214 protein-coding genes, 4 tRNA genes and 5 pseudogenes (1 of these 223 only partly in view) are annotated in these 225185 nt (G+C 70.7%); 70 read left to right on the top strand and 153 right to left on the bottom strand.

What is annotated here, in order from left to right:
- From ACFC79_RS09920 to ACFC79_RS09900, 5 genes are all read left to right on the top strand, one after another.
- Positions 1 to 770: the 3' portion of a LacI family DNA-binding transcriptional regulator gene (locus ACFC79_RS09920; RefSeq protein ID WP_376237465.1), read on the top strand. It extends 337 nt beyond the left edge of the window; only the last 770 of its 1107 coding nucleotides appear in the window; its start codon lies beyond the left edge, outside the window; the stop codon is at positions 768 to 770.
- 273 nt (positions 771 to 1043) lie between these two features.
- Positions 1044 to 2372, top strand: a complete 1329-nt coding sequence (locus tag ACFC79_RS09915; RefSeq protein ID WP_376237463.1) for an ABC transporter substrate-binding protein — start codon at positions 1044 to 1046, stop codon at positions 2370 to 2372.
- Positions 2372 to 3265, top strand: coding sequence for a carbohydrate ABC transporter permease (locus tag ACFC79_RS09910; protein WP_376237461.1), 894 nt, complete (start codon positions 2372 to 2374; stop codon positions 3263 to 3265). The genes ACFC79_RS09915 and ACFC79_RS09910 overlap by 1 nt, the downstream gene beginning before the upstream one ends.
- Positions 3262 to 4116 (top strand): carbohydrate ABC transporter permease, encoded by an 855-nt coding sequence (locus ACFC79_RS09905; protein WP_376237458.1) that lies wholly within the window; start codon positions 3262 to 3264, stop codon positions 4114 to 4116. The genes ACFC79_RS09910 and ACFC79_RS09905 overlap by 4 nt, the downstream gene beginning before the upstream one ends.
- A gap of 58 nt (positions 4117 to 4174) precedes the next feature.
- On the top strand, positions 4175 to 5203 hold the full coding sequence (locus ACFC79_RS09900; protein WP_376237455.1) for a hydroxyacid dehydrogenase: 1029 nt from the start codon (positions 4175 to 4177) through the stop codon (positions 5201 to 5203).
- A gap of 235 nt (positions 5204 to 5438) precedes the next feature.
- Here the strand turns inward: ACFC79_RS09900 and groL are convergent, their stop codons facing one another.
- From groL to ACFC79_RS09880, 4 genes are all read right to left on the bottom strand, one after another.
- Positions 5439 to 7064 carry a chaperonin GroEL gene (gene groL, locus ACFC79_RS09895; RefSeq protein WP_376237453.1) on the bottom strand — a complete coding sequence of 542 codons (1626 nt, stop codon included), beginning with the start codon at positions 7062 to 7064 and terminating at the stop codon, positions 5439 to 5441.
- 99 nt (positions 7065 to 7163) lie between these two features.
- On the bottom strand, positions 7164 to 7472 hold the full coding sequence (groES, locus tag ACFC79_RS09890) for a co-chaperone GroES (protein ID WP_018101172.1): 309 nt from the start codon (positions 7470 to 7472) through the stop codon (positions 7164 to 7166).
- A gap of 459 nt (positions 7473 to 7931) precedes the next feature.
- A complete protein-coding gene (locus ACFC79_RS09885; protein WP_376237450.1) occupies positions 7932 to 8285 on the bottom strand; it encodes a hypothetical protein in 354 nt (117 codons plus the stop codon).
- A complete protein-coding gene (locus ACFC79_RS09880; protein WP_376237448.1) occupies positions 8282 to 9250 on the bottom strand; it encodes a polysaccharide deacetylase family protein in 969 nt (322 codons plus the stop codon). Before ACFC79_RS09880 ends, ACFC79_RS09885 begins: the two co-directional genes overlap by 4 nt.
- Before the next feature lie 114 nt (positions 9251 to 9364).
- On the opposite strand from ACFC79_RS09880, the gene ACFC79_RS09875 reads away from it, so the two are divergent.
- Entirely contained in the window at positions 9365 to 10666 is a 1302-nt protein-coding gene (locus ACFC79_RS09875) for a methyltransferase domain-containing protein (protein WP_376237557.1), read from the top strand.
- 129 nt (positions 10667 to 10795) lie between these two features.
- Here ACFC79_RS09875 and ACFC79_RS09870 read toward each other — a convergent pair whose 3' ends face one another.
- Together ACFC79_RS09870 and ACFC79_RS09865 are read right to left on the bottom strand one after the other, a co-directional pair.
- Positions 10796 to 11161 (bottom strand): hypothetical protein, encoded by a 366-nt coding sequence (locus ACFC79_RS09870; RefSeq protein WP_376237447.1) that lies wholly within the window; start codon positions 11159 to 11161, stop codon positions 10796 to 10798.
- 82 nt (positions 11162 to 11243) lie between these two features.
- Positions 11244 to 11909 (bottom strand): hypothetical protein, encoded by a 666-nt coding sequence (locus ACFC79_RS09865; protein ID WP_376237444.1) that lies wholly within the window; start codon positions 11907 to 11909, stop codon positions 11244 to 11246.
- Positions 11910 to 12008: 99 nt separating this feature from the next.
- Between ACFC79_RS09865 and ACFC79_RS09860 the strand changes: the two genes are divergently transcribed.
- Complete coding sequence (locus ACFC79_RS09860) at positions 12009 to 12629, top strand: class I SAM-dependent methyltransferase (RefSeq protein WP_376237442.1); 621 nt, start codon at positions 12009 to 12011, stop codon at positions 12627 to 12629.
- A 238-nt stretch (positions 12630 to 12867) separates the two neighbouring features.
- Here the strand turns inward: ACFC79_RS09860 and ACFC79_RS09855 are convergent, their stop codons facing one another.
- Both ACFC79_RS09855 and ACFC79_RS09850 read right to left on the bottom strand, forming a co-directional pair.
- On the bottom strand, positions 12868 to 13332 hold the full coding sequence (locus tag ACFC79_RS09855) for a VOC family protein (protein ID WP_376237439.1): 465 nt from the start codon (positions 13330 to 13332) through the stop codon (positions 12868 to 12870).
- Between the two features lie 143 nt (positions 13333 to 13475).
- Complete coding sequence (locus tag ACFC79_RS09850; protein ID WP_376237437.1) at positions 13476 to 15011, bottom strand: MFS transporter; 1536 nt, start codon at positions 15009 to 15011, stop codon at positions 13476 to 13478.
- A 122-nt stretch (positions 15012 to 15133) separates the two neighbouring features.
- On the opposite strand from ACFC79_RS09850, the gene ACFC79_RS09845 reads away from it, so the two are divergent.
- Positions 15134 to 15964, top strand: coding sequence for a TetR/AcrR family transcriptional regulator (locus ACFC79_RS09845; RefSeq protein WP_376237435.1), 831 nt, complete (start codon positions 15134 to 15136; stop codon positions 15962 to 15964).
- 127 nt (positions 15965 to 16091) lie between these two features.
- A complete protein-coding gene (locus ACFC79_RS09840) occupies positions 16092 to 16613 on the top strand; it encodes a DUF1203 domain-containing protein (protein ID WP_376237433.1) in 522 nt (173 codons plus the stop codon).
- Between the two features lie 113 nt (positions 16614 to 16726).
- On the opposite strand, the gene ACFC79_RS09835 is transcribed toward ACFC79_RS09840, so the two are convergent.
- The 4 genes from ACFC79_RS09835 to tsaB are packed head-to-tail and all read right to left on the bottom strand — an operon-like array spanning position 16727 to position 19381.
- Positions 16727 to 17050 (bottom strand): hypothetical protein, encoded by a 324-nt coding sequence (locus tag ACFC79_RS09835; RefSeq protein WP_376237554.1) that lies wholly within the window; start codon positions 17048 to 17050, stop codon positions 16727 to 16729.
- A 14-nt stretch (positions 17051 to 17064) separates the two neighbouring features.
- A complete protein-coding gene (gene tsaD, locus ACFC79_RS09830) occupies positions 17065 to 18177 on the bottom strand; it encodes a tRNA (adenosine(37)-N6)-threonylcarbamoyltransferase complex transferase subunit TsaD (RefSeq protein ID WP_376237430.1) in 1113 nt (370 codons plus the stop codon).
- Positions 18177 to 18722, bottom strand: a complete 546-nt coding sequence (gene rimI, locus ACFC79_RS09825; protein WP_376237427.1) for a ribosomal protein S18-alanine N-acetyltransferase — start codon at positions 18720 to 18722, stop codon at positions 18177 to 18179. Before rimI ends, tsaD begins: the two co-directional genes overlap by 1 nt.
- Complete coding sequence (gene tsaB / locus ACFC79_RS09820) at positions 18719 to 19381, bottom strand: tRNA (adenosine(37)-N6)-threonylcarbamoyltransferase complex dimerization subunit type 1 TsaB (RefSeq protein WP_376237425.1); 663 nt, start codon at positions 19379 to 19381, stop codon at positions 18719 to 18721. Before tsaB ends, rimI begins: the two co-directional genes overlap by 4 nt.
- Positions 19382 to 19551: 170 nt before the next feature.
- Between tsaB and ACFC79_RS09815 the strand changes: the two genes are divergently transcribed.
- Entirely contained in the window at positions 19552 to 20115 is a 564-nt protein-coding gene (locus ACFC79_RS09815) for a hypothetical protein (protein ID WP_376237423.1), read from the top strand.
- 223 nt (positions 20116 to 20338) lie between these two features.
- Here the strand turns inward: ACFC79_RS09815 and ACFC79_RS09810 are convergent, their stop codons facing one another.
- From ACFC79_RS09810 to glmS, 8 genes are all read right to left on the bottom strand, one after another.
- Positions 20339 to 20518, bottom strand: coding sequence for a hypothetical protein (locus ACFC79_RS09810; protein ID WP_376237420.1), 180 nt, complete (start codon positions 20516 to 20518; stop codon positions 20339 to 20341).
- Between the two features lie 151 nt (positions 20519 to 20669).
- Entirely contained in the window at positions 20670 to 21218 is a 549-nt protein-coding gene (tsaE, locus tag ACFC79_RS09805) for a tRNA (adenosine(37)-N6)-threonylcarbamoyltransferase complex ATPase subunit type 1 TsaE (protein WP_376237417.1), read from the bottom strand.
- Positions 21219 to 21372: 154 nt separating this feature from the next.
- Complete coding sequence (locus ACFC79_RS09800) at positions 21373 to 22623, bottom strand: alpha/beta fold hydrolase (RefSeq protein WP_376237414.1); 1251 nt, start codon at positions 22621 to 22623, stop codon at positions 21373 to 21375.
- Positions 22624 to 22725: 102 nt separating this feature from the next.
- Positions 22726 to 23880 (bottom strand): alanine racemase, encoded by a 1155-nt coding sequence (alr, locus tag ACFC79_RS09795; RefSeq protein WP_376237412.1) that lies wholly within the window; start codon positions 23878 to 23880, stop codon positions 22726 to 22728.
- Between the two features lie 115 nt (positions 23881 to 23995).
- A complete protein-coding gene (locus tag ACFC79_RS09790) occupies positions 23996 to 24400 on the bottom strand; it encodes a DUF488 domain-containing protein (protein ID WP_376237551.1) in 405 nt (134 codons plus the stop codon).
- A complete protein-coding gene (locus ACFC79_RS09785) occupies positions 24397 to 25992 on the bottom strand; it encodes an NAD(P)H-hydrate dehydratase (RefSeq protein ID WP_376237410.1) in 1596 nt (531 codons plus the stop codon). Before ACFC79_RS09785 ends, ACFC79_RS09790 begins: the two co-directional genes overlap by 4 nt.
- A gap of 133 nt (positions 25993 to 26125) precedes the next feature.
- On the bottom strand, positions 26126 to 26494 hold the full coding sequence (locus tag ACFC79_RS09780; protein WP_376237407.1) for a holo-ACP synthase: 369 nt from the start codon (positions 26492 to 26494) through the stop codon (positions 26126 to 26128).
- A 90-nt stretch (positions 26495 to 26584) separates the two neighbouring features.
- Positions 26585 to 28432 (bottom strand): glutamine--fructose-6-phosphate transaminase (isomerizing), encoded by a 1848-nt coding sequence (gene glmS, locus ACFC79_RS09775; RefSeq protein ID WP_376237404.1) that lies wholly within the window; start codon positions 28430 to 28432, stop codon positions 26585 to 26587.
- A gap of 361 nt (positions 28433 to 28793) precedes the next feature.
- On the opposite strand from glmS, the pseudogene ACFC79_RS09770 reads away from it, so the two are divergent.
- Positions 28794 to 28951, top strand: a pseudogene (locus ACFC79_RS09770) (transposase); the annotation flags it as partial.
- Between the two features lie 214 nt (positions 28952 to 29165).
- On the opposite strand, the gene ACFC79_RS09765 reads toward ACFC79_RS09770, so the two are convergent.
- From ACFC79_RS09765 to ACFC79_RS09740, 6 genes and pseudogenes are all read right to left on the bottom strand, one after another.
- Positions 29166 to 29495 carry a MazG-like family protein gene (locus ACFC79_RS09765; protein ID WP_327334040.1) on the bottom strand — a complete coding sequence of 110 codons (330 nt, stop codon included), beginning with the start codon at positions 29493 to 29495 and terminating at the stop codon, positions 29166 to 29168.
- A 30-nt stretch (positions 29496 to 29525) separates the two neighbouring features.
- Positions 29526 to 30848: a UDP-glucose dehydrogenase family protein gene (locus ACFC79_RS09760; protein WP_376237401.1), complete on the bottom strand. Its 1323-nt coding sequence runs from the start codon at positions 30846 to 30848 to the stop codon at positions 29526 to 29528.
- A gap of 107 nt (positions 30849 to 30955) precedes the next feature.
- Positions 30956 to 32186, bottom strand: a pseudogene (locus ACFC79_RS09755) (hypothetical protein).
- 97 nt (positions 32187 to 32283) lie between these two features.
- Positions 32284 to 32493, bottom strand: a complete 210-nt coding sequence (locus ACFC79_RS09750; RefSeq protein WP_376237399.1) for a hypothetical protein — start codon at positions 32491 to 32493, stop codon at positions 32284 to 32286.
- Positions 32490 to 32813 (bottom strand): hypothetical protein, encoded by a 324-nt coding sequence (locus ACFC79_RS09745; RefSeq protein ID WP_376237396.1) that lies wholly within the window; start codon positions 32811 to 32813, stop codon positions 32490 to 32492. The genes ACFC79_RS09750 and ACFC79_RS09745 overlap by 4 nt, the downstream gene beginning before the upstream one ends.
- 178 nt (positions 32814 to 32991) lie before the next feature.
- Positions 32992 to 34221, bottom strand: coding sequence for a helix-turn-helix domain-containing protein (locus tag ACFC79_RS09740; protein WP_376237393.1), 1230 nt, complete (start codon positions 34219 to 34221; stop codon positions 32992 to 32994).
- 163 nt (positions 34222 to 34384) lie between these two features.
- On the opposite strand from ACFC79_RS09740, the pseudogene ACFC79_RS09735 reads away from it, so the two are divergent.
- A pseudogene (locus tag ACFC79_RS09735) lies at positions 34385 to 34913 on the top strand (DUF1932 domain-containing protein); the annotation flags it as partial.
- 336 nt (positions 34914 to 35249) lie between these two features.
- Here the strand turns inward: ACFC79_RS09735 and ACFC79_RS09730 are convergent.
- The 7 genes and pseudogenes from ACFC79_RS09730 to ACFC79_RS09700 form a co-directional block, all read right to left on the bottom strand.
- Positions 35250 to 35726 (bottom strand): annotated as a pseudogene (locus ACFC79_RS09730) (Scr1 family TA system antitoxin-like transcriptional regulator); the annotation flags it as partial.
- 261 nt (positions 35727 to 35987) lie between these two features.
- Positions 35988 to 37373 carry a UDP-glucose dehydrogenase family protein gene (locus ACFC79_RS09725; RefSeq protein WP_376237548.1) on the bottom strand — a complete coding sequence of 462 codons (1386 nt, stop codon included), beginning with the start codon at positions 37371 to 37373 and terminating at the stop codon, positions 35988 to 35990.
- Between the two features lie 35 nt (positions 37374 to 37408).
- Positions 37409 to 37639: a hypothetical protein gene (locus ACFC79_RS09720; protein WP_376237546.1), complete on the bottom strand. Its 231-nt coding sequence runs from the start codon at positions 37637 to 37639 to the stop codon at positions 37409 to 37411.
- 151 nt (positions 37640 to 37790) lie between these two features.
- Positions 37791 to 37946, bottom strand: a pseudogene (locus ACFC79_RS09715) (hypothetical protein); the annotation flags it as partial.
- A 47-nt stretch (positions 37947 to 37993) separates the two neighbouring features.
- Positions 37994 to 39877 (bottom strand): BTAD domain-containing putative transcriptional regulator, encoded by a 1884-nt coding sequence (locus tag ACFC79_RS09710; RefSeq protein WP_376237391.1) that lies wholly within the window; start codon positions 39875 to 39877, stop codon positions 37994 to 37996.
- 4 nt (positions 39878 to 39881) lie between these two features.
- Positions 39882 to 40076, bottom strand: a complete 195-nt coding sequence (locus ACFC79_RS09705; protein ID WP_376237389.1) for a hypothetical protein — start codon at positions 40074 to 40076, stop codon at positions 39882 to 39884.
- Positions 40077 to 40478: 402 nt separating this feature from the next.
- Positions 40479 to 40826: a hypothetical protein gene (locus ACFC79_RS09700; RefSeq protein WP_376237387.1), complete on the bottom strand. Its 348-nt coding sequence runs from the start codon at positions 40824 to 40826 to the stop codon at positions 40479 to 40481.
- A gap of 92 nt (positions 40827 to 40918) precedes the next feature.
- On the opposite strand from ACFC79_RS09700, the gene ACFC79_RS09695 reads away from it, so the two are divergent.
- The gene (locus tag ACFC79_RS09695) at positions 40919 to 41923 is read left to right on the top strand and encodes a LuxR C-terminal-related transcriptional regulator (protein WP_376237385.1); all 1005 of its coding nucleotides are present in this window, start codon (positions 40919 to 40921) and stop codon (positions 41921 to 41923) included.
- Positions 41924 to 42184: 261 nt separating this feature from the next.
- Here ACFC79_RS09695 and ACFC79_RS09690 read toward each other — a convergent pair whose 3' ends face one another.
- Complete coding sequence (locus tag ACFC79_RS09690; RefSeq protein WP_376237382.1) at positions 42185 to 43168, bottom strand: UDP-glucuronic acid decarboxylase family protein; 984 nt, start codon at positions 43166 to 43168, stop codon at positions 42185 to 42187.
- Positions 43169 to 43511: 343 nt separating this feature from the next.
- On the opposite strand from ACFC79_RS09690, the gene ACFC79_RS09685 reads away from it, so the two are divergent.
- From ACFC79_RS09685 to ACFC79_RS09650, 8 genes are read left to right on the top strand one after another with little or no spacing between them, the layout of a single operon-like run.
- Positions 43512 to 44267, top strand: coding sequence for an ArpA protein (locus ACFC79_RS09685; RefSeq protein ID WP_376237380.1), 756 nt, complete (start codon positions 43512 to 43514; stop codon positions 44265 to 44267).
- A gap of 38 nt (positions 44268 to 44305) precedes the next feature.
- Positions 44306 to 45295 (top strand): glycosyltransferase family 2 protein, encoded by a 990-nt coding sequence (locus ACFC79_RS09680; protein ID WP_376237378.1) that lies wholly within the window; start codon positions 44306 to 44308, stop codon positions 45293 to 45295.
- Positions 45292 to 46554, top strand: coding sequence for an ATP-grasp domain-containing protein (locus tag ACFC79_RS09675; RefSeq protein ID WP_376237376.1), 1263 nt, complete (start codon positions 45292 to 45294; stop codon positions 46552 to 46554). Before ACFC79_RS09680 ends, ACFC79_RS09675 begins: the two co-directional genes overlap by 4 nt.
- Positions 46551 to 47219, top strand: coding sequence for a hypothetical protein (locus ACFC79_RS09670; RefSeq protein ID WP_376237375.1), 669 nt, complete (start codon positions 46551 to 46553; stop codon positions 47217 to 47219). The genes ACFC79_RS09675 and ACFC79_RS09670 overlap by 4 nt, the downstream gene beginning before the upstream one ends.
- A gap of 29 nt (positions 47220 to 47248) precedes the next feature.
- Entirely contained in the window at positions 47249 to 48556 is a 1308-nt protein-coding gene (locus tag ACFC79_RS09665; RefSeq protein WP_376237373.1) for a phenylacetate--CoA ligase family protein, read from the top strand.
- Positions 48553 to 49845, top strand: a complete 1293-nt coding sequence (locus ACFC79_RS09660) for a hypothetical protein (RefSeq protein WP_376237371.1) — start codon at positions 48553 to 48555, stop codon at positions 49843 to 49845. Before ACFC79_RS09665 ends, ACFC79_RS09660 begins: the two co-directional genes overlap by 4 nt.
- Positions 49846 to 49891: 46 nt before the next feature.
- Complete coding sequence (locus ACFC79_RS09655; RefSeq protein ID WP_376237369.1) at positions 49892 to 51472, top strand: cation:proton antiporter; 1581 nt, start codon at positions 49892 to 49894, stop codon at positions 51470 to 51472.
- On the top strand, positions 51469 to 52512 hold the full coding sequence (locus tag ACFC79_RS09650) for an NAD-dependent epimerase/dehydratase family protein (RefSeq protein WP_376237366.1): 1044 nt from the start codon (positions 51469 to 51471) through the stop codon (positions 52510 to 52512). The genes ACFC79_RS09655 and ACFC79_RS09650 overlap by 4 nt, the downstream gene beginning before the upstream one ends.
- Before the next feature lie 48 nt (positions 52513 to 52560).
- Here the strand turns inward: ACFC79_RS09650 and ACFC79_RS09645 are convergent, their stop codons facing one another.
- From ACFC79_RS09645 to ACFC79_RS09620, 6 genes are all read right to left on the bottom strand, one after another.
- Positions 52561 to 53865 carry a phenylacetate--CoA ligase family protein gene (locus ACFC79_RS09645; protein ID WP_376237363.1) on the bottom strand — a complete coding sequence of 435 codons (1305 nt, stop codon included), beginning with the start codon at positions 53863 to 53865 and terminating at the stop codon, positions 52561 to 52563.
- On the bottom strand, positions 53862 to 54593 hold the full coding sequence (locus ACFC79_RS09640) for a hypothetical protein (protein WP_376237362.1): 732 nt from the start codon (positions 54591 to 54593) through the stop codon (positions 53862 to 53864). Before ACFC79_RS09640 ends, ACFC79_RS09645 begins: the two co-directional genes overlap by 4 nt.
- Position 54594: 1 nt before the next feature.
- Entirely contained in the window at positions 54595 to 54957 is a 363-nt protein-coding gene (locus tag ACFC79_RS09635) for a YybH family protein (RefSeq protein ID WP_376237360.1), read from the bottom strand.
- 95 nt (positions 54958 to 55052) lie between these two features.
- Positions 55053 to 56042, bottom strand: coding sequence for a hypothetical protein (locus ACFC79_RS09630; RefSeq protein WP_376237358.1), 990 nt, complete (start codon positions 56040 to 56042; stop codon positions 55053 to 55055).
- Entirely contained in the window at positions 56032 to 57687 is a 1656-nt protein-coding gene (locus ACFC79_RS09625) for a lysine--tRNA ligase (protein WP_376237355.1), read from the bottom strand. The genes ACFC79_RS09630 and ACFC79_RS09625 overlap by 11 nt, the downstream gene beginning before the upstream one ends.
- A gap of 130 nt (positions 57688 to 57817) precedes the next feature.
- Positions 57818 to 58426, bottom strand: a complete 609-nt coding sequence (locus ACFC79_RS09620; RefSeq protein ID WP_376237354.1) for a DNA-binding response regulator — start codon at positions 58424 to 58426, stop codon at positions 57818 to 57820.
- Between the two features lie 153 nt (positions 58427 to 58579).
- Between ACFC79_RS09620 and ACFC79_RS09615 the strand changes: the two genes are divergently transcribed.
- From ACFC79_RS09615 to ACFC79_RS09605, 3 genes are read left to right on the top strand one after another with little or no spacing between them, the layout of a single operon-like run.
- Positions 58580 to 59320, top strand: coding sequence for a sensor histidine kinase (locus ACFC79_RS09615; RefSeq protein WP_376237352.1), 741 nt, complete (start codon positions 58580 to 58582; stop codon positions 59318 to 59320).
- On the top strand, positions 59317 to 60312 hold the full coding sequence (gene coaA, locus ACFC79_RS09610; RefSeq protein WP_376237349.1) for a type I pantothenate kinase: 996 nt from the start codon (positions 59317 to 59319) through the stop codon (positions 60310 to 60312). Before ACFC79_RS09615 ends, coaA begins: the two co-directional genes overlap by 4 nt.
- A 50-nt stretch (positions 60313 to 60362) precedes the next feature.
- Positions 60363 to 61322, top strand: a complete 960-nt coding sequence (locus ACFC79_RS09605; RefSeq protein ID WP_376237346.1) for a DUF389 domain-containing protein — start codon at positions 60363 to 60365, stop codon at positions 61320 to 61322.
- A gap of 70 nt (positions 61323 to 61392) precedes the next feature.
- Here ACFC79_RS09605 and glmM read toward each other — a convergent pair whose 3' ends face one another.
- The 10 genes from glmM to ACFC79_RS09555 form a co-directional block, all read right to left on the bottom strand.
- Positions 61393 to 62751, bottom strand: coding sequence for a phosphoglucosamine mutase (glmM, locus tag ACFC79_RS09600; protein WP_376237343.1), 1359 nt, complete (start codon positions 62749 to 62751; stop codon positions 61393 to 61395).
- Between the two features lie 307 nt (positions 62752 to 63058).
- Positions 63059 to 63577, bottom strand: coding sequence for a 30S ribosomal protein S9 (gene rpsI / locus ACFC79_RS09595; RefSeq protein WP_073786812.1), 519 nt, complete (start codon positions 63575 to 63577; stop codon positions 63059 to 63061).
- A 44-nt stretch (positions 63578 to 63621) separates the two neighbouring features.
- On the bottom strand, positions 63622 to 64065 hold the full coding sequence (gene rplM, locus ACFC79_RS09590; protein WP_376237341.1) for a 50S ribosomal protein L13: 444 nt from the start codon (positions 64063 to 64065) through the stop codon (positions 63622 to 63624).
- A gap of 391 nt (positions 64066 to 64456) precedes the next feature.
- Positions 64457 to 66085, bottom strand: coding sequence for an ABC-F family ATP-binding cassette domain-containing protein (locus ACFC79_RS09585; RefSeq protein WP_376237339.1), 1629 nt, complete (start codon positions 66083 to 66085; stop codon positions 64457 to 64459).
- Positions 66086 to 66690: 605 nt separating this feature from the next.
- Entirely contained in the window at positions 66691 to 66954 is a 264-nt protein-coding gene (locus ACFC79_RS09580; RefSeq protein ID WP_376237336.1) for a hypothetical protein, read from the bottom strand.
- Positions 66955 to 67179: 225 nt separating this feature from the next.
- Positions 67180 to 67623: a hypothetical protein gene (locus ACFC79_RS09575; RefSeq protein WP_376237333.1), complete on the bottom strand. Its 444-nt coding sequence runs from the start codon at positions 67621 to 67623 to the stop codon at positions 67180 to 67182.
- Between the two features lie 10 nt (positions 67624 to 67633).
- Complete coding sequence (locus ACFC79_RS09570) at positions 67634 to 71974, bottom strand: DUF6531 domain-containing protein (protein ID WP_376237331.1); 4341 nt, start codon at positions 71972 to 71974, stop codon at positions 67634 to 67636.
- A complete protein-coding gene (locus tag ACFC79_RS09565) occupies positions 71971 to 72537 on the bottom strand; it encodes a hypothetical protein (protein WP_376237330.1) in 567 nt (188 codons plus the stop codon). Before ACFC79_RS09565 ends, ACFC79_RS09570 begins: the two co-directional genes overlap by 4 nt.
- A gap of 2 nt (positions 72538 to 72539) precedes the next feature.
- Positions 72540 to 72878, bottom strand: a complete 339-nt coding sequence (locus ACFC79_RS09560; RefSeq protein WP_376237327.1) for an SseB family protein — start codon at positions 72876 to 72878, stop codon at positions 72540 to 72542.
- A gap of 371 nt (positions 72879 to 73249) precedes the next feature.
- Entirely contained in the window at positions 73250 to 73777 is a 528-nt protein-coding gene (locus ACFC79_RS09555) for a transposase (protein ID WP_376237544.1), read from the bottom strand.
- Positions 73778 to 74359: 582 nt separating this feature from the next.
- On the opposite strand from ACFC79_RS09555, the gene ACFC79_RS09550 reads away from it, so the two are divergent.
- On the top strand, positions 74360 to 75211 hold the full coding sequence (locus ACFC79_RS09550) for a hypothetical protein (protein ID WP_376237325.1): 852 nt from the start codon (positions 74360 to 74362) through the stop codon (positions 75209 to 75211).
- Positions 75212 to 75344: 133 nt separating this feature from the next.
- Here the strand turns inward: ACFC79_RS09550 and truA are convergent, their stop codons facing one another.
- The 31 genes from truA to rpsJ form a co-directional block, all read right to left on the bottom strand.
- Complete coding sequence (truA, locus tag ACFC79_RS09545; protein WP_376237323.1) at positions 75345 to 76199, bottom strand: tRNA pseudouridine(38-40) synthase TruA; 855 nt, start codon at positions 76197 to 76199, stop codon at positions 75345 to 75347.
- Positions 76200 to 76277: 78 nt separating this feature from the next.
- Positions 76278 to 76781: a 50S ribosomal protein L17 gene (rplQ, locus tag ACFC79_RS09540; protein WP_376237321.1), complete on the bottom strand. Its 504-nt coding sequence runs from the start codon at positions 76779 to 76781 to the stop codon at positions 76278 to 76280.
- A 191-nt stretch (positions 76782 to 76972) separates the two neighbouring features.
- Positions 76973 to 77995, bottom strand: coding sequence for a DNA-directed RNA polymerase subunit alpha (locus ACFC79_RS09535; protein WP_073786804.1), 1023 nt, complete (start codon positions 77993 to 77995; stop codon positions 76973 to 76975).
- Positions 77996 to 78116: 121 nt separating this feature from the next.
- Positions 78117 to 78521 (bottom strand): 30S ribosomal protein S11, encoded by a 405-nt coding sequence (gene rpsK, locus ACFC79_RS09530; protein ID WP_125496499.1) that lies wholly within the window; start codon positions 78519 to 78521, stop codon positions 78117 to 78119.
- 104 nt (positions 78522 to 78625) lie between these two features.
- Positions 78626 to 79006: a 30S ribosomal protein S13 gene (gene rpsM / locus ACFC79_RS09525; protein ID WP_148838713.1), complete on the bottom strand. Its 381-nt coding sequence runs from the start codon at positions 79004 to 79006 to the stop codon at positions 78626 to 78628.
- A 196-nt stretch (positions 79007 to 79202) separates the two neighbouring features.
- On the bottom strand, positions 79203 to 79316 hold the full coding sequence (gene rpmJ, locus ACFC79_RS09520; protein ID WP_003956441.1) for a 50S ribosomal protein L36: 114 nt from the start codon (positions 79314 to 79316) through the stop codon (positions 79203 to 79205).
- A gap of 60 nt (positions 79317 to 79376) precedes the next feature.
- Positions 79377 to 79598, bottom strand: a complete 222-nt coding sequence (infA, locus tag ACFC79_RS09515) for a translation initiation factor IF-1 (RefSeq protein WP_003956442.1) — start codon at positions 79596 to 79598, stop codon at positions 79377 to 79379.
- A 372-nt stretch (positions 79599 to 79970) separates the two neighbouring features.
- Entirely contained in the window at positions 79971 to 80807 is an 837-nt protein-coding gene (map, locus tag ACFC79_RS09510) for a type I methionyl aminopeptidase (protein WP_376237318.1), read from the bottom strand.
- 136 nt (positions 80808 to 80943) lie between these two features.
- Complete coding sequence (locus ACFC79_RS09505) at positions 80944 to 81600, bottom strand: adenylate kinase (protein WP_376237315.1); 657 nt, start codon at positions 81598 to 81600, stop codon at positions 80944 to 80946.
- Positions 81600 to 82919 carry a preprotein translocase subunit SecY gene (gene secY / locus ACFC79_RS09500; protein WP_376237312.1) on the bottom strand — a complete coding sequence of 440 codons (1320 nt, stop codon included), beginning with the start codon at positions 82917 to 82919 and terminating at the stop codon, positions 81600 to 81602. The genes ACFC79_RS09505 and secY overlap by 1 nt, the downstream gene beginning before the upstream one ends.
- A 216-nt stretch (positions 82920 to 83135) precedes the next feature.
- On the bottom strand, positions 83136 to 83591 hold the full coding sequence (rplO, locus tag ACFC79_RS09495) for a 50S ribosomal protein L15 (RefSeq protein WP_018519290.1): 456 nt from the start codon (positions 83589 to 83591) through the stop codon (positions 83136 to 83138).
- Between the two features lies 1 nt (position 83592).
- On the bottom strand, positions 83593 to 83775 hold the full coding sequence (gene rpmD / locus ACFC79_RS09490; RefSeq protein WP_018550611.1) for a 50S ribosomal protein L30: 183 nt from the start codon (positions 83773 to 83775) through the stop codon (positions 83593 to 83595).
- Positions 83775 to 84380 (bottom strand): 30S ribosomal protein S5, encoded by a 606-nt coding sequence (gene rpsE, locus ACFC79_RS09485; RefSeq protein ID WP_072485533.1) that lies wholly within the window; start codon positions 84378 to 84380, stop codon positions 83775 to 83777. The genes rpmD and rpsE overlap by 1 nt, the downstream gene beginning before the upstream one ends.
- Positions 84381 to 84426: 46 nt before the next feature.
- Positions 84427 to 84810, bottom strand: a complete 384-nt coding sequence (gene rplR / locus ACFC79_RS09480) for a 50S ribosomal protein L18 (protein ID WP_376237308.1) — start codon at positions 84808 to 84810, stop codon at positions 84427 to 84429.
- 2 nt (positions 84811 to 84812) lie between these two features.
- Positions 84813 to 85352: a 50S ribosomal protein L6 gene (gene rplF, locus ACFC79_RS09475; RefSeq protein ID WP_376237306.1), complete on the bottom strand. Its 540-nt coding sequence runs from the start codon at positions 85350 to 85352 to the stop codon at positions 84813 to 84815.
- 21 nt (positions 85353 to 85373) lie between these two features.
- A complete protein-coding gene (rpsH, locus tag ACFC79_RS09470) occupies positions 85374 to 85772 on the bottom strand; it encodes a 30S ribosomal protein S8 (protein ID WP_005313538.1) in 399 nt (132 codons plus the stop codon).
- A gap of 226 nt (positions 85773 to 85998) precedes the next feature.
- Positions 85999 to 86184 (bottom strand): type Z 30S ribosomal protein S14, encoded by a 186-nt coding sequence (locus ACFC79_RS09465; RefSeq protein ID WP_003948630.1) that lies wholly within the window; start codon positions 86182 to 86184, stop codon positions 85999 to 86001.
- A 2-nt stretch (positions 86185 to 86186) separates the two neighbouring features.
- On the bottom strand, positions 86187 to 86744 hold the full coding sequence (rplE, locus tag ACFC79_RS09460) for a 50S ribosomal protein L5 (protein ID WP_376237304.1): 558 nt from the start codon (positions 86742 to 86744) through the stop codon (positions 86187 to 86189).
- A complete protein-coding gene (rplX, locus tag ACFC79_RS09455) occupies positions 86744 to 87067 on the bottom strand; it encodes a 50S ribosomal protein L24 (RefSeq protein WP_073786786.1) in 324 nt (107 codons plus the stop codon). The genes rplE and rplX overlap by 1 nt, the downstream gene beginning before the upstream one ends.
- 2 nt (positions 87068 to 87069) lie before the next feature.
- Entirely contained in the window at positions 87070 to 87438 is a 369-nt protein-coding gene (rplN, locus tag ACFC79_RS09450) for a 50S ribosomal protein L14 (protein ID WP_003966950.1), read from the bottom strand.
- 106 nt (positions 87439 to 87544) lie between these two features.
- Positions 87545 to 87829, bottom strand: coding sequence for a 30S ribosomal protein S17 (gene rpsQ, locus ACFC79_RS09445; protein ID WP_030977953.1), 285 nt, complete (start codon positions 87827 to 87829; stop codon positions 87545 to 87547).
- On the bottom strand, positions 87829 to 88053 hold the full coding sequence (rpmC, locus tag ACFC79_RS09440; protein WP_014047786.1) for a 50S ribosomal protein L29: 225 nt from the start codon (positions 88051 to 88053) through the stop codon (positions 87829 to 87831). The genes rpsQ and rpmC overlap by 1 nt, the downstream gene beginning before the upstream one ends.
- A complete protein-coding gene (gene rplP, locus ACFC79_RS09435; RefSeq protein WP_072485538.1) occupies positions 88053 to 88472 on the bottom strand; it encodes a 50S ribosomal protein L16 in 420 nt (139 codons plus the stop codon). The genes rpmC and rplP overlap by 1 nt, the downstream gene beginning before the upstream one ends.
- 5 nt (positions 88473 to 88477) lie before the next feature.
- The gene (gene rpsC / locus ACFC79_RS09430; protein ID WP_148838707.1) at positions 88478 to 89317 is read right to left on the bottom strand and encodes a 30S ribosomal protein S3; all 840 of its coding nucleotides are present in this window, start codon (positions 89315 to 89317) and stop codon (positions 88478 to 88480) included.
- The gene (gene rplV, locus ACFC79_RS09425) at positions 89317 to 89664 is read right to left on the bottom strand and encodes a 50S ribosomal protein L22 (RefSeq protein ID WP_009997296.1); all 348 of its coding nucleotides are present in this window, start codon (positions 89662 to 89664) and stop codon (positions 89317 to 89319) included. Before rplV ends, rpsC begins: the two co-directional genes overlap by 1 nt.
- Positions 89665 to 89705: 41 nt before the next feature.
- Positions 89706 to 89987 (bottom strand): 30S ribosomal protein S19, encoded by a 282-nt coding sequence (gene rpsS / locus ACFC79_RS09420; RefSeq protein WP_093540761.1) that lies wholly within the window; start codon positions 89985 to 89987, stop codon positions 89706 to 89708.
- Between the two features lie 12 nt (positions 89988 to 89999).
- On the bottom strand, positions 90000 to 90836 hold the full coding sequence (gene rplB, locus ACFC79_RS09415) for a 50S ribosomal protein L2 (RefSeq protein WP_283853424.1): 837 nt from the start codon (positions 90834 to 90836) through the stop codon (positions 90000 to 90002).
- Between the two features lie 40 nt (positions 90837 to 90876).
- Positions 90877 to 91200 carry a 50S ribosomal protein L23 gene (rplW, locus tag ACFC79_RS09410; protein ID WP_335934456.1) on the bottom strand — a complete coding sequence of 108 codons (324 nt, stop codon included), beginning with the start codon at positions 91198 to 91200 and terminating at the stop codon, positions 90877 to 90879.
- Complete coding sequence (gene rplD, locus ACFC79_RS09405) at positions 91200 to 91850, bottom strand: 50S ribosomal protein L4 (protein ID WP_376237298.1); 651 nt, start codon at positions 91848 to 91850, stop codon at positions 91200 to 91202. The genes rplW and rplD overlap by 1 nt, the downstream gene beginning before the upstream one ends.
- A 7-nt stretch (positions 91851 to 91857) precedes the next feature.
- Positions 91858 to 92502, bottom strand: coding sequence for a 50S ribosomal protein L3 (gene rplC, locus ACFC79_RS09400; RefSeq protein ID WP_148838704.1), 645 nt, complete (start codon positions 92500 to 92502; stop codon positions 91858 to 91860).
- A 13-nt stretch (positions 92503 to 92515) separates the two neighbouring features.
- A complete protein-coding gene (gene rpsJ, locus ACFC79_RS09395; RefSeq protein WP_003948644.1) occupies positions 92516 to 92824 on the bottom strand; it encodes a 30S ribosomal protein S10 in 309 nt (102 codons plus the stop codon).
- A gap of 562 nt (positions 92825 to 93386) precedes the next feature.
- On the opposite strand from rpsJ, the gene ACFC79_RS09390 reads away from it, so the two are divergent.
- Positions 93387 to 95108 (top strand): RNA ligase family protein, encoded by a 1722-nt coding sequence (locus ACFC79_RS09390; RefSeq protein WP_376237295.1) that lies wholly within the window; start codon positions 93387 to 93389, stop codon positions 95106 to 95108.
- The gene (locus ACFC79_RS09385) at positions 95109 to 97514 is read left to right on the top strand and encodes a poly(A) polymerase (RefSeq protein ID WP_376237292.1); all 2406 of its coding nucleotides are present in this window, start codon (positions 95109 to 95111) and stop codon (positions 97512 to 97514) included. It begins immediately after the preceding gene.
- Between the two features lie 134 nt (positions 97515 to 97648).
- Here the strand turns inward: ACFC79_RS09385 and ACFC79_RS09380 are convergent, their stop codons facing one another.
- Both ACFC79_RS09380 and ACFC79_RS09375 read right to left on the bottom strand, forming a co-directional pair.
- On the bottom strand, positions 97649 to 97858 hold the full coding sequence (locus ACFC79_RS09380; protein WP_376237289.1) for a DUF397 domain-containing protein: 210 nt from the start codon (positions 97856 to 97858) through the stop codon (positions 97649 to 97651).
- A complete protein-coding gene (locus tag ACFC79_RS09375) occupies positions 97855 to 98733 on the bottom strand; it encodes a helix-turn-helix domain-containing protein (protein ID WP_376237287.1) in 879 nt (292 codons plus the stop codon). The genes ACFC79_RS09380 and ACFC79_RS09375 overlap by 4 nt, the downstream gene beginning before the upstream one ends.
- A gap of 183 nt (positions 98734 to 98916) precedes the next feature.
- Between ACFC79_RS09375 and ACFC79_RS09370 the strand changes: the two genes are divergently transcribed.
- From ACFC79_RS09370 to ACFC79_RS09360, 3 genes are all read left to right on the top strand, one after another.
- Positions 98917 to 99408, top strand: coding sequence for an ATP-binding protein (locus ACFC79_RS09370; RefSeq protein WP_376237285.1), 492 nt, complete (start codon positions 98917 to 98919; stop codon positions 99406 to 99408).
- 220 nt (positions 99409 to 99628) lie between these two features.
- The gene (locus tag ACFC79_RS09365) at positions 99629 to 100615 is read left to right on the top strand and encodes a helix-turn-helix domain-containing protein (RefSeq protein ID WP_376237542.1); all 987 of its coding nucleotides are present in this window, start codon (positions 99629 to 99631) and stop codon (positions 100613 to 100615) included.
- 34 nt (positions 100616 to 100649) lie between these two features.
- Entirely contained in the window at positions 100650 to 101546 is an 897-nt protein-coding gene (locus ACFC79_RS09360) for a hypothetical protein (protein WP_376237283.1), read from the top strand.
- Positions 101547 to 101676: 130 nt separating this feature from the next.
- Here the strand turns inward: ACFC79_RS09360 and ACFC79_RS09355 are convergent, their stop codons facing one another.
- Positions 101677 to 103572, bottom strand: coding sequence for a LamG-like jellyroll fold domain-containing protein (locus tag ACFC79_RS09355; RefSeq protein WP_376237281.1), 1896 nt, complete (start codon positions 103570 to 103572; stop codon positions 101677 to 101679).
- Positions 103573 to 104070: 498 nt separating this feature from the next.
- Between ACFC79_RS09355 and ACFC79_RS09350 the strand changes: the two genes are divergently transcribed.
- The gene (locus ACFC79_RS09350) at positions 104071 to 106119 is read left to right on the top strand and encodes a PIG-L family deacetylase (RefSeq protein ID WP_376237539.1); all 2049 of its coding nucleotides are present in this window, start codon (positions 104071 to 104073) and stop codon (positions 106117 to 106119) included.
- Between the two features lie 116 nt (positions 106120 to 106235).
- Positions 106236 to 107321 (top strand): MerR family transcriptional regulator, encoded by a 1086-nt coding sequence (locus ACFC79_RS09345; RefSeq protein ID WP_376237279.1) that lies wholly within the window; start codon positions 106236 to 106238, stop codon positions 107319 to 107321.
- 229 nt (positions 107322 to 107550) lie between these two features.
- On the opposite strand, the gene tuf is transcribed toward ACFC79_RS09345, so the two are convergent.
- From tuf to rpsL, 4 genes are all read right to left on the bottom strand, one after another.
- Positions 107551 to 108744, bottom strand: coding sequence for an elongation factor Tu (gene tuf, locus ACFC79_RS09340; protein ID WP_376237276.1), 1194 nt, complete (start codon positions 108742 to 108744; stop codon positions 107551 to 107553).
- A 161-nt stretch (positions 108745 to 108905) separates the two neighbouring features.
- Positions 108906 to 111032, bottom strand: a complete 2127-nt coding sequence (gene fusA / locus ACFC79_RS09335; protein ID WP_376237273.1) for an elongation factor G — start codon at positions 111030 to 111032, stop codon at positions 108906 to 108908.
- Positions 111033 to 111070: 38 nt separating this feature from the next.
- On the bottom strand, positions 111071 to 111541 hold the full coding sequence (rpsG, locus tag ACFC79_RS09330) for a 30S ribosomal protein S7 (protein ID WP_072485550.1): 471 nt from the start codon (positions 111539 to 111541) through the stop codon (positions 111071 to 111073).
- A 2-nt stretch (positions 111542 to 111543) separates the two neighbouring features.
- On the bottom strand, positions 111544 to 111915 hold the full coding sequence (gene rpsL / locus ACFC79_RS09325; protein ID WP_003948652.1) for a 30S ribosomal protein S12: 372 nt from the start codon (positions 111913 to 111915) through the stop codon (positions 111544 to 111546).
- Between the two features lie 360 nt (positions 111916 to 112275).
- Between rpsL and ACFC79_RS09320 the strand changes: the two genes are divergently transcribed.
- The 6 genes from ACFC79_RS09320 (at position 112276) to ACFC79_RS09295 (ending at position 119050) form a co-directional block, all read left to right on the top strand.
- Complete coding sequence (locus ACFC79_RS09320; RefSeq protein WP_376237270.1) at positions 112276 to 113046, top strand: Crp/Fnr family transcriptional regulator; 771 nt, start codon at positions 112276 to 112278, stop codon at positions 113044 to 113046.
- 154 nt (positions 113047 to 113200) lie between these two features.
- Positions 113201 to 113962 carry a hypothetical protein gene (locus ACFC79_RS09315; RefSeq protein ID WP_376237536.1) on the top strand — a complete coding sequence of 254 codons (762 nt, stop codon included), beginning with the start codon at positions 113201 to 113203 and terminating at the stop codon, positions 113960 to 113962.
- Positions 113959 to 116133 carry a hypothetical protein gene (locus tag ACFC79_RS09310; protein ID WP_376237267.1) on the top strand — a complete coding sequence of 725 codons (2175 nt, stop codon included), beginning with the start codon at positions 113959 to 113961 and terminating at the stop codon, positions 116131 to 116133. The genes ACFC79_RS09315 and ACFC79_RS09310 overlap by 4 nt, the downstream gene beginning before the upstream one ends.
- Before the next feature lie 56 nt (positions 116134 to 116189).
- The gene (locus ACFC79_RS09305; protein ID WP_376237264.1) at positions 116190 to 117494 is read left to right on the top strand and encodes a hypothetical protein; all 1305 of its coding nucleotides are present in this window, start codon (positions 116190 to 116192) and stop codon (positions 117492 to 117494) included.
- Complete coding sequence (locus tag ACFC79_RS09300; RefSeq protein ID WP_376237262.1) at positions 117491 to 118000, top strand: Pycsar system effector family protein; 510 nt, start codon at positions 117491 to 117493, stop codon at positions 117998 to 118000. Before ACFC79_RS09305 ends, ACFC79_RS09300 begins: the two co-directional genes overlap by 4 nt.
- A gap of 27 nt (positions 118001 to 118027) precedes the next feature.
- Positions 118028 to 119050, top strand: coding sequence for a M48 family metalloprotease (locus tag ACFC79_RS09295; RefSeq protein WP_376237259.1), 1023 nt, complete (start codon positions 118028 to 118030; stop codon positions 119048 to 119050).
- Between the two features lie 83 nt (positions 119051 to 119133).
- Here the strand turns inward: ACFC79_RS09295 and ACFC79_RS09290 are convergent, their stop codons facing one another.
- From ACFC79_RS09290 to ACFC79_RS09245, 10 genes are all read right to left on the bottom strand, one after another.
- Positions 119134 to 123048, bottom strand: a complete 3915-nt coding sequence (locus tag ACFC79_RS09290) for a DNA-directed RNA polymerase subunit beta' (protein ID WP_376237256.1) — start codon at positions 123046 to 123048, stop codon at positions 119134 to 119136.
- Between the two features lie 129 nt (positions 123049 to 123177).
- Positions 123178 to 126663, bottom strand: coding sequence for a DNA-directed RNA polymerase subunit beta (rpoB, locus tag ACFC79_RS09285; protein ID WP_376237253.1), 3486 nt, complete (start codon positions 126661 to 126663; stop codon positions 123178 to 123180).
- A 603-nt stretch (positions 126664 to 127266) separates the two neighbouring features.
- Positions 127267 to 127653, bottom strand: a complete 387-nt coding sequence (rplL, locus tag ACFC79_RS09280) for a 50S ribosomal protein L7/L12 (protein WP_376237250.1) — start codon at positions 127651 to 127653, stop codon at positions 127267 to 127269.
- Positions 127654 to 127763: 110 nt separating this feature from the next.
- Positions 127764 to 128294: a 50S ribosomal protein L10 gene (gene rplJ, locus ACFC79_RS09275; protein ID WP_376237248.1), complete on the bottom strand. Its 531-nt coding sequence runs from the start codon at positions 128292 to 128294 to the stop codon at positions 127764 to 127766.
- Between the two features lie 272 nt (positions 128295 to 128566).
- Positions 128567 to 129433: a hypothetical protein gene (locus ACFC79_RS09270; RefSeq protein ID WP_376237247.1), complete on the bottom strand. Its 867-nt coding sequence runs from the start codon at positions 129431 to 129433 to the stop codon at positions 128567 to 128569.
- Between the two features lie 162 nt (positions 129434 to 129595).
- Entirely contained in the window at positions 129596 to 130318 is a 723-nt protein-coding gene (gene rplA / locus ACFC79_RS09265; protein WP_376237244.1) for a 50S ribosomal protein L1, read from the bottom strand.
- A gap of 81 nt (positions 130319 to 130399) precedes the next feature.
- Complete coding sequence (gene rplK, locus ACFC79_RS09260) at positions 130400 to 130834, bottom strand: 50S ribosomal protein L11 (RefSeq protein ID WP_073786749.1); 435 nt, start codon at positions 130832 to 130834, stop codon at positions 130400 to 130402.
- Positions 130835 to 131009: 175 nt separating this feature from the next.
- Positions 131010 to 131873, bottom strand: coding sequence for a transcription termination/antitermination protein NusG (gene nusG / locus ACFC79_RS09255; protein WP_376237241.1), 864 nt, complete (start codon positions 131871 to 131873; stop codon positions 131010 to 131012).
- 73 nt (positions 131874 to 131946) lie between these two features.
- Positions 131947 to 132234, bottom strand: a complete 288-nt coding sequence (gene secE, locus ACFC79_RS09250; protein ID WP_376237240.1) for a preprotein translocase subunit SecE — start codon at positions 132232 to 132234, stop codon at positions 131947 to 131949.
- A gap of 106 nt (positions 132235 to 132340) precedes the next feature.
- Positions 132341 to 132413: transfer RNA gene (locus ACFC79_RS09245), tRNA-Trp, on the bottom strand.
- Positions 132414 to 132637: 224 nt separating this feature from the next.
- Between ACFC79_RS09245 and ACFC79_RS09240 the strand changes: the two genes are divergently transcribed.
- A complete protein-coding gene (locus ACFC79_RS09240; protein ID WP_376237237.1) occupies positions 132638 to 133864 on the top strand; it encodes a pyridoxal phosphate-dependent aminotransferase in 1227 nt (408 codons plus the stop codon).
- 126 nt (positions 133865 to 133990) lie between these two features.
- Positions 133991 to 135070, top strand: coding sequence for an adenosine deaminase (locus ACFC79_RS09235; RefSeq protein WP_376237236.1), 1080 nt, complete (start codon positions 133991 to 133993; stop codon positions 135068 to 135070).
- A gap of 31 nt (positions 135071 to 135101) precedes the next feature.
- On the opposite strand, the gene ACFC79_RS09230 is transcribed toward ACFC79_RS09235, so the two are convergent.
- The gene (locus ACFC79_RS09230; RefSeq protein WP_376237233.1) at positions 135102 to 135719 is read right to left on the bottom strand and encodes a TetR/AcrR family transcriptional regulator; all 618 of its coding nucleotides are present in this window, start codon (positions 135717 to 135719) and stop codon (positions 135102 to 135104) included.
- A gap of 87 nt (positions 135720 to 135806) precedes the next feature.
- On the opposite strand from ACFC79_RS09230, the gene ACFC79_RS09225 reads away from it, so the two are divergent.
- Positions 135807 to 136442: an NAD(P)-dependent oxidoreductase gene (locus ACFC79_RS09225; RefSeq protein ID WP_376237231.1), complete on the top strand. Its 636-nt coding sequence runs from the start codon at positions 135807 to 135809 to the stop codon at positions 136440 to 136442.
- Positions 136443 to 136538: 96 nt separating this feature from the next.
- Here ACFC79_RS09225 and ACFC79_RS09220 read toward each other — a convergent pair whose 3' ends face one another.
- From ACFC79_RS09220 to ACFC79_RS09185, 8 genes are all read right to left on the bottom strand, one after another.
- Entirely contained in the window at positions 136539 to 137594 is a 1056-nt protein-coding gene (locus ACFC79_RS09220) for a UDP-N-acetylmuramate dehydrogenase (RefSeq protein WP_376237229.1), read from the bottom strand.
- A gap of 111 nt (positions 137595 to 137705) precedes the next feature.
- Positions 137706 to 139148, bottom strand: coding sequence for a DHA2 family efflux MFS transporter permease subunit (locus ACFC79_RS09215; RefSeq protein WP_376237226.1), 1443 nt, complete (start codon positions 139146 to 139148; stop codon positions 137706 to 137708).
- Between the two features lie 202 nt (positions 139149 to 139350).
- Positions 139351 to 139899, bottom strand: a complete 549-nt coding sequence (locus ACFC79_RS09210; protein ID WP_376237533.1) for a TetR/AcrR family transcriptional regulator — start codon at positions 139897 to 139899, stop codon at positions 139351 to 139353.
- A gap of 141 nt (positions 139900 to 140040) precedes the next feature.
- On the bottom strand, positions 140041 to 140469 hold the full coding sequence (locus ACFC79_RS09205) for a MaoC family dehydratase (RefSeq protein WP_376237223.1): 429 nt from the start codon (positions 140467 to 140469) through the stop codon (positions 140041 to 140043).
- Positions 140469 to 140921 (bottom strand): MaoC family dehydratase N-terminal domain-containing protein, encoded by a 453-nt coding sequence (locus ACFC79_RS09200; protein ID WP_376237220.1) that lies wholly within the window; start codon positions 140919 to 140921, stop codon positions 140469 to 140471. The genes ACFC79_RS09205 and ACFC79_RS09200 overlap by 1 nt, the downstream gene beginning before the upstream one ends.
- Positions 140922 to 141024: 103 nt before the next feature.
- Positions 141025 to 141189: a 50S ribosomal protein L33 gene (gene rpmG / locus ACFC79_RS09195; protein WP_003956487.1), complete on the bottom strand. Its 165-nt coding sequence runs from the start codon at positions 141187 to 141189 to the stop codon at positions 141025 to 141027.
- A gap of 89 nt (positions 141190 to 141278) precedes the next feature.
- Positions 141279 to 141351, bottom strand: a tRNA-Met gene (locus ACFC79_RS09190).
- 45 nt (positions 141352 to 141396) lie between these two features.
- Positions 141397 to 141469: transfer RNA gene (locus ACFC79_RS09185), tRNA-Thr, on the bottom strand.
- A gap of 366 nt (positions 141470 to 141835) precedes the next feature.
- Here ACFC79_RS09185 and ACFC79_RS09180 point away from each other — a divergent pair.
- Positions 141836 to 143131, top strand: coding sequence for an amidohydrolase family protein (locus ACFC79_RS09180; protein ID WP_376237217.1), 1296 nt, complete (start codon positions 141836 to 141838; stop codon positions 143129 to 143131).
- 33 nt (positions 143132 to 143164) lie between these two features.
- Complete coding sequence (locus tag ACFC79_RS09175; protein WP_376237214.1) at positions 143165 to 143821, top strand: SDR family oxidoreductase; 657 nt, start codon at positions 143165 to 143167, stop codon at positions 143819 to 143821.
- Between the two features lie 132 nt (positions 143822 to 143953).
- On the opposite strand, the gene ACFC79_RS09170 is transcribed toward ACFC79_RS09175, so the two are convergent.
- Complete coding sequence (locus ACFC79_RS09170; protein ID WP_376237211.1) at positions 143954 to 144403, bottom strand: DUF523 domain-containing protein; 450 nt, start codon at positions 144401 to 144403, stop codon at positions 143954 to 143956.
- Between the two features lie 64 nt (positions 144404 to 144467).
- Positions 144468 to 144549 (bottom strand) — tRNA-Tyr (locus ACFC79_RS09165).
- Between the two features lie 334 nt (positions 144550 to 144883).
- Here ACFC79_RS09165 and ACFC79_RS09160 point away from each other — a divergent pair.
- The 3 genes from ACFC79_RS09160 (at position 144884) to ACFC79_RS09150 (ending at position 146842) form a co-directional block, all read left to right on the top strand.
- Entirely contained in the window at positions 144884 to 145372 is a 489-nt protein-coding gene (locus ACFC79_RS09160) for a YajQ family cyclic di-GMP-binding protein (RefSeq protein ID WP_376237208.1), read from the top strand.
- A 206-nt stretch (positions 145373 to 145578) separates the two neighbouring features.
- Positions 145579 to 146088 carry a methylated-DNA--[protein]-cysteine S-methyltransferase gene (locus ACFC79_RS09155; protein WP_376237205.1) on the top strand — a complete coding sequence of 170 codons (510 nt, stop codon included), beginning with the start codon at positions 145579 to 145581 and terminating at the stop codon, positions 146086 to 146088.
- A gap of 1 nt (position 146089) precedes the next feature.
- A complete protein-coding gene (locus tag ACFC79_RS09150; protein WP_376237202.1) occupies positions 146090 to 146842 on the top strand; it encodes an alpha-ketoglutarate-dependent dioxygenase AlkB in 753 nt (250 codons plus the stop codon).
- Between the two features lie 27 nt (positions 146843 to 146869).
- Here ACFC79_RS09150 and ACFC79_RS09145 read toward each other — a convergent pair whose 3' ends face one another.
- Complete coding sequence (locus ACFC79_RS09145) at positions 146870 to 147415, bottom strand: SMI1/KNR4 family protein (protein ID WP_376237199.1); 546 nt, start codon at positions 147413 to 147415, stop codon at positions 146870 to 146872.
- A 174-nt stretch (positions 147416 to 147589) separates the two neighbouring features.
- On the opposite strand from ACFC79_RS09145, the gene ACFC79_RS09140 reads away from it, so the two are divergent.
- Entirely contained in the window at positions 147590 to 147991 is a 402-nt protein-coding gene (locus ACFC79_RS09140; protein ID WP_376237196.1) for a YccF domain-containing protein, read from the top strand.
- Between the two features lie 92 nt (positions 147992 to 148083).
- On the opposite strand, the gene htpX is transcribed toward ACFC79_RS09140, so the two are convergent.
- The 12 genes from htpX to ACFC79_RS09080 form a co-directional block, all read right to left on the bottom strand.
- A complete protein-coding gene (htpX, locus tag ACFC79_RS09135) occupies positions 148084 to 148947 on the bottom strand; it encodes a zinc metalloprotease HtpX (RefSeq protein ID WP_376237194.1) in 864 nt (287 codons plus the stop codon).
- 206 nt (positions 148948 to 149153) lie between these two features.
- Positions 149154 to 149612, bottom strand: coding sequence for a large conductance mechanosensitive channel protein MscL (mscL, locus tag ACFC79_RS09130; RefSeq protein ID WP_376237191.1), 459 nt, complete (start codon positions 149610 to 149612; stop codon positions 149154 to 149156).
- A gap of 200 nt (positions 149613 to 149812) precedes the next feature.
- Complete coding sequence (locus ACFC79_RS09125; protein WP_376237188.1) at positions 149813 to 151483, bottom strand: NADH-quinone oxidoreductase subunit N; 1671 nt, start codon at positions 151481 to 151483, stop codon at positions 149813 to 149815.
- On the bottom strand, positions 151480 to 153030 hold the full coding sequence (locus ACFC79_RS09120) for a NuoM family protein (protein WP_376237531.1): 1551 nt from the start codon (positions 153028 to 153030) through the stop codon (positions 151480 to 151482). Before ACFC79_RS09120 ends, ACFC79_RS09125 begins: the two co-directional genes overlap by 4 nt.
- 27 nt (positions 153031 to 153057) lie before the next feature.
- Complete coding sequence (locus tag ACFC79_RS09115; RefSeq protein WP_376237185.1) at positions 153058 to 155058, bottom strand: NADH-quinone oxidoreductase subunit L; 2001 nt, start codon at positions 155056 to 155058, stop codon at positions 153058 to 153060.
- Positions 155055 to 155501 carry an NADH-quinone oxidoreductase subunit NuoK gene (nuoK, locus tag ACFC79_RS09110; protein WP_376237182.1) on the bottom strand — a complete coding sequence of 149 codons (447 nt, stop codon included), beginning with the start codon at positions 155499 to 155501 and terminating at the stop codon, positions 155055 to 155057. Before nuoK (ACFC79_RS09110) ends, ACFC79_RS09115 begins: the two co-directional genes overlap by 4 nt.
- Positions 155501 to 156004: an NADH-quinone oxidoreductase subunit J gene (locus tag ACFC79_RS09105; RefSeq protein WP_376237528.1), complete on the bottom strand. Its 504-nt coding sequence runs from the start codon at positions 156002 to 156004 to the stop codon at positions 155501 to 155503. The genes nuoK (ACFC79_RS09110) and ACFC79_RS09105 overlap by 1 nt, the downstream gene beginning before the upstream one ends.
- A gap of 173 nt (positions 156005 to 156177) precedes the next feature.
- Positions 156178 to 156849, bottom strand: coding sequence for a NuoI/complex I 23 kDa subunit family protein (locus ACFC79_RS09100; RefSeq protein ID WP_376237179.1), 672 nt, complete (start codon positions 156847 to 156849; stop codon positions 156178 to 156180).
- Positions 156849 to 157817: an NADH-quinone oxidoreductase subunit H gene (locus ACFC79_RS09095; RefSeq protein WP_376237176.1), complete on the bottom strand. Its 969-nt coding sequence runs from the start codon at positions 157815 to 157817 to the stop codon at positions 156849 to 156851. Before ACFC79_RS09095 ends, ACFC79_RS09100 begins: the two co-directional genes overlap by 1 nt.
- A complete protein-coding gene (locus ACFC79_RS09090; protein WP_376237173.1) occupies positions 157814 to 159097 on the bottom strand; it encodes an NADH-quinone oxidoreductase subunit C in 1284 nt (427 codons plus the stop codon). The genes ACFC79_RS09095 and ACFC79_RS09090 overlap by 4 nt, the downstream gene beginning before the upstream one ends.
- Positions 159094 to 159771, bottom strand: a complete 678-nt coding sequence (locus ACFC79_RS09085) for an NADH-quinone oxidoreductase subunit B (RefSeq protein WP_376237170.1) — start codon at positions 159769 to 159771, stop codon at positions 159094 to 159096. The genes ACFC79_RS09090 and ACFC79_RS09085 overlap by 4 nt, the downstream gene beginning before the upstream one ends.
- Complete coding sequence (locus ACFC79_RS09080) at positions 159762 to 160163, bottom strand: NADH-quinone oxidoreductase subunit A (protein ID WP_376237167.1); 402 nt, start codon at positions 160161 to 160163, stop codon at positions 159762 to 159764. The genes ACFC79_RS09085 and ACFC79_RS09080 overlap by 10 nt, the downstream gene beginning before the upstream one ends.
- 348 nt (positions 160164 to 160511) lie before the next feature.
- Here ACFC79_RS09080 and ACFC79_RS09075 point away from each other — a divergent pair, with 348 nt between their 5' ends.
- The 6 genes from ACFC79_RS09075 to ACFC79_RS09050 all read left to right on the top strand — a co-directional run bounded on the left by ACFC79_RS09075 (position 160512) and on the right by ACFC79_RS09050 (position 170001).
- Positions 160512 to 161750: a sensor histidine kinase gene (locus tag ACFC79_RS09075; RefSeq protein ID WP_376237164.1), complete on the top strand. Its 1239-nt coding sequence runs from the start codon at positions 160512 to 160514 to the stop codon at positions 161748 to 161750.
- 542 nt (positions 161751 to 162292) lie between these two features.
- A complete protein-coding gene (locus ACFC79_RS09070; RefSeq protein WP_376237161.1) occupies positions 162293 to 163651 on the top strand; it encodes a sensor histidine kinase in 1359 nt (452 codons plus the stop codon).
- A gap of 264 nt (positions 163652 to 163915) precedes the next feature.
- On the top strand, positions 163916 to 164590 hold the full coding sequence (locus ACFC79_RS09065) for a response regulator (RefSeq protein ID WP_376237159.1): 675 nt from the start codon (positions 163916 to 163918) through the stop codon (positions 164588 to 164590).
- Positions 164591 to 164935: 345 nt separating this feature from the next.
- A complete protein-coding gene (locus tag ACFC79_RS09060; protein ID WP_376237156.1) occupies positions 164936 to 166891 on the top strand; it encodes a 2-oxoacid:acceptor oxidoreductase subunit alpha in 1956 nt (651 codons plus the stop codon).
- The gene (locus ACFC79_RS09055) at positions 166884 to 167942 is read left to right on the top strand and encodes a 2-oxoacid:ferredoxin oxidoreductase subunit beta (protein WP_376237153.1); all 1059 of its coding nucleotides are present in this window, start codon (positions 166884 to 166886) and stop codon (positions 167940 to 167942) included. Before ACFC79_RS09060 ends, ACFC79_RS09055 begins: the two co-directional genes overlap by 8 nt.
- Before the next feature lie 103 nt (positions 167943 to 168045).
- Positions 168046 to 170001, top strand: a complete 1956-nt coding sequence (locus ACFC79_RS09050) for an APC family permease (protein ID WP_376237150.1) — start codon at positions 168046 to 168048, stop codon at positions 169999 to 170001.
- A gap of 81 nt (positions 170002 to 170082) precedes the next feature.
- Here the strand turns inward: ACFC79_RS09050 and ACFC79_RS09045 are convergent, their stop codons facing one another.
- A complete protein-coding gene (locus ACFC79_RS09045) occupies positions 170083 to 170427 on the bottom strand; it encodes a winged helix-turn-helix transcriptional regulator (RefSeq protein ID WP_376237527.1) in 345 nt (114 codons plus the stop codon).
- 224 nt (positions 170428 to 170651) lie between these two features.
- Here ACFC79_RS09045 and ACFC79_RS09040 point away from each other — a divergent pair, with 224 nt between their 5' ends.
- The 3 genes from ACFC79_RS09040 to ACFC79_RS09030 all read left to right on the top strand — a co-directional run bounded on the left by ACFC79_RS09040 (position 170652) and on the right by ACFC79_RS09030 (position 174410).
- Complete coding sequence (locus tag ACFC79_RS09040) at positions 170652 to 171518, top strand: SDR family oxidoreductase (protein WP_376237147.1); 867 nt, start codon at positions 170652 to 170654, stop codon at positions 171516 to 171518.
- Positions 171519 to 171714: 196 nt separating this feature from the next.
- Positions 171715 to 172728 (top strand): EamA family transporter RarD, encoded by a 1014-nt coding sequence (gene rarD / locus ACFC79_RS09035; protein ID WP_376237144.1) that lies wholly within the window; start codon positions 171715 to 171717, stop codon positions 172726 to 172728.
- 74 nt (positions 172729 to 172802) lie between these two features.
- Positions 172803 to 174410 (top strand): FAD-dependent monooxygenase, encoded by a 1608-nt coding sequence (locus ACFC79_RS09030; RefSeq protein WP_376237141.1) that lies wholly within the window; start codon positions 172803 to 172805, stop codon positions 174408 to 174410.
- A gap of 408 nt (positions 174411 to 174818) precedes the next feature.
- Here ACFC79_RS09030 and ACFC79_RS09025 read toward each other — a convergent pair whose 3' ends face one another.
- Positions 174819 to 175430: a CGNR zinc finger domain-containing protein gene (locus ACFC79_RS09025; RefSeq protein ID WP_376237139.1), complete on the bottom strand. Its 612-nt coding sequence runs from the start codon at positions 175428 to 175430 to the stop codon at positions 174819 to 174821.
- 13 nt (positions 175431 to 175443) lie between these two features.
- Here ACFC79_RS09025 and ACFC79_RS09020 point away from each other — a divergent pair, with 13 nt between their 5' ends.
- Entirely contained in the window at positions 175444 to 175902 is a 459-nt protein-coding gene (locus tag ACFC79_RS09020) for a VOC family protein (RefSeq protein WP_376237136.1), read from the top strand.
- 69 nt (positions 175903 to 175971) lie between these two features.
- Here ACFC79_RS09020 and ACFC79_RS09015 read toward each other — a convergent pair whose 3' ends face one another.
- The 7 genes from ACFC79_RS09015 to ACFC79_RS08985 form a co-directional block, all read right to left on the bottom strand.
- Positions 175972 to 176367, bottom strand: a complete 396-nt coding sequence (locus ACFC79_RS09015) for a VOC family protein (protein WP_376237134.1) — start codon at positions 176365 to 176367, stop codon at positions 175972 to 175974.
- A gap of 67 nt (positions 176368 to 176434) precedes the next feature.
- Positions 176435 to 177355 (bottom strand): nitroreductase/quinone reductase family protein, encoded by a 921-nt coding sequence (locus tag ACFC79_RS09010; RefSeq protein ID WP_376237131.1) that lies wholly within the window; start codon positions 177353 to 177355, stop codon positions 176435 to 176437.
- 480 nt (positions 177356 to 177835) lie between these two features.
- Complete coding sequence (locus ACFC79_RS09005) at positions 177836 to 178495, bottom strand: TetR/AcrR family transcriptional regulator (RefSeq protein WP_376237128.1); 660 nt, start codon at positions 178493 to 178495, stop codon at positions 177836 to 177838.
- Between the two features lie 237 nt (positions 178496 to 178732).
- On the bottom strand, positions 178733 to 179650 hold the full coding sequence (locus ACFC79_RS09000; RefSeq protein WP_376237525.1) for an ABC transporter permease: 918 nt from the start codon (positions 179648 to 179650) through the stop codon (positions 178733 to 178735).
- A gap of 115 nt (positions 179651 to 179765) precedes the next feature.
- Positions 179766 to 180749, bottom strand: a complete 984-nt coding sequence (locus ACFC79_RS08995; RefSeq protein ID WP_376237125.1) for an ATP-binding cassette domain-containing protein — start codon at positions 180747 to 180749, stop codon at positions 179766 to 179768.
- A 242-nt stretch (positions 180750 to 180991) separates the two neighbouring features.
- The gene (locus ACFC79_RS08990) at positions 180992 to 182272 is read right to left on the bottom strand and encodes an outer membrane lipoprotein carrier protein LolA (RefSeq protein WP_376237122.1); all 1281 of its coding nucleotides are present in this window, start codon (positions 182270 to 182272) and stop codon (positions 180992 to 180994) included.
- 244 nt (positions 182273 to 182516) lie between these two features.
- Positions 182517 to 183524, bottom strand: coding sequence for a polyprenyl synthetase family protein (locus ACFC79_RS08985; protein WP_376237119.1), 1008 nt, complete (start codon positions 183522 to 183524; stop codon positions 182517 to 182519).
- A gap of 156 nt (positions 183525 to 183680) precedes the next feature.
- Here ACFC79_RS08985 and ACFC79_RS08980 point away from each other — a divergent pair, with 156 nt between their 5' ends.
- The 4 genes from ACFC79_RS08980 (at position 183681) to ACFC79_RS08965 (ending at position 189335) form a co-directional block, all read left to right on the top strand.
- Positions 183681 to 185180 (top strand): peptide MFS transporter, encoded by a 1500-nt coding sequence (locus ACFC79_RS08980; RefSeq protein ID WP_376237116.1) that lies wholly within the window; start codon positions 183681 to 183683, stop codon positions 185178 to 185180.
- Positions 185181 to 185189: 9 nt separating this feature from the next.
- On the top strand, positions 185190 to 187184 hold the full coding sequence (locus ACFC79_RS08975) for a CocE/NonD family hydrolase (RefSeq protein WP_376237113.1): 1995 nt from the start codon (positions 185190 to 185192) through the stop codon (positions 187182 to 187184).
- A gap of 151 nt (positions 187185 to 187335) precedes the next feature.
- Positions 187336 to 188565 (top strand): fumarylacetoacetase, encoded by a 1230-nt coding sequence (gene fahA / locus ACFC79_RS08970; RefSeq protein ID WP_376237110.1) that lies wholly within the window; start codon positions 187336 to 187338, stop codon positions 188563 to 188565.
- Between the two features lie 155 nt (positions 188566 to 188720).
- Complete coding sequence (locus tag ACFC79_RS08965; RefSeq protein ID WP_376237107.1) at positions 188721 to 189335, top strand: Uma2 family endonuclease; 615 nt, start codon at positions 188721 to 188723, stop codon at positions 189333 to 189335.
- Positions 189336 to 189376: 41 nt separating this feature from the next.
- On the opposite strand, the gene recQ is transcribed toward ACFC79_RS08965, so the two are convergent.
- The 15 genes from recQ to ACFC79_RS08890 all read right to left on the bottom strand — a co-directional run bounded on the left by recQ (position 189377) and on the right by ACFC79_RS08890 (position 207707).
- Positions 189377 to 191455, bottom strand: coding sequence for a DNA helicase RecQ (gene recQ, locus ACFC79_RS08960; RefSeq protein ID WP_376237104.1), 2079 nt, complete (start codon positions 191453 to 191455; stop codon positions 189377 to 189379).
- 180 nt (positions 191456 to 191635) lie between these two features.
- Positions 191636 to 193300, bottom strand: a complete 1665-nt coding sequence (gene nuoN, locus ACFC79_RS08955) for an NADH-quinone oxidoreductase subunit NuoN (protein ID WP_376237101.1) — start codon at positions 193298 to 193300, stop codon at positions 191636 to 191638.
- Entirely contained in the window at positions 193297 to 194880 is a 1584-nt protein-coding gene (locus ACFC79_RS08950) for an NADH-quinone oxidoreductase subunit M (RefSeq protein ID WP_376237099.1), read from the bottom strand. The genes nuoN and ACFC79_RS08950 overlap by 4 nt, the downstream gene beginning before the upstream one ends.
- 4 nt (positions 194881 to 194884) lie before the next feature.
- Positions 194885 to 196780 carry an NADH-quinone oxidoreductase subunit L gene (nuoL, locus tag ACFC79_RS08945; protein ID WP_376237096.1) on the bottom strand — a complete coding sequence of 632 codons (1896 nt, stop codon included), beginning with the start codon at positions 196778 to 196780 and terminating at the stop codon, positions 194885 to 194887.
- A gap of 14 nt (positions 196781 to 196794) precedes the next feature.
- Entirely contained in the window at positions 196795 to 197094 is a 300-nt protein-coding gene (gene nuoK / locus ACFC79_RS08940) for an NADH-quinone oxidoreductase subunit NuoK (RefSeq protein ID WP_376237093.1), read from the bottom strand.
- Entirely contained in the window at positions 197091 to 197918 is an 828-nt protein-coding gene (locus ACFC79_RS08935) for an NADH-quinone oxidoreductase subunit J (RefSeq protein WP_376237090.1), read from the bottom strand. Before ACFC79_RS08935 ends, nuoK (ACFC79_RS08940) begins: the two co-directional genes overlap by 4 nt.
- Complete coding sequence (gene nuoI, locus ACFC79_RS08930; protein WP_376237087.1) at positions 197915 to 198580, bottom strand: NADH-quinone oxidoreductase subunit NuoI; 666 nt, start codon at positions 198578 to 198580, stop codon at positions 197915 to 197917. Before nuoI ends, ACFC79_RS08935 begins: the two co-directional genes overlap by 4 nt.
- Positions 198546 to 199949: an NADH-quinone oxidoreductase subunit NuoH gene (nuoH, locus tag ACFC79_RS08925; protein WP_376237084.1), complete on the bottom strand. Its 1404-nt coding sequence runs from the start codon at positions 199947 to 199949 to the stop codon at positions 198546 to 198548. Before nuoH ends, nuoI begins: the two co-directional genes overlap by 35 nt.
- Complete coding sequence (locus ACFC79_RS08920) at positions 199946 to 202516, bottom strand: NADH-quinone oxidoreductase subunit G (RefSeq protein WP_376237081.1); 2571 nt, start codon at positions 202514 to 202516, stop codon at positions 199946 to 199948. Before ACFC79_RS08920 ends, nuoH begins: the two co-directional genes overlap by 4 nt.
- Positions 202513 to 203889, bottom strand: a complete 1377-nt coding sequence (gene nuoF / locus ACFC79_RS08915; protein ID WP_376237078.1) for an NADH-quinone oxidoreductase subunit NuoF — start codon at positions 203887 to 203889, stop codon at positions 202513 to 202515. Before nuoF ends, ACFC79_RS08920 begins: the two co-directional genes overlap by 4 nt.
- Positions 203889 to 204665, bottom strand: coding sequence for an NADH-quinone oxidoreductase subunit NuoE (gene nuoE / locus ACFC79_RS08910; RefSeq protein ID WP_376237523.1), 777 nt, complete (start codon positions 204663 to 204665; stop codon positions 203889 to 203891). Before nuoE ends, nuoF begins: the two co-directional genes overlap by 1 nt.
- A 29-nt stretch (positions 204666 to 204694) precedes the next feature.
- The gene (locus ACFC79_RS08905; protein WP_376237075.1) at positions 204695 to 206053 is read right to left on the bottom strand and encodes an NADH-quinone oxidoreductase subunit D; all 1359 of its coding nucleotides are present in this window, start codon (positions 206051 to 206053) and stop codon (positions 204695 to 204697) included.
- Complete coding sequence (locus ACFC79_RS08900) at positions 206053 to 206778, bottom strand: NADH-quinone oxidoreductase subunit C (protein WP_376237072.1); 726 nt, start codon at positions 206776 to 206778, stop codon at positions 206053 to 206055. Before ACFC79_RS08900 ends, ACFC79_RS08905 begins: the two co-directional genes overlap by 1 nt.
- Positions 206775 to 207329 (bottom strand): NuoB/complex I 20 kDa subunit family protein, encoded by a 555-nt coding sequence (locus tag ACFC79_RS08895; protein ID WP_376237069.1) that lies wholly within the window; start codon positions 207327 to 207329, stop codon positions 206775 to 206777. Before ACFC79_RS08895 ends, ACFC79_RS08900 begins: the two co-directional genes overlap by 4 nt.
- A gap of 18 nt (positions 207330 to 207347) precedes the next feature.
- Positions 207348 to 207707 carry an NADH-quinone oxidoreductase subunit A gene (locus ACFC79_RS08890; protein ID WP_003992243.1) on the bottom strand — a complete coding sequence of 120 codons (360 nt, stop codon included), beginning with the start codon at positions 207705 to 207707 and terminating at the stop codon, positions 207348 to 207350.
- 927 nt (positions 207708 to 208634) lie between these two features.
- Between ACFC79_RS08890 and ACFC79_RS08885 the strand changes: the two genes are divergently transcribed.
- From ACFC79_RS08885 to ACFC79_RS08875, 3 genes are all read left to right on the top strand, one after another.
- Positions 208635 to 209498, top strand: a complete 864-nt coding sequence (locus ACFC79_RS08885) for a C40 family peptidase (RefSeq protein ID WP_376237066.1) — start codon at positions 208635 to 208637, stop codon at positions 209496 to 209498.
- A 255-nt stretch (positions 209499 to 209753) separates the two neighbouring features.
- Positions 209754 to 210455, top strand: a complete 702-nt coding sequence (locus ACFC79_RS08880; protein ID WP_376237063.1) for a hypothetical protein — start codon at positions 209754 to 209756, stop codon at positions 210453 to 210455.
- 326 nt (positions 210456 to 210781) lie between these two features.
- On the top strand, positions 210782 to 212143 hold the full coding sequence (locus tag ACFC79_RS08875; RefSeq protein ID WP_376237060.1) for an acyltransferase: 1362 nt from the start codon (positions 210782 to 210784) through the stop codon (positions 212141 to 212143).
- Between the two features lie 125 nt (positions 212144 to 212268).
- Here ACFC79_RS08875 and ACFC79_RS08870 read toward each other — a convergent pair whose 3' ends face one another.
- Positions 212269 to 212883: a TetR/AcrR family transcriptional regulator gene (locus ACFC79_RS08870; protein WP_376237057.1), complete on the bottom strand. Its 615-nt coding sequence runs from the start codon at positions 212881 to 212883 to the stop codon at positions 212269 to 212271.
- Positions 212880 to 213269 carry a hypothetical protein gene (locus tag ACFC79_RS08865; RefSeq protein ID WP_376237054.1) on the bottom strand — a complete coding sequence of 130 codons (390 nt, stop codon included), beginning with the start codon at positions 213267 to 213269 and terminating at the stop codon, positions 212880 to 212882. Before ACFC79_RS08865 ends, ACFC79_RS08870 begins: the two co-directional genes overlap by 4 nt.
- 470 nt (positions 213270 to 213739) lie before the next feature.
- On the opposite strand from ACFC79_RS08865, the gene ACFC79_RS08860 reads away from it, so the two are divergent.
- From ACFC79_RS08860 to ACFC79_RS08845, 4 genes are all read left to right on the top strand, one after another.
- Positions 213740 to 214594 (top strand): helix-turn-helix domain-containing protein, encoded by an 855-nt coding sequence (locus tag ACFC79_RS08860; protein ID WP_376237051.1) that lies wholly within the window; start codon positions 213740 to 213742, stop codon positions 214592 to 214594.
- An 11-nt stretch (positions 214595 to 214605) separates the two neighbouring features.
- Positions 214606 to 214803, top strand: coding sequence for a DUF397 domain-containing protein (locus ACFC79_RS08855; RefSeq protein ID WP_376237048.1), 198 nt, complete (start codon positions 214606 to 214608; stop codon positions 214801 to 214803).
- A 368-nt stretch (positions 214804 to 215171) separates the two neighbouring features.
- Positions 215172 to 216422: an MraY family glycosyltransferase gene (locus tag ACFC79_RS08850; protein ID WP_376237045.1), complete on the top strand. Its 1251-nt coding sequence runs from the start codon at positions 215172 to 215174 to the stop codon at positions 216420 to 216422.
- Positions 216423 to 216547: 125 nt separating this feature from the next.
- Positions 216548 to 216817: a hypothetical protein gene (locus ACFC79_RS08845; protein ID WP_376237042.1), complete on the top strand. Its 270-nt coding sequence runs from the start codon at positions 216548 to 216550 to the stop codon at positions 216815 to 216817.
- A 28-nt stretch (positions 216818 to 216845) separates the two neighbouring features.
- Here ACFC79_RS08845 and ACFC79_RS08840 read toward each other — a convergent pair whose 3' ends face one another.
- Positions 216846 to 218129, bottom strand: coding sequence for a geranylgeranyl reductase family protein (locus ACFC79_RS08840; RefSeq protein ID WP_376237039.1), 1284 nt, complete (start codon positions 218127 to 218129; stop codon positions 216846 to 216848).
- Between the two features lie 97 nt (positions 218130 to 218226).
- Here ACFC79_RS08840 and ACFC79_RS08835 point away from each other — a divergent pair, with 97 nt between their 5' ends.
- Complete coding sequence (locus ACFC79_RS08835) at positions 218227 to 218733, top strand: GNAT family N-acetyltransferase (protein WP_376237036.1); 507 nt, start codon at positions 218227 to 218229, stop codon at positions 218731 to 218733.
- A gap of 485 nt (positions 218734 to 219218) precedes the next feature.
- Here ACFC79_RS08835 and ACFC79_RS08830 read toward each other — a convergent pair whose 3' ends face one another.
- Positions 219219 to 219911, bottom strand: a complete 693-nt coding sequence (locus tag ACFC79_RS08830; protein ID WP_376237033.1) for a demethylmenaquinone methyltransferase — start codon at positions 219909 to 219911, stop codon at positions 219219 to 219221.
- A gap of 220 nt (positions 219912 to 220131) precedes the next feature.
- Here ACFC79_RS08830 and ACFC79_RS08825 point away from each other — a divergent pair, with 220 nt between their 5' ends.
- Positions 220132 to 220845, top strand: coding sequence for a DUF3152 domain-containing protein (locus tag ACFC79_RS08825; protein ID WP_376237030.1), 714 nt, complete (start codon positions 220132 to 220134; stop codon positions 220843 to 220845).
- Positions 220846 to 220977: 132 nt separating this feature from the next.
- Here the strand turns inward: ACFC79_RS08825 and ACFC79_RS08820 are convergent, their stop codons facing one another.
- The 3 genes from ACFC79_RS08820 to ACFC79_RS08810 form a co-directional block, all read right to left on the bottom strand.
- Entirely contained in the window at positions 220978 to 221604 is a 627-nt protein-coding gene (locus ACFC79_RS08820; protein ID WP_376237027.1) for a hypothetical protein, read from the bottom strand.
- A gap of 14 nt (positions 221605 to 221618) precedes the next feature.
- The gene (mqnC, locus tag ACFC79_RS08815) at positions 221619 to 222818 is read right to left on the bottom strand and encodes a cyclic dehypoxanthinyl futalosine synthase (RefSeq protein WP_376237025.1); all 1200 of its coding nucleotides are present in this window, start codon (positions 222816 to 222818) and stop codon (positions 221619 to 221621) included.
- 71 nt (positions 222819 to 222889) lie between these two features.
- Complete coding sequence (locus ACFC79_RS08810) at positions 222890 to 224782, bottom strand: serine/threonine-protein kinase (RefSeq protein ID WP_376237022.1); 1893 nt, start codon at positions 224780 to 224782, stop codon at positions 222890 to 222892.
- Positions 224783 to 225185 lie beyond the last annotated feature (403 nt).

Here is a 225185-nt window from a genome sequence, read left to right as displayed (position 1 = left end):
GGATCTCCGACTACCGGCCGCAGGAGGACCAGGACCGCACCGAGAAGCTGCTCGCCGCGGGCGCCGAGGGGCTGCTGGTCGCGCCGGGCTGGCAGCACCCCGGCGACCCCGCCGCGTTCGGCGACTGGATCGCCTCGCTGCCGGTGCCGACCGTGCTGCTGGAGCGCACGCCCGCCGTCGGCTCCCCGCTGGACGGCCTGGACCGGGTCTGCTCGGACCACGCGCACGGGGTGCTGCTCGCCCTGCGCCACCTGGTGGGCCTCGGGCACGGGGCGCCGCTGCTGATGGCCCGCGCCGACTCCCCGACCGCCGTGGCGGTGCGGTCCGGGTACACGGAGGCACTGGACGTGCTCGGGCTGCGCGCACCGCGGGAGGCGATCGACTCCGTCCCGGCCGAGCTGGCCCCGGACGCGTTCGAGGAGGCCGTGCAGGCCCTGCACGCGGCGGTCCGCGGCGGGATCGCCACGGCCGCACTGATCCACAACGACGTGGACGCGATCCAGGTCGTGCAGCGCCTGGCCGAGCTGGGGGTGCGGGTGCCGGACGACCTCGCGCTGATCGCCTACGACGACGAGGTGGCGGCGCTCGCGGACACCCCGCTCACCGCGGTGGCCCCGCCCAAGCGCGAGGTGGGGCAGCATGCGACCGAACTGCTGGTGGAGCGGCTCGGCAGGCGCACGGCTGGGCCGCGGCGGCATCTGACGCTGCTGCCGCAGCTGCGGGTCCGGGAATCGTGCGGCGCGCCGCACGCGCCGACCGGCGAGCGTTGAGGGGCGGCGGGACGGGGGACGGATTCGGGGTGCGGGAGGCAGGCCCGGGGCCCGCCCCGGGGCGCGAGAGGCAGGTACCGGGTGCGCGGAGGGTGCGGAGCCGATCGTTCCGCCATCCGCCACGCCACCGTAACCCAGGGCATTCCCACCGCTTCCGTACGTAAATTATTCGATCTTTTTTCGATCAATCGCTCTTTCGCTCTTGACTTCGGTCACGGCTGGTCCAAGGATCACGGCCAACGCCAATGTCGTCGCCAGTTCAGGAGCCTCGCTGTGAGCCGCAGTTCGAGCAGAACGTCCCTCGCCGTCGTCGGCGCCGCCACCGCCCTCACCGTTCTCACGGCCTGCGGCGGCAGCGGCGACGACAACGCCTCCTCCGGAAGCGACGGCAAGCCCGTCAGCATCACCTTCTGGGGCTGGGCCAAGGGGTCCAAGGAGGTCGTTGACGCCTTCAACGCCTCGCACAAGAACATCAAGGTGGTCTACGAGGAGATCCCGTCCGGGAACGCCGGCGGCTACGCCAAGATCTCCAACGCGGTGAAGGCGGGCAACGCCCCCGACCTGGTCTCCATCGAGTACCCGCAGCTCCCCGAGTACGTCAGCCAGGGCGCGCTCCAGGACATCGGCAAGTACTTCACCGACGACATCAAGAAGAAGCTGCTCCCGCAGGCCGTCGAACTGACCACGCTCGGCGGGAAGAGCTGGGCCGTCCCGTTCGACGCCTCCCCGCAGGCCTTCTACTACCGCAAGGACCTGTTCGAGAAGTACGGCGTCGAGGTCCCCAAGACCTGGGACGAGTTCCGCAAGGCCGCCGAGAAGGTCAAGAAGGCCGACAAGAAGGCCCGGATCGGCACCTTCTTCCCCGACGACCCGACCACCTTCCAGGCGATGGCCTGGCAGGCGGGCGCCCAGTGGTACAAGCCCGAGGGCGACACCTGGAAGGTCGGCACCGCCGACGCGGCCACCAACAAGGTCGCCGACTACTGGCAGGGCCTGCTCGACGACGACCTGATCCACGCGAACGCCTCGTTCAGCCCCGAGTGGACGAACTCCCTCAAGAACGGCGGCACCGTCGGCTACCTCGGCGCCGCCTGGGGCGCGGGCGTCCTCAAGGGCACCCTGCCCGAGCAGAGCGGCAAGTGGGCCGTCGCCCCGATGCCCAGCTGGGACGGCAAGCCCGCCGGCGGCATGCTCGGCGGCTCCACCTTCGCGGTGACCAAGACCAGCAAGAAGGCCGAGGCCGCCGTCGAGTTCGCCACCTGGATGTCGACCACCGAGGAAGGCATCAAGGCCCGCATCGAGTCCGGCACGTCGAGCGCCTTCCCGGCCGCGGCGGCCCTGCGCCCGGTGGCCAAGAAGTCCTTCGACGCCGGGTTCTACGGCGGCGAGGACATCTACCAGGTGTTCGAGGACGCCGCGACGTCCATCGGCCAGAACTGGAACTGGGGCCCGACGACCGGCACCACGAACACCACCATGAAGGACCAGTTCGGCAAGGTCGCCAGCGGCTCCACCACCATCAAGGACGCGGTGAAGGCCGGGCACGACGCCACGGTCGCCGAGCTGAAGAAGCGCGGTCTGAAGGTCGAGGACGCAGGCTGATGAAACGCGCCCGGACGACCAGAGCCGCCGCCATCCTGCTGGGGCCCTTCTTCGTACTGTTCACCCTGGTCATGGTGCTGCCGATCGGATACGCGGTCTGGCTCAGCCTGTTCACGGAGAAACAGTCCGGCCTGGGCTTCGGCGGCACCGAGACCGTCTTCAGCGGACTCGACAACTACATGGCGGCCCTGGGCGACCGGGCGTTCCGCGAGGGCTTCGGCGTACTCCTCGGATACTGCCTGATCTACATTCCGCTGCTGCTCATCGGAGCCCTCGCCCTCGCCCTGCTGCTGGACTCCACGCTGGCCCGCGCCCGCCGCTTCTTCCAGCTCGCGCTGTTCCTGCCGCACGCGGTGCCCGGCATCATCGCCGCGCTGATCTGGGTGTACCTGTACACGCCCCAGCTCAGCCCGGTGGTCAGCGCCATGGAGTCCGGCGGCATCGGCTTCGACTTCTTCTCCCCCGAGGGCGCCCTGCCCTCCATCGTGAACATCGCGCTGTGGGAGTGGCTCGGCTACAACATGGTGATCTTCTACGCCGCGTTGCAGGCCATCGACCGCTCCGTCCTGGAGGCGGCGACCGTCGACGGGGCCGGTGCCTGGCGCATCGCGGTCGGCATCAAGGTGCCGCTGATCCGCGCCTCGGTCGTGATGGTCGCGCTGTTCACGGTCATCGGTTCGCTCCAGCTGTTCACCGAGCCGCTGATCCTCAACAAGGGGACCGGCTCCGCCGTCACCTCCACCTGGACGCCGAACATGTACGCGTACACCGCGGCCTTCGAACGCAACGACTACGGTCTCGCCGCCGCCGCGTCCATCCTGCTCGCGCTCACGGCCGCGCTGCTGTCCTTCGTCGTCACCCGCTTCACCGGCCGGAAGGGCAAGAAAGCATGAACTCCCCCGCCTCCCGCAGCCGCTGGATGTCGAAGGCCGCCGTCAACGGCTTCCTCCTGCTCTCCGTCGCCTACATGCTCTTCCCTCTCGTCTGGCTGGTCACCGCCGCCACGAAGGACACCGGTGGTCTGCTCGCGGGCAACGCGTTCTCCTTCGACGGCTTCAACCTCGGCGAGAACCTGTCGAACCTCGCCTCCTACGGCGACGGCGTCTACTTCCGCTGGTACCTCAACAGCCTCCTGTACGCGGGCGGCGGGGCGATCGTCTGCTCGCTGATCTGCGTCGCCGCGGGGTACGCCTTCGACAAGTACGAGTTCCGGGGCAAGGAGAAGCTGTTCGGCCTGGTGCTGATGGGCGTCCTCGTCCCGACCACGGCGCTCGCCCTGCCGATGTACCTGCTGGCCTCCAAGACCGGCCTGGTCAACACCTACTGGTCGGTGCTGATCCCGGTACTCGTCAACCCGTTCGGCGTGTATCTCGCGCGGGTGTTCAGCACCGGCTACATACCGAACGAGGCCCTGGAGGCCGCCCGTATCGACGGGGCGGGCGAGCTGCGCGTCTTCTGGTCCATCGGGCTGCGCATGATCATGCCGGGCTTCGTGACGGTCTTCCTCTTCCAGTTCACCGCGATCTGGAACAACTTCTTCCTCCCGCTCGTGATGCTCTCGGACCGCAAGCTCTTCCCGCTGAGTCTCGGTCTGTACTCCTGGAACACCAACACCCACGGCGAGCCGAGCTTCTACCCGCTCGTCGTCACCGGTTCGCTTCTCGCCGTGATCCCCCTGATCGTCGCCTTCGTCTCGCTCCAGCGGCACTGGAAGGCCGGAATGACCGCCGGCAGCGTCAAGTAGCACTTCCCACGAGCCCCCCACGAGCCCCCCACGAGCCCCGAGGAGTACGGGTACCACCATGCCCCACGCCACTGACAACCGGCCGACGGCCCTGCTCGCGATGGGTCCCGGCATAGCCGACCGCCTGCTCACCGACCGCCACCGCACCCGGCTGGCCGCCCTCACCCGCACCGACCCGCACCTCGTCGCCCACGACCTGACCGACCCGTCGCCCGAGGTGGCCGCCGCGCTCGCCGAGGCCGAGGTCCTGTTCACGTGCTGGGGCGCGACGCCGCTCACCGCCGAAGTGCTGGCGGCGGCGCCGCGGCTGCGGGCCGTGGTGCACGCGGCGGGCTCCGTGAAGCACCACATCACGGACGCCTGCTGGGAGCGCGGCATCGCCGTCACCTCGGCGGCCGGGGCCAACGCCCTGCCGGTCGCCGAGTTCACGCTCGCCGCAATCCTCCTCGCCAACAAGCGCGTGCTGCACTCCGCCGATCGCTACCGGGCCCTGCGTGCCGAGCACAACTGGCTCGCGGAACTCGACAGCTCCGGCAACTACCGCCGCACCGTCGGCATCATCGGCGCCTCCCGCATCGGCAGGCGCGTCATCGAACTGCTGCGCCCCTTCGACCTGGATGTCCTGCTGTACGACCCCTACGTGGACGGCCCGGAGGCGGAACGGCTCGGTGTGCGGCTCGCCCCGCTCGACGAGCTGTGCGCGCACAGCTCGGTCGTCTCGGTGCACGCCCCGCAGCTCCCGGAGACCCACCATCTCGTCGGCGCGGCCCAGCTGTCGGCCATGGCCGACGGGACCACGCTGATCAACACCGCGCGGGGTTCGCTGGTCGACGAGACGGCGCTGCTGCCCGAGCTGACGTCCGGCCGGCTGCACGCGGTGCTGGACGTGACCGACCCCGAACTCCCGCCCGCCGACTCGCCGCTGTTCGAGCTGCCGAACGTGCTGCTGACCCCGCACGTGGCGGGCTCGCTCGGCAACGAGCTGCACCGGATGGCCGACCAGGCGCTCGACGAACTGGAACGGTTCGCGCAGGGACTGCCGTTCGCCGACCCGGTCCGCGCCGGCGTGCTGCCGCGCTCGGCCTGATCCCACTGCCCCGTACGACGGGCGCGCCTCTCGAAGGCCCGCGGCTCCGGCCGCGGGCCTTCGCGCGTCCCGGAGCACGCCCCGGAGCACGCCCCGATGCCTGTGCCGAGGCCCGTCCCGGAGCACATCCCGGGAGACATGCCGGAGCACATGCCCGAGGCCGTCCCGAAAGACATGCCGGAGGCCCGGTACCCCGCGACGGGGTACCGGGCCTCGACAGCTGGACGCGGAGGCGTCAGTGCGCGTGGCCGTGGCCGCCGTGACCGGCCTCGGCCTCCTCCTCGGCCGGCTTCTCGACGACCAGGGTCTCGGTCGTGAGCAGCAGCGACGCGATGGACGCGGCGTTCTCCAGCGCGGAGCGGGTGACCTTGACCGGGTCGATGACGCCGGCCTTCACCAGGTCGCCGTACTCGCCGGTCGCGGCGTTGAAGCCCTGGCCCTTGTCGAGCTCGGCGACCTTGGAGGTGATGACGTAGCCCTCCAGGCCGGCGTTCTCGGCGATCCAGCGCAGCGGCTCGACGGCGGCGCGGCGCACGACCGCGACACCGGTGGCCTCGTCGCCGGACTTGCCGAGGTCGCCCTCCAGCACCTTGACGGCGTGGACGAGGGCGGAGCCACCACCGGAGACGATGCCCTCCTCGACCGCGGCGCGGGTCGCGGAGATGGCGTCCTCCAGACGGTGCTTCTTCTCCTTGAGCTCCACCTCGGTGGCGGCACCGACGCGGATGACGCACACGCCGCCGGCCAGCTTCGCGAGGCGCTCCTGGAGCTTCTCGCGGTCCCAGTCGGAGTCCGTGGCCTCGATCTCGGCCTTGATCTGGTTGACCCGGCCCTTGACGTCGCCGGGCTCGCCGCCGCCGTCCACGATCGTGGTGTCGTCCTTGGTGACGGTGACGCGGCGGGCGGTACCCAGCACGTCCAGACCGGCCTGGTCGAGCTTGAGGCCGACCTCCTCGGCGATGACGGTCGCACCGGTGAGGGTGGCGATGTCGCCGAGCATGGCCTTGCGGCGGTCGCCGAAGCCCGGGGCCTTCACCGCGACGGCGTTGAAGGTGCCGCGGATCTTGTTGACGACCAGGGTCGACAGGGCCTCGCCCTCGACGTCCTCGGCGATGATCAGCAGCGGCTTCGAGCCACCGGCCTGGATGACCTTCTCCAGCAGCGGGAGCAGCTCCTGGATCGCGCCGATCTTGCCCTGGTGGATCAGGATGTACGGGTCGTCGAGGACGGCCTCCATACGCTCCTGGTCGGTCACCATGTACGGGGACAGGTAGCCCTTGTCGAAGGCCATGCCCTCGGTGAAGTCGAGGTCCAGACCGAAGGTGTTGGACTCCTCGACGGTGATGACACCGTCCTTGCCGACCTTGTCCATCGCGTCCGCGATGAGCTCGCCGACCTGCGGGTCCTGCGCGGAGAGCGCGGCCACGGCGGCGATGTCGGACTTGTCGTCGATCGGGCGGGCGGTCGCGAGGAGGTCCTCGGACACTGCCTTGACCGCGGCGTCGATGCCCTTCTTCAGGGCGGCCGGGGAGGCACCCGCGGCGACGTTGCGCAGGCCCTCGCGGACGAGCGCCTGGGCCAGCACGGTGGCGGTGGTCGTACCGTCACCCGCGATGTCGTTGGTCTTGGTGGCGACCTCCTTCACCAGCTGGGCACCGAGGTTCTCGTACGGGTCCTCGATCTCGACCTCGCGCGCGATGGTGACACCGTCGTTGGTGATGGTGGGGGCACCGAACTTCTTGTCGATGACGACGTTGCGGCCCTTGGGGCCGATCGTCACCTTGACCGTGTCGGCAAGCTTGTTGACGCCGCGCTCAAGGGCGCGACGGGCGTCCTCGTCGAACTTCAGGATCTTCGCCATGGGAGCTGAGCTTTCCTCTCGAAACGAACTGCGCCCCCGACCGCCCGGCTGATCATGACGCACGGGGCCAGGGGCGCAGAACGGAAAAACGTGGGTGAATTACTTCTCGATGATCGCGAGGACGTCGCGAGCCGAGAGGACGAGGTACTCCTCGCCGTTGTACTTCACCTCGGTGCCGCCGTACTTGCTGTACAGCACGACGTCGCCGGTCTTGACGTCGAGCGGAAGGCGCTCGCCGTTCTCGAAGCGGCCCGGGCCCACGGCCAGGACGACGCCCTCCTGGGGCTTCTCCTTGGCGGTGTCCGGAATGACCAGGCCGGAGGCCGTGGTCTGCTCGGCGTCGAGCGGCTGGACCACAATGCGGTCCTCGAGCGGCTTGATCGCAACCTTGGAGCTGGCGGTCGACACGATCCGGTCTCCCCCTTCGGAGATCTCACGGGGTTAAGAGTCTGTGGGTGGCGACCAGGTGGATCCGTCGTCGCGGGTGCCGGACCTGCCAGTCGCACAGTACTGCTGGCACTCTCCAGGGGTGAGTGCCAGCACCGAGACTATGACCGCGATTAGCACTCGGTCAAGCGGAGTGCCAATTCAGCCAGTCGTGGCGCCGGGACGCCGTCGACGCGGGGGCGGCGGGACTGCCCCCGACGGACCGGACACCTCCTCGTCCCCTCGCCCGCGTCGGCATCGGCATCGGCATCGGCACGGCGGTCCGCCCGTCCGCCGTCGTGCCGTCGTGCCGTCGTGCCGTCGTGCCGTCGTGCCGTCGTGCCGTCGTGCCGTTCCGTGAACGCCCGTCGCGGGCGGGGGGTTCCGGGGCGTGGCCGTGCGTGTGCTGTACGCCGTGGCCGCGCGGGCCCGGCACGGCGACTACCGCCGGTCGCACCCCGGGCCGGTGCCCGTCCCCGCGTGCGCCCCCGGCCGGTCCTGCCGCCCGTGCCCGTGCCCGTGCGCGGGCAGTGGCGACGGCGACGGGGGCCGGGACGCGGGCGGCCGGGGACAGGCGACGACGGACCGTGGTCCCGGTGTTCCGCCGCTGCCCGGAGGTGTCCGGGGGTGCGCGGGCGGGCCTGCGGCGGGTTCCGGCCGCGGGTGGACGATGTTCCGGGCGGCCTTGCGGCCCAGCCGTTCGATCGGGTCGACCGACTGCGCACAGCCGGTGGTCGCGGTCAGCAGCGCCCCGGCCGCCAGCACCCCGGCGAGCGCTCGGCGCGCGGGGCTCATACGTAGTCCTCCAGCCGGGCCACGGCGAACCCCTGGTCCGTGATCGTCCGCATGACGGAGCGGACCAGGTCGGTCATGCCGACGCCCCACTCGTTCCGCCCCCGGAAGTGCGTGAGGATGATGTCGCCGGGGTGCAGTTCATGGTCCCCCCGCCACTCCATGCGGTCCGGGAACGCCTCTGCGTTCCAGAGCGGAACTGCCGTGATGCCGCAGGACTTCGCGATCCGGAGCGTGTCGCCGTTGTAGTTGCCGTACGGCGGACGGAACAGTGCGGGCCGCTTCCCGAGCCGCTTCTCGATGACGTCCTGCTGGCCGCAGATCTCGCGCTTCTGCTCGTCGTACGAGAGGCCCGGGAGGTAACGGTGGTGGAGCGTGTGGTTGTTGGGGGTGACGCCCAGCCGCTGCGCCTCGCCGAAGTACCCGTAGTCGTCGCCGACCTCCTGGTCGGTGAGGAACGCGCTGTACGGGATGGCCAGCTCGTCCATCATCCGCAGCAGTTCGGGGTCCTTCTCGGCGCCGTCGTCCATGGTCAGGAAGACGACGCGGTCCTTGGTCGGGACGGTGGTGAAGACCGGCGGAAGCCCGTCGTCGCCGCCCTCGACCTCGAAGCCCTCACGGGTGGTGGGGCGTGTCCTGACGGCGGGCGGCGGGGGCGCGGTCAGCGGGGCGCGGACCAGCCCCCACTTCTTCGCGAGGGCCGTCCGAACGGCGGGGGCGAGCTGCGCGTTCTCGCGCGCGGGGGCGTCGGCCGGCCTGCGCCCGGGGGCCTCGGGGCGCACCCCGGGCCACCCGTTCGGCTGTCCGGCGGCGGGCGGCGGGGCCGAGCGGTCGAGGCCGCCGTCCGGCCGTTTCCCGGCCCCGGAGGCGCAGCCCGAGCCGACGGCGGCGACCAGGAGACCGGCCAGGACCGCACGGGCACCCCGCCTGCCACCGGACGGACGCGCACGCGATTCGCACCTCAGCATGACTAATTCCCCTTTTGTCGTACAAATGGCGGGGTGTCGCATACTGCCAGCGCCGGACGGGTGGACCGGCCCGACACCGCCGCGGGTCGGCCCGGTCGACCCGACTGGCCCACAATGGGGCGGGTGAATGCTCTCGCCCCGAACGACCCGCCCGAACCGTCCGAACCGCCCGAACCGCCCGCCCCGAGCGACCCGTCCGGACCGAGCGACCCGTCCGGACCGGACGAACCGCTCGCCGCCTTCCTCGCCCTGCGTACGCCCAAGGGGGCGGCGCTGCTGGAGGAGCTGCGGTCGTACGACCCCGCCCGGGAACTCGCCGTCGCCACCCGGCTGCGCCGCAGCCACCCGGCCGGACTGGTGTCGGCGGCGCTGGGGCAGGCGCGGCTGCGGCAGCGCGCGGTGGCGAAGTTCGGTGCCGAGGACGCGCACCGGATGTTCTTCACGCCGAACGGTGTCGAGCAGGCCACCCGTACCTCGGTCGCCGACCACCGGGCGCGCAGGCTCGTGGCGGCGGGCGGGGTGCGCCGGGTCGCGGATCTCTGCTGCGGGATCGGGGGCGATGCGATCGCGTTCGCGCGGGCGGGCATCGCGGTCCTCGCCGTGGACCGGGACCCGCTCACGGCCGAGGTGGCACGGGCCAACGCGGCGGCGCTCGGCCTGGCGGAGCTGATCGAGGTGCGGTGCGCCGATGTCGCGACGGTCGACACCACGCCGTACGACGCGGTCTTCGTCGACCCGGCCCGGCGCGGCGGCCGGGGCAGGATCTTCGATCCCGAGGCGTACTCGCCGCCGCTCTCCTGGGCGACCGGGGCCGCGCTGCGAGCGCCCCGTGCCGCACTCAAGATCGCCCCCGGCATCCCGCACGACGCGATCCCGGCGGAGGCGGAGGCCGAGTGGATCTCGGACGGCGGCGACGTGAAGGAGGCGGTGCTCTGGTTCGGCGAGGGCTTCGCCCCCGGTTCGTACCGGGCCACCGTGCTCCCGGCGGGGGCCGGTCTGTGGTCGGCGGCCCCGCTGCCCGCCCCGCCGGTCGGCCCGGTGGGGCGCTATCTGTACGAGCCGGACGGCGCGGTCATCCGCGCCCATCTGGTCGCCGACGTCGTGGCCCGGTGCGGGGGCCGGCTGATCGACGAGACCATCGCGTACGTGACGAGCGACCGGCCGTACACGTCCCCGTACACCACCGGGTACGAGATCACCGACCAGCTGCCGTTCGGCGTGAAGCGGCTGAAGGCACTGCTGCGGGAGCGGGAGGTCGGCGTCCTGACGGTGAAGAAGCGCGGCTCGGCCGTGGAGCCGGAGGAACTGCGCCGCCGGATGAAGCTCCGGGGACCGAACGCGGCGACGGTCTTCCTGACCCGGGTGGCCGGGGCCCCGACGATGCTGATCGGCCGCCCGATGGCGGACCCGGACTGACGGACCCGGACTGACGAGCCCGGACCGGCGGACCCGGACCGGCGGACCGGGACCGACAGGCTGCCACGACTGGCCGCCACGACTGGCCCAGGCCGGGTCGATCGAGCCAGCTCGGTCAGACCCGGCCGGTCAGGCCAGGTCGGTCAGGTCGTCGGCGTACACCTGCGAGAGCGGCTGCGGGCCCACGTACTGCTGGCAGTTGCACTGCCCCGGCTCGAAGCGGATTGGTTTCTTGGCCTCGTCCCAGGCCGTCGGCACCTCGACCCGCTCGTGGCACCTGCCCTTCTTGTCGTGCTTGGCGAGGTGGTGGGTGCAGCCGCAGACCGGCTCCGGCGGGCGCTCGGCGGCCTCGACGGCGAGCCGTTCCTGCCGGGCGGCCTCCAGCAGCTCCAGCTTGCGGGTGTGCCGGTTGCGCAGCGCGGTGCGGACGTTGTCGACGGCCCAGCCGAAGCCACCCGTCCAGAAGATGATCAGCACCCACCAGTACCACGCCATGAAACGCCTCCCCCGGTGTCCGGTCCTCGCGTCCGGCACCCGTGCCCGGCCCGCGCGTTTCGGCCAGGATAAGACCGTGCGGTCAGCGGTGGGCGCCGCCTCCGACGGAGAACAGCGGTTCCGGCGCGGGAACTCCCACCAGTACCCGCGCCACCCAGCGGCGGTGGGCGAACGCCTTGACGATCCCGATCAGTCCGATGATCCAGGCGATCATCCCGAGCCCCATGACCAGGGCGGCGAGTCCGTAGGTCGCCCCGAGCCCCTCCTCGGTCGCCGGGACGGCGATGCAGGCGTACAGCCCCAGTGCGCACAGCGCGTAGGACAGCAGCAGCCAGAACAGGGCGGCACCTGGCATCCGCAGCCGCGCGTCCCGCACCGGGTCTCGCGCCAACTCTCCCCAGGCGTACAGCAGTCGGCGGATCTCGCGGTCGCGGCCGATGCCGACGGCGACGAGGGCGACCGCGGGCACCAGGCAGGCGATCCCCATGACCGCGAGGATCAGCGCGAGTGCGACGCCGAACAGGTCGTCGGTCTCCTGGAACGTGACCATCGCCGCGCTGATCAGCGACCAGCCCGCCGCGCCGAGCACGCCCCACAGCCACAGCAGTGCCGGCCGGCCCGGCGAGACGTGCCGGCGCACCAGCTCGCCGAGCACCACGGCCCGGTCGGCGAGCATCGCCTCGTGATCCGGCCAGGTGCGTATCTCCACGGGCGGCGGGGGCGGGGGCAGTTGGCTGCGGTGGGACATGGCCCGACCCTACCGAGCGGGGGTTCCGGCCCCGCGAGCGGCACGATGCGCCGGGGCCGTCGGGATGCCATGCTGGACTCGGACACACGGAGGTTCGCGATGGGGTTCTACGCCGAACGAATCGTGCCCCGGGTCGTCGACGCCGTCGGCGGGAGGAAGTCCGCCGAGCCGTTGCGGCGCCGGGTCTGCGAGGGCCTGTACGGCGAGATCATCGAGATCGGCTTCGGCTCCGGGCACAACGTGCCCTTCTACCCGGAGGCCGTCACCGACGTGGCCGCGGTGGAGCCGTCCGACCTCGGCTGGCGGCTGGCCCGCGACCGGATCGCCGCGGGATACGCCGCAGTGCGGCGCGTCGGGCTGGACAGTCAGTACCTGCCGTTCGACGACGCCACGTTCGACGGCGCGCTGTCCACCTGGACGCTCTGCACCGTTCCGGACGCCGACGCCGCGCTGCGTGAGGTGCGGCGGGTGCTCAAGCCCGGAGCGACGCTGCACTTCCTGGAGCACGGGCTGGCGCCGGAGGGGGACGAGGGCGTCCGCCGTTGGCAGCACCGGCTCGATCCGCTGGAGCGGCGGCTCTTCGCGGGGTGCCGGCTGACCCGGTCGGTCGCCGAGATGCTGACGGCCGCGGGGTTCACCGTCGTCGACATCGACGAGTTCTACGAGAAGGGCGCGCCGCGGACGATGGGCGCCGACTCGCTGGGCGTGGCGCTGCGCTGACCTCCCGCCGCCCCCGTTCCCCCGGTCGGCGCGCTCGCGACGGTCCGGCCCCGGCCTCCCCGGCCGCCGTGCTCCCCCGGTCGGCCCCGGCCTCCCGGCCCCGCCCCGGCCTCCCGGTCGGGGCGCGGCTCCGGCGTTGCCTCACGGCTCAATCGGTTGCGTCGCAACTCGGACATTGCGTCGCGGCTCAGGCGTTGCGTCGCGGCTCAGGCGTTGCGGCTCCAGATCGCGTCTCGGCTCAGGCGTTGCGCAGCGCCTCGACGTCGAGCTTCCGCATGCCCAGCATGGCCTTCATCGCCCGTTCGGCCTTCGCCGGGTCCGGGTCGGCCAGCGCCTCCTGGAGCCCGCGCGGGACGAGCTGCCACGACAGGCCGTACCTGTCCTTGAGCCAGCCGCACTGCCCTTCCTCGCCCCCCTCGGTGAGCCGGGACCACAGCGTGTCCAGTTCCTCCTGCGTGGCGCAGTCCACGGACAGCGAGATCGCCTCGGTGAACGGGAACTGGGGGCCGCCGTTGAGCGCGACGAACTCCGTGCCCGCGAGCCGGAACTCGACGGTCATGACTCCGCCGGTCTCGCCGGGCCCGGCCTCGTTGTAGTACGTCGTGTTCAGCACCCGCGAGTCGCCGCCGAAGACGGAGACGTAGTGGTGCGCGGCCTGCTCGGCCTCATGGTCGAACCACAGGAAGGTCTTGATCTTCTGCATGGTCTGCTCCTGTCCGGGTGGTCCGGGGCCGGGCGCCCGGGCTCCGCCCCCGGACCGCACAGGGTGGACCGGCCGCAGGGCCGGAACTCATCGGTCGCGACGCCGGAGGCGCGACGCCGCCGGGCGTGGACGGCGCCCACCGCTCATCCCCGCGTCGGACGGGAGACGGCGGGCTCGGCGCCCTCCCCGGGACGGACGGCGGGCTCGGCGCCCTCCCCGGGACGGACGGCGGGCTCGGCGCCCTCCTCCCCGGAATTCTTCTGGGAATCCGCCACCGCGGCGACCGGAGCGATCCGTTCCCCTCGCGGGAGCAGCACCAGGGCGGCCAGCGCCGCCGCCGCGAGCAGGCCCGCGCAGACCCAGAACGCCGCCACGTATCCGGCCGCCAGATCGGCGGGGCGCCGTCCGTCGCCGGTGACCTGCGCGGCGACGGTGACCAGGACCGCGAGCCCCAGGGAGCCACCCACCTGGCGTGCGCTGTTCAGCAGTCCGGAGGCCATGCCGGTCTCCTCGGGCGCGACATCGGTCGTGGCGGCGGTGCCGAGCGGTACGAAGCACATGCCGATGCCGACGCTGCAGACCAGGGACGGCACAAGGATCGAGAGCAGGAATCCGCCGTCGGCCCGTGCGGTCGCCGCGAACCCCGCGAGGCCGACCGCGGCGAGAAGACCACCCACCGCCAGCAGCCGCCTGGTGCCGAGCGCCGCAACCGCGCGGGGGGCGACGATCGAACCCGCGATGACGCCCGCCGAGAACGGCAGGAAGGCGGCACCGGCGGCGGTCGCCCCGTAGCCGAGCACCATCTGCATGTAGAGCGAGACGAAGTAGAACGCGGCGAACTGGCCCGAACTCAGCAGCAGGGTGAAGAGATTCGCGGTCAGCACCGGCCGCCCGGCGAGCAGGCCGAGACGGAGCAGCGGGGTCGTGGTCCGCAGTTCGACGGCGACGAAGGCGCCCAGCAGCAGCACGGCGGTGCCGAGCGTGCCCAGCGTCCGGGCCGAGCCCCATGGGTGGGTCGAGGTGCCGACGAGCCCGAGGACGAGCAGGGTGGTGCCCGCGGTGGCCAGCAGGGCCCCGGTCACGTCGAGCCGGGCGCCGGTCCGGCCGGTGGCGTCGTGCAGCCCGGTACGCGCGGCACCCACCAGGGCGAACAGCACGATCGGCACGTTCACCAGCATCACCGCGCGCCAGCCCGCCGCGTCGGTGAGCAGTCCCCCGGCGAGCACGCCCACCGCGCCGCCCGCCGCGCCCGCCATGCCCCACAGCCCCAGCGCGCGGGAGCGGGCGGGCCCGGCCGGGAAGGCCAGGGCGACCAGCGCGAAGCCGACCGGGGCGAGCGCGGCGGCGCCGACCCCCTGGACCGCTCGTGCGGCGACCAGCGCACCGGGCGACTGGGCGAACCCCCCGGCCAGGCTCGCGACGCCGAACAGCGCCAGACCGGCCGTCAGTATCCGGCGGCTGCCGATCAGGTCGGCGAGGCGCCCGCCGAGCATCAGCAGGCCGCCGAAGGCCAGCGCGTAGGCGTTCACCACCCACAGCAGCCCGTCCGGCGTGAAGCCGAGCCCGCGCCGCATGTCCGGCAGCGCGACGTTCACCACGGACATGTCCAACGCCACCAGGAACTGCACGGTGAGCGCCACCGTCAACAGCCATCGCACCTGTCGTGACTGGATGTTCACGACTTCCCCTTTCCTCCGTCTGCCTCCCCGGATCACCCGGGGAGCAATTACTATACGCGTATAAAAAACGATCTCCCGATGTCGGGGAACGGGGACGAAAACGGCCGGGGGACAATGCGGTGGTGCCAGGGACGACAGAGGACGCGCCGGAGCCGGAGAAGACTCCGAAGGCGGAAGAAGCTCCGAGGGCGGAAGAAGCTCCGAGGGCAAAGCAGGCCCAAGGTGCGGAGAAGGCTCCGGGGGCGGAGCAGCGGGCGGCGGGCGGGAAGCGCCCGGCGACGCGGAAGCGGGCCGTCGGACGGCCCCGCCGCCTCGACCCGGACGCGATGGTCGCCACCGCGCGCCGCATCATCGAGGAAGAGGGCGTGGACGCCCTGAGCATGCGCCGGTTGGCGAAGGAGCTCGGCTCCACGCCGATGGCGCTCTACCACTACGTGCGGGACAAGGACGAGCTGCTGATGCTCACCCTGTCCGGCACCGCGGACACCTTCCCCCGCCCCGAACTGCCCGAGGACCCGCGCGAGCGGCTGCTCGCGGTGGCGGTGCACCTGCACGGCATCCTGGCGCGGATCCCCTGGGTGCTGGACGTGCTGGCGCTGGGCGAGCTGACCGACAAGAACGCGCTGTGGATGGTCGAGGAGATCGTCGACTCGGCGATCGCCTGCGGACTCTCCCCCGCCCGCGCGGTACGCGCGTACCGGACGATCTGGAGCTACGTCTACGGTGACCTGGTCTTCCGCAGGGCGGCCGGGCGGCGGGCCGAGAATCCGCCGAGCACGCGGTACTTCCCCGAGATGATCACCGAGGAGGACGCCGGGACGCTGCCCCGGCTCACCGAGATCAAGGACCGCTGGCGGGAGTACGCCGCCGCGTACGAGGCGGCCGAGCAACTCGACGCGATCATCGACGGGCTGCTCCGCCACGGGGCCCGGCCGAGCCGGTCGGCCGACTGACCGGGCCAGGCCGACCGGCCTGGGGAGCCGGTGCGGGACCGGGGCGCGGTGGGCATCGGCCGCTCCGGCGGACTCCGTGTCGCGATACCGCCGGCCCGCCGGGGGCGGGCCTTCGAGACCGGGAGCCGTGACCACGTACACGGCCCTTCCCATTCCGCCCGACGCGCTCGCGGAACTCCGCGCCACCGACGACGCCGGCCGTCCCCTGCGGCCGTACACCGCACGCGAGGACGGCGTTCCCATCGACTCCGTGGGCAGTCCGCTGCGCTGCTGTCTGCGCCCGATCGAAGCGGGCGAACGGGTGGCGCTCGTCTCGTACGCACCGCTGCGGCGCTGGGCCGCGGCCACGGACGCCGACCCCGGGGCCTACGACGAATCGGGGCCGGTGTTCATCCACGCCGAGGAGTGCGAGGGGCCGCGCGGCGCCCGCCCCCGCTGCCCGTTCGCGCGGGCGGGCGCACTGCGTACCCTGCGCCGCTACGACGCCGCGGGACATATCGTCGGGGGCCGCTGCTTCGAGATCCCCGAAGACGCCGAGGAGGGGTTCGACCAGGCCCTCGCGGAAGCCTTCGCGGACCCGGAGGTGGCGCTGGTGCACGTGCGCGCCCTGGAGTACGGCTGCTTCCCATTCGAGGTGCGGCGCCTGTAGGGAAGCGCCGGGCGGCGCACGCGGGCGGGCGGCGCGGCGACTGGCTCCCGGCCGTCGACGGCCGTTGCGACACCCGACTCCCGACCGTCGGCGGGCGTCGCCACGACAGGCTCTCAGCCGTCGGCGGGCTCCACCGCTCCCAAGGACTCGAAGCGCCAGCGGTGCACCGGCCGGGTGACGAGATCCGGTGCCGGCTCGGGGAGTTCGGGCAGCTCCGCGGCCGGGTCCGCGTCCCACCAGGTGATGACCAGGACCCGGTCCTGCGGCGCGCGCAGGATCTCCCGCCGCAGCGGCTCACCGGCGAGTACGGCCGCGCGGGCGCGCGCCCACTCCAGGAGTTCGGGGCCCCGGCCCGCGGCGGCGCGGGCCTCCCACATCAGCGCGGCCGTCGTACCGCCCGCGCCACGCGCACCGCCCGTATCGTCCGTGCCGCTCATGCCGTCGGTGCCGCTCATGAGTACAGATTGTCCTTGCTGATCTCGTGCACGTGGTCGTGATCGTGGGCATGGCCGTGCGCGTGGGCCCCGGGAACATGGGTGTCGGTGACCGGCAGCGACGAGTCCGCGGACAGTTCCAGGTCCGAGGCGGACCTGTTCCGGGCCACCATCTCGGCGCCCAGCGCCGCGACCATCGCGCCGTTGTCCGTGCACAGTCCCGGCCGCGGCACCCGCAGCCGGATCCCGGCCCGTTCGCACCGCTCCTCGGCGAGCGCCCGCAGCCGCGAGTTGGCCGCGACACCGCCGCCGATCATCAGGTGGTCGACGCCCTCGTCCTTGCAGGCCCGCACGGCCTTGCGGGTGAGCACGTCCACCACGGCCTCCTGGAAGGACGCCGCCACATCCCGTACCGGCACCTCCTCGCCCGCCGCCCGCTTGGCCTCGACCCAGCGGGCCACCGAGGTCTTCAGGCCGGAGAAGGAGAAGTCGTACGCGGGGTCGCGCGAGCCGCTCAGCCCGCGCGGGAACGCGATGGCCGCCGGGTCGCCCTCCCGGGCCAGCCGGTCGATCACCGGGCCGCCGGGGAAGCCGAGGTCCAGCACCCGGGCGATCTTGTCGAATGCCTCGCCCGCCGCGTCGTCGATGGTCGCGCCCAGCGGCCGCACGTCCGCGGTGATGTCCGGTGCGAGGAGCAGCGAGGAATGGCCGCCGCTGACCAGCAGCGCCATGGTCGGTTCGGGCAGCGGGCCGTGCTCCAGCTGGTCGACGCAGATGTGCGAGGCCAGGTGGTTCACCCCGTAGAGCGGCTTGCCCAGCGCGTACGCGTACGCCTTCGCCGCCGAGACGCCGACCAGCAGCGCGCCCGCGAGTCCGGGCCCGGCCGTGACGGAGATCCCGTCGAGGTCGCGGGCGCTGATCCCGGCCGTCTCCAGGGCGCGCTCGATGGTGGGGACCATCGCCTCCAGGTGCGCGCGGGAGGCGATCTCCGGGACGACGCCGCCGAAGCGGGCGTGCGTGTCGACGCTGGAGGCGACGGCGTCGGCGAGCAGGGTCGTGCCGCGGACGATGCCGACGCCGGTCTCGTCGCAGGAGGTCTCGATGCCGAGTACGAGCGGTTCGTCAGCCATCAGTCAGTCTCTGTTTCCCGTGCGGTCTCTGTTTCCCGTGCGATTCCCGCCGCGGGTCCGGTGACGTCCTCGGTCAGGCTCAGGCGCATGACGAGCGCGTCGACGTTGCCCGGCTGGTAGTAGCCGCGACGGAAGCCGATCGGCTCGAAGCCGAAGCGTTCGTACAGCTTCTGCGCCCGGGTGTTGTCGACCCGTACTTCGAGGAGCACCTCGGCGCATTCGAAGGCCGTGGCGTGCTTCAGCAGGTCGGTGAGGAGCGCGGAGCCGAGGCCGCCGCCCCAGTGGTCGCGGCCGACGCCGATGGTCTGCACGTCGGCGAGGTCACCGGCCGCGGCAAGTCCGGCGTATCCGGCGATCCGGCCGGTGGCGGGGTCCTCCGCGACGACGTAGCGGCGGGTGGCCCGCGAGCCCCGGGAGTGCGCCAGCTCGGACCAGAACATGCCGGCCGACCAGGCGTCGTCCGGGAACAGCTCGTGTTCGAGCTCCAGCACCGGATCGATGTCCCACCAGCGCATCTCGCGCAGTACGGCAGTCGTGCTCGTCACTTCGGGGTGACCACCTTGTAGTTCTTCGGGACCTGGGCGTCGGGCCTGCGCAGGTAGAGCGGCTGCGGGGGCAGCAGCTCGGCACCTGCGGCGAGCCGCTCGGCGGCGAGCGCGGCGAGCGCGCCCGCGGACACGTGCTCGGGGCCCCGGGCGTCCGCGAACGCCTCGGGGTAGAGCACCGCGCCCGCCCCGACGACGGGGAGTCCGGCGAGCCGCTCGGCGATGTCGGCGGGACGGTCGACGGCGGGGCCCTCGGAGCGGGTGCGGGAGTCCTCGTACCGCGCCCAGTAGACCTCCTTGCGGCGGGCGTCCGTCGCGACGGCGAACGGGCCCTCCAGACCGGCCTGCCCGGCGGCGTACGCGAGACCGTCCAGGGTGCACAGCCCGTGCACCGGCACGGAGAGCACCGAACCGAAGGTCGCGGCGGTGACCAGACCGACCCGCAGCCCGGTGTACGGGCCGGGGCCGACGCCCACGACCACGTCCGTCACGGCGTCGAGCTTCGTCCCGGCCTCGGCCAGGACGCGGTCGACGGCGGGCAGCAGCAGTTCCCCATGCCTTCGGGCGTCGACCTGCCCGTACTCGGCGACGACAGAGGTTCCGTCGTGCAGGGCGACGGTGACGGCGGGGGTGGCGGTATCCACGGCGAGCAGGAGCACGCAAACAGCCTACGGCTCCCGCGACCCGGGTACCGCGCCCGTCCGGGCGTCCCGGTACGACCGGCCCCGGCTGCTACCGTCACCGTGCACACGCGTGTACGACGTAACGACCTACACGCTTGTACTACGGACGCAGGTACGTCGGACGCAGGGCGAAAGGGGCTCGCACGGTGGCTAGGGGCAGCTCGGGAATCGTGGCCGGGCTCACCGCGGCGGCACTCGCCGTGGTCGGCGTCCTGGCGTACCAGGCATCGGCGAACGCCCCCGACTCAGTCGCCGCACCCGGCCCGGCGGCCTCCGTCACGGCCACCGGACAGGCGAAGCCGACGAAGAAGGCGGAGCCCCCGGCCGTGCTCCCCGCCGATTCCGGGACCGGCAAGCGCGTGGTGTACGCGCTCGCCGACCGCCGGGTGTGGCTCGTGGACGAGGCCGGGAAGGTGCTCAGGACGTTCCCGGTCATGCCGAGCGCGCTGAATCCGCAGCCCGGCACGTACCGGGTGGCCACGCCGCGTCAGGGACCGGCCACCAAGGGCTCGGACGGCGTGATGATCGAGCACGTGGTGCGGTTCGCGACGGTGGACGGGGTGTCCGTCGGGTTCAGCGCGGCCGTGGACGGCTCGATGAAGAGCCCGGACCCCTCGTTGAAGACCGGCGGAGTGCGGATGTCCCGGACCGACGGAAACGCGATGTGGGACTTCGCCGCGGTGAGCACCGCCGTGATCGTCGTCCCGTAGCGCGCAGCCCGTAACGCGAAGCCCGTAGCGCGAAGCCCGTAGCGCGCAGTTCCCCGGCCCCCAGCTCCCGTACCGGCAGTCCCGCAGTCCCGCAGTCCCGACAGGCCCCGCAGTCCTCGTAGGCACCGCGGTTCCGCGGTGGGACGACGGGTTGGTCCTCGGCCCGGCGCCGGGCGTCGCCGGTCGGGCACCGAACGGCTTCGCCGCGTATCCCGCCCGGTCGTCAGCGCGCCTGGTTGGCGGGCTCGGTCTCGCGCTCCTCGGCGGCGGACGGCGTGGCGGTGTCCGGCGCGGGGTCCTCGGAGGGCGGGGGCGGGGTCGAGACAGCCGTGGCCGCGGCGCAGGCCGCCAGCAGGTCGCCCATCGACGGCGACGGCACTTCGCGTTCGGCGGACATCGTCATGGATGCCTCCTGAGGCTCCGGTGACATGCGCGAGTTAGGCATGCCTAACTCACTCTCGTCCTCCATGGGACCACGGTCTCCCCGCCCGGCGCAACACTATGCCGACACGCTGTCGGAAAGTTCGCGCCGCCCCGGCCGACGCGCACCGCGCTCAGCCCTCCAGCGCCTCGCGCGCCTCCCGCAGCCCCGTCCAACGCGGCCCGACACCGACCAGGGTCACCGAACGTTGTTCGTCGTCCGTGTCGCCGACCGCCCGGTGGATCAACACCCGCAGCCGGTCCCCCGACAGCTCCTCGACCTTGCCGTCGCCCCATTCCACGACCACCACCGACTCGGGCAGCGACACGTCGAGGTCCAGGTCCTCCATCTCGTCGAGTCCGCCGCCCAGGCGGTACGCGTCGACGTGGACCAGCGCCGGACCGCCGGTCAGCGAGGGGTGGACGCGGGCGATCACGAAGGTCGGGGACGTGACGGCGCCGCGCACGCCGAGCCCCTCGCCGAGCCCCCGGGTCAGCGTCGTCTTCCCGGCACCGAGCTCGCCGGTGAGCATCACGAGGTCGCCGGGGCGCAGCATCCGGGCGAGCCGACGGCCCAGGGCCTGCATCCGTTCGGGGGAATCGACGGACAGGGAGACGGTGACGGCGTCCGGTCCGGCGTCCCCGCCCGCCTCGGCCACCGGGCTGTTGTGCGGTGCTTCCATGTCCGCCAACGTTAGACCAACCGGCGGACCTCGGGAGGCGGCATCGCGCCCGGCCCTTCCAGTTGCCGCCCGGCCCTTCCGGTTGCCGCCCGGCCCTTCCGGTTGCGGCCCGGCCTCTTCGGTCGCCCGCTGCACGCAGCCGCCCCCGGTCCCTTCAGTCGCCGCCCGGGTGCCGGTCGGTCCCGGTCGCCGCGGGCACCGCACCGGCGCGCACCAGCAGGTCCGCCAGCCGGTCCGTGACCGTCTCCGGGTGCTCCAGCATCACCAGGTGGCCGCCGTCCGGGACGATGACCAGTTCCGCGTCGGGCAGCTGGTCGGCGATGGCCTCGCTGTGCGAGCTGGGCGTCACCAGGTCCTTGTCCCCGGCCAGGATCAACACCGGGATGTCGCGGAACGCGGGCAGCACGCCGCTCTTCTCGTGTTCGGTGAAGGCCGGGTAGAACTCGGCGACCACGTCGATCGGCGTGGACTCGATGAGCCGTTCGGCGAACCGTTCGACCGCCGGGTCGACGTCCCGCGATCCGAACGAATACTTCTTGATCAGTCCGGCGAACAGGTCGGCGGTGGCCCGTCGGCCGCGCTCCACCAGTTCGGCCTGGGAACCGAGCGCCCGGAGCACCCCGGGCAGCACCCGCCGCACCGCGTTGACGCCCGCGACCGGCAGCCCGAAGCTGACCTCGCCGAGCCTTCCGCTCGACGTGCCGACGAACGCGACGGCGGCCACCCGGTCCCGGAAGAACTGCGGGTACTGGTCGGCGAGCGCCATCATCGTCATGCCGCCCATCGAGTGCCCGACCAGCACCAGCCTGCCCTCCGGGGCGGCGGCGTCGATGACCGCCTTCAGGTCCCGGCCGAGCTGGTCGATGCCGACCGTCACCCCGTCCGCCTGGGCCCGGCCCCGCTCGGAGCGGCCGTGGCTGCGCTGGTCCCAGTGGACGGTGCGGACCAGGCCGCGCAGCGCCGCCCGTTGGAAGTGCCAGGAGTCCTGGTTGAGGCAGTAGCCGTGGCTGAAGACGACGGTGACGGGCACCGGCGCCTTGCGGCCGAAGAGCCTGCGGCGGCGGGTGCCGTTGCCCGGGGCGGCATCGGTGCCGCCCATGCCGTCCGCCCCGGCGCCCGTGCCGCCGTCCGGTTCGACCTCGTCGACCTCGTAGTACAGCTCGGTGCCGTCGTCTGCGGCGGCCCTGCCCGGCAGCCCGCGCAGCGAGCCGTACGGCCCGGAGGCGTCCAGGGCCAGCCTGGCCCGTCTGCGCATGCCGCGGCCCACGGTCAGCCGTTCGACCGCGACACCGGCCGCCGCGCCCGCCGCGAGCACGCCTATGGCGGCCCCGGCGATCCCGGCCCGGCGCCAGCCCACCGCCGTGGCGGCCTCCGCCACCGCGTCACCCGCGCTGATCTCGCTCACCGTGCCGCGCTCCTCGTCGGTCGTGGTCGGTCATGTCCGCCGGGCCGGGTTCGGCCCGTCCCGCCGTGCTCGGATCGTGCCCGGTCGGCGGTGCCGGATCGGTCAGGACCCGGCCGGGGCGGCGTGCAGATGGACCCGCGGCACCCGGGTACCGATCCGGGTGACGATCTCGTACGCGATCGTGTCGGCGGCCTGCGCCCAGTCCTCGGCGGTCGGCTCGCCGCGGTCCCCCGGGCCGAAGAGAACGGCCTCGCTGCCCGCCTCGACCGTGTCACCGTCGAGGTCGACGACGAACTGGTCCATGGCCACCCGGCCCGCGACCCGGCGCCACGCACCGCCGACCAGGACGGGTCCGCGGCCGGAGGCGTGGCGCGGAATGCCGTCCGCGTAACCGACCGGCACCAGGCCCAGGGTGGTTTCGCGGGGCGTCGTGTAGTGGTGGCCGTAGCTGATGCCATGACCGGCCGGCACCTGCTTGACCAGGGCGATCGACGCGGCGAGCGTCATGACGGGGCGCAGTCCGAAGTCCGCCGGGGTGCCCAGCTCGGGGCTCGGCGAGAGGCCGTACATCGCGATTCCGGTCCGTACGAGGTCGAAGTGGGCCTCGGGGACGGTCAGCGTCGCCGGGGAGTTGGCGATGTGGCGCACCTCGGGGTCGACGCCCTCCTTCTCGGCGTAGCCGACCATGTCCCGGAAGGCGGTCAGCTGGGCGGCGATGGAGGGGTGGCCGGGCTCGTCGGCGCAGGCGAAGTGGGACCACAGGCCGGTGATCCGGATGGTGCCCGCCTCCTCGGCGGCGCGGGCGGCGGAGACCAGCTCCGGCCAGTCGGCCGGCTGGCAGCCGTTGCGTCCGAGGCCGGTGTCGGCCTTGAGCTGGACACGGGCCGGAATCCCGGCCTCCGTGGCGGCGGCGACGACCTCGCGCAGCGCCCACATCCCGCTGACCGACACGTCGATGTCGGCCTCGATCGCCTCCCGCCAGGGCCCGCCCGGCGTCCACAGCCAGCACATCACCCGGCCGCCGAGTCCGGCGGCCCGCAGGGCGAGAGCCTCCTGCGGTGTGGCGGTGCCCAGCCAGGTCGCCCCGGCCTCCAGCGCGGCGCGGGCGCAGGGCACCGCCCCGTGCCCGTACGCGTCGGACTTGACGACGGCCATGAGGTGCGCACCGGCCGCCCGGGCGCGCAGTACGCGCACATTCGCACGCAATGCGGCGAGGTCGATCTCGGCTCGGGCTCTCAAGGACGCTGTCTCGTTCATCGCGCCCAGTCTCTCAGAGCCGTGCGCCGGGCCCCTCGCACGGCCGTCACGGAACGTGCGGCGGCCCCTCCCACGCCCCGTCTCCCACGCCCCGGCGCCGGACGCGGCCGGGCCCTCAGTGGTGGTGACGCAGTTCGTGCTCCGGATGGCCGACGAGGACCGGGGCGTGGCTGTGCGGTGCGCCCTTGACCGCTGTCACCAGAGTCACCGGTCCGCCCTCGCGGACCAGGCCCACCAGCCTGTCGACGGCCGCCGCGCGGACCGGGTCGGCGAGCTCGGCCCGGTAGCGGTCCGCCAAGGCGTCGCAGCGGGCGCCGGTGCGGTCCTCGTGGTGCCAGGAGCGCAGTTCCTTCGACGGGGTGATGTCCTTGGGCCACTCGTCGATCCCGGCCTGCTCCCTGGACACGCCGCGCGGCCGGAGCCGGTCGATGAGGACGCGCGTGCCGCCGTCGTTCCGGTGTCGGGTCCCCTCCCGTCGCCCCGTGCGCCCCGTGCGCCCCGCGCGCCCCGGATCGCTCAGGCGCGCACGTCCCGCCACGCCGCCGGAAGCGCGTCCGCGACATCCTGTGCGGCGACGGGCGCCCCGTCCGCGGCGTGCCGGGCGGCGAGGCCGTGCAGGTACGCGCCGACGGACGCGGCGTCGCGCGGGGCGAGGCCCGCCGCGAGCAGGGAGCCGGTCAGTCCGGAGAGGACGTCACCGCTGCCCGCCGTGGCCAGCCAGGACGTGCCGGTCGGGTTGACCCGCGCCGGGATGTCCGGGTCGTCGTCGGCGACCAGGGTCGTCGACCCCTTCAGCAGGACCGTGGCCCGGTGCCGGGCGGCGAGTTCGCGCACGGCGGCCAGCCGCCCGGCCTCGACCTCCTCGCGGGGGACGCCGAGCAGGGCGGCGGCCTCACCGGCGTGCGGGGTCAGAACGGTCGGCGCGGTGCGCGCCCGCACGGCGTCGGGGTCGAGCAGGCGCAGCCCGTCCGCGTCCACGAGCACCGGGACGTCGGTCGCCAGCACGTCGCGGACCGCGTCCGCCGCGTCCGCCCCGTCGCCGAGCCCGGGTCCCACCACCCATGCCTGCACCCGGCCCGCCCTCGACGGGGGGCCCGCGTGCACCAGCGTCTCCGGATGCGCGGCGATCACCGCGCCGCCGCCCGGACCGACGTACCGCACCGCCCCGGCCCCGCCGCGCAGCGCCCCGGACACGGCGAGCACCGCCGCCCCCGGGTAGCGGGCCGACCCGGCGACGATGCCGACGACGCCGCGCCGGTACTTGTCGCTCTCGGCCGCGGGCACCGGGAGCAGCGCGGCGACGTCCGCGTGCTGCAACGCCTCCAGGTCGGGCACCGCGGGCAGTTCGGGCCCGAGCCCGATGTCGACGAGGCGCAGCGCGCCGGCCAGCCCGGCGGCGGGGTCGACGAGCAGCCCCGGCTTGTACGTGCCGAAGGTGACGGTCGCGTCGGCGTGCACCGCGTCGCCGAGCACCTCACCGGTGTCGGCCTCCACCCCGCTGGGCAGGTCCACGGCGACGACGGCCGCACCGGTCGCCCGGAAGGCCCGCACCAGCGCGGCGGCCCCGGGACGCAGCCCGCCGCGCCCGCCGATGCCGGTGATCCCGTCCACGACGAGATCGATGTGCCCGCCCCACATCGCCGCCACCACCGCGTCCACGGGTGTCGGGCCGCCGTCGGCACCCGTCGTGTCCGGGTCCGGGTGGCCGGTCCGGGTGGCCGGGAGCCCAAGGCCGTCCCCGGTGGCCGGGAGTCCGTGACCGTCCCCGGCGCTCCGCTCCCCCTGCCGCGCCTCCACCACGCGTCCGCCCGCCGCGAGCAGCGCGGCGAGCCCGCCCGGGTGGGCTCGGCCCGGCGAGGTGAGCACGGCGCGCACCCCGGCGCCCCGGCGGGCCAGCCGGGCGCCCGCGTACAGCGCGTCGCCCCCGTTGTCGCCGCTGCCGACGAGCAGCACGACCCGTGCCCCGTACACCCGCCCGCGCCGCCGCAGCACGTCGCCGCAGGCCGTCGCGAGCCCCGCCGCGGCACGCTGCATGAGCGCGCCCTCGGGCAACCGGTCCATCAGGGCCCGCTCGGCGGCCCGCACGGTCCGAACGCTGTAAGCGGTGCGCATGTCCTCCACCCTCCTGACCCTCCGGTGCCGTGCGCAACGCCCGTCGGCGCACCCGTGGGCGCCGGGCGCGACACCCTCCTGTGCCGAGCTCGACACCCTCCAGTGCCGTGCGCGACACCCTCCTGTGCTGTGCTCAACCCTCCGCGATCACCACGGCCGACGCCACCCCCGCGTCATGGCTGAGCGACACGTGCCAGTGCCGCACGCCCAGTTCGGCGGCGCGCGCGGCGACCGTGCCCCGGACCCGCAGCCGGGGCTGCCCGCTGGCCTCGACGTACACCTCGGCGTCCGTCCACAGCAGGCCGCCCGGGGCGCCGAGCGCCTTGGCGATGGCCTCCTTGGCGGCGAACCGGGCGGCGAGCGAGGCGATGCCGCGCCGCTCGCCGCCGGGCAGCAGCAACTCCCGTTCCAGGAAGAGCCGGTCGGCCAGGTGCGGCGTGCGCTTCAGCGCCGCGTCGAACCGTTCGATCTCGGCCACATCGATCCCCACCCCGATGATCACACGCGTTCCCTCATCACTCGCTCGTCCGCCGCCGTTCGTGGATGCGTGCGTGATCGAACCGGCGATCACGCACGAAAGAACGCTAGCGGGCTACTCCACGGTCACGGACTTCGCCAGGTTGCGCGGCTGGTCCACGTCGTTGCCGCGGGCCGTCGCGAGTTCGCAGGCGAAGACCTGCAACGGCACGGTCGCCACCAGCGGCTGGAGCAGCGTGGGCGTCGCCGGGATCCTGATCAGGTGGTCGGCGTAGGGGACCACCGCGTCGTCACCCTCCTCGGCGATCACGACGGTACGGGCGCCGCGGGCCCGGATCTCCTGGATGTTCGACACGATCTTGTCGTGCAGTACCGACCGGCCGCGCGGCGAGGGCACGATCACGACGACGGGCAGCCCGTCCTCGATGAGCGCGATCGGCCCGTGCTTGAGCTCGCCCGCCGCGAAGCCCTCGGCGTGCATGTAGGCGAGTTCCTTGAGCTTGAGCGCGCCCTCCAGGGCCACCGGGTAGCCGACGTGGCGGCCCACGAAGAGCACCGTGTCGTGGTCGGCGAGGGACCGGGCGAGCGCCCGGACGGGTTCCATGGCCCCCAGGACGCGGGCCACCGAACCGGGCATCTCGGAGAGCTGGCGCACGACGGTGCGGATCTCGTCGCCCCATTTGGTGCCGCAGTTCTGGCCCAGGTACAGGGCGACCAGGTAGCAGGCGACCAGTTGGGTGAGGAACGCCTTGGTGGAGGCGACGGCGACCTCCGGTCCGGCGTGCGTGTAGAGCACGGCGTCGGATTCGCGCGGGATGGTGGAGCCGTTCGTGTTGCAGATGGCCAGGACCTTCGCGCCCTGTTCGCGGGCGTGCCGTACGGCCATCAGGGTGTCCATCGTCTCGCCCGACTGCGAGATGGCGACGACCAGGGTGCGGGGGCCGAGGATCGGATCGCGGTAGCGGAACTCGCTGGCCAGCTCGGTCTCGCAGGGAATCCGGGTCCAGTGCTCGATGGCGTACTTGGCGATCATCCCGGCGTGGAACGCGGTGCCGCAGGCGACGACGACGACCTTGTCGACCTCGCGGAGTTCGTGGGGCGCGAGCCGCACCTCGTCGAGCCGGAGGGCGCCCGAGCCGTCGACCCGTCCGAGGAGCGTGTCGGCGACGGCCCGGGGCTGCTCCTCGATCTCCTTGAGCATGAAGGAGGCGTGGCCGCTCTTCTCCGCCGCGGAGACGTCCCAGTCCACGTGGTAACGGCGGACGTCGGCGGGCCGTCCATCGAAGCCGGTGACGGTGACGCCCTCCCGACGCAACTCCACCACCTGATCCTGCCCCAGCTCGATCGCGGAGCGGGTGTGTGCGATGAACGCGGCGACGTCGGAGGCGAGGAACGACTCGTCCTGCCCCACCCCCACCACGAGCGGCGAGTTGCGCCGGGCACCGACCACCGTGTCCGGCGCGTCCGCGTGCACGGCGACGAGCGTGAAGGCGCCCTCCAGGCGCCGACAGACCTGACGCATGGCCTCCGCCGGGTCCGCGCACGACGAGAACGCCTCGGCGAAGAGGTGGGCGACGACCTCGGTGTCGGTCTCGGATGCCAGGTCGTGGCCGCGCCCGGCGAGTTCGGCGCGCAGGGCGGCGAAGTTCTCGATGATCCCGTTGTGCACGACGGCGACCCGACCCGCGTTGTCCAGGTGCGGGTGGGCGTTCACGTCGGTGGGTGCGCCGTGGGTGGCCCAGCGAGTGTGCCCGATCCCGGTGGTCCCGGCCGGGAGTGGGGCCTCGGCCAGCGCCTTCTCCAGGTTGACGAGCTTGCCCGCCCGCTTGGCCGCGGCCAGCCCGCCGTCCGCGAGCACGGCGAGGCCAGCCGAGTCGTAGCCCCGGTATTCGAGGCGCTTGAGCCCCGCGACGACGACGTCCTGTGCCGACTGCCCACCGACGTAACCGATGATCCCGCACATACCGTTCCCTTCCCTGCCCGCCGATACGTTCTGCCGCGTTCACCCCTTTTCTCCGCATCGTCGCAGAAGCCGGGAGGTGCGGCAGGGGAACCACGGTCGAGGGAGGGGCGGGGCCGACGAGGGCGGCAGCAGCCCGAGCGCCTGCGCGTTCCGCGTGCCCGGCAGGGTCGCCCGGGACGGCCGGGCCCCTGGGGCGGCGGACCGGCGGCGCGGGCGGGCCCGTTCGGGTGAGGCGAGGGAGCGTGGCCGGGCGCGGCCGGGCGGGGGCCGGTTCGGGGCCCGGCGGGGGCGGTTCGGGGTGAAAATCGCCCGCCCCGTCCCGGAAGGAACAGGGGACGGGGCGGGGCGGAGGTCGGACGGCGTGGGCACCTACCGCTGGGTCGTGGAACGCGCCTTCGCCCGGCTCCACGGTTTCAAACGCCTCCGCACCCGCTGGTAACGCCGAGCCGACGTCCACGAGGCCTCAAGCTCGCCTGTTGCCTGATCACCCACCGACAGATCAACTCATTGTGTTACTAGCCGTTGTTAGTTCTAGAGTTTGGGCTATTCGCATAGATTTGGGCTATTCGCATAGATGTTGACAGAGCAGTTCGATCGACGTCATGCCCTCTCCTGCGGGTGGGCATGATCAGGCGTCCGTACCCTGGTCGGCAACTCGGGCATGCTGCGATCCCGCCCGGATCCATCGTCGGCCGCACCTGGTGGCTGCGGCCGACGATGGATCCGGAGATTGTCAGGCCGCAGCAGCGGCCTCTCGCCCCCTTCGCGTCCGACGGTGGAGGATCTCGTCGAAGGTGGCGCGGGCGCCCGTGGGGTCGATGTAGTGCATCGCCAGGAGGGCTGCAATGACGGCGCCGACCAGGTCGTTCTGGACCTCGGACCAGGTGTGGTCGTCGCCGCAGGTGGTGAGGCCCTTCAGGCCGTGAAGGGCGTGCATGGCCTCGCCGGCTTCCTCGGCGACCTTGCCGACCTGGAGTGCCTTGAGCTCCTCGTCGGGGAGATGGGCGCCTGCTGCTCGGCAGACGGCGGAAAGCTTCTCGATGTTGTCCCACAGGGTGTCCACGTCGGACCTCCGATCGATGGATGGGTTCGGCTATTCCTGTGCGGGCCGTCCGAGCTGGCGTACGGTCCATCCGGCCATGCGCCAGGCGTCGGCGTCGATGAGGTTGCGGAGGTCGACGAGGACCTGGTCCGCTACCAGAGGGGCGAGTGCCTTGGGATCGGCCTCGCGGAAGTGGGGCCATTCGGTGGCCAGGACGATCAACTCGGCTGCCGCAAGGGAGCCTTCGAGGTTTTCGCAGTAGTCGAGTTCGGGGTGGCGGCGCAGTGCTGTGGGCACGGCGTGCGGGTCGTGGACGGTGACGGTCGCGCCGCGCTGGTGCATGAGCGCGGCGATCGCCAGGGCCGGGGATTCGCGGACGTCGTCGGTACCGGCCTTGAAGGAAGCACCCCAGACGGTGACGCGTACGCCGTCGACGGGACGGCCGAGCGTCTGCTCGATGAGCCTCAGCGCGGCGGTGGGGCGGGATTCATTGACCTCCTCGGCGGATCGCAGAAGAGTGGCCGCTTCGGCGGCTCCGAGGGTGCGGGCGGAGGCGGTGAAGGCGCGGACGTCCTTCGGGAGGCAGCCGCCGCCGTATCCGGGGCCGGCGTTCAGGCCGCCGCGGCCGATGCGAGGGTCCAGGCCGATGGCCTCGGTGAGCTGCTGGACGTCGGCTCCGGCGGCGGTACACATATCGGCGACGCCGTTGATGAAGGAGATCTTCATGCCGAGGTAGGCGTTGGCGGCGCCCTTGATGAGTTCGGCGGTGGCGGGATCGGTGACGAACAGCGGGATGCCGTTCGCCAGGAGGGGTGCGTAGACCTCACGTACCGCGTCCTCGGCGCGGGCCGACGGCACGCCCACGACGATGCGGTCGGGGCGCAGGGTGTCGTCGATGGCGTGGCCCTCGCGCAGGAACTCGGGATTCCAGACGACCTCCACGTCGTCACCTGCCGGGGAGAGCCGGGCGAGGAGAGCACCGAGGTCGCGGGAGGTGCCGACGGTGACCGTGGACTTGCCGACGATGACGGTCGGGCGGGTCAGGTGCGGGGCGAGGGCGCGGGCTGCGCCGAAGACCTGTCCGGTGTCGTAGCTCCGTCCGTCCGCGTCGATCGGCGTACCCACGGCGAGGAAGTGGATGTCGGCGAACTCGGCCGCCTCTGCAAGGCTGGTGGTGAACCGCAGCCGTCCAGTGGCGGTGTGTGCGCTGAGGAGTTCGGGCAGGCCGTCCTCGTAGATGGGGCACTCGCCGGCGTTGAGGCGGTCGATCTTCGCCCGGTCCAGGTCCACGCCGATGACCTCGTGGCCGATCTCGGCCATGGCAGCGGCGTGGGGGATGCCCAGGTGACCACAACCGATGACGGATACGCGCATGGGGCCGACGCTCCTTTCCTTGCCTCTCGCCCGCCCGGGAAGTCAGGGCCGGCCGGGTGCGTCACGCTAGCGCCAACACCCGGCAGGGCCCTCTTCGTGCAGGTGGATCAACCAGCCTGCTGCTTCAGCAGGTTGACGAGTGCGGGCAGCGCCTCGGCGGCGGTTGCCCGGCACACCAGGTCGCCGTCCTGGGGCCCTTCCAGCGGGTACGGCATGAACTGGCCGTCGCGCCAGAAACCCTCCGGGTCCAGGTAGACGACCTGCATGCCACGAGCGCGGGCGCGGGCCTGGACCTTGCGGCGGTCGGCGTGCAGGCCGACGACGAGAAGGGCCTTGGCACCGTCGACCCACTCGACATCGGGTACGGCCTGGTCGTACCGGCGCATGAAGCACTCGTCGAGCCCGGCGCGCGCGGCGAGCACGTCGAAGTTGTTGGTGATGACCGGACCGACGAGGTGCCCGGCGTCCTTCAGTTCCTTCAGCGCCCACATGGCGGGGGTCGGCTCGGCCAGGAAGCAGGCGCGGAACATCTCCACGAATTCCGCAGTCTTCTCCTCCGGCTCCGTCAGAACCTCGTGGAGGAGCGTGTCCGCTGTCGGGGAGAGGGTGAAGCGGTGCTCCCGAGGCTCGTGGCCCTGGCGGTCGGTGACCCGGTAGATCTCGTGGAGCCGGTGCAGGGGCGGAATACCCGCCTCGACCGACGTACCGCATCCGATCTCCACCTGGAACGGCAACAGGTGCGAGGACGGACAGGTCCGGGACGCGGGTCGGCGTACCGGGGCGGTCCTTGCACCGGATTCCGGTGGAGAGCACGTTCCACGGCAGCTGCCGGACAGTGGGCGGCGGTGCGTAGGACACCGAGGCGATCTGTACGTCCAGGCTCCGGTAGCCGACGGGGAGGGTGCGGCCCGCAGCGGCGTCCTGGGGGTGGACGTCGTGCTCGGTGATGCGGCACTTCAGATCCCGCCGTGTCCATAAGAATCCGCCGGGGGCCTCTTTCCAGCCGCCGGTGGCGAGCGAGTCCCACAGGGCGTCGTGGTGCGCGTCGATCTCGTCCGCTGGAGCGGTAGCGGAGTGGTAGAGGTACAGGTCGGTCAAGCCGATGGCCGGCGCGGCGGTGGTGGGGACCAGGCCGTACCGGTAGCGGTAGTGGATGATCCGCCGCCGGGCGTCGTCGGCAGCCGTCCAGCCGCTCTGTTCGGCCGTGGCCTTCTCCTGCGTGCGGCGCCAGATGCCCTCCTCGATGTAGCGGGGGCGGTCGGCGTCACCGAAGTAGGTTTTCCAGACCTGCTGTTGGTCGGGGGTGAGCTGGTCGATGACGATGTACGGGATGTCCACGATCTCTCCCTGAAGAATCACGCCTGGATGTTCCGGGTGCATGGCAGGCTCCGATGGCCGGGAACGTGGGGTGAACGACCCGGAAAGCGGAGCGGAGTCAGTGATCGGAGGGCGGGCTCGCGTCCAGTGCAACGGCGGAGGGCTGGTGACTGAGGCCGTTGAGGAGCGGGGCGGCCTGCTCACGCAGTGCCCAGGCCGGGCCCACCAGCCCGGCGACGGCCAGAAGCGTGAGCGCGATGCCTCCGCCTTCGGGGCGTACGAAGCGCGGCGCGGCCTTTCGGGCGTGGCGTCGCCGAGACCCGGTCACGGGGTACCGCCGAGGGCACGTTCGTGCGCGTCGACGAGGCGGCTGGTCTGCTGGTGCAGCCACTCCAGCTCGACAGAGGTGAGGATGAGTGCGCCATCAAGGGTCGAGCCGTCATCCAGGTGGAACTCGATGGGAACCGATCCCTGCCGGGCACGCGGGTCGTAGACCGCGTCCCGTCCGGCCAAGATGGTGGCGTGGGTGGCCTTCACCGGTACGGGACTGAGCGTCGTCCCGTCGGCGGGCGCGGACCACGGGGCCCCGCCCCTGGGCGGACGCAGGTGGTACGTCGTAGCGGAGCCCTCACCGGGGAGGGCGACCACGACCCCGACTCGGTCATCGCGAGCGCTGTCCGTGGCGAGGTCGCCGAGCCGTGGAACGAACGGTGCTGCCGTACCTAACCCGGCTCCCTGCGAGGGAAGATGAGAAGAACGTCGTCGCGTCATGTCCCGAAATTAGGGACAGGACAGCCCTCGAATATGAGCCGGAGGAATACGACCCCTATCCGTCCAGGTGAAAGCGGTCGGACATGTGCCGCAGCTTCTCCCTCGTGGCTGCTCGTTCCGCGTAGACGATGCTGCGAAGCGTTGAACGGGCGATGGGGTGGTTGCGTACGAGCTGCGGCGCGATCCGCTCAGCCGTCTCCAGCTCGGTGAGGGCCTTTGCCCGGTTCCCGTCCCACAGCCAGGCCCGCGCGACGTCCATGTGGTGGTGACCCTGACGTGAGTTGGGCAGTGACCCGACCAAGCTCGGGCTGGTGCGGCGGTTTATCTCCAGAGCTTTGCCCTGCTTGCCCATTTCCAGGGCCACGCTGATCGCGTGGATCTGCACGTTCCCGGCGGAGAACGTCAGCGAATGCCGGTCGTACACCGGTGCGCCGACGTACGCGTCCATGCGTTCGGCGGCGTCCTTCGCGTGTCCGATCCGGTCCTCCGCTTCCGATGGGCGGTTGGCCCGAGCGGCGGAGACAGCCGCCCGAAGCTGAAGCGTGCCCCAGGCCCGCACGGCCAGCTGATCACCATGCTCGTAAGGCTGTTGCACCGAGGCGATCGCCTTGTCCGAGAGGGTCAGAGCGTCGGTCCAGTCAGCCGTCGCCCACATGTCCCAGACGCGCATCCAGTCGGCGACGGCAGGCAAAACCGGATCTCCCGACAACCTGGCTGACCACGCGGCCCGCTCGCACGCCATGGCCACCAGCTCGGGGTGTCCGAGGGCGTGCGCGGCGGTGTGCGCGAACTTGCAGCACACGGCGTAGACGGCGTACGCCTCCTCCCGCTCGTGCCCCTCCGAGTCCTCCGCCAGAGCGCGCGCTTCCCGGAACAGATCCGGGAGAACTCGGAGAATCGCGACGTTGGAGGCGGTGTCCCGCAGGCGGTGCAGCCGGGTCACCTCACGCCATAGCTGTGATGCCGGTCGCGGAACCCCATCGAAGACGGGGACGAGGTCGTAGCGGCGCAGCTCGCGCAGGATCGACGAGGCGGCGATCTGCCACTGGTTGTCGTCGGGGGAGTTGCTGTACGGGCGTCCGATCAGGTCGTTCGGATGGACGTGCAGCTCTGCGGCCACCTGATTGAGCAGCCCGACCCGGTCCAGCTCGATCAGGCCACGCTCCATCTTCGACACCCAGCCCTGAGACTTCCCGAGGGCCGTCGCCAGGTCTGCCTGCGGCATACCCAGCCGCAGCCTCGCCCTGCGAGCGCGCTTGCCGATCTCCTCGGCTTCCTCCAGCATCAGGACACCTCCTGGCCGCCGGACGATCCGGCGCGACCGCCGGTCTGTCCGTACAGAGTTCGTCTCCGGCACGGTACCCATGACGCGGCTCCAGCGTGAGACTCGCTGCCCGGACAGTGGGGGCCACGGCCCCTGTACCGCTGTCCCGTCCTGAACGGCCATGGTCCGCCCCGGCTCCGCAGTCGTCGACCGGTGCCGTTTTCGGCCAGCCGCCAGGCGAGGGGCGTGCGACACGGCTCTATCTCGCAGGGGCCGACTCTGCCGTCGAGCTGGTGGCGTCGCTGTTCACGGACTCTGCCCTGCACGTGTGCCGGGTCGGCGACACACCCGGTTCCGCTTCCGCTCTGAAGATGGCCTTTGCCAGCTACCAGAAGGCCGCTCGCACCCTCGCCGGCGTCGCTCACGCGCTCGCCGACGCCCATGGAGTCGGTGATCAGCTCACAGCCGAAGCCGAGGTCATGGTCTCCACGATCCTCTCCGATCCGGGCTATCTGCCGAGTGTTGCAGCCCGAGCCTGGCGCTGGGCACCCGAGATGGAAGAGGTCGCCGATACTCTTCGCGCGGCTGACCTGCCCACGGACATGGCCGAGGCCACGGCTCGGGTGCTCGCTTACTGGGAGCAGGACAAGGACCGGTACGACCAGCCGGTTGTGCATGCTCTCTCCCAGCTCCGGTCAGGGAGGAGCGCGTAGGCAGGTCCAGGCAACAAACAAGACCCTGGTCTCTGACCAGGGTTTTCATCGTGGAGCGGGTGACGAGATTGAACTCGCTCTCTGGGCTTGGGAATCAGCGATCCTTGAGCGGTCGTTTCGGATTTGACCTGCACGGTTGGCCGAGACGCGTAAGGTCGGGTCGGCCTCCAGGCTCCGTACCTGGCCGCTGTTGTGCGCTCTGCTGTGTACGGATGAGGCACGGGGCTCATCCAACCAACCGGTCTTCTTGTTTATCTGGTTTGGCGGGCTCTGACGGCAGAAATTGGCTGCTGCACAGGACCGAGGGACTTGATGAACTCAGCCAGTCGCATGGCCCTTACTCTGGAAAATCCGCTGGCGAGCCATGCGTGCCGCTACCAAACGGTCGATCTGGTCCTCGGAGTAGGCCGGGCGTCGCTCCGCGTACAGCACCCGTGCAAAGTCCTCGGTCTGAAGCAGTCCATCCACAACACCGTTGGTATACGACCCGATCTCGACCGCCGTCCGCTCCAGGTTCGCCAGGCCCCGGACCTTCTTCGGGTACCGCGCCTCCTCCAGGTCCTTCTTCATCGCGGCGATCTTGCCGCCCGCGCGCAGGACCCGGTCCGCGCCCTCCAGGAACTCCGGCTTGGGGATGCGTGTACCGGACCCGACCTTGTAGACCTGGTTCTCGCCGTAGCCGATCGCGGCGCCCAGTTCCTTCGCCCGCATCCCCGCCGATTCACGCCAGAGCCGGATCTGTCGGCCTACCGCCGCGATCACCGGTCCCGAGCCGTCAACCTGGTCGAATTCCCGCTCGGCGTCCTCCGCCATCTCGTCCGCCGAGCAGTTCTCGCCTTGCTCGTCCGCGTCCACGTCTGTCATACGCCATCCGCCTTCGTTCCGCGCCCGCGCCGTTGCGCGCCCGGCTCCGTACTGGGTGGGCGGGCCCGCGCCACCGCCGGACGGTCACTGCCCGTACCCATTACTTTGCGGTTCAGCGGGCAGCGACGGACGCGCGGTACGGCGCGAACCGGGAAATCACCCAACCGCGTGGCATCGGTCCCGAGTTCGCAGCCGCCCGCCCGGCCCGTCCTACCGGTGGCGCGTCGCGCGGCCCACGCTCATGTACGTGAAGCCCGCGTCCAGCATCGCCGCGGGCTCCAGCAGGTTGCGGCCGTCGAGGAGCAGCGGGGTGCGCATGCGGCGGGCGGCGGCGGACCAGTCGACGTCCACGAGTTCGGGCCACTCGGTGACGAGCACTGCCGCGTCCGCGCGCGAGAGGGCCGACGGCACGTCCGGGTGGCGGGTGGTCGAGCTCCAGGGCTCCACCGGAGCGGGGCGGGCCATCGGGTCCCAGCAGGTCACCTCGGCGCCCTCGGCGAGGAGGCGGGAGGCGATGACGGCACTGGGGGCCTCGCGCATGTCGTCCGTGCCGGGCTTGAACGTGAGGCCGAGCAGGGCCACTCGACGGCCCCTCAGGCCGCCCAGCTCGGACTTGAGCCGCTGGATGGCGCGCCGGGGCTGGAGTTCGTTGACCTCGATGACGGCGTTGAGGAGCTGGAAGGGGTAGCCGGAGTTGCTGGCCATCGCCCGCAGCGCGCGGGAGTCCTTCGGGAAGCAGGAACCGCCGTATCCCAGACCGGCGTTGAGGAAGTGCGGGCCGAGCCGGTGGTCCCGGCCGACCGCGCGGGCGACGTGCTCGATGTCCGCGCCGGTCGCCTCGCACACTGTCGCGATCTCGTTGATGAAGGTGATCTTGGTGGCGAGCAGGGCGTTGGAAGCGAGTTTGACCATCTCGGCCGATGCGACGTCCATGATCTCGACCGGTCCGTCCACCCCCGCGTAGAGCCCCTCCACCCAGCGGGCGGTGGTCTCGTCGGAAGCGCCGATCACCACCCGGTCGGGGCGCAGGAAGTCGTCCACCGCGCTTCCCTCGGCGGTGAATTCGGGGTTCGAGACGTAGCCGACGTGGTGCAGCCCGGCCTCGTCGAGGGCCGCCCGCACCCGGTCCCCGGTGCCGACCGGCACCGTGCTCTTGACCACCACCGCGACCAGGTGCGCGGCGGTGTCCTTGAGCGCCTCGACGACGGCCCAGACCCGGGACAGGTCGGCGTCGCCGGAGGCCGTGGGCGGGGTGTCGACGCACACGTAGACCACTTCGGCGTCCCGGACCGCCTCGCGCACGTCGAGGGTGAACGAGAGCCGCTCCTTGTTCCGGAGGATCAGGTCGCCGAGGCCGGGTTCGAAGAACGGGACGTCGCCGGAGCGCAGCAGGTCGATGCGCTCGGGCAGGATGTCGCGGACGACCACCCGGTGGCCGAGGTCCGCGAAGCAGGCCCCGGTCACCAGGCCGATGTAACCCGCGCCGAACACGGCGATCCGGCGCGGAACGAAAGAAACAGGAACGGAAGGAAGGGATGTGGAAGGGACAGCTTCGGTCGGGACGGGTGTGGTCGGGATGGGTGTGGTGTCAGTCATGGCGGGTGCGTGTCCTTCGGCCGACGCACGGGGCCTCAGCCACGGCGTCGTTGGTTTCTCGGATGGTTGCGGGCGGTGCGTTCGTTGCCGAACTTGTAGGAGCCGGTCCAGCGGGCCATGACGGCCTGTTCGTCGCCGGCGGCCACCTCGTCGACGAACCTGGCGGCGCGGTCGCCGCGCAGGGTGGTGGCCTTCCGGCCGCGGTGCGTGATGACGACCGTGCCGTCGGCGCGGGTCTCGTAACTGAATCCAGAGGGTGCGGGCATGCCGGGACTGTGCCTCATCTCGGTCGGTGCCGCCAGGCGAACGGCGGCGACCGCGTGTCGGTTCGCGGATCGGTCGACGGATCGGTCGACGGGTCGGTCGGCGGGTCGGTCGACGGGTCGGTTCGCGGATCGGTCGACGGGTCGGTCGGCGGGTCGGTCGACGGCTCGGTCGACGGGTCGGTCCACGGGTCGGTCGGCGGGTCGGTCCACGGGTCGTCCGCAGGTCGTCCTCATGCCGGTTCGTGGATCGGCTCGCGGATCGGCCCGCGGTCGGTCGTGGCTCGGGCTCGCGCAACGTGCCCGGCATGCGTCGGTCCGATGACGGGGACGGGCCGGTCCGGGCGGCGGGGTGCGTCAGTTGGCGTGCTCGGCGCGCATCCGGGCGGGGCGCAGCGGCAGTGGCAGCGGGACGCCGCCCTCCTCGCGGGCCAGCAGGTCGCGGGCGAAGCGCCGGACGAGGGGGTGCAGCCGGTAGCCGGGTCTGCCCCCGAGGTCGACCGGTTCGGTCCAGTGCGCCGCGGCGAGCCCGGCGAGGAGGTCCTCGGCCCGTTCCGGACAGACGCCGAGCGCGCGGGCGGTGGCGTCCGGCGGGACGGGGTGCGGTCCCAGCGCCGACTGGAATCGCAGGGCGCGTCGGCTCGGCGGGTCGAGTCGGTGGTAGCCGCCCATCAGGCTCTCGCGCAACGACAGGTCGGCGAGGTCGAGTTCGGCGAGGGTGCGGTGGGGCGCGGCGAGCCGGTCGGCGAGCTTCGCCAGGGGCCACAGCGGTTGGGCGGCGGCCCGCAGTCCGGCGATGCGCAGGGCGAGCGGCAGTCCGGCGCAGGTCTCCACGACGGCTGCCGTGGCCCGGGGTTCGGCGGCGGTGCGGTGGCGGCCCGCGAGTGCCTCGAACAGTTCGTGGGCGTCCGTCGCGGGCAGCGGGCGCAGCGGCGTGCGGCCCACCCCCCGGAGGGCGTGCAGCGCGTTGCGGCTGGTGATCAGGGCCGCGCACCCCTCGGTAACCGGCAGCAGCGGGCGCAGTTGGCGTTCGTCGGCCGCGTCGTCGAGGACGAGGAGCAGGCGCCGGTCGGCGATCCGGGTGCGGTAGGCCCGTACTCGTTCGTCGAGGCCGGTGGGTATCCGGTCGGCGGGTGTGCCGAGCAGCCGGAGCAGTGCGGCGAGCGCGGCGGCGGGGTCGAGCGGCGCAGGTCCGGATCCGCGCAGGTCGAGGTGGACCTGGCCGTCCGGGTAGCAGTGCCTGACCCGGTGCGCGGTCCGCAACGCCACTGCCGTCTTGCCGACGCCGACCATGCCGGTCACGATGTGCGCGGCCGGTTCGCCGCCGTGCGGGCGGTGGTCGCTCAGGGCCGTGCTCAGCCGCATCACCTCCTGGTCGCGCCCCACGAAGTCGGTGGGTGCGGGCGGAAGTTCGGCGGGCGCGGGTACGGCGCCGCCGGATGCGGCGGTGACGGATGCCGTGCCGCGCGCGGGGCGCGGGTGCAGGGACGGGTGCCCGGTGAGCAGCGCCTGGTGCAGCCGCTGGAGCTCGGCGCAGGGGTCCAGTCCGAGTTCCTCGGCGAGCGTGGCGCGGGCGGCCCGGTAGGCGGCCAGCGCGTCTGCCTGTCGTCCGGAGCGGTACAGCGCGGTCATGAGCTTGGCCCGCAGTCCCTCGCGGAGCGGGTGGGCGGCGATGGCCGCGATGAGCTCGGGGATGAGCTCGGTGTGCCGCCCGAGTTCCAGGTCGGCGTCCATCCGCTGTTCGAGCGCGACCAGCCGTTCCTCCTCCAGCCGGACGCGCTCGACGTCGACAAGTGGTTCGCAGACCCCGCCCAGCGCCTCACCCCGCCAGCAGTCGAGGGCGTGGCGCAGGCTGTCGGCCGCGGTCCGCGGATCGCCCGCGTCGAGCGCGGCGGCGCCGCGCGCCGCCCGTTCCCGGAAGGCGAGCAGGTCGACGTGGACGCCGTGCTCCGGCAACCGGACGAGGTAGCCGGGGCGGCGGCGCTCCACGTCGATCCCGGCGCCGAGCAGGCGGCGCACCCGGGAGGCGTACGTGTGGATCTGGGCGGCGCAGGTGGCGGGGGGACGGTCGCCCCACAGCAGTGCGGTGAGTTCGGTGTCGGCGACGACCCGGCCCCGGGCGATCAGCAGGGCGGCCAGGACCGTCCGGGGCTTGGCACCGCCCAGATTGAGGGGGGTGCCGTCACGGTGGGCCTCCACCGGCCCGAGCAGGTTCAGATGCAGGATGTCCGTCGCGGCCACGGGGTCACGGGCCCCAGATGTTGCTGTCCTGACGGTCGTGGCCCTCCGGGAAGTGTCCGCCGGGCGCCTGGCCGACCGCGGTGACCGTCCCGCCGTGGCGCCCGTCGGCGGCCTGGGCGGCGACGCCGGTGTGGACGGCGACGACGGCCAGCGTGGCGGCGAGCAGGGCCTTGCAGGTGGTTGCGTACGGCAGGTTCATCGTGTCCCCCAGGTGTGCACGGGGCCGGTTTCCGGTCCCGTGAGCGATCTCCCTTGCCGGCGCCGCGGGCCCTCGCATGGTCGTACGAAGGGTCCGCCGTGGCGCCTCGCCGTTGTGGCGCGGCACCCTGGCCGGTGGGATCACTGTGGTCGACGGGCAGGGCGCTGCCCAGGGCCCACCGCTGTCAGGGAGTTGCAATGGCAGGACCGTGACAAGCACAGCCAAGCACAGCCAGGCACAGCCAGGCACAGCCAGGCACAGCCAGGCACGGACAGGCACGGACAGGCACGGACAGGTGAGGCCGGGCGGCCCATCCGTGCGGAGCCGGGGGCTCCGTCCGTCGGCCCGCGCGGCGGGCCGGGGGAACCCGGGCGGGGTGCGCCGCCGGTGCCGTCGGTGCGGTCAGCCGTGGTTGCTCTCGTGGGAGAGCAGTTCCACCAGCATGGTCAGCGGGACGGCGGAGCCCCGCACGAAACGGACCGCGCACCGTGACAGGAGGTCGTCCGCGGCCTGTTCCGCGTCGGCCAGGGTGGGTTGGGCGAGGAAGAGCACCGCCGCGTCGGCCGCCGGTGGCTGGGTGTAAATGTGCTCCACCCGGTGGCCGGGACGAACCGCCGCCCGGAGTTGGGCATCTACCTCGGCGGGAGAACGGGGAAGCGGCGGGTCGGCGTGAATGTTCACGAGGTACACGACGATCGCCCCGCAGAAGTCACGGCTGATTCCATGGATCTCGTGTGAACTTTCGGCCATCGAATATGGTGTGGGCTCACATCGGTCGCACAGCCCATCCAGGTGGGTGCTATGTACGGCTTGTGGCGCTTCTGCCTTTGGGGGAGGGATGGATGCTGCGTCAACTGGGCCTCGGTCCGGATGAGGAAGCGGTGTACCGCGCGATGCTCGCGGGCGGTACAGGGGGCGTTTCCGGTCTCGCTGAGCAGTTGGGCTGGACAGAACAACGCTTTCGTGCCGCGCTGGACCGGCTGGCCGCGCTGTCGCTCGTGCGGCCGTCGGCGAACGGCGGTCCGGGCCGGCCCGTGGATCCGGAGCTGGGGCTTACCGCGCTCCTGATGAGCCAGGAGGAGGAGGTCCTCGAACGGCAGCGTCAGATCAGTGCGAGCAAGCTCGCCATGACCCGGATGCTCGCCGACATCCGGGCCTCGGGCGGGCAGATGGCCACCGAGGTGCAGAAACTCGGCACGCTGGACCAGATCCAGTCGAAGATCGAGCATCTCGCGAACACCTGCACCACGGAGGTCGCGGCCTTCGTGCCGGGCGGCGGGCAGAACGCGGAGAGCCTGGCGGCCGCGCGTCCGCTGGACCGGGAGACCACCGGCCGGGGTGTGCGACTGCGGTACGTGTTCCTCGACAGCGCCGCCAATTCGCCGGCGACCCGGGAGTACGTCAACTGGCTCACCGAGCGCGGCGGTCAGGTGCGGACCGTGCCCCGGCTGCCCTCGCGGATGCTCATCTACGACCGCCGCACGGCGATCGTGCCGGTCGACCCGGCCGCCGCCGACCTCGGCGCGCTGGTGCTGCACGGTACGGGGGCGGTCGCCGCGCTGCTGGCGTTCTTCGAGCACACCTGGCATCAGGCCCGGCCGCTCGGCGAAGCCATGGTCCGCGACGACGACGATCCGCTGATGCCCCAGGAACGGACCGTGCTCGAACTGCTCGCCCAGGGAATGACGGACGAGTCGATCGCCCGCCAGCTGGGGGTGTCGGTGCGCACCACCCGGCGCATCACCGCCGACCTGATGCAGCGCCTCGGCGCCCGCAGCCGTTTCGAGGCGGGCGTTCTCGCCGCCGGCCGGGGCTGGCTCGACGTCCCGGGGGTGTCCCGGAAGTGACACCGTCCGTCCGGGCGGCGGCGAGGGGGGCATCCGCCCGGACGGCAGGACCAGGACCGGGACCGGGACCGGGCACCGCCGCCCGGACGGCGGACCCGGGACCGGGAGCGGTCCCCCGGAGGGCAGGACCGGGCGAGGTGCCCCGGGCCGCGGGGCCGGGGGCATCCGCCCGGACGGGACTTTCGAAACGCTCCCCAGGTCCTGGGCCGACACGGAGATTCCCCTCGTTGTGCGACTGCCCGTCCAGGGTGCCGGTGCTCCCTACAAATCCTCTGCACCGGCCAATTGCAGGTGCGCGTGCCCGCCCTGGAGCCGGTCGCGGAACCATGCCACGGTCTCGGCGAGTCCGCGTGCGGTACTGACCCGCGGCTGCCAGCCCAGGTCCTCGTGAGCCCTGGTGGTGTCCGGGCGGCGGACGGACGGGTCGTCCACGGGCCGCGGCACCTGCACGATACCGGAGGCGGACGCGGTGAGTTCACGGATCCACTCCGCGAGCCGGAGCACCGAAATCTCTTCCTGGTTACCGAGGTTGACCGGCCCGGCGTGGGTGTGGCCGGCCATCCGCACCAGTCCGTCGACCAGATCGGAGACGTAGCACAGCGAACGCGTCTGCGAGCCGTCACCGGCCACCGTGATCGGCTCGCCGGCGAGCGCCTGCCGGATGAACGTGGGTACGGCACGGCCGTCGTTGGCCCGCATCCGGGGCCCGTAGGTGTTGAAGATGCGGACGATGCCGGTGTCGACGCCATGGGTGCGCCGGTAGGCCATGGTGATCGCCTCGGCGTACCGCTTGGCCTCGTCGTAGACGGAGCGGGGTCCGACCGGGTTGACGTTGCCCCAGTAGCTCTCGGGCTGCGGGTGCACCAGCGGGTCGCCGTACGTCTCCGAGGTGGAGGCGAGCACGAACCGGGCGCCCTTGTCGCGGGCGAGGTCCAGCAGATGGCGGGTGCCCTCGGACCCCACCCGCAGGGTTTCCAGCGGCAGTTCGAGGTAGTCGACGGGCGAGGCGGGCGAGGCGAGGTTCAGCACGGCCGCGATCTCGCCCTCGACGGTGAGCGGACCCGCGCTGACGTCTGCCTCGATCAGCCGGAACCGGTCGTCGGCGGCGAGGTGGGCCACGTTCCGTGGATCGCCGGTGCTGAAGTTGTCGACGCAGACGACACCCCAGCCGTCCGCGAGCAGTCGCTCGCACAGATGCGAGCCGAGAAAGCCCGCCCCACCTGCCACTACAGCTGTCCTGGCCATTTTCGTTCCCTCCCTGGAATCGCATGGCGTACCCGCACAGGAATGTCAGGACGATCCCCGGGGCGCATTGGAATGTGGCAGGAGAAAACCGGTTCCCGCAAGGGTGTGTTTCTCATGGTCCGACCCGGCATGAAGATCTCACATGCGATATGAGTTCCTCACACCGGGCTACCGGCGGGATTTGTTCACGTCGAATCGGTGAGCTGAACACTACCGGTGGCGACATTCCCCCGAGCAGAATCCAATGCGTCAACAGCGGCCGGAGGAGGTCCCGCCGAAGGGACCGTCAACTGAATTCCGGCAGCAGTGATCCGGCAGCAGCACAGTGGAGGAGTCGCACGCCATGACGGAGAACGCCATCACCGCGGCCAACGTGGAAGAGCTGATCGCGAAGAACCTCTCGGAGCGCTTCAGCGACGACCACGAGGTCCTCAAGCTCTCCCAGCACTTCCGCCGGGAGGGCTATGTGAAGCTTCCCGGCCTGGTCTCCGAGGAGGTCTTCGCCGCGGTCGCCGACGAGACGCACCAGCTGATCGACACCCACCAGAAGCGCATCGACATCCGCCTCAAGGAGACCGGCGACTCGCCGCGCTACATGTCGACGGTCGGCCAGAAGGCGATCGCCACGGACGGCTCGCTGATCCCCGCCGTCTACGAGTCCCCCGCGCTCAAGGGCTTCCTGTCCCGCCTGGCCAAGGAAGAGGTGATCGGCTGCCCGTGGGACGAGGAGAAGTACATCATCACCCGCCAGCACCAGAAGGGTGACACCCACGGCTGGCACTGGGGCGACTTCAGCTTCACGGTCATCTGGCTGATCGAGGCCCCGTCCCTGGAGTTCGGCGGCATGCTCCAGGCCATTCCGCACACCGACTGGAACAAGGACGACCCGCGCGTCGAGGAGTACCTCCAGGAGCACCCGATCCGCTCCTACGGGCACGCCAAGGGCGACCTGTACTTCCTGCGTTCGGACACCACCCTGCACCGCACGGTCCCGCTGAACGCGGACAAGACCCGCATCATCCTCAACACCTGCTGGGCGAGCGACGCCGACCTGTCGAAGACCGCCACGCACGAGACCATGACGGCGATGTTCGACTAGGAGGCCGAAAATAACGAGAGCAGAGAATGATGGCCAGGATGCCTGCCACGCTTTCGATCACCGCGATGGTGCCCTGTTACAACGAGGAGGAGTGCATAGAGCAGGCATACCTGGAAATCAGGAAGGAGATATACCGGTACGAGGATTCCGAAATCCTCTTCGTCGACGACGGAAGCACCGACCGCACCCTTGAGATCATCAAGCGGATAGCCGAATCGGACTCGCGCGTCAGCTACGTCTCGTTCGCCCGGAACTTCGGTCTCGAATCCGCGTTCACCGCCGGATTCGCCTATGCGTCGAAAGAATGGACGGTCCAGCTCGACGCCGACCTCCAGTCCCCGCCGGCCGAACTCCACAAGCTCGCGCAGCGGGCCGTGGAGGGCGGGTACGACGCGGTCTTCGCGGTCCGCACGGCGCGCCGGGACCCCTGGCACCGGCGCCTCGGCACCCGGGGCCACCAGGCCATCGCCACCCGGATCCTCGGCATCGAACTTCCCGTCCATGCCTCGGTGTTCCGGGTGGTGCGCACCTCGGTGGCCCGCAAGGTCGCCGAGTGCAAGGTCAGCACCCCGTACTTCATCGCCACCCTGCCGCTGATCGGGGCGCGCTACACCACCGTGGAGACCGCGCACTCCGCGCGGAGCGCGGGCCGGGGCAAGTGGTCGCTGGGCAAGCTGTTCGGGCACGCGATCGACCTGTTCGTCGGCTTCTCCTACCGGCCGCTCGTCCTCGTCTACCTGGCGGCGGCGGGTGCCGCCGCCGCCGCGGCGGGCCTCGTGCTCGGCCACGGCGACGCCCGGCTCCTCACCGCCGCGTCCGTGGTCCTGCACGCCGTCGGCCTCGGCACGCTCGCGCTGTTCGCCCGCTACCTGGTGCGCATCATGCGCGGCAGCGCCGGCCTGCCGCGCTACCAGATCCGTGAGGCCAACGTCCCCGTACGGCCGGACGACGACCTCTACGCGTACCGACACGAGTCCACCGGCCGGGCGACCCCCGGAACGGTGCTGCAGACAGGGAATCTGCCATGACCAAGTCCCACATCCTCGTGCTCGGCGGGGGCGAGGACCAACTGCCCGCGTACCACGAGGCCCGCCGCCTCGGCTACGGCGTCATCGGCGTCGACCAGCGCCCCGACGCGCTCGGCGCCGCCGCCGCCGACCTGTTCCTCCGCATGACCACCCGGGACCCGCAGCGGATCGCCGCCATGGTGGGCCACCTCGACGTCGCGGCGGTGATCTCACCGGCCAGTGACGCGGCACAGGAATCGGTCGCCGAGCTGAGCCGCATCCTCGGGACCCCGCACCAGCCGGCCCCGGACGCGGTCCGGGCCTCCGTCGACAAGGGCTACTTCCACTCCGTCCTGGAGCGGCTCGGACTGCCCACCTACCGCCACGTCCAGTCCGCCGACCCGGACGAACTGGCACGGGCCGCCGCCGAACTGCCGCTGCCCGTCATCGTCAAGCCCAGCGACTCCTCCGGCAGCAAGGGCGTCCAGGTCGTCGCCGACCCCCTGGCCCTGCCCGCGGCGCTGGACGAGGCGCGGCGCTACTCCTTCTCCGGGCGGGTGATCGTCGAGGAGATGCTGCTCGGCAGGCACCTGTCCGCCGAGGCGTTCCTGCGCGACGCCAGGCTCGGCACCGTCGCGGTGACCGAGCGCACCACCACCGGCGCCCCCCGGATGATCACCACCGGGCACACGGTGCCCGCCGAACTGCCGCCCGCCACCGAGATCCGGCTCCGCTCGCTGATCATGGACATCTGCGGGGAACTCGGGCACGTCGACGGGCCGGTCAACTTCGACTTCGTCGTCGACGACCGCACCGAGGAGATCCGCTTCATCGAGATGGGCGCCCGGCTCGGCGGCAACGGCATGCCGCTGCTGGTCAAGCACGCCTACGGCATCAACACCTACGAGGCCGCGCTGCGCCTCGCACTGGGCGAGGACTTCGATCTGGCGCCCCGCCACAACAGGAAGACCGCCCTGCGGATACTCACCAGCGACACCGACGGCATCCTGCGCACCGTCGAGGGCGCCGACGCGGTCCGCGCCCTGCCGCAGACCGTCGAGCTCCAGATCTTCGCGAACCCCGGGAGCCGGGTCCACCGCTACACCCAGGCGGGCCACAAGCTCGGCTACCTCCTGCTCGTCGCCGACAGCCACACCGAACTCCGTGAGGCGCGGACCCGGGCCGAGACCCTGCTCCGCTTCGGCGTGGAGGCCGACCCGCCGCACGCCCCGCGCACTCCGCCCGTCAGCCCCGAACTCCTTACGGAGAAGACCCCGTGAACACCGTCCGGCGCAATGCGCCCTTCCTGATCCTCTTCGCGCTCGCCGCCGTCTTCGCGGGCATCGTGTGGTTCGTCATGCCGCACGACCGCGAGGTCAAGAGCCTCGGCGTCCTGCTGTTCAAGCTGGTGCCGTTCATCCTGGCCACCGAGGCCGTCGCCCAGCTCGACCCGGCGTGGGCCAAGAAGATCCACTTGCACCTGGCGATACCGCTGTGCTTCCTGCTCTACTTCGTCTACTTCGTGCCGAAGATCTTCTTCGTCGCCGAGGTCCACCCGGAGCTCTACTACTACATCCTGACGCTGACGCCGTTCCTCGTACTGAGCTTCGTCTTCTCGTTCCGCGTCGGCGGCGGCGCCTCCCACCTGGTGCGGCGGCTGTCCTACGCGATGATCCTGCTGATGCTCTCCGGCGTCGAGGACTTCGCCTACCTCACCGTCAACGACCACACCGACCCGCAGTGGCAGACCATCCCCGAGGTGTGGAACTGGGCCTCGCACATGACGGTCTTCATCGGCCACGCGCCCAGCAAGTACGAGGCGTACGCCTTCATCATCACCCACCTCGTGCTCGTCGTGTTCGTACTGTTCGCCCCCACCCGCTGGTTCGCCCCGGTCACCCGGCTCTTCCGCCGCTCCGGCACCCGGGTCCCCGAGGCCGGCTGACGGCCGGCCGCGTCGAGGAGACGACGACGATGTTCCTCCGAGAGGCCTGGTACGTGCCCGTCACGTACGCCCGCCAGTACGGCACCCGGGGCTCGCTGCGGCGCCGGCAACTGGCCCAGCTCAACGCGATGCTGGCGCACGCCCGCACCCGGGTGCCGTACTACCGCGACCACCCGGACTACCGCACCGGACCGCTGCGCACCCTCGCCGACGCGGCCCGGCTCCCGGTCCTGAACAAGGAGGTCCTGCGCGGCAGGCCCCTGGAGGACTTCCTCGCCGACGGCGTGACCCCCGGCACCCTGCCCACCTTCCGCACCAGCGGATCGACCGGGCGCCGGGTCACCGTGGTGCACGACCAGCGCAGCCACGACTACCACATGGCCGCCTGCGTGCGCCGCTTCCTGGCGACCAACCGCTACCTGCCGACCGACCGGCTCTCACACATCCGGCCCTTCGCCCCGCCCTCGCGCGGCTTCGAGAAGGCCAAGCTGTTCCGGCGGCACGTGCTGCTCACCGACCGCCCGATGGACGACATCAAGGCCGAACTCCTCGCCGAGCGGCCCCGGGTGATCATCGGCTACCCGGTGCACCTGCGGGCCCTGCTCCGGGCCCTGACCCCGGCCGAACTCACCGTTCTGCGCCGCACCCTGCGGCTGGTCATGACCGAGTCCGAACTCCTCGTCGACGCCCATCGGGCGCTGTTCGAGAAGGAGTTCGGGGTGCCGGTGCGCGACGAGTACTCGGCGTTCGAGGTGCTCAACGTCGCCTACGAGTGCACGCACGGCCGGGCCCATCTCGCCGAGGACCGCCTCCTGGTGGAGATCCTCGACGAGCAGGACCGGCCGCTGCCGGACGGCACCGAGGGGCGGGTGGTGGTGACCGCGTTCATGGAACGCGCGATGCCGCTGATCCGCTACGACCTCGGCGACGTCGGCAGGATCGAGACCCGGCCCTGCCGGTGCGGGCGGCGCTTCCGCACCCTGCGGCTGACCGTCGGCCGGGTCAACGACTCGGTCCTGCTGCCCACCGGACGCCACCTCTACCCGGACACCTTCCTGCACCTGGCGGCAACGTTCCCCGGCATCGCCGAGTGCGCCGTCCACCAGGACCGCGAGGGCGCCGTCCGGCTGGACGTGGTCCCGGCCGAGCCCCTGGACGAGGACGCCTGGGCCGAACTGTGCGCGGCGGTGGCCGAGCGGCTGCACACCGTGGCGGAGTGCGCGTTCCCGCTCCGCGTCGTGAAGACCGACCGGATCGAGATCACCGCGGGCGGCAAGGGCCGCTTCGTCACCTCCGAGGCGGTGGCACCCGGGCCGGTGCCGGCCGACGCCCCATGACGGCCGACGCCCCGGCACCGACCCCTGCCCGGATCCGGCCGACGGACGGGGCCGCCTCGCGGCGGCCCACCGCCGGGCTGCTGACCTCGCTGCTCGCCGGACGCGCCGCGTTCCGCCTCGCCCTGCTCGGGGCGAACACCGTCCTGCTGGCGAGCTGGGGCCAGGGCCCGTACGCGCACTACGCCGGGGCCATGGGCACCGCCCAGGTCCTCACCACGATCACCTCTCTCGGTATCGAGAAGTCCGCCCTGAAGCTGGTCCCCCGGGCCCGCCGCACCGGCGGGCAGCTGATCAGCGTCTTCCTGACCTGCGCACTGGCCCTCGCCGGCGCGGTCGTGCTGTGGCTGGGCTGCGCGACGGTGTTCACGGCGGGCGACGACCACCGGATGGCGATGCTGCTGGCCGGCCTGTACGCCGCCCTGCTCGGTCTGAACACGGTCCTCGTCGGCCTGTGCCGGGCGCTGGGCCGCGACCGGGCCGACATCGCCAACTTCGCGACCCTGTCGCTGATCGTCGTCACCGGGACCGCCCTCACCGCCCTGCTCGACCGGGGCCCGGTCTTCTTCATCGGCTGGCTCCTCGGCGGGACCGCCCTGCTCAACCTGGCCCACCTGCCCGCGCTGTACCGGGCCGCCGCCCGGCCGGTGCGCCGCACGGTGGCCGTGCCCGCCGTCACCACTTCCCTGCTCATGGCGGCCGGGGACGTGGCGGCCTCCGGCACGCTCAGCCTGCTCTTCGCCCTGCTCGGCGCCTCCCGCCACCACGAACAGAGCGGCCACCTCTACCTGATGGTGCTCGCCTCGTCCGTCCTGCTGAACGGCTTCGGCTACCTCATGCGGCTCTTCCAGCCCCACGTGTCGCTGACCCTGCGCACCGTGGAGGCGGACCTGCTCGACCGCCGGGTGGTGCGGCGGCTGCCGCAGATCGCGGTGGTCGGAACGGTGTGGACCGTCCTCGCGCTCCTGCTCACCCATCACGCCGAACGCAGCGGCCTGGTGTCGCCACCGGTCGCCGTCCTGCTCCTGTACGTCCTGTGCGTACCGATGTTCTTCGCGGTCGGCAGCGTCAACTACCTGCTGGAGAACGCCACCGCGCGCACCCTGCGGGTCACCGCCGCCGGCTCGGTGGCCGGGCTGGTCTGCGCGGTCCTGCTCGGTCTGGTGCTGGTGCCCGCGCTCGGCGCGCTCGGGGCGGTCACCGCCCTCGTGACCGGGGAGATCGCCCACGCCCTGGCCGCCCGCCTGCTGCTGCGGACCACCGCGCGACCGACCACCGCTCCGGCCCCGTGACCACCGCGCCCCCGCGCGCATCCGACCCACCTGGGGAGCCCACCCGATGAACGACCATCCTCGGACCGGCCGCGGTCCCACCGACGGCCGTCCCGCCGAAGCCCGCCCCTCGGACGACCAGCGCACGGACGACCGCGCCGCGGACCAGCACCGGGAGGACGACCGCCGGGAGGACGGGCACCGCACGGACGGGCGGACCGCCTGGCGCGGCATCGTCTACCCGCTGCTGATCTCCGTCCTCGCCCTGGGCGCGCTGTTCGCCGTGCTCGGCCTCGGCGTCGGTGTGCCCGACGACCTTCCGGCGGGCTCCACCGCGACGCCCCCGGCCGAAACCGTGCACGCCAGTGAGACGCTGCTGCGGATGGTGGCCGCGCTCGCCGCCGTCGCCGCCGTCGCCGCCGCGGGCGGCGCGCTCGCCCGCCGGCTCGGCCAGCCGCCCGTCGTCGGCGAGATCGCGGCCGGTCTGCTGCTCGGCCCCTCCTGCCTCGGCGCGTTCCTCCCCGCCTCGAAGGAGCTGTTCTTCCCGGAGACGGCCGGGCCGGTGCTCAACCTGCTCGCCCAGGTCGGCCTGATCCTCTTCATGTTCTCCGTGGGATCCGAGTTCGACCCCTCCCAACTGCGCCGCAGCGGACGCGTGGTGGGCGCGGTCAGCCAGGGCAGCATGATCATCCCGTTCGTGCTGGGCGTGCTGTCCTCGGGACTCGTCTACCGCGAGTTCGCCGCCGGGCACGTCGGCTTCCTGCCCTTCGCGATCTTCCTCGGCACGGCGATGAGCATCACCGCGTTCCCGGTGCTCGCCCGGATCGTGCAGGAGTCGGGCCTGTCCCGCCACCCGCTCGGCACCATGGCGATGACCTGCGCCGCGGCCTGCGACGTCATCGCCTGGGGCGCCCTCGCCACCGCGATGGCCGTGGCCGGGGCGGGCAGCGTCTGGGGCGCCGGCGGAACGGTGCTGCTGGCCGCCGCCGTCGCCGCCGCCGTGCTGCTGCTGGGCCGCCCGCTGGTGCGGGCCGTCGAACGGTGGTCGGACCGGGTCGGGCTGCCCTCCGCCGCCCGGCTGGTGTTCCTGCTGCTGCTCGTCTTCTCGCTGGCCTGGCTCACCGACCTGATCGGCGTCCACTCCATCTTCGGCGCGTTCCTCGCCGGTCTGCTGCTGCCGCACCGCGCGGGCAGCTCGCTGACCGCGGTGCAGACACGCGTCGACTCCCTCAACCGGCGGCTGCTGCTGCCGCTGTTCTTCCTGTCCGTCGGCATGACCGTCGACCTCACCGAGGTCACCGGGCACGCCGGGCTGCTGCTGGCCGGCACGGTCGCCGTCGTCACCGCGGTGGCGGGCAAGCTCGCCGGAACCGCCGTCACCGCCCGTGCCGCGGGCCTGTCCTGGCGCTACTCGCTCGGACTCGGCGTGCTGCTCAACGCCCGTGGCGTCACCGAGATCGTCGTGCTCCGGGCCGGGCTCGACGCCGGGCTGATCAACCAGAACGCGTTCACCGTCCTGGTCGTGATGGCCGTCCTCACCACGGTGATGACCGGCCCCGCACTCGCACTGCTCGGGCTCTCCGGCCGGCCCGCGTCCCCCACCCCCGCGCACCCAGAACCCGCCCCCAGAGAGAAGGAACCCGCATGACCACCAGCGCCCCCACCGCCCCCGTCTCCCTCGTCACCGGCGGCGCCGGCTTCATCGGCTCCCACGTGGCGCGCGAACTCCTCGCCGCCGGCCACCGGGTGATCGTCCTCGACGACCTCAGCGGCGGTGTCCGCGGCAACGTCCCCGCCGAGGCGGAGTTCCGGCACGGCAGCGTCTGCGACCCCGAGGTGGTCGACGCCGTGTTCGCCGCCCACCGCGTCGACTACGTCTTCCACCTCGCCGCGTACGCCGCCGAGGGCCTGAGCCACTTCATCAAGCGCTTCAACTACATGAACAACGTGGTCGGCAGCGTCAACCTGATCAACGCCGCGGTCAACGCGGGCTCGGTGAAGTGCTTCGTGTTCACCTCGTCCATCGCCGTCTACGGGGCCGCACAGCTCCCGATGCGCGAGGACCTGGTGCCCGCGCCCGAGGACCCGTACGGCATCGCCAAGTTCTCCGTCGAGCAGGAACTCCAGGTCACCCACCGGATGTTCGGGCTCCCCCACATCATCTTCCGGCCGCACAACGTCTACGGCGAGTACCAGAACATCGGCGACCGCTACCGCAACGTCATCGGCATCTTCATGAACCAGGCGCTGCGCGGCGAGGAGTTCACCGTGTTCGGCGACGGGGAGCAGACCCGCGCGTTCAGCTACATCAAGGACGTGGCGCCCGCCATCGCCCGCTCGGTGGAGATCCCGGAGGCGTACAACGAGGTCTTCAACGTCGGGGGCGACCGGGTCTACAGCGTCAACCGCATCGCGGCGGCGGTCTGCGACGCGATGGGCGTGGAACTGCGCGTCAACCACCTGCCGGAGCGCGACGAGGTGCGGGACGCCTACGCCACGCACGACAAGGCCCACAAGGTGTTCGGCGTCCCCGAGCACCCGGTGGACCTGGAGGACGGCATCGGCAGGATGGCCCGCTGGGTGAAGGAGGTCGGCCCGCAGGAGCCGTCCGTGTTCTCCGGCATCGAGGTCGTCCGCAACCTGCCGCCGTCCTGGCGGGCCGCCCTGGAGGAGCGCCGCTCGATCTGACGGCCGGGGGCCTTCGGCGGCGGCCCGGCCGGGCCGCCGCCCCGGGGATCAGCCGCGCGCCCCGGACCGCGCCTTCACGAGCTTGACCTTGCCGTTGCGCTCCGGCGCGATGAACGGCACCGGGGTGACCGTCACGTCGAAGCCCGGCACCGCCTCGCGCACCGACGCGGCGATCCGGTCCACCACCGACACATCGGCGTGCGGCTCCAGCACCACCGCGACGGTGACCTGGGCGGGCCGCTCCTGCACCAGCTGCATGCGGGCCACCTCGCGGAAGTCCTGCACCTTGTAGGTGAGGAAGTCGGCGTAGAACTCCCGCCCGTCCGCGTCGCGGAAGCGGTCCTCGCTGCGCCCCTGCACCCGCAGCACCACCGGGGTGCGGCGCCCGCAGCCGCAGTCGGCCGGGCCGATCGTGACCCGGTCGCCGAGCCGGTAGCGGATAAGCGGCATCGCCTCGCTGTACAGCCGGGTCACCAGGATCTCGCCCTCCACCTCGCGGCTGCCGTCGGCGAGGACCGCGGTCCCGTCGTCCTGCTCCACCTCGACCACCACGTCCGCGCTCCGCAGGTGCAGCGAACCGCGCCGGCAGGTGCGGGCCACCGTGAACACCTCGACCGAGGCGTACACCTCGTGGCAGCGCGCCCCCAGGTGTCCGAGCACCCGGGCCCGCGCGGTCGGGGTCAGCCGCTCGCCGCCGAACAGCACCCGGCGCGCCCCGGTGTAGCGCGTGCCGCGCCGCTCCAGCTCGTCCACGACGGAGGCGATCACGTGCGGGAAGCCCACCAGGAAGGTCGGCCGGGCCGCCAGGAACGCCTCCACCTGCTCGTCCAGGGTGGCGCTGGTGTCGATGTGGAAGGTGCGCAGCAGGCCGAACCGTTCCAGCGGGTGCCGCAGGAACGGCTTGACCCGGAAGTACGCCATCCGGTCCCACGGACGCAGACCGGAGACCAGCATGTCGTACAGGTACGAGGCACGCAGATACCCCAGGTCGCGCTCCGAGTTGCGGATGGTGATGGGAATGCCGGACGAGCCGCTGGTGGTGCCCGGTTTGGTGGTGGCGGTGGTGAACCCGGCCGCGAGCAGTTCCTCGGGCGGGCAGGAGTGCAGGTCCGTGCGGTCCAGGACCGGCAGCGACGGCAGGTCCCGCGGGCCGCGGAAGGCGGCGGCCGTCGCCGGGTCGATCAGTTCCCGGTAGCGCGGCACCCGCGCCTGCGCGTGCCGCACCAGCCGGACCAGCAGCCGCCGCTGCTCCTCGGCGAGCCGTTCCGGGGAAGCCCGGTCGAGGCGTACGGTCCGCACCAGGTTGCGCAGCACGGGGCCGAGCTTCATGACGGGTGAGAGTCCTGGGGTCATGGTGTTCTCCGCAAGATGGGGGTGCCGTGCACGGGGCAGCGCCCCGGCCGGAACGACTCCGCCGCGTCCGGACGGGCGTGGACGAGGGTGGGAAGGCGGCTGCGCAGCAGGGTCAGCACGGTCGCGCCGCCGATGAGGCGGGCGTCCACCCGGCCGGTGCCGAGGTGCAGTTCCCCGCAGGACGGCGGCACCGCCCCGAGGTGGCCGAGCCACGGCTCGTACCAGAGCGAGCCGGGCAGCGGCCCGGACCCGGCGATGTCGGCGAGGCTCGTGCGGGCCACCCGCACGTGGTCCGGGCCGCACGGCGTGCCGGGGTCCCCGACCACCAGCGCGGGGCCCTCGGGCAGGGTGCCGGTCGGGCTTCCGGGTTCCGCGTACGGGTCGGTGCGGGCGTCGGCGGTGAGCACGACCCGCCAGGTGGAACCGTGGGCCCGCACCGGGTCGCGCAGGCCCCGGGCCGCCTCGTACACGTCCAGGCCGCGGGTGCGGTGGCCGGCCAGCCGGAGCGCCCGGTGGAGCTCGTCGACGTATTCGGCCGCCGGGCGGCCGGGCTCCCGGCGGGCCGGTGGCGCGGCGCCCAGCGGCATCAGCAGGTGCCGCCGCTCCTCCGCCTCGGCGCGGGTGAGCGGCGGCAGGGTCCCGGTGGCGGCGTACCGCTCCCGGTAGTGCGGAACCGTGCGCACCGCGCGTCGCACGGTCCGCGGATAGGTGTGCGGTCCGCCGCCCATGTCAGCAGAGGGTGTTCTGGTCGTGGACGAGCAGCCACCGGTCGTCCGCGCGGGCGAAGACCAGGCTGAGCAGGTAGGACAGCCGGTAGGGCTCGCCCTCCGCATCCAGGTCGCGGTAGTCGACGCGGAGCACGGCGACCGCGGTGTCCCGTTGCACCACGGAGCTGGTGAGCTCGGTCTCCATCGTCCAGTCGGGGTCCTGGAACCAGTCCCGGTGGAAGGCCCGCACGTCGGCGGCGCCCGTCACGGTCTTCCCGTTGGGCAGGATGCAGGTCGCCTCGTCGTGGACCGTCTCCATGTACGCGTCCAGGTCGCGGGCGCCGATGGCCGCCAGGTGACGGTCGAGGGCGGTGGTGAACTCCATGCGGGGTCCTGCTTTCTCGGCGTGGTGCCGTACTCGGTCCGGCGCGCGTGTCCTCGCGGGCCGGGAAGGGGAGGTCGTGCGGGTCGGGGAGGAACTCAGAAGGGGACGGCGACGGCGTGCCGCTCCACCGCGACGGCGCCGAAGGACTCCTTGAGTCCGCGCATGCCGGGCCCCAGTTCCACCGCGCCCACCCCGACGCCGATCATCCGGTCGATCTCGCGCAGGTACAGGTCCAGGTACAGGTCGCGGGTCCCGTCCGAACCGGTCACCGTGGTGGCCCAGCCGCCGGGCACGTCCAGTACCAGGTCGAGCGAGAGCAGCCGGCCGGACGCGCGTTCGCGGTGGGTGAAGTAGGCGGCGCCCGGGTGGGTGTTGAGCCGCTCGAAGTAGGCGGGCAGCAGCGGGGTGGTCGTCCCGGGGCGGCGGGTGTGCTTCATCCGGGTCAGCTGGTCGAGCCGGCTGGCACGGACCGGGTCGACGGCCGCCACCCGGCCCGTCGCCAGGCCGGGGTCGGCGCCGATCCGCTCGTACAGGGCGGTCAGCCGGCGGCGCCGGGTGCGCGGCAGTCCCGCGAAGTAGGCGTCCATGGAGTCCCAGCGGTTGTGCAGCACCGAACAGGGCGCCGTCCGGCGGCGGACCGTGAACCGGCCCGGGATGTCGGCGAGTTCGCCCTGCTCCACGTCCCGGTGCAGGACGCCCAGGCAGCGGGTGCCCAGGTGTCGGCGCAGCGCCCGTTCGAAGGTGCGCAGGGCGGTGCGGCGGGCGGCGGGGTCGAGCCGGTCGGCGTAGGTGCGGCCCCTGCTGAAGCTGTTCGGCAGATGGATCTGGAACCAGCCCGGCGAGCGCGGGCGCCCCGCGTCGGCGAAACGGCGGGACGGGGACAGCAGCCCGAGCAGTCCGCAGAACGCGGCGACCGGTTCGCCGGAGTCGCGGACCAGGCCCGCGTGCACCGGCCGGACGCTGCCCCAGGCGGCGGCCTCCAGCAGCGACTCCTCCCACAGGACGCAGCCGTTCGACGCCCGGACGAAGGCGTCCCAGCCGTCGGGGGCGGGGCCCCGGCCGGGGGTGAAGATCTCAGCCCGCATGCGGTACTGCCTCCTGGAGCACGGGGTCGTGGTGGTCGGACGGCCCGCCCGGCCGCTCCGTCGGCAGCGGTTCGCCGCACAGCGGGCGGCGGCCGTGGTCGCGGTGGGCGGCCAGGGCGTCGGCGAGCACGGCGGGGGTCAGGGCGTCGGCGAGGGTGTCGAGCCGGGGCCCATGCGCGGTGCCGAACAGCGCCCCGTAGATCTCCCGGAAGTCCTCCCGGGTGCGGGCGTCGTGGGGGGCGCCGGGCCCGTCGTGGGCGCGCAGCTGTTCGATGAGCCGGTCGACGGCCGGGCCGGTGCGGGTGGGAACGGCCGTGCCCGGGTAGCGGTGCCGGCCGTGGCTGCGCAGCCAGGTCTGAGCGTGCCGCACGCGTTCGGCGAGGAACTCCCCCGCCGCGTGCGGGTGGCGGCGTTCCAGGTGGCGCAGGGCCGGGGCGGCCCGGCCGCCGTGCGCGTAGAGCGCGCCGACCACCGACCGCATGCCCGGCAGCACGGCGCGTTGCGCCGGGTCCTCGTCGCTCAGCAGGTCCCACAGGACGCGCGCCCGTTCCCGGTCCGGCACGGCGCGCGCGAACCGGTCGAAGGCGTCGTACGCGCCGAAGAACGCGCCGGGGCCGAAGCCGAGCCGGAAGTCGGAAAGGCAGTTGCCGCGGGCGTACAGCCACAGCACCAGGACCGGCGGGTACACCGCCAGCAGGTCCCGGACGTACGGGCCGCCGCCGCGCGAGCCGGACACCTTGCCGTCGCCGCGCTCGCCGCGAACCAGCCCGTACGGCACGATGACCGGCTGCGGGCGGCCGAGGTAGTGGTCGTAGACGGGACGGGTGCGGTCCATCGTGCTGCCCGCGCTGCAGTGGTCCTGTCCGGCGGGCTCGCAGTCGATGTGCTCGTGGGCGACCCGCAGGGCCCAGTCCAGCGCCCACGACGGCTTGACGGCCGCCGGGTCGGATGCGGTGAGTTCGGCGCCGCACGAGCGGCAGCGGTACCGGGCCGCCGCCGCGCCGAGTTCGTGGATCTCGGTGTCGTTGCGGCCGCACTGGAGGCAGTAGACGGCGAACAGGTCGCGCCCGTCGTCCTTGCCGAGCAGCCGGGCCAGCCGTCCCGCGTCGCGCTGGAGGCGCCGCTGCCGCTCGCGGTACTCGCCCGAGCGGTAGCGCTCGAACTGGTAGTGCGTCTCCCACCGGGAGCCGGACGGTGTCCGGCCGTCCTCGTCGGCGTCGGCCGGCAGGATGCCCACGTCCCGCAGCTCCGCGAGGTACGTCCGGCAGATCCGGGTGGCCCGCTCCCGGTGCACGGCCAGCGGGCGCCCGCCGTGTCCGGCGAGTTCCGGGTCGCGGGCGGCCTGGCTCTCGCGCACCGGGTCGTAGTCGTCGAAGCTCAGCAGGATCGCCGAGCGCCGTCCCATCCCGGTCAGCGCCCGGTGCACCAGATGGGCGCAGACCGTGTCCCGGAAGTTCCCGATGTGGAAGTAGCCGGTCGGGGACATGCTCGTCTGGATCAGGATGCGATGGTGCGCGGGGTGCCGGTCGGCGAGCCGCCGCGCGTAGTCGAGCGCCCAGTGCGGGGCTGCCCGGTCCTGCGCGTGCAGACCGCCGCCGGGCACCTTCGCCGCGGCCCCGCCCCGCACCCGCGCGCGTCGTGTCATTGGCATGACGGCAGTACAGCGCGAGCGCCGATGAAGGTCCTATAACGGCCCGGGGCCGTCCCGGCGGCGGGTGCCCGTCGGGCGGCCTCCGGCCGCTGTCGCTCCCGATCGGCGGTCACCCGGCGGGCTCTCAGACCAGCCAGCCGTTCTCCCGGGCGATCCGCAGCGCGTCGACGCGGTTGCGCGCGCCGAGCTTGTTCACGATCGTCGTCAGGTAGTTGCGCACCGTGCCCACCGACAGGTTCGTGGCGGCTGCGATCTGGGCGGCCTCCGCACCCCCGGCGACCCGGTCGAGCACCTCGACCTCCCTCGGCGTGAGCGGGTTGTCCCCGATCTCCCAGGCGGCCATGGCCAGTTCGGGGTCGATGATGCGCCGCCCCGCCCCGACCTTGCGCACCGCGTCCATGAGTTCCTCGGGCGAGGAGTCCTTCGGCAGGAATCCGCCGACCTGCGCCTCCAGGGCCCGCCACAACTGGCCGGGGCGCGGCATGCCGGTGAGGATCAGCGTCCGGCAGTCCGGCACCTGTTCCCGCAGCCGGGCGGCGGCGGCGATTCCGTCCATCCCCGGCATGCCGATGTCGAGCACGGCGGTGTCGGCGCCGGTACGGATCACGGCCGGCACCACCTCGCTGCCGCTGCCCACCTGGGCCACCACCTCCAGGTCCGGCTCCAGATCCAGCAGCGCGGCGAGCGCCACCCGTATCACGTGCATGTCCTCGGCCAGCACGATCCGCTGCATGCGGTCCCCCTGTTCCCCCTCGGCCGGTCTGGTCGCCGTTCTGTGTACCAGGGAACGGAGCGCGGCCGGACGGGCCGTATAGCCCGGTGATAGCGCCCCCGGTGAAGCTCTGCGGCAGCAGGAGCAGTTGACGACAGCAGACCGGGGGACGCCGTGCCACAGCCTCTGACCGCACCGCCCACGCCCGCACCGCCGCGCGCGGACGCCGTGCTCCCCGCCGCCGAACGGCGCCGGATCGTCGTGGCGGAGCGGGTGCGCTTCGCCCGTGACCTGCACGACTTGGTCGGGCCGGGGCTGTCGGCGGTCATCCTCCAGTGCGAACTGGCGAACCGGCTCCTGGACAGCAGGCCGGAGACCGCCCACGACCAGCTGGCCGAGGCGCTGCGGGGCATGCGCCGGATCCTGGACGAGGTGCGGACGGTGGCGCACGGCTACCACTGCCTGTCCCTGGACACGGAGTTCGAGTCCGCCCGGACGCTGCTGGAGTCCGCGGGCGTGCGGACCGAGGTCGTACCGGGGAGCGCGGCGCTGCCCGCACCGCTCCAGACCGTCCTGGCCGCGGTGGTGCGCGAGGCGACGGCCAACGTGCTGCGGCACAGTGCGGCCCGATCGTGCGCACTGCTGGTCCGGACGGGCCCCGGATCGGTCCGGCTGACCGTCACGAACGACGGCGTCCCGGCCCGCCGGGCCGCCGGACCGGCCCCGGGCATCGGCCTGCGCAGCCTCGCCGAACGGGTCGCCGCGGTCGGCGGGCACCTCACCCACGGCCCCGGCCGCCCGGGCCACCACACCCTGGAGGCCCGTTTCCCGCTGTCGGCGGCGGGCGCGTCCGCCGCCCACGTGACCGAGCCCACCCCCCACTCCGTCCACACTCCCGCAACAATGAACACGTGATCTCTTCGCCGCCACGGAGCCCCCACCGACGCGTCGAGCACGCGGCGACCCCGTACGTCGATCTGTCGCGCGCCGAATGGAGTGCCCTGCGCGACAGGACCCCGCTGCCGCTGACCGCCGAGGAGGTGGAGCGGCTGCGCGGGCTCGGGGACGTCATCGACCTCGACGAGGTGCGCGACGTCTACCTGCCGCTCTCCCGGTTGCTCAACCTCTACGTCCAGGCCACGTCCGGCCTGCGCGGCGCCCTGAACACCTTCCTCGGGGACGCGGGCAACGGGCAGGGCGCCCAGCGCGGCACCCCGTTCGTCATAGGGGTCGCGGGCAGTGTCGCGGTCGGCAAGTCCACCAGCGCCCGTCTCCTCCAGGCCCTGCTGGCCCGCTGGCCCGAGCACCCCCGGGTGGAGCTCGTCACCACGGACGGGTTCCTGCTGCCGATGAAGGAGCTGAAGGCGCGCGGGCTGGTGTCGCGCAAGGGGTTCCCCGAGTCGTACGACCGGCGGGCGCTCACCCGGTTCGTCGCCGACATCAAGGCCGGCAAGGAGGAGGTGTCGGCGCCCGTCTACTCGCACCTCATCTACGACATCGTGCCGGACGAACGGCTCGTGGTGCGCCGCCCCGACATCCTGATCGTCGAGGGCCTGAACGTGCTCCAGCCCGCGCTGCCCGGCAAGGACGGCCGCACCAGGGTCGGGCTCGCCGACTACTTCGACTTCAGCGTGTACGTGGACGCGCGGACCGAGGACATCGAGAGCTGGTACCTCAACCGGTTCAGGAAGCTGCGCGAGACGGCGTTCCAGGACCCGTGCTCGTACTTCCGCAAGTACACCCAGGTCTCCGAGGAGGAGGCGCTGGAGTACGCGGCCACGATGTGGCGGACCATCAACCGGCCGAACCTCGTGGAGAACGTCGCGCCGACCCGGGGCCGTGCCACGCTGGTGCTGCGCAAGGGCGCGGACCACAAGGTCCAGCGGCTCTCCCTGCGCAAGCTCTGACCCGCCGCCCGTCCCCGCCGCCCGCCCGCCCGCACCGAGGAGCCCGCCGCGTGCTGCACCTGCGCCTGATCGTCCCGGCCGCCCGTACGGACGAGGTGGTGCGCCTGCTGGAGGGCACCGTCGGCACGGCGCACCTCGTGGTGATGCCCGGGGTCGCCCGCGACCCGGTCGGCGACGTGGTGTTGTGCGACGTGGCGCGCGAGGCGGGCGACGGACTGATCGGCGCGCTGCGCGGGCTCGGGATCGACGAGCAGGGCTCCATCGGCGTGGAGCACCTCGATCTCGTGCTGTCGGCCCGCGCCGAACGGGCGGAGGAGGAGGCGCCGGGCGACGGCGCGGACGCGGTGCTGTGGGAGGAGCTGACCGAGGCCACCAGCGAGGAGTCGACGTTCAGTGTGACGTACCTGTCGTTCCTCGCCGTCGCGACGATGCTCGCGGCCATCGGCGTCATGCTCGACAACGCGATCCTGATCGTGGGCGCGATGGCGGTCGGCCCGGAGTTCGGACCGCTGGCCGGGATCTCCACGGCCCTGGTGCAGCGCGCCCCGCGCCTCGCTCTGCGCTCGCTGCACGCGCTGATCGGCGGCTTCCTGCTCGCGATGGTGCTGACGGCCGGGTTCGCCTGGCTGCTGGACGCGTTCGGACAGTTCAGCTACGCGATGATCGAGGCGGACCGGCCCAACACGTCGTTCATCTGGAAGCCGGACCCGCTGTCCTTCGTGGTGGCGTTCCTCGCCGGGATCGCCGGGACGCTCTCGCTCACCTCGGCGAAGTCCGGTGCGCTGATCGGCGTCGCCATCTCGGTGACGACGGTTCCGGCCGCGGCGAACGCCGCGGTGGCGTTCAGCTACGGCGAATACGGGCAGATGTGGGGTTCGGCCGCCCAGTTGCTGGCGAACCTCGGCGGAATCGTGGTCGCGGGGACGGCGACGCTGCTGCTCCAGAAGTACCTGTGGGCGGTCCGGCGCCGCCGCGCGTCCCGCGGCGGACGCCTCTCCGGCAGCCGGTAGCACCGTCGCCCGCCCCGCGCGCCCGGCCGCCCGGCGGCGGACCGGGGCGCGCGGGATCAGCTGCGGACGCTCAGCCCAGCGCCGACTTCACCACGTCGGCGAGCCGTTCGGCGATCGCCCGTGCCTGGTCGATGTCGGCAGCCTCGACCATGACCCGCACCAGCGGCTCGGTGCCCGACTGACGCAGCAGCACGCGGCCGGTGGAGCCCAGTTCGCGCTCGGCCTCGGCGACGGCGTCGGCGATCTCCGGCGAGGTGCCGACGCGGGACTTGTCGACGTCGGGGACGTTGATCAGCAGTTGCGGCAGCCGCTGCATGACCCCGGCCAGGTCGGCCAGGGTACGGCCGGTGGCGGCGACCCGGGCCGCCAGCAGCAGACCGGTCAGCGTGCCGTCGCCGGTGGTGGCGTGGTCCAGGACGATGACGTGGCCGGACTGCTCGCCGCCCAGGGCGTAGCCCTCGGCCTTCATCGACTCCAGCACGTAGCGGTCGCCGACGGCGGTCTGGACGAGCTCGATGCCCTCCCGCTCCATGGCCATCTTGAAGCCGAGGTTGGACATGACCGTGCCGACCACGGTGTCCTTGCGCAGCTGCCCGGCCTCGCGCAGGGCGAGGGCGAGCACGGCCAGGATCTGGTCGCCGTCGACCTCCTCGCCCGCGCCGTCCACGGCGAGACACCGGTCGGCGTCGCCGTCGTGCGCGATGCCGAGGTCGGCGCCGTGCTCGACGACGGCGGCCTTCAGCAGGTCCAGGTGGGTGGAGCCGCAGCCGTCGTTGATGTTCAGGCCGTCCGGATCGGCACCGATCGTGACGACCTCGGCACCGGCCCGCGCGAAGGCGGCGGGCGAGACCCGGGAGGCCGCTCCGTGCGCCTCGTCGAGAACGACCTTCAGTCCGTCGAGCCGGTTCGGGAGGACACCGACGAGGTGGCTCACGTACCGGTCGAAGCCCTCGGTGTAGTCGGTGACCCGGCCCACCCCGGCACCGGTCGGACGCGCCCACGGCTCGCCGGTGCGGTGCTGCTCGTAGACGGTCTCGATCCGGTCCTCCAGCTCGTCGGCGAGCTTCTGCCCGCCGCGGGCGAAGAACTTGATGCCGTTGTCCGGCATGGCGTTGTGGCTGGCGGAGAGCATCACGCCGAGGTCGGCACCGAGCGTGCCGGTGAGATGCGCCACCGCGGGGGTCGGCAGGACCCCGACCCGCAGCACGTCCACGCCCGCGCTGGCGAGCCCGGCGACGACGGCGGCCTCCAGGAACTCCCCGGACGCACGTGGGTCACGCCCCACCACGGCGGTCGGCCGATGCCCCTCGAAGGTCCCCGCCTCGGCAAGCACATGCGCCGCAGCGACCGACAGACCGAGCGCGAGCTCGGCCGTCAGATCCGCGTTGGCGACACCGCGCACACCGTCCGTGCCGAAGAGTCGTCCCACTGGTGTCCTCCGAAGATGCTCCGAAACCGCAATACAAACCAAGACAAAACAAACCAAAGCAATACAGCTGTCCCCCGTGCGCCCGGCGCACCGGGCACCCGCCGGGCCGATGCCCGGCGACGGTCCACCCCGAGGACAGGTCGCGCACGCACACGAGCCCTGAGACCCGCGCACCCAGCCGTCTTGCCGCACTTAAGCGTATGAACGCCTCATCCCGTTATACGCCCAGGGGTACCGATAGACGAACGCCCCGGCGAGCACGAGATGTGCCGCCGGGGCGAACGTGTAAAGCAGGTGAGCAGGCGGTTTAGCGCTTGCTGTACTGCGGGGCCTTGCGGGCCTTCTTGAGACCGGCCTTCTTGCGCTCGACCGCACGGTCGTCGCGGGAGAGGAAGCCGGCCTTCTTCAGCGTCGGACGGTTGTTGTCGACGTCGGCCTCGTTCAGCGCACGAGCAACGCCGAGGCGCAGGGCACCGGCCTGACCCGAGACGCCGCCGCCCGAGATGCGGGCGATGACGTCGTAGCGGTCGTCGAGTTCGAGCACCTTGAAGGGCTCGTTGACTTCCTGCTGGTGCACCTTGTTGGGGAAGTAGTCCTCAAGGGTGCGGCCGTTGATCTTCCACTTGCCGGTGCCCGGAACGATCCGGACGCGGGCAATGGCGTTCTTCCGACGGCCCAGGCCGGCGGCGGGCTGCGGGTCGCCGAAGCGGGACGCCAGCGACTCGCTGGTGTACTCGCCCTCGACGGGAACCTCCGACTCGAAGGTGGTCACCTCGGCGAAAACCTCTTCGCCCTCGACCGGGTTCTCAACAGTGGTCTCGGCCACGATTCTCCTCAGATCTTTCTTTTGGTCTTGGGGGGAGGCCGGAACTACTGCGCGACCTGGGTGATCTCGAACGGGACCGGCTGCTGAGCAGCGTGCGGGTGCTGGTCGCCCGCGTAGACCTTGAGCTTCGAGAGCATCTGACGGCCCAGGCTGTTCTTGGGGATCATGCCCTTGATGGCCTTCTCGACGGCCTTCTCGGGGCTCTTGGCGAGCAGCTCGTCGTAACGGACGGAGCGCAGACCACCCGGGAACCCGGAGTGGCGGTACGCCATCTTCTGGGTCTTCTTGTTGCCGGACAGGTGAACCTTGTCGGCGTTGATGATGATGACGAAGTCGCCCATGTCCATGTGGGGGGCGTAAGTCGCCTTGTGCTTGCCGCGGAGGAGGTTCGCAGCCGTGGTGGCCAGACGGCCCAGGACGATGTCCTGCGCGTCGATGATGTGCCACTGGCGCGTCACATCGCCGGGCTTGGGGCTGTACGTACGCACGGTCGTAGCCTTCGCTTCTTCAGTGAGTGGGTCCTGACAAGGCCACCCGGACGATCACACCAGCCCTGGCGGTACCACGGGGACGCAACCCGAGTTCCTGCCGCTGGTCATCGGCCCGGTGGACCGGCGTAAGGGCCCCTCGCGTGAGAACGACCAAGCCAATACGCATAACAAACCAGAAGCCTACCTTCGCTCCCCCGCACGGGTCAAAATCGCCCGTCGTACCACCCGTCGCGCCGCCACGGCACCCCCGCCCGGCCCCCTCCCGGTGCCCGGCCCTCCCGGCGGACGGCGCCCGGCCCGGCCGTCGGCGGCACCGGGGCCGGGCGGCCGTCACGCGACGGGCGCGGGCCGCGGCGGCCGGCACCCGACTGGCCGGGGGGCACCGGGATCAGCGCGCCCGCTCCACCCGCCGCTCGTCCCACACCGGCTCCTTCGACTCCCGCACCACACCGTCCGAACCGAACACCAGATACCGGTCGAAGGACTTCGCGAACCACCGGTCGTGCGTGACCGCGAGCACCGTCCCCTCGTACACCTCCAGACCGTCCTGGAGGGCCTCGGCCGACTCCAGGTCCAGGTTGTCCGTCGGCTCGTCGAGCAGCAGCGCGGTCGTACCGGCCAGCTCCAGCAGCAGGATCTGGAACCGCGCCTGCTGCCCGCCCGACAGCTTCTCGAACGGCTGGTCGCCCTGCCGCTCCAGCTCGTAGCGGCGCAGCACCGACATCGCCCCGCCCCGGTCCCTGGCGTGCTCCTTCCACAGGATCTCGACGAGCGTGTGGCCCAGCAGCTCCGGATGCGCGTGGGTCTGAGCGAAGTGGCCGGGCACCACTCGCGCCCCGAGCTTCCAGGTACCGGTGTGCGCCACCGGCTCGCCCGCGAGCAGCCGCAGGAAGTGCGATTTGCCCGACCCGTTCGAACCAAGGACCGCGACCCGTTCCCCGTAGAAGACCTCCAGGTCGAACGGCTTCATCAGCCCGGTCAGCTCCAGGCCCTGGCAGGTCACCGCCCGCACCCCGGTCCTGCCGCCGCGCAGCCGCATCCTGATGTCCTGCTCGCGCGGCGGCTCCGGCGGCGGCCCGGCGTCCTCGAACTTCTTGAAGCGGGTCTGCATGGCCCGGTAGCGGGACGCCATGTCGGGGCTGTTGGCCGCCTGCTGCCGCAGCCGCAGGACCAGCGCCTTCAGCCGGGCGTGCTCCTCCTCCCAGCGGCGCAGCAGCTCCTCGAACCGGGCGAACCGGTCCCGTCGCGCCTGGTGGTACGTGCCGAAGCCGCCGCCGTGCACCCACACGTCGCTGCCTGCCGGACTCGGCTCCACACTGACGATCTTCTCGGCGGCCCGGGACAGCAGCTCCCGGTCGTGGGAGACGAAGAGGACCGTCTTGCGGGTCTCCTTCAGCCGGTCCTCCAGCCATCGCTTGCCGGGGACGTCGAGGTAGTTGTCCGGCTCGTCGAGCAACAGCACCTCGTCCGGCCCGCGCAGCAGGGCCTCCAGCACCAGCCGCTTCTGCTCCCCGCCGGACAGCGTGCGCACCTCGCGCCACTGCGCCTTCTCGTACGGGACGCCGAGCGCGGCCGTGGTGCACATGTCCCAGACGGTCTCGGCCTCGTAGCCGCGGGCCTCCGCCCAGTCGCTCAGGGCCTGCGCGTACGCCATCTGCGCGGCCTCGTCGTCGACGGTGAGGATCGCCTCCTCGGCCGCGTCGACCGCCTTCGCCGCCTCCCTGATCCGCGGCTGGGCCACGGACACCAGCAGGTCGCGCACGGTCCGCTCGTCCCGCACCGAGCCCACGAACTGCGGCATCACGCCCAGCCCGCCGCTCACCGACACCGATCCGCCGTGCGGCTGGAGCTCGCCGGAGAGCAGCTTCAGCAGCGTGGTCTTGCCGGCCCCGTTGGCTCCCACGAGCGCGACCACGGCCCCGTCCGCCACCCGGAACGACGCATCGCCGAGCAGCACCCGCCCGTCCGGCAGGTAGTACTCAAGATGGCCTGCTTCGAGATGTCCCATGCACAGCATTGTCGCGGTCCGCGAAGTCCTGGCCCAACCGATTTGTGTCGCGCCTGGCCTCCCTGCTTCGCTTCGAGTGGTTGAGCCGGGGTGGTGGCGGAGGACTGGTGCCGTAGCCCCGTGGCCATCGAGTCGCATGGCTTGGGCCCGCCGCTCGGGCCGGGGGTCTCCAACGGCAGCCGCACCGCCCCCTCGCCGCCGAGTCCGGCGTCTGCCGCATGGCCTTCCGCAAGCGGCACGCGAACTCGAAGAACGAATTCGACGAGCGTATCCGCACGGAGACCAAACGGAGACCGAGCAGGTCCCGAAGACAGAGAAGCAGCTGCGGGCGACCGTTGTTGAGCTCAAGAAGTCCATCGCGAACCAGCGAGCCGAGCTCGAAGAGCTCCGCCGGCCGGTGACCAACCCGACTCCCGTCGACGCCGTCCTCGTCCAGGGGCCGAAGAAACCGACGGAACCCGCCCCGACACCGGACAACGCCATCCCGTTCCGTCCGCCCACCGACTGAACCGACGGCCGTGCTCAGCCGTCCCCGGCTCGAACAGCCAGTTGAGCACATAGATCCGCACGACTGAGTACGTCTACTGGTACGCGACGGACGGCCCGAGGGCCGCTTACGGCTGACTCGACGCCGTCGACAGGTCCCGCAGCGCTGGGGACAAGTCATCCGCGCCGCCGAGCGCCCTGTTGCCCGTCATCACATACAGCAACTCTCGTGCGGCTGAGCGCACGCCTCCATCGACACCGTCGCTTCCGTTCCGCTCTCCGCCCATAACCCGACCAGGAATTTCGAAGAAAATTCCCCCTCGAACCAGGCGACATATCCGCGGCAGCGTGATAACGACCATCTCCTCCACGACCTTGATGAAGTTCTCCATGAACCGAGAATCGTCTTCCTCGAGCCAATGGATCTGGCCCTCGGGAAAGCCTTTTTCGACTCAAGTCGCGTGCTGGGCTCCCCACACATCCTCTCGAAGCTGATTCGGAGTGGCAGCCACCACGGCGGGCTTGATGTCAGTCTCGCCCGCCGCGCCGATCACACTCCACGACCACCTCGCCCACCGCCAGTACCGCTGCTTGAGGAGGTGCGGCACGAATCGGTCTCAGTCCGGCAAGGCTGCCAGTGCTTCACGCAGCTCATCGGTTGAGTACCCGGTGCGTAGGGAAATCTCCCGGGGACTGTGGGCATGGAGGACCCAGCGCGCAGCGGGAGCCCACCACTGCGCGACGCCGGCGGGAACGGTGACGGTCATGTGGGCGGACACCGCCCCGGTGCGGTTGTCTCCGTCACGGGCAAAAGCTGGCACGGCGTCCGATTCAGGGAGCGTCGTCGAGAAGACAAGCATCAAACGGTGGGCTTCCCCATGCTCTTTAGAATGCCGACGAGCGCTCCTGAGCCGTGACAACAGATCTTCCAGTTCTTCGGCATCGCATCCGAAACTCTGCAGTCTCTCGGCGGGGAACTCATTGAGTTCGCGTGTCAGGAAGTAAAGCCTCGTGAACTCCGATTGGGAGAGACTGACGCTGCGGCTGGTTTGCTCGGACATACCACTCCTCTTATTCCAGGTCTTCGAAGTAGGAGTACCCATTTTTGGGGGTGAACACGGTTCCCCCGTCACCGTCCACGATGACCACGGCCTCCTTATCCGGGTCCCAGAATGCCTCTCGACCATTTCGCAGTCCGTATTTCGGTTCGATGTTGGGTATGCGCTCGTTGATTACTCCGTCGACATAGAACTTCAGGGCCTTGGGGTCGACTCCTCGCACGTAGTGCGTTCCGTTGCCGTCGGGGCGGAGCGCTTCACTGTTGGCGTGGTCCGCGATCTTCTCCGACTCGGGTTCGAGGTCGTAGGGAGCCAGCCCGAGCGGATCGGTCAGCCGGATCGGGTTTCGAGGGTACGCATGGTGGTTGTCCGAAGGGGTGAGACCGAGCGGGTCCGGGGTGAGGAATCGAGCCGTTTCCGGGTCGTAGTACCTGAAGTAGTTGTAGTGAAGGCCGCTCTCGGGGTCGGCGTACTGGCCCGGAAAGCGGAAGGGGCAGGTCTCCGCGTCGGAGGGGGCGGGGACAGGGGTTCCCCAGAGGGTGGTCCGGTGCTGCCACGTCACCTCGCCGTCCGGGGTGAGCAGTTCGGTGGGCGTCCCCGTGGCATCCGTGACCACGACGCGGAAGCGTGAGGTCCCCATTTCGCCGACCGTCTGGGTCAGGGGACGGTGAGTCTCCGGGGCGTGGTCCCAGGTACAGATCGCACCGTCCCGGGCGGCCTGTTCCGCGAGGCAGGTCGTATCCCAAGTGAGGGTGAGAGCCGCGCCCTTCGGGTCACTCTTGCCGATGCGGCGACCCAGGGGGTCATAGGAGTACGTCCACGTCTCGCAGTCCGGCGTCACGACCCTCGTGAGCTTGTCCTCGGCACTCCACGCGTAGGCCCACGTCCTGGTCTGACCGTTGAGCAGCTTGTGGGTCTTACGGACCAGGCGGCCCGCGGCGTCGTGTTCGTACGTGGTGCGGCCCGCCTTGCGGACCAGGAATCCGGTGAACTCCCTCTCACCAGAGGCTTCCTGGCCTGGCACCGAGGCGTGGGTTTGGTTCCCGGCCGCGTCGTAGGCGTAGTGCTCTGTCCAGCCGTGCGCTTGCACACCCGTGACCCGACCGACCGGGTCCAGAGTGAAGCGGCGAGTACCGGACGTAAGTTCGCGAATCTGAGTGACGTAACCGTCGGGCCGGTAGGCGTAGGTGCGGTGTTGGATGAGGTCATCAGCGGCGGAAGTAACCGTCTGTACGGTGATTCGGCCGGTGGCATCCCAGCGTTGGCTGAGGGTGACACCGCCGACAGCACGCTGTGTCTCGTGACCGGTGGCGTCGTGGGTGAAGGTAAGGGTGTTGCCCGCCGTCGTGAGGGTCAGGGGTCGGTCGGCGGCATCGTACGTCCATGTCGTTGCCAGCCCGGACGGCGTGGTACGAGTCAAACGGTTGCCCACCGCGTCGTAGGTGGAGGTGATCGTGCGGCCATTGACCGTCTCCGCCAGGACTCGCCCCAAGAGGTCCCGCTCCAGGGTCAGAACTGCGTCGCTGTTGGAAGCGCGAGCGAGGGCCCCTCGCGTACCGTAGGCGAAGGTCGTCAGCTCGTCCGTCGTCTCGTCGTGCTGGGTGAGCACCCGTCCCATCGCGTCATGTGTGTACCGCAGCGTCTGGCCAAGCGCATTCATCCGGGCGGTGAGGCGGCCCGCCGCGTCGCGCTCGTAGGAGCGGGTCACCCCGTTGAAGTCCGTCTCAGCGACCAGGCGGCCGGCGGCGTCGTACTCATAGTGCCATTCATGCCCCTGGGGATTGGTGACGGTCACCAGGCGCAGTTCGGTGTCGTAGGCGAAGGCGTAGTGGGCACCGTCGGGGTCGGTGCGGGTGGCGAGAAGGTCGAAGTGGGTATAGGCGTACTCTGTGGTATGCCCGGCCTGGTCGGTGTGTTTGGCGAGGTTGCCCTCGCAGTCCCACTTCCATTCCTCGCGAGTGCCGTCAGGGTGCTCACGCCAGGCCGGCTTGCCCTCGATGGTCCAGCCGAAATGGGTGGTACGGCCGAGTGGGTCGGTGAGGGCGGTGACGCGGCCGTGGGGGCCGCGGCGGACGTGGGTGGTGTGTCCCAGGGGGTCAGTGACTGTCACCGGGAGCCCCGCCGCGCCCGTCGTCACTGTCGTCGTGCGCCCGAGCATGTCCGTGACTGAGGTGAGGTGGCCTGCCTCGTCGTATGTCCAGTGCGTAGTAGCACCCATCGGGTCCGTGGTGGAGGTGCGTGCGCCGCGGCCATCGTAGGTGTGGCGCCATTCCACACCATCGGGCTCACGGATCTCCAGAGGGAGGCCGTTCTCGTCGTAGACCGCCTCGGCGCTGCTTCCGTCTGGACGCTCGATGTGGGTGAGGTTCCCGATTTCGTCGTACGTGTACCGCGTCGTGTGGCCGAGTGCATCGGTGACAGTGCGAGGGAGGCGGTTGGTCTCGTCCCATTCAGTGCGAGTGGTGTGACCAAGCGGGTCAGTCACCTCGACGACCTTGTACGCCTCGTTGAGGACGTACGTGGTGACGTTGCCCTGGGAGTCGGTGTAGCGGGTGGTGCGGTGGGCGTCGTCGTAGTGGAAGCGGCCCGAGAGGATACCGGTCGGCCCTATGGTGCGCAGGACGCGACCGCGGTGGTCGTAGACGTAGGCGAACGCGGTTCCGTTGCGATCCTTCCAGGATGTGATGCGGTGCTCGTCGTAACGGTAGAGCTGCGGCTTGCCGGTGGAGTTGACGACTTCGGTCAGGTCGCCGTTGCCATCGTAGGTGAAGGCGACGAGCCGGGCGCTGTGCTCATGTTGCTCGCCGTGCAGGAGATGCAGGGCCGTGACGCGATGCAGGGCTGCGTCGGTGTCGACGACGATGCGGTAGCCGCCGGAGTGGGTGATCCGGGTGGGTGCGCCGTGCTCGTCGTACACGAAGTCGATGCGGTCGCCCTCACCGCTGCGGTCGGTAATCGCGTGGAGTGCCAGTTCCGGGCCTCCCACCGGGAGCCGCGCAAAGTGCAGGCGGCGATTTTCCTCCGGGACGGTAAGGGTGAAGGTGCCGTCCGGTTTGCCGTCCCAGCGCAACGGCCAGCGCGGGCCGGAGACGGGCAGGGTGAGGGTCTCTGGCTCTGGTACCGGGTATCGCAACACCATGCCGTCAGCCGCGATGTAGACGAGCCCGGCGTCGTCGAGTTCCAGGCGCTGGTCGAGAGTGGCCGCCCAAGTGGGACCGAACCAACCGCCGCACGGGTGTCCAGAGACGTAGTGCCGCTCCAATACCAGCGGCAGGGCGCCGGGCAGACTGACGTCTGTGGCAGACATGAACATCTCGCCGGTTGCAACGTCGACCGGCTCGCCCTCTCCGCACTTCTCCTTGGTGCACTTGTCGTGCTTGTTCGGCTCACCGTCGGCACGCTCAGCAGCGCTGCCATCGCGACGCAGCGCCCGCTCGCGTCTCGCCAGCCGCTGAGCGGCAGTCTTGGCGGTCGAGGCGCCCTTCCGCAGCGCACCCCCTCCGCCTGTGGCGAGGGCAAGCAGCAGATCCGGGGTGAGCTGGCCGGCGGCACGGCTGGGGTTCCGCTGCCACTCCTCCCAATTGATAACGGCGTTGGCGAACTCCTTGGGGTGGTTCGCGGCGTACGCGGCCCCGTCGATCAGGCTCGCCAGTTGCAGGCTGGCGCCACCGGGGCCGTCCTCAGCCATGTACTCGAACTGCTTCCACATGCCCATGGCGCTGTCGCCCATGCCGCCGAAGAAATCCCCGACGCCCTTCTTGAAGCGGTTCCAGCCCTCGGGCGCGTTGGGGGCCTTCTCGGCGGCCTTGGCGAGCTTGGCCTTGGAGTCGTCGACAACGCCCTGCAGCTCGCTTTCCAGTTTGTCGAGCCGGCTATAACACGAGTCCAACCCGGTGATGGGATCGCCGTCCGGCGGTCGCTCGGGCAGCGTGTCGTCCCCTCGATCGACAGCGGCGTTGTAGGCCCTGACATTCTCCCAGTACTTCTTCGACGCAGCCCTTGCCTCGTCCGCATCCTCGATGATCGGCTTGACCCGCTTCTGCACGGAACGCAGCTTGTCGGCGTAGGCATCCAGAGCGCCCGCCGCGGAGGTGAAGTACTTGCGTGCCGACTCCAGCTCCCTGGGAAGACGCTTGCTCGCGTCCTGGAAGCTTTCGGCCGCGGCACCGGTCCAGGGCAGCAGGGACAAGTCGGTCAGCTTGTCGTAGCCGTCCTTGAACGCGCCCGCATAGACACGGAGCTTGACTACCAGGTCGTCAATTTTCTCTGGTTTGCCTGGAATGACCTCATCGGGCTTGGCGTGCGGGGGTATGCGCTCAGAAGCGCCGCCCTCCATGGCGTCCTTGTGCGTCATGCGACAGGGCCCTTTCCACCGCCGTCGACCACCCAGCCCTCACCGCCTTCACCGGCCACGCGGTAACGAGGGTTGCTGGGTGGCTCGCCCGTGACTGCCATACCGCCACCGCTGCCGCTACCACCGACGAGCCACGGCTCCTGGTAGATCTCGGGAGGCGGATCGAAATGAGGCCGGTCTCCGTTCTTCCACGCACGCAGACCGTGTTCCCCAAAGGGGAGTTTGGCAATGTTGTCCTCGGTCGGCGCAAAGTTCTCGAGCTGCAGCAGGTCCGCCATCATGTAGGCCGCAATGGCCTGCCGCAGGCCCTCGACGATAGAGTCGGCGTGCTCGGCGAGCCGCCCCATGCCGAAACCCCACTCGGACAGCAGGTCCTTGGCCGGCTTCTCGATGTCGACGGTGGCCGCGTTCTGGATGCCCTGGGCCATGGACTTCCAGTCATGCTTGATCTCGTGCGCAGCGACGACGGACTCCTCCATCGGCTTCATGATCTTGCGCACCTCGGCGATCTCGATCCTGTAGCCATCCCCCGGCGCAGGCCCATCCGCTCCGCCCCCTGCCATGTCTACTCCCCCTCCGACTCTGCCAATTCCTCCAGCATCGAGGCCTCCAACAAGAACGGGTTCGGCCCCAACAGGTCCACCAACGCCCGCACCCCTTCAGGCAACAGCCCTACCAGGTCCTCAGCCGTGGTCGACGCCCAGTCGCATGCTCCCGCGAACAGAGCCAGCCCCTCCCAAGAGGTGAAGACCGGCACTATCGGACCATCCACCGTCTCGGACACGAAGAAACCGGGGCTCTCCGGTCGCTGGAAGTACAGCCGTGCGGCACGCAGTTGAGCCAACCGTTCCGCCGGAGACATCCGTGCCATCGCCTCGTCACGGACCAGGTCACGCAACGACATCCCTATTCCCCCCTCTTCCATCCGAGCCCTGAGCTGGATGAAAACATGGGAAGGAGCATCGCATATCCACCGGCATCGGCGCTGGTCGTGAGAGCAATGAAACCGACTGGAACGATCCTGTGGCACACGCCGACGCCACAACCGACTCCTTCATGTCACAACGCCCCTGACTCCGCACCGTCTGTCAGCCGCTGGTATCCGTCGTACGCCAGCCTCCTCGTTTCGCTTCGAGTAGTTGAGCTGGGGGTGGCGGAGGACTGGTTCTGTAAGCCCGTGGTCATTGAGTCGGCATGGCTTGGGCTCGACGCTCGGGCCGGGGGTCTCCAACGGGTTCCTCGGTGGTGGTAGGCGGGCAGAGACAGCGCCACAGGTCAGGCAGTCGGTCGCGGTAGTACCGTGAGGCGGGCGAAAGCGTTGATGAGTTCGTGCCGCCCGGGCCAGGTCACGGCGATCCGCAGGCGAAGGCAGCGGATCGCCACGAGTAATACGGGCGCTGCGTGCAGCAGCCGGCAGCACAGCTTTTGTGGCTCGGCTGTGGCCAACTCACCTTCAAGCAGCAGGGTCTGGGTCCAGGCGAGCACGGCGGTGGCGGCCGGAGACAGCCCCAGCCACGCTTGGTTGAGGGTGAAGCGGCGGGTGGGGAACCGGCCGAAGCCGGTGGTCTTGCCGCAGCGGATGCGGTCCTCGACACGTGCGCGCGGTGTCGGACCTCCAGGTGCTGCAGCGAGACTTCGCCGTAGGGGGTGTCGGTCAGAAAGACCTGGTGGCGCATGCCCTCGTCGCGGTCGAACACGGACAGTTGGGCGCCCCAAGTGCGGGCGCTCGCGGCGGACGATAATCCGGGTGCCGTCCTGTTCCGACGCGGGGTGCCAGACCTCATCGGGCAGGGCACGGCTCACGCGGCGAACCGGCTCGGTGACAGGATGTCCGACCGGGAAGGATGGTGTGTGGACGCCTCGGGCGCGCAGGGTCCGCAGGTGAGCCAGGAACGCTTTGGCTACTCCGGCGCTATCGGTGCGGACGAGGATGGGGGTGTCGTGGCGGCGGTCGTCAGGAATCTGGGCGGTCCGGCTGGTGACGTCAGCGAAATCGGCCGACAGACGGGACCCGGCACGGCTGACCACCCCATGACCGTCGCGTCGGCCGAGACGACGAACTTGGGACGCGACCCGGTGGTCTGCGCGCAGAAAGCACCGTCCTGCTGGGACGGCAGAGACCTTCGACAAGCCTCATCTACCCGGATCACAGGGCACTTTCGCGCTTCGGATCAAGATCCGGACACTGCGGCACACGGATCGCGCAGGCCGAGCGGTATCCCGTAGTCCCTGGTGGGTCGGCGTGCGGCGTCGGATGCGGTGCATCGCAAGGCGGAGGGACGTCCGCGTACCGGATGCATGCGGCCGTCCCGACAACGCGACGAGGTGCCGTAGCTGTCGTCGCGCGCCTGCCAGGGGTTACGGGGCATCCCTTAGGATCGCCGCATGAGCTTCGGGCAAGGGGGGCCCTCGTGGGGGCCCGGAGACGCACAGACTCCGGACTGGGCGGCGCTCGCCGATCAGTCCGCCGCGCGCAACCGCCGCAAGAAATGGCTGCTGATCGGTGGCGGTGTGCTCGCCACCGCGGTGGTCGGTGCCATCGTCGCCACCGCGGTCGTCGCGACCGGCAGGACCGACCCGGCCGACTCCGGCAAGAACGCCGGCAAGCTCCCGGCACCTGCCGATCTGCCCGACGAGACCGCCGAGCCCGAGCCGTCCTTCTCCTCGGTCGCCCCGCCGCCCCCGCCGGACCCGAAGGACTACGTATCCGACGCGAGGAAGGACAAGGCGCCGATCACCGTCGACGCGTTCTTCCCCGGCAAGAAGCTGACCATGGGCGACCGCGTCTACGTCAAGGGCGCCACCCAGCGGACGGAGAGCTGCGCGGCCACCACCAAGGGCGCCCTCGGCTCGATCCTCGCCGACAACGGCTGCGAGCAGGTGATCCGGGCCACGTACAGCAAGGACGGCGTCGCCGTCACGGTGGGTGTCGCGGTCTTCCGGACCGAGGCACGCGCCAAACGGGTGGCCCAGCAGGCGAGCGGCGGCATCGCCCCGCTGAGCGGCGACGGCGTGCCGGGCTTCTGCCCGCCCGGTTCGGTCTGCCGCCGCACCGCCAACTCCTACGGCCGCTACGCCTACTTCGCGATCAGCGGCTTCACCAGCGGCAAGAGCGTCACCACCGCCGACAAGAACGTCTACGCCACCGGCGACGACCTGACGAACTTCACCTTCCGTCAGATCCGCCACCGCGGCGAGCTCCAGGCATCCGCGGCCGCCACCGCCCAGACGGGCTGACGGGCTGCCCGGCTGGCGGACCCACCGGCTCAAGGGCTGACGGGCTCACGGACCCACCAACTCACGGGGGGGGACGGGCGCCGTTCCCCCGAGTGGCCCGCCCGGAGCCCGTCGGGCGGTCCCCGACGGGCCCTCAGCAGCAGCTCTCGTCCGGCAGTGACCTGACGTTCCGCGCCTCGACGGCACGTGCGGCCAGCAAGTCGTCGGCCGGGTAGGCGACTTCCTCCAGCGTCAGGCCGTGCGGGCGCACCACGTGCACCCCCGGGTTCCGCACCCGCGCCGCCAGCACCCGGGCGGGCCACTCGGGGGAACGGCGCCCGTCCCCCACGAACAGCGCGGCACCGATCAGCGCCCGCACCATGTTGTGGCAGAACGCGTCGGCCTGCACGGTCGCCGTCAAGATTCCCGACGCACCGTCACGCACCCAGCCCAGCTTCTGGAGCGTGCGGATGGTCGTGGCGCCCTCGCGCTTCTTGCAGTACGCCGCGAAGTCGTGCTCGCCGGTCATCCGCGCCGCCGCCTCGTTCATGGCATCGACGTCCAGCGGCCGGTCGTGCCACAGGACATGCCCGCGCAGCAGCGGGTCGACCCCGCCGGGCCGGTCGGACACCCGGTACGCGTAACGCCGCCACAGCGCCGAGAACCTGGCGTTGAACCCGGCCGGCGCCTCGGCGATCCGCCAGATCCGCACATCGGGCGCCATCCGCCCGGCCATCCGCCGCAGCAGTTTGTCCCCGTGCTCGGCCCACACCTCGTCCGGCAGGTCGACATGGGCGACCTGCCCCCGGGCGTGCACCCCGGCGTCCGTCCGCCCGGCCACGGTCAGGTCGTACGTCCGCGAGGACCGGGTAACGGTCCGCAGCGCGTCCTCGATCTCGCCCTGGACGGTCCGCCTGCCGGTCTGCTTGGCCCAGCCGGAGAATTCCTTGCCGTCGTAGGCCAGGTCCAGCCGCAGCCGCACGAACCCGGCCTCCACCTCGTCGCTCACCCGCGCATCCTCTCAAAACCGAACGGGCCCGCACCGCCCCGAAGGGTGGTACGGGCCCGGCCGGCGGTCTCAGAACGCTCAGGCGTCCTTGGACTCGGCGTCGGCGTCGGCGGGCTTGGCGTCCTCGACGACCTCGGCCTCGGCGGCGTCCTTCTTCAGGGCGTCCTCCTTGACCGCACGCTTCGTGGCGGCCTCGGCCTCACCGGTGGCCTGCTGCGCCACGGTCAGCGCCTCGACCAGCTCGATCACGGCCATCGGGGCGTTGTCGCCACGACGGTTGCCGATCTTGGTGATGCGGGTGTAACCACCGGGGCGGTTCTCGTACCGCGGGGCGATCTCGGTGAAGAGCGTGTGGACGACGCCCTTGTCCGTGATCGACTGCAGCACCAGGCGACGGTTGTGGATGTCGCCCTTCTTCGCCTTGGTGATGAAGCGCTCGGCGACCGGACGCAGGCGGCGGGCCTTGGCCTCGGTCGTGGTGATGCGGCCGTGCTCGAACAGCGACTTCGCGAGGTTGTTCAGAAGCAGCTTCTCGTGCGCGGCGCTGCCGCCCAGACGGGCACCCTTGGTGGGCTTCGGCATGGTTCTTCTCCTTGTGTGCTGCACCGGCCGTGTCAGGTACCGGTGTCAGTTCCCGCGCGGCGGACGCCGCGCGGAAGATCAGGAGCCGGACGGGTCCCGATGGTGATCGGGGCCGTCCGGCGGTTGAGGACGGGGCCTCACCCCGGCCCGGGGCGCCCGGAAGGAATCCGGACGCCCCGGCCGGAGGCGGATCAGTACTGCTCGGTCTCCGCGAATCCGGCGTCCGCGTCGTCGTCGGCGCCGAAGGCGTCGGCGGCGGCGGTCGGGTCGAATCCGGGCGGGCTGTCCTTGAGGGCCAGGCCCATGCCGGCCAGCTTCGCCTTGACCTCGTCGATCGACTTCGCACCGAAGTTGCGGATGTCGAGCAGGTCGGCCTCGGAGCGGGCGACGAGCTCACCCACGGAGTGGATGCCCTCGCGCTTGAGGCAGTTGTAGGAGCGGACCGTGAGCTCCAGCTCCTCGATCGGCAGCGCCAGGTCGGCGGCGAGCGCGGCATCCGTCGGGGACGGGCCCATGTCGATGCCCTCGGCGTCGATGTTGAGCTCGCGCGCCAGGCCGAACAGCTCGACCAGGGTCTTACCGGCCGACGCCATGGCGTCACGCGGACGCATGGCCTGCTTGGTCTCGACGTCGACGATCAGCTTGTCGAAGTCGGTGCGCTGCTCGACACGGGTCGCCTCGACCTTGTACGTGACCTTGAGCACCGGCGAGTAGATGGAGTCGACCGGGATACGGCCGATCTCCTGGCCCACCTGCTTGTTCTGGACGGCGGAGACGTAGCCGCGACCGCGCTCGACGGTCAGCTCCATCTCCAGCTTGCCCTTGCCGTTCAGCGTGGCCAGGACCAGGTCCGGGTTGTGGACCTCGACACCGGCCGGCGGGGCGATGTCCGCGGCGGTGACCAGGCCGGGGCCCTGCTTGCGCAGGTACATCACGACCGGCTCGTCGTGCTCCGAGGAGACGACCAGCTGCTTGATGTTGAGGATGAGGTCGGTGACGTCCTCCTTGACGCCCGGCACGGTGGTGAACTCGTGCAGGACACCGTCGATCCGGATGCTGGTGACGGCGGCACCGGGGATCGAGGAGAGGAGGGTGCGGCGGAGGGAGTTGCCGAGGGTGTAGCCGAAGCCCGGCTCCAGCGGCTCGATCACGAACCGGGAGCGGAACTCGTCAACGACCTCTTCGGTCAGCGACGGACGCTGAGCGATAAGCATGTTGCGTTCCTTCAGTCGTGGGCGCCCACTATTTGACGCCCCAGGTACTGACAAGGGTACGGGCGGTACGCCCCGAAGGGGCAGTACCGCCCGGACCCGCGTTACTGCTTCCGCGAAAACGTCAGACGCGGCGGCGCTTGGGCGGCCGGCATCCGTTGTGCGGGGTGGGGGTGACGTCCTGGATCGAGCCGACCTCCAGGCCGGTGGCCTGGAGCGAACGGATCGCGGTCTCGCGGCCGGAGCCCGGACCCTTCACGAAGACGTCGACCTTGCGCATGCCGTGCTCCTGCGCGCGACGGGCGGCCGACTCGGCAGCCATCTGCGCGGCGAACGGGGTGGACTTGCGCGAGCCCTTGAAGCCGACGTGGCCGGCGGAGGCCCAGGAGATCACGTTGCCCGAGGGGTCCGTGATCGAGACGATCGTGTTGTTGAACGTGCTCTTGATGTGCGCGTGGCCGTGAGCGACGTTCTTCTTTTCCTTGCGACGCACCTTCTTGGTAGCGCCCTGACGTCCCTTGGGGGGCATGTCTTGACTCCAGATGGAGAGGGGAGGTGATCGGTCCTACAGCGAAGACCGCTGGTTGCTGCGGGTTCCGGCGATCCGGACGTCCGCAGTGCGTCCGCTGAGGACTACTTCTTGCCCGGCTTCTTCTTACCGGCGATCGCGCGACGCGGGCCCTTGCGGGTACGAGCGTTCGTGCTGGTGCGCTGGCCGTGGACCGGCAGGCCGCGACGGTGACGCAGACCCTGGTAGCAGCCGATCTCGACCTTGCGGCGGATGTCGGCCTGGATCTCGCGGCGGAGGTCACCCTCGGTGCGGAGGTTGGCGTCCACGTACTCGCGGATCTTGACCAGGTCCTCTTCGGCGAGGTCGCGAACGCGGGTGTTCGGGTTCACGTCCGTGGCGGCGAGGATCTCCTTGGACCGGGTGCGCCCGATACCGAAGACGTAGGTGAGGGCGACCTCCACGCGCTTTTCGCGCGGGATGTCAACACCTGAAACGCGTGCCATTCAATGGCTCCAGTTGTCATGTCGGGGGTCTTCCGCAGTGCCGCTCCCGACCGCCGACCCCTCGTTCCCGAGAGGTGGTACGTCCGGGTCCCCGGCCCCCGCCGGAGGTGTCGTCAGCCGAAGCTTGGACGGACTCTGCGTATGTACGTTGTTACATGCGTCGCGCGAAGTGCTGCGAGATGCAGGGGGTCGTGCGTCAGCCCTGGCGCTGCTTGTGGCGCAGGTTGTCGCAGATGACCATGACCCGGCCGTGACGGCGGATCACCTTGCACTTGTCGCAGATCTTCTTGACGCTCGGCTTGACCTTCATGGGATGTCAGGTTCTCCGGGTCAGTGCCATCACCACGACGGAGCGCGGTGCGGGCAAGATCTACTTGTAGCGGTAGACGATCCGGCCACGCGTCAGGTCGTACGGAGAGAGCTCCACGACGACCCGGTCATCCGGAAGGATACGGATGTAGTGCATCCGCATCTTGCCGCTGATGTGCGCGAGGACCTTGTGACCGTTCTGGAGTTCCACCTTGAACATGGCGTTCGGGAGGGACTCGATCACGGTGCCCTCAATTTCGATGGCACCTTGCTTCTTGGCCACGCTTCGCCTTTCGAATCGGCTACCTTGATCGACTTCCGGCGGCCCGTGTGGAAATGTGGACACACGGATGCACGAGAGCCGACGCGTCAGTCTACGTCAGCGGACCCCAAAAGACGAATCCGTCAAGTTTGCCCAGCGGAGTAGATCCTTAGACCTCCACAAGCGGGTCAAATCCACCAACCGGGCCGACGGCCCTGCGAGCACGTCCACCGGGGTCGGCCGATGGGGCCTCCCCCGGTCCCCAAGACCTCGGGGAAGGATCCGGCGCCGCCTCGACGCCGACCCCACCCCCACGCCCCCTCGCGGGCTCGGCGCCGGAGCGCCTCACAGGCATCGGGCGGCTGCGCCGGGCCCCGCCCGCCGACGTCCCGCTCAGCCCAGCGGATCCGGCGCCGCCTCGATGCCGTACTGCGCCAGCTTCGCCCGGCCGCAGTCGGGGGCGGTCAGGACCAGGGGGCCCTGCTCGGTGAGGGCGATCGAGTGCTCCCAGTGCGAGGACCAGGTGCCGTCCGTGGTGATCACGGTCCAGTCGTCCTGGAGCACCTCGGTCTGCGCGGTGCCGAGCGAGACCATCGGCTCGATGGCCAGGCAGACGCCCGGGACCAGCTTGATGCCCTTGCCGCGCTTGCGGGAGACGTAGTTCAGCAGGTGCGGGTCCATGTGCATCTCGGTGCCGATGCCGTGCCCGCCGTAGTCCTCGATGATCCCGTACTTGCCGGTGGCCGGACGGGGCTGGCGGCGGATGTAGGACTCGATCGCCTTCGAGATGTCCACGAGGCGGTTGTTCGCCTTCATGGCGGCGATACCGGCCCACATGGACTCCTCCGTCACCCGGGAGAGCTCGACCAGCTCCGGAGCGTGACCGGTGCCCACAAAGGCCGTGTACGCGGCGTCGCCGTGCCAGCCGTCGACGATCGCGCCGGCGTCGATGGAGATGATGTCGCCGTCCTTGAGGACGGTCTTGTCGTCCGGGATGCCGTGGACGACGACCTCGTTCACCGAGGTGCAGATGGTCGCGGGGAATCCGCCGTACCCGAGGAAGTTCGACTTCGCCCCGTGGTCGGCGATCACCTTGCGGGCGACCCGGTCCAGGTCCGCCGTGGTGGCGCCGGGAACCGCCGCCTCCCGGGTGGCCGCGTGAATGGCAGCGACCACCAGGCCCGCCTCACGCATCTTGGCGATCTGCTCCGGGGTCTTGATCTGCACCATGGTGCGGCGCCTCTCTGCATCGGTGGGGACGGCGAAGGGGTGACGGTGCGCCGTACTCAACCATACGGCGCAAACAGTCGGCCGCGACGCCCCTGGGCGCCGCGGCCGACTGTACGAGTACTGCGGGTGTGGTCCGTCAGTCCTTGTCGGACTTCAGGGCCTCCATCGCGCGCTCGGTCACGTCCGTGACCTTGCCGAGCGCGGAGATGGTGACCACCAGGTTCTGCGCCCGGTAGTGGTCGATGATCGGCTCGGTCTGCGTGTGGTAGACCTCCAGCCGGGTGCGCACCGTCTCCTCGCTGTCGTCGTCGCGCTGGTACAGCTCGCCGCCGCAGACGTCGCAGACGCCCTCTTCCTTCGGCGGGTTGTACGTCACGTGGAAGACGTGCGCGCCGTCCTTCCGGCAGATCCGGCGACCGGCGATGCGCTTGACGACCTCGTCCTCCGGGACCTCCAGGTCCAGGACGGCGTCCAGCTTCGTGCCCTCGTCCTTCAGCATGGCGTCGAGGGCCTCGGCCTGGCCCACATTGCGCGGGAAGCCGTCCAGCAGGAAGCCGTTCACGGCGTCCGGCTGGGACATGCGGTCCTTGGCCATGCCGATCGTGACCTCGTCCGGTACCAACTGTCCCGCGTCCATGTAGGCACGGGCCTGCTTGCCGAGGTCGGTGCCCTGGCTGATGTTGGCACGGAAGAGATCGCCCGTGGAAATCTGTGGAATCGACAGATTCTTGGCAAGGTACGCGGCCTGCGTTCCCTTGCCGGCACCGGGCGGTCCGACGAGGACGATTCGCATCAGCGGAGGAACCCTTCGTAATTGCGCTGCTGGAGCTGACTCTCGATCTGCTTCACGGTCTCCAGACCCACACCCACGATGATCAGGATGCTCGTCCCGCCGAACGGGAAGTTCTGATTGGCACCACCGAAGCCTGCCAACGCCATCGTCGGCACCAGAGCGATCAGGCCCAGATACAGCGAGCCCGGCCAAGTGATCCTGTTGAGCACGTAGCTCAGGTACTCGGCAGTAGGTCGACCAGCCCGGATACCCGGGATGAAGCCACCATACTTCTTCATGTTGTCGGCGACTTCCTCGGGGTTGAACGAGATCGCCACGTAGAAGAAGGCGAAGAAGACGATCAGGAGGAAGTACGCGGTGATGTAGTAGGGGTGGTCGCCCTTGACGAAGTTGTCCCGGATCCAGGTGGCCCAGCCCGCGTTGGAGTTGGAGAACTGGACGATCAGGGCGGGAATGTAGAGCAGCGAAGAAGCGAAGATGACGGGGATCACACCCGCCTGATTCACCTTCAGCGGAATGTACGTCGACGTACCGCCGTACGACCTGCGGCCGATCATGCGCTTCGCATACTGCACCGGGATGCGGCGCTGCGCCTGCTCGACGAAGACGACGAGCCCGACCATCACGAAACCGATCAGAATGACGGTGCCGAATTCGATCCAGCCGTCGGCGAGCTTGCCGCTGACCTTGATGGTCCACAGCGCGCCGGGGAAGCTGGCGGCGATCGAGATGAACATCAGGATCGACATGCCGTTGCCGATGCCGCGGTCGGTGATGAGCTCACCGAGCCACATCACGGTCGCGGTGCCCGCGGTCATCGTGATGACCATGACGATGGTCGTGAAGATGGACTGGTTCGGCACGATCTGGTCGGCGACCGGGCAGCCGCTGAACAGCGCGCCACTGGTGGCGGTGGCCACCAGGCCGGTGCCCTGGAGGATGGCGAGCGCGACGGTCAGGTACCGCGTGTACTGCGTGATCTTGGCCTGACCGGACTGCCCCTCCTTCTTGAGCGCCTCAAGTCGGGGAATCACCACGGTCAACAGCTGGAGAATGATGCTGGCCGTGATGTACGGCATGATGCCGAGCGCGAAGATCGTGATCTGCAGCAGTGCACCACCGCTGAACATGTTCACCAGACCGAACAGGCTGTTGTTACCCTCGGTGGCCTGTTTCACACAGATCTGGACGTTCTCGTAGCTCACTCCCGGTACCGGGATGTGCGCCCCGAGCCGGTAGATCACGATGATGCCGAGCGTGAAGAGCAGCTTCTTGCGCAGGTCGGGCGTCTTGAACGCCCGGGCGAACGCGGTGAGCACGGTGCCTCCTGCGACCCCCGCGCAATGCGAAGAGGTGACGGTCTTGAGGTTCGACGAATACGTAACAAATCAATGGTTCCCCGGGCGGGAGCCCAGGGGTTACCACACAACAACGCACGCCACCTTACCGGCGACCATGCCCCCCTAGGAACGACCAACCGGGGATGCCCCATATGAGAGGCATCCCCGGTCGGATGTTCAGGCCATCGAGTCGTCTCAGACGAGCTCGGTGACGGTACCGCCGGCAGCGGTGATCTTCTCCTTGGCGGAGCCGGAGACGGCGTCGACCGACACCTGCAGCGCCACGGAGATCTCGCCCTGTCCGAGGACCTTGACGAGGTGGTTGTTGCGCACGGCACCCTTGGCGACCAGGTCGGCCACGGTGACCTCGCCACCCTCGGGGTAGAGGGTCGCGAGCTTGTCCAGGTTCACGACCTGGTACTCGGTGCGGAACGGGTTCTTGAAGCCCTTGAGCTTCGGGAGACGCATGTGGAGGGGCATCTGCCCACCCTCGAAGCGCTCCGGAACCTGGTAACGGGCCTTGGTGCCCTTGGTGCCACGACCGGCGGTCTTACCCTTGGACGCCTCACCACGACCCACACGGGTCTTGGCGGTCTTGGCGCCCGGGGCGGGCCGGAGGTCATGGGCCTTCAGCGGCTTGTTCTCCGCCATGTCAGTCGACCTCCTCGACCGTCACGAGGTGGCGGACGGTGTGCACCATTCCGCGGAACTCGGGACGGTCCTCCTTGACGACCACGTCGTGCAGGCGCTTGAGCCCGAGCGAACGCAGCGTGTCACGGTGGTTCTGCTTGCTGCCGATGTACGACTTCGTCTGCGTGATCTTGAGGCGAGCCATTACGCACCCGCCCCAGCACGCGCACGGAGGAGAGCCGCGGGGGCGACGTCCTCGAGCGGCAGACCGCGGCGGGCCGCGATCTCCTCGGGACGCTGCAGGCCCTTGAGGGCCTCCACGGTCGCGTGCACGATGTTGATCGCGTTGTCGGAGCCGAGCGACTTCGACAGGATGTCGTGAACGCCGGCGCACTCCAGGACGGCGCGCACCGGGCCACCGGCGATAACACCGGTACCGGGGGAAGCCGGCTTCAGCAGGACGACGCCCGCAGCCTTCTCGCCCTGGATCGGGTGGGGGATGGTGCCCTGGATGCGCGGGACCTTGAAGAAGTTCTTCTTGGCCTCTTCCACGCCCTTGGCGATGGCCGCGGGAACTTCCTTGGCCTTGCCGTAGCCGACACCGACGGTGCCGTCACCGTCGCCCACCACGACCAGCGCGGTGAAGCTGAAGCGACGACCACCCTTCACAACCTTGGCGACACGGTTGATCGCGACGACGCGCTCGACGTACGCGGTCTTCTCGGCGGCAGCTGCGCCGCCGTCACGGCCCTTCCGGTCCCGCCGCTCGCCGCCACCGGCACCGCTTCCGCGGCGCTGGGGTCCAGCCATTGGATTTACCTCTCTCTGTTACGTCCGCTGTGCGTAGGAACCGGGCTCAGAACTTCAGACCGGCTTCACGGGCGGCGTCAGCCAGAGCGGCAATCCGCCCTGCGTACTGGTTGCCACCGCGGTCAAACACGACGGCCTCGACGCCTGCGGCCTTGGCGCGCTCGGCGACCAGTGCGCCGACCTGCTTGGCCTGGGTGCTCTTGTCGGCCTCGCCACCACGGATGGAGACGTCCAGGGTCGACGCGGACGCGACCGTGTGGCCCGCGATGTCGTCGATGACCTGGGCGACGATGTGGCGGTTGGACCGCGTCACGACCAAGCGGGGACGCTCGGCCGAACCGGAGACGTGCTTGCGGACACGGATGTGGCGACGCTTGCGGGCGGCACGCTTGTAGGCGTCGCCCTTGGCGATCTTCACGCCGTATGCCATGGCTACTTACCAGCCTTTCCGACCTTGCGGCGGATGACCTCGCCGGCGTACTTGACGCCCTTCGCCTTGTACGGGTCGGGCTTCCGCAGCTTGCGGATGTTGGCCGCCACCTCGCCGACCTTCTGCTTGTCGATGCCCTCGACAGACAGCTTGGTCGGGGACTCGACCTTGAAGGTGATGCCTTCCGGCGCCTCCACGGTGATCGGGTGGCTGTAGCCCAGGGCGAACTCCAGGTTGGAGCCCTTCGCCTGGACGCGGTAACCGACACCGCTGATCTCGAGCGCCTTGGTGTATCCCTGGGTCACACCGGTGATCATGTTCGCCACCAGCGTGCGGGACAGGCCGTGCAGGGCCTTGTTCTGACGCTCGTCGTTCGGGCGGGTGACGTTCAGGACGCCGTCCTCACCCTTGGTGACCTCGATCGGCGACGCGACGGTGTGCGTGAGGGTGCCCTTGGGACCCTTCACCGCGACCGTGCGACCGTCGATGGTGACGTCCACACCGGCGGGAACCTGGATGGGGAGCTTGCCGATTCGCGACATGAGCTTTTCCTCCGTTCCCGACTACCAGACGTAGGCGAGGACTTCCCCACCTACGCCCTTCTTCTGCGCCTGCTGGCCGGTCAGGAGACCGTGGGACGTGGAGATGATCGCCACGCCCAGGCCGCCGAGGACCTTCGGCAGGTTGGTGGACTTTGCGTAGACACGCAGACCCGGCTTCGAGATGCGCTTGATGCCGGCGATCGAACGCTCGCGGTTCGGGCCGAACTTCAGCTCCAGGACGAGGTTCTTGCCGACCTCGGCGTCCTCGACCTTCCAGCCGGTGATGAAGCCCTCCTGCTGGAGGATCTCCGCGATGTGCGACTTGATCTTGCTGTGCGGCATCACGACGGAGTCGTGGTATGCCGAGTTCGCGTTACGCAGACGCGTGAGCATGTCTGCGATGGGATCAGTCATGGTCATGAATTGGCCTTCGGCCTCTCTCGCCGGGGTTTCCTGTATGCGCCATCCCTCTCCCCGCTCAGAGGCGGGACGGGTGCGGTGCGGGGACCTACGGCGTAGTAAGTCGGTCGTGGACGGCAGGCGCCCAACCCCGCAAGCCTACGGCATGCGAGGCGGGGCTCCCGCCGACCAGATGCTTACCGAGAGCTTCTGTGCAAATTCCCAACGCCCAAGGGGCGGAGGAGATTTACCAGGAGCTCTTGGTCACGCCCGGCAGCTCGCCGCGGTGAGCCATCTCACGGAGGCACACGCGGCACAGGCCGAACTTGCGGTAGACGGAGTGGGGCCGGCCGCAGCGCTGGCAGCGGGTGTACCCGCGGACGCCGAACTTCGGCTTACGGGCGGCCTTAGCGATCAGAGCCTTCTTCGCCACGGTCAGTTCTCCTTGAACGGGAAGCCGAGGTGACGAAGGAGGGCACGACCCTCGTCGTCATTGGTCGCCGTGGTGACCACGGTGATGTCCATGCCCCGGACCCGGTCGATCTTGTCCTGGTCGATCTCGTGGAACATGACCTGCTCCGTGAGACCGAAGGTGTAGTTGCCACGGCCGTCGAACTGCTTCGGCGACAGGCCACGGAAGTCACGGATACGCGGCAGCGCGAGCGACAGCGTACGGTCCAGGAACTCCCACATCCGGTCACCGCGGAGGGTGACGTGGCAGCCGATCGGCTGGCCCTCGCGCAGCTTGAACTGCGCGATGGACTTGCGGGCCTTGGTGACGGCCGGCTTCTGGCCGGTGATCGTGGTGAGGTCGCGCACGGCGCCGTCGATCAGCTTGGAGTCGCGGGCGGCGTCGCCCACACCCATGTTGACCACGATCTTGACCAGGCCGGGAACCTGCATGATGTTCTCGTAGGAGAACTCCTCACGCAGCTTGCCGGCGATTTCCTCGCGGTAGCGCGTCTTGAGACGCGGCGCAGTGGTGGCAGTCATCAGATGTCCTCACCGGTCCGCTTGGCAACGCGGATCTTGTTGCCCTCGTCGTCGAAGCGGTATCCGACGCGAGTGACGACCTTCTTGCCGTCCTTCTCCACAACCAGCTGCACGTTGCTGACGTGAATCGGGGCCTCGGTGGTGACGATGCCGCCGGTCTGCGAACCGCGAGCCGTCTGACCGGCCTTGGTGTGCTTCTTGACCCGGTTGACACCCTCGACGAGGACACGGTCCTGGGCGGGGTAGGCCACGATGACCTTGCCCTGCTTGCCCTTGTCCTTACCGGTGATGACCTGAACCAGGTCGCCCTTCTTGATCTTCATGCTTACAGCACCTCCGGCGCGAGCGAGATGATCTTCATGAACTTCTTCTCGCGCAGTTCCCGGCCCACGGGGCCGAAGATGCGGGTGCCGCGGGGGTCGCCGTCGTTCTTCAGAATGACGGCGGCGTTCTCGTCGAAGCGGATGTACGAGCCATCCTGACGGCGACGCTCCTTGACGGTGCGAACGATGACGGCCTTGACGACGTCACCCTTCTTCACGTTGCCACCGGGGATCGCGTCCTTGACGGTGGCGACGATGACGTCACCGATGCCCGCGTAGCGGCGACCCGAACCACCGAGAACACGGATGGTGAGGATTTCCTTCGCACCCGTGTTGTCGGCGACGCGAAGTCGCGACTCCTGCTGGATCACGTCTATCTCCTGATCGTCTGCCGGTTCCCGGCGGGGGCCGCCCCGTCTCCGGAGCGGTCCCCGCCGAGCCTGGCGGAACTTGCCTGAGGGGAATGCCCCTCAGGAATTACTTGGCCTTTTCGAGGATCTCGACGACGCGCCAGCGCTTCGTCGCGGACAGCGGCCGGGTCTCCATGAGGAGGACACGGTCGCCGACGCCCGCAGCGTTCTGCTCGTCGTGGGCCTTCAGCTTGTTCGTACGGCGGATGACCTTGCCGTACAGCGCGTGCTTCACGCGGTCCTCGACGGCGACGACGACGGTCTTGTCCATCTTGTCGCTGACGACCAGACCCTCACGGGTCTTGCGGAAACCGCGGTCGGTGTTCGTCTCAGTCACAGTCTTCTCGCTCATCAGACGCTCTCCACCGTCTCGATGCCCAGCTCGCGCTCGCGCATCAGGGTGTAGATCCGGGCGATGTCCTTACGGACGGACTTGAGCCGACCGTGGTTCTCAAGCTGCCCGGTCGCCGCCTGGAAGCGGAGGTTGAACAGCTCTTCCTTGGCCTCGCGGAGCTTGTTGAGCAGCTCCTCGTTGCCCAGCTCGCGCAGCTCGGACGCCTTGGTTCCGGCCGACATCACGCCTCACCTGCCTCGCGCCGAACGATGCGGCACTTCATCGGAAGCTTGTGAGCAGCGCGGGTGAGCGCCTCACGAGCAATCTTCTCGTTCGGGTAGGACAGCTCGAACATCACCCGACCCGGCTTGACGTTCGCGATCCACCACTCGGGAGAACCCTTACCGGAACCCATGCGGGTCTCGGCCGGCTTCTTCGTGAGGGGACGGTCCGGGTAGATGTTGATCCAGACCTTGCCGCCACGCTTGATGTGACGGGTCATCGCGATACGAGCCGCCTCGATCTGGCGGTTCGTCACGTACGCCGGGGTCAGCGCCTGGATGCCGTACTCGCCGAACGCAACCTGCGTGCCACCCTTGGACATACCGCTGCGCTTCGGGTGGTGCTGCTTGCGGTGCTTGACCCTACGGGGGATCAGCATTTCGGTCAGGCCTCCGTTCCGGTGCTCTCAGCAGCCGGAGCGGCAGCGGCGGGAGCCTCGGCCTTGGGGGCCTCGGCGGCCGGAGCCGACTGCTGCTGCGGCTTGCGGCCGCGACCGCCACGCTCGCCACCGCGGCCACGACCGGCCGGGCGGTCGGCGCCGCCACGGGCCGGGCGGTTGCCGGCGCGGGCAGCGGCGTTCTCGGCGCGGACCTCGGCGATGTTCTTGACGTCGCCCTTGTAGATCCAGACCTTCACACCGATGCGGCCGAAGGTCGTCTTGGCCTCGAAGAAGCCGTAGTCGACGTTCGCGCGGAGCGTGTGCAGGGGCACACGGCCCTCGCGGTAGAACTCCGAGCGGGACATCTCGGCGCCGCCGAGGCGGCCACCGCACTGGATCTTGATGCCCTTGGCGCCGGCCTTCATCGAGCTCTGCATGCTCTTGCGCATGGCCCGACGGAAGGAGACGCGGGAGGAGAGCTGCTCGGCGACGGCCTGGGCCACCAGCTGAGCGTCCACCTCGGGGTTCTTGACCTCAAGGATGTTCAGCTGGACCTGCTTGCCGGTCAGCTTCTCCAGCTCGCCGCGGATGCGGTCCGCCTCGGCGCCGCGGCGGCCGATGACGATGCCCGGGCGGGCGGTGTGGATGTCAACGCGGACGCGGTCGCGGGTGCGCTCGATCTCCACCTTGGAGATGCCGGCCCGCTCCATGCCCTTCGTCATCATGCGACGAATGGCGACGTCTTCCTTGACGTAGTCCTTGTACAGCTTGTCGGCGTACCAACGGGACTTGAAGTCCGTGGTAATGCCGAGCCGGAACCCGTGCGGGTTTACCTTCTGGCCCATTACCGGGTTCCTTCCTTGCTGCTGACGACCACGGTGATGTGGCTGGTCCGCTTACGGATCCGGTAGGCACGGCCCTGGGCACGCGGACGGAACCGCTTCAGGGTCGGGCCCTCGTCCACGTACGCCTCGCTGATGACCAGCGTGGAGGCGTCGGTGTGGTCGTAGTTGTGTGCGGCGTTGGCGATGGCGCTGTCCAGCACCTTGCCAACCGGCACGCTCGCGGCCTGCGGGGCGAAACGCAGGACCGCCTGAGCCTCCGTGGCATCCATGCCACGGATGAGGTCCACCACGCGGCGGGCCTTCATGGGCGTGACGCGGATGTACCGCGCCTGGGCCCTGGCTTCCATGGTTGTCCCTTCGGTGTAAGTCATGAGTCGTTCCACCCCGCCTAGCGGCGCTTCGACTTCCGGTCGTCCTTGACGTGGCCGCGGAAGGTGCGAGTCGGCGAGAACTCGCCGAGCTTGTGGCCGACCATCGACTCGGTGACGAACACCGGGACGTGGATCTTGCCGTTGTGCACCGCGATGGTGTGACCCAGCATCGCCGGGACGATCATCGAGCGACGGGACCAGGTCTTGATGACGTTCTTGGTGCCTGCCTCGTTCTGAACTTCCACCTTCTTGATGAGGTGGCCGTCGACGAAGGGCCCCTTCTTGAGACTGCGCGGCATCTAAACCCGCTCCTAGCGCTTCTTGTTCGTCTTGCGGCGGCGGACGATGTACTTGTTGCTCGCCTTCTTGGGAGAACGAGTACGACCCTCCTTCTGACCCCACGGCGAGACCGGGTGGCGACCACCGGAGGTCTTGCCCTCACCACCACCGTGCGGGTGGTCAACCGGGTTCATCGCGACACCGCGGACGGTCGGGCGGACGCCCTTCCAGCGCATGCGGCCGGCCTTGCCCCAGTTGATGTTCGACTGCTCGGCGTTGCCGACCTCGCCGATGGTGGCGCGGCAGCGGGCGTCGACCAGGCGGATCTCACCCGACGGCATGCGGAGGTGGGCCATGGAGCCCTCCTTCGCGAGCAGCTGCACGGAGGCACCCGCGGAACGGGCGAACTTCGCGCCGCCGCCGGGCCGCAGCTCGATGGCGTGGATGGTCGTACCGACCGGGATGTTGCGCAGCGCCAGGTTGTTGCCGGGCTTGATGTCGGCGGCCGGGCCGTTCTCGACACGGTCGCCCTGCGACAGGCCACGCGGCGCGATGATGTAGCGCTTCTCGCCGTCCGCGTAGTGCAGGAGCGCGATGCGCGCGGTGCGGTTGGGGTCGTACTCGATGTGCGCGACCTTGGCCGGCACGCCGTCCTTGTCGTGACGACGGAAGTCGATCACGCGGTAGGCGCGCTTGTGGCCACCACCCTGGTGGCGAACGGTCACACGACCGGCGTTGTTACGGCCGCCCTTGCTGTGCAGGGGGCGGACCAGCGACTTCTCCGGCGTGGACCGCGTGATCTCGACGAAGTCGGCGACGCTGGAGCCACGACGGCCCGGGGTCGTCGGCTTGTACTTGCGGATACCCATTTCTCAGTCCTCGTCCGATTCCGGACGATCCAGACCGCCCTCAGGCGGTCGGACCGCCGAAGATGTCGATACGGTCGCCCTCGGCGAGGGTCACGATGGCGCGCTTCGTGTCGGCGCGCTTGCCGAAACCGGTGCGGGTGCGCTTGCGCTTGCCCTGACGGTTGATCGTGTTGACCCCGGTGACCTTGACCGAGAAGACCGCCTCGACGGCCTGCTTGATCTGGGTCTTGTTGGAGCCCGGCGCGACGATGAACGTGTACTTGTTCTCGTCGAGCAGCGCGTAGCTCTTCTCGGACACGACCGGCTTGACGAGGACGTCACGCGGGTCCGTGAAGGTCTTGCTGGTAACGGTCGCCTCGCTCATCAGGCGTCGCTCCCTTCGGTCTCAGCGGTCTGGGGGCCAGACACGAAGGACTCGAAGGCGGCCTGGGTGAAGACCACGTCGTCAGAGACGATCACGTCGTACGTGTTCAGCTGGCCCGGCTCCAGGATGTGCACCTGGGGCAGGTTGCGGGCGGACAGCCACGCGGCCTCGTCGGAGCGGTCGGCGACCAGGAGCAGGTTCTTGCGCTCCGAGATCTTGCCGAACAGCGTCTTGGCGGCCTTGGTGGAGACGGCACCCTCGACCACGCCGGTGACGACGTGGATGCGGGAGTGACGGGCCCGGTCCGAGAGGGCACCGCGCAGGGCGGCGGCCTTCATCTTCTTCGGGGTCCGCTGCGAGTAGTCACGCGGCACGGGGCCGTGGACGACGCCACCGCCGGCGAACTGCGGAGCGCGGGTCGAACCCTGACGGGCGCGGCCGGTGCCCTTCTGGCGGTACGGCTTCTTGCCGCCACCGCGGACTTCGCCGCGGGTCTTGGTCTTGTGCGTGCCCTGACGGGCAGCTGCCAGCTGTGCGACAACGACCTGGTGGATCAGCGGAACGCTGGTCTTGGCGTCGAAGATCTCCGCGGGGAGCTCGACGGTCCCGGCCTTGTCGCCTGCCGGCGAAAGGATGTCAATGGTGCTCATCGGTTCCTCAAGCCCCCTTGGCCGCGGTACGGACCAGGACGAGGCCGCCGTTCGGACCGGGGACTGCGCCCTTGATGAGGAGCAGACCCTTCTCCGCGTCAACGGCGTGAACGGTCAGGTTCTGGGTGGTGACCCGCTCGTTGCCCATGCGGCCCGCCATGCGGAGGCCCTTGAACACACGGCCCGGGGTGGCGCAGCCACCGATGGAACCGGGAGAGCGGTGCTTGCGCTGGGTGCCGTGACCGGCGCCGAGGCCCTTGAAGTTGTGACGCTTCATGACACCGGCGAAGCCCTTGCCCTTGCTCTTGCCCGTGACGTCGACCTTGACGCCGGACTCGAACACCTCGGCGGTGACTTCCTGGCCGAGCGTGTACTCGCTGGCGTCGGCGGTGCGCAGCTCCACCAGGTGGCGGCGCGGGGTCACGTCGGCCTTGGCGAAGTGGCCCTTGAGGGGCTTGTTCACCTTGCGGGGGTCGATCTCGCCGAAGGCGATCTGGACTGCCTCGTAGCCGTCGGTGTCGTTGGTGCGGACCTGGGTGACGACACAGGGCCCGGCCTTGACGACGGTCACCGGGACGACCCGGTTGTTCTCGTCCCAGACCTGGGTCATGCCGAGCTTCTCGCCCAGGACGCCCTTAATGTTCTTAGCCATCTCGCGCGTCACCTCAGAGCTTGATCTCGATGTCGACGCCCGCCGGCAGGTCGAGACGCATCAGCGAGTCAACCGTCTTCGGCGTGGGGTCGAGGATGTCGATGAGGCGCTTGTGCGTGCGCATCTCGAAGTGCTCGCGCGAGTCCTTGTACTTGTGCGGCGACTTGATGACGCAGTACACGTTCTTCTCAGTGGGCAGCGGCACCGGGCCCGCGACCGACGCACCAGTGCGGGTCACCGTCTCGACGATCTTCTTCGCCGAGGAGTCGATGACCTCGTGGTCGTAGGCCTTGAGCCGGATGCGGATCTTCTGTCCCGCCATGGCTACTAGTAGTCCTGTCTCTCGCTAACGCTCTGGAACCCGTTGGTGCTGCTTCCGCCTCCGACCCACGCGGTCGGGCGTGTCGCACTCCCTCTACGCGAATCTCCCTGAGGAAATCCCAACCAAGGGGGTGCGGGCCCGAGGACCGCGCTGGTGCTCAATCAAGAGCGTCGGGGGCGAATACCCACCGGGTGCCTGGCCGGCGCCCCACTGACGCTTCCCGGAAGATTCCCGTACGTCCGACCCGCAGGGGGTCGACGAGTACTGTGGGACTCGCTTCCGGTCCTCCCGGCGGGAGGCGCGCAGCATTGACACTCAACCGAGCAACCTGGTCAGTGTGCCATACGGCTCGCGAGCCTGGCCAATCGGGCCGGGAATCCTACCCCTCGCCGTCGCCCGGTCAAACGCAGGCGCGCGACCGGCGCAGCCGGAAAGCCGTACCGGAGTGCGTGGAGCCGGTCACCGGAACGGCCCGCAAGGTCCTCGCAAATTCGGTCGAGAGCCGCACATCCCCGCCCTAGAGTGACCGGTCGGCACGCCGTCGTCACCAGGGGTTCTCACCATGCGTACGCACTATCCGCGCACCGCCCACCTGCCCTGGTCGCCGGGGGCGACCTCGGACGACGTGCGGATCGCGGACCTCGACGCGCTGATGGGCCGAGAGGTCGTGGTGACCGAGAAACTGGACGGCGAGAACACCACGCTCTACGCCGACGGCCTGCACGCCCGCTCCCTCGACTCCGCCCACCACCCCTCGCGGGGCTGGGTGAAGGCGCTCCAGGGCCGGATCGGCGCCCGCATCCCCGCGGGGTGGCGGGTGTGCGGCGAGAACATGTTCGCCCGCCATTCGATCCCGTACGACGGCCTGGAGAGTTTCTTCTACGGCTTCTCGGTCTGGGACGGGGAACGCTGCCTGGACTGGGACCGGACCATGGCGTTCCTGCGCGACCTGGGGATACCTGCGCCGCCGGTGCTGTGGCGCGGCGTCCTCGACGCCCGCGCGGAGAAGGCCCTGCGGGCGCTGAAACCGGACACCGGACGCCAGGAGGGTTACGTCGTCCGCCCCGTCGGCGGCTTCGCGGCCCCGGATTTCGGGCGCCTGGTGGCGAAGTGGGTGCGGCCCGGTCATGTGCGGACCGACACGCACTGGATGCACGCCGCCGTGGTGGAGAACGGGCTCGGCCCGGCCGCCGCCCTGTGGGCCGTACGGTCCGGCACGCCCGTCGACCCGGCGGCCCTCACCGCCGCCGCGGGCGCGGGGGCGGGGCCAGGGACGGATGCGGATGCGGGTGGCGACGGGTCCGGTCCGGGCATCGGCGACGCGGAGGCCGCCGCCGCGATGGGCGACACGCTGGACGCGCTGGGCCGGACCGGCGACGACCGGCTGACCGGCGTCCTGGCCGCGCTGCTGCACCGGGGCCGCCGCACGGAACTCGCGCCCGCGCTGGCCCGGACGGTGGGGATGCCGGTGGCCCGCCGCGTCGCCGACCTGGTCGGACTGCACCCCTCGCTGCACCGCCCGTACCCGGACGAGGAGCGCCGCACCGGCCTGGTGCGGATGTCGTTCGCCGCCGATCTGCCGGTGGTGCACGCGCTGGCCGCTGTGGTCGCGGGCACGGACGAGGAGCGCGAGCAGGTGGAGTGGTCGGCGCTGCACGCGGAGGGACTGCGGGAGCCCGAGGGGCTGGACGCGGCCTTCGCGGACCTGGCCCCGGACGCCGCCGACCGCTGCCGGGCGCAGGCCCGCGAGGCGTACGCCCTGGGCCGGGTCGCCACCGCCGAGGAGGCGGTCGCCGCGACCTGGCGGTGGCGGACCGGGGACTTCCCGCGCCTGATCCAGCTGGTCGGGCCGTCCGGCAGCGGCAAGAGCACCTTCGCCCGGACCCTGCCGAACGTCGACACGCACCTCTCGCTCGACGATCTGCGCGACGCCCGGGGCTCGCGGGCCGACCAGCGGGCCAACGGGGAGGTGCTGCGCGAGGGCCTCGACCGGCTGGACGCCGCGCTGACCGGGGGTGCCGCGGTCGTCTGGGACGCCACCTCGCTCAACCCGCACCAGCGCTCCCTGGTGCACACGGTCGCCCGTCGCCGGGACGCGCTGCTCACGCACGTGGTGACCGTGGTCGACGAGGCGGAACTCGTCCGCCGCAACGGCCGCCGCACCCACCCGGTGCCCCCGCAGGTGCTGACCTCGCAGCTGCACCGGTACGTGCCCCCGTACCCGGGCCAGGCGCACCGCACCTGGTACGTCGGAGCGAGCGGAACCGTGGAGGACAGGGCGTAGATGCGTACCAGTGAGGAGATCTACCACCGGGTCCGCTGGGACGCCCGGTTCGATCCGGCACGCTTCGTGCTGGGCGTGGCGCAGCGCGGGACCGTGCCGAAGCGGGTGCCGCTGCCCCGGTTCACACCGGGCGGGGACATCCCCTGGCACCGGGTGCTGTTCGTCGAGGCGGACGGCGAGCTGGTGTGGGACCGGGCGTCCGGTGTGGACCGGATCGACGCCACGGACGCCGGACGGGTACGCGCCCCGCGCCGCCTGCCGTCCCCCTTCTTCACCTCGCGGACCCCGCACGCGTACCGCGCGTCGCGGGGTGTCTGGACGCCTCTGACGGAGCCTCCGCAGGCTCCCGTCTCCTCCGGCCCCCTGACGGTGCTCACCTGGAACACCCTCTGGGACCGCTACGACAGCGACCGCATCGACACCGCCCGGCGCCGCCCACTCCTGCTCGACGCGCTGAAGGACGCGGACGCGGACGTCATCGCCCTCCAGGAGGCCGAACCCGCCCTGCTCACCATGCTGTTGGCGGCGCCCTGGGCCCGCGAGGACTACACGCTGTGGGCCGAACCGTCCCGACGCGACGTCGCCGACTGCGGTCTGCTGCTGCTCAGCAGGGTGCCGGTGCGGGAGGCGGGCCTGCACGTCCTGGGCCCGCACAAGGCGGTCGCCGCCGTGGTCGTGGAGGGCGCGGAAGGGCCGGTGACGGTCGCCGTCACGCACCTCAGCAGCGACCACTCGGCCGACGGCGTCGGCCGACGGGACGCCGAACTCGCCGACATCGCGACCGGGTTGGCGGCGGTCGAGGGCGATGTCCTGCTGCTCGGCGACTTCAACGACGGCGGCGACACCCCGCAGGACCGGCTGGGCATGCCGGACGCCTGGAGCCTGGTGCACGGCGCCGACGACCGCACGCCGACGTTCGACCCGTCGGTCAATCCGCTGGCCGCCGTCTCCTCCCTGTCGGGGCGGTCGTCCCGGCTGGACCGGGTCCTGGTCCGCTCGGAGCGACTGCGGCCGGTGTCGGCGACGCTGCTGGGCGATGTGCCGACGCCGGACGGACTGTACGTCTCGGACCACTTCGGGGTGCGGGTGGAGCTGTCCGCCGGGGCGGCGGCGGAGGGGGACGGCGGCCCGTCCGAGGACGAGGGGGCGCGGGACGACGCCATCGCGGCGGAGCAGGCCGTCGCGGCGGACCTGGTCCGGCGTGTGGCCACTGCCCTGCCGGGGGCCCAGGTCCACCTCGCCGGTTCGCGACGCATGGGCTGCGCGCTGCCCGGCGCGGACGCGGACCTGGTCGCGGCGCTGCCCGGTGACGTCGCCCTGCCGGAGGTCCGGGCCCGTCTGGCGGCCGGCCTGCCGGACGCCGTCGACATCCGCGAGGTGACCGGGGCCCGGGTGCCCGGTCTGCGCTTCGGGATCGGCGGCGGTGCCAGTGCCGGTCACGGTGAGGCCGCCGGTGCCGGTGCCGGTGTCGGTGAGGCCGCTGGTGCCGGTGTCGGTGCCGGTCATGGCGAGGCCGCCGGTGCCGGTGTCGGTGCCGGGGACCTGCGGGTGGACCTGGTGACCGTCGCGACGGGCGCGCTGCCCCCGGCCGAGGCGGTCGCCCGCCGCGCCGAGCTGGGCGACGCGGCGGCCATGGCGCTCAGCGCGGTGAGCGACGCGGACGCGGTGCTCGCGGCGGCGGACCCGCACCGGGAGGCGTTCGTCCGGCTCGCCCGCGAGGTGAAGGCGTGGGCGCGGGCGCGCGGCCTGGACTCCGCCCCGTGCGGCGGGCTGCCGGGCCTCGCCTGGTCCGTCCTGGCCGCCCGTACCGCGCACGAATCGGGCGGGCTGCCGCCACTCCCCCTGCTCCGGCAGTTCTTCGCAACCTGGGCGGCATGGGACTGGAGCCGCCCGGCGAGTGTCGAGAAGGCCGAACGGGACACCGGTCTCCGGGGTGCGCCGCTGACCGTACTGACCCCGACCGCCCCGGTCCGCAGCTGCACCTCACAGGTCTCCGCGGCCGGACGCGACCTCGTCGCCGAGGAGCTCTTCCGCGCCTGGGAGATCCTGGAATCCGCCGCCGACTCCGGCCCCGTCCCGCGTTCCCGGCTCCGCGCCCGCCCGCCGCTGCACCTGCGGCACGCCGCCTGGGCTGTCGTCTCCGTACGGCACGGCGAGGACGAGGGCCGCTTCCGGGGCCGGATCCTCGCCCTGCTCGCCGCCCTCACGGACGCGGGCTCCCCCGACGCCCATGCCTGGCCCCGCCCGTGCGGCACCGACGCCACCCACGTCCAGTACACGATCGGCCTCGGCCGCACCCCGCCCGACGCGCCACGACTCGCCGAGATCGGCGGGGAACTGCTGCGCGGCCTTTCCGACGCCCGGATCACGCGGGCGAGCGGGAGCGAGGCGCCGGATGTGCGGTGAGCACGTGATCAACGGCGAGACCGGCGAACCGTCCGGGGCCGGGCGCTCTTGCGCCCGGCACGCTCGACATCCGTGAACGGGAGACCGGGCAGGTTACGAGAAGGGTCCGGCGCGCGCCGATGAGCGCGAACCGCTCAGCTCTCCCACACGTACGAGACGAAGCCCACCCACGCACCTGGCGCGAACGCGAGCCGAGGGCCGTCAGCGTCCTTGGAATCACGCACGTGCACTGTTCCTGTGGCGACTGCCACCTCAACGCAGTCGTTCCCACTGCTGCTGTCGCTGTAGCTGCTCTTGAACCACTCCAGCCCAAAAGCATCCCCGACAGAGGGCTTGTGGATCATGTTTCTCCCATAAGTTGCTCAATGAAGGCCAGCGATTCACGAGGGGTGAGGGCCTGGGCCCGGATGATGCCATACCGCAGCTCCAAGATCCGAAGCTGCTTCGGGTCGGAGACCGGGCGACCGCCGAAGGCGCCTCCCGAGCGCCCCACGGCCGTTCCGTCTCCAAACTTCAGCACCTCGATCTCACCACCCATTCCAGGATGAGTCTCGCAATCGAGCGGCATCACTTGTAGTGAGACGTTCCGCAACTGCCCCACCTCCAGAAGACGTTCGAGCTGGCGACGCCACTCCATTCTGCCTCCGATGGGCCGTCGCAGCGCAGCCTCTTCCTGAACGAAGCTGAGTGCTGGCGCCGGAGAGCGGTCAAAGATCGAACGGCGGGCCATGCGTGCAGCCACGCCTCGCTCCACCTCGTCCTGAGAGTAAGCAGGCTGCCGCGCCTCCAGCAGCACCCGCGCGTGGCCCTCCGTCTGCAACAGGCCATGGATACCGTGGTTGGCGTACACCCCAACCTCAACCGCCTTGGCCTCCAGCTTCGTCAGATCCCGGATCTTCTTCGGGTACCGCGCCTCCGCCACGTCCTGCTTCATCGCGGTGATCTTGCCGCCCGCGCCGAGCACCTCGTCCGCCCCGTCCAGGAACTCCGGCCGGGGGATGCGTCGGCCGCCCTCCACCTTGTAGACGAGGTCCTCCCCGTACCCGATCGCGGCTCCCAACTCTGCGGCGCGGAGCCCCGCCGCCTCCCGCCACGCCTTGATCTGGCGCCCCACTGCGGCGACCACCGCCACCACCGACTCGTCATCGGGATCGACGTCCCAGCCCGGCTCGTCCGCCCCGGCGTCCCCGCGCCCCGTACCGGCCTCATCCACGCTCATCCGTGCCCCACTTCCGACCGCGCTTACCGTTCTCGGCCCAACTACCGTTCTCGGCCCAACCTCTGGTGTCCCCGGTGCGTCACCCCGGACAGCCGGGACAGCGCTGGACAAGCGCGGGACAGTCACCATACGTAAGGGGCCCATCACTGTTCACGGTACGCGGGCACGGCCACGCTGAGCAGCGTGAACCAACACATCACCCGAACCGAACGTTCCACTCCCACGCGCCAGTTCATCGTGCGGCTCTCCCCCACCCGTCGAGGCGCCAGGCTCGCCCGCGTCTTCGCCACGGCGCGTCTGAGCGACTGGGGGCTTCCTCCGGACCCGGCCGCGCACATCGTCGCCGAGCTCGCCGCCAACGCCGCCGTTCACGGCCGCGTACCGGGCCGAAGCTTCCAACTCCGCCTCACCGCCCGTCGTGACCGGCTCCTGCGGATCGAGGTGACCGACACCCTGGGCGAGCAACTGCCCGTCGCCTCCACCCCCGACCACTGTGCGGAGAGCGGGCGCGGCCTCCTCATCGTCGAAGCGCTCGCCGACCGCTGGGGCGTCGATGTCGGCCCCGTCCCCCGCAAGACGGTCTGGGCCGAGATCGACCTCGTACCGCGACCGCTCCACCGGGTCGCGGAAACCCACGACCCGGTGAGCCGCGTCGCCGCACTCCACGACTCATAAAGCTTTGAAAAACCTGGGGAAATCACCCTCCCCAACCCAACCCGACCCCCGTCCCACACTCGTCACTCACTCGGGTGACATGGGGCAACTGAGCTGGATTTCATGCGGGTTGGTCGACTTATGCTCGCCGCGACACACAACCCCAGACATGCGTCGGCCCCCGGCCGGGACGGCAATCCCGATCGAGGGCCTGACCACCGAGGAAGTAAAGGGCTTCCCGATGGATACCTCGCAGATTACCGTGCCCTCGCGCGGCCCGTCCCCCGTACGCGAAGACGCCACACCGGCATCCGGTGTCATCCACGTCAAGGTCCGGCATGCCGCGGGCTTCACCGTCATCGGCAACCACCTCGCACAGCACCGCGGACTCTCCCTCGTCGCGATCGGGCTCGCCGCCCACATCCAGTCGCTCCCCGCCGGGGCCAGGATCGGCATCAAACACCTCGCCGAACGCTTTCCCGAGAGCGAGACCCGCATCGCCGCCGCCCTGCGCGAACTCGAAGCCCACGACTACCTCGACCGCAGCCGCGTACGCCTCGCCGACGGCCGCATCGTCACCCGCACCATCTCGTACAACCAGCCCGGCGCCACCACCCGTCCCGTCACAACACCCCCTCGGACACGTACCGCTGCCCGCAAGTCAGCCACGCCGGCCGCATCATCACCACCCGCGACCGCTCCCGGACCGCACCCCGTCCCCGCACCACCGACACCCGCACCGCAGCCATGCCCTGCCTCCACCCCCGTGCCGGCTCCCGCGCCGACCCCCGCCGCACGCACCACCACACCGCCACCCCCGCTCCCCCAGCCACGGGAACTCACACCGGAGTTCCGGCACACGGCCACCGCGCTCCTCGCCGGCCTGCGCCGCCACGCACCCCAACTCACCCTCTCCGAGCACGACATCCGCACCCTCACCCCCGGCGTGGCCGCCTGGCTCGAACGCGAAGCCCGCCCCGACACCATCCACCACGCCCTCACCACCGACCTCCCCACTCCCCTCAAGCACCCGGCCGGACTCCTGCGCCACCGGATCACGACACTCCTGCCACCACCCCTACCGGGGCCCCAGGACATCGCCGCACTCGCAGGCCCCGACGCCGCCGTCGCCCCGCTCCAGAACTGCGACCACTGCGACCGCGCCTTCCGCTCCCACCACCCGGGCCGGTGCCGCGACTGCCAGTCCGACCTCCACACCGCCGCCTGACCCGGAACACCACCCACGACCCGAACGGACCCGTATGGTCAGCTCACCCCACGAGGCAATGCACCGCATCTTCCAGGAGTACCCCGGCCTCTTCTCCCGCGTCTCCGAAGTACTCGGAATCGACATCCCACCCCCCACCTCGGCCACCACCCTGCCCACCGACCTCACCGAGGCCCGCCCCGTCGAACGCCGGGTGGACACCCTCCTGCGCATCGAAACAGAACACGACGGACCCTTCCTCCTCGCCATCGAAGCCCAGGGCAAGAAGGACCCGCGCAAAACCACCAGCTGGCCGTACTACGTCAGCTACCTCCACAACAGATACGGCCTGCCCGTCCTGCTGCTGGTCGTCTGCCAGGACCACACCACCGCCGAATGGGCCGCACGCCCCGTCTCCATCGGCCTCCGCCAATGGCAGACACTCACCCTGAGCCCCCTCGTCGCCGGACCCCACAACATGCCCGTCATCACCGACGTGGCCGAAGCCCGCAAGGACCTCGCACTCACCACCCTGGCCGCCATCACACACGCCGACAATCCGGACGTCGATGCCATACTGAAAACCCTGTCCGCCGCACTGCGCGACACACCCGAAACCATCGCCAACCCCATCGTCGAACTCACCGCACAGGGCCTGGGCAACCGCCCGGCCGCACAACAGTGGAGGAACCTGGTGGCCGTGGACCTCTCTTTCTACAAGTCCTTCATGTCGGAAGAAATCCGAGACGAAGGCCGAGTCGAAGGCCGGGCAGAAGGCCGGACGCAGGGCCGGGCCGAGAGCATCCTGCTCGTGCTGGAACAGCGCGGCCTCACCGTTTCCGACGCGGTTCGCGAACGGATCACCGATTGCGGTGACCCCGAAACCCTGCGCCAGTGGCTGATGCGAGCCGTCACCGCCACCACCGCGGAGGAGATCTTCGCCGAGAAGTAGCCCGTCCCGGCGGTGCCCCTCCTGTCCGCCCCTGTCCACAGGCAGGAGGGGCACCCTGTTGTCCACCGGCTCCCCCGTCGCGGCCCGAATCGGTCCGGTCCGGTCCGGCCCGTTCCCGTGTCCGTACCGCTCAGGCGATCATGAAGTTCTTCACTGGCAGTGCGCGGGTGACGATCCGGACGTCGCCGATCCAGCCGTGCATCAGCTGGTCGAGCTCGCCCCCGTACTCGTAGGCGCCGAGCAGCCAGGGCAGGCCCGCGGTGGCGAGACCGGTGGCGCGGGTGGCCGGGTTCCGGGCGACGACGCAGCCGTCGATGTACATCGTCGTGTGCTTCGTGTCGTTGACGACGGCCACGTGCCACCACCGTTCCCGCAGCAGTTCATGGCTCCAGTTGGTGACGCCGCCCGGCTGGTTCAGCGGCGCCGCCGCCCACTGGAGTCCGGGGCCGTCCGAGACGGAGAGGGTGGCGACGGGCTCCTCCGGGTCGCCGGACGTCTTGCCCGCGGCCCCGAGCGTGCCCCGGCGGCCGAGCAGACCGCCCCAGGCGTTGCGCCCGGCGTCCCAGTCGGCGGGCAGGCGGAGGAATGCCTCGATGGTGTATCCGGACCTGAACGTCATGGTGTTGAGCGGTGCGTTGTTCTCCGTACGCAGATACGCGCCCTGCAGCGGCGCCTTCGAGCCGTCGAAGCAGAGGCTGCCGTGGCCGGGCTGATCGGGGTGGTGGCTGCCGGACCAGCGCAGCGCGTCGGGCGCACTGCCGGGCACGGCCTCGCGCACCAGGTCGTTGCGGTGCCCGGACAGGTCGGTGACGCGCAGCCCGGTCGCGGCGGCGGAGCCGTCCGGGTGCGACGGGGAGTCGAACCGCCAGTAGGCGACGGTGCCCGGTATCAGCATCCGCCCGGCCGGACGGGGAGCGCGCGGGGGCACGGGCGCGAAGCCCGAGAACCGCTTCTCGAAGTCGATGGGAACGGCGAAACGGTCCTGCGGGCCGGTCAGTTCGACCTCACCGCGCTCCAGTTCGTTGAGCTTCTCGCCCGCGCGGCCGAGGATCCACGGGGAGATCGTCTCCACGTCGATGGTGTTCCTGGCCAGGTCGAAGCGGTAGAGGCGGATCATCGCGCTGCCGCCGTAGTACCGGTTCTGGTAGTTGGTGATGTGCAGATGGACGTCGTTGCCCGCCGCGTTCTTGCGGGTGGTGCGCCCGGCGGGCCAGTAGTGCCCGTTGAGGGTGAGGAAGATCTGGTCGTTCCCGGCGATCAGCTCGTCCCACAGGTGCTTTCCGTGGCCGGAGAACTCGGCCTCGTCGCCGTCCGCGTTCGCGTACACCAGTTCGTGAGTGGTGAGGATGACGGGGGTGTGCGGATGCCGGGCGATGACCTTCTTCGCCCAGGCGAGACCGGCCGCCGACGGCCGCCAGTCCAGCGCCAGCACCAGCCACTCCCGCCCGGCGGCACGGAACAGGTGATACGTGTTGTAACCGTCCGGGGTCGCGCCGCCGAACGTCGGCAGCCGCCGCATCCGCTGCGGGCCGAAGGTGTCCAGGTACGGAGTGCGACCGCGCTGGTCGTCGGTGGACGACGCGATGTCGTGGTTGCCCGCGACGACGCTGTAACCCACCTTCCGACGGTCGAGCAGCTCGAACGCCTTGCCGATCGCGCTGAACTCGGTCGTCTGCCCGCTCTCGGTGAGGTCGCCCAGGTGGGAGAGGAAAACGATGTTCTCGTCGCGCCCGTGGTCGAGGACATACCGCAGCGACGCCTCGACCGGCGCCCTGTCGATGCTCGCCCCGTCGAAGAGGTACTGGGTGTCCGGCATGACGACGAGCGTGAATCTGGGGCTCTCGGAGTCGGGCCGCCAGGCCGCCGCGGTGGCGCCGGAGCTCTGCGGGGACCGGGCGGCGGCGGGGCCTGCGGCGAGCCCGGTGGCCGCGGCGGCCACCCCGGTCAGTGCGGTGGCCCGCAGGAACGTGCGGCGGCCGGCGCCGGGCAGGAGCGGGCCGTCGGGCTGGTGGAGGGGGCTGCACATGGATGTCTCCGCGGAGGACGGGCGTCGGGGGATCGTGCGCACGCTAGCCGCGAGCGAGGGACGTACCGGACCTCGGAGGCGTCACCCGGACGAATAATCCATGAAGTGCGCATCGCCGGGCACAGTGCGCGAGCGTGCTCTGGTGCGCCCCGAACTGACGCCGGTGCTGTACGACCCCGGGAAGTGGCAGGCGACAGCGGACGAACCGGCCCCGGTGGAGATCGATCACCGGCTCTGCGACTCGGCCTGCGAGGTCTTCGACGGCTACGCACCCCCTCGCTTCCCCGACAACGCACCCGGCCAGGCAACCCACCCCTCCCGAACTCCGTCTATCCCCCCGCAAGCGCGGCTCTCCCCCCGTCGCGGCCTGCACGGAATCAGTACGCAGCGCAAGGCGCGCCCGGTCGCCCGCTGCGGGGGAACGGACGGAGCACGGTGTTGACGGGAAGATCCACGCCGCGCGCGGCCCGGACGGGGCTGCCGCGGCGCACACTGCTGATGGGCGCGATCAGCGCGGCGAGCGCCGCCGCACTCCCCGCCTGCACGGCCCTCGCGCCGCCCCGCCGTCGCAATCCGGCCCCGAACCCCATGCCCGGCCTGCCGATCAGCACCGCGCGACCGGCCCTGATGATGCAGGTCCTCGCCCACCCGGACGACGACCTGTACTTCATGAACCCGGACACCCGGCAGGCGTTCCACGGCGGAACGCCCCTGGTCTGCGTCTACCTGACCGGCGGCGAGGCCGACGGCGTCAACCGCATGCCGGGGCGCCCGCGTCCCGCCCCCGACAAGGCCGCGTACTCCTCCTCCCGGCACCAGGGACTCCGCCAGGCGTACGCGACCCTGCTTGGCCTCGACCGGTTCACGAACTGGGAGAAGTCGGTCCTCGAACTCGACGGCGGGCACCGTGCCGAGATCAACCGGCTCGCGCACGACGGTCGCCGGGTCGAGCTCATCTTCGTCAACACCGCCATGCACACCAGCTACGGGCGGCTCGGGCTGCCCAGCCTCTGGCAGGACCGGCGGCTCGTCCTGCCCACCGTCGTCGCCGACGACTCGCCGCTGCGACAGGCCGGTTCGTACACCTACGACGGCCTGCTCGACGTCCTGGTCGGGCTCTTCGACAAGTACCGGCCGACCGCCGTGCACACTCTGGACCCGGACCCCGACATCCAGCACAGCAGCGCGGCCCAGCGGCGCCGGGACAGCGAGCAGGAGGGCTACTCCGACCACCCCGACCACACCGCGACCGCGCTGTTCACCTGGACGGCGCTGATCCAGTGGGTGGCACGGGTCACCGCCCGTGGTGGCGAGGTGCCCAGCTTCGCCACCACCGCCTACCGGGCCTACTACAACCGGCACTGGCCCAAGAACCTGCCCCCCGCCGTCCTGACCCAGAAGGCGGAGCTCCTCGTCCCGTACGGCGGTTCGGCCGACTGGGACTGCGGCAACCCGGGCGGCTGCGGCGACTACGGCGTGGGCGGCGATCGTCCGCTCACCAACCGCAAGGGCTGGGTGCGGTCCACCCACTACCGCTACCCCGGTCCCCGTCCCGTCCTCGGTACCGAACCGGACGGGCGGCTCGTCGCGTACGGGGTGCTGGGGCTGCGCGCGGTCCGCTGGCGCGAGAGCACGCCGGGCAGCGGGCTGTGGAGCGTGCCGGACGACCTCGGTGGCGGCCCGCTCGCCCCGGTCCTCGGCGGCACGACCCTGCCGGACGGGCGGCAGCTCCTGTTCGGCCTGCGCTTCGACGCGATCGGAGGGCACGGCTCGGACAACACCCGCGAGGTCGTCGCCCTGGAACAGGGCTCCCCCGGCGGCGACTTCCGCGCCTGGAAGGGCCTGGGCAACCCGGAGCGCCTCCAGGACTCCGGGCGCCGAATAGGCGTCCCCGTCGCGGTCACCGCGCCCGACGGACGGGTCCACCTGTTCGTACGGAACGCGGAGAAAGGTCTCAGCACCCGGGTCCGGGACTCGACCGGCCGGTGGGACGACTGGCGCGACATGGGCGGCGGCGAGATCCAGGACGGGCTGTCCGCCCTGGTGGACGCCCAGGACCGGGTCCACGTCTACGCGGCGGGCCGTTTCGCGGTGCACCACTGGACGCAGGACGCCCCCGGCGAGCCGGTCACCGCGCGCACCCAGATCGGCGGGGTGCCGGTCCCCGGCGACGGCCCCGGCGCCCTGGCCGCACCGGACGGGACCGTCGCCCTCTTCTACCGCGCCGCGGCGAAGGCGGCCCTGACCACCGTCCGGACCGGTGAGACGGCGGACGGAACCGGCATCGACCGCAAGGGACCGACCGCCCACGACCCCACCGGCTTCGACGGATACGGGCCGGTGACCGCCGCCGGCCCCGCGCACTCCCCCACCCTGCTCGGCCGCACCGCGACGGGCCTGGTCCAGCTCCGCACCCCCCGCGGCCTCGTCGTACGGAAACAGGGCGCGGTACCACTGGACGGCCCGGCCCTGCACCTCGGCAAGGACGGCCGCCCGACCGTCGCAGCCCTCGGCGTCGACGCCCACCCCTGGCTCTGGCGCCCCTGACCGGCCGGTCGACGGACACGGGCACGGGCACCGGCACCGGCACCGGCAGGACTGCCCGCGACGCCGTTGACCCTCGACCTGGTCAAGGGCCCAGAGTTCTGGTTGTGGAGAACGACATGCGCAGCATCGGCGAGATGGCCCGCGACAGCGGACTGAGTGTGAGTGCCCTGCGGTTCTACGACGGTGCGGGCGTGCTGGTCCCGGCCCGGGTGGACCCGGACAGCGGCTACCGCTGGTACGCCCCCGAGCAGCTGGAGGAGTCCGTGCTGCTGGCCGGGCTGCGCCGGGCCGGTATGCCGTTGGCGGACATCCGCCTGGTGCTGGCCGGATGGTCAGCCGCGGACACCGGCCTGGTACGGAATCTGCTCCGGGCACATCTGCGCCGACTCGAAAGCGGCCTGTCCGACGCCCGCAGCGAGTTCTCCACGATCCGAGCCCACCTCGAACGCAGGGAGAACCCCATGGCCTCGCTCCGCACCGCAACACTCCGGTCGGCCGTCCCGGCCCCCGGGCTGGCCGCAGCCCTGGACGCCGTCCGCTTCGCCGCCGGTACCGACCCGGAACTTCCCATGCTTCACGGTGTTCTGTTCGACTTCGAGGGCGACGGGCTCCGGGTCGTGGCCACCGACCGGTACCGGCTGGCCGTCGCCCGCGCCGGTGCGGGCGGGTACGAAGGCCCCGGCGTGCAGGTCGTCGTGCCGTCCCCGCTCGCCGACGCCATGCGGGCACTGCTGACCGACGACGCGGCCGCGCACCTCACCGTGGACGGTGGCCGCGTGATCCTGGAGGCGGGCGACCGCCAGGTGGCCGGCCAGTGCCTCGACCACGACTTTCCCGACTACCGCCGCCTGGTCCGCCTGCCGGCCGGTCGCCGCTTCCTCGTCGACGTCCCGGCCCTCCGGCAGGCCGTGAGGAACGGCCCCACCCTCAGGAGCACGGCGCGCGAACAGGACACCCCGTGCGCCGACCTCACCCTCCTCGCGCCGACGGACGACGGCACGGTGACCGTCCACGAGGACGGCGGCCCTCACCGCGACGACGTCGTCGCCGTCAACCGCGAGTTCCTGCTGCACGCCCTCGCCGCCGGAGCCCGCGACCGGCTGATCCTGGAGTTCGGCGCCCCGAACGCCCCCATCGCGATCCGCCGCACCGACTCCGAGGACGCCTTCTCCCTGCTGATGCCCGTCCGGCTGGAGAACTGACCGGGCCCCACGACGACCGGGTCCCCCACGACACGGCCCCGCACACACGTCACAGGGCCTTGTCCCACCGCACACACCGCAAGGCCCCCCGACCCACCCCACCCCACCCCGACCCACGCACCTCAAAAGGCACCGCACACACCGAAGGGCCCCGCCCCACCGCATACGCGGCGGGACGGGGCCCTTCTTGGTGCTCTGTACGGAGCTACCAGGTCAGACGGTCAAGTAATTACTTGACGATCTTGGTGACCTGGCCGGCGCCCACGGTCCGGCCACCCTCACGGATGGCGAACTTCAGGCCCTCCTCCATGGCGACCGGCTGGATCAGCTGGACCGACATGACGGTGTTGTCGCCCGGCATGACCATCTCGGTGCCCTCGGGGAGGGTCACGACGCCGGTCACGTCCGTGGTACGGAAGTAGAACTGCGGGCGGTAGTTGTTGAAGAACGGGGTGTGACGACCACCCTCGTCCTTCGACAGGATGTAGGCCTGGGCCTCGAACTCGGTGTGCGGCGTGACCGAACCGGGCTTGATGATGACCTGGCCGCGCTCGACGTCCTCGCGCTTGATGCCACGGAGGAGCAGACCGACGTTCTCACCGGCCTGGCCCTCGTCGAGCAGCTTGCGGAACATCTCGATGCCGGTGACCGTGGTGGTGGTCTTCTCCGGACGGATACCGACGATGTCGACGGTCTCGTTGACCTTGAGGACACCACGCTCGATACGACCGGTGACGACGGTGCCACGACCGGTGATCGTGAAGACGTCCTCGATCGGCATCAGGAACGGCTTGTCGACGTCACGCTCGGGCTGCGGGATGGCCTCGTCGACGGCCTTCATCAGCTCGAGAACCGAGTTGCCCCACTCCTTGTCGCCCTCAAGGGCCTTCAGAGCGGAGACCTTGACGACCGGAACGTCGTCGCCCGGGAACTCGTACTCGGAGAGGAGCTCGCGCACCTCGAGCTCGACGAGCTCCAGGATCTCCTCGTCGTCCACCATGTCGGCCTTGTTCAGGGCGACGACGATGTACGGAACGCCGACCTGGCGGGCCAGGAGCACGTGCTCCTTGGTCTGCGGCATCGGGCCGTCGGTGGCGGCGACCACGAGGATGGCGCCGTCCATCTGCGCGGCACCGGTGATCATGTTCTTGATGTAGTCCGCGTGACCCGGGCAGTCGACGTGCGCGTAGTGACGCTGCTCCGTCTGGTACTCGACGTGCGCGATCGAGATGGTGATACCGCGCTGGCGCTCCTCGGGAGCCTTGTCGATCTGGTCGAAGGCCGAGGCCTCGTTCAGGTCCGGGTACGCGTCGTGCAGCACCTTGGTAATGGCGGCCGTGAGGGTCGTCTTACCGTGGTCGATGTGACCGATGGTGCCGATGTTGACGTGCGGCTTAGTCCGCTCGAACTTCGCCTTCGCCACTGGGTCCTCCTGTGGAGTGGTTCTGTACGCCTTGCTTCATCGGCGCCAGGGTGATCTTTGCTGGGATGCCGGGGCCGGGGGCATTCACCGCATTGCTTGCGCTCCGCGACGAATGCCCCACCAGGCTCCGGTGACAAGCCTAAAGCGTGAGCTCGGGAGAGTTACTCGCCCTTGGCCTTCGCGATGATCTCCTCGGCGACGTTCCGCGGAACCTCGGCGTAGGAGTCGAACTGCATCGAGTAGCTTGCGCGACCCGAGGTCTTGCTGCGGAGGTCTCCGACGTAGCCGAACATCTCCGAGAGGGGCACGAGGCCCTTCACGACGCGAGCGCCGCTGCGCTCCTCCATGGCCTGGATCTGGCCACGGCGGGAGTTGATGTCGCCGATGACATCGCCCATGTAGTCCTCGGGCGTGGTGACCTCGACGGCCATCATCGGCTCCAGGAGAACCGGGGACGCCTTGCGCGCGGCCTCCTTGAAGGCCTGCGAACCGGCGATCTTGAAGGCCAGCTCGGAGGAGTCGACCTCGTGGTAACCACCGTCGAGAAGAATGACGCGGACGCCCGTCATCTCGTAGCCGGCCAGGATGCCGAACTGCATGGCTTCCTGCGCACCCGCGTCCACCGAGGGAATGTATTCCTTGGGGATGCGGCCACCGGTGACCTTGTTGACGAACTCGTACGAGGCCTCGCCGCCCTCGATGGGCTCGATCGCGATCTGCACCTTGGCGAACTGACCGGTACCACCGGTCTGCTTCTTGTGGGTGTAGTCGACGCGCTCGACGGCCTTGCGGATCGTCTCGCGGTACGCGACCTGCGGCTTGCCGACGTTCGCCTCGACGCGGAACTCGCGCTTCATGCGGTCGACGAGCACTTCGAGGTGCAGCTCGCCCATACCACCGATGATGGTCTGGCCGGTCTCCTCGTCGGAGTGCACCTGGAAGGACGGGTCCTCCTCGGAGAGGCGCTGGATGGCGACACCCAGCTTCTCCTGGTCGCCCTTGGACTTCGGCTCGATGGCGACCTGGATCACCGGGGCCGGGAAGTCCATGGACTCCAGGATCACCGGGGCCTTGTCGTCACAGAGCGTCTCACCGGTGGTGGTCTGCTTCAGGCCCATGACGGCGATGATGTCGCCGGCGCCCACCGAGTCGATCTCCTCACGCTTGTTCGCGTGCATGCGGTAGATCTTGCCGATGCGCTCCTTCTTGCCCTTGACGGAGTTCAGCACCGAGGTGCCGGACTCCAGGCGGCCCGAGTAGACCCGGACGAAGGTGAGCTTGCCGAGGTGCGGGTCGCTCATGATCTTGAACGCCAGCGCCGCGAGCGGCTCCTCGTCGGACGGCTTGCGCTTGACGACGACCTCGGGGTCCTTGACGTCGTGGCCCTCGATGGCCTCGACGTCCAGGGGCGAGGGCAGGTAGCGCACGACGGCGTCGAGCAGGGGCTGGACGCCCTTGTTCTTGAACGCGGTGCCGCAGAACACCGGGGTGACGGTCGTCTCGCCGTCCTTGCCGGAGTTGATGGTGATGCGACGGATGGCGTCGTAGAGCTGCTCCGCGGTGGGCTCCTCGCCCTCCAGGTAGAGCTCCATCAGCGCCTCGTCGTTCTCCGCGACGGACTCGAGGAGCTTGCCGCGGTACTCCTCGGCCTGCTCGGCGAGCTCGGCCGGGATGTCGACGACGTTGTACGCCTCACCCTTGGTCGCTTCCACGGGGTAGACGAACGCCTTCATCGTCACGAGGTCGACGACACCCGTGAAGTCGGCCTCGGCACCGATCGGGAGCTGCATCACGATCGGGGTCGCGCCGAGGCGGTCCGTGATCATGCCGACGCAGCGCAGGAAGTCGGCGCCGGTGCGGTCGAGCTTGTTGACGAAGCAGATACGCGGCACGCCGTAGCGGTCCGCCTGACGCCAAACGGTCTCGGACTGCGGCTCGACGCCCGCGACACCGTCGAACACGGTGACGGCGCCGTCGAGGACGCGGAGCGAACGCTCCACCTCGACGGTGAAGTCGACGTGACCCGGGGTGTCGATGATGTTGATGGTGTGGTCAACATCGTTGAGGGGCCAGTGGCAGGTCGTCGCGGCGGACGTGATGGTGATGCCGCGCTCCTGCTCCTGCTCCATCCAGTCCATCGTGGCGGAACCCTCGTGGGTCTCGCCGATCTTGTACGAAACGCCGGTGTAGAACAGGATCCGCTCGGTGGTGGTCGTCTTGCCCGCGTCGATGTGGGCCATGATCCCGATGTTGCGGACCTTGGCCAGGTCAAGCGAAGTGGTGGCCATAAGGCTCAGTCTTCTCTCGGTCTCGATGTGGGTAGCGACTACCAGCGGTAGTGCGCGAAGGCCTTGTTGGACTCGGCCATCTTGTGGGTGTCCTCACGCTTCTTGACTGCGGCGCCAAGACCGTTCGAGGCGTCGAGCAGCTCGTTCATGAGGCGCTCGGTCATGGTCTTCTCGCGGCGGGCGCGGGAGTAACCGACGAGCCAGCGCAGCGCGAGCGTGGAGGCGCGACCGGGCTTGACCTCGATCGGCACCTGGTAGGTGGCGCCACCGACACGGCGGGACTTGACCTCGAGCGACGGCTTGACGTTCTCAAGGGCGCGCTTCAGCGTGATGACCGGGTCGTTGCCGGTCTTCTCGCGGAGGCCCTCCATGGCGCCGTACACGATCCGCTCGGCGGTGGAACGCTTGCCGTCGAGCAGGATCTTGTTGATCAGCGACGTGACAAGAGGAGAGTTGTAGACCGGGTCGATGATGACCGGGCGCTTCGGGGCGGGGCCCTTACGAGGCATTCTTACTTCTCCTTCTTGGCGCCGTAGCGGCTGCGGGCCTGCTTGCGGTTCTTGACACCCTGGGTGTCGAGCGAACCGCGGATGATCTTGTAACGAACACCCGGCAGGTCCTTCACACGGCCACCACGCACGAGCACGATGGAGTGCTCCTGCAGGTTGTGTCCCTCACCCGGGATGTAGGCCGTGACCTCGATACCGGAGGTCAGACGCACACGCGCGACCTTACGGAGCGCCGAGTTCGGCTTCTTCGGGGTGGTCGTGAACACACGCGTGCAGACGCCGCGGCGCTGGGGCGAACCCTCGAGTGCGGGCGTCTTGTTCTTCTCGACCTTGTCCTGCCGGCCCTTCCGGACCAGCTGCTGGATCGTAGGCACTACTTCTCCGGTTTCTGTGTGCCGTTCGTGAAACTAACCTGGAACGTCACCGACCCACGCGGTCGGGTGTGTCGAATACTGCAGGCCGCTGCCGCAAGGCAGGACTGGCGCAGATTGCGGCGGCCGTCGACGAACTCGCTGTGCGGCTGAAGACACGCACACGAGCCCAGGCACACCCCAGGCACAAGGTCTGAGCGTACCTACCTCGTCGACTCCGGTCAAAACAAATGCGTCTCACACTGACGCGCCGCAGTTCCGCCACTCGGGGCGGAAGGAATCGGGACAGTCGGCCGGGAGCGGGCGGCAGGAATTCGACCTTGCCGGTCCGGGCACGGGGGTTCTCAGTACATTGAACCGCTCATGAACGACCGGGGGGACGGGATGACGGCGGCGTACACGCCCGAGGGCGACGGACTCGACGACCAGGTGCCCTTCCTCGCCCGGCTGGAGCGCGAGGACCGGGTGGCCCTGCTCGCGCTTGGACGCGAGCTGCGCTTCGACGCCCGGACCGCCCTGCTCCGGCAGGACGAGCCGTCCGCGTACGTCCTGCTGCTCCTCAACGGCTGGACGAAGATCACCACCTCCGCGTCCAACGGCTACGAGGCGCTGCACGCCCTGCGCGGCCCGGGCGACATCGTCGGGGAATGGGCCGCGCTGACTGGGCGACCGCGCTCGGCGACGGTGACCGCCCTCTCCCCCGTACGGGCCGCGGTAGTGACGCACGAGAAGTTCCGCGCGTTCTTGGCCGGGTCCCCCGAGGTGTCGCTCTCGCTCCTGGCGCTGATCTCGGACCGGACGCGTGCTGCGGACCGGCGCAGCCTGGAGTTCGCGGCGATGACGGTGCGCGAGCGCTTCGCCGCTCTGCTGCTGGACCTGGCACGCACCCACGGCGCCCGTACGGACGAAGGCATCGAGCTGGACATCCCGCTCAGCAAGCAGGAGCTGGCCGGGGCAGTAAGCGCCTCCCGGGAAATGGTCCAGCGGCTGCTGAAGGAACTGCGCGAGCGGGGCATCGTAAGGACCGGGCGGCGGGCGCTGCTGATCGTGCGGCCGGACGCACTCCGCCGGATCGGCCGGGCCGGGGAGTCCGCCCGCCCGGCAGTCCGCCAGGAGGCCCCGCAGGCCCCGTAGGCCGGGGCGGCCTGGACGGTCGCCGGCCGTCAATCTGTGCACACGGTCACACACCGAGTGCGTCATCGTTCCTCACCGCCCCGGGCCCCTCGGCCCCACGCTCATGTTCCCGGGCCGCTTCCCGGCCCCGGAAGGCATGAGCGAGAGGCGTCCCATGAACGATCCGGTCAACAGCACGATCCTGCTGCTCGATATCGAGAAGTACAGCGAGCGCGACGATGTCGAGCAGGCGTTCCTGCGCCGCATGCTCTACGACCTGACCGACCGGGCCCTGCTGGCCGCCGGGATCGACGAGACCCGGCGGCGGCGAGCGGACCGCGGTGACTCCGTGATGGAGCTGATCGACGCCAACTGCTCGGTGATCGCCCTGCTGCGGGCGCTGCTGACCGAGATGTCCGCCCGATTGCGCAGCCAGAACCGGCGTGCCTCCGCCTCGGCCCGGATGCGGCTGCGGGGAGTGGTCGCCTCGGGGTTCGTCGCGGTGGATCCGCTCGACGGCTGGGTGGGCAGCGATCTCAACCACGCGTGCAGGCTGCTGGACGCAGAGGCGCTGCGGGAGGCGCTGCGGGCCCGCCCGGACGACTTCGCGCTCTGCGTGTCCGACACGGTCTACCAGGGGGTCGTTCGGCACAGTCACACCGGCGTCCCGGCTGAGGAGTTCCGCTCCGTCACGGTGGACAGCAAGAACGGCCCGCTCGACGCGTGGCTGCACGGGCCTCTCCCGCAGGAGGGTCCACAGGGCGTGTACGCCTCCCCGGCCGCCCCGCAGTCGGCACCCGGTCCCGCCTCGGCTCCCGGCTTCGGCGGCGCCCCGATCACCGGCGGCGTATTCGGCGGCACCAACCACGGCATCGGCGGCGGCACGTTCCACGGAAACGTCAGCTTCGGTGACGGGGGCCGGGGGGAGCGCCGGTGAGCGCCGAGGAACAGGCGCAGCCAGCCCAGCACCCGGCCGGGGACGACCACGGCGCCGAGCCGCCGGAGGGCCATCAGACCGAGGAGAAGAGCGCGGGCACCGAGGAGACCGACCAGCCGCAGCCCGCCTGGGCGGCCCGACGGGACCTGGAGAGCCACACCCCGCGGACCATGGGGTTCGGGGACGGCTCCCAGATAGGCGGGGGTGTCCTCGGCGGTACCAACCACGGCATCGGCGGCGGCACGTTCTACGGGGACGTTCTGCAGCGGACCGAGATCATCTACCAGTTCGGCGCGTCCTTCGCCCGCCACACCTCGGGCGAGATCGCCCCGTCCGCCCTGGCAGAGCTGGCCGCGCGCTTCGTCCCCGGGCGGGACGATTTCGAGGCGCTGGCCGAGCGGCTCCGCGACGAGCACGTGCTGGTCCTCTCAGGCCCGTACTTCGCAGGCCGGCGGACCGCCGCGCTCATGCTGCTGCACCGGATCGGCGCCGATCCGGTACGGGCAGTGGACCGGGACACCACTCCCGAACAGCTCACGTCCGGGATCAAGGGCGCTGAGCCGGACGGCGGCCGGACCGGACATATCCTGTGCGACCTGGTCACCGCGCCGGGCCGGCCGCTGCGGGAGGCTGATCTGCTGGCCGCCCGCAAGGAGCTCGGTGCGGACTCGTATCTGGTGATCACCACGGGACCGGCCGCCCTGCTGGAAGACGTGCCGGTGGTGGAGTGGCGGGCGCCCGCGCCGGGTGACGTCCTCGCTGCGCATCTGGAGGCGTTGATGGGCGGCGCGGAGCGCGTACCGGAGTTGTTGGCCCTGCCCGCCGCGGAGGCGTTCCTCGAACGCAGCCATCAGCCGCGCGAGGCCGCCGAGTTCGCCCGGCTCCTGGCCGGGTACGCGGACGGGGAGGCCGATGCCGCGCGCCTCGACGGCTTCTCCCTGGTCGCGCTGGAGAGCCAGGTCCAGGAGTGGTTCGAGGACGACGGGACCGTGCTGCACCTGCGCGAGAAGGCGTTCCTCGTCGCATTGGCCGCCTTCGACGAGGGGCCGTACGCCCTGACGGCGGAGCTGGGCGATCTGCTCTACGCCGCCCTCCGGAAGACCGAGAGCCGGCTGCACCCCTCCGTCCCGGTCTTCGGTACGCACATCGGCAAACGGCTCCAGCTGGCACGGGCGCGCCGGTTCGAGGCGGAGGAACCCACCGAATGGGGTCCGGTCCAGCAGGTGAAGGCCGCCTTCCTCGACGAGCGGACCCCACTCGTGCTGCTGCGCGAAATCTGGACCGGGCACCCCTCGGCGCGGCCCGCGCTCGTGCACTGGCTGCGGCAGCTGGCCGGGGACGGACGGCCCTTCGTCCGTACCCGCGCCGCTTCCACCGTCGCCGTGCTCGCCCACACCGATCTGCCGTCCGCCATGGCGCTGGTCATCGAGCCGTGGGCCGCGTCCCGCCTCTACCGGCACCGGAGCGTCGCCGTCAGCGCGCTCACGCTTGCCCATGTACTGGGCACCCCTCATGTGCCGCGCATCCTGGACGCCTGGTGCGAGAGCGAGGAATCGTCGCTGCGCTGGGTGGCCATCCGGGCCCACGGGATGATCGGGCCGGAGCGCCCGGTGGAGGCCCTGGCCGCCCTGCGCGCGGCGGCCCGGCACGAGGCGGGGCAGCCGCAGCCCGATCCGGATCTGACGGGACAACTCGCCGAGTCCGTGGAACTGCTGCTGCTGTCGGCGGCGGGCGAGGCGGTGATCGCGGAGCTGGTGAGGACGGTGCACGACGACCGGCCCGCAGCCAATCTCGCGCTCGGCGGCTTTCTCAGCGCCTGCCGCCGTACCGAGGAGGACGAACGCCACGGCCTGCCGAGCGTGCTGGCCCGGTACGCGCGGGCCTCGGCGGCCGGCGCGCCCGACGCCCCCGGTATCGCCGAGTTGTGGCGTACCGCGCTGGGCGACAGGGGCCACACCCGGAACGCCCTCGATGTGCTCCGCCGCTGGGTGCTCGCGGCAGACCGCGATCCCGGCACCGAGTGGGCGCTCGCCGCGCTGCTGCCCTCGCTGTTCACCACTGAGCCGGAGTACCAGCGGATCAGCCATCTTCTGCGGACCATGCCCGGCGAGGACGGCGGCAATCCCCCACCCGTGGCAGGCCGGCTGCTGACCGTGCTGCCGCGCCCCTGATGCGCGTACTCGCCCCTCCTTCCCCCTCTGCGCCCCTCTGCGACAGGAGAATTCCCATGTCCGAATTCCGCCGAGCGCCCGACTGGGACCAGCGGGCCGACCGCGGTACGCAATTGACCGACCCGGTGATCACCGTCCGGCAGCTGTCCCGTTTCGGCTTCTCCCGCCGTCCGCTCACCCGGATCGACCACGCCCTGGTCTTCTCGGCCGCGGACGGCTCGTACGACACCTTTCTCCCGCCGCTCCGCCCCACCAGGGCCGCAGCCGCCGCGAAGCGCTACACCGCGGTGTACGAGGTCGACATGGGGGTCCATCCGGTGCGCGAGGAGATCACGCTGCCGAGCGACGACGACGCCTTCGAGTTCGCGGTGGTCGTCGAGCTGTCGTGGCAGGTCGTGGATCCCGAGCGGTTCGTGGCGAGCCGGCACCGTGATGTGCCGCGCCTGCTGGTCGGCGAGCTGGAGCGGGCGGCCCGCCCCGTCACCCGGCGCTACCCAGCTGCCCGTAGCGCCGCGGCCGAGGGGGCGCTGCTGCGGGAGGTCGGCGCCCAGGGGACGCTCGGCGCCCGGGCCGGGCTCACGTCGGACTGGACGGTCCGGCTGCGCGGCGACCAGGAAGTCATCGACCACGTCCGGCGCATGCGCTCCATCGACCACGAGGCCACCGAGCAGATCCGCACCGAGCTGCTCGGCAAGGAGCACGATGCCGCGGTCGACCGGCGGGCCAGGGAGCAGGACACGCTCCAGTCGGGCCGCGCGGCCGAGTTCGAGGAGCAGCAACACCTGCTGAGGCTCCGGCAGCAGCGGTGGCAGCACGTCGAGGAGGTCGACCGGGCACGCGCCCTGCTGGAGCTCCAGCAGGTGAACGCGGAGAAGATCGCGTTCTACGAGAAGTACCTGGAGCAGGGCGGCGTCCGTGCGTGGGCGCTCCATCTCGCGGCCCACCCCGAGGACACCGGGCTCGTGGCGTCGAGTCTGCGCGAGGACCAGCTCCGGGTGATCAGATCCCAGTTGGAGCTGGCGAAGGAGCTGCTGAAGGGCGACAGCGCGGAGAGCCACGAGCTGGAGGCGCCGAAGCAGCATGCGTTCCAGGCCGTGATCGACGTACTGGACCAGCACCTTCCCGGTGTCACCGCGCACAGCACGGCCGGGGGGCGGCTGACTGTGTCGATGCCGCAGGACGCCGCGGAGGCGGCGTCGGACGTGAAGGTGCCGGGCATGCGATCCGGCGCCCCCACGATGTTCCCCGGCTGGCAACCCCCGCCCGGTTACGGCAGCACTCCCCTGGCACCGACCGGCACCGAGGACGCGGCCGGGGCACCGGGCGCGGAGAAGGCGGACAAGGAGGAGGCAGGCACATGACCGACCGCGCACCGGCCCGCTCCAACGCGTCCGGGGACCGCCTCCTGGCCGATCTGCGGGCCGGGGTCGCCCAGGCCGACAGCAAGGCGTCCGTACTGGTTGCCGCGCTCGGCATGACGGCGGGCGTGCTCAGCGGCCGGCTGGCAGGCAGCACATGGCGGCCGGGCACGCTCAACGGCCCCGGGACCGCCCTGTGGTGCACGGGCGTCGGCGGTCTGGCGGCCGCACTGGTCTCCCTGCTGATGACCGTGTTCCCGCGCTACCGCCACAGCATCTGGATCGTCGGGGAACCGCTCACCTACTTCGGGGACGTCCGGGACGCCGCCCAGCGCGGCCGCTTGCCGGAGGCGCTCGACGCCACCGAGAGCTCCCGGACCACCGCACTGGTCACGGCCCTGGCCGAGACCAGCCGGATCGCCCTGCGCAAGCACCGGTGGATACGGGCCGGGCTGCTCGCCCACTCCCTGGGCGCCGTCCTGCTCCCCGCCTCGCTGCTGCTCGGCTGACGCCCCGAATGCCAAAGGATGATCACGATGTCACCGACCTCTCGGCCCCAGAACCCGGGCGACGGACACGTGCCGTCCCCGGGCCGGGACCCGGACCCTGATCCGTCCACCACCGCACCGCCCGACGACTCGGTCCCCGACGATCTGGTCTATGAGCACGGGCCCGGCCGCCGCGTGTACTACGCGGCCCGTCAGTGGCGCATGGACCTCACCGCCGTGGGACAACTGGCACTGGCCCTGCCCGCGTTCCTGACGAGCGCGCTGGTGGTGCTGCTCGCGGGTGTGCTCCTGGAGATCGGGCCCGGAGTGCCGTACTGGATACCGGTCGCCCTCTGGGTCGTCTCGGGTGCCCTGGTCTTCCACCCGCCCGCGGAGGACCTGCTCGCCCGCTACCTGTTCGGGCTGCGGCGGCCGATGCCCCGGGAGGCTGCCCGGCTGGAGCCCGTCTGGCGGGAGGTGACGGCCGTCGCCGGGGTCGACGGAACCCGCTACCGGCTCTGGGTCGAGGAGAGCGACGGCCTCAACGCGCTCGCCGCGGCGGGGCACATCGTGGGGGTCACCCAGTATGCGCTGGAACAGCTGTCGACCCGACGGCTGGCCGCCGTGCTCGCCCATGAGCTGGGACATCACAGCGGCGGCCACGCCTGGTCACTGCTGCTCTGCCACTGGTACGGGCTGCCCGGACGACTGGTGCGGCGGGCACTCCGAGCGATGGCGGCGTCCCTGGTCACGCCCGCCCGGTGTGTCGTCTACCTGGCCGGGGGCGTCCTGCTCCTCGCGCTGGGTGGTCTCGACTCCACCGCCACCCGGATCCTCTACGGGATTCCGCTGCTGCTCGCGCTCCCGTACCTGTCGGCGGCCGTGGGACGGCGCACCGAGCTCCGTGCCGACCGGCACGCAGCGGTGCTCGGGTTCGCCCCGGACCTCGCCGAGGTGCTGGAGATGCTGCATGCGGACGAGCTTCCGGCCCACACGTCGGTACCCGCCCGGCTGCTCTCCACCCACCCCGACATCCCGACCCGGCTACACCACCTGCGGCGCTATCTGTAGCCCGGCATGGAACCGGCACAAAGGCCGGAGGGCGGGCACCCCGCACACGGGATGACCGCCCTCCGGTCGTTCAAGCCACTCGCCTACTGGTTGTACGGACCGTAGTCGTAGTCCTCCAGCGGAACGGCCTGGCCGGAGCCGGTGCCGAACGGCGAGTAGTCGATGTCGTCGTAGCCGACGGCCGAGTACATCGCGGCCTTGGCCTCCTCGGTCGGCTCGACCCGGATGTTGCGGTAGCGGGACAGACCCGTACCGGCCGGGATGAGCTTACCGATGATGACGTTCTCCTTGAGGCCGATGAGGCTGTCGGACTTGGCGTTGATCGCCGCGTCCGTCAGCACTCGGGTCGTCTCCTGGAAGGAGGCGGCCGACAGCCAGGACTCCGTCGCCAGCGAGGCCTTGGTGATACCCATCAGCTGCGGACGGCCGGAGGCGGGGTGACCGCCCTCGGTGACCACACGACGGTTCTCGGTCTCGAACTTCGAGCGCTCGACGAGCTCGCCCGGCAGCAGCTCCGCGTCGCCGGACTCGATGATCGTCACGCGGCGGAGCATCTGCCGGATGATGATCTCGATGTGCTTGTCGTGGATCGACACACCCTGCGAGTTGTAGACCTTCTGGACCTCGCCGACCAGGTGCACCTGGACCGCGCGCTGACCCAGGATGCGGAGCACGTCGTGCGGGTTGGTGGCACCCACGGTGAGCTTCTGGCCCACCTCGACGTGGTCGCCCTCGCCCACCAGCAGACGGGCACGCTTCGAGATCGGGTAGGCCGTCTCGTCGCTGCCGTCGTCCGGGGTGACGACGATCTTCTTGGTCTTCTCGGTCTCCTCGATGCGGACCCGGCCCGCGGCCTCGGAGATCGGGGCGACACCCTTGGGCGTACGGGCCTCGAAGAGCTCGACGACACGGGGCAGACCCTGGGTGATGTCGTCACCGGCCACACCACCGGTGTGGAAGGTACGCATCGTCAGCTGGGTACCGGGCTCACCGATGGACTGGGCGGCGATGATGCCGACCGCCTCGCCGATGTCGACGAGCTTGCCGGTGGCGAGCGAGCGTCCGTAGCAGAAGGCACAGGTGCCGACCGCGGACTCGCAGGTCAGGACCGAACGGGTCTTGACCTCCTCGACGCCGTGCATGACCAGCTGGTCGATGAGCACGTCACCGAGGTCGACGTTGGCCGGCGCGATGACCTTGCCGTCGACGACGACGTCCTCGGCGAGCATGCGGGCGTAGACCGAGGTCTCGACGTCCTCCGTCTTGCGGAGCACGCCGTCGGCGCCCTTCTCCGCGATCTTCAGCTTGAGGCCGCGGTCGGTGCCGCAGTCCTCCTCGCGAATGATCACGTCCTGCGAGACGTCCACCAGACGACGGGTCAGGTAACCCGAGTCGGCGGTACGCAGGGCGGTGTCCGCCAGACCCTTACGGGCACCGTGCGTGGAGATGAAGTACTCCAGCACGGACAGGCCCTCGCGGAAGGACGCCTTGATGGGACGCGGGATCGTCTCGTTCTTGGCGTTGGACACCAGACCACGCATACCGGCGATCTGACGCATCTGCATCATGTTTCCTCGGGCGCCCGAGTCCACCATCATGAAGATCGGGTTCGTCCGCGGGAAGTTCTCGTTCATGGCCTCGGCAACCTCGGTGGTCGCCTTGGTCCAGATCGCGATGAGTTCCTGCGTGCGCTCGTCCTTGGTGATCAGACCGCGCTCGTACTGCTTCTGGACCTTCTCGTCCTGCGCCTCGTAGCCCGCGACGATCGCCTTCTTGGCCTCGGGGACCACGACGTCGGAGATGGCCACGGTGACACCGGAACGGGTCGCCCAGAAGAAGCCCGCCGCCTTCAGGTTGTCGAGCGTCGCCGCCACGATGACCTTGGGGTAGCGCTCGGCGAGGTCGTTGACGATCTCGGAGAGCTGCTTCTTGCCGACCGAGTAGTCGACGAAGGGGTAGTCCTCGGGCAGCAGCTCGTTGAAGAGCGCGCGGCCCAGGGAGGTGCGCAGCCGGAACGAGTCGCCCTGCTGGTACTCGCGCTCCTCGACGCCCTCCTCCCCTTCCGCTGCGACCGGAGGCACCCAGCCGCGCGGCGGGATGGTGCCCACCGGGAAGCGGATGTCGACCTTCGCCTGGAGCGACAGCTCGCGGGCGTCGAAGGCCATGATCGCCTCGGCCGTGGAGCCGAAGGACCGGCCCTGGCCGACGACGTCGCGCTCGGTCTCGTCCGTGGTGAGGAAGAACAGACCCAGCACCATGTCCTGGGTCGGCATGGTGACCGGACGGCCGTCGGCCGGCTTCAGGATGTTGTTCGAGGACAGCATCAGGATGCGGGCCTCGGCCTGCGCCTCCGCGGACAGCGGCAGGTGCACGGCCATCTGGTCGCCGTCGAAGTCCGCGTTGAACGCGGTGCAGACGAGCGGGTGGATCTGGATGGCCTTGCCCTCGACCAGCTGCGGCTCGAATGCCTGGATGCCGAGGCGGTGCAGCGTGGGCGCACGGTTCAGCAGCACCGGGTGCTCGGCGATGACCTCTTCGAGGACGTCGTACACCACGGTGCGGCCGCGCTCGACCATGCGCTTGGCCGACTTGATGTTCTGCGCGTGGTTCAGGTCGACCAGGCGCTTCATCACGAACGGCTTGAAGAGCTCCAGCGCCATCGCCTTCGGCAGACCGCACTGGTGGAGCTTCAGCTGCGGACCGACGACGATCACGGAACGCGCGGAGTAGTCCACACGCTTGCCGAGCAGGTTCTGACGGAAACGACCCTGCTTCCCCTTCAGCATGTCGCTGAGGGACTTCAGCGGACGGTTGCCGGGGCCCGTCACCGGGCGACCGCGACGGCCGTTGTCGAAGAGGGCGTCCACGGCCTCCTGGAGCATGCGCTTCTCGTTGTTCACGATGATCTCGGGCGCGCCGAGGTCGAGAAGCCGCTTCAGGCGGTTGTTGCGGTTGATCACACGGCGGTACAGGTCGTTCAGGTCGGAGGTCGCGAAGCGGCCACCGTCCAGCTGCACCATCGGACGCAGGTCCGGCGGGATGACCGGCACGCAGTCGAGCACCATGCCCTTGGGCTTGTTGCTGGTCTGCAGGAACGCGGAGACGACCTTGAGGCGCTTGAGCGCACGGGTCTTCTTCTGGCCCTTGCCGGTGCGGATGATCTCGCGGAGGCGCTCGGCCTCCTCGTCGAGGTCGAAGGACTCCAGGCGCTTCTGCAGGGCAGCGGCGCCCATGCAGCCGTCGAAGTACGTGCCGAAGCGGTCACGCAGCTCGCGGTAGAGCAGCTCGTCGCCCTCCAGGTCCTGGACCTTGAGGTTCTTGAAGCGGCTCCACACCTCGTCGAGACGGTCGATCTCGCGCTGCGCGCGGTCGCGCAGCTGCTTCATCTCGCGCTCGGCGCCCTCGCGCACCTTGCGGCGCACGTCGGCCTTGGCGCCCTCGGCCTCCAGCTCGGCCAGGTCGGTCTCGAGCTTCTTGGCGCGGGCCTCCAGGTCGGCGTCGCGGCGGTTCTCGATCTGCTGACGCTCGACGGAGACGTGCGCCTCCAGCGAGGGCAGATCGCGCGTGCGGCGCTCCTCGTCCACGTACGTGATCATGTACGCGGCGAAGTAGATGACCTTCTCCAGGTCCTTCGGCGCGAGGTCGAGCAGGTACCCGAGGCGCGACGGAACGCCCTTGAAGTACCAGATGTGAGTGACGGGGGCGGCGAGCTCGATGTGGCCCATCCGCTCGCGGCGCACCTTGGCGCGCGTGACCTCGACGCCACAGCGCTCACAGATGATGCCCTTGAAGCGGACACGCTTGTACTTGCCGCAGTAGCACTCCCAGTCCCGGGTCGGACCGAAGATCTTCTCGCAGAAGAGTCCGTCCTTTTCGGGCTTGAGCGTGCGGTAGTTGATGGTCTCCGGCTTCTTGACCTCGCCGTGGGACCAGGTCCGGATGTCGTCCGCGGTGGCGAGGCCGATCCGCAGCTCGTCGAAGAAGTTGACGTCGAGCACTTGTCGTCAATCCCTCTTTCGGGGGTTCGAGCCCCCTCGCATCACGCGAGAAATATGGGGCACTTCAGCAATGGTCTGAACGGGTCCGGGGAGAGCCGGCCGGATCAGGGGATCCGGCCGGCCAACCCGTCAGACCTCTTCGACGCTGCTCGGCTCGCGCCGGGACAGGTCGATACCGAGCTCCTCCGCCGCGCGGAAGACGTCCTCGTCCGTGTCGCGCATCTCGATGGACATGCCGTCCGAGGACAGCACCTCCACGTTGAGGCAGAGCGACTGCATTTCCTTGATGAGCACCTTGAAGGACTCGGGGATGCCGGGCTCGGGGATGTTCTCGCCCTTGACGATGGCCTCGTAGACCTTCACGCGGCCGGTCACGTCGTCGGACTTGATCGTCAGGAGCTCCTGGAGGGCGTATGCGGCGCCGTATGCCTCAAGGGCCCACACCTCCATCTCACCGAAGCGCTGTCCACCGAACTGGGCCTTACCACCCAGCGGCTGCTGGGTGATCATGGAGTACGGACCCGTCGAACGCGCGTGCAGCTTGTCGTCGACGAGGTGGTGCAGCTTGAGGATGTACATGTAGCCGACCGAGACCGGGTCCGGGAACGGCTCGCCGGAGCGGCCGTCGAACAGCTTGGCCTTGCCGGAGGGCTGCACCAGGCGGTTGCCGTCGCGGTTCGGGATCGTGGCCTCGAAGAGACCGGAGATCTCGTCCTCGCGCGCACCGTCGAAGACGGGGGTGGCGACGTTGGTGCCGGGCGCGACCTGGTCGGCGCCGATGGACTGCAGGCGCTTGGCCCACTCGTCACCGAGGCCGGAGACGTCCCAGCCGCGGCTGGCGAGCCAGCCGAGGTGGATCTCCAGGACCTGTCCCGGGTTCATTCGGGACGGGACACCCAGCGGGTTGAGGATGATGTCGACCGGGGTGCCGTCCTCCAGGAACGGCATGTCCTCGATCGGCAGGATCTTCGAGATGACGCCCTTGTTGCCGTGACGGCCGGCGAGCTTGTCACCGTCGGTGATCTTGCGCTTCTGCGCGACGTAGACGCGGACCAGCTGGTTCACGCCGGGCGGCAGCTCGTCGCCCTCCTCGCGGTCGAAGACGCGGACGCCGATGACCTTGCCGATCTCGCCGTGCGGGACCTTCAGCGAGGTGTCGCGGACCTCGCGCGCCTTCTCACCGAAGATCGCGCGGAGCAGACGCTCCTCGGGGGTCAGCTCGGTCTCGCCCTTGGGCGTGACCTTTCCGACGAGGATGTCACCGGCGACGACCTCGGCACCGATGCGGATGATGCCGCGCTCGTCGAGGTCGGCGAGGACCTCCTCGGAGACGTTCGGGATGTCCCGGGTGATCTCCTCGGGGCCGAGCTTGGTGTCACGGGCGTCGACCTCGTGCTCCTCGATGTGGATCGAGGAGAGGACGTCGTCCTGCACGAGGCGCTGCGACAGGATGATCGCGTCCTCGTAGTTGTGACCCTCCCACGGCATGAACGCCACGAGCAGGTTCTTGCCGAGGGCCATCTCGCCGTTCTCGGTGGCCGGACCGTCGGCGAGGACCTGGTCGGCGACGACCCGGTCGCCCTCGGAGACGACGACCTTCTGGTTGACCGAGGTGCCCTGGTTGGAGCGCATGAACTTGGCGATGCGGTACGTGGTGTACGTGCCGTCGTCGTTCGTCACGGTGATGTAGTCCGCGGAGACCTCCTGGACCACACCGTCCTTCTCGGCCTTCAGCACGTCACCGGCGTCGGTGGCGCAGCGGTACTCCATGCCGGTGCCCACGAGCGGGGCCTCGGACTTGATGAGCGGCACGGCCTGGCGCATCATGTTCGCGCCCATGAGGGCACGGTTGGCGTCGTCGTGCTCCAGGAACGGGATCATCGCGGTCGCGACGGACACCATCTGGCGCGGCGAGACGTCCATGTAGTCGACCTCGGCCGGCGGCACGTAGTCGACCTCGCCGCCACGGCGGCGGACCAGGACGCGGGGCTCGGTGAAGCGCAGCTCCTCGGAGAGGGTCGCGTTCGCCTGGGCGATGACGAAGCGGTCCTCCTCGTCGGCGGTGATGTAGTCGACCTCGTCGGTGACCTGGCCGTCGACGACCTTGCGGTACGGGGTCTCGATGAAGCCGAACGCGTTGACGCGGCCGTACGAGGCGAGCGAACCGATCAGACCGATGTTCGGGCCTTCGGGGGTCTCGATCGGGCACATGCGTCCGTAGTGGGACGGGTGCACGTCACGGACCTCGAAGCCGGCCCGCTCACGGGAGAGACCACCCGGGCCGAGCGCGGACAGACGACGCTTGTGCGTCAGCCCGGACAGCGGGTTGTTCTGGTCCATGAACTGGGACAGCTGGCTGGTGCCGAAGAACTCCTTGATGGAGGCGACGACCGGCCGGATGTTGATCAGGGTCTGCGGCGTGATCGCCTCGACGTCCTGGGTCGTCATGCGCTCGCGCACGACGCGCTCCATACGGGCGAGACCCGTGCGGACCTGGTTCTGGATGAGCTCGCCGACGTTGCGCAGGCGGCGGTTGCCGAAGTGGTCGATGTCGTCGGTCTCGACGACGATCGTGCGGCCGGACTCGCCGACCGTCTCGATCTCACCGGCGTGCAGCTTGACCAGGTACTTGATGGTCGCGATGACGTCGTCGGTGGTGAGCACGCCGGCGTCCAGCGGCTCGTCGGCGCCGAGCTTCTTGTTCACCTTGTAGCGGCCGACCTTGGCGAGGTCGTAGCGCTTCGGGTTGAAGTAGAGGTTCTCCAGCAGCGTCTGGGCGGCCTCGCGGGTGGGCGGCTCGCCCGGGCGGAGCTTGCGGTAGATGTCGAGCAGCGCGTCGTCCTGGCCCTGGGTGTGATCCTTCTCCAGGGTGGCGCGCATGGACTCGTACTCGCCGAACTCATCGAGGATCTGCTCGGTCGTCCAGCCGAGAGCCTTCAGGAGAACGGTGACGGACTGCTTGCGCTTGCGGTCGATGCGGACACCGACCATGTCGCGCTTGTCGATCTCCATCTCCAGCCAGGCACCCCGGGACGGGATGATCTTGGCGGAGAAGATGTCCTTGTCGGACGTCTTGTCGATGGAGGAGTCGAAGTAGACACCCGGCGAACGGACCAGCTGCGACACGACGACACGCTCGGTGCCGTTGATGACGAAGGTGCCCTTGTTGGTCATGAGCGGGAAGTCGCCCATGAAGACCGTCTGGGACTTGATCTCGCCGGTCTCGTTGTTGGTGAACTCGGCCGTGACGAAGAGCGGGGCGGCGTACGTGAAGTCGCGCTCCTTGCACTCGTCGATCGAGTTCTTCGGGGGCTCGAAGCGGTGGTCGCGGAACGTCAGCGACATCGACCCGGAGAAGTCCTCGATCGGAGAGATCTCCTCGAAGATCTCCTCCAGTCCGGACTTGGTGGGGACGTCTTGTCCACTGTCCAGAGCAGCCTCGACGCGAGCCTTCCAGGCGGCATTGCCGAGGAGCCAGTCAAAGCTCTCGGTCTGCAGCGCGAGGAGGTTCGGAACCTCGAGGGGCTCCTTGATCTTTGCAAAGGAGATGCGCAGCGGGGCGGTGCTGGCACCGTTGTTCGTATTCGCGGTCGAGGCGTTGCGCGAGGCGGCCAAGAGGGGGTCCTTCCGAGGGCTCGGACTCACTACGCGCGTACCGGTCCCAAGCTGGACGCCGAGACGGTCGGTTCCTGATTCGGCCGAATAAGACCAGGTCAGAGACGGTTGATCGTCGGTGCTCAAGCGTGGGCATGCCTCTGGTGACGGACAGGAGGCAGCTAACAGGCAGCGCAAAGGGACAGTGTAGCCAAACGGCACACTGATGTCCAGTGGGGGTTCTCAGAGACCCACGTCGCTCTCACCAGCTTGTTCTCAACACCTATGGGTTACGCGCGTGCTGCGCTCTTGTTTACTGCCCTCTTCGGCCACGATCCATGCCTCGGATTCGGATCGATGTGCTGACGCGTCCTGAGAATTGCGCGCCGAGTGCGGTTCGTCAAGGCCCCCTGCCGGGACGGCACCCCGGCCGCCTCCCGGCACCGGCCGACCGCGCCCCGGGAGGCAACGGCGATGATCACCATACTCGTCGCCGCCGGAAGAGCAAGGCAGCCGTCCCGGGTACGCCGAAGGGCGACCACCCCGATGGGTGATCGCCCTTCGCGTGACGGTCGTCCGTGCCGTGCGGCACGGGCTCCCCGAGGAGTCAGTCGACTCCCTGAGTCACTTGACCTCGACGGAGGCGCCGGCGGCCTTGAGGGACTCGGCAGCCTTCTCGGCGGCGTCCTTGGCGACCTTCTCGAGGACCGGCTTCGGGGTGCCGTCGACGAGGTCCTTGGCCTCCTTCAGACCCAGCGAGGTCAGCTCACGCACGACCTTGATGACCTGGATCTTCTTCTCGCCGGCACCGGTGAGGATGACGTCGAACTCGTCCTTCTCCTCGACGGCCTCGGCGGCGCCACCAGCGGCACCACCGGCGACGACGACCGGCGCGGCAGCGGCAGCGGTGACGTCGAACTTCTCCTCGAAGGCCTTCACGAACTCGGAGAGCTCGATGAGGGTCATGTCCTCGAACTGCGCGAGCAGGTCTTCCTGGCTGAGCTTCGCCATGATGGCGTCCTTCCACTAATTCGGCTGGTGCCGGATGTACATGTGAGGCGGGCGTACGTTCGGCCCGCTACGACCTCCGCCGAACGGCGGTGGTCAGTGCGCGAGCCGAATTACTCGGCACCGCCCTGCTCGGCCTGCTTGGCGCGCAGCGCGTCCACGGTGCGGACGAGCTTCGACGGCAGCGCCTGGAAGAGCGAGGCAGCCTGGGACTGCTTGCCCTTGAAAGCACCGGCCAGCTTGCTGAGCAGAACCTCGCGGGACTCGAGGTCCGCGAGCTTCTTGATCTCATCGGCGGTCAGCGCCTTGCCATCAAGGACACCGCCCTTGATGATGAGGTTCGGGTTGTCCTTGGCGAAGTCACGAAGACCCTTCGCCGACTCCACCGGGTCACCGGTGATGAAGGCAACCGCCGTCGGACCACTGAAGTGGTCGTCCAGCGACGTGATCCCGGCCTCGTTGGCCGCAATCTTGGTCAGCGTGTTCTTCACCACGGCGTACTGGGCGTTCTCACCGAGCGAACGGCGCAGCTCCTTGAGCTGGGCCACGGTGAGACCCCGGTACTCGGTCAGCACGGCGGCGTTCGAGCTGCGGAACTGGTCCGTCAGCTCGGCTACCGCGGCAGCCTTGTCGGGCCTTGCCATGAGCGTCGGCCTCCTTCCGGGTGATGAGGACCGCTCAGAAGGGGCCGGGAAAGACGAACGCCCCGGCGCAGGGGCCAGGGCGTAGCTCAACCGGATGGTCTCCGGGAACTCTCCACAGTCACCTGCGCGGGTCGTCCGTACTCGACGGATCCTTCGGTCGCTTTCCCCCTTGCAAGGGCACAGCGACGACCAGCGGTCTTTGGCTTCTGTAGGAGAGTACGCGACGGACGTCGCGGCGGGCAAATCCGTCCGTGCCCGCTCCGGCGCCGGACTCAGCCGGCCCGCGCGACGGACTTCTCCAGCTGCTTCATCACGTCGGCGAACGTGGCGGTGTCGCCGGCCGGGGGCTTCTCCACCGAGACCTTCGTGCCGTAGTCGCTGTAGTACATCGTCACGTTCATCTCGCCGGTCTTCATCCGGGCCCGCTCGGTCTTCTTGATCAGCAGGTCGTTCTTGTCGACCCAGATGTCGACCTGCTCGGTGCTGATCCCTGCCTCGCTCAGCTGCTGCTTCAGCTCGGCGAGCTGCTTGTCGTCGAGCCCGGAGTCCTTCCCGGTCAGCTCGGCGACGTCGAGGGTGCCCGAGTAGTGCGTGGTGGAGACGCCGCGCACGTCCTCCTCGCCGACCTTCTTGATGTCGCCGGAGGCCAGCAGGGAGCGCACTCCCTGGTTGGGCGCGGCGCTCTGCATCTGCTGCTTCATCACCTCGCCGGAGGCGCCCGCGAGCTTCGCCATGTCGGCGTACCGGTAGCTGATCCAGTGCTTGCCGCCGGACTGCTGGGCGAAGGCGTCGCCCATGTTCACGGCGTAGCCGTCCGCGTAGTAGCGGGCCTCCATGGTCCCGCTGCCGCCGTTCTGCTTCACGACGTCGGCCATGCTGCCGCCGGTGTACGTGATCTTCATGCTGCCGGACAGGCCGTCGGCCCAGCCGACCACACCGGTCTGCTTCATCGACATGAGGTCACCCATCTCGATGGTTCCCTCGACCTTCGCCGAGCTGACCCCGTCGGTCTTCTTCTCGATCTTCCGCAGCGCGGCCACCAGGTCGGCGGTGGCGGCACCGCTGCACGACGTGACCGATATCAGCGCTGTCGCCAGCGCCGCCGCCAGGCCCACACGTCGCACGGTTCTGGTCCTCATGCCGTCTCTCCACCCCTCGTTCGGCTCCGGGAGCCTCACGCTAACGCACAGCACCGACACATCCGGATCGTATGTACGAATACGAGGACGGGCCCCGCACCTCAAGAGGTGCGGGGCCCGTCGATGTCACTCGTGACGCGGCATGCTGTCGAGCGCGGGGGCTCAGACGGCGGCCGGGTCCTCCTCGACGAGGAGGTTACGGGTGCGGTTGGCGTCCAGCGGGATGCCGGGGCCCATCGTGGTGGCCAGGGTGGCCTTCTTGATGTAGCGGCCCTTGGCGGCGGACGGCTTCAGACGGAGGATCTCCTCCAGCGCCGCCGCGTAGTTCTCCACCAGCTTGGTCTCGTCGAACGAGACCTTGCCGATGATGAAGTGCAGGTTCGCGTGCTTGTCGACACGGAACTCGATCTTGCCGCCCTTGATGTCGGTGACAGCCTTGGCGACATCGGGGGTGACGGTGCCGGTCTTCGGGTTCGGCATCAGACCACGCGGACCGAGCACGCGGCCGAGGCGGCCGACCTTGCCCATGAGGTCCGGGGTGGCGACGACGGCGTCGAAGTCCAGACGACCCTTCGCCACCTCGTCGATGAGCTCGTCGGCGCCGACGATGTCGGCGCCCGCGGCTTCCGCGGCCGCAGCACGGTCACCGGTCGCGAAGACCAGGACCCGGGCGGTCTTGCCGGTGCCGTGCGGGAGGTTCACGGTGCCGCGGACCATCTGGTCGGCCTTGCGCGGGTCGACACCCAGGCAGAACGCGACCTCGACGGTTCCGTCGAACTTGGTGGACGCGGTGTCCTTGGCGAGACGGACGGCCTCGAGCGGCGCGTAGTTGCGCGACCGGTCGACCTTGGCGTCCGCAGCGCGGAGGTTCTTGCTGCGCTTCACTTCTGCTCCTGTGGTTTCAGGGTGTGGAGTCGTGGTGCGGACCAGCGCTTGGCCCTACCACTGCGTACGTGAGGGGCTGAGTCAGCCTTCGACCGTGATGCCCATGGAACGGGCGGTGCCTTCGATGATCTTCGACGCGGCGTCGAGGTCGTTGGCGTTCAGGTCGGGGAGCTTCGTCGTGGCGATCTCGCGGACCTGGGCGGCCGTCAGCTTGGCAACCTTGGTCTTGTGCGGCTCGCCGGAGCCCTTCTCCACGCCCGCGGCCTTGAGGATCAGCTTCGCGGCCGGCGGAGTCTTGGTCACGAAGGTGAAGGAACGGTCTTCGTAGACCGTGATCTCCACCGGCACGACCATGCCGCGCTGCGACTCGGTCGCGGCGTTGTAGGCCTTGCAGAACTCCATGATGTTGACGCCGTGCTGGCCGAGCGCGGGGCCGACCGGCGGGGCCGGGTTGGCCGCACCGGCGTTGATCTGGAGCTTGATAAGCCCCGTGACCTTCTTCTTCTTGGGAGGCATTGCTCTCTCCGGGTCCTAGTGAGAGTGTTTCGCCACCATCCGGTCATCCGGACGGAGGCATACCGCGCAACGATAGCGGGTATGGCTGCGCGACCAAAAACCGAGCAGGTCAGACCGGCTGCGAAACCGGCCCGACCTGCTCGGTAGGCGTATGTCCGAAAACTGGCGGCGGGCGCTAGTTCTTCTGGATCTGGTCGAAGCTGAGCTCGACCGGGGTCTCGCGGCCGAAGATCTCGACGAGACCCTTGACCTTCTTCGAGTCGGCGTTGATCTCGTTGATCGTCGCCTGGAGCGTCGCGAACGGACCGTCCGTGACGGTGACCGAGTCGCCCACCTCGAAGTCGAGCACCTGCACCTCGACCTTGCGGGCCGGAGCCGGCTTGCCCTCGGCCTCGGCGGCCTCGCGGGCGGCCTTCTCCTCGGCCTCCGGGGCGAGCATCTTGACGATCTCGTCCAGCGTCAGCGGGTACGGGTCGTACGCGTTGCCCACGAAGCCGGTGACACCTGGGGTGTTGCGGACGACGCCCCAGGACTCGTTCGTCAGGTCCATGCGCACCAGGACGTAGCCCGGGAGCTTGTTCTGGCGGACGTTCTTGCGCTCGCCGTTCTTGATCTGGACGATCTCTTCCTCGGGGACCTCTGCCTGGTAGATGAAGTCCTCGACGTTGAGCGAGACGGCGCGCTGCTCCAGGTTGGCCTTCACGCGCTTCTCGTAGCCCGCGTAGGTGTGGATGACGTACCACTCGCCGGGCAGGCCGCGCAGCTCCTCGCGCAGGGCCTCGACGGGGTCGACCGGGGCGGCCTCCTCCTCGGCCTCGGCCTCGGTCTCGTCGTCCCCGTCGTCCTCGGAAGCCGCGTCGGCGTCGCCCTCGGTGTGCAGGGCGGCCTCCTCGGCGGGCTCGCCCGCGGCGGCGTCGGCAGCTTCGGCCTGGTCCGGGTCCTCGGCGTCCGCTCCCTCGACGATGTCGAGCTCGTCCTCGGCGGACTCGAAGGCGCCCGCCGTCGGTTCGACGGCGTCGTTCAGGTTCGGGTCAGACACGGTGGCTGCTTCTTCCTGGATACAAATGGGTGGAACATGCGAAAGGGGCGCCAAAAAGGCGCCCTCCGCGGGATCAGCCGAAGACGTACTTGATGGCTTGCTGGAATCCGAAGTCAATCACGGTCACGAGTCCGATCATGACGACGACGAAGACGATCACCACAGTGGTGTACGTCGTCAGCTGGGAACGACTGGGCCAGACGACCTTGCGCAGCTCTGCGACGATCTGGCGGTAGAACAGAGCGAGGCGACCCAGCGGGCCCTTCTTGCCGCGCTTGCCGCCCTTCCGGGTCTTCTTCCTCGACTCGGGTACTTCATCCTCGGCATCAGGCATGTCGATGGAGCCCACGGCGTCCGTCACGCTTCTCACCTGATTCCGGGTCGTGGCCGTGCCGCGCCCGGTCGAGCCGCACGGCGGTGCATTGAAGTACGTACATGCGCACACTTCCTGGCGAAGGAATGTGTAGCAGGGCCGGAGGGACTTGAACCCCCAACCGCTGGTTTTGGAGACCAGTGCTCTACCAATTGAGCTACGACCCTTTGTGGTTTCCACCAACCTACCGCATCTTCCCGGATGTTCCGGGTGGGGAAACGGTGCGGCGGTGAAGGCCAACGACAGGTGAGTGTACGTGCTGATCGGCCCGGCGTCGAACAGCTGGCCCGCGACGGCTTCCGGCCGCATCCCGTCCGCCTGGTTTCGCACCCTTGTCCGGCCCCTGAAACCCGTGCGCCGACGGGCCCGGCGGTCTGTAACCATGGAAGCCATGAGCGCTGCAACTTCTCCGTCCGAGCGCCGGGTCTCCGCCCGCGTCGGTGCCATCTCCGAGTCCGCCACCCTCGCCGTCGACGCCAAGGCCAAGGCCCTCAAGGCCGCCGGCCGTCCGGTGATCGGCTTCGGCGCCGGTGAGCCCGACTTCCCGACCCCCGGCTACATCGTCGAGGCCGCCGTCGAGGCCTGCCGCAACCCGAAGTACCACCGCTACACACCGGCAGGGGGCCTCCCGGAGCTCAAGGCCGCCATCGCGGAGAAGACGCTGCGCGACTCCGGCTACGAGGTCGACCCCTCCCAGATCCTGGTGACCAACGGCGGCAAGCAGGCCATCTACGAGGCGTTCGCCGCGATCCTCGACCCGGGTGACGAGGTCATCGTCCCGGCCCCGTACTGGACCACCTACCCCGAGTCGATCCGGCTGGCCGGCGGCGTCCCGGTGGAGGTCGTGGCCGACGAGACCACCGGCTACCGGGTCTCCGTGGAGCAGCTGGAGGCGGCGCGCACCGAGCGCACCAAGGTCGTCCTGTTCGTCTCTCCGTCGAACCCGACCGGCGCCGTATACAGCGAGGCCGATGCCGAGGCGATCGGCCGCTGGGCCGTCGAGCACGGCCTGTGGGTGCTGACCGACGAGATCTACGAGCACCTGGTCTACGGCGACGCGAAGTTCACCTCGCTGCCTGCGCTCGTGCCCGAGCTGCGCGAGAAGTGCATCGTGGTCAACGGCGTGGCCAAGACGTACGCGATGACCGGCTGGCGGGTGGGCTGGCTGATCGGCCCCAAGGACGTCGTCAAGGCCGCGACCAACCTGCAGTCGCACGCCACGTCCAACGTCTCCAACGTCGCCCAGGTGGCCGCGCTGGCCGCCGTGTCGGGGAACCTCGACGCGGTCGCCGAGATGCGCACCGCCTTCGACCGGCGCCGCCGCACCATCGTCCGGATGCTGAACGAGATCGACGGCGTGCTGTGCCCGGAGCCGGAGGGCGCGTTCTACGCCTACCCGTCGGTGAAGGAGCTGCTCGGCAAGGAGATCCGCGGCCGCCGTCCGGCCACCTCGGTCGAGCTGGCGGCGCTGATCCTGGACGAGGCCGAGGTCGCGGTCGTTCCGGGCGAGGCCTTCGGCACGCCGGGCTACCTGCGCCTCTCGTACGCCCTGGGCGACGACGACCTCGTCGAGGGCGTGTCGCGGATCCAGAAGCTGCTGGCGGAGGCCAAGGCGTAACCAGGAGCGGAATTCCCCTCCTGCCCGACCCCCGGCTCCGGCCGGGGGTCGGTTGTTTGTTCGGGGTTTACCTCTGATTGGCAAAGCGGCTACCGCCGGACCCCGGGCATGCGGCAGGATCTTCGAATGGAGCGTGATGTACGGCTGTTGCCGAAGGCCCACCTGCACTTGCATTTCACCGGGTCGATGCGGCCCACCACCCTGCTGGAACTCGCCGACAAGTACGGCGTGCACCTGCCGGAGGCGCTGACCGGCGGCGAGCCGCCCAAGCTGCGGGCCACGGACGAGCGCGGCTGGTTCCGCTTCCAGCGGCTCTACGACATCGCCCGCTCCTGCCTGCGGGAGCCCGAGGACATCCAGCGACTGGTGCGCGAGACGGCCCGGGAGGACGTCGCGGACGGCTCCGGCTGGCTGGAGATACAGGTCGACCCCACCTCGTACGCCCCGCTGCTCGGCGGCCTGATTCCGGCGATCGAGGTCATCCTCGACGCGGTGGACGCCGCCTCGCGCGAGACCGGGCTGCCGATCCGGGTGGTCATCGCGGCGAACCGGATGAAGCACCCGCTGGACGCCCGGACGCTGGCCCGGCTGGCGGTCCGGTACGCGGACCGGGGCGTGGTCGGCTTCGGGCTCTCCAACGACGAGCGCCGCGGCATGGCCCGGGATTTCGACCGGGCCTTCGCCATCGCCCGCGAGGGCGGCCTGCTGGCGGCCCCGCACGGCGGCGAGTTGTCCGGTCCGGCCAGCGTGCGGGACTGCCTGGACGACCTGGACGCCGCCCGGATCGGGCACGGCGTACGGGCCGCCGAGGACCCGCGGCTGCTGCGCAGGCTGGCGGAGCGCGGGGTGACCTGCGAGGTGTGCCCGGCGTCGAACGTGGCACTCGGCGTCTACGAGAAGCCCGCCGATGTCCCCCTGCGCACTCTGTTCGATGCCGGGGTGCCGATGGCCCTGGGTGCGGACGACCCGCTGCTCTTCGGCTCCCGGCTGGCCGCCCAGTACGACCTGGTGCGACGCCACCACGCGTTCACCGACGAGGAGCTCGCTGAGCTGGCCCGGCAGTCGGTGCGGGGCTCCGCGGCGCCGGACACGGTCCGGACGGAGCTTCTGGCGGGCATCGACGCCTGGCTGGCGAAGCCTGCCGCTCAGGGTCTTTCGTCTCGTCCGACGACAGCGCCGCGGGCGTGCGTGATGGGCCCGGCGTGATCCGGACGGGAGGGCCCGGCGCGACGCCCGGCTACCCGCCCAGTCCCCGCATCAGCGTCCCGGCCACGGAGGCGGCGAAGTCGTCGAGGGACTGCGGCGGGCCGCCCTCCTCCGTGGCCTCGTAGGCGAACGCCCGCTGCGCGCAGGCCCCCAGCAGCAGCGAGGCCGCCGCATAGGTGTCCGCGTCGGGCCGGATCCGGCCCGCCCGCTGTTCCGAGCGCAGGTAGGCGTCCAGGCCGCGGATCGGCAGGTGCGGACCGGTGCCCAGCTCCCGCATCGCCTCGTGGTGGCGCGCCCTGAGCCGGGGTTCGGCGTACAGCGAGGCGGCGATCGGGAAGCTCTGCTCGTAGAAGAGCGCGGCTTGGCGGGCGATCTCGGTGAGGTTCTGCTCGACGGTCCGCTCCCCGGCCTCCGGGGCGGCGGCCAGGCGCTCCAGCAGCGGGCCGACCCTGGGCAGCCGCTCCTTGAGCACGGCCACGAACAATTCCTCCTTGCCGGAGAAATGCTTGTAGAGCGCGGCCTCCGAGCATCCTGCGGCTCGCGCGATCTCCTTGGTGGTGGCGCGGGCCAGCCCGATGGTGAGCATCAACCGGTAGGCGGCGTCGAGGATGCGGACGCGGGCCGGTCTCGGCTCCGCTCTCTGCTCCATGTGGACTCCGAAGGTGCTTGACGGGGTGGTGAGTATCCGCTCACCCTATGGGTGAGTGAATACTTACCCACCTCGGGAGGGTGCGCGATGAGGATCACGGTGTTCGGCGCGACGGGCGGCGTCGGCCGGGAGCTGGTCCGCCAGGCGGTGGCGGCGGGCCACGAGGTGACGGCGGTGGTCCGTGACCCGGCGCGGCTGCCCGTCCGGCTCTCCGAGGTGCGGGTCCGCACGGTGACACGGCTGGACGATTCGGAGGAACTGCGCGAGGCGGTGGCGGGCCGGGACGCGGTGCTCTCCGGGCTCGGCTCGCGCGGCCGACGGGCCGACGGCGTGGCGGAGCAGCTGACCCGGTCGGTGCTGCGGGCGATGGAGGCCGAGGGGACGCGGCGGCTGGTCGTGGTCAGTGCCGCCCCGGTCGGTCCGCGGCCCGCCGACGACCCACTGGTGGACCGGCTGGTCCGCAAGGCGGTGGGGGCGGTCCTCAAGGAGGTCTACGCGGACCTGACCCGGATGGAGGCCGCGCTTGCCGCGAGCGCGACGGACTGGACGTCGGTGCGGCCGCCGAAGCTCACCGACGGCCCGCTGACGGGGAGGTACCGGACAGTGATCGGCGGCAGTCCACGCAGCGGCCGGACCGTCTCACGGGCCGATGTGGCCCACGCGATGCTGGCGCTGGTCGACGATCCGGCAGCGGTGAAGCAGGGCGTGGGCGTGGCGTACTGAGCACGGAGCGGGCGCACTCGGTACGGACCGGAGCGCGCCGGACACGGGCCGCCGGGACCGGCGTACGCGTACGGCCCGGAGCGCGCCGGGCGGCGGCTAGAGGCTCACGCCGACCGTCACCGGCTCGTTGACGAGCGTGACGCCGAACGCCTCGTGGACCCCGGCGACGACCTCGCGGGCGAGCGCGAGGAGGTCCTCGGTGGTGGCGCCGCCCCGGTTCGTGAGCGCCAGGGTGTGCTTGGTGGAGATACGGGCCGGGCCGGTGCCGTAGCCCTTGGTGAAGCCGGCCCGGTCGATGAGCCAGGCCGCGGAGGTCTTGGTGCGTCCCCCGTCCGCGGGGAAGGCGGGGGGCGTGACCTCGGGACCGAGCCGCTCCCTGGCACGGGCGAGGAACGCCTCGTACTCCGCCGCCTCCAGGATCGGGTTGGTGAAGAAGGAGCCGGCCGACCAGGAGTCGTGGTCCTCGGGGTCCAGCACCATGCCCTTGCCCGCGCGGAGCTTGAGCACCGTCTCGCTTGCCGCCGCGACGGACACGCGCTCGCCCTGCTCGACACCCATGGCGCGGGCCGTCTCGGCGTACTTCAGCGGCGCGGACAGACCATCCGCGTCCTCCAACTGGAATCGGACGCGGAGCACCACGAAACGGTCGGGTTCGGCCTTGAAGCGACTGTGCCGGTACGAGAACGCGCACGCGGCGTTCGGGATGGTGACCGTCTCGCGGGCCCGCCGGTCGTAGGCGACGACCTCGGTGATGGTGGCGGACACGTCCTGCCCGTAGGCACCGACGTTCTGGATCGGGGTCGCCCCGGCGGAGCCCGGGATTCCGGCCAGGCATTCGATGCCCGCGAGACCTGCTTCGACGGTGCGGGCGACGGCGTCCGTCCAGACCTCTCCGGCGGCGAGTTCCAGCGAGGTGCCGTCCAGGTCGAAGCCCCTGGTCGCGATGTGCAGGGCGGTGCCGTCGAAACCCTCGTCGCCGATGACCAGGTTGCTGCCGCCGCCGATGACGAGGAGCGGGGTGCCGGTGTCGTCGGCCTCGCGCACGGCCTCGATCACCTCGGCGTCGGTCGTCGCCGTGCGGAGGCGGGCGGCGGGGCCGCCGAGTCGGAAGGTGGTCAGGGGGGCGAGTGGGGCATCGTGAAGTTCCTGCACGGGGACAAGAGTACGGTCCGATGACCTGCGGGCATCCGCAGCCGTCTCCAGGGGCGCCCAGGGCCCCGCCGCTCGGGCGGGGCCCTGGTCCCGGGGGCGGGCGGGCCGGGCTCAGACGGCGACCGGAATCCGCTCCCCGGCCGCGTCGTCGGCCACCCCGGGGCCGGGCGTCCGCTCCGTGCGGCGCCCGGGTATCAGCAGGGCGACGAGGGCGGCCAGCGCCACCGCGCCGGAGCCGATCCACACCGCCGGAACGGTGCCGTCCGTGAAGGACTGCGCGGACTCGTATCCGCCCCGCGAGGAGAAGACCGTGGCGAGCACCGCGATGCCGAGGGCGCCGCCGACCTCGCGCAGGGCGTTGTTGGTGCCGGAGGCGATGCCCTGCTCGGCGGGGCGGACGCTGGACATCACGAGTCCGGCGGCGGGCGCGAAGTACAGGGCCATGCCGACGCCGCCGGTGATCAGGCCGGGCAACTGGTGGGTGTACGGGACGTCGGGCCCGAGGACCATGGCGAAGAGGGCGAGGCCGACGGCCTGGAGGGCGAGCCCGGTGACGACCACCGGGCGGCCTCCGAACCGGTCCGCGAGCATCCCCGCGATCGGCGCGACCAGCATCGGCATCCCGGTCCAGGGCAGCATCCGCAGACCGGCCTCGGTGGGCGAGTAGCCCAGCACGGCCTGGAGGTACTGACTGAGCAGGAAGATCGCCCCGAACATGCCGAGGAACATCAGCAGACTCGCCGCGTTGATCCCGAGGAACGCGCGGCTGCGGAACAGCCGCATCGGCAGCATGGGGCGCTTGGCGCGGAAGCCGTGGCGGACGAAGCCGGCGACGAGGGCGGCGCCCACGAGCAGCGAGGTGAGGACGGTGGCGCTGGTCCAGCCGTCGGTGTTGGCGTTGACCAGGCCGTGGACGATGCCGAAGAGTCCGCCGCTGACCAGGAGCGTGCCGGGGATGTCGAGTCGCGCGTCGGGCGCGTACGACTCGGCGAGGCGCAGTCGGGCCACCGGCAGCAGGAGCAGCCCGACCGGCACGTTCACCCAGAAGATCCACTGCCAGGACAGGTGCTCGGTGAGGCTGCCGCCGATCAGCGGACCGCCCGCCACGGCAAGTCCGGTGACGGCGCTGAAGATGCCGAGCGAGACGCCACGACGGGCCGGCGGCACCGCGGCCGTGAGGAGGGTGAGCGTCAACGGCATCATGATCGCGGCACCGGCGCCCTGGACGGCCCGGAAGGCGATCAGCTCGTCGATCCCCGACGAGAGCGCGGCGGCGGCGGAGGCTCCGGTGAACACGGCGAGCCCGACCAGGAAGAGCCTGCGGCGCCCGAACCGGTCACCGAGGGCCGCACCGAGCATGAGCAGGACGGCGAAGGTGAGGGTGTAGGCGTTCACGGTCCATTCGAGCTCGGCCAGTTCGCCGCCGATGCCCTTGCGGATGGAGGGCAGGGCGGTGGTGACGACGAGGTTGTCGAGAGCCGCCATGAACGCGGCGACGCTGGTGATGACGAGGGTCCAGACCGCTCGCGAGCGGTCCGTCGTGGACTTGTTCACTGCTCCCCCTGCGGGTTAGTTATCAATGACTAACTTCTCTGGGCGAAAAAACCGGTTCCCCTGTGGAGGCCGGGGCGGGCCCCGCCCCGGCCGGAACCCGGTCGAGCCGGGCAGAAGACCGGGCCGGGACCGGGCTCGCGAGATCGCGGCAGCACCGTTCAAAGGGGGCGCGGCGCTGTCCGGGAGACCCGCACCGCCCCGTTCAGGAGATGGGCTTGGCCGAGTCGTAGAACCCGGACCAGACCCGGTGCCCGGCCGGGAAACCGAGCGAGGTCAGGGTGTTGATGAGCATTCCGTACGCGAAGAACGTGGTCGTCTCCTCAGCATCGGCACCGAGGGCGAGATGGACCTCGTCCCACATCCGCAGCCACGCGGTGCGCAGCGCCTCGCCGAACTCCTGGTCCCCCGCGGCCCCGGCGCTCGCCACGGCGGCGTAGGTCTGCATCTGCATCCGGAGCTTCTCGGGGTCGTCGACGATGAGGCGCTGGTACGCGGCGGCCATCGCCGAGACCGCCTCGTCGCCCTCCAGCCCCTCGGCGGCGTCGGCGAAGACCTTCCGGGTGTCCACGAGGCAGCGTTCGGCGGCGGCGAGGAACATGGCCTGCTTGTTGGGGAAGAGGCGGAAGAGGTACGGCTGCGAGACGCCGACGCGCTTGGCGATGGCCTCGGTGGAGGTGGCGTCGTAGCCGCCGCGGGCGAATTCGGTGATCGCCGCGCGGATGACGCTCTCGCGGCGCTCCTCTGCGCTCATTCTTGCCATGCCGTGAAGTTAGTGCTCAATCACTAACTTGGCAAGGAGAGGCGACGACATCCGCGGACAGAAGTACGCCGGAGCACGCGCGAGGGGTGCCACCCGTCGGGGCGGCACCCCTCGCGGACGTACCGGTCGTTCTCAGGCGAGCTGCACGACGGCCCGGGCCATGCCCAGCACCTTCTTGCCCTCGCTCATGGCCGTCAGGTCGACCCGCACCCGCTTGTCGTCCAGCAGGACGGCCACCTTGGCACCGACCTCGATCACGGCGCCCGCGTCGTCGTTCGGCACGACGACCGGCTTGGTGAACCGCACCCCGTACTCGACCACCGCGCCAGGGTCGCCGACCCAGTCCGTGACCACGCGGATCGCCTCCGCCATGGTGAACATGCCGTGCGCGATCACGTCCGGCAGCCCGACCTCGCGGGCGAACTTCTCGTTCCAGTGGATCGGGTTGAAGTCACCGGAGGCGCCCGCGTACTGCACCAGCGTGGCCCGGGTCACCGGGAAGGACTGCGTCGGCAGCTCCGTACCGACCTCGACCGACTCGAAAGCGACCTTCGCCGTCATCACGCCTCCTCGGCGGCGCGCGCCACCAGCTTCGTCCACGCGGTCACGACGTGTTCACCGGACTCGTCGTGGACCTCGCCGCGGACGTCCACGATGTCGTTGCCCGCCAGCGACTTGATGCCCTCGATCGTCGAGGTGACCGTCAGCCGGTCCCCCGCACGCACCGGGCGCACATAGGCGAACTTCTGGTCGCCGTGCACCACACGGCTGTAGTCCAGACCCAGCTGCGGATCCCGCACCACCTGTCCCGCGGCCTTGAAGGTGATCGAGAAGACGAACGTCGGCGGCGCGATCACATCGCTGTGACCGAGCGCCTTGGCGGCCTCGGGGTCGACGTACGCCGGATTGGCGTCCCCCACCGCCTCGGCGAATTCGCGGATCTTCTCCCGGCCGACTTCGTACGGCGGAGTGGGCGGATAGGTCCGCCCCACGAAGGACTGGTCGAGCGCCATGGGCTCGCTACCTCCTGGTGAAAGAGAAAAGGCCGAAACAACAGCCCCCATACAACGACACGAGGCCGCCCCCAGCGGGGGCGGCCTCGTGTACGAGCCTGATTCAGCGCGTTTCGCGGTGCGCGGTGTGCGAGTTGCAGCGCGGGCAGTGCTTCTTCATCTCAAGACGGTCCGGGTTGTTGCGCCGGTTCTTCTTGGTGATGTAGTTCCGCTCCTTGCACTCCACGCAGGCCAGCGTGATCTTCGGGCGGACGTCGGTGGCAGCCACGTGAGTGCTCCTTGGACGGACGGATGGACGGATGAACGCAAAAAAGAGTAGCCGATCGAAGGACCGACCCCACAATCGGCTACCGTAAGTAGCGGTGACCGGACTTGAACCGGTGACACAGCGATTATGAGCCGCTTGCTCTACCGACTGAGCTACACCGCTTTGATGACAGATCCCCCCGCCGAAGCGGGGATTTCCGATCACCAGAGCCCCAATGCGGAATCGAACCGCAGACCTTCTCCTTACCATGGAGACGCTCTACCGACTGAGCTATTGGGGCGAGCGAGGAAGACATTACACGCTCGGTCGCCGATCCCCCAAATCCGTTTCGTCGCATCGGCTCGGGTGCCCGGCCGCCCCGCTCCCGGACCGCCCGTCGACCGCCTGAGCAGCGGCTCGATCCCCCGGAAGCCGCCCGCGGTGACCAACGGCGCCGGGAGCAGGAGGGCGCGGGCTCCCGGCACCCTCCTGTTGCCCAGGTCGTAACGCACCACCCGTAATCCCCAGCCTCTGACGCCCCCGGGGCCACACCGGTACGACTAATTCGCTCCTCCTCGAACCGGACCGAACACCCCCCTAGGCTCGACTCACTCTGCGTGACCTCCGCCCCGTTGTTCCGTTCTCAGGTCCCCGTTCCAGGAGCGCGATGCCCGACAGCCAGCCGTGGCCGCACGACGACCACGCCGCCGACGCGGTCGATGCGTCCACCGGCCCCGACACCGCCGAGACCGGCACCCTGGTGCTCCGCGGCGCCCGTCTGATCGACGGCCGCGTCGTGGACGTACGGCTCGGCGGCGGCCGCATCGAGGCCGTCGGCACGGCGGGAAGCCTGGCCGCCCCCGGTGCGCGGGTGGACCTGCGCGGCCATCTGCTGCTCCCGGCCCCGGCCGAACCCCACACCCACAGCGACACCGCGCTCACCGCCGACGGTCCCGGCCCCGGCCTCCCCGGCCCCGTCTCGCACAGCCCCCAGGACGTCCAGCGCCGCGCCACCGAGGCCGCGCTGCTGCAACTCGGCCACGGCGCGACCGCGCTCCGCGCCCACGTGCGGATCGGTTCGCTCCAGGGCCTCGCCTCGTTCGAAGCGGTGCTGCGGGCCGGCGACTCGCTGCGCGGCCTCGTCGATCTGACCCCGGTCGCCGCGCCCCGGCTGCTCACCGGCGTCGCGGGCGCCGACAATCTGGCCATGCTGCGCGACGCGGTGAAGATGGGGGCCTGCGCGGTCGGCGGCTGCCCCGACCTCGACCCGGACCCGGCGGGATACGCCGAGGCGGTCCTGGAGATCGCCGCCGAGCAGGGCTGCCCCGTCGACCTGCACACGGACGGCGACGACCCGGCCCGGCTCGGCCGCCTGGCCACCATGGCCGGCGGGCTGCGGTCCGGGGTCTGCGTGGGCCCGTGCGCGGGTCTGGCCCGGCTGCCGCTCCAGGCCGCGACCCGGGCCGCCGACCAGCTCGCGGCGGCCGGGGTGACGGTGATCTGCCTCCCGCAGGGCGGCTGCTGCGGGGTGGAGGGCCGGGGCGTCGCCCCGGTCGGGCTGCTGCGGGCCGCCGGGGTGCGGATCGCGGCGGGCAGCGGCGCGCTGCGGGACGTCGCCAACCCGGTGGGCCGCGGGGACCCGCTGGAGGCCGCCTACCTGCTGGCCTCGCAGAACGACATGCGCCCCGACGAGGCGTACCGGGCGGTCTCCTCGGCCGCCAGGCAGGCGATGGGGCTGCCCGAGGTGCGGGTGGAGGCCGGTTTCCCGGCCGAACTGCTCGCGGTGCGCGGGGACCACCTCCCGGGCGTGCTGTCGCTCGCGTACAGCCGGATCGTGGTGCACCGCGGCCGGGTGGTGGCGCGGACCAGCGCGGTGCGCGAGTACTGCGACTCGGAGACCGTCGTCGCCCTCGGCCTGCCCCGCCAGGGACGGCCGGACACCGGCGCCTGCGGCGGGCCCTGAGCGCGGCGGCCCGCCGCGGCGTACGGTCGGGACATGCGCATTGTCATCGCAGGTGGACATGGTCAGATCGCACTGCGGCTGGAGCGGCTGCTCGCCGCGCGCGGGTACGAGGCGGTCGGCATCATCCGTGATCCGGAACAGAGCGAGGACCTCCGGGCGGTGGGCGCCGAACCGGTCGTCCTGGACCTGGAGTCGGCCACCGCGGACGTCGTGGCGGAGGTCCTGCGCGGCGCCGACGCGGCGGTCTTCGCGGCGGGCGCGGGCCCGAACAGCGGCGCACCGCGCAAGGAGACCGTGGACCGCGGAGCGGCGGTGCTGCTCGCGGACGCGGCCGAGCGGGCGGGGGTGCGGCGCATGGTCGTCGTCTCCTCGATGGGCGCCGACCCCGATCACCCGGGCGGCGAGGTGTTCGACGCGTATCTGAGGGCGAAGGGCGCGGCGGACGCGGACGTGCGTGCCAGGTCCGCGCTGGACTGGACGATCCTGCGCCCCGGAATGCTGACGAACGACGCGGGCACGGGACTGGTCCGGCTCGCCGTGTCGACCGGTCGCGGGCCGGTGCCGCGCGACGACGTGGCGGCGACGCTGCTGGAACTGCTGGAGACCCCGGCGACGGCGGGACTGACGCTGGAACTCGTCTCGGGGAACGTGCCGGTGACGGTCGCGGTGAAGGACGTGGCGGGGAACTGAGCCGCGCGCCCGCGCGCGGGCCGTCTCTCCCCGGGAGACGCACCGGCATGTGCGCACGGGGCCGACGGGCCGTACGGGGCGGCCCCGACGGGGCGGACCCCGTACGGCCGTTCACGGCCGCTGCCGCCCGGTTCAGTCGCGCGGCGCCGGGCGGACGGTGATGCCGTGGCGCTCCAGCAGGGCGGCGGTGACCCCGTCGCCCGCGCGGAGCTCGCCCGTGAACGTGCCGTCGTAGACGGTGCCGCGTCCGCAGGAGGGGCTGCGCGCCATCAGCAGCGCCTCGGTGCACCCGGCCGCGCGTGCGGCCTCCAGCGCGCGTTCCGCGCCGTCCACGAACTCCCGCGTCACGTCGCGCCCGGCGTCGTCGACAACACGGGCGCGACCGTCCAGCACGTCGTGGCCGTCGCCGCCGACGATCTCCGCGGGACGGCGCGGAGTGGGCAGCCCTGCGGCGACCTCCGGGCAGAAGCCGACGGGGCGGCGCTCCCCGATGGCCTCGGCCACCGCGTCGGACGCCTTGCCGCGTCCGTCGAAGCGACAGGGCACTCCGCGCAGACAGGCACTGACCAGTACGGGTTCCATGTTCACGATCCTCGCTGCGGACATACGGAGAAGGCCCCTGTCCTGGGACAGGGGCCTTGTCGTGTGGCGGCGCCAGGATTCGAACCTGGGAAGGCGAAGCCGGCAGATTTACAGTCTGCTCCCTTTGGCCGCTCGGGCACACCGCCGGGTTTTGCTGCTGTGGATAACCGCTTTTCTGCGGTGCTCCCTGGCAACGACGTAAACGATACCCGATGACCGGGGGTGCTCCGCCACCGGTTTGATCAGCGGTCCGAACCGGTGCGGATGACCGGAGGCCGTCCCGTCGTCCGCGAGCGAGCGGGCTCCCGACGGCCTGCGACTCCGCCTCGGATCCGAAGCCGCGGGGCACCGCTCGCCGATCCACCCCTTCCTGTTCCCCAGGTCGTTAGGCTTTGCCCCGGCGGGCGGGCCCGACACGGCCGCGCCCGCGCGTATGCATCCCCCGTTTCCCAGCACCCCCGATACAAGGAGCCACACGTCATGGCCGACTCCAGTTTCGACATCGTCTCGAAGGTCGAGCGGCAGGAGGTCGACAACGCCCTCAACCAGTCCGCCAAGGAGATCTCGCAGCGCTACGACTTCAAGGGCGTCGACGCCTCGATCTCCTGGTCCGGCGAGAAGATCCTGATGCAGGCGAACGGCGAGGAGCGGGTCAAGGCGATCCTCGACATCTTCCAGTCCAAGCTGATCAAGCGGGGCATCTCGCTGAAGTCGCTGGACGCGGGCGAGCCGCAGCTGTCCGGCAAGGAGTACAAGATCTTCGCCACGATCGAGGAGGGCATCTCCCAGGAGAACGCCAAGAAGGTCGCGAAGATCATCCGCGATGAGGGCCCCAAGGGCGTCAAGGCGCAGGTCCAGGGCGACGAGCTGCGGGTCAGCTCGAAGAGCCGGGACGACCTCCAGGCCGTGCAGGCGCTGCTCAAGGGCAAGGACCTCGACTTCGCGATCCAGTTCGTGAACTACCGGTAGTCAGGGCCCGCCGACGGCACGTCGGTCCGTCCGCTCGCACCCCGGGTGCGGGGCGTCCCCCGCCGCCCCGCACCCGGGGTGCGTGATGTCCGGACAACGCCGGTCGTGGCGGGTCCGGGGACGCAGACCGGTTCGTGCCGGGGCGGCGATCGAGCCGGTTCCCGGCGTGACGGCCGCACGGGCGAGAAGTGTGGAGAGGACGAGTCATGACCATGTACGCAACGGCCGACAGCCCGCTGGGCGAACTGCTGCTGGTCGGCGAGGAGGCCGCCGACGCCGCCGGAGGGGTCGCGCTCGCCTCGCTCTCCCTGCCCGGACAGAAGGGTGCCGCCGTGGTCCGGGAGGGCTGGATCCACGCGCCGGATGCCTTCGCGGGGATCGCCGCCCAGCTGCACGAGTACTTCGCGGGGCGGCTCACCCGTTTCGACATCGCGTACACGGAGGTGGCGGGCACCGACTTCCAGCGACGGGTGTGGGCCGCGCTGGACGGTGTGCCGTACGGGGAGACCGTGTCCTACGGGCAGATCGCCGAGCGGGTGGGCACGTCCGGGGCCGGGGTGCGGGCCGTGGGCACGGCGATCGGGCGCAATCCACTGCTGGTCGTACGGCCGTGCCACCGGGTGATCGGCGCGGACGGGGCCCTGCGGGGCTACGCGGGCGGCCCGGAGCGCAAGCGCCGACTCCTGGGGCTGGAGGGCGCCCAGGCGGTGCGTTGACGTGTCCGGGCTCTTTCCGAGGGAGCGGGCCGTCGTCGCGCCCGGTGCGGTGCATGTGCCCGAGTGGTTGTCGCCGGAACGTCGGCGGGAGTTGGTGGCGGCCTGCCGGGAGTGGGCGCGGGGACCGGTGCCGCTGCGGCACACGGCGCTGCCGGGCGGTGGGGTGATGTCCGTGCGGACGGTCTGCCTGGGATGTCACTGGCAGCCGTACCGGTACTCGCGCACCGCCGACGACGTGAACGGCGCACCGGTCGCCGCGTTCCCCGACTGGTTGGGAGAACTGGGCCGAGAGGCTCTGGCCGCCGCGTACGGGGACGGGTGTCCGGCCGGGACGTACGCGCCGGACGCCGCCCTGGTCAACTTCTACGACGACACGGCACGGATGGGCATGCACCAGGACAAGGAAGAACGGTCCGGTGCCCCGGTGGTGTCGCTGAGCATCGGCGACACCTGCGTATTCCGCTTCGGCAACACGGAGAACCGGGGGCGGCCCTACACGGACGTGGAGCTGGCCTCCGGCGACCTGTTCGTCTTCGGCGGGCCGTCCCGGTTCGCGTTCCACGGCGTGCCGAGAATCCTCCCCGGGACGGCGGATCCCTCGGCGGGGATGCGCCGCGGTCGGCTCAATCTGACGCTGCGCGAGACGGGCTTGTCCGGTGCCGGTTTCGGGAGTGGTCCCGGTTGCCGAGGTGGTTCCGGTTTCGGTTCCGGTTTCGGTGTCGATCCCGGTTCCGGTTCCGTGTCCGGCCGTTGAGGGGCGGGCTCCCGTCCGGGGCCGGTGTCAGGTGCGTCCGCCGAAATCCGGCCAGGGCGCCAGGTCCTCTCCTTCGTCCTCGGAGTCCTCGCAGTGCCAGGCGGTGCCGTCCAGCCAGTCCCGGAGCCATTCGGCGAGGCCCGGCCGGTCCACGTACCACGCGTGCTCCGGCTCGCCGACGTTCGGCTCGAAGAGCAGGACCGCGGTGTGCTCGCTGCGGCAGTCCACGCAGGAGTACATCCCGCACCCCAGACTGCAGATCGGCAGGACGCCCTCCGGCCACGGCCATCCGCCCTCCTCGGTCGCGTCCCTGCGGTGGGCGAGGTACTGCGCGACGGCGGACTCCTCACCGCCCGGCGCGCGCTCGCCGATCAGCGGCATCAGCCCGTACGCCGGACCGAAGCCGCCGTTGGCTATGCGGGTGTACAGGGCGGCGAGCAGCGGCGGGAGCGGGAAGCCCAGGGCGGCCTCAGCCCGTCGGACGTCCTCGTCCCGCAGGGGTGCCGGAAGAGGGTGCTCCGCGGAGCGCGTCGTCTCCGCCGCGGCTGCGAGCAACTGCTCGGTGTCGTTCATGCGTCCATGGTGAACGACGGCACTGACAATCCCGTCGGTGTGCACCGGCTGCCGGGTCCGTGCGGGTCGGGACCATGATCGTCCGTTCCGGCCCTCCGGTTCCGGCTCCCGGTCCGCGGGCGGATACTGGCAGTGAGCACGGCCGACGGACGAGCGAGACGGAGCACAACGGTCATGAAGCCGATTCAGCTGATCCTCAACATCCTGTGGGTGGTGTTCTGCGGCTTCTGGATGGCCCTCGGCTACGCGGTCGCGGCACTCATCTGCTTCATCTTCATCGTGACCATTCCCTTCGGCATCGCCTCGCTGCGGATCGCGGGCTACGTCCTGTGGCCGTTCGGCCGGACCACGGTGGAGCGGCCGGACGCGGGGGCTCCGTCGTGCGTGGGCAACGTGATCTGGCTCGTGTTCGCCGGCTGGTGGCTGGCGCTGGGACACCTGCTCACCAGCATCCCGCTGTTCGTGTCGATCATCGGCATCCCGTTCGGCTGGGCGAACCTGAAGCTGATCCCGATCTCGCTCATGCCCCTGGGCCGAGAAGTGGTCCCGACCGACGAGGCGTTCGGGGGACGGTGACGACGGCACGGGGCTCCGGTGGCCGGGCCCGCCCGGAAGCCGGCGACCGGGGCCGCTCCGTACGGGCGCGGCGGCGAGGCCGGGAGCCGCGCCTACGGGCGGCGGCCCGCCATCTGCTCCAGACGGGCGATGCGCTCCGCCATCGGGGGGTGGGTGGAGAACAGCTTGGACATGCCCTGGCCGGGACGGAAGGGGTTCGCGATCATCATGTGACTCGCGGTCTCGATCCTCGGTTCGGGGGGCAGCGGGAGCTGTTTCGTTCCCGCTTCGAGCTTCCGCAGGGCCCCGGCGAGGGCCAGCGGGTCGCCGGTCAGCTGGGCGCCCGACGCATCGGCCTGGTACTCGCGCGAACGGCTGACGGCCAACTGGATGATGGATGCGGCGACCGGCCCGAGGATCATGATCAGCAGCATGCCCAGGATGCCGGGGCCCTCGTCGTCGTTGGACCGGCCGACCGGGATCAGCCAGGCGAAGTTGACCAGGAACATGACGACGGAGGCCAGCGCTCCGGCGACCGACGAGATCAGGATGTCGCGGTTGTAGACGTGGCTCAGCTCGTGCCCGAGGACGCCGCGCAGCTCTCGCTCGTCGAGGATCTGCAGGATGCCGTCCGTGCAGCAGACCGCCGCGTTGCGCGGATTGCGGCCGGTCGCGAAGGCATTGGGGGCCTGGGTCGGGGAGATGTACAGCCGGGGCATGGGCTGGCGGGCGGCCGTCGAGAGCTCGCGGACCATGCGGTAGAGCTGAGGCGCCTCGAATTCGCTGACGGGGCGGGCGCGCATGGCTCTCAGCGCCAGCTTGTCGCTGTTCCAGTAGGCGTAGGCGTTGGTACCGACGGCCACGAGGAGCGCGACGATCAGGCCCGTACGTCCGAAGAAGCTGCCGATGACGATGATGAGTGCGGACAGCCCCCCGAGGAGTACGGCGGTCTTCAGCCCGTTGTGCCGGCGGTGCACGGTACGCCCTCCAAGTGGTGCGGCAGGGGAACCCTTTGCTCGGTGGGCTCCACTCCCCCAGTGGAACCTCCCGAACGAATCAACGCCAGGCGAGGTGAGCTAGTTCCCTTGTGCGCGCCGGGGCCCGTCCGGCCGTGGTGGCCGGGCGGGCCCCGGTGGGGTATTGCGGCGGGCGGAACGACGCGTCGGACGTTCGGTGCCGGGCCTCAGCGCTGGGCGGGCAGACCGGCGACCGCGAGGGCCTCGGGGTCCGGCTCGACCTCGCTGGTGCAGTGGGCGCAGCGGGAGGCGATGGCCGGGATCTCGGTGTAGCAGCGGGGGCAGTCGCGCACGGCGGCCTTGATGTCGACCTTGTCGTCCGTCTTGGAGAAGCGGTTCTGGACCTTGGCCATGGGGACGACGACGCAGAAGTAGAGCACTGCCGCGGTGATCAGGAAGGCGATGGCGGCGGCCAGGAACTTCCCGTACGGGAAGATCGTGCCCTCCAGCGCGAACTCCGCGGAGCTGAAGTCGCCGACCGATCCGGTGGCGAGACCGATCAGCGGGGTGATGAACGCGGTGCTGAACCCGGTGACGACTGCGGTGAACGCGGATCCGACGGCCAGACCGATGGCCATGGAGATGACGTTTCCGCGCAGGATGAAGTCCTTGAACCCGTTCAGCACTGCTCTTGCTCCCTCTGGGACATGGTTGTGGGTGTCTCGATGTGCGGCCCCGGGCCGGGTCCTCGCACCGGCATCGTCCCGCCGGAGGCCATACGGCAGGCGGCAGGCGGCAGGCGGCAGCGCGACGACAGACCTAGACCTTGCCCTGCACGGGCCGCTGCGGGCAAACCGATCTTGGTGCGTCAGAAGAATCCTGGCGCTCAGAAGAGGCTGACGGCGGTGAATCTCAGGATGGTCTGCGGAACACCGGAGAGCACGACACCCGCGACGGCGGTGAGGGCGATCGCGGCGACGACGGGGACCGGGACGTGCTGCCTGGTGGGGGCGGGTGCGACGGTGTCCGCGGCGGCCTCGTCCGCGGTGCGCGCCGGGACCTCCTCCGGCGCTTCCTGCGGGGCGCGGAAGAGCGCCGCGGTCCATTGCAGGTAGTAGTACAACGCGATCACGACGTTGACTGCCATGACGACCGCGAGCCAGCCGAGTCCGGCGTCGACGGCGGCGGAGAAGACCGTGACCTTGGCGAAGAGGCCGACGATGCCCGGCGGGAGTCCGGCCAGGCAGAGCAGGAAGAAGCCCATGACGAGTGCGGTCAGGGGGCGGTCGGCGTACAGGCCGCGGTAGTCGGACAGCCGGTTGCCGGGACGGGTGCGCGCGACGAGGGCGGCGACCGCGAAGGCGCCGAGGTTCACGACGGCGTACATCAGGGCGTACGCGACGGTGGAGCCGATGTGCCGGTCGCTGGCGTACGCGGCGGCGGCGATCGGTACCAGGAGGTAGCCGGCCTGGCCGACGGACGACCAGGCGAGCAGCCGTACGGCGCTGCGGGCACGGTCGGCGTTCTGGCGCAGGGCGGCGACGTTGCCGACGGTCATGGTGAGCGCGGCGAGGACGGCGAGGGCCGGTCCCCAGACGTCGGCGTACGCCGGGAACGCGATCACGGTGACGAGGACGAGGCCGGAGAAGCCGACCGCCTTGCCGACGACCGAGAGGTAGGCGGCGACCGGCAGCGGGGCGCCGACGTAGGTGTCGGGGACCCAGAAGTGGAAGGGCGCGGCGGCCGTCTTGAAGGCGAAGCCGACGAGGGTGAGGACGACACCGGTCTTGGCGAGGGTGTCGAGCTGTCCGGGCACGTCGTCGAGCCGGGCGGCGAGCTCGGTGAGGTGGAGGGTGCCGGTGGCCGCGTACACGAAGCTGAAGCCGAGGAGCGTGACGGCGGTCGCGACGACGGAGGAGAGGAAGAACTTCAGCGCGGCCTCGGAGGACCGGCGGTCGCCGCGCTTGATGCCGACCAGGGCGAAGGCGGGCAGCGAGGCGACTTCGAGGGCGACGACGAGGGTGGCGAGGTCGCGGGCGGCGGGCAGCAGGATGGCGCCGGACGCGGAGGACAGCAGCAGGAACCAGAACTCGCCGGCCGGGAGCCTGCGGGTGTCGCCGAGCGAGAGCAGTGCGGTGAGCAGGGCGCCGCCGAGCACGAGGGCCTGGATGACGAGGGCGAAGTGGTCGGCCGTGTAGCTGCACGCCCCGGTGGCGCCGGTGCCGGTGGCCGCCTCGGTGAGGCAGAAGGTCGAACGGTCGCCGCCGCGCAGCGGGACCAGCAGGGCCGCCGCGGCGACGAGCCCGGCGATGCTCGTCCACCCGAGGAGCGGCTTGCGGTTCTCGGGCAGGAAGAGGTCGGTGACCAGGACGATCAGGGCGACGACCGCGACGACGACCGGGGGCGCGATCGCGAGCCAGTCGACGGACTGGACCAGGCTGGTGGCGCTGTCGGCCGCGGTGGTGACGAGGCCGGTGGAGGGATCGGCGGCGCCGGTGAGGAAGCCGGTGGAGGCGTCGGCGGTGACGGCGCCCGGGGTGATGGCGGCTGTGGTCACGACTTGCCTCCTGCGAGGAGCTTCTGCACGGCCGGGTCGGTGAGGCCGAGGAGGACGGCGGGCCACAGACCGGCGAGGACGGTGAGGGCGACGAGCGGGGTCCAGGTGGCGAATTCGTAGCTCTGGACGTCGGCGAGCGGCTGCGGTTCCTCGCGCTTCTCGCCCATGCAGACGCGGCGCACCACGATGAGCATGTACGCGGCGGTGAGCAGGGTGCCGAACGCGGCGATCGCCATGAAGGTGCGGAACGCGGGCCGGCTGAGGCCGTCGGCGGGGTCGAAGGAGCCGAACAGGGCGAGCATCTCGCCCCAGAATCCGGCGAGGCCGGGCAGGCCGAGGGAGGCGATCGCGGCGAAGGCGAGCAGGCCGCCGAGGCGGGGGGCCCGGCCGTAGAGCGCGGCCCCGGTGGCGCCGGAGAGGGTGTCCAGGTCGGCGGTGCCGTAGCGGTCCTTCACCGCGCCGACCAGGAAGAACAGCAGGCCGGTGATGAGGCCGTGGGCGATGTTCGCGAAGAGTGCGCCGTTGACTCCGGTGGGGGTCATGGTCGCGATACCGAGGAGCACGAAGCCCATGTGTCCGACGGAGGAGTACGCGATCAGGCGCTTGAGGTCGCCCTTGGAGCCGGGACGGGCCAGTGCCAGGCAGGCGAGCGACCCGTAGACGACGCCGACGGCCGCGAAGGCGGCGAGGTAGGGCGCGAAGGTGTGCATGCCGTCGGGGGCGATGGGCAGCAGGATGCGGACGAATCCGTAGGTGCCCATCTTCAGCAGGACACCGGCGAGGAGGACCGAACCGACGGTAGGGGCGGCGGTGTGGGCGTCCGGGAGCCAGCTGTGCAGCGGCCACATCGGGGTCTTCACGGCGAGCCCGATTCCGATCGCCAGGACGGCGACGACCTGCACGGACGAGGTGAGCCCGCGGCCGTTGTCAGTGGCGAGTGCCACCATGTCGAAGGTGCCGCTCTTCAGCCCGATGAGGAGCAGGCCCAGCAGCATGACCACCGAGCCGAGCAGCGTGTAGAGGATGAATTTCCCGGCGGCGGCCTGCCGTCCCGCACCGCCCCAGCGGGCGATCAGGAAGTACATCGGGATGAGCACCGTCTCGAAGGCCAGGAAGAACAGCAGCAGATCGAGGACGGCGAAGGTGGCGAGGGTGCCGGTCTCCAGGAGGAGGACGAGTGCGACGAACGCCTTCGGGGAGGGGCCCGCGGGCGGCTTGAAGTAGCTGTACAGCGCGCAGAGGAAGGTCAGCAGCGCGGTCAGTACGAGAAGGGGGAGCGAGATGCCGTCGATGCCGAGGTGGATCCGGACGTGGAGCGCCGGGATCCAGTTGATGTCGGTGGTGGCCTGCATCGTCGACGGGTGGTCGTTGTCGAAGCCTGCGGCGAGGACGAGCGCGGCGAGCAGGACCGCGCCGGTGACGGTCACGCCGTGGCGGAGCACCGCCTGGTCGGGGCCGGTTCCCTTCAGTCCGGGCGGGGCCGGCAGGAGGGCCGCCACGGCCCCGATGAGCGGGACGACGACGATGAACGCGAGAAGGAACTGCATCACGGATTCACTGATATCGATCACGGCTCACGACCCGGCGTTGACGTTGGCGAAGACGACGGCGGCGATCGCCAGGACCAGGGAACCGGCGAACAGTGCGCTGAGGTAGGTCTGCACGTTGCCGGTCTGGGCGCGGCGGACGGCGGTGCCGAGCCAGCGCGCTCCGGTGCCGGAGCCGCGTACGTAGGTGTCGACGACCTCGCGGTCCAGGAAGCGGACCAGGCTCGCCGCGGCCTGTACGGGGCGGACGAACAGGGCCGTGTACAGGGCATCGAGGTGGAAGCCGGTGGCGGCGTGGCGGTGGAGCGGGCCGAGCAGCAGTCGGCCCGGGTCGGCCGGGTCGGGGGCGTCGCCGGCCGTGCCGTAGGCGGCGGTGTGCGCCGTCAGTGCCTCCGCCTCGACGAGGGCGGGTTCGGCGTCGGGGTGGGCGACGACGGTGCCCACGGTGGTGCGGGCGGCGAGGGCCGTGGTGTGGCGCCAGGCGCCGTAGGTGACGATTCCGCCGATGAGGCCGACGCCGGTGGAGAGGACGGCGGTGGTCAGGGACGGGGTGAGGCCGTGTCCGTCGAACCAGTCGCCGATCGCGCCGACGGTGAGGCCGAAGGCGATGGTGGGGACGGCGAGGACCCACAGGACGGTGGTCATTGCGACGGGCTGGCGGCCGTGGTCCGGGACCTCGGCGCCGCGGCCCCGGAAGGCCAGGAGCCAGAGGCGGGTGGCGTAGGCGGCGGTGAGGGCCGCGGCGAGCAGTCCGGCGACGAGAACGGTCCAGCCCGCCGCCGACGGGGCGACGTGCCGCTCGCCGAGCGCGGTGTGCTCGGCGGCGACGAGGACGGCTTCCTTGGAGAAGAAGCCGGCGAACGGCGGGATGGCGGCGAGCGCGAGCAGGGCGACGGTCATCGTCCAGTAGGCGTCCGGGATGCGCTTGGCCAGGCCGCCCATACGGGACATGGCGGCCAGTGAGTTGGTTCCGGCGGCGTGGATGACGACGCCCGCCGCGAGGAAGAGGACGGCCTTGAACGCGCCGTGGGACAGGAGGTGGAAGACGGCGGCACCGCGGTCGCCGACGGCGAGGGCCCCGGCCATGTAGCCGAGCTGGCCGATCGTCGAGTAGGCGAGAACGCGCTTGATGTCGTCCTGGGCGAGGGCGGCCAGCCCGGAGCCGATCACCGTGATCGCCGCCATCACGGCGAGGACGACGAGGGCGGCGCCGGACTGGGCGAAGACGGGGAGGAGCCGGGCCACGAAGTAGATGCCGGCGGCGACCATCGTCGCGGCGTGGATCAGCGCGGAGACGGGGGTGGGGCCGGCCATCGCGTCGGGCAGCCAGGTGTGCAGCGGGAACTGCGCGGACTTGCCGGCGACGCCCGCGAGGAGCAGCAGGGCGATGAGTGTGGGGTGGTCGAGTCCGCCGCTCGCGACGGCGCCCAGGATGCGGGTGATGCGGAACGATCCGGTGTCGGCGGCGAGCGCGAACAGTCCGATCAGGAAGGGGACGTCGCCGAGCTTGGTGACCAGGAATGCCTTGAGGGAGGCGGCGCGTGCCTCGGGCGTCTCCCAGTAGTGGCCGACCAGGAAGTACGAGCAGATGCCCATGATCTCCCAGCCGACCAGGAGCACCATCAGGTCGCCGGAGTAGACGACGAGCAGCATCGCGGAGGTGAAGAGGGAGACGAGGGCGGCGTAGGAGGGGTAGCGGGGGTCGTCGCGCAGGTAGGCGGTCGAGTAGATCTGCACGCAGGCCGCGACGAGCCCGACCAGCACGGCGACGAGGACCGCGAAGCCGTCCAGGTGCAGGGCGAGGTCGATCGGGACCGAGCCGGTGGGGGTGAGCCGGGTCGCCGCGTCGATGGCCCGGTCGCCGTCCTGGCGGAAGGCGACGACGACGGCCAGCGCGAAGGCGGCGAGGGTCGGCAGTACGGCGAGGGGGCGTGCGAAGCCGGGGGCGGTGCGTCCGGTGAGCAGTCCGGCCGCGGCACCGAGGAACGGAAGGAGGGGGACGAGGACGGCGAGGGTCGTGGTGGTCACCTGGTGGCCTCTGCCTTCTTTGCCTTCCCTGCCGGAGCAGTGGTCCGGTCGTCGGTGTCGTGCTGCGGCGTTCCGTCGGTCCTGTCGGTCCTGTCGGTCCCGTCGGTCCCGTCGTCCGGGAGCGCTTCGGCCGCGTCGGTCTCGGCGGTGTCGCGGAGCCGGTCGATGTCGGAGCTGCCCCGGTTGCGGTACACGGCGAGGACGACGGCCAGGCCGATGCCGATCTCCGCCGCCGCGATCGCGATGGTGAAGAGGGTGAGTCCCTGGCCGGCGTGCAGGGTGTCGCGGAGCCAGACGTCGAAGGCGACAAGGTTGAGGTTGACGGCGTTGAGCATCAGCTCGACGGACATCAGGACCAGGATCGCGTTGCGGCGGGCGAGCACTCCGTAGAGCCCGGTGCAGAAGAGAAGGGCGGCGAGCACCGCGGGATAGGCGAGGTGCATCAGCTCGGCTCCTTACCGCGCTTGCGGGACAGGACGACCGCACCGACCAGGGCGGCGAGCAGCAGGACGGAGAGCGCCTCGAACGGCAGCACCCAGTGCCGGAAGAGGAGCGCACCGGTCACTTCGGTGGAGCCCCGGGCCGGTCCTTCGAGGTCGATCCAGGTGGTGCGGAAGGCGTCGACGACGACCCAGACGAGCGTGCTCGCTGCGACCGCCGCGACACCGAGGGCCGCCCAGCGGTTGCCGGAGTCGGCGTCCGGGGAGCGGCCGATCGGGGCCCTGGTGAGCATGAGCCCGAAGAGGAGGAGGACGACCACGGAACCGACGTAGATCAGTACCTGCACCCAGGCGATGAACTCGGCGGTGAGCAGCAGGTACTCGACGGCGAGACCGCCGAGCGCCACGACCAGCCAGAGGGCCGCGTGCACCAGCTGCCTGGTGGTGACGGTGAGGAGGGCCGCGCCGAGGGTGGCGATGCCGACGAGCACGAAGACGATCTCGATGCCGGTCGGGGAGAGGAACCCGGACGGAGCGGACTGGGCCGGCTGTACCGACTGCGCGAGCTGGACGGACTGGGTGAGATGGAGGGATTGGGTGAGATGGAGGGATTGGGTGAATGGGAAGGACTGTGCGAGCTGGGTGGAGTGGGCGACGTGGGCCGCGACGGCTGCGAGTGTCACTCCTCCCCCTCCTCCTTCTCGGTCTTCTCGGTCTTCCCCGCCTCGTCGGCTCGCTGGGCCTCTCGCGCCTCCTGGGCCTCCTCGGCCTCCTTGGCGCGCTGGGCTTCGAGTTTCTCCGCCGTCTTGCGGGCGGCGGCGATCTCCTTCGGCTCCTCGGCGCCCGGATCGAGCGCGGGCGGTTCGGGCACCGTCCACATCCACTCGCGGAGTTTGTCCCGCTCGTGAGTGAGTTCGAGGATGTCCGTCTCGGCGTACTCGAACTCCGGCGACCAGAACAGTGCGTCGAAGGGGCACACCTCGATGCAGATGCCGCAGTACATGCAGAGCGAGAAGTCGATCGCGAAACGGTCGAGCACATTGCGGCTGCGCTCGCGTCCGCCCGGGACGGCGGCGGGCACCGTCTCCTTGTGGGAGTCGATGTAGATGCACCAGTCCGGGCACTCGCGGGCGCACAGCATGCAGACCGTGCAGTTCTCCTCGAACAGCCCGATGACGCCCCGGGACCGGGGCGGCAGCTCGGGCTGGACGTCCGGGTACTGCGCGGTGACGGTCTTCCGTGTCATCGTCCGCAGGGTGACGGCGAGGCCCTTGGCCAGGCCGGAGCCCGGGACGCGGGGCCGGGAGGGCGGGGAGGGGTCGGGCCGGTGGGACGGGTGGTGCGCGGCCATCAGTTGATCGCCACCTTCACGATGCCGGTGAGCGCGATCTGCGCGAGAGCGAGCGGGATGAGTGTGGTCCAGGCGAGCTTCTGGAGCTGGTCCTCGCGGAGTCGGGGGTAGCTGACCCGCAGCCAGATCACGACGAAGGCGAGGATCGCGGTCTTGAGGAGCGTCCAGAGCCAGCCGAGTCCGTCGGCGCCGAACGGACCGTGCCAGCCGCCGAGGAAGAGGACGGTGGTCAGGCCGCACAGAACGACGATGCCCGCGTACTCGGCGAGCAGGAACAACGCGAAGCGCAGCCCGGTGTACTCGGTGTACGCGCCGAAGATGATCTCCGAGTCGGCGACCGGCATGTCGAACGGCGGACGCTGGAGTTCGGCGAGTCCGGCCACGAAGAAGACGAGCGCGCCGACGATCTGCCAGGGCAGCCACCACCACTCGAAGGCGTCGAGGATGCCGGGGAGCGAGGCGGTTCCCGCCGCCATCGCGACGGAAGCGGCGGCCAGCAGCATCGGCAGTTCGTACGCAAGCAGCTGAGCGGCCGTGCGCAGCCCTCCGAGGAGGGAGAACTTGTTGGCCGAGGCCCAGCCGGCCATCAGCGAGCCGAGCACGCCGACACCCATCACGGCGAGGACGAAGAAGACGCCCGCGTCGATCACCTGTCCCACCGCGCCGTCGCCCGGCCCGATCGGAATGACGACGAGCACGAGCAGGTACGGGAGCAGCGCGACGGCCGGCGCGAGCTGGAAGACCCGGCGGTCGGCCTCGGCCGGGACCACGTCCTCCTTCTGCGCGAACTTCACGCCGTCCGCGACGAGCTGCGCCCAGCCGTGGAAGCCGCCGGCGTACATGGGGCCGAGGCGGCCCTGCATGTGGGCCATCACCTTGTGCTCGGTCTGTCCCACGACGAGCGGGAGAACCATGAACGCGACGAACACGATGACGAGCCGGAGGGCGACGTCGAGCACGTCGTTCACGCGGGATCGCCTCCGTGGGAGCGGTCGGGGGTGTGCGGCTGGTGGGAGTTCGGTGGCCGCTGGTCGCGGCCCCGGGACTGTTCAACTGCCTCGGGCTGTTCAGCTGCCTCGGCCGGATGGGGTGTTTCGGCAGGTTCCGAGGTCTCGCCCGGTTCCGGCGACTCGGACGCCTCGACCGGTTCCGGCACCTCGGCCGGATGGGGTGTTTCAGCCGGTTTTGGGGCCTCGGGCCGGGCGGGGGCGGTGTCGAACGCCGGGCGGGCGTGATGCCAGGGGGCATCACCGCTTCCGGCCTTCGACCCCGCTCCGGCCGTCCCGGCTTCGGTGGTTCCGGCTGCGGCGGATCCCGTTCCGGCGGATCCCGTTCCGGCGGATCCCGTTTCGGTCGTTCCCCCGGTGGCCCCGGCCGCGGCATCGGGCCCCGTCGTTCCCGGTTCGGCGGCGGGGCGGCGCTGGCTGGCTGAGCCCTGGGAGGCGCTGCGGGCACGGCGCGGACGGACCGGAGCTACCGGCTCGGCGGCTGCCGGCGCGGGCGGTGCCGGCTCGGCGGCTGCCGCTGCTGTCGGCTGCTGGCCGACCGAGCCCTGGCTCGCACTGCGGGTGCGCCGCACCGGACGGTCGCCCGCCGCACGCGGGGTCCGGGCGGGGCGGGACGGCGCGGGCGGGAGCTGTCCCTTCAGGGGCCCCCACTCGTTCGGATCGGGAACGCCGGGCGGCAGCATCGTGCGCCGTTTCGGGCCGCCGTGCTCGGACTCGCCGGGCTCCTTCGCGCCCGGCCACGCCTTCGCGACGCGTGCCGCCAGCACGAAGTCCTTGCGCAGGGGGTGGCCCTCGAAGCCCTCGGGCAGCAGCAGCGGCACCAGGTGGGGATGGCCCTCGAAACCGATGCCGAACATCTCGTGCGTCTCGCGCTCGTGCCAGGCCGCGCCTGCGTAGACGTGGACGGCGGTGGGCAGAGCGGCGGCGTCGTGCGGAACGGTCGTACGGACCAGGAGACGCCGGACCCTGCCCTCGGCCGGAGCCGCGACGTGGGCGCAGATCCGGAAGCCGGTGCCCGGTTCGTCGACGGCGCTCAGCCAGTCGAAGAAAGTGCAGCCCAGCCGGTCGCGGGCGGTTTCGAGCGCGGTGATCCAGGAGGCCGCGGGGACATCGACGGTCAGCAGGTCGTACGCGTACTCGGCCGTCGCGCCCTCGCCGAAGAGTTCGGCGGCGGCGTCCGGCAACCGGTCGTAGTCGGCGGCGGCTTCCGTGAACCGGCCGCGGTCCTCCGTTCCGCTCACTTCTGTTCCTCCTCCGGAACCGGCGGGGCGGCGACCAGGCCGCTGCGCAGCGCGGCGGTGGAGGGCCGTGCGGCGCCGCCCGTCGCGTACCGCTCCCCCAGCGACTCGCGGGCGATCTTCTCCTGGAGCTTGAGGATGCCCTGGAGCAGTGCCTCGGGCCGGGGCGGGCAGCCCGGGACGTAGACGTCGACCGGGATGATCTGGTCGACCCCCTTCGTCACGGAGTAGGAGTCCCAGTACGGGCCGCCGCAGTTGGAGCAGGCGCCGAACGAGATGACGTACTTGGGCTCGGGCATCTGCTCGTACAGCCGCTTCACGGCCGGGGCCATCTTGTCCGTCACCGTGCCGGAGACGATCATGAGGTCGGCCTGGCGGGGGCCGGGGGCGAACGGGATCACGCCGAGCCGGATGAAGTCGTGCCGGGCCATGGAGGCGGCGATGAACTCGATGGCGCAGCAGGCGAGGCCGAAGTTGAAGACCCAGAGGCTGTAACGGCGGCCCCAGTTCAGGACCACCTTCATCGGCTCGGGAGCGAGGCGCGAGAGCACTCCGAGCCGCTTGGGCTCCGGCAGGAACGTCGCGGCGTGCCGCGGATCGGTGGTTCCGGTCCCGGAGGCCGACTCGGTACCCGCGCCGGGCAGCTGCTCCGGGGGCGGCGGGCTCGTCACGTCCATTCGAGGACGCCCTTCTTCCATGCGTAGAGCAGTCCCACGGCCAGGAAACCGAGGAAGATGAACATCTCCACCAGGGTTGTCGCCCCGTACCCCGGCGCGGCGAACACGGTCGCCCAGGGGAACAGGAAGATCGAGTCGACGGCGAAGATCACGTACAGGAAGGCATAGACGTAATAGCGGACCTGTGTATGGGCCCATCCTTCACCCACCGGGTCCACGCCGCACTCGTACGTCAGGAGCTTTTCCGGCGTGGGGACCACGGGGCGCAGCAGTCGGCCGGCCCCGAAGGCGACGGCGACGAACAGCACGCCGATCACGGCGAGCACGCCGACCACCGCGTATCCGTGGAAGTAGTCCGACGCGAGAACGATCGGTTCCGGCAGGTCAGCCACGTCCGCCCCCTCGCTCCCTCGAAACCGTTCGTCGATGTGTGTACGCGGATGTTGTACGCACGGGAGTCTAGGCCCTGACAAAGGGAGGACAACGACCTGGGGAGAAAGAGGGAGCGGGCTCCCGACGCCCTGCGACTCCGCCTCCCGCGTTGTCGTCGGTCGCGACGACTCCGCCGTCACTCCCTCCTCCGTCGCGGATCCGGAGCCGCATGACGCCGCCCACCGGTCCACTCCTCCTGGCTCCCCGGGTCGTCGGCAGTCGCGTCGGACGAAAGGTGGGGTTATCCCCACTGCACCCCACCCATGAGCCCCATGGCGTGCGCGGACCGTACCCGGCAGGCTGGGCATATGACCATGAGCCCCTCTGTACCCTCCGACGACGCGCCACCGCCCGCCCGCTTCGCCCTCGACCGCTGGACGTGGAAGGAGTTCGCCCACCTCCTGGCGAACCTTCCCCTGGCCGTCGTCGGGTTTGTTTACACGGTGTTCATGATCGGTATCGGTGTGGCGCTCACGGTCACGGTGGTCGGTCTGCCCCTGCTCGCCAGCGGTCTGCACGGGGAGCGGCTGGTCGGCAGGGTCGAGCGGCGCCGGGCGCGGTCGATGCTGGGCGTGCGGATCGACGAGCCGAGCCCGATGGTGCTCGCCCGCGCGGAGCAGGGCTTCTTCCCGTGGCTCTGGTCGAGCCTCAAGGACCCGGTGGGCTGGCGGACGGCGCTCTACTCCTTCGTCCGGCTGCCGTGGGGCGTACTCACGTTCGGCGTGATGGCCGTCTCCTTCTTCGTGCTGTGGCCGGTGCTCCCCTTCATCGCGCGGGCGCTCGGCAATGTCGACCGGGCGATGGTGCGCGGGCTGCTCTCGCCCTCCGACGAGCTGGAGCGCCGGATCGCCGAGCTGGAGTCGGACCGCGGGGTGGTCGTGGACACCGCCGCCGCCGACCTGCGCCGCATCGAGCGGGACCTGCACGACGGCGCGCAGGCCCGCCTGGTCGCCCTCGCCATGGGTCTCGGCCTCGCCAAGGAGAAGCTCACCGACGACCCCGAGGCCGCCGCCCGCATGGTCGACGAGGCCCACGGCGAAGTGAAGGTCGCCCTCCAGGAACTCCGCGACCTCGCCCGCGGCATCCACCCCGCCGTCCTCACCGACCGCGGACTCGACGCCGCACTCTCCGCCATCGCCTCCCGCTGCACCGTCCCCGTGACGGTGACGGTGGATCTGCCGGCACGTCCGGCGGAGGCGATCGAGGGCATCGCGTACTTCACCGTGTCGGAACTGCTGCAGAACGTCAGCAAGCACAGCGCCGCCCGCTTCGCGACCGTCGACGTGTGGCGCGCCGCCGACCGCCTCATGCTCCAGGTCACCGACAACGGCCGCGGCGGCGCGCGGATGGACGGTGGTACGGGCATGGCCGGGCTGGCCGAACGGCTCGGTGCCGTCGACGGGCTGTTCGTCCTCGAATCGCCGGTGGGCGGCCCGACGACGGTCACCGCCGAGCTGCCCTGGCGGGACCGGGGCCCGAACCCCGATTCCGGCCGGGAGCGGGGGAACCGCGGCCGGTCCCGTACGGCGGCCGCAAAGCTCTCCTGAGCCGACGGGACACACGGGAGACCCCGGACACGCGGGAGACCGGGACACACGGGAGACCGGGACACACGGGAGACCGGGACACGGGGAAGACCGGACGCACCGGCGACGCTGCCCGCACCCGTGCCGCCCGGGGCGCCCAGGCCCGCCCGCATCGCGGGCCCGTGAACCCGCCCGCATCCCCTGCGGGCCCGCCTCGCCCGGTCCTCCGCCCACACCTCCCGGGCGCCCACACCTCCCGGGCGCCCACACCTCCCGGGCGGCTGCGCCACCGGGCGTCGTCACGGGTCCGGGGGCACGGCCGTGCCCGGACGGGGGGTGGGGAAAACCCCCGCCCGAAGAGGGATACCGCCCTCATGGTGGACGTCCCCGCGGCCCCGCATCCTTGATTCACGGCCGGAGAACCGCAGCAGCGGCCCGCCCCGGCCGGGCGGCCCACGGCCCGTACTTCGGCGAGAAGGACCGGACGCCGCCAGGAAGAACCGGACGTCGCCGAGAAGAACCGAACTCCGCCGAGTAGAACCCGGAAGAAACGGACACCACCCATGGTCACGGCATACGGACCGGACACGCGGGACCACCAGCGGTCCTCGGACGCCGCTTTCGCGGGTCAACCCCCGGTGAAGCACTTCCTTCCCGCCGGGTTGCGCGCCCCCTTCGAGGGCAGGACCTGGCGCGAGTTCGGCCATCTGCAACTGAGCCTGCTGATCAGCCCGGTCATGTTCGCGCTCGCGATCTCCCTGACGGCCACGGGCATGGGCATGTTGATCACTTTCCTCGGGGTCCCGATCCTCGCCGGTTCGCTGGCCATGTGCCGCGGCTTCGGCGCCTTCGAGCGGGCCCGGGCGCGCGGGCTGCTGCACCTGGACGTGGCGGCCCCGGACCCGGTGCGCGGCCGTACCGGTGGCGCGATGTCCTGGATGGGCGCTGTCCTCAAGAACGGGGCGTCCTGGCGGCACCTGCTCTACTCGCTGCTGCACTTCCCGTGGGCGCTGTTCGCCGGTGTCCTCTCGCTGGTCCTCTGGGTGACCGGCTGGTCCCTCCTCACCTATCCGCTGTGGCAGTGGGTGTTCCCGACGTGGGTGGGGTCCGGTGGCATCCAGCTGTACGGCGACGACCACCACCAGATCTATCTCGACTCCCCCTTCGAGCTTGCCGCGACCAGCGTGTGCGGCCTGGTTCTGGTCCTGCTCACGCCGTGGCTCGTCCGCGGTCTGACGAACGTGGACCGGTTGATGGTGGCGGGGCTGCTCGGCCCGTCCCGGCTGGCCACCCGCGTCATCGAGCTGGAGTCGGACCGCGGGGTGGTCGTGGACACCGCCGCCGCCGACCTGCGCCGCATCGAGCGGGACCTGCACGACGGCGCGCAGGCCCGCCTGGTCGCCCTCGCCATGGACCTCGGCCTCGCCAAGGAGAAGCTCACCGACGACCCCGAGGCCGCCGCCCGCATGGTCGACGAGGCCCACGGCGAAGTGAAGGTCGCCCTCCAGGAACTCCGCGACCTCGCCCGCGGCATCCACCCCGCCGTCCTCACCGACCGCGGACTCGACGCCGCACTCTCCGCCGTCGCCTCCCGCTGCACCGTCCCGGTCGCCGTCGAAGTCGACCTGGCGAGCCGGCCCGCCCAGGCGATCGAGGGCATCGCGTACTTCACCGTGTCGGAACTGCTGCAGAACGTCAGCAAGCACAGCGCCGCCCGCTCCGCGACCGTCGACGTGTGGCGCGCCGCCGACCGCCTCATGCTCCAGGTCACCGACAACGGCCGCGGCGGCGCCGACCCCTCCGCGGGCAGCGGCCTGGCCGGCCTCGCGGAGCGGCTCGGCGCGGTGGACGGGGTGCTCGTCGTCGATTCCCCGGTCGGCGGTCCGACCCGAATCACGGCCGAGCTGCCCTGGCGTGGCTGATTCCGTTCGTCCCCGCTCCGTCCGCAGCATCGCGGACGCAGGCATTCCGAGGTTCCCGCAGACCCGTGCCGACCCGCTCCGCGCACGGCACCGCGGCACGGCCTCCGACTCCACGGCCCTTCGCTTCCCGTGCTCCCGGCCGCCGCACAGGCTCGAAAACCAGCCTGCGCGGCGGCCGGGAGCACGAAACCGCGGATACTGGATGCTGAACGCCGTACGGGCAGGATCAGCGGACAGCGAGCAGCAGTGGGGGAACACAGCGTCATGGTGGAGGACAGGGTGCGGGTCGTCATCGCCGAGGATTCGGTATTGCTCCGGGAAGGACTCACCCGGCTGCTGACCGATCTCGGGCACGACGTCGTGGCGGGCGTCGGCGACGCCGAGGCGCTGATCAAGACGGTGCACGATCTCGCCGGTCAGGACGCGCTGCCCGATGTGGTGGTCGCCGACGTGCGGATGCCGCCGACCCACACCGACGAGGGCGTCCGTGCGGCGGTGCGGCTGCGCAAGGACTACCCGGACATCGGGGTGCTGGTCCTTTCGCAGTACGTGGAGGAGCAGTACGCGACCGAACTGCTCGCCGGTTCCAGCCGCGGCGTCGGCTACCTGCTCAAGGACCGGGTCGCCGAGGTCCGGGAGTTCGTGGACGCGGTGGTCCGGGTGGCGCAGGGCGGCACGGCCCTGGACCCGGAGGTGGTGGCGCAGCTGCTGGGCCGCAGCCGGAAACAGGACGTCCTGGCCGGGCTGACGCCGCGCGAGCGGGAGGTCCTCGGTCTGATGGCGGAGGGGCGGACGAACTCCGCGGTGGCCCGGCAGCTGGTGGTGAGCGACGGCGCCGTGGAGAAGCATGTCAGCAACATCTTCCTGAAACTGGGGCTGTCGCCCAGCGAAGGGGACCACCGTCGGGTCCTCGCGGTGCTGACCTACCTGAATTCCTGAGGGGCTGGCGTACCGTCAGTCGGCTGACGACGGGGCGGACGGCCGTCGCGGGCACCCCGCGGCGACCGTCCGCCGCCCCCTCGACCGGCCCGCGACCGGATTTCCGCAGCGGAAACGGGCAGGTCGGGGCCGTGGTCCTACAACCAAAGAATGAATGCACAGCGTCTTCGTCGAACGACCGAGGGGCTCGCAAAACATGACAAACCGGTATCGAAGCTCGTCTCAAAACAGCGTCCATCATGTGATCGGTCCGGGGGAGGCGACCCTTACCGACGTAGGGTGGCCCCCGGGACCGTCGGGCGGCCGGCCGGTCCCGAACCGCCGCCCCGAGGGAGGTCCAGTTCAGTGACCAGCCAGGTCAGTAGCCCAGCCGAACAGGCCGATGAGGCCGGTGAGTCACTCGTCGGGGGACAGCGTGCCCCCCGTGCCGACGGCACGGTTCCCGGCGAGAAGGAGGTCCGCCGTCTGGACCGGGTGATCATCCGGTTCGCCGGCGATTCCGGTGACGGTATGCAGCTCACGGGTGACCGGTTCACATCGGAGACCGCGTCGTTCGGGAACGACCTCTCCACGCTGCCGAACTTCCCCGCCGAGATCCGCGCCCCCGCAGGCACCCTGCCGGGGGTTTCCTCGTTCCAGCTGCACTTCGCGGACCACGACATCCTCACCCCCGGCGACGCCCCCGACGTACTGGTCGCGATGAACCCGGCGGCGCTGCGGGCGAACATCGGCGACGTACCGCGCGGCGCCGACATCATCGTGAACACCGACGAGTTCACCAAACGCCCGATGGCGAAGGTCGGTTACACCACGAGTCCGCTGGAGGACGGGTCCCTGGACGCCTACAGCGTCCACCCGGTGCCCCTGACCACGCTGACGGTCGAGGCGCTGAAGGAGTTCGGGCTCTCCCGCAAGGAGGCCGAGCGCTCGAAGAACATGTTCGCGCTCGGGCTGCTGTCCTGGATGTACCACCGCCCGACCGAGGGCACCGAGACGTTCCTGCGGGCGAAGTTCGCGAAGAAGCCGCAGATCGCCGAGGCGAACGTGGCGGCGTTCCGGGCCGGGTGGAACTTCGGCGAGACGACGGAGGACTTCGCCGTCTCCTACGAGGTCGCTCCGGCCGCGCAGGCGTTCCCGACGGGGACGTACCGCAACATCTCCGGGAACCTCGCCCTGTCCTACGGACTGATCGCCGCGTCCCGGCAGGCGGACCTGCCGCTCTACCTGGGCTCGTACCCGATCACCCCGGCCTCCGACATCCTGCACGAACTGTCCAGGCACAAGAACTTCGGCGTGCGGACCTTCCAGGCCGAGGACGAGATCGCCGGGATCGGCGCCGCGCTGGGCGCGGCGTTCGGGGGTTCCCTCGCGGTGACGACGACGTCGGGGCCCGGAGTGGCGCTGAAGTCGGAGACGATCGGGCTGGCGGTCTCGCTGGAGCTGCCGCTGGTGGTCGTCGACATCCAGCGCGGCGGGCCGTCGACGGGCCTGCCGACCAAGACCGAGCAGGCCGACCTGCTCCAGGCGATGTACGGGCGCAACGGCGAGGCCCCGGTGCCGGTGGTGGCTCCCCGGACCCCGGCCGACTGCTTCGACGCGGCCCTGGACGCCGCCCGGATCGCCCTGACCTACCGCACCCCGGTCTTCCTGCTCTCCGACGGCTACCTCGCCAACGGCTCCGAACCGTGGAAGATCCCGGAGACGGGCGAGCTGCCCGACCTGCGCGTCCAATTCGCCACCGCCGCCAACCACGAACTCGCCGACGGCACCGAGGTGTTCTGGCCCTACAAGCGCGATCCGCAGACCCTGGCCCGCCCCTGGGCCGTGCCCGGCACCCCCGGCCTCGAACACCGCATCGGCGGGATCGAGAAGCAGGACGGCAGCGGCAACATCTCCTACGACCCGGCCAACCACGACCTCATGGTCCGCACCCGCCAGGCCAAGATCGACAACATCGAGGTGCCGGACGTGGAGGTCGACGACCCGTCCGGGGCCCGGACCCTCGTCCTGGGCTGGGGCTCCACCTACGGCCCCATCACCGCCGCCGTCCGTCGGCTGCGCACGGCGGGCCACCCCATCGCCCAGGCCCACCTGCGCCACCTCAACCCCTTCCCGAAGAACCTCGGCGAGGTGCTGAGGCGCTACGAGAAGGTGGTCGTGCCGGAGATGAACCTCGGCCAGCTCGCCACCCTGATCCGCGCCAGGTACCTCGTCGACGCCCACAGCTACAACCAGGTCAACGGAATGCCGTTCAAGGCCGAACAGCTCGCGACGGCTCTTCAGGAGGCCATCGATGCCTGACACCAACGAACTCCTCCACCTGGTGCCCAGGGCCGAGGCGAAGCAGACCATGAAGGACTTCAAGTCCGACCAGGAAGTCCGCTGGTGCCCCGGCTGCGGCGACTACGCCGTCCTCGCCGCCGTCCAGGGCTTCATGCCGGAGCTGGGGCTGGCGAAGGAGAACATCGTCTTCGTCTCCGGCATCGGCTGCTCCTCCCGCTTCCCGTACTACATGAACACCTACGGGATGCACTCCATCCACGGCCGCGCCCCCGCCATCGCCACCGGCCTGGCCACCTCGCGCCGCGACCTGTCCGTCTGGGTCGTCACCGGCGACGGCGACGCCCTGTCCATCGGCGGCAACCACCTCATCCACGCCCTGCGCCGCAACGTCAACCTCAAGATCCTCCTCTTCAACAACCGGATCTACGGGCTCACCAAGGGGCAGTACTCCCCCACCTCCGAATCCGGGAAGATCACCAAGTCGACGCCGATGGGCTCGCTCGACGCCCCCTTCAACCCGGTCTCCCTCGCCATCGGCGCGGAGGCGTCCTTCGTCGCCCGCACCATCGACTCCGACCGCAAGCACCTCACGAGCGTGCTGCGCGCGGCAGCCGACCACCCCGGCACCGCCCTCGTCGAGATCTACCAGAACTGCAACATCTTCAACGACGGCGCCTTCGAGGCCCTCAAGGACAAGGAACGCGCCCAGGACGCCGTGATCCGCCTCGAACACGGCCGACCGATCCTCTTCGGCGCCGACGACTCCAAGGGCGTCGTCCGCGACCCCGCCACCGGCGACCTGGAGGTCGTCGCGGTCACCGAGGACAACAAGGCGCAGATCCTCGTCCACGACGCCCACGCCGCCTCCCCGACCACCGCCTTCGCCCTCTCCCGCCTCGCCGACCCGGACACCCTGCACCAGACCCCCATCGGCGTCCTGCGCAGCGTGGAGCGGCCGGTCTACGACACGCAGATGGCCGAACAGCTCGACACCGCCGTCGAACGCAACGGCAAGGGCGACCTCGCCGCCCTCCTCGCGGGCAACGACACCTGGACCGTCGTCGGCTGACGGAGGTCCATCCGCACCGCGCGACCACCGGACGGGCTGAATTCCGGCCCGTCCGGCGTCGTGCGGGCCGGTGGAGGGGCGGTCGGCCGCGCACCATGTGGCCATGGCCCTGGACCGTCCCGTGTACCGCATCAAGCAGCGTCTGCTCGGCAGAGCACTCACCACCGAGCGCATCAGCGAGGAGAAGCTGAACAACCGGACGGCGCTCGGTGTGCTCGCCTCCGACTGCATCAGCTCGTCCGCGTACGGCTCCGAGGAGATGCTCCGGGTCCTGGTGCCGGTGGTCGGTGCCGCCGCGTTCACCCTGCTCATGCCGGTGACCGGCGCGATCCTGTTCGTCCTGGTGCTGCTGACGCTCTGCTACAGCGACGTCGTGATGATCTACACCCGGGCGGGCGGGTCGTATGTGGTGGCCCGGGAGAACTTCGGACCCGACGTGGCGCAGATCGCCGCCGTGGCACTGCTCGTCGACTACATCGTCACGGTGGCCGTGCAGACCTCGGCCGGCACCAATGCCCTGATCTCGCTCGCCCACCTGGTCGGCAACGGCTTCACCGGGCTGGACCACCTCCAGCTGCCGGTGTCGGTCGCGGTGATCGTGCTGCTGGCGTACGGGAACCTGCGCGGGGTTCGCGAGGCGGGCCGGGCCTTCGCGCTGCCCGCCTACCTCTTCATGGCGGCGGTGGGCATGATCCTGGTCGCCGCCGGGGTGCGCGGCCTCCTGGGCGAGCTGCCGCGCGCCGATCTGCACGCCGAGGGAGTGGTGCCGGTCGGCACCCCGGGCAACGGCTGGCTCTACGGCGCCTCGCTCTTCATCGTGCTGCGCTCGTTCGCCAACGGCGGCTCCTCGCTGACCGGTCTCGAAGCGATCTCCAACGGCATCTCCACGTTCCGCGAACCGCAGGGGCGCAACGCGCGGCGCACCCTCATCGCCATGAGCGCGGTGCTCGGCGTCCTCGTCCTGGGTGTCTCCACGCTGGCGCACTTCACGCACGCCGTGCCGTACAAGGACGGAACCCCGACCGTCATCGCGCAGGAGGCCCACCTCGCGTTCGGCGGCGGCCCCCTCGGCACCGCCGGGCTGGTCTTCGTGCAGCTGGCGACCGCGCTGGTGCTGTACACCGGCGCCAACACCCCGTTCACCGGCTTCCCGTACCTCGCCAGTTTCGTCGCCGCGGACCGGTTCCTGCCCCGGCAGCTGACCCGGCGCGGGCACCGGCTGGCGTTCTCCAACGGCATCATCGCGCTGACCGTCGTCTCGCTGGCGCTGCTGCTGGTGACCGGCGCCAGTGTGGACCGGCTGGTTGCGTTGTACGCGATCGGCGTGTTCACCGCGTTCACCATGGCCGGGGCCGGGCTCACCGCTTACCACCTCCGGCGCCGCGAGCCGCACCGCGGGCTGAAGATCGCGGTCAACGGCCTCGCCGCGGCCATCTCGGCCGCCGTGGTGCTGATCTTCGCGATCACCAAGTTCACCGAGGGGGCCTGGCTGGTCGTGGTGATCTTCCCGCTCGGGGTCTGGGCCCTGATGCGGATCAACCGCGAGTACCGGCACGAGGCAGCCGCGTTGCAGAGCGTCCAGGCCCCGGGGGCCGACCGGACGCGCTTCCGCCGCCACCTGGTCTTCGTCCTCGTCGAGACGCTGGACCTGGCGGCGCTGAAGGCCCTGCGGTACGCCCACGAGCTGCGGCCGGACGAGATCCGGGCGGTGCACTTCGCCATCGACGAGGCGTACGGCAGGCGGCTGGCCGCCCGCTGGGAGGCGACGGCCGCCACGTCCGTGCCGCTGGAGCTGGTGGCGTGCCCGGACCGGCGGTTGCGGCACGCGATGATGCAGCTCGCCTCCCGGACCACTGCCGACGGGAGCACCTGGCTGACGGTGCTGGTGCCGCGGCGGACCTACCGCAATGTGCTCGGGAAGCTGCTGCACCGGGGCACCGGCGAGCAGATGGCCAAGACGCTCGCGCGGCTGCCGCACGTCGCCGTGACGATCCTGCCGTTCGACGTCTCGCACGCGCTGCGGCAACTGGCGGAGGGGCACGCACCGCAGCCGGACTGACGGCGGGCGGGGGCGGCCGACGGCGACCGCCCCCCACAGGTCCGGCGCACGTCCGCGCGGGGCGTGGGGCACGGGCCCGGTCTACGCCTCGCGGGCCTTCTGCCGGTCGTAGGTCTCGCGTGCCGCCCGCACCGCGTCCAGGCGCCGCTCCGTCCAGCGGGCCAGCGCCCACACCTGCTCGGCGGCCTCCCGGCCCAGCGCGGTGAGCGAGTAGTCCACCCGCGGCGGGATCACCGGCTTCGCGTCCCGGTGCACGAAGCCGTCGCGCTCCAGCGTCTGGAGGGTCTGGGCCAGCATCTTCTCGCTGACACCGCCGACCTCGCGGCGCAGTTCGCTGAAGCGGTACGAGCGTTCCAGCAGTGCGGCGAGGACCAGCACGCCCCAGCGGCTGGTGACGTGTTCGAGCACCAGCCGGGAGGGGCACATCGGGCGGTTCACGTCCGGCTTCCGGTCCGGGTCGCCCGGGCGGCTCGCCTCGACGCCCGCGGGGTTCACATCGGCCGTGCGGTTCACGTCGGGATCGCGGTCCGGGGCACTCACTCTCATACCAGTACCTTACTTCAAAGTGGGTACTTTCGATTGGTTAGTACCCCTCCTAGAGTGAGTGAAGGCCCGAACAAGGATCAGCGCCGCCGAAAGAGGAGAAACCCATGAGCATCGTCGTCACCGGAGCCACCGGAGAACTCGGCCGACTCGTCGTCGACCGGCTGCTCGCCACCGTCCCCGCCGGTGAGATCGCCGCCGTCGTCCGCGACGAGGCGAAGGCCGCCCCGCTCGCCGCCCGGGGCGTCGAGATCCGCGTCGCCGACTACGACCGCCGCGAGTCCCTCACGGACGCCTTCCGGGCCGGCGACCGCGTCCTGCTCGTCTCCGGCAGCGAGGTGGGCCGACGCGTGCCGCAGCACACCGCCGTCATCGAGGCGGCCGGGGCGGCGGGCGTGGCGCAGCTCGCGTACACCGGCATCCTGGGCGGCCCCGACGCCGACTTCGCGCTCGCCGCCGAGCACAAGGTCACCGAGCGGCTGATCCTCGACTCCGGGCTGCCGCACACCTTCCTGCGCAACGGCTGGTACACCGAGAACTACACCGCCAACCTCGGCCCCGTCCTGGAGCACGGCGCCGTCGTCGCCAACGCGGGCGACGGCCGGGTCGCCTCCGCCACCCGGGCCGACTACGCCGCCGCCGCGGCGGCCGTACTGACCGGCGAGGGCCACATCGGCGCGGTGTACGAGCTGAGCGGCGACGTCGCCTGGTCGTTCGCGCAGTACGCGGCCGAGATCGCGAAGGCCACCGGCAGGGAGATCGCATACCGGAACGTCCCGGCCGCCACGCACCAGGAGATCCTGGTCGGCGCCGGGGTGCCCGAACCGTTCGCCGCGATCCTGGTCGACGTGGACGAGGCGATCGAGCGCGGCCTGCTCGCCGGCACCAGTGGCGACCTCGCCCGGCTGATCGGCCGACCCACGACGCCGCTCGCCGAGACCGTGGCGGCGGCGGTGGCCGCCGCCGGGGCATGACCCCATTCCGCCTCAGGGGCTCCCGGGATGTCAGGGATCCCGAGGACCCCTGACATCCCAGGAGCCCCTGAAATCCCCGGAATCCCGGGCGCCCCTGTCATGACCGTATGTCGATACGTCCATGACAGCGGGCGCCGCACGGAGATACCGTCGTGCCGTCGACTCCGCGGTCGGCACGGACACGCCGGGAGGGCCCGTGAAGGGGACGAATGATCAGCGGGCCGGACTGCTCTCCGGCATCGGCGCCTACGGACTGTGGGGCGTCGTCCCGCTGTTCTGGCCGCTGCTGAGGCCCGCCGGGGCGGTCGAGATCCTCGCCCACCGCATGGTCTGGTCCCTCGGCGTCGTCGGCATCGCCCTGCTGGCGCTGCGCCGCTGGTCCTGGATCGGCGAGCTGATACGACAGCCGAGGAAGCTCGGCCTGATAGCGGTCGCCGCGGCCGTGATCACGGTCAACTGGGGCCTGTACATCTGGTCCGTGAACAACGGCCACGTCGTCGAGGCGTCGCTCGGCTACTTCATCAATCCGCTGGTCACCATCGCCATGGGCGTCCTGCTGCTCGGCGAACGGCTGCGCCCCGCGCAGTGGGTGGCGGTCGGCACCGGCGTCGCGGCGGTGCTCGTGCTGGCGATCGGCCACGGACGGCCGCCGTGGATCTCGCTGACGCTGGCGTTCTCGTTCGCCGTCTACGGTCTGGTGAAGAAGAAGGTCGCCATGGGCGGCCTGGAATCACTCGCCGCCGAGACCGCCGTGCTGTTCCTGCCCGCGCTCGGGTATCTGCTGTGGCTCGGCGCGCAAGGCACGTCGACCTTCGGCTCCGAGGGGACCGGGCACGCGGCGCTGCTGGCCGCGACGGGCGTCGTCACGGCCGTCCCGCTCATCCTGTTCGGGGCGGCGGCGATCCGGGTGCCGCTCTCCACGCTGGGCCTGCTCCAGTACCTGGCCCCGGTCTTCCAGTTCGTGCTGGGCATCGTGTACTTCCACGAGGAGATGCCGCCCGAGCGGTGGGCCGGCTTCGCCCTGGTCTGGCTGGCGCTCACCCTGTTGACCTGGGACGCGTTCCGGGCGGCGCGAAGCACCAGGGCGCAGATGCGGACCGGCGCGGCGCGGGCGGCGGCACACACCGCCCCGTCGGCACCGTCGACCGAGGACTCCGCTTCCCCATCCGTCGCGGCCCCGGCGCCCCGCGGCTCCACGGACACACCATAAAAGTTACCCGGTTGCTTTTTTAACTCGGTTGCGTTTTGCTGGGGATCCCACGGAACCACGACCGAGGAGTCCGCATGTCCGCGACCACGACCACGACCATCACTCCGGTACTGATCGTGGGCTCGGGTCCGACCGGCCTGACCCTGGCCTGCGACCTGGCCCGCCACTCCGTCGCCGTACGGATCATCGACAAGTCCCCCGATTTCCCGCGCAGCTCGCGCGCCAAGGGCCCCAACGCCCGCTCCCTGGAGGTGCTGGCGGACCTGGGGGTGGCGGACCGGGTGCTGGCCGCGGGCTCTGCGCCGCTGCCGATGCGCAAGTACCGCGACGGCCTGCCGGTGGCCGACGCCGACCCGCACGAGGCGTCGGACCCCGCACCGGACACCCCGTACGGGCGCCCGCGGCTCATCGCCCAGTGGGCGCTGGAGGAGATCCTCCGCGACCGCCTCGCGGAGTACGGCGTCCACGTCGAACTGGGCGCGGAGGCGATCGCGCTGACGCAGCACGCCGACTCGGTGGACGTGGCGCTCGCGGACGGCAGGAGCATCACGGCGCGCTACGTGGTGGGATGCGACGGCGCGCACAGCCCGGTGCGCAAGATGCTCGGCGTCACCTTCGAGGGCAGTACGGCCGAGGAGCAGACGATGGTCTGCGGGGACGTCGAGGTGGACGGCCTCGACCGCGGCTTCTGGCACCAGTGGTTCGACGAGGACGGAGCCGTGATGCTGTGTCCGATCCCGGGTACGCGGTCGGGCTGGTGGTTCCAGGCGAGCCCGGAGACGGACGGGGCGGGAAACCCCGTACCGCCCTCGTTGGAGAGCTTCCGGCGGCTCCTCGCCCGGCACGCCCGGCTGCCCGGCGACCGCCTGTCGCGGGCGGAACTGCTGTCCACCTACCGGGGCAACGAGCGGATGGCCGACCGCTACCGGGTGGGCCGGGTCCTGCTGGCCGGGGACGCCGCACATGTGCACTCCATCGCGGGCGGGATGGGCATGAACACCGGTATCCAGGACGCCTTCAACTTGGGCTGGAAGCTCGCCCCGGCCGCCACCGGGCGGGCGGCCGAGGGCCTGTTGGACACGTACGAGGAGGAGCGGCTGCCCGTCGCCGCCCGGACGCTGGGCATCGCTGCGGAGCGGCTGCGGGCCACGCTCGACGCGATCAAGGAGCCGGGGGGCGGCCTGGACTCGGCGATGACCGCGGAGACCACCGGCCTGGGCATCGGCTACCGCTGGAGCCCGCTCGCCCGCGACACCCGCCGGGGCACGCACTCCCCCGCCGGTGCGGCCCTCGGCCCGCGCGCGGGCGACCGGGCGCCGGACGCCACCTGCCGCGACGCCGCGACCGGCGCACCGACCCGCATGTTCGACGTGTTCGCGGGACCGCACTTCACCCTGCTCGGCTTCGGGCCGGGCACGGCGGACGCGCTGCGCGCGGCGGAGGCCGAACACGGTGGCAGGCTGCGGGCGTTCGGGGTGGACACGGGGGAACGGCAGGGGCTGTCGGACCCGACGGGCCGGGCCCGCACGACGTACGGCATCACGGACGACGCGCTCGTCCTGATCCGCCCGGACAACCATGTGGGGCTGATCGCGCCCGCCGATGACGGCCGGGCCGTCGGGGAGTACCTGAACCGCCTCGTCGGCACGGCCCCGGCCACCGGCGCGACTCCGGCCGTCTGAGCGCCTCGTGGAGGGGGAGGCCGTTACTGCATTCCGCGCAGCACGCGTACGGCATTCAGGCGGGATTCGAGGCCGTCACGGTGGGTCAGTCCGAAACTACCAACCGTTTATATTCTTCTGACGTGCCATGAGCCGATCCACGCCCATGTCCCGGAGCATGGTCCGCCTGCTCCTGCGCACCGCCGTCGCGACCCTCTCCACGCTGTCGTTCCTCGTCTGCGAAGCCTCGCCCACGGCACACGCGGACGGCGTCGGTGCGAAGCGGGCCCACCCCTCCTCCGCTCCCGATCGAAGCACTTCCGGCCCGCCGTCCCCCCTCCGGGAGGGACACCTCCGGGAGGGACACCTCCGGCTGCCGGCCGGAAGTCCGTCCTGATCCGTCCGGCACCCGCGAGCGGCCCCGGCCGCTCAGTCGGCGGCGGTGTGCCGGGCGCGGTGGGCCCGGACCTTGTGGAGGTTCCCGCAGCGCTCCATCGCGCACCACCGCCGTCGGCCGGGGCGCGAGGTGTCGACGAAGAGCAGCGCGCAGTTCGCCGACCCGCATTCGCGGATGCGGTCGGCGTACGGCCCGGTGAACAGCTCCACGGCGTCCCGCGCCACGGTCGACAGCAGAGCGGTTCCGGTGGCACCGGGAGCCCACGAGAATCCGCCCGACGCGACGTCGACCCGTGGGACGAGCGGCGGTTCGGCCGCCACCGCGTTGACCACGTCGAGGGGGCCCGGGGCGAGCGGACGGCCGTGCGCACGCGCCTCCGTCAGGTCCCGGAGGGCGGCGCGCAGTTCGTGCGCCCGGCGCAGTTCCGCCGCACTCACATCCAGGGACAGCCCGCCGGGCAATCGGCACTCCCCCGCCCATCGCACCAGGTCGGCGGGGGCGTGCAGCACCTCGTACGCCGCGTACCGCCCGCACCCGCCGGTGGGCAGCAGCTCCAGGCTCAGGGCTCCGGGATCGAAGCGGTAGGGGCGTCCCTCCGGGGTGTGGAGGATGAGCCCCGGCACCTCCCTTGCGGGTTCAATCATGTAACCAATATAAATGGTTTCCATGACCCTGCACTGGAAAGTCGTCATCGACTCGACCGACCCGCACGCGCAGGCCGCCTTCTGGGCGGAGGCCCTCGGCTACCTCGTCGAGGACAACAGCGCACTGGCCGAGCGGCTGATCGGGGCCGGGGCGGTGCCCGAGGCGGCCACCGTCCTGGTGGACGGCCGCCGCGCCTGGCGGGATCTCGCGGCGGCCCGGCACCCCGACGATCCCTACGAGGAGGAGAGCGGGACGGGCCTCGGACGACGGCTGCTGTTCCAGCGTGTGCCGGAGGCCAAGACCGTCAAGAACCGCCTCCACCTCGACGTGCACGCGGGCCCGGGGCGACGTGACGCGGAGGTGGCCCGGCTGGCGGGCCTGGGCGCGAAGGTGCTGCGCGAGGTCGCACAGCCGGGAGGCACCTGGTCGGTCCTCGCCGATCCCGAGGGAAACGAGTTCTGCGTGCACTAGCGGCCCCGGCCGCAGGCCCTGCCGCCCCGCGAGGGGGCGGCAGGGCCTGCGGCAACGGGCCCGCCCGGTTCAGTCCGCCACCACGTCCTGCGGGTACCAGCGCAGTTCCACGGTGTTGCCGTCCGGGTCCCGGACGTACACCGACTGCGCGGTGCCCCGGGCGCCGGAGCGGCTGACCGGGCCCTCCAGCACGGTGAAGTCGCCCGAGTCGATGACCTGCTGCCAGTCCAGCGGCTCGACGACCAGGCAGATGTGGTCGACGTTCGACTCGGAGCGCGGGCCGCCCAGCAGATCGATGATCGTGGTCGGGCTGACCCGCGCCGACGGGAACGGGAAGGAACCGGCCCGCCACTCGTCGACCTTCATCGGTTCCAGGCCGAGCAGCCCGCAATAGAACTCCAGGGAGCGCTCGACGTCCTGCACGTTGAGCACCAGGTGATCGAAGTCCTTGACCTTTACTCGCACGGCACAACCTCTCAGCCATCACATCGGATACGACCGGTGTGTATGGTCCGGTCCGTTCCGGTCCGGTTCAAGGAGCCGCGGCGGTCGGGGCGGCCGGGGGCCAGGGGACCCCGGCGAGCAGGGGCAGGATCTGCTCCTCCTCGTTGTCCAGATGCGCGGTCAACTCCTCGGACATCCTGTTCAGTTCCGCACGGAAGCGCTCGGGTTCCGCGATGCCGATGCCGGCGAGCAGCGCGACGAGTTCGCCCCGGATGCGCGCGACGGTGCGGTGTTCCTCGGCAAGCCGGGCGAAGGTGCCGGTCAGGTGGGGGTGGTGGCGCGCGATGCCCGGGAACAGGTGCGCGTCCTCGCTCGTGTGGTGGAACTCCAGGGCCTGGCAGAACGCGAGGCAACGCTGCCGGATCTGCAACCCCAGACCGGGCACCGGGGCCGCGCCGGGGTCCGGGTGGGCCGCCCGTGCGGCGAAGTGGGCGTCCGCCTCCGCCTTCACGTGGGCCAACTGGCCCCGCAGCCAGGTATGCACCTCGATGAGCTTGTCGGCGAGGCTGTTCACCTCGGCGGGCGCCTCCCAGCCGTCGGGCTCGGCCCGCTCCAGCACCACGACCGGCAGCAGTCGGGTGGTCCCGGCCTGGTGGTCGGCGTACCCCGGTGCCGCCGCCACGACCCGGGCGAAGAGCCGATCGCGCCGTGCCCCCTCGGCGGGAACGGCGAGGGCCTCGAACGAGCGGGTACCGACTTCCACCCGCACCACCGGGTGGGCGAGGAGGTTGTGGTACCAGGCGGGATGGGCCGGAGCGCCCAGGTTGGAGCCGACGACCAGCAACGCGTCGCCGTGCCGGACGTAGCCGAGCGGAGTCGTGGCCTCCTTCCCCGACCTCGCGCCGGTGGTGGTCAGCAGGAGGAGGTCACTGCCCCGGAAGGGCCCGCCGACCTCTCCCCCGTTGGCACGGAACTCCTCGATGACGGACGTGTTGAACGATGTGGGCATGCGGTTCTGTCTCTCCGGAAAGCACGGATGAAGCCCTCGCCCGCTGCGGCGAACGGCTGTCGTGAACGAAATGGCTGATCGAGAGGCGCGCGGCTCGTGTCGCGTACGGACGACCCCGAGGGTGCGGGGAGGCGCCGCGCGGCCTTGCGCTGCGTCAGAAGCAGGGCGCGGAGTACGAACTCATGACGTGTCCCTGGATGAAGGGTGTTCACCCGATCGTCGGCCGGCCCACTGCTCTTTGGCCGACGTCACGTGACACCGCCGCCATTACACGCAGCCACTCGCCGGACTGTCAACGCCGCACCCTCTCACAGCGCGTGCCGGACCCGGCGGCGGAGGGTGCGGGACCGCACGTCGCCCCGCTTCCCCCTCCGCGCCCCTCCGCGCCCCTCCCCCGTCTCCCGCCCGCGTCCTCCCCCGTCCCGTTCGCCCGCGCATCCGGTTCGTCCGCGCATCCGACGCGTCCGCGCATCCGGTACGTCAGACGCCCGGCGCCACGGGCCGCGTTCCCCGCCACCCGCCGAGCGGAGCCGTGCCGTTCTCCTCCGCGGCCGCCTCCGGCACGCCCAGCGCGCGCAGCACCTGCGCGACCAGCGCCGCCACTTCGGCCTCGTCCTGCACCGGCTTGCGCAGCAGGTGGCGGTAGTACACCGGGCCGTACAGCATCTCCACGGCCAGCGGGAGATCCGCGTCCGGCGGGATCTGGCCCTGTTCCTGGGCGCGGTGCAGGCGGGCGACCGCCTCCGCGAAACGCGGGTCGACCAGCTTCGTCCGCACCGTCTCCGCGAGCGCGTCGTCATGATGGACCTCGGAGAGTATCCCGGCATAGGCGGGGCCGAACGGCGGCGTGGACAGCAGCCGCACCGCGCCCATCACGTTCGCCCGGAGGTCGGCGGCGATGTTCCCGGTGTCGATGAACGGTGTGCTGCCGATCAGCCCGTCCGTGAACGCCTCCAGGAGCACCGCGCTCTTCGCGGGCCACCAGCGGTAGATGGTCTTCTTGCTGACGCCCGCTCTCGCCGCGATCGCCTCGATGGTGACACGGCCGTACCCCTTCTCCGTGCACAGTTCGAGCGCGGCTTCCAGGGTCGCCCGTCGTGATCTCTCGCTGCGGCGCATTGAACTCGGCGATGTGATCATTCGGTGAGCATAGGTGCGCTCGCACCCCTCCTTGTTGACAGCCCGTCACCATAAGTCGAACAATGCTGAGGCGGAAACGGAACGTGCCGTGTCGCATCGTTCCCGTGGTTCGCGCCGTTCGCGCCGCGACGAGCCGATCGGGGGACGGCTCGCCCGGCACGGCGGTGCGCGGGCGGTGCTCTGTACCGCCCGCGCCCTCACACCACTCACGCCCTCACGCCGTCGGCGCACCGCGCCTCAGGACGTGATGTCCTTCGTGGTGAACCGGGCCCAGGCCGCGGAGCAGAACACCGCCGCGTACACCCCCTGAAGGCCCAGGTTCCTGACCAACTCGTCCCAGTACACGGGTTCACGCAACAGGTCCGCGTAGGACATCCAGTAGTGCGGGAAGAGGTACGGGTGGACCGCGCTCAGCTGCGGGACGGTGTCCACGATCTGAACGGTGATCAGCAGGCCGACGGTCGCCGCCATGGCCGCGATGCCGCTCGTGGTGAGGGTCGAGACGAACAGGCCGATCGCCGCGAAGCCGATCAGCGACGCCGCGACCACCACCGCGATCAGCCCCGCCCGCGCCAGCCCCTCGCCGAAGCCGATTCGGGTCCCCGAGATGGTGGTGACGTCGCCGACCGGGAAGAGCAGCGCCCCCACGACGAGCGCCGACAGCGCCACGACCAGGGTCGCGACCAGGCAGAACGTGAGGACGGACGCGTACTTCGTCAGCAGCAGCCGGCCCCGGCCCGCCGGGGCGACCAGCAGATAGCGCAGGGTGCCCGCGTTGGCCTCACCCGCGATCGAGTCGCCCGCGACGACACCGACGGCCATCGGCAGGAAGACCGGGAGCGTCACGGCGAGCGCCGCGAAGACCAGGAACAGGCCGTTGTTGGTGATCTGGGAGAGGAACGCGGGGCCCTGGCCGCCGTCCGGTCCGGGCGAGGAGCCGTGATTCGTCTCGATCCGCACCGCGATCCCGATCAGAACCGGAACGGCGGCCAGCACTCCGAGGAGGGCGAGGGTGCGCCATCGGCGGAAAGTGATGGTCAGCTCGGAGCGGAGGATGCCGAAGGCCCGCACCGGGCCACGTGCCCCGCCGCCCCGGTCGTCCCCGCAGGTCGTCCCCGCCTCGTCCGTCCCGCTCGCCCCGTCCGCCGAACGCATCACATCCGCACCGCCCATCCCGTCCACCGCATCCGTTCCGCTCGCCGTGTCCGTCCCGTCCGTCCCGCCCGTCTCGCCCGTCCCGCCCGTCCCGTCCGTTCCGGTGCGTGAGGCATCACCCCGCGACATCGAACCCCTCCCCGGTGAGGGCGACGAACGCGTCCTCCAACGAAGCACGCTCGACGCCGAAGGACCGCAGGCGCACCCCGGCGTGGACCAGCGCCGCGCTGAGGTCGGCGAGTTCCACATCGGCGGCCGGGGCATCGGCGCTCACCCGCTCGCCGTCGGCCGTGACGCCGACGACGCCCAGCCCCTCCAGGACCCGGGCGGCCTCGCCCGGGTCGGGGGTCGTGACGGTCAGTCGGCCGCGGGCGCCCGCCGCCAGCTCCGCGACCGGGCCCTGGACGATCAGCCGGCCCGCGGCCATCACCGCGGCGTGCGTGCAGACCTGTTCGATCTCGTCGAGGAGGTGGGAGGAGAGGAAGACGGTGGTGCCGTCCGCCGCCAGGTCCCTGACCAGGGTGCGGATCTCCCGCATCCCCTGCGGGTCCAGGCCGTTGGTCGGCTCGTCGAGCACGAGCAGGCGGCGCGGCCGGAGCAGGGCCGCCGCGAGGCCGAGACGCTGTTTCATGCCGAGCGAGTACGCCCTGGCCCTCCGGCCGGCCGCCGCGGCGAGCCCGACCCGGTCCAGGGCCTGCTCGACCCGGGCCCGGCGGGTGCGCGGATCGGCGGTCGGGTCGGCGGAGTCGTACCGCAGCAGGTTGTCCCGGCCGTTCAGGAAGCCGTACAGCGCCGGTCCCTCGATCAGCGCGCCGACCTGTGGGAGGACCGAACGGGCCGCGCCCGGCATGGGGCCGCCGAGCACGTGCGCGGTGCCGGACGTCGGCTCGATCAGGCCCATCAGCATCCGGATCGTCGTGGTCTTGCCGGAGCCGTTCGGACCGAGGAACCCGAAGACGCTCCCGGCCGGTACGGCGAGGTCGAGGCCGTCGACGGCGGGCCTGCCCGCGCCGTACCGCTTGGTGAGGCCCCGTGTCTCGATCACCGGGCCGGACGCAGCCGCCGCGCCCCGCTCGGTGGCGGTCCCGGGCTCTGTCATACGTGGCTCCCTGGGTCGGGTCGGGTCGGGCCGCCGGGCCGGGCCGGATCGGGCCCGGCGGAATGTGGGCGGAGGGTCATGGGCGGGCCGGTCCGGCAGGGTGGGCGGACGGGACCGGGGGAAGGCGGGCGGACGGGGCCGGGCGCGACCGGCCGGACGGTCCGCAACGGCCCGCCCCGCCGTACGGAGGGTACGGCGGGGCGGGTGGACGGCGACGAGCGGCGATGTGCCGCGCCCCGACGTCAGGAGGCGTTGTCGGCGGCCTCGACCAGGGCCTCCGGCGTGACGGCACCGACGTACACCTTGCCGCTGTCCGTCATCAGCGTGTTGACCAGGCGGGTCTTGAAGACCGTGCCCGAGCCGAACTTCCCGGAGACCTTGTCGCCCAGCGCGTCCAGGAACTGCTGCGCCTCGGCAGGCACCTCGCCCGACGCCTTCGAGGGAAGCCCCGAGCCGCCCGGGACGGTGATCTCGGCGATCGCGTTCCAGCCCTCGCCGATGACCTTCGGGCCCTTGAGTCCGTCGGTCCCCTCGCCCCCGATGCCCAGTTTCCCGGAACCCAGTTCCCCGGCGCCCGGCAGGATGCCCAGGCCCTCCGGACCATCGGACCCGCGGTGCTGCGCCTTCGCGTCGTCGGCCTCGGTCACCTCGGCGCCCTTGGGCGGGGTGAAGGTGAACGAGGAGGCGGCCGGCTTCGCGAAGTCGACCTGGGTGAATCCGGCGTCGACGACGGCCTTGCCGCCGCCGCTCGGCAGCAGGCTGAACTTCAGCGGCACGCCGTTCTTCGCGTCGACCGCGACGGTGACCGAGGCGATCGTGGAGCCGCTCTGCTTCGGCTTGACGACCAGCTTGTACGCGTCGCGCCCGGCGACCCGCGCCGTCCCGTCGACCGTCACCGAGGTGGTGGGGCCCGCGGTCTTCAGCACCTGTTCGGCGAGCGCCTTCGGCGTGGTCGGCACGGAGTCGGGGACCGGGGCCGAGCGGTCGTCCTTCTTCGCCGCGGCACGGTCCTCCGTGGCGTGGTACGCCTGGTTGCTGCCGCTGTCGTACGCCCAGACCTCGGCGCCGTTGCGAATCAGGCTGTACTCCGTCGCGCTGTCCAGGACGGAGAGCCGCTGCCGGTCGGGGCCGTCGGCGGCGATCCGCAGGGTGTGCGTGCCGGACGCCAGTTCCGTCAGCTTCGCCTGCGGGTCGGCGCTCGATCCGCCCTTGCCGCCACCGGGGCCGCCGCCCTGGACGAAGGCGTCGGCCAGGCCGCCGAAGGACGGGAGGCCGAGGTCCGTGCTGATCTGCACCGTTCCGGAGAGCTGCTGGGTGTCGGAAGCGGCGATCTTCTCGATGAGCTGCTGTGCGGTGATCTTCGGCAGATCGGGGTCACCGGTGCTCGCGAGCGCCGGGACGAGCCCGATCGTCGCTGCCGCCACCCCCGCCACCGCGACCGGGACGGCGTACCGGGCCGCCTTCCGGCGGGCGGCGGCGCCCCTGGTTCCGCCGTCGGTCGCTGCGCTGTCGTTCGGTGCCATATGTATGCCCTACCTCCGTGGTCGGCGGCTTCCGTCCGGGATGCACTCGTCCACTCCGTGCCGCCGTTCTCGCCCGATTCGTTCAGGAGCGGATGTGCTCCATCCGACCAAATCGACGGCGCGAAGACGTCACCCGAGGGGATCAACTCCGCCTACCTCTCCGGGATGACACCGGTCGTGCGCCCCTCCCCCGTCCCGTAGGGGAACCGTGCGGCCGAGGTCTGACGGAGACGGCGCGCACCGCTCAGCCCGCGCGGTGCACCACCGCGTCGCACATCTCCTCCAGCGCGGCCTTCGCGTACCCCTCGGGCAGCGGGGCCAGCGTCCGGCGTGCCGCCTCGGCGTACCGGACGGTGTCCCGCCGGGCCTGCTCCAGCGCCGGGTGGGCGCGGAGCCTGCGCAGCGCCTCGGCGTGCCGGGCGTCGTCGGCGAGGCCGCCGTCGAGGAGGGCGACGAGCTCCAGGTCCTCCGGCCGGCCCTCGGCCGCCGCCCGCGCCCGCAGGTGGAGCACCGGGAGGGTGGGGATGCCCTCGCGCAGGTCGGTGCCGGGGGTCTTGCCGGACTCGTGGGAGTCGGAGGCGATGTCGAGCACGTCGTCGGCGAGCTGGAAGGCGACGCCGAGCCGCTCCCCGTACTGGGTGAGGATGTCGACGGCCGCCTCGTCCGCACCGGCCATCAGCGCGCCGAACCGGCAGGCCACCGCGATCAGCGAGCCGGTCTTGCCGCTCAGCACGTCGAGGTAGTGCTCCACCGGGTCGCGGCCGTCCGGGCCCGCGGTCTCCAGGATCTGACCGGTGACCAGCCGCTCGAACGCCTCCGCCTGGATGCGGACGGCCTCCGGGCCGAGGTCGGCCAGTATGTGCGAGGCACGGGCGAAGAGGAAGTCCCCGGTCAGCACGGCCAGCGAGTTGCCCCAACGGCTGTTGGCGCTCTCGACGCCGCGGCGCACATCGGCCTCGTCCATCACGTCGTCGTGGTACAGCGTCGCGAGATGGGTCAGCTCGACGACGACGGCCGCGGGCACGATGCCGGGCGCGTACGGGTCGCCGAACCGGGCGGACAGTATGGCCAGCAGTGGCCGGAAACGTTTGCCCCCGGCGCGCACCAGATGCTGTGCGGCCTCCGTGATGAAGGGCACGCCGCTCTTGGTGGCATCGAGCAGCCCGGACTCGACAGCAGCCAAACCGGCCTGGACATCGGCCTCAAGAGCGCGGTCCCGCACGCTCAGTCCGAACGGCCCGACGACGGTCACGAGGGGATCTCCTGTCTGCTGACGATCACACGGAATGTCGATGTGTCGCTGTCATCACTCAAGTCAGCGTATCCGGTCCCCTTTGGATCACCGTGGGCGCCTTCCCGCCACCGCCGGTATGTTCGAGATCAGCTCATACGATCAGGAGTCCTCCTTTTGTCCCACACGACCACCGACACCGAACCGACCCAGCCCCCGCCCGGCGACGACCATGCCTTTTTCGGCCAGCCGCGGGGACTGATGACGCTGTCCGGCCTGGAAGTCTGGGAACGGTTCTCGTTCCTGGGCATGCAGGCGATCCTGGTCCTCTATTTCGCCGATACCGTCGCCCGCGGCGGCATGGGCCTGGACGCGGGCACCGCAGCCTCCGTATCGGCCGCCTACGGCACCCTGGTCTACCTGGTGTCCGTCGCCGGGGGCTGGCTGGCCGACCGGATCCTCGGCTCGTACCGCGCCGTGCTGTACGGCGGGATCCTCATCGCCTTCGGGCACTACGCCATGGCCGTGCCCACCGACGCCATGACCTGGACCGGCCTCGGCCTGATCAGCGCCGGGACCGGGCTGCTCAAGCCCAATGTGGCATCGATGGTCGGCAAGCTCTACCGTACCGACGACGAGCGCCGCGACGCCGGATTCGCGCTCTACTACATGGGCATCAACATCGGCGCGTTCCTCGGGCCGCTGGTCACCGGCTGGCTCGGCGACCACGCGAGCTGGCACTGGGGCTTCTCCGCCGCGGCCTTCGGCATGACCCTCGGTCTGATCCAGTACGTGCTGGGCCGGCGTCACCTGGCCGGGCGAAAGCACAGCGCCGAATTCGCGCTGGCGCCGGAGCCGATGCGGCGTGCCGTGCGGCTCATCGTGATCGGCGCCGTCGTGGTGGCCGCCGTCACCACCGCACTGTCGCTGACGGGATGGCTCACCATGGGCCGTGTCGTCGACGCGCTCACCCTCATCTCGGTGATCGCGCCGGTCGTCTACTTCGCGGTGATGTTCCGCAGCCGGCAGGTCACCGCCGAGGAGCGCGGCAGGCTGCGCCCGTACGTGGTGCTGTTCCTGGCCTCGGTCGTCTTCAACTTCATCCTCTTCCAGGCGTACTCGACGATGATTCTGCTCGCGTCGACCAACGCCCGCACCGAGATCTTCGGCTTCCACTTCCCGGCGAGCTGGTACGCCTCCGCGCTCGGTGCCTTCGAGGTCGCACTCGCCCCGGTGGTGGCCGCGGTCTGGGCCCGGATGGGGCCGCGCCAGCCGCATGCCTCCAACAAGATCGCGATCGGGGTGGTCCTCGGCGGGCTCTCCTTCCTGCTGATGGTGCTGCCGACCTCCGGGCACACCGGCGACACGTACAAGATGGCCGCCTGGTGGATCGTCGGCTCGTACCTGCTGCTCGGGCTGGGCGACATCCTGCTGGAGACCTCCGGCATGTCCGCGTCCACCAAGCTCGCGCCCAAGGCGTTCTCCGGCCAGACGATGGCGCTCTGGTTCCTCTCGCTGGCCCTCGCCAACGGCATCCAGGCCCAGGTCGTGAAGCTCTACGGCGAGGTCTCCAACCCCGCCTACTTCGGCATCAACGGCGCGATCGCGGTGGTGGCCGGTATTGCCGTCATCGCCGCCGCCCCCTGGCTCAGACGCACCATGCACCCCGTCCACTGAGGTACCGCCATGCACATCCGCACCACGTTCCCGTACGAGACCACCCATGAGGACGTCCGCATCCCGCTGCCGGACGGCACCCGGCTGTACGCCCGGATCTGGCGGCCGGTCACCGACGAACCCGTGCCCGCGCTCCTCGAATACCTGCCGTACCGGCTGGGCGACTGGACGGCCCCGCGCGACTGGCAGCGCCACCCCTGGTACGCGGGCCACGGCTACGCCTCGGTCCGGGTGGACGTGCGCGGCCACGGCAACAGCGAGGGCATGCCGGGCGACGAGTACGACGCCACGGAACTCGCCGACGGCGTCGCCGTCATCCACTGGCTGGCCCAGCAGGAATGGTGCTCGGGCCGGGTCGGCATGTTCGGCATCTCCTGGGGCGGCTTCAACTCGCTCCAGATCGCCGCCCTGGCCCCCGAGCCGCTGAAGGCCGTCGTCACCGTCTGCTCGACCGACGACCGCTACGACAACGACGTCCACTACATGGGCGGCTCGGTCCTCGGCGTCGACATGCACGCCTGGGCCGCCACCATGCTGGCCTTCGTCTCCCGCCCGCCGGACCCGGCCCAGGTCGGCGCGGGCTGGAAGGACATGTGGCTGGAGCGGCTGGAGAAGGTCGAGCCGTTCATCCACACCTGGCTGGGGCACCAGACCCGCGACGCCTACTGGAAGCACGGCAGCGTCTGCGAGGACTACTCCGCGATCCGGGCCAACGTGCTCGCGGTCGGCGGCTGGCACGACCCGTACCGCGACACCGTGCTGCGGCTCGTCGAACACCTTCCGCCGGACCGGGTGCGCGGGCTGATCGGCCCGTGGTCGCACCAGTACCCGGACCGCGGCCTGCCGCCCGGCCCGGCGATCGGCTTCCTCCAGGAGACGCTTCGCTGGTGGGACCAGCACCTCAAGGGCGAGGACACCGGCATCATGGCCGAGCCGCTGCTGCGGTCCTGGATCAGCGAGTCGCACCGGCCCGCCACGGCGTACGAGACGCTGCCCGGCCGCTGGGTCGGCGACACCGCCTGGCCGTCCCCGAACGTCGAGACCGTCGCGTACGCCCTGCGGGGCGGCCCGCAGACCGTCGACTCGCCGCAGCAGACCGGCCTGGACGCGGGCCGCTTCTTCCCCTTCGGCAACGACGCCGACCTGCCGCCCGACCAGCGCGACGAGGACGCCAAGTCGGCCTGCTTCGAGTTCCCGGTCGAGGACACGCCGATCGAGATCCTGGGACGGCCCCGGGTGACCCTGCGCCTGCGCATGGACGTGCCGCGCGGGCAGGCGATCGCCCGGCTCTGCGACGTCGCGCCGGACGGCTCCTCCACCCTCGTCACCCGGGGCGCGCTCAACCTCTCCGCCCGGCACGGCCGCGACCGCGCCGTGGACTGGCCGGTCGGCGCGACCGAGGAGGTGACCTTCGAGCTGAACGGCATCGGCCACACCTTCCCGCCCGGCCACCGGATCAGGCTCGCCGTCTCCTCCGCCTACTGGCCGTGGATCTGGCCGCAGCCCGGGTCGGTGGGCTTCACCCTGGACGCCGACGGGAGCTTCGTCGAACTTCCGGTGCGCCGGCACACCGAGGATCCGGAGATCCGGTTCGAGGAGCCGGAGCAGTCGCCGCCGCTCGGCGTCGTCCACCCGGTGCCGCTGGACGAGCAGCGGCCCGAGCGCCTGGTGGTCCGGGACGTCGCCAAGGGCGAATGGCGGCTGGAGGTCGACCCGCGCTACGGCGGCACCCGTCTCTACCCGGACGGTCTCGAATTCACCGAGGACGCCCTGGAGACGTACACCGTCCAGCAGGACGACCCGCTCTCCGCACGCACCCGCTCCGACTGGACGATCCGGCTGCACCGGCCGGAGATGGCCTGGGACGTGCAGATCGAGACGCGTTCCGAGATCGGTGCGGACGAGACCGACTTCATCACCTCCGACGAGGTGATCTGCCGGGACGGCGGCGAGGTCGTCTTCCACCGCACCTGGGAGAAGCGGATCCCGCGCACGGCGGGCTGAGTCCGTGCTTCCGCCGTGTCCCCGGTGGCCTCGCACACCTGGGACACGGCGGAGCTTTCCGGGCATCGGCGGGCAGTTGAGACACTCCCCGCCGGGACGGCCGCCGACGTAACGTGTCCCCCAAGCGACCTGGAAAGCGAGGCGGCAACACATGCCCGAGCAGAGCAGCCCGCTCGATCTGGCCGACGGCGACCCCTTCGGCCCGCACAACCTTCCGTACGGTGTGTTCTCCACCCCCGACCACCCCGAGGACCGCCGGGTCGGCGTCCGCATCGGCGACCACGTGCTGGACGCCGGGGCCGCCGCGCACGCGCTCGGCTCGCCCTACGCGCGGCTCCTCGCCCAGCCGGACCTGACCGAGCTGCTGGCCGCCGGCCGCACCGCCTGGCGGGACGTCCGGCGGGCGCTGATCTCCTGGGTGACGGTCCCGGCGCACCGCCCGGACATCGAACCGCTGCTGCACCCCGTCGAGTCCGTCACGCTGCACCTGCCGTACCGGGTCGCGGACTACGTCGACTTCTACGCGAGCGAGCACCACGCCACCAACGTCGGGAAGATCTTCCGGCCGAACGGCGAGCCGCTGACCCCCAACTGGAAGCACCTGCCGATCGGTTACCACGGCCGGTCCGGCACGGTCGTCGTCTCCGGCACGGACGTGGTGCGGCCGTCCGGCCAGCGCAAGACGCCTGCCGACGCCGCCCCGGTCTTCGGCCCGTCCGTCAAGCTCGACATCGAGGCCGAGGTCGGCTTCGTCGTCGGCGTCGGCTCCGAGCACGGCCGCCCGGTCCCGCTCGCCGACTTCCGCGAGCACGTCTTCGGGCTCTCGCTGCTCAACGACTGGTCCGCGCGGGACATCCAGGCCTGGGAGTACGTCCCGCTCGGCCCGTTCCTCGGCAAGTCCTTCGCCACCTCCGTATCGGCATGGGTGACTCCGCTGGAGGCCCTGGAGGACGCCTGGACCGCGCCGCCCGCCCGCGACTTCCCGCTCCTCCCCTACCTGGAGGACCGCGACGAGGACCGGGGCGGCGGGCTGGACCTGCGGATCTCCGTCGCGATCAACGGGCAGCAGGTCGCCGAGCCGCCGTTCGCCACCATGTACTGGACGCCCGCCCAGATGCTGGCCCAGATGACGGTGAACGGCGCCTCGCTGCGCACCGGCGACCTGTACGGCTCCGGCACGGTCAGCGGCGCCGAGCCGGGCCGGCGCGGTTCGCTGCTGGAGCTGACCTGGAACGGCAGCGAGCCGCTGGACCTCGCCGACGGCAAGCGGACCTTCCTGGAGGACGGCGACACCGTGACGATGACGGCCTGGGCCCCCGGCCCGGACGGCACCCGGATCGGGCTCGGCGAGGTGACGGGGCGCATCGTCCCGTCCGTCTGACATCGGCCTCCGTCCGCCCCTCCCCGTCAACGGCCGCGTCCCCGAGGGCGCGGCCGTCAACGGTTCCCGACCGGTTCACCTGTTCGCGCGAGTCCGAACCGGTTCCGGGTCGATACGCTGGACAGATCCGCGAGACTCCGTGCATGGGAGCACTGATGAGCGTCGAACCCGGGGGCGAAGAACCGAGGTGGGCGGTTCCGCCCGTGGGCGGCTGGACCGCCGATGACCTGGACACACTCCCGAACCTGCCTCCGCATACGGAGCTGATCGACGGGAGCCTTGTTTTCGTGAGTCCGCAGACGCTGTTCCATTCACGCGCGGTCAGCTTCTTCGAATGGCAGCTGCAATCGCTGGTCCCCTCCGGCCTGGAGGTCGTGCGCGAGTTCACCATCGACATCGACCGTCACAACCGGCCCGAACCCGATGTGATCGTCGTCGACGACGAGGTCGTCCGGGATGCGAGCCAGACCCGCTTCCCTGCCTCGTCCGTGCATCTCGCCATCGAGGTCGTGTCCGACGAGTCCCTGACCCGCGACCGGGAGACCAAACCCGTGAAGTACGCACGGGCTCGCATCCCCCACTACTGGCGTGTCGAGAACCACGACGGCAGGGCAGTCGTCTACGTCTTCGAGCTGGAACCGTCGACCGGGGCCTACGCCTACACCTCCACCGGGATCTTCCACGACCGGATGAAGGTCTCCGTCCCCTTCCCGGTCGACCTGGACCTCGGTGCCATCACGCCGCGCCGCCGGGCGGCGGCCCCGGAATAGCCCCGGCACCACCGCCCCCTTGCCCCGCCCGCCGCACGGGCTCACTCGAACTCGGGCGGCGGCTCCTCGTCCCAGCCGAACTCCGGATCGTCGTCGGGGGCGGCCGACGGGGCCGACGCCCGCACGGCCGGTGCGGACGCCGCCGCGACGGGAGCGTCCGGAACGGACCCGCCCCGCCCCGCGCCCGCATCCGCACCGGGCGCCGCCGCACCGGAACCGGCCTCCACCAGTGCCTCCTGCCGCGCCTCCCCCGCGTCCCCCGGCTCGCCCGCCGCACCACCGGCGAACTCCGCCAGGACCTCCAGCACGCCTTCCCCGTGGGTCGCGAGCTTCTTCTCGCCGAGGCCGCTGATCCCGCCCAGCGCGGACAGCGTGTCCGGCCGCACCGCGGCGATCTCGCGCAGCGTCGCGTCGTGGAAGATGACGTACGCCGGGACGCCCTGCTCCTTCGCCCGCGCACCGCGCCAGGCCCGCAGCGCCTCGAAGACCGGCACGGCCTCCGGCGCCAGTTCGGCGGCGGCCGTCTGGGACTTCGCCTTGCGTTCGGCCTTCGCGGAGCGCGAGGCGGGCTTCGCCGCCTCCTTGCGCAGCGGCACCTCGCGCTGCCGCTGGAGCACCGCCCCGCTGCCCTCGGTCAGCACCAGCGTGCCGTACTCGCCCTCGACCGCGAGCAGCCCCTGGGCGAGCAACTGCCGTACGACTCCGCGCCATTCGGCCTCGGACAGCTCCTCGCCGATCCCGAAGACCGAGAGCTGGTCGTGGTCGAACTGGATGACCTTGGCCGTCTTGCGGCCGAGCAGGATGTCGATGATCTGACCGGCGCCGAACTTCTGTCCGCGCTCCCGCTTCAGCCGCACCACCGAGGACAGCAGCTTCTGGGCGGCGACCGTGCCGTCCCAGGTCTCGGGCGGGGTGAGGCAGGTGTCGCAGTTGCCGCAGGCCGCGGCCGTCGGCTCCTGGCCGAAGTACTTCAGCAGCTGGCCGCGCCGGCACCGGGCCGTCTCGCACAGCGCGAGCATCGAGTCGAGGTGGGAGGCGGCCCGGCGGCGGAAGGACTCGTCGCCCTCGCCGCCCTGGATGAGCTTGCGCTGCTGGACGACGTCCTGGAGCCCGTAGGCCATCCAGGCCGTGGACGGCAGCCCGTCACGGCCCGCGCGGCCGGTCTCCTGGTAGTAGCCCTCGACCGACTTCGGCAGGTCGAGATGGGCGACGAAACGGACGTCCGGCTTGTCGATGCCCATGCCGAAGGCGATGGTCGCGACGACGACCAAACCCTCCTCGCGCAGGAACCGGGACTGGTGGGCGGCACGGGTGCCCGCGTCCAGGCCCGCGTGGTACGGCACGGCCTCGATGCCGTTGCGGCAGAGGTACTCGGCGGTCTTCTCGGTCGAGTTGCGCGAGAGGCAGTAGACGATGCCCGCGTCCCCGGCGTGCTCCTCCTTGAGGAAGGAGAGCAGTTGCTTCTTCGGATCGGCCTTGGGCACGATCCGGTACTGGATGTTGGGCCGGTCGAAGCTGGCGACGAAGTGCTTGGCGTCGGGCATGCCCAGACGCTGGGTGATCTCCTGGTGCGTGGCGTTCGTCGCGGTGGCCGTCAGGGCGATGCGCGGGACGTCGGGCCAGCGCTCGCCGAGGACCGAGAGGGCCAGGTAGTCCGGGCGGAAGTCGTGGCCCCACTGGGCGACGCAGTGCGCCTCGTCGATGGCGAAGACGGAGATCTCGCCCCGGGAGAGCAGGCCGAGCGTGGAGTCCAGCCGCAGCCGCTCCGGGGCCAGGTAGAGCACGTCGAGCTCGCCCGCGAGGAACTGGGCCTCCATGGAGCGGCGCTCGTCGAAGTCCTGCGTGGAGTTGATGAAGCCGGCCCGGACACCGAGCGCGCGAAGCGCGTCGACCTGGTCCTGCATGAGGGCGATCAGGGGCGAGACGACCACCCCCGTGCCGGAGCGGACCAGGGCCGGGATCTGGTAGCAGAGGGACTTGCCGCCGCCGGTGGGCATGAGCACGACGGCGTCGCCGCCCGCCACCACGTGGTCGACGATCGCTTCCTGCTCGCCGCGGAACGATTCGTACCCGAACACCCGGTGGAGGGTCTGCCGTGCGTCGCTCTCGGTCACATCCATGGTCCCGCCCGTCGTGCTCGTGCCGCCTGGTTCCCGGTGTCGTCCGTGGCCCGTCCCGATCACCGCTCCCCTGCCACGATAGGTGCCGGGTACGACAGCGCCGGACGGGCTTGACTTCCGAAGCCCGTCCGGCGCCGCCGCGGCGGTGCCTGCGCACCGCTGCGTGGAGAGGTGTGTGCGCTACCTCACGAAGACTCCCGCCTGACCGGCCAGGTCCAGGAAGTACTGCGGGGCCAGGCCCAGCACCAGCGTGACCGCGACACCGACGGCGATCGTGGTCATCGTCAGCGGGGACGGGACGGCGACCGTCGGGCCGTCCGCCTTCGGCTCGCTGAAGAACATCAGCACGATGACCCGGATGTAGAAGAACGCGGCGATCGCCGACGAGATCACACCGACCACGACCAGCCCTCCCGCGCCGCCGTCCGCCGCCGCCTTGAAGACGGCGAACTTCCCGGAGAACCCGGAGGTCAGCGGGATACCGGCGAAGGCCAGCAGGAACACCGCGAAGACCGCGGCGACCAGCGGCGAGCGCCGACCGAGCCCGGCCCACTTCGACAGGTGCGTCGCCTCGCCGCCCGCGTCGCGCACCAGGGTGACGACGGCGAACGCGCCGACCGTCACGAAGGAGTACGCGCCCAGGTAGAAGAGGACCGACGAGATGCCGTCCGGGGTGGCCGCGATGACACCGGCGAGGATGAACCCGGCGTGCGCGATCGAGGAGTAGGCGAGCAGCCGCTTGATGTCGGTCTGGGTGATGGCGACGATCGCACCGCCCAGCATGGTGACGATCGCGATGCCCCACATGACCGGGCGCCAGTCCCAGGTGAGGCCCGGCAGCACCACGTACAGCAGGCGCAGCAGCGCGCCGAACGCGGCGACCTTGGTGGCGGCGGCCATGAAGCCGGTGACCGGGGTCGGGGCGCCCTGGTAGACGTCCGGGGTCCACATGTGGAAGGGGACGGCTCCGACCTTGAAGAGCAGACCGGTGAGGATCATCGCGCCGCCGATCAGCAGCAGCGCGTCGTTGCCCATGGTGGCGGCGAGCGCCGGGTCGATCTTCGTGACGGAGCCGTCGACCACGCTCGCGATCGTGGCGTACGACACGGAGCCCGCGTAGCCGTACAGCAGGGCGATCCCGAAGAGCAGGAACGCCGACGAGAAGGCGCCGAGCAGGAAGTACTTCACCGCGGCCTCCTGCGACATCAGCCGCTTGCGGCGGGCGACGGCGCAGAGCAGGTAGAGCGGGAGGGAGAAGACCTCCAGGGCCACGAAGAGCGTCAGCAGGTCGTTGGCGGCCGGGAAGACCAGCATGCCGGCGATCGAGAAGAGGACCAGCGGGAAGACCTCGGTGGTGGTGAACCCGGCCCGGACCGCTGCCTTCTCGCTGTCGCTGCCGGGCACCGAGGCGGCCTGCGCGGCGAAGGAGTCGACGTTGTTTCCGTGCGAGGCGGGGTCGAGCCGCCGCTCGGCGAAGGTGAAGACCGCGACCAGCGAGGTCAGCAGGATGGTGCCCTGCAGGAACAGCGTCGGGCCGTCGATCGCGATGGCGCCCATCGCCGCGATGTGCGCCTTGGTGGTGCCGTACCCCCCGGCGGCGAGGCCGACGACCGCGGCGAACGCGGCGGCGAGGGCGACGACGGTCAGGAAGACCTGCGTGTAGTAGCGGGACCGGCGCGGCACGAACGCCTCGACGAGCACGCCCACCACGGCCACGCCGATCACGATGAGGACCGGCATGAGCTGGGTGTACTCGATGACCGGGGCCTTGAATTTCTCGGCCGGGGCGGCAGAGGTCACCCCGCCCGCCGTTGCCCACAGGCTGTGGACAGCTGATGCGCTCACTTGGCGGCCTCCACCTCAGGCTGGGGGTCCTTCTTCTGGACGTCCGACATGGTGTGCTGCACCGCCGGGTTGACGATCTCGGTCAGCGGCTTCGGGTAGACCCCCAGGAAGAGCAGCAGCGCGATCAGCGGGACGACCACCGCCAGCTCCCGGACCTTGAGGTCCGGCATGCCGCTGACCTCGGCCTTCACCGGGCCGGTCATCGTCCGCTGGTAGAGGACGAGGACGTACAGCGCGGCGAGCACGATGCCGGTGGTGGCGATGATGCCCGCCGCCGGGTACGCGCTGAACGCGCCGACCAGGACCAGGAACTCGCTGACGAACGGGGCGAGTCCGGGCAGCGACAGGGTCGCCAGGCCGCCGATCAGGAAGGTGCCCGCCAGCACCGGGGCCACCTTCTGCACCCCGCCGTAGTCGGCGATGAGCCGCGAGCCGCGCCGGGTGATCAGGAAGCCCGCCACCAGCATCAGCGCGGCGGTCGAGATCCCGTGGTTGACCATGTAGAGCGTGGCACCGGACTGGCCCTGGCTGGTCATCGCGAAGATGCCCAGGACGATGAAGCCGAAGTGCGAGATCGAGGCGTAGGCGATCAGGCGCTTGATGTCGCGCTGGCCGACGGCGAGCAGCGCCCCGTAGACGATGCTGATCAGCGCCAGGACGACGATCACCGGCGTCGCCCACTTGCTGGCCTCCGGGAAGAGCTGGAGGCAGAAGCGGAGCATCGCGAAGGTGCCGACCTTGTCGACGACCGCGGTGATCAGGACGGCGACCGGGGAGGTCGCCTCGCCCATGGCGTTGGGCAGCCAGGTGTGCAGCGGCCACAGCGGGGCCTTCACCGCGAAGGCGAAGAAGAACCCGAGGAACAGCCAGCGTTCGGTGCTCGTCGCCATGGACAGCGAGCCGTTGGCGCGGGCCTCGGCGATCTCGGAGAGCGAGAACGTCCCCGCGACCACGTACAGCCCGATCACGGCGGCCAGCATGATCAGGCCGCCGGCCAGGTTGTAGAGGAGGAACTTCACCGCGGCGTAGGAGCGCTGCGCCGCCGCGTTCTCCTCGCCGCCGTCCGCCGCGGCGGAGGTGGCCCGGTCCCCGAAGCCGCCGATGAGGAAGTACATCGGGATGAGCATGGCTTCGAACAGGACGTAGAAGAGGAAGACGTCGGTGGCCTCGAAGGAGAGGATCACCATCGCCTCGGTCATCAGCATCAGGGCGAAGAAGCCCTGCGTGGGCCGCCAGCGGCGGCTCCTGTTCTCCAGAGGGTCGGCGTCGTGCCAGGCCGCCAGGATGATGAAGGGCAGCAACAGGGCGGTGAGCGCCATGAGCGCGACCCCGATGCCGTCCACGCCCAGTTCGTACCGGACCCCGAAGTCCTTGATCCAGGCGTGCGATTCGGTGAGCTGGTAGCGCGGGCCGCCGGGCTCGAACCGGGCGAGCGCGACGCCCGCCAGGACGAGTGTGGCCAGCGAGAACACCAGCGCGGTCCATTTGGCGGCGGTACGCCGGGCGGCCGGGACGGCGGCGGTGGCGATCGCGCCGATGGCCGGGAGCGCCGCCGTCGCTGTCAGGAGGGGAAAGGACATGTGATCAGACCGCCCTCATCAGCAGGGTCGCGGCGATGACGATCGCCGTACCGCCGAACATCGAGACCGCGTAGGAGCGGGCGTAGCCGTTCTGCAGCTTGCGCAGCCGGCCGGAGAGCCCGCCCATCGTGGCGGCCGTGCCGTTGACGACCCCGTCGACCAGGGTGTGGTCGACGTACACCAGGGAGCGGGTGAGGTGCTCGCCGCCGCGGACCAGGACCACGTGGTTGAAGTCGTCCTGGAGGAGGTCGCGGCGGGCGGCCCGGGTGAGCAGCGAGCCGCGCGGGGCGGTGACCGGGACCGGCTTGCGTCCGTACATCGCCCAGGCGATGGCGACCCCGACGGCGAGGACCACCATGGTGGCGGCCGTGACGGTGGTGGCGCCGATCGGGGCGTGTCCGTGGCTGTGTCCGGTGACCGGCTCCAGCCAGTTCAGGAAGCGGTCGCCGATGGAGAACAGCCCGCCCGCGAAGACCGAGCCGAAGGCGAGGACGATCATGGGGATGGTCATCGACTTCGGGGACTCGTGCGGGTGCGGCTCGTTGCCGTCCGCGTCCGGCTGCCAGCGCTTCTCGCCGAAGAACGTCAGCAGCATCACGCGCGTCATGTAGAACGCGGTGATCGCGGCGCCCAGCAGGGCGACCGAGCCGAGGATCCAGCCCTCGGTACCGCCCTTGGCGAAGGCCGCCTCGATGATCTTGTCCTTGGAGAAGAAGCCGGACAGGCCGGGGAAGCCGATGATGGCCAGGTAGCCGAGGCCGAAGGTGATGAAGGTGACCGGCATGTACGTCCTGAGGCCGCCGAACTTCCGCATGTCGACCTCGTCGTTCATGCCGTGCATGACCGAACCGGCGCCGAGGAAGAGTCCGGCCTTGAAGAAGCCGTGCGTCACCAGGTGCATGATCGCGAAGACGTAGCCGATCGGGCCGAGCCCGGCGGCCAGGATCATGTAGCCGATCTGCGACATCGTCGACCCGGCGAGGGCCTTCTTGATGTCGTCCTTCGCGCAACCGACGATCGCACCGAACAGGAGCGTGACCGCGCCGACGATCACCACGACCAGCTGCGCGTCCGGTGCCGCGTCGAAGATCGCGCCGGACCGGACGATGAGGTAGACGCCCGCGGTCACCATGGTCGCGGCGTGGATGAGGGCCGAGACCGGGGTCGGGCCCTCCATCGCGTCACCGAGCCAGGACTGGAGCGGCACCTGGGCCGACTTGCCGCAGGCGGCGAGCAGCAGCATCAGGCCGATCGCCGTCAGCTTGCCCTCGCTCGTGTCCCCCGTCGACGCCAGCACCGGCCCGAAGGCGAAGGTGCCGAACGTGGTGAACATCAGCATGATGGCGATCGACAGGCCCATGTCGCCGACCCGGTTGACCAGGAACGCCTTCTTCGCGGCGGTGGCCGCGCTCGGCTTGTGCTGCCAGAAGCCGATCAGCAGGTACGAGGCGAGGCCGACGCCCTCCCATCCCGCGTACAGCAGCAGGTAGTTGTCGGCGAGGACCAACAGCAGCATCGCCGCGAGGAACAGGTTCAGATAGCCGAAGAAGCGGCGACGGCGTTCGTCGTGCTCCATGTAGCCGATCGAGTAGATGTGGATCAGGGTGCCCACACCGGTGATCAGCAGCACGAACGTCATCGACAACTGGTCGAGCTGGAAGGCCACATCGGCCCGGAAGCCCTCGACCGGGATCCAGCTGAAAAGCTTCTGGTGCAGCGCCCGGTCATCGGCCGTCCGCCCCAGCATGTCGAGGAAGAGCACCGCGCCGACGACGAACGACGCGGCGGCGAGCAGGGTGCCGATCCAGTGTCCGGAGCGGTCGAGCCGTCGGCCGCCGCAGAGCAGGACCGCCGCTCCGAGCAGAGGCGCCGCGACGAGCAGCGCAATCAGGTTCTCCACGATTCAACGTCCCCTTACAGCTTCATCAGGCCGGCGTCGTCGACCGAGGCCGAGTGGCGGGAACGGAACACCGACACGATGATCGCGAGCCCCACCACGACCTCCGCGGCGGCGACGACCATCGTGAAGAACGCGATGATCTGGCCGTCGAGGTTGCCGTGCATCCGGGAGAAGGTCACGAAAGCGAGGTTGCAGGCGTTGAGCATCAGCTCCACGCACATGAACAGGACGATCGCGTTCCGCCGGATCAGCACCCCGGCCGCGCCGATGGTGAACAACAGGGCGGCGAGATAGAGGTAGTTGACCGGATTCACTTGGCGACCTCCTCGTCTTCGTTGTCGCGGCCGAGCCGCTCCTCGGAGCGCTGCTCCAGAGCCCGCAACTGCTCCAGGGATTCGCCCGACACGTCACGGACCTGACCGCGTTCGCGCAGCGTCCGCATGACGGTGAGCTCGGACGGGGTGCCGTCCGGGAGCAGACCGGGGATGTCCACCGCGTTGTGCCGGGCGTAGACGCCCGGGGCGGGCAGCGGCGGCAGCTGACTGCCGCGCACCCGGGCCTCGGACAACTCCCGCTGCGTACGGGCGCGTTCGGTGCGCTCGCGGTGGGTGAGCACCATCGCGCCGACCGTCGCGGTGATCAGCAGGGCGCCGGTGATCTCGAAGGCGAAGACGTACTTGGTGAAGATGAGGCTGGCCAGCCCCTCGACGTTCCCGCCGTGCTGGGCGTTGGCGACGCCGAGCCCGTTGAAACTGTTCAGCGAGGCGTTGCCGATGCCCGCGATCAGCAGGACGCCGAAGCCGAGACCGCAGCCCGCGGCCAGCCAGCGCTGGCCCCTGATGGTCTCCTTCAGCGAGTCGGCGGCCGTGACGCCGACCAGCATGACGACGAAGAGGAACAGCATCATGATCGCGCCGGTGTAGACGACGATCTGCACGACGCCCAGGAAGTAGGCGCCGTTGGCCAGATAGAACACCGCCAGGACGATCATGGTCCCGGCGAGGCTCAGCGCACTGTGCACGGCTTTTTTCATCAGGACGGTGGACAGCGCGCCGAGCACGGCGACGGTGCCCAGGATCCAGAACTGGACGGCCTCCCCGGTCGAGGTCTGGGAGGCCGCCGCGGCCAGGACCGTCATGCGCCCACCCCCTGCGCCGAGCCGTTGTTCTCGTGCTTGCCGTGCGCGTCGTCTGACGGCTTCTCGCCCTTGGAGACGGCGACCTGGCGCTCCGTACCGGGGGCGGCCTCGGCGACCAGGCCCCGGTAGTAGTCCTGCTCGTCCATCCCGGGGTAGATCGCGTGCGGAGTGTCGACCATGCCCTCCTCCAGGCCCGCGAGCAGCTCGTCCTTGGTGTAGATGAGGCTCTCGCGGGTGGTGTTGGCGAGCTCGAACTCGTTGGTCATCGTGAGCGCCCGGGTCGGGCACGCCTCGATGCACAGGCCGCACAGGATGCAGCGCGCGTAGTTGATCTGGTAGACGCGGCCGTAGCGCTCACCTGGCGAGTAGCGCTCCTCGTCGGTGTTGTCCGCGCCCTCCACGTAGATGGCGTCCGCCGGACAGGCCCAGGCGCACAGCTCGCAGCCGATGCACTTCTCCAGCCCGTCCGGGTGACGGTTGAGCTGATGCCGACCGTGGAAGCGCGGCGCCGTCACCTTCTGCGTTTCCGGATACTGCTCCGTCAACCGCTTCTTGAACATGGCCTTGAAGGTCACGCCGAAGCCGGCGACGGGGTTCTGGAACTTCTCTCCCGAGGGCTCCTTCGACTCAGACACCGTCAGCCTCCTTTCCGTCACTCGCATTTCCGTCACTCTCAGTGTCCGACCCGCCACTGACAACGAGCTGTCGCTCGCCCCGCGGCCTGCGGCGCGGCACCGGCGGCAGGGTCTGTCCGGGCAGCGGAGGCACCGGGAACCCGCCCGCCATCGGATCGAATCCCGGTTCCGGACCCGCCTTCTCCGCTTCGGCCCGGCCCTTGTTGTCGCGGAAGACCTCGACGACGAAGGAGAGCAGCAGGACCGCGATCACGGCCCCGGCCACGTACAGGACGATCCGGGAGAACTCGTAGCCCTCGTTGCTCAGCGCCCGCACGGTGGCGACCATCATCAGCCAGACCACGGAGACCGGGATCAGGACCTTCCAGCCGAGCTTCATCAGCTGGTCGTAGCGGACGCGGGGGAGCGTGCCGCGCAGCCAGATGAAGAAGAACAGCAGCAGCTGGACCTTGAGCACGAACCAGAGCATCGGCCACCAGCCGTGGTTCGCGCCCTCCCAGAAGGTGCTGATCGGCCAGGGCGCCCGCCAGCCGCCCAGGAACAGGGTGGTGGAGACCGCGGAGACGGTCACCATGTTCACGTACTCGGCGAGCATGAACATCGCGAACTTGATGGACGAGTACTCGGTGTTGAAGCCGCCGACCAGGTCGCCCTCGGACTCCGGCATGTCGAACGGGGCCCGGTTGGTCTCCCCGACCATCGTGACGATGTAGATGATGAAGGACACCGGCAGCAGCAGGATGAACCAGCGGTCCTGCTGCGCCTCCACGATCTTCGAGGTCGACATCGACCCGGAGTAGAGGAAGACCGAGGCGAACGCGGCGCCCATCGCGATCTCGTAGCTGATCATCTGGGCGCAGGAGCGCAGCCCGCCCAGGAGCGGGTACGTCGACCCGGACGACCAGCCCGCCAGCACGATGCCGTAGATGCCGACCGAGGCCACCGCGAGGATGTACAGCATCGCGATCGGCAGGTCGGTGAGCTGCATCGTCGTCCGGTGCCCGAAGATCGAGACCTCGTTGCCGGACGGGCCGAACGGGATCACGGCGATCGCCATGAACGCCGGGATGGCGGCGACGATCGGCGCGAGCACGTACACGATCTTGTCGGCGCGCTTGACGACGACGTCTTCCTTCAGCATCAGCTTCACACCGTCGGCGAGCGACTGGAGCATGCCCCAGGGCCCGTTCCGGTTGGGGCCGATGCGCAACTGCATCCAGGCGACGACCTTGCGCTCCCACACGATGGAGAACAGCACGGTCACCATCAGGAACGCGAAGCAGAACACCGCCTTGACGACGACGAGCCACCACGGGTCGGTGCCGAACATCGACAGGTCCTCGGCGGCGAGCACGGCATCGCGCGGTGCCGCGGCAAGTTGAGCGAAGGCTGTCACGCCCCCACCTCCGGTGTGATGTCGTCAGCGCCCGGTGCGACGGGGCCGATCCGGACCAGACCGCCGGGCCGGGCGCCGGTGTCGGCCGGGACGCCCCGCCCGACGGAGTTGAGCGGCACCCAGACCACCCGGTCCGGCATGTCGGTGATCTTCAGCGGGAGTTCGACGGCGCCCGCCGGGCCGGTGACGGCCAGCAGGTCGCCGTCCTCGACGCCTGTCTCGGCGGCGGTGGCGGCGGACAGCCTGGCGACCGCGGCGTGCCGGGTACCGGCCAGCGCGTCGTCGCCCTCCTGGAGCCGTCCCAGGTCGAGCAGCATCCGGTGGCCGGCCAGGACCGCCTCGCCGTCGCCCGGCCGGGGCAGCGGCTGCGCCGGCTCGTTCGGGTCGTCGGCGTGGGCACCGGCCCAGCCGCCGAGCCGGTCCAGTTCGCGGCGGACGGACTTGAGGTCCGGCAGCGCGAAGCGGGCGGGCCCCTCGGCGTCGGTGACCCCGGCCACCGCTTCGGCCAGCATGTGCAGCGCCCGCGCGTCGGTCGGGGCGGGCGTCCGGGTCATCTGCTCGGGCTTCAGCGCCGCCTCGAACAGCCGGGCCCGGCCCTCCCAGTTGAGGAAGGTCCCGGCCTTCTCGGCCACCGCGGCGACCGGCAGGACCACATCGGCCCGTTCGGTGACCTCGCCGGGCCGCAGCTCCAGCGAGACCAGGAACCCGACCCGGTCCAGGGCCTCCAGGGCCCGCGACGGGTCCGGCAGGTCGGCGGGCTCGACCCCGGCGACGAGCAGCGCGCCGAGTTCGCCGGTGGCCGCCGCCTCCAGGATCTGGCCGGTGTCGCGGCCGAAGCGGGCGGGGAGTTCGGCGACGCCCCACACGGCCGCCACCTCGTCCCTGGCCCGCGGGTCGGTCGCCGGACGGCCGCCGGGCAGCAGCGACGGGAGTGCGCCCGCCTCCACCGCGCCGCGCTCGCCGGCTCGCCGCGGGATCCACACCAGCGCGGCCCCGGTAGCGGTCGCCGTCCGCACCGCGGCGGTCAGCCCGCCCGGCACGGCGGCCAGCCGCTCGCCGACCACGATCACGGAACCGTCGCCGCGCAGCGCCTCGGCCGCCGCGGCGCCGTCGCCGTCGAGCCCGACGCCGCCCGCGATGGCGTCCAGCCACTCGGTCTCGGTGCCGGGGGCGGCGGGGAGCAGCGTGCCGCCCGCCTTGGTGAGGCCGCGGGTGGCGTGCGAGGCGACGGCGTAGGTGCGCTGTCCGTGCTTGCGCATCGCCTTGCGCAGCCGCAGGAAGACGCCGGGGGCCTCCTCCTCGGACTCGAACCCGACCAGCAGCACGGTCGGGGCCTTCTCCAGTGAGGTGTACGTGACCCCCGTGCTTCCCCCAAGTTCTCGGCTTCGCTCGAACAGGGAGGGACCCCCTAGGTCCCTGCCGCGTCCGGCGACGCGGGCGGCCAGGAAGTCGGCCTCCTCGCCGCTGTGCGCGCGGGCCCGGAAGTCGACGTCGTTGGTGTCCAGCACCACCCGTGCGAACTTGCCGTACGCGTACGCGTCCTCGACGGTCACCCGGCCGCCGGTCAGGACACCGGCCCGGCCGCGTGCGGCGGCCAGTCCGGTGGCCGCGGCGGCCAGGGCCTCGGGCCAGCTCGCGGGTTCCAGGACGCCGTCCGCGTTCCGCACCAGCGGCGTGGTGAGCCGGTCGCGCTGCTGCGCGTAGCGGAACGCGAAGCGGCCCTTGTCGCAGATCCACTCCTCGTTGACCTCGGGGTCGTCGGCGGCGAGCCGCCGCATGACCTTGCCGCGCCGGTGGTCGGTGCGGGTGGCGCAGCCGCCCGCGCAGTGCTCGCACACCGACGGCGAGGACACCAGGTCGAAGGGGCGGGAGCGGAAGCGGTACGCGGCCGAGGTCAGCGCCCCGACCGGGCAGATCTGGATGGTGTTCCCGGAGAAGTACGACTCGAACGGGTCGCCCTCCCCGGTGCCGACCTGCTGGAGCGCGCCGCGCTCGATCAGCTCGATCATCGGGTCGCCCGCCACCTGGTTGGAGAACCGGGTGCAGCGCGCGCAGAGCACGCAGCGCTCGCGGTCCAGCAGCACCTGGGTGGAGATCGGGACGGGCTTCTCGTACGTCCGCTTCTTCCCGTCGAAGCGGGAGTCGGCGTCGCCGTGCGACATCGCCTGGTTCTGCAGCGGGCACTCGCCGCCCTTGTCGCAGACCGGGCAGTCCAGCGGGTGGTTGATGAGCAGCAGCTCCATCACACCCTTCTGGGCCTTCTCGGCGACGGGCGAGCTGAGCTGCGACTTGACGACCATGCCGTCGGTGCAGGTGATGGTGCAGGAGGCCATCGGCTTGCGCTGGCCCTCGACCTCGACGATGCACTGCCGGCAGGCACCGGCCGGGTCGAGGAGCGGGTGGTCGCAGAAGCGCGGGATCTCGATGCCGAGGAGTTCGGCGGCCCGGATGACCAGGGTGCCCTTGGGCACGCTGATCTCGATGCCGTCGATCGTCAGCGTGACGAGGTCCTCGGGCGGGACGGCCGCCTCGCCTCCCCCGGAGGGCGCACTCGTGGTGACGGTCATGCGTTCACCCCCTGGTGAGCGTTCTTGTCGTCGGCCCAGACGGTCGACCTGGCGGGATCGAAGGGGCAGCCCTTGCCCGTGATGTGCTGCTCGTACTCCGCGCGGAAGTACTTCAGCGAGGAGAAGATCGGTGAGGCGGCGCCGTCGCCGAGGGCGCAGAAGGACTTGCCGTTGATGTTGTCGGCGATGTCGTTCAGCTTGTCGAGATCGGCCATCTGTCCCTTGCCCGCCTCGATGTCGCGGAGCAGTTGGACGAGCCAGTACGTGCCCTCGCGGCACGGGGTGCACTTGCCGCAGGACTCGTGTGCGTAGAACTCGGTCCAGCGGGTGACGGCGCGCACGACGCAGGTGGTCTCGTCGAAGCACTGGAGCGCCTTGGTGCCGAGCATGGAACCGGCGGCGCCGACGCCCTCGTAGTCGAGCGGGACGTCGAGGTGTTCGTCGGTGAACATCGGGGTGGAGGAGCCGCCCGGGGTCCAGAACTTCAGCCGGTGCCCGCGGCGCATGCCGCCGCTCATGTCGAGCAGTTGGCGCAGCGTGATGCCGAGCGGGGCCTCGTACTGGCCGGGGCTCGCGACGTGCCCGCTGAGCGAGTACAGCGTGAAGCCCGGGGACTTCTCGCTGCCCATGGAGGTGAACCACTCCTTGCCGTTGTTCAGGATCGCGGGAACCGAGGCGATGGACTCGACGTTGTTCACCACGGTGGGGCAGGCGTACAGACCGGCGACCGCGGGGAAGGGGGGTCGCAGCCGGGGCTGGCCGCGTCGTCCTTCGAGCGAGTCGAGCAGTGCGGTCTCCTCACCGCAGATGTACGCGCCGGCGCCCGCGTGCACGGTGAGTTCCACGTCGAGCCCGGAGCCCAGGATGTTCGTGCCGAGCAGGCCCGCCTCGTACGCCTCGCGCACGGCCTCGTGCAGCCGCCGCAGTACGGGGACGACCTCGCCGCGCAGGTAGATGAAGGCGTGTGCGGAGCGGATCGCGTAGCAGGCGATCACGATGCCTTCGACGAGGGAGTGCGGGTTGGCGAAGAGGAGCGGGATGTCCTTGCAGGTCCCGGGCTCCGATTCGTCGGCGTTGACGACGAGGTAGTGCGGTTTGCCGTCGCCCTGCGGGATGAACTGCCATTTCATCCCGGTGGGGAAGCCCGCGCCGCCGCGTCCGCGCAGACCGGAGTCCTTGACGTACGCGATGAGGTCGTCCGGCGACATGGCGAGGGCCTTGCGCAGTCCCTCGTACCCGCCGTGGCGGCGGTAGGTGTCCAGGGTCCAGGAGCGCGGTTCGTCCCAGAACGCGGAGAGGACGGGGGCGAGCAGCTTCTCGGGGTCTCCCCCGTTGCCGCCGCCGTTGTCGCCGATCTCGGTGGCCAACGTCATCACGCTCCCTCCTCGGCTGCGGGGCCTGCCGCCGGGCGCCGGCCCTGCGGGGTGTCGGCGGGGCCGGATTCGCCGTGCGGGCTCTCGCCGCGCGGGGCGACGACGCGCGGGTGCGGTTCCTCGCCCCTGGCGAGCCGGAGACCGGCCAGCGAGGCGGGGCCGGCGCCGCCGGACGCCTCGACGGCACCGGGGCGCTCGTCGGGGAAGCCGGCCAGGATGCGGGCGGTCTCCTTGTACGAGCACAGCGGGGCGCCGCGGGTGGGTTCGACGGTGCGCCCGGCGAGCAGGTCGTCGACCAGGCGGGTCGCGCTCTCGGGCGTCTGGTTGTCGAAGAACTCCCAGTTGACCATCACCACGGGGGCGAAGTCGCAGGCCGCGTTGCACTCGATGTGTTCGAGGGTGATCTTCCCGTCCTCGGTCGTCTCGTCGTTGCCGACGCCGAGGTGCTCCTTGAGCCGGTCGAAGATCGCGTCGCCGCCCATCACCGCGCACAGCGTGTTGGTGCAGACACCGACCTGGTAGTCGCCGCTCGGCCTGCGCCGGTACATGGTGTAGAAGGTGGCGACCGCGGTGACCTCGGCGGTGGTGAGGCCGAGCAGCTCGGCGCAGAACGCCATGCCGGTGCGGGAGACGTAGCCCTCCTCGGCCTGCACCAGGTGCAGCAGCGGCAGCAGTGCGGACCGGCTGCCGGGGTAACGGGCGATCACCTCCTTCGCGTCCGCTTCGAGCCTGGCGCGCACCTCGGCCGGGTAGGCGGGGGCGGGGAGCTGCGGCATCCCCAGACTGACTTCCTGTCGTGCTTCGGTCACCGGTCGACGCCTCCCATCACGGGGTCGATGGACGCGACGGCGACGATGACGTCGGCGACTTGGCCGCCCTCGCACATCGCCGCCATGGCCTGGAGGTTGGTGAAGGACGGGTCGCGGAAGTGGACCCGGTAGGGGCGGGTGCCGCCGTCGGAGACGATGTGCACGCCGAGCTCGCCCTTGGGCGATTCGACGGCGGTGTACGTCTGCCCGGCGGGGACCCGGAAGCCCTCGGTCACCAGCTTGAAGTGGTGGATCAGGGCCTCCATCGAGGTACCCATGATCTTCTTGATGTGGTCGAGCGAGTTGCCGAGCCCGTCCGGGCCGAGCGCGAGCTGCGCGGGCCAGGCGATCTTCTTGTCGGCGACCATCACCGGGCCCGGGGCGAGCCGGTCGATGCACTGCTCGATGATCCGCAGCGACTGGCGCATCTCCTCCAGCCGGACGAGGAAGCGGCCGTATGCGTCGCAGCTGTCGGTGGTGGGGACGTCGAACTCGTAGTTCTCGTATCCGCAGTACGGGTCCGTCTTGCGCAGGTCGTGCGGGAGTCCGGCGGAGCGCAGGATCGGTCCGGTGGCGCCCAGCGCCATGCAGCCGGTCAGGTCGAGGTAGCCGACGTCCTGCATGCGGGCCTTGAAGATGGGGTTGCCGGTGGCGAGCTTGTCGTACTCCGGCAGGTTCTTCCTCATGGTCTTCACGAACTCGCGCAGCTGGTCGATCGCGCCGGGCGGCAGGTCCTGGGCGAGTCCTCCGGGCCGGACGAACGCGTGGTTCATCCGCAGTCCGGTGATCAGCTCGAAGAGGTCGAGGACGAGTTCGCGGTCCCGGAACCCGTAGATCATGATCGTGGTGGCGCCGAGTTCCATGCCTCCGGTGGCGATGCACACCAGGTGCGAGGAGAGCCGGTTCAGCTCCATCAGCAGCACGCGCAGGACGGTGGCGCGGTCGGGGATCTGGTCCTCGATGCCGAGGAGCTTCTCGACGCCGAGGCAGTACGCCGTCTCGTTGAAGAACGGCGTCAGGTAGTCCATGCGCGTCACGAAGGTGGTGCCCTGGGTCCAGTTCCGGTATTCGAGGTTCTTCTCGATGCCGGTGTGGAGGTAGCCGATGCCGCAGCGGGCCTCGGTGACGGTCTCGCCGTCGATCTCCAGGATCAGCCGCAGCACCCCGTGGGTGGACGGGTGCTGGGGACCCATGTTGACGATGATGCGCTCGTCGTCGGACTTGACCGCGGACTCGGCGACCTCGTCCCAGTCTCCGCCGGTGACCGTATATACGGTCCCCTCGGTCGTGGCGCGGGCATCGGACAGGGGCGTCCCGGTGGGGTCCGACGCGGGGTGGGAATGGGGAGTGGTCATCAGGAGTACGACCTCCGCTGGTCCGGAGCCGGGATCTGGGCGCCCTTGTACTCGACGGCGATGCCGCCGAGCGGGTAGTCCTTGCGCTGCGGGAAGCCCTGCCAGTCGTCCGGCATCATGATCCGGGTGAGGGCGGGGTGGCCGTCGAAGACGAGCCCGAAGAAGTCGTACGCCTCGCGCTCGTGCCAGTCGTTGGTCGGGTAGACCGCGACGAGCGAGGGAAGGTGCGGGTCGTCGTCCGGGGCCGAGACCTCCAGGCGGATCAGCCTGCCGTGGGTGAGCGAGCGCAGGTGGTAGACGGCGTGCAGCTCGCGGCCCTTGTCGCCGGGGAAGTGGACCGCGCTGACCCCGGTGCAGAGCTCGAAGCGCAGGGCGGGGTCGTCACGCAGGGTCCGGGCCACCCGGACCAGGTGCTCGCGGGCGATGTGGAAGGTGAGCTCGCCCCGGTCGACGACGGTCTTCTCGATGGCGTTCGCGGGAAGCAGGTCCTGTTCCTCCAGGGCCCCCTCCAGCTCGTCGGCCACCTCGTCGAACCAGCCGCCGTAGGGGCGGGACGCGGCACCGGGCAGGGCCACGGTGCGGACGAGGCCGCCGTAGCCGGAGGTGTCGCCGCCGTTGTTGGCGCCGAACATGCCCCGGCGTACGCCGATGACCTCGCCGCCCTCGTCGCGCGGTGCGGGGAGACCGCTGCCGTCCTGTGCGTCGTGGACATGGTTCTCGCTCATCGCAGCAGCCCCTTCATCTCGATCAGGGGCAGGGCCTTGAGCGCGGCTTGCTCCGCCTCGCGGGCGGCCTCCTCCGCGTTGACGCCGAGCTTGGTGTTCTGGATCTTCTGGTGGAGCTTGAGGATCGCGTCCATCAGCATCTCCGGGCGCGGCGGGCAACCCGGCAAATAGATGTCTACCGGCACAATATGATCAACACCCTGAACAATGGCGTAATTGTTGAACATTCCGCCCGATGAGGCACAAACCCCCATGGAGATCACCCACTTGGGGTTGGGCATCTGGTCGTAGACCTGCCGCAGGACGGGCGCCATCTTCTGGCTGACCCGTCCTGCCACGATCATCAGATCCGCCTGGCGCGGCGATCCGCGGAAGACCTCCATCCCGAAGCGGGCGAGGTCGTAGCGCCCGGCGCCGGTCGTCATCATCTCGATGGCGCAGCAGGCGAGGCCGAACGTGGCCGGGAAGACGGAGGACTTCCGCACCCAGCCCGCGGCCTGCTCGACGGTGGTCAGCACGAAGCCGCTGGGCAGCTTCTCTTCGAGTCCCATGGTGTGCCCCTCAGCCCCTCAGTCCCATTCCAGGCCGCCGCGACGCCATACGTACGCGTAGGCGACGAAGACGGTGAGCACGAAGAGCAGCATCTCCACGAGCCCGAAGATCCCCAGCGCGTCGAAGGTGACCGCCCAGGGATAGAGGAAGACGATCTCGATGTCGAAGACGATGAAGAGCATCGCCGTCAGGTAGTACTTGATGGGGAAGCGGCCGCCTCCGGCCGGAGTGGGGGTGGGTTCGATCCCGCACTCGTACGCTTCGAGCTTTGCCCGGTTGTACCGCTTGGGGCCGATAAGCGTGGCCATGACCACGGAGAAGATCGCAAACCCTGCCCCGAGGGCGCCGAGCACGAGGATGGGCGCGTAGGCATTCACGCTCCTCGCTCCTTCCAGTCGTCCTTGACCGTTGGACCGCATCGGGCGATTTCGGCTCGCCGCCCCACCAAGATCGTGCACATGTGAGGCAGTTCACAAGCCCGACTGCCCCGCATCCTATGCCCGCCGTCCTGTGATCTGCGACACGGGGTAGTAGACGGAGTTTGTGATCTCCACCACCCGACGAACGATCATGAAGTCGGATGGGCGTCGATCTTTTCACGCAAAGCGGCAGAGCCGTCACGAGATGTGACATCTGATGCTGTTATCGCTGGTCAAAGCGCGTTTCCATTAACAATGGAACGCCTCTGCACGCAAATTGGCAATGGACAGCGATGCGTGATATGTACACCCGCCTGCTCCGGGGCCCCGGCACCCCGTCCGGGCCCGCCCGAACTCATCCCCGCGAGGGGTCACACGTCACACGAAGTGGACGTGTGCACACATTCACGATCTTCCGGACGCGCGGTCCGCGCGCCGGGTCCGCACCCACCGCCATCCGCGCTCCGGCGATCGCGCCCCCGGCATCCACCCACCGGGCTCGCCACCCACCGGCACCCGCACTCCCCCACCCCGGACCGCGCCGCGCGGCACACCGCCGCACCACTCACGCTCCCCATTCGGTCACACATGACCGCGAACCGCCCGCAACCGCCCACACCCGACACCCGTTCCGTGACCTGCGTCACTCGACGACCCCCCTCGCGAAAGCGGGCTTGGCCATCAGTGCGAACGGATGGTAAGCGGCGGGCAATTCGGACTAATTGGCGAAAGTCCGTGATCACAGCGGTGATCGGGTGCGCCCGTTATGTCCGTTACGGCGTCAATAAGGCTCACCAGAAAGCGGATTCACAGATTCCGAACGTAACTGTGTCGCAACACACGTTTCTTGATGGGAGGCCGGAAGCCCTGATAGCGCTAGTACCCATGTCCCACACCGCTCACATACCCAGCCACCGGAAGCCCCGCCGAAGCGCTCCGAAGACGGCGCTGCGCGCCGGAGTTGCCGGTGGCGTCCTCAGCACCATCGCGGTCGCCGGCGCTGCTGGACCGGCTCAGGCCGAGCCGGTGACCCAGACCATCGAGATGCCCACCATCACCGAGGGGCTCTCCACCACCGTCGCCGCTTCCGCCCAGGCGACGGAGCAGGTCGCCCAGGACCTGCAGACGCAGGCCCAGCAGGATGCCGCCGCGACCACCGCCGCCAAGGCCGCCAAGAAGGCCAAGGCCGAGGCGGTCCGCAAGGCCGAGGCCAAGCAGAAGGCGGAGGCCGCCGCTCGGGCGAAGGCCGAGGCCGCCCTGCGTGCCTCGCGCACCCAGGCCCGTACGACGCTCAGCGCGACCTCCGGCTCCTCCGCCGGTACCTCCGCCTCCTCGTACTCGTCGTACGCGTCCTCTTCTTCTTCGTCCTCGTCCTCGTCCTCGTCGAGCGCGACCGGCTCCGCCGCGTCCGTCCTCTCCTTCGTGAAGGCCCAGGTCGGCGACGCGTACGTGTCCGGCGGCACCGGCCCCAACTCGTGGGACTGCTCGGGCTTGGTCCAGGCCGCGTTCCGTTCGGTCGGCGTCGACCTGCCCCGTGTCTCGCAGGCCCAGTCCACCGCGGGCACCCAGGTCTCCCTGAGCAACCTTCAGCCGGGCGACATCCTGTACTGGGGCGGCGCGGGCAGCGCGTACCACGTCGCGGTGTACGTGGGCGGCGGCGAGTTCGTCGGTGCGCAGAACTCCAGCACCGGTGTGGTGCAGCGCCCGCTGTCCTACGACCCGCCGTCGGGCGCGGTCCGCGTTCTCTGATTCACAAGCGCGCGTGAAGCGCGCCGGACGTGCCCGCGGCACGCCGGAAACACGTATGCGGCACGGCGAAGGGCCGTCGCTCCCCCGCTCGGGAGCGACGGCCCTTCGCCGTGCGCCGCCGCCCGAGCGCGCTCGCCCCGGGACGGCCCCGTGGAGAGCCGGTACCGTGCCCGCATCGGCAGCCGACACGCCTCTGTGCACCGACGCCCAACTGCATTACAGTTCCCATTCTTTGGACACGAAGGGAAAAGAGGCGTGAAAGATTTAGCACCGCTGCTCGTCGTCGCCATCGCCTACGCCTTGCTTCGCGCATTATTTCTGTTCGCCCGCAAGACCTATCACGGCTGGCGGCTCCCTCCACCGTCGATCACCTCGGCACACGTCGGCGCATTCCAGAGACAGACGTTCCAGGAAATATGCCGGAGAGCGTCCCGGCCCGGCCAGGACGTCCGCATGACGGACTATTTCGACGGCCGGGGATGGAATCACGCGGACGCCTTGCTGATTGTCGCCGAACCTCTCAAACACCAGATGATCAAAACGCGCGGATGGAGATTCGGCGTGTACTGCCCGACCCGAAAAGGCTGGGCCGAGTACCGGACGAACTTCATGTGGACGGGGAGCGAGGAAGCAGTGCAGATATTCGCCGACAACGGCAGTTTCGTCGCCACCAACATCAACAGCCCTCATGCCTCCGTACAGGTGCGCCACGGCAACACCACCGATCAGCGCCATGTCTCCAACCGGCAGCTGATCGAGGCGCTGCGCGAGGACGCCCGCCGTGCGGACGGCGACGAAGCGGTGCGGGCACAGGAGTACGCCGACGATCTGGCGGAAGCGGTCCGGACGGAGAGTTCCGACCGGGTGAACCGGGTCCTCGGCCGCGTCAACGCACTGCTCGCGACGGCGCAGTCGGCCTTCTCCCTCACCAGGGAACTGCTGCCGCCCAGCTCCTGAGAGCCCACGCGGTTGGGTAGGGTTTCCGATGGATGGGCCAGGTTTCCGACGAGCGGGAACGGCCCTCGTGGGTGGGCCCGTATCCGATCGGCCGCACGGAAAACGGTGGAACCCGGTGAAATCCCGGTAGGACCTGGTGGAAGCCGGTGGGAGCCCGGTGGGGAAAACCCCACCACGACCGCGGTGCTGGCACCCGAAGGGATTCGGGTGCCCTCTTTACTGCCCGAACCGGCTGCTGCCGACACGATGATGACATGCAGCCGACGCACGCTCATTCGTCCGGTCGCGGTCGCGACTCGTTCATAGACATCATCAGAGCACTATGTGTGCTGGCCGTGATTTCCCAGCACTGGCTCATGCCGGTACTGGCCTATGAAAACGGTCAATTGAGCACCGGGAATGCCCTCGCCAGTCCCGGGTGGTGGATTGTCACCTGGCTGACCCAGGTCATGCCGATGGTCTTCTTCGCGGGTGGGGCCGCCAATTTCTTTTCGTTCCGATCGGTCAAATCGGTGCGCGAATGGCTCCGGAGCCGGATCGCGCGCCTGCTGGTGCCGGTCGTACCGCTGACCGCGGTATGGCTGTTCCTGCCCCACCTGCTGATCGGTGGAGGCGTGCCCCGGCAGCCGGTCCTGATGGCGGGCAAGATTGCCGGGCAACTGCTCTGGTTCCTCGCCGTCTACGTGCTGGTGGTCGCGGTCACACCCGTCATGTACGCGTTGTACCGCCGGTATGGATGGCGCGTGATCGGAGTTCTCGCGATCTGTGCGCTGGTCGTCGACGTACTGCGCTTCGAGGTGAGCCCTGCGATCGGTTTCCTGAATGCCCTGTTCGTCTGGCTGGCGGCCCACCAGTTCGGCTTCCACTACGCCGACGGCGGCCTGAACATGCGGAGCGGGTGGACGTCGGCGGGCCTGGCCGTCGCCGGCTTCGGGCTCACCGCGGCCGCCGTGTTCTTCGGGCCCTACCCGGCGTCCATGATCGGAATGCCCGGTGCCCCCGTCTCCAACATGAGCCCCCCGACCGCGCTGATGGTGTCGCTGACGATCGGGCAGCTCGGACTCTGGCTGGCGCTCAAACCGGCCATGACGCGATTCGCCGGACGTCCGGGTGTCGCCGCCGCCCTGCAGTGGTGCGGGACCCGCTTCATGACCCTGTATCTCTGGCACATGCCGGCTCTCGTGGTGACGGCGGGAATCCTCGTTGTCGGCCTCGGCTTCGCGACCCCGGCTCCCGGCAGCCCGATGTGGTTCGCGGTGATTCCGGTGTGGGTCGGAGTCGCCGGGGTGTCCCTGATGTGCTTCACGAGGGTCTTCGGCCGGTTCGAAATCCGTCGTGGTTCCGCAAGGGGGTCGGACACGAGCCTGGGCAAGGTCGTTCTCGCGGCCGTACTTGCCGCCGGAGGGCTTCTCGGACTTGCCGCGCAGGGGTTCATCTCCGCCGGGGACTCGCTCGGGAACTCGCTCGGACCGGTGCTGTGGGTGCTGCTGGTGCTGGCGGGGCTGCTCATCGTGCGGGAGAAGAACGCCCGGGAATCCCTTGTCGTGCAGAGCTCGCGCACCGTTGTCGCGCAAGGCCCTCGCACCGCGCCCACGCGAGTGGCCGTCCGCGGTGAGGGCGCCCCGGCTCTCGCGGCGGCGAGGACAGCGGGGGCGGCGAGGGTCGCAGGTGGCGATCCCTCGTCCTGAGCACGACCGCGGCCCGCGGTCCGCCGTCCGTGGTCGGGTGTCCGTGGTTCGGACCACGGGCTCGCGGTCACGGACGGCGGACCGCGCGTGCGGGGCTCGTCATCCGGGCATCGCGCTGCCGCGCCTCATGCCCCGTCGGCCGGGTCTCCCCCGGCGTCGTCGGGCGCGAGGTGCTGCCGGACCAGACCGACCATGCCGTCGATGAGAGGGCCCGGCTCGACGGACGGGTCGAGCGACCGCTGAAGCAGGTAGCCGTCGATCGCCGCCGTGAGGGTGACCGCGACGACGAGCGGACGCGTGACACCACGGGCCGCGAACCAGTCGCACAACGACTGCCGGAACTCGGCCAGCAGGTCGGCGGTCTCGGCCCGCAGTTGGTCGTCCCGGCCGGCCGCGACGAGGGATTCGTACAACAGCAGCAGTTCCGGGTCGCGCGGATCACTGGCCGACAGGGCGCGGAGCAGGGTTTCGACGGCCACGGCCGGGTCCGATTGCGTCAGGGCCTCGCCGATCCGGTCGCGGAAGAACATCCGGATCTTCCGCACGGCGGCAATGCGCCGGAGTTCGCCGATGCTTCCCACGTGGTAGTGGATCACGCCGGTATTGACGCCCGCGCGCTCCGCGACCCGCCGACTGCTCACATCGCCCCAGCCCAACTCGGGGATGAGCGAGGCGGCGGCCTCGATGAGCCTCTCCCGCGTATCCGTCCGGGGCGAGGGGTTCGTGGACTCGCTGCTCACAATCGCATTCCTTGGATCGAGATCACCACATTCACGCCGGCCGAGGCCAGTGCGATCGCTTCGAGGACGAGCAGTTGCACCGGCAGCGCATCGGGCACGACGGGAAATACCGCGCCGAGATCGGCCGCGAAGACCGCAATGTAGCCGAGGCTCAGCACCAGCGCCGCCACGAATGCCCAGTGCTGGTTCGCCATGGCGAACCCGGCCACCACGAAGCTGGCGAGGCCGAGCGAGGTCAGATACACGTTGAAGCTGTTGAACTGCCACCGCGGCAGTGGGGAGAAGTCCCGCGTGTCGATCAGCTTCCCCGGAACCATGGGAATCAGCAGGAGCGCTTCCCAGACCAGGAGCGCCGCCGTCACCGTCGCCAACAGTGATTGATTCATTACATCCTCCATCGCCGCTGTGGAACCGGCAGCCGTCGAGGACCGGCAACCGTTGATTTGGACGATAGTCCTGGACGGTCGTCCAAATCAACTCGTGGCCCACGTGTCCGAGGCCGCGAGGGTGACCCGCACCGCCTCCACCTGGGGCACCCCGGGCCCATGGACAGCGACCTCCACCCGGCCGCGAGACCGCTCACGAGGACACCGCGCGGCCCTCCCCGAGCGAAGGGGCGTCCTCCGGGGCATCTCGTGCGGTGAACGCGACCCATGACACGGCCCGGACGGAGCGAACCCATCAACTTGCTTGCGCAGGGCTGCACTTGGCGCTGCATCGATCCTCCGGCACCGCCGGACGGGACGATAGGGAGCACAGTCAATCCGGAGCAATATTGGCGCCTGAGCTTCATATGTCCGGGTGGACCAGACCCTCGGCGGCACGCAAGACTGTGCGGCAATCAGAGGAAGGTGACATGCCACCGAGGGACAACCCCACCGCACGACAGGTCCGGCTGGGCGGCGAGTTGAGGAAGCTGCGCGAGCAGGCCGGCATGACCGCACGTGAAGCCGCCGGGCTGATCTCCACCGACCAGGCGAAGATCAGCCACATCGAAGCGGGCCGCATCGGTGTCGGCGAGGAGCGCATCCGCCGTCTGGCCGGCTTCTACGCCTGCGACGACACCGCACTGATCGACGCGCTGTGCGCCATTTCCCGGGAGCACCGGGGCCAGTTCTGGTGGGACGACTACCGCGGCGTGCTGGCGCCCGGCTTCCTGAACATCGCGGAGCTGGAGCACCACGCCCGTTACATGCGCTGCCTCCAATCCCTGACGATGCCCGGCCTGCTCCAGATTCGGGAGTACGCCCGCGCCCTCTTCGAAGGCGTCTTCCCCAAGCTGTCCGAGAACGAGGTGGAGGCGCGGGTGGAGCACCGGATGCTCAGGCAGGGCGTGCTGGACCGTGAGAATCCGCCGAAGTTCGATGTCGTCATCCACGAGGCAGGACTGCGCATGAGGCCCGGTGGCCGCAAGGTCGCGCGCGCCCAGATGGAACGACTGCTGGAGGAGACGGAACGTCCGGCGGTGACGGTGCGCGTGATTCCGTTCGCCGCCGAGCAGTTCGTCGAAGTGACGCAGACCGTGCTGTACGCGGGCGGGGTCGTGCCGCAGCTGGACACCGTACACATCGACGCCCCGTTCAGGGGCGTGCATCTCCATGCCATGGCCGATCTGAACCGATACCGCATGCAGCTCGACTTCGCGGAGGAGGTCGGTCTCGACCCCGACGAGTCGCGGAGCTTCATTCACCACATCGCACGCGACCTGTGATAATCCGCGACATGGACACTGAGATCAGCTGGCAGAAGTCGTCGTTCTCCGGCGGCGGAGAGCAGTGCGTCGAGGTCGCACGGCATGCTGAGGAGATCCTGTTGCGCGAGGGCGACGATCCGCATGTGGTCGCCCGCACGAGCCGTGACACGTTCGCCGCCCTCGTCCGAGGCATCAAGTCGGGCGAATTCGACAACGCCGTTCGATAGCGCACCCCACTGTCACTCGTATGAGCCCCTGCCCGGTCCGGGCGGGGGCTCATACGCGCATGGACAAGCACTCACCGGAACAAGGTTGCACCGACCGCATCCGTGACGCCCCCGCCCCCGTCCCCGCACGCCACCCCGCAGCACCCGCGTGACCATGAGTTAGGCTCGCCGGGGCGCAGCGAGGAGCCTCGGCCCGGCATCGGGCCCGGAGCCAGGATCGATCCCGTGCCGGCCGTCGCATCGGAATCACCACCGGCCCGGCCCGGCCCGTCCCGCCCCGAGCAGCGACCCCCGGAGAAACCCGGTGCAGCGGAACCGGAAGAAGCTGTTCAGGAGTCGGCCCGTCGGGCCGGGATGTGAGGCCGCCCGTGCGGGACTACTTGCTGATGCTGTTCATCACGGCTGCGGTGACCCATCTCCTGACCGGACCGGTCCGCAAGTTCGCCATCGCGATCGGAGCGGTGCCGGAGATCCGGGCGCGCGACGTCCACCGCGAGCCGACCCCGCGCCTCGGTGGCATCGCCATGTTCGGCGGGCTGCTGGCCGGGTACCTGGTGGCATCGCACCTCCCGCACCTGGAGGAGATCTTCACCCAGAGCTCGGCGCCCCGGGCGCTGCTGTCCGGGGCCGCGCTGATCTGGCTGCTGGGGGTGCTCGACGACAAATGGGAGCTGGACTCGCTGGTCAAGCTCGGCGGGCAGCTGCTGGCTGCCGGGGTGATGGCGTTCCAGGGGCTGACGATCCTCTGGCTGCCGGTGCCGGGCACCGACGGGTTCTACCTCGCCGACTGGCAGGGCACCCTGCTGACCGTGGGACTGATCGTCTTCACGATCAACGCGGTCAACTTCGTCGACGGGCTCGACGGGCTTGCCGCCGGAACGGTGGGCATCGCGGCGACGGCGTTCTTCCTGTACGCGTACCGGCTCTGGTACGGCTACGGCATCGAGGCCGCCGCCTCGACCACGCTCATCTCCGCGATCCTCGCGGGCATGTGCCTCGGCTTCCTGGTGCACAACTCGCACCCGGCCCGTGTCTTCATGGGCGACTCCGGCTCCATGCTGCTCGGGCTGCTCATCGCGGGGTGCGCGGTCTCCGTCACGGGCGAGGTCGATCCGAGCCTGTTCAACCGGCCCGTCGACGGCACCACCGGAACTGCCGCGATGGTGCCGGTCTACATCCCGCTGCTGCTGCCGCTGTCGGTGATCGCGCTGCCCGTCGCGGACCTCGTGCTCGCGGTCATCAGGCGCACCTGGAACGGGAAGTCGCCGTTCGCCGCCGACAAGGGGCACCTCCACCACCGGCTGCTCCAGCTCGGGCACTCGCACCGGCGTGCCGTGCTCCTCATGTACTTCTGGTCGACGCTGATCTCGTTCGGGGTCGTGGCGTATTCGGCGCGGGGCGCCAAGTCCTGGATTCTGTACGGGGTCGCGATCATCTGCGGGCTCGGGCTGGTCCTGCTGCTCCAGCCCCGCTACGACTTCGCCATCACCGACGTGCTGGCCCGGATGCGGCTGATGCGTCCCCGGGCCACGGGACGGGTGGTCGCCACCGGTGGCCGGCCCACCGAGGAGGACGCGGCCGATCAGCGCCCGCACGCGGACGCCGGACATCGGGCGTAGGACGAACAACGGGCGGACGCCGGGCAGCGGGCGCGGGACGGGACAGCGGGCCGGTCGCCGACCTGGACCGCTTCCTGACCGCCCTGTTCCGGGGCAGGCTGCTGCCGCCCGCCCAGCAGAAACTGGTGTTCACGATTCCGAACGCGTCGAGTGCCACCACCAACACGCACTGCACCGACGGGAATGCCTGCTTCGGTGTCGGTGGACTCATGCGGTACCAGCTGCCGGACAGGAAGTACGTCCGGGGGAAGACGGGTTCGCGGCCCGGTTGGGACAACGGGTTCTTCGCCACCCGGAATCTCGGGCACCGGGTGGTCTACTCGCTGAATCCCACCGGGACCGACTCCGGACTCGTGTACATCAAGAGGATCATCACCGCCTCGCTCACGGACTGAGCGAGGCGGTGCCGGGTGCCGGAGCGGCTCAGGCCTTCGGGGCCACCTTGGAGAGCCCGTTGATGATCCGGTCCATCGCGTCCCCGCCCGTCGGGTCGGTCAGGTTGGCGAGCATTTTCAAGGTGAACTTCATCAGCAGCGGGTGCGTCAGGCCGCGCTGGGTGGCGATCTTCATCACCTTCGGGTTGCCGATCAGCTTCACGAAGGCGCGGCCCATCGTGTAGTAGCCGCCGTAGGTCTCCTTGAGCACCTTCGGGTAGTTGTTCAGGGCCAGTTCGCGCTGGGCGGGGGTGGCACGGGCGTGGGCCTGGACGATGACGTCCGCCGCGATCTGGCCCGACTCCATGGCGTAGGCGATGCCTTCGCCGTTGAACGGGTTGACCATGCCGCCCGCGTCACCGACGAGCAGCAGGCCCCTGGTGTAGTGCGGCTGGCGGTTGAAGGCCATCGGGAGGGCCGCGCCGCGGATCGGCGTCGTCATGTTCTCGGGGGTGAAGCCCCAGTCCTCCGGCATCGAGGCGCACCACGCCTTGAGCACCTCGCGCCAGTCCAGCTCCTTGAACGCGGAGGAGGAGTTGAGAATGCCGAGACCGACGTTGGACGTGCCGTCGCCCATGCCGAAGATCCAGCCGTAGCCGGGCAGCAGCCGGTCCTCGGCGCCGCGCCGGTCCCACAGCTCCAGCCAGGACTCCAGGTAGTCGTCGTCGTGGCGGGGCGAGGTGAAGTACGTCCGCACGGCCACGCCCATCGGGCGGTCCTCGCGGCGGTGCAGGCCCATGGCGAGCGACAGCCGGGTGGAGTTGCCGTCGGCGGCGACGACGAGCGGGGCGTGGAAGGAGATCGGGGTCTTCTCCTCGCCGATCTTGGCGTCGACACCGATGATGCGGCCGGTGCGGTCGTCGATGATCGGGGAGCCGACGTTGCAGCGCTCGTACAGCCGGGCGCCGGCCTTCTGCGCCTGACGGGCCAGCTGTTCGTCGAAGTCGTCGCGCTTGCGGACCAGCCCGTAGTTCGGATAGGCGGCGAGATCCGGCCAGTCCAGCTGGAGGCGGACGCCGCCGCCGATGATGCGCAGCCCCTTGTTGCGCAGCCAGCCCGCCTCTTCGGAGATGTCGATGCCCATGGAGACGAGCTGCTTGGTGGCGCGCGGGGTGAGGCCGTCGCCGCAGACCTTCTCGCGGGGGAAGGCCGTCTTCTCCAGCAGCAGGACGTCGAGTCCGGCCTTGGCGAGGTAGTACGCGGTGGTGGAACCGGCCGGGCCTGCCCCGACGACGATCACGTCCGCGCTGTGCTCGGAGAGGGGCTCGGTCACGGTCGGTTCTCCCGAAGACTCGAAAACGTGTGCCGCGCGGCACCTGTCCCATGCAGTCTAGGGGGGCCTGCTGATCAACTTCCCGAAGGGCTCCTCGATGTCAGCTCCTCAGATAGACCTGCGTGTCCCCACGGACGAGGACGCGTTCTCCTGGCACCGCGTGTTCGACGACCCCGAGGTGATGGAGTTCTTCGGCGGCAGGTCGGCCGAACTCTCCGTATACGAGGAGTTGACCGCCAGGCAGCGCAGGCACGACGCCGAACTGGGTTTCTGCCTCTGGACGGTGCTCGGCGAGGACGGCGAGGTGGTCGGCTTCGCCGGGGCGCAGCCCTGGCCGCACACCTCGTTCGGGCCGGTGGGCGAGATCGAGATCGGCTGGCGGCTCGGCCGGGCGGCCTGGGGCCGGGGTTACGCGACCGCCGCCGCGCACCTCACCCTGGAGCGGCTGCGCGCGGCCGGGGTGGCGGAGGCGGTGGCGGCGATCGACGCGCGGAACGAGCGGTCGATCGCCGTGGCGCGACGGCTCGGCATGGAACGGGCGGAGGAGATCACGACACCGTCGGGGCGCGCGGGTTACTGCTTCCGGCTGGCGCTGACCCCATGACGACGGCGCCCCCGTTGACGACGGCACCTCCGCCGACGACGTCCATGTGACGGTGCCCGGTCTCGGCGACGCCCGTGCGAGACGGTTCCCCGTCGTGACGGGGCCCGTGACGGCGGGGCAGGGCGGCGGCCGTGCGGCGGGCCCCCGAGGCGACGGGCAGGGCGGCGGCCGTGCGGCGGCGGGCGGTTCCGAGACATCGGCGCGGGAAGCGCCTGCGGGCGTCCGCCGACCGCATGGTGCCCCGCCCGGTACCTCGGGTGGGCAGGCGTCGGCGGGCACGGGGCCGACCGCGTGGGGCAGCGCCCCCACGCGTGCGTGGACCCAAGGGCTGTCCCGTAATCCGTGGTGGACCGGTGCGCGGCGTCAGATGTGGTGCATCGCAAGGCGGAGGGGCGTCCGCATACTGGACGTATGCGGACGTTCCGACAACGCGGCGAGGTGCCGCAGCTGTCGTCGCGCGCCCGCCAGGGATTACGGGACAGCCCTTACGCGCGCACGCCCCGGTGCAGGGCCACCACGCCGCCGGTGAGGTTGCGCCAGGCGACCTTCGACCAGCCGGCCCGCTGGAGCTTCGCGGCGAGCCCCGGCTGGTCGGGCCAGGCACGGATCGACTCGGCGAGGTAGGCGTACGCGTCGGGGTTGGACGACACCGCTCGCGCGACCGGCGGCAGCGCCCGCATCAGGTACTCGGTGTACACGGTCCGGAACGGCGTCCAGGTCGGCTGCGAGAACTCGCAGATCACCACGCGGCCGCCCGGCTTCGTCACCCGGTACAGCTCGCGCAGTGCCGCGTCGGTGTCCTGGACGTTGCGCAGCCCGAAGGAGATCGTCACGGCGTCGAAGGTCTCGTCGCGGAACGGCAGCTTCGTGGCGTCGCCCGCCGTGAACGGCAGCCAGGAGTGGCGGCTCTTGCCCTCCCGCAGCATGCCGAGCGAGAAGTCGCACGGCACGACGTACGCACCCGTCGCGGCGAACGGCAGCGAGGACGTCGCCGTGCCGGCCGCCAGGTCGAGGATCTTCTCAGCGGGGCGGGCGTGCACCGCCTTCGCGACCTCCTTGCGCCACAGCCGGGCCTGGCCGAGCGACAGCACATCGTTGGTGAGGTCGTAGTTCGCCGCCACGTCGTCGAACATCGTGGCGACTTCGTGCGGCTGCTTGTCCAGGGAGGCTCGGGTCACCCGCCCATTCAAGCAGCCCGGTCCGCGGTGCCTCGCGCCGGTCGCCGGTCATGCCGGTCGTAACCGGTCACGAGTGGTGCGTGGCCGGAATGAACCGATCGTGTCCGACAACAGTCAGTACAGAGGGGAGCACGGAGCAGCCGCGAGCGGGGGAATCCAGATGTCCGCACAGGGCGCGCGCCGACCGGGGCGGCCGAAAGAGCGCAGGGCAGGACGTGGCATGTCGGTTGCCCTCCCCATGGCATTGATCTGTGTCGCCGCCGTGGTGGGGGTACGGGTACTCACCGACGGTGACGAGAAGAAGGACGACTCGACGTCCGTGGCGACAGGCACCGGCACGTTCACGGTGGCCCGGGCGAAGGCCGGGGACACCGGCGCGGACGCCACCGCGAACAGCAGCGGTGGCAAGGGCGGCCACGGGGGCCGGGCGGACCCGAGCCACGCCTACCGGGTCGAGGTGGAGGACGGTACGGGCGTCGACCCCGACCGGGCCGCCGCCGAGGTCGCCCGCGTCCTCGCCGCCCCGAAGGGCTGGTCGCACCATGGCGAGCGCGCCTTCCGGCAGGTCGCCGACGACCCGGCCGGGCTTGTCGTCCGTATCGCCACACCCGCGACCACCGACGACATCTGCGGCAGGAGCGGCCTGGACACCCACGGCGAGGTCAACTGCCGGGTGGGCGCCGACGTGATGGTCAACCTCAAGCGGTGGCAGCACGGATCGCCCGAGTTCCACGGGCCGCTCGCCGACTACCGGGCCCTCATCATCAATCACGAGGTCGGCCACTGGCTGGGCCACGGCCACGAGACCTGCCCGGGGAAGGGACGCCCGGCGCCCGCGATGATGCAGCAGATCGACGGGCTGAAGGGCTGCGTCTCCAACGCCTGGCCGTACGACGCCAAGGGGAGCTACCTGGGCGGCCCGGCCGTGCCGTGACGACCGGACGGACCACCGGAACCCGGGTCCGACGGACCACCTCGCCCACAGACCACCTCGCGGACGGACCGTCTGACCGGAGACGCGTGGGAACCGCTCCCGTCGGCGGCTCCCGTGCCCCGCTCGCTCCCGTCAGCCGCGGCGGAAGACCAGGCGTCCGCCGAGCACCGTCGCCGTGCAGCTCCCGGCACCGGCGGTGCGCAGCTCGGCCGGGTCCCGCACGCCGAACACCGCGAGGTCCGCGGGCCCACCGACGGCCAGGGCCGCCACGAACACCTCGTCGGGCTCGGCCACACAGGCCAGCGGGTCGAGGCCGACGGGCTGCGCGGCCGGTCCCGGGGCATGGACCCGCAGGCCCGAGCGGGCGACCGCGGTCCGCACGGCGGGCCGGGTGAACGGGCCCCGGACGGCCGTCGTGCCGTGCCGCAGCATCCGTTGCAGCCCGCGCCGGGCACTCGCGCCCCAGCGCGCCTCGTCCAGGTCGAGGGCGACGAGCGCGGCACCGGTGATCGGCTCGGTGCCGAGTTCGTCCGCCTCGCGCGGGTCGGGGTGGTAGGCGGCCTCCAGCAGGGCCGGCGCCCCGGCGTTCAGCAGCCCGGGGGTGATCAGGCCGGACCAGCGCCGGACCCGGGCCCGCGGGCGGTCGGCGAGCAGATCCTCGTACGGGCCGATCGCGGCGATCGTGCCGCCGTCCACGGCCACGGCGTCGGCCCCGACCGGGGCACCGTGCACCACGTCGGCGGCATGCACCGTCAACACATCGGCCCCCGGGATCAGTTGGTGTTCAGGAGCTTCAGCTCGGGGTGTGCCGTGCCTCCGTCGATCGCCGTGGACGAGATGTGCGAGGTCACGCGGTCGTCGACCGGGTCGTTCGCGGGGTCGTCGTGGACGACGAGGTGCTCGTACGTCGTGGCGCGCTGCGCGGGCACCCGGCCCGCCTTGCGGATCAGGTCGATGATCTCCAGGCGGTTGGAGCGGTGCTTGGCACCGGCCGAGGAGACCACGTTCTCCTCCAGCATGATCGAGCCGAGGTCGTCGGCGCCGTAGTGCAGCGACAGCTGGCCGACCTCCTTGCCGGTGGTCAGCCAGGAGCCCTGGATGTGCGCGACGTTGTCCAGGAAGATCCGCGCGATGGCGATCATCCGCAGGTACTCGAAGAGCGTGGCCTGCGTCCGGCCCTTCAGCTTGTTGTTCTCCGGCTGGTACGTGTACGGGATGAAGGCGCGGAAGCCGCCGGTGCGGTCCTGCACGTCACGGATCATCCGCAGGTGCTCGATGCGCTCGGCGTTGGTCTCGCCGGTACCCATCAGCATGGTGGAGGTGGACTCGACACCCAGGCGGTGGGCGATCTCCATGATCTCCAGCCAGCGCTCGCCGGACTCCTTCAGCGGGGCGATCGCGGTGCGCGGCCGGGCCGGCAGCAGTTCGGCACCGGCTCCGGCGAAGGAGTCGAGACCGGCGGCGTGGATGCGCTCGATGGCCTCCTCGACGGAGACCCCGGAGATCCGGGCCATGTGCTCGACCTCGGAGGCGCCCAGCGAGTGGATGACCAGCTGCGGGAACGCCTTCTTGATGGCGGAGAAGTGCTTCTCGTAGTACTCGACGCCGTAGTCCGGGTGGTGACCGCCCTGGAACATGATCTGCGTCCCGCCCAGTTCGACGGTCTCCTCGCAGCGGCGCAGGATGTCGTCCAGGTCGCGGGTCCAGCCCTTGGCGGTGTCCTTGGGCGCCGCGTAGAACGCGCAGAACTTGCAGGCCGTGACGCACACGTTGGTGTAGTTGATGTTGCGCTCGATGATGTACGTCGCGATGTGCTCCGTACCGGCGTAACGACGGCGGCGCACGGCGTCGGCCGCCGCCCCCAGTGCGTGCAGCGGCGCCGACCGGTACAGGTCGAGGGCCTCCTGCGGGGTGATCCGACCGCCTTCGGCGGCACGGTCGAGGATGGGCTGGAGGTCGGCCTTCTCGGTCACCGGGCTTGTCACCTTTCGGCGGATTTTCAACGGTCACGGACCGGTTCAGCGTACGCCAGCCCTGCTCGGCGTCAGCTGCCGGACCGGGTGAGGGTGCCGTACGGGAGCCCCGCCGAACGCTCCTCGGACCGGAACCGGAGGGTGCCGTCCGCGCCTCTGGTGAAGTGGACGTCGGCCTCGGTGGAGGTGCAGAAGGTGCGGTCGCCGGGGCGGTCCGGATCGACGCGTTCCCGGAGCATCAGCTCCTCTTCGGTGCCGGAGGTCATGGAGGCGACGCTGTTGCAGCGGACGGTCAGCCCGAGGGCGGACACCTCCGTCGTCATGCGGACCACGTCGGTTCCTTTCTTCCCCTCGGTGATCACGGCGGTGAGCGTGCCGTGCGGTGCCCCGGAGGTCTTCTCGGTGAGCGGGCCCCGCCAGGTGCCGACGAACTCCTTCGGTACCTCGGCGACCTGGTCCGGGCGGCCCGAGCCCGCTCCCGAGCCAGGGCCCGGATCCGACCCGGAGGGCTGCGAGGGCTGCGTGGAGGGGGCGGTGTCTGAGCCCTGCCCGACGTTGTTCCCGCCGCCGCCCGGCATCAGGTCGAGGAGGAACGCACCGCTCACGGTCACGACGGCGAGCGCACCGGCCACGGCGAGGGCGACCGTGCAGCTGAGACGTCGGCCCCGGTGCGTGTCGGGCCTCGACGGGCCGGAGTCGGCGCTGAGGGTGACGGAGAACCGGGGGTCGGCCGCCCGCTGTCCGGGCAGCCCGGAGGCCCCGGACGGCGGGTGCGGGCGCGGGTGATCGTGCGTCGCGGGTCCGTCCGCCTCCGTCGGGGGCCAGGCGGGCCCGCCCGGTCCCGGCGGCCGGATCCGTTCGTACGACGGGGACGGGAACGGTTCGGCCGGCGGGCCGAACGCACCGCCCGCGCCCGTCGTCCCCGCCGCGGCATCACCGCCCAGACCCTCCGCGCCCCCCGAACCGCCGTGACCGCCCGAACCGCCGCGGTCTCCGACGGCGTCCGGCTCGTTCGCACTCCACGACGCCCCGCTGAACGGCACCGGCCCCGACTGCACCGGCACGTCCTGCGGCTCCAGGTCGAGCAGCGCGACCGCCTCCCGGCTGACCTCGCGCACCAGCGGACCGGGCAGCCAGCCCGCCGCCACCAGCTCCGCGGCCCCGCCCGGCGCCAGCCGCCGCGCCAGCTCCGTGGGGGTCGGCCGGTCCTCCGGGTACTTCTCCAGGCACCCGGCGACGACCTCCCGCAAGTCCCCCTCCAGCTCCCCCAGCTCGGGCTCCTCGTGCACCACCTTGTAGAGCAGCACGGCGGACGAGTCGCCCAGGAAGGGGGCCGTACCGGTCGCCGCGTACGCGAGCACCGCGCCGAGCGAGAAGACGTCGGCCGCCCCCGAGATGTCCACGCCCCGGATCTGTTCCGGCGCCATGTAACCGGGCGAGCCGACGGACACCCCGGTGGAGGTGAGCGAGGCGGTGGCGCCGATGGCGTGGGCGATCCCGAAGTCGATCAGCCGGGGCCCGTCGAGGGCCAGCAGGACGTTGGACGGCTTCACGTCCCGGTGGATGAGCCCCAGCCCGTGCACCGCGGCCAGCGCCTCGCCGAGCCCAGCGCCCAGGGTCCGCACCGCGTGTTCGGGGAGCGGCCCGTGCTCGGTGATGGCGGCGGACAGCGGCGGCCCGGCCACGTAGCCGTGGGCCACCCACGGAATGGGGGCGTCCGGGTCGGCGTCCAGGACGGGCGCCGTCCACTGCGCGCCGATCCGCCGGGCGGCGTCCACCTCCCGCCGGAATCGGGCCCGGAACTGCTCGTCGAGGGCGAAGTGGGGGTGCACGACCTTCACCGCGACGGTGCGGCCTCCCGCGCTGCGGCCCAGATACACCCGGCCCATGCCGCCCGCACCGAGCCTGCCGAGCAATCGGTAGGCACCGATGGTCAGCGGTTCGCCGGCTTCCAGCGGCTGCATATACGTACTCCCCCTGTGTACCCGGCCGTGTCTCCGGTCGGGAGCCTAGTGCCGCGACCGGAGGGGTTCACCGGCCGACGGGCCCCGGCAAACCCTTCCGACAGCAGCACTGGGCGACGAAGGTCATCCGTTCCCAGAGGAAACCATCCGCCGTTTTCGCCCGCGAGGGAACGAACAACTGCTTTCGACACAACAAAAGGCGTGAATACATCGTTCACGCGAGCGATTCCGGTACACAACCGGGACTCCGTCCGGAGCCCATCCGGGAATCGGCAATTCGGCGCGTATTAACCCGAACCGTTGGCCGGCTCGGAAGAAGAACGCGGGAGAGGCGGGAGAACACGACAGAACGCGACGGAACACGGAGAACGAACCGGAGAACCATCCGGAGAGCGAAACGGGA

Source organism: Streptomyces sp. NPDC056061 (genome assembly GCF_042266885.1).
GTDB lineage: Bacteria > Actinomycetota > Actinomycetes > Streptomycetales > Streptomycetaceae > Streptomyces.
This window is presented reverse-complemented; position numbering and strand designations above follow the sequence as displayed.

Excerpts from the sequence above, each read along its gene's own strand:
- ACFC79_RS09575 (WP_376237333.1), bottom strand. The coding sequence starts at position 67,623 with ATGTCCGAGCAAACCAGCCGCAGCGTCAGTCTCTCCCAATCGGAGTTC.
- ACFC79_RS09700 (WP_376237387.1), bottom strand. The coding sequence starts at position 40,826 with ATGGCCGAAAGTTCACACGAGATCCATGGAATCAGCCGTGACTTCTGC.
- rpsK (WP_125496499.1), bottom strand. The coding sequence starts at position 78,521 with ATGCCCCCCAAGGGACGTCAGGGCGCTACCAAGAAGGTGCGTCGCAAG.
- ACFC79_RS08920 (WP_376237081.1), bottom strand. The coding sequence starts at position 202,516 with ATGACCGTCACCACGAGTGCGCCCTCCGGGGGAGGCGAGGCGGCCGTC.
- ACFC79_RS08900 (WP_376237072.1), bottom strand. The coding sequence starts at position 206,778 with ATGAGCGAGAACCATGTCCACGACGCACAGGACGGCAGCGGTCTCCCC.
- ACFC79_RS09210 (WP_376237533.1), bottom strand. The coding sequence starts at position 139,899 with ATGAGCGCAGAGGAGCGCCGCGAGAGCGTCATCCGCGCGGCGATCACC.
- ACFC79_RS09020 (WP_376237136.1), top strand. The coding sequence starts at position 175,444 with ATGGTTTCCATGACCCTGCACTGGAAAGTCGTCATCGACTCGACCGAC.
- ACFC79_RS09235 (WP_376237236.1), top strand. The coding sequence starts at position 133,991 with ATGGAGCGTGATGTACGGCTGTTGCCGAAGGCCCACCTGCACTTGCAT.
- rpsS (WP_093540761.1), bottom strand. The coding sequence starts at position 89,987 with ATGCCGCGCAGTCTCAAGAAGGGGCCCTTCGTCGACGGCCACCTCATC.
- ACFC79_RS08885 (WP_376237066.1), top strand. The coding sequence starts at position 208,635 with ATGTCCCACACCGCTCACATACCCAGCCACCGGAAGCCCCGCCGAAGC.
- ACFC79_RS09230 (WP_376237233.1), bottom strand. The coding sequence starts at position 135,719 with ATGGAGCAGAGAGCGGAGCCGAGACCGGCCCGCGTCCGCATCCTCGAC.
- ACFC79_RS08965 (WP_376237107.1), top strand. The coding sequence starts at position 188,721 with ATGAGCGTCGAACCCGGGGGCGAAGAACCGAGGTGGGCGGTTCCGCCC.
- rplL (WP_376237250.1), bottom strand. The coding sequence starts at position 127,653 with ATGGCGAAGCTCAGCCAGGAAGACCTGCTCGCGCAGTTCGAGGACATG.
- ACFC79_RS09320 (WP_376237270.1), top strand. The coding sequence starts at position 112,276 with ATGAACGACCGGGGGGACGGGATGACGGCGGCGTACACGCCCGAGGGC.
- fusA (WP_376237273.1), bottom strand. The coding sequence starts at position 111,032 with ATGGCCACCACTTCGCTTGACCTGGCCAAGGTCCGCAACATCGGGATC.
- rpsH (WP_005313538.1), bottom strand. The coding sequence starts at position 85,772 with ATGACCATGACTGATCCCATCGCAGACATGCTCACGCGTCTGCGTAAC.
- ACFC79_RS08995 (WP_376237125.1), bottom strand. The coding sequence starts at position 180,749 with ATGACAGAGCCCGGGACCGCCACCGAGCGGGGCGCGGCGGCTGCGTCC.
- alr (WP_376237412.1), bottom strand. The coding sequence starts at position 23,880 with ATGAACGAGACAGCGTCCTTGAGAGCCCGAGCCGAGATCGACCTCGCC.
- rplE (WP_376237304.1), bottom strand. The coding sequence starts at position 86,744 with ATGACTGCCACCACTGCGCCGCGTCTCAAGACGCGCTACCGCGAGGAA.
- ACFC79_RS08975 (WP_376237113.1), top strand. The coding sequence starts at position 185,190 with ATGCACATCCGCACCACGTTCCCGTACGAGACCACCCATGAGGACGTC.
- rplD (WP_376237298.1), bottom strand. The coding sequence starts at position 91,850 with ATGAGCACCATTGACATCCTTTCGCCGGCAGGCGACAAGGCCGGGACC.
- ACFC79_RS09355 (WP_376237281.1), bottom strand. The coding sequence starts at position 103,572 with ATGTGCAGCCCCCTCCACCAGCCCGACGGCCCGCTCCTGCCCGGCGCC.
- rplJ (WP_376237248.1), bottom strand. The coding sequence starts at position 128,294 with ATGGCAAGGCCCGACAAGGCTGCCGCGGTAGCCGAGCTGACGGACCAG.
- ACFC79_RS09905 (WP_376237458.1), top strand. The coding sequence starts at position 3,262 with ATGAACTCCCCCGCCTCCCGCAGCCGCTGGATGTCGAAGGCCGCCGTC.
- rpsQ (WP_030977953.1), bottom strand. The coding sequence starts at position 87,829 with ATGAGCGAGAAGACTGTGACTGAGACGAACACCGACCGCGGTTTCCGC.
- ACFC79_RS09025 (WP_376237139.1), bottom strand. The coding sequence starts at position 175,430 with ATGATTGAACCCGCAAGGGAGGTGCCGGGGCTCATCCTCCACACCCCG.
- ACFC79_RS09550 (WP_376237325.1), top strand. The coding sequence starts at position 74,360 with ATGAGCTTCGGGCAAGGGGGGCCCTCGTGGGGGCCCGGAGACGCACAG.
- ACFC79_RS09140 (WP_376237196.1), top strand. The coding sequence starts at position 147,590 with ATGAAGCCGATTCAGCTGATCCTCAACATCCTGTGGGTGGTGTTCTGC.
- groL (WP_376237453.1), bottom strand. The coding sequence starts at position 7,064 with ATGGCGAAGATCCTGAAGTTCGACGAGGACGCCCGTCGCGCCCTTGAG.
- glmS (WP_376237404.1), bottom strand. The coding sequence starts at position 28,432 with ATGTGCGGGATCATCGGTTACGTCGGTGGGCAGTCGGCACAGGACGTC.
- ACFC79_RS08905 (WP_376237075.1), bottom strand. The coding sequence starts at position 206,053 with ATGACCACTCCCCATTCCCACCCCGCGTCGGACCCCACCGGGACGCCC.
- ACFC79_RS09145 (WP_376237199.1), bottom strand. The coding sequence starts at position 147,415 with ATGAACGACACCGAGCAGTTGCTCGCAGCCGCGGCGGAGACGACGCGC.
- ACFC79_RS09380 (WP_376237289.1), bottom strand. The coding sequence starts at position 97,858 with ATGATCCACAAGCCCTCTGTCGGGGATGCTTTTGGGCTGGAGTGGTTC.
- ACFC79_RS09055 (WP_376237153.1), top strand. The coding sequence starts at position 166,884 with ATGCCTGACACCAACGAACTCCTCCACCTGGTGCCCAGGGCCGAGGCG.
- rplB (WP_283853424.1), bottom strand. The coding sequence starts at position 90,836 with ATGGGTATCCGCAAGTACAAGCCGACGACCCCGGGCCGTCGTGGCTCC.
- nuoF (WP_376237078.1), bottom strand. The coding sequence starts at position 203,889 with ATGACGTTGGCCACCGAGATCGGCGACAACGGCGGCGGCAACGGGGGA.
- ACFC79_RS09505 (WP_376237315.1), bottom strand. The coding sequence starts at position 81,600 with ATGCGAATCGTCCTCGTCGGACCGCCCGGTGCCGGCAAGGGAACGCAG.
- ACFC79_RS09665 (WP_376237373.1), top strand. The coding sequence starts at position 47,249 with ATGTTCCTCCGAGAGGCCTGGTACGTGCCCGTCACGTACGCCCGCCAG.
- ACFC79_RS09855 (WP_376237439.1), bottom strand. The coding sequence starts at position 13,332 with ATGCAGAAGATCAAGACCTTCCTGTGGTTCGACCATGAGGCCGAGCAG.
- ACFC79_RS09705 (WP_376237389.1), bottom strand. The coding sequence starts at position 40,076 with ATGAACCTGCCGTACGCAACCACCTGCAAGGCCCTGCTCGCCGCCACG.
- ACFC79_RS09535 (WP_073786804.1), bottom strand. The coding sequence starts at position 77,995 with ATGCTTATCGCTCAGCGTCCGTCGCTGACCGAAGAGGTCGTTGACGAG.
- ACFC79_RS09690 (WP_376237382.1), bottom strand. The coding sequence starts at position 43,168 with ATGGCCAGGACAGCTGTAGTGGCAGGTGGGGCGGGCTTTCTCGGCTCG.
- ACFC79_RS09375 (WP_376237287.1), bottom strand. The coding sequence starts at position 98,733 with ATGAGCGTGGATGAGGCCGGTACGGGGCGCGGGGACGCCGGGGCGGAC.
- ACFC79_RS08860 (WP_376237051.1), top strand. The coding sequence starts at position 213,740 with ATGCCACCGAGGGACAACCCCACCGCACGACAGGTCCGGCTGGGCGGC.
- ACFC79_RS09155 (WP_376237205.1), top strand. The coding sequence starts at position 145,579 with ATGACCATGTACGCAACGGCCGACAGCCCGCTGGGCGAACTGCTGCTG.
- ACFC79_RS08855 (WP_376237048.1), top strand. The coding sequence starts at position 214,606 with ATGGACACTGAGATCAGCTGGCAGAAGTCGTCGTTCTCCGGCGGCGGA.
- ACFC79_RS09810 (WP_376237420.1), bottom strand. The coding sequence starts at position 20,518 with ATGACGATGTCCGCCGAACGCGAAGTGCCGTCGCCGTCGATGGGCGAC.
- ACFC79_RS09030 (WP_376237141.1), top strand. The coding sequence starts at position 172,803 with ATGTCCGCGACCACGACCACGACCATCACTCCGGTACTGATCGTGGGC.
- ACFC79_RS09760 (WP_376237401.1), bottom strand. The coding sequence starts at position 30,848 with ATGCGCGTATCCGTCATCGGTTGTGGTCACCTGGGCATCCCCCACGCC.
- fahA (WP_376237110.1), top strand. The coding sequence starts at position 187,336 with ATGCCCGAGCAGAGCAGCCCGCTCGATCTGGCCGACGGCGACCCCTTC.
- rpsE (WP_072485533.1), bottom strand. The coding sequence starts at position 84,380 with ATGGCTGGACCCCAGCGCCGCGGAAGCGGTGCCGGTGGCGGCGAGCGG.
- ACFC79_RS09870 (WP_376237447.1), bottom strand. The coding sequence starts at position 11,161 with ATGGCGTGGTACTGGTGGGTGCTGATCATCTTCTGGACGGGTGGCTTC.
- nuoI (WP_376237087.1), bottom strand. The coding sequence starts at position 198,580 with ATGCGAGTGACGGAAAGGAGGCTGACGGTGTCTGAGTCGAAGGAGCCC.
- ACFC79_RS09315 (WP_376237536.1), top strand. The coding sequence starts at position 113,201 with ATGAACGATCCGGTCAACAGCACGATCCTGCTGCTCGATATCGAGAAG.
- ACFC79_RS09075 (WP_376237164.1), top strand. The coding sequence starts at position 160,512 with ATGACCATGAGCCCCTCTGTACCCTCCGACGACGCGCCACCGCCCGCC.
- nuoK (WP_376237182.1), bottom strand. The coding sequence starts at position 155,501 with ATGCACCTCGCCTATCCCGCGGTGCTCGCCGCCCTTCTCTTCTGCACC.
- ACFC79_RS09865 (WP_376237444.1), bottom strand. The coding sequence starts at position 11,909 with ATGTCCCACCGCAGCCAACTGCCCCCGCCCCCGCCGCCCGTGGAGATA.
- ACFC79_RS09640 (WP_376237362.1), bottom strand. The coding sequence starts at position 54,593 with ATGGGCGGCGGACCGCACACCTATCCGCGGACCGTGCGACGCGCGGTG.
- rplR (WP_376237308.1), bottom strand. The coding sequence starts at position 84,810 with ATGGCATACGGCGTGAAGATCGCCAAGGGCGACGCCTACAAGCGTGCC.
- ACFC79_RS09630 (WP_376237358.1), bottom strand. The coding sequence starts at position 56,042 with ATGCGGGCTGAGATCTTCACCCCCGGCCGGGGCCCCGCCCCCGACGGC.
- ACFC79_RS09345 (WP_376237279.1), top strand. The coding sequence starts at position 106,236 with ATGCGCAGCATCGGCGAGATGGCCCGCGACAGCGGACTGAGTGTGAGT.
- rplX (WP_073786786.1), bottom strand. The coding sequence starts at position 87,067 with ATGAAGATCAAGAAGGGCGACCTGGTTCAGGTCATCACCGGTAAGGAC.
- ACFC79_RS09675 (WP_376237376.1), top strand. The coding sequence starts at position 45,292 with ATGACCAAGTCCCACATCCTCGTGCTCGGCGGGGGCGAGGACCAACTG.
- ACFC79_RS08895 (WP_376237069.1), bottom strand. The coding sequence starts at position 207,329 with ATGGGACTCGAAGAGAAGCTGCCCAGCGGCTTCGTGCTGACCACCGTC.
- ACFC79_RS09305 (WP_376237264.1), top strand. The coding sequence starts at position 116,190 with ATGTCCGAATTCCGCCGAGCGCCCGACTGGGACCAGCGGGCCGACCGC.
- ACFC79_RS09295 (WP_376237259.1), top strand. The coding sequence starts at position 118,028 with ATGTCACCGACCTCTCGGCCCCAGAACCCGGGCGACGGACACGTGCCG.
- ACFC79_RS09270 (WP_376237247.1), bottom strand. The coding sequence starts at position 129,433 with ATGAGGACCAGAACCGTGCGACGTGTGGGCCTGGCGGCGGCGCTGGCG.
- ACFC79_RS09560 (WP_376237327.1), bottom strand. The coding sequence starts at position 72,878 with ATGTCGTTGCGTGACCTGGTCCGTGACGAGGCGATGGCACGGATGTCT.
- ACFC79_RS09885 (WP_376237450.1), bottom strand. The coding sequence starts at position 8,285 with ATGAGCCCCGCGCGCCGAGCGCTCGCCGGGGTGCTGGCGGCCGGGGCG.
- ACFC79_RS09000 (WP_376237525.1), bottom strand. The coding sequence starts at position 179,650 with ATGCGTTCGGCGGACGGGGCGAGCGGGACGGACGAGGCGGGGACGACC.
- ACFC79_RS09385 (WP_376237292.1), top strand. The coding sequence starts at position 95,109 with ATGCGTACCAGTGAGGAGATCTACCACCGGGTCCGCTGGGACGCCCGG.
- ACFC79_RS09635 (WP_376237360.1), bottom strand. The coding sequence starts at position 54,957 with ATGGAGTTCACCACCGCCCTCGACCGTCACCTGGCGGCCATCGGCGCC.
- ACFC79_RS09240 (WP_376237237.1), top strand. The coding sequence starts at position 132,638 with ATGAGCGCTGCAACTTCTCCGTCCGAGCGCCGGGTCTCCGCCCGCGTC.
- ACFC79_RS09225 (WP_376237231.1), top strand. The coding sequence starts at position 135,807 with ATGAGGATCACGGTGTTCGGCGCGACGGGCGGCGTCGGCCGGGAGCTG.
- ACFC79_RS09910 (WP_376237461.1), top strand. The coding sequence starts at position 2,372 with ATGAAACGCGCCCGGACGACCAGAGCCGCCGCCATCCTGCTGGGGCCC.
- rplO (WP_018519290.1), bottom strand. The coding sequence starts at position 83,591 with ATGGCGGAGAACAAGCCGCTGAAGGCCCATGACCTCCGGCCCGCCCCG.
- ACFC79_RS09565 (WP_376237330.1), bottom strand. The coding sequence starts at position 72,537 with ATGGCAGGGGGCGGAGCGGATGGGCCTGCGCCGGGGGATGGCTACAGG.
- ACFC79_RS09065 (WP_376237159.1), top strand. The coding sequence starts at position 163,916 with ATGGTGGAGGACAGGGTGCGGGTCGTCATCGCCGAGGATTCGGTATTG.
- ACFC79_RS08950 (WP_376237099.1), bottom strand. The coding sequence starts at position 194,880 with ATGTCCTTTCCCCTCCTGACAGCGACGGCGGCGCTCCCGGCCATCGGC.
- nuoE (WP_376237523.1), bottom strand. The coding sequence starts at position 204,665 with ATGCCGCAGCTCCCCGCCCCCGCCTACCCGGCCGAGGTGCGCGCCAGG.
- ACFC79_RS09180 (WP_376237217.1), top strand. The coding sequence starts at position 141,836 with ATGCCCGACAGCCAGCCGTGGCCGCACGACGACCACGCCGCCGACGCG.
- ACFC79_RS09900 (WP_376237455.1), top strand. The coding sequence starts at position 4,175 with ATGCCCCACGCCACTGACAACCGGCCGACGGCCCTGCTCGCGATGGGT.
- ACFC79_RS09040 (WP_376237147.1), top strand. The coding sequence starts at position 170,652 with ATGAGCATCGTCGTCACCGGAGCCACCGGAGAACTCGGCCGACTCGTC.
- rpmJ (WP_003956441.1), bottom strand. The coding sequence starts at position 79,316 with ATGAAGGTCAAGCCGAGCGTCAAGAAGATCTGCGACAAGTGCAAGGTG.
- ACFC79_RS09875 (WP_376237557.1), top strand. The coding sequence starts at position 9,365 with ATGGGGCGGGTGAATGCTCTCGCCCCGAACGACCCGCCCGAACCGTCC.
- ACFC79_RS09300 (WP_376237262.1), top strand. The coding sequence starts at position 117,491 with ATGACCGACCGCGCACCGGCCCGCTCCAACGCGTCCGGGGACCGCCTC.
- ACFC79_RS09650 (WP_376237366.1), top strand. The coding sequence starts at position 51,469 with ATGACCACCAGCGCCCCCACCGCCCCCGTCTCCCTCGTCACCGGCGGC.
- ACFC79_RS09620 (WP_376237354.1), bottom strand. The coding sequence starts at position 58,426 with ATGCAGCGGATCGTGCTGGCCGAGGACATGCACGTGATACGGGTGGCG.
- ACFC79_RS09050 (WP_376237150.1), top strand. The coding sequence starts at position 168,046 with ATGGCCCTGGACCGTCCCGTGTACCGCATCAAGCAGCGTCTGCTCGGC.
- rpsJ (WP_003948644.1), bottom strand. The coding sequence starts at position 92,824 with ATGGCGGGACAGAAGATCCGCATCCGGCTCAAGGCCTACGACCACGAG.
- ACFC79_RS09680 (WP_376237378.1), top strand. The coding sequence starts at position 44,306 with ATGCCTGCCACGCTTTCGATCACCGCGATGGTGCCCTGTTACAACGAG.
- ACFC79_RS09390 (WP_376237295.1), top strand. The coding sequence starts at position 93,387 with ATGCGTACGCACTATCCGCGCACCGCCCACCTGCCCTGGTCGCCGGGG.
- ACFC79_RS09685 (WP_376237380.1), top strand. The coding sequence starts at position 43,512 with ATGACGGAGAACGCCATCACCGCGGCCAACGTGGAAGAGCTGATCGCG.
- ACFC79_RS09655 (WP_376237369.1), top strand. The coding sequence starts at position 49,892 with ATGAACGACCATCCTCGGACCGGCCGCGGTCCCACCGACGGCCGTCCC.
- ACFC79_RS09010 (WP_376237131.1), bottom strand. The coding sequence starts at position 177,355 with ATGCCCACATCGTTCAACACGTCCGTCATCGAGGAGTTCCGTGCCAAC.
- rpmD (WP_018550611.1), bottom strand. The coding sequence starts at position 83,775 with ATGGCTCGCCTCAAGATCACGCAGACGAAGTCGTACATCGGCAGCAAG.
- recQ (WP_376237104.1), bottom strand. The coding sequence starts at position 191,455 with ATGGATGTGACCGAGAGCGACGCACGGCAGACCCTCCACCGGGTGTTC.
- ACFC79_RS09585 (WP_376237339.1), bottom strand. The coding sequence starts at position 66,085 with ATGCTGTGCATGGGACATCTCGAAGCAGGCCATCTTGAGTACTACCTG.
- ACFC79_RS09170 (WP_376237211.1), bottom strand. The coding sequence starts at position 144,403 with ATGGAACCCGTACTGGTCAGTGCCTGTCTGCGCGGAGTGCCCTGTCGC.
- ACFC79_RS08865 (WP_376237054.1), bottom strand. The coding sequence starts at position 213,269 with ATGAATCAATCACTGTTGGCGACGGTGACGGCGGCGCTCCTGGTCTGG.
- ACFC79_RS09695 (WP_376237385.1), top strand. The coding sequence starts at position 40,919 with ATGCTGCGTCAACTGGGCCTCGGTCCGGATGAGGAAGCGGTGTACCGC.
- rpsC (WP_148838707.1), bottom strand. The coding sequence starts at position 89,317 with ATGGGCCAGAAGGTAAACCCGCACGGGTTCCGGCTCGGCATTACCACG.
- ACFC79_RS09570 (WP_376237331.1), bottom strand. The coding sequence starts at position 71,974 with ATGACGCACAAGGACGCCATGGAGGGCGGCGCTTCTGAGCGCATACCC.
- ACFC79_RS09100 (WP_376237179.1), bottom strand. The coding sequence starts at position 156,849 with ATGGCCGCGCACCACCCGTCCCACCGGCCCGACCCCTCCCCGCCCTCC.
- ACFC79_RS09070 (WP_376237161.1), top strand. The coding sequence starts at position 162,293 with ATGGTCACGGCATACGGACCGGACACGCGGGACCACCAGCGGTCCTCG.
- ACFC79_RS08990 (WP_376237122.1), bottom strand. The coding sequence starts at position 182,272 with ATGGCACCGAACGACAGCGCAGCGACCGACGGCGGAACCAGGGGCGCC.
- rpsG (WP_072485550.1), bottom strand. The coding sequence starts at position 111,541 with ATGCCTCGTAAGGGCCCCGCCCCGAAGCGCCCGGTCATCATCGACCCG.
- rpsM (WP_148838713.1), bottom strand. The coding sequence starts at position 79,006 with ATGGCACGCGTTTCAGGTGTTGACATCCCGCGCGAAAAGCGCGTGGAG.
- rplC (WP_148838704.1), bottom strand. The coding sequence starts at position 92,502 with ATGGCTAAGAACATTAAGGGCGTCCTGGGCGAGAAGCTCGGCATGACC.
- tsaD (WP_376237430.1), bottom strand. The coding sequence starts at position 18,177 with ATGGCTGACGAACCGCTCGTACTCGGCATCGAGACCTCCTGCGACGAG.
- rplW (WP_335934456.1), bottom strand. The coding sequence starts at position 91,200 with ATGAGCGAGGCGACCGTTACCAGCAAGACCTTCACGGACCCGCGTGAC.
- rplF (WP_376237306.1), bottom strand. The coding sequence starts at position 85,352 with ATGTCGCGAATCGGCAAGCTCCCCATCCAGGTTCCCGCCGGTGTGGAC.
- rplK (WP_073786749.1), bottom strand. The coding sequence starts at position 130,834 with ATGCCTCCCAAGAAGAAGAAGGTCACGGGGCTTATCAAGCTCCAGATC.
- ACFC79_RS09835 (WP_376237554.1), bottom strand. The coding sequence starts at position 17,050 with ATGAGCGGCACGGACGATACGGGCGGTGCGCGTGGCGCGGGCGGTACG.
- map (WP_376237318.1), bottom strand. The coding sequence starts at position 80,807 with ATGGTGCAGATCAAGACCCCGGAGCAGATCGCCAAGATGCGTGAGGCG.
- ACFC79_RS09365 (WP_376237542.1), top strand. The coding sequence starts at position 99,629 with ATGGATACCTCGCAGATTACCGTGCCCTCGCGCGGCCCGTCCCCCGTA.
- ACFC79_RS09785 (WP_376237410.1), bottom strand. The coding sequence starts at position 25,992 with ATGCGCACCGCTTACAGCGTTCGGACCGTGCGGGCCGCCGAGCGGGCC.
- ACFC79_RS08935 (WP_376237090.1), bottom strand. The coding sequence starts at position 197,918 with ATGACGGTCCTGGCCGCGGCGGCCTCCCAGACCTCGACCGGGGAGGCC.
- ACFC79_RS08810 (WP_376237022.1), bottom strand. The coding sequence starts at position 224,782 with ATGCAGCCGCTGGAAGCCGGCGAACCGCTGACCATCGGTGCCTACCGA.
- ACFC79_RS09725 (WP_376237548.1), bottom strand. The coding sequence starts at position 37,373 with ATGACTGACACCACACCCATCCCGACCACACCCGTCCCGACCGAAGCT.
- ACFC79_RS09005 (WP_376237128.1), bottom strand. The coding sequence starts at position 178,495 with ATGATCACATCGCCGAGTTCAATGCGCCGCAGCGAGAGATCACGACGG.
- ACFC79_RS09120 (WP_376237531.1), bottom strand. The coding sequence starts at position 153,030 with ATGCAGTTCCTTCTCGCGTTCATCGTCGTCGTCCCGCTCATCGGGGCC.
- ACFC79_RS09200 (WP_376237220.1), bottom strand. The coding sequence starts at position 140,921 with ATGGCGCTCGACCAGTCCTTCGTGGGGCGGACCTATCCGCCCACTCCG.
- ACFC79_RS09175 (WP_376237214.1), top strand. The coding sequence starts at position 143,165 with ATGCGCATTGTCATCGCAGGTGGACATGGTCAGATCGCACTGCGGCTG.
- ACFC79_RS09045 (WP_376237527.1), bottom strand. The coding sequence starts at position 170,427 with ATGTGCCCCTCCCGGCTGGTGCTCGAACACGTCACCAGCCGCTGGGGC.
- rplP (WP_072485538.1), bottom strand. The coding sequence starts at position 88,472 with ATGCTGATCCCCCGTAGGGTCAAGCACCGCAAGCAGCACCACCCGAAG.
- ACFC79_RS09740 (WP_376237393.1), bottom strand. The coding sequence starts at position 34,221 with ATGCTGGAGGAAGCCGAGGAGATCGGCAAGCGCGCTCGCAGGGCGAGG.
- ACFC79_RS09720 (WP_376237546.1), bottom strand. The coding sequence starts at position 37,639 with ATGCCCGCACCCTCTGGATTCAGTTACGAGACCCGCGCCGACGGCACG.
- ACFC79_RS09160 (WP_376237208.1), top strand. The coding sequence starts at position 144,884 with ATGGCCGACTCCAGTTTCGACATCGTCTCGAAGGTCGAGCGGCAGGAG.
- ACFC79_RS09625 (WP_376237355.1), bottom strand. The coding sequence starts at position 57,687 with ATGACACGACGCGCGCGGGTGCGGGGCGGGGCCGCGGCGAAGGTGCCC.
- ACFC79_RS09350 (WP_376237539.1), top strand. The coding sequence starts at position 104,071 with ATGGGCGCGATCAGCGCGGCGAGCGCCGCCGCACTCCCCGCCTGCACG.
- ACFC79_RS08825 (WP_376237030.1), top strand. The coding sequence starts at position 220,132 with ATGTCGGTTGCCCTCCCCATGGCATTGATCTGTGTCGCCGCCGTGGTG.
- ACFC79_RS09880 (WP_376237448.1), bottom strand. The coding sequence starts at position 9,250 with ATGCTGAGGTGCGAATCGCGTGCGCGTCCGTCCGGTGGCAGGCGGGGT.
- ACFC79_RS09860 (WP_376237442.1), top strand. The coding sequence starts at position 12,009 with ATGGGGTTCTACGCCGAACGAATCGTGCCCCGGGTCGTCGACGCCGTC.
- ACFC79_RS09645 (WP_376237363.1), bottom strand. The coding sequence starts at position 53,865 with ATGACCCCAGGACTCTCACCCGTCATGAAGCTCGGCCCCGTGCTGCGC.
- ACFC79_RS09660 (WP_376237371.1), top strand. The coding sequence starts at position 48,553 with ATGACGGCCGACGCCCCGGCACCGACCCCTGCCCGGATCCGGCCGACG.
- tsaE (WP_376237417.1), bottom strand. The coding sequence starts at position 21,218 with ATGGAAGCACCGCACAACAGCCCGGTGGCCGAGGCGGGCGGGGACGCC.
- rplQ (WP_376237321.1), bottom strand. The coding sequence starts at position 76,781 with ATGCCGAAGCCCACCAAGGGTGCCCGTCTGGGCGGCAGCGCCGCGCAC.
- ACFC79_RS09360 (WP_376237283.1), top strand. The coding sequence starts at position 100,650 with ATGGTCAGCTCACCCCACGAGGCAATGCACCGCATCTTCCAGGAGTAC.
- rpmC (WP_014047786.1), bottom strand. The coding sequence starts at position 88,053 with ATGTCGGCCGGAACCAAGGCGTCCGAGCTGCGCGAGCTGGGCAACGAG.
- ACFC79_RS09205 (WP_376237223.1), bottom strand. The coding sequence starts at position 140,469 with ATGACGGCGAAGGTCGCTTTCGAGTCGGTCGAGGTCGGTACGGAGCTG.
- ACFC79_RS08835 (WP_376237036.1), top strand. The coding sequence starts at position 218,227 with ATGTCAGCTCCTCAGATAGACCTGCGTGTCCCCACGGACGAGGACGCG.
- ACFC79_RS09085 (WP_376237170.1), bottom strand. The coding sequence starts at position 159,771 with ATGGACGTGACGAGCCCGCCGCCCCCGGAGCAGCTGCCCGGCGCGGGT.
- ACFC79_RS09580 (WP_376237336.1), bottom strand. The coding sequence starts at position 66,954 with ATGGAGAACTTCATCAAGGTCGTGGAGGAGATGGTCGTTATCACGCTG.
- rplV (WP_009997296.1), bottom strand. The coding sequence starts at position 89,664 with ATGGAAGCCAGGGCCCAGGCGCGGTACATCCGCGTCACGCCCATGAAG.